Raw genomic sequence first — 229,248 nt, 5'->3', positions numbered from 1 at the left:
CCAGCCTGACTTGATGGTCAGCTGGGCCGTTTGCTGCTTCGTGCCACACCGTCAGTCCGGGTGCGGCCGTTTAGCTATGTTCAAACAGGGCCGTATAGGCTGCGGCCCGCTCAGCTGGCTGTCCGCCTTCGTACAAGCCGCCTATGACCGCCAGGCTCGGTACGCCTGCCGCCAGCAAGGGGCCGGCGTTGAGCGGGGTGATGCCGCCTATGGCCACCACCGGGCAATCCAGCTGGGCGCAGGCTGCCTGGTAGAGCGCCAGCGGCGCCTGCACTGCCGAGGGCTTGGTGGCCGAGACATAGGCCGCGCCAAAGGCCACATAGCTGGCACCGGCCGCCTGGGCAGACTGCGCCAAGGCCAGTTGGTTGTAGCAGGAGGCGCCCAGCAACCGTTGCGGCCCCAGTGCCCGGCGCGCCGCCGCCAGCTCGCCGTCATCGCCCCCCAGGTGCAGGCCATCGGCGTCGATAGCCAGGGCCAGCTCAAGATGGTCGTTGATGATCAAGGGGACGTGGTGGTACCGGCAGCGTGCCTGCAAGGCCTGTGCCTGCTGCAGCCGCAGGTCGGCATCGGCCAGTTTGTTACGGTACTGCAGTACCACCGCGCCCGCCGCCAGCACCTGCTCCACCGCCGTCAACAAACGGTCGGTATCAGTCCAGTCCGGGGTAATGGCATAAAGCCCACGCGGCAAGTAAGCCGTGCTCACGCCGGCTCATCCTCGTCGCCCTTGCCCCGTGCCCAGAACAGGCGGTCGGGGATGAACTGCCCCATACCGGGGCGATAGCCATTCTTCAGCGAGTGCCAGGTGTATTCCTGGGCTTCGCGGGCGGCTTGCGACATCTCCAGGCCATTGGCCAGGAAGGCAGCCAGCGCCGACGCCAGGGTGCAGCCCGAGCCATGGTAGCTGCCGGGCAGGCGGTCCCAGCTGTCGCTGCGCACCCGCCCGGCACGGCCGAACAGGGTATTGGTCACATTGGGCGTCAGCTCGTGCGTGCCGGTCACCAGCACGAATTCGGGGCCAAACTGGCGCAGGCGCAGGGCGGCCTCGTCCACCGTCAGCCCATCCTGCTCGTCCGGGTCATCGGTAGCCAGCCGGCGGGCTTCCAGGCTGTTGGGGGTCAGCACCGTGGTATGCGGCAGCAGCAACTCACGCATGGCGCTCACCATGTCCTCGTCGGCAAACTCGCTGCCATCGCCAGTGGCAAACACCGGGTCCAGTATCAGCGGTATGTCGGGATAGTCAGCCGCAATCTCGGCCAGCACGGTCAGGTTCTCCATGCTGCCCAGCACACCGACCTTGATGGCCGCAATCTGCATGTCTTCCAGCACGAAGCGGGCTTGATCCGATACCCATTCCGCCTCCATGGCCAGGAAGCCCTCCATGCCTGCCGTGTCCTGCACCGTGATGGCAGTGACGACCGGCAGCGGGTGACAGCCCAGCGAGGAGATGGTGAGGATATCGGCAGCCAATCCGGCACCGCCGGAAGGATCGTTGCCGGCCAGCACCAGAACAATGGGGGGAGCGTCTGTCATGAGGTATGGGAATCGAGGATAGAGTCTATATACGGTAGAATTTTATCCCATTCACCACCCCAACCCGACTAAACCCCATGAAAAAGTATATGTGTCTCATCTGCGGCTTCATCTATGACGAAGCTGCCGGCAGCCCGGACGACAATATTGCGCCCGGCACCCGCTGGGAAGACATCCCCATGAACTGGACCTGCCCGGACTGTGGCGCCCGCAAGGAAGACTTTGAAATGGTCGAGATCTAACCAAAGACCATGACCAGACCTGTTGGCAAGACCTACTATGGCCTGCTGGGCGTCAGCCCCAGCGCCAGCCAGATGGAACTCGATGCGGCCTATCGCAGCATGCAGGCCATCCTGTCCGAGATCATCGACATCAAGGCGCGCGAAGCACGCCAACACCAGCTTGAGGAAGCCTACCAGCTGCTGTCGAACACCACGCGGCGCGCCATCTACGATGCCAGCCTGCAGGCAGGTCAAGCCCAAACCGTGGTGATAGGAGCATCCTCGGCCAAGGCGGCTCGGCCAGGCACCCGCAGCAATAAACAGCCTGTGATCATCGGGTTGGCCGTGGCAGGCGTGCTGCTGATAGGCGGCTATGCAGGCTGGCACTGGCAAGCAGCCAAGGTGGCCGAGAAGGCCAAGCAGGAGCAGTCCCGCGCTGGCACCAAGCCTTAGCAGCACCGTCAAACCGTCGGAATCCGAGCCCCGTACCATGTCCCATACCCAAGGTAAAACCTATTACAGCTTGCTCGGTGTCGGCCCCCAGGCCAGCCAGGCAGAACTGGACGCTGCCTTTATCGCCATGCAGAAAGTGCTGGCCGAGGTGGTAGACAGCCGCGTGCGCGAGTCGCGTCTGCAAAAGCTGGAAGAGGTCTACCAACTGCTTTCCAACCCCTTGCGGCGTTCGGTCTACGATGCCAGCCTGCAGGCCGGGCAGGCCCAGCGCGTCGTGTTGCAAAGCGAGCCGGCGCCCTCGGTGCGGACATCACACAGCCTGGGCAGCAATCCGCTGATCAAGGTTGGCGTCGGTCTGCTGGGCCTGCTGGTGGTGGGCTACCTGTACTTTGCTTGGCGCCAGCAGGCCACCCTGGATGCCTACCAGACCAATGTGAAGGCCATGCAGGAACGGGCCTTGAGCATGCAACAAGAGGCCATCCGTCGGGCCAATGAGCAGGAAGCCGCCGTCATGGCCAGCGAGCGCTATGCCGAGGATGGCATGGAGACGGCCGAGCAAAGGGCTGCCCGCCTGGCAATAGAGGCGCGCGACCGGGAGTACGCCGACTGGAACCGCAAGGTGTCGCGCGAGTATGAGCGGGCGCAAGACGAGAAGGAACGCAACGAGGCGCGCAAGCGGTCGGAGCGCGAGCGCGAGGAACGCGAACGGGATAGGCAACGCGAGCGCGATGAGGCAGATGCCATCGCCCGGCTGGAGCGGGAACGACAGGCCATGTTCAACCGCCTGCTTAGCGAGCGCCGCTATTACCAAGCCAGGGAACTGGCCAAGACCCAATCTGAATTTGACCGCATCAAGTACGCCGAAAAATATGGCCGCTGACCGCAGATGACACGCGCTTCGCCCTGGCTACAGCTGGGTGATGAGCATATGGTTTTTCTTTAGTATCAATTGCATACAGAACATTTGACCATCGCAGGCAGCAGGCCTGCACTGTACTTGGCAATCCCCGATAGATGCAGGAGTAATGTGATGACCCCCAGCCGATTCCCCAGACTGACCACCTTGTGCCTTGCCCTGCTGCTCGCCGCCTGCCAGCAGGTACAGACCACCGAGAGCGGAACGGTGGGAGTGGAACGCAAGCAAGCCATGTTCTCGCTGCTCTCCAACGAGCAGGTCAACAAGATGGCGGCCCAATCCTATGCCGCCTCGCTGCGAGATGCCGAAAGCAAGGGCAAGCTCAACCGCGATGCCAAGGCCACCCGGCGGGTACGCGCCATTGCCGACAAGCTGATCCCGCAGGTGGCGGTGTTCCGCAAGGATGCACCCAACTGGCAATGGGAGGTCAATGTCGAGAGCAGCCCCGAGCTGAACGCCTATTGCGCCCCCGGCGGCAAGATCATGTTCTTTACCGGCATCATCGACCAGCTCAAGCTGAGCGACGACGAAATTGCCGCCATCATGGGCCACGAGATGGCCCATGCCCTGCGTGAGCATGGCCGGGAGCGCATGAGCAAGGTCTACAGCCAGCAGTTGCTGGCCCAGGGCATCTCGCTGCTGACCAAGGGCAAGTACGACCAGTATGTTGATCTGGGCCTGGATGGCTTCCAGCTGGCTGTCAACCTGCCCAACAGCCGCCAGAACGAGACCGAGGCCGATGCCATGGGTCTGGAGCTGGCGGCCCGTGCCGGCTACAACCCGGCAGCCGCGGTGACCCTGTGGCAGAAGATGGCCGAGGCCAGCCAGGGCCAGCCGCCCCAGTTTCTCTCCACCCACCCCTCCAACCAGACCCGCATACACGAGCTGCAAGCGCTGATCCCACGGGTGCAGCCACTGTACGACGAGGCCCGCAAACGGCGCTAAGAGCGGCTAACAAAACCCTTCTGGCGTTGTTGTGCGAGCTTGCCGTACCCATGTACTGTCTGCGGCGCGCGCCTGCGCTCGCACGCCTAGCCAGAACCGCTACGCTGGGTTTTGTTAGCCGCTCTAAAGCTGCAGCCCACGGCGCCCATAGACCGGGACAGCGCGCCCGGCCCTAGCTTCCCCACTTTTCAGGAATATCCATGCTCTGGGTCAAAGCCCTACATATCATCTTCGTCATCAGCTGGATGGCCGGCCTGCTGTACCTGCCACGCTTGTTCGTCAACCATGCCATGGCGACCGACCCGGCCACCCAGGCGCAACTGGCGCTGATGGAGCGCAAGCTGTTCCGCTTCACCACGTTGCTGGGCGTGCTGGCCCTGGTGTTTGGCCTCTGGCTGCTGCGGCCTTGGATGGCAGCCGGCTGGATGCATGCCAAGCTGACCCTGGTCATGGGGCTGATCGGCTTCCATGCCTATTGCGGCAAGCTGGTGCGCGATTTTGCCGCCGGCCGCAACCAGCGCAGCCATCGCTGGTATCGTTTGTTCAACGAAATTCCCACCCTGATCATGATGGCCATCGTCATCCTGGTGGTGGTCAAACCGTTCTGAGCCCGGCATGCTACGCACTCTTATCCGCCGCCTGTTCAAGGCCGTGGCCTGGCTGCTCGGTACTATCCTGCTGTTGTTGCTGGTCATCGTATTGATCAACGGCTTCGACACCGAGCTGACGCCGGAAACCCAGGTCTGGCTGGTCACGCCACCCAATCGCGTCAGCGATGCCGAGAATGGCTATTACTATCTGCTGACCCTGAACGTGGTCACCGATGAGCCTTTGAAAGTGGCGCAGCTGATTGTCAGTGCTGCTCGGCAGCAAGCTGGTACCGTGCCGGCCGCCCTACCTGCCCTCAAGCGTCACAGCATCAACGACCTGCCCCGCTGGCAGGGGCTGAAGCCCGCCGAGCAGCTAGCCCAGGTCTATCGCGATGAGGCGCGCTACCGCGCGCTGATCACCCGCGAGCAGGCGGCGCTACAGCGCTACTACCGGCTGATTGCCGCACCTGGCTACCACAATGTGGCACCGGAGGAATCGCTGCTGTTCTCCTCTTCGCAGAGGCTGCAGCAATTGGCTACAGCCGAGCAGCTACTGCGCCTGCGTGATGGCGATACCGCCAGCCTGGCGATACCGCCAGCCTGGCGGTACTGGCGCAGAACCTGCGCTTCTGGACTACCGTGCTGGAGAGCAGCACCGTGCTGATCGATGCAATGGTGGCCAATGCCCAGCTGCGCAGCCAGCTGCAGCTGCTGGAACAACTGGCATTGCAACAACCCGAGCTCAAGCCCGCCCTGGCTGCAGCCACTGCTAGCCAGCTGCAGCGACTTGCCAAACTGGACATGGGTCAAGTACTACAGACCAATCTGCAGGGCGAGCTGCGCTTTTTCGCCCATGGGATCGCAGAAGCCAAAATGCAGGCGGGTCAGGCTAGTTGGGCCAGCAAGGCTGCCGACTGGTTTATCCAGCCCAATGCCACCCTGAACGACCTGCGCGATATCTATGCCGATGTCGCCAACCCCGACCCCGCCACGGCTGGTTATTGCGACCCCGCCCTGCGCTGGGCCTACAACCCGGCTGGCAAGATGGTGATCTGCGTGGGTGCGTCCACCATGAATCACTACGGCGACAAGCTCAACACCACCCAACAGGCTGCCCGCAAGCTCGCCGCACAACTGGAATGACATCATGGCAAAAGAGATAGAACGCCGCTTCCTGCTCAAAAATGAGGGCTGGCGCGGCCTGGCGGAAGGTGAATGGCTCAAGCAGGGCTATTTGTCGGTTGAGCGTGAGCGCACCGTGCGGGTGCGTATCAAGGGCGACCAGGCCTGGTTGACGCTCAAGGCCAATATCAGCAATGTGTCGCGCCATGAGTTTGAATACCCCATCCCGCTGGCCGATGCGGAAACCATCATGAGTGCCATGTGCCCCATGCTGGTGGAGAAACGCCGCCACCGCATCGCGTTGGGCGGCCATGTCTGGGAGGTGGACGAGTTCTCCGGCCAGAATGCCGGCCTGGTGCTGGCCGAGATCGAGTTGTCCGACGAGGCCGAGGCCTATGAGCGGCCCGACTGGCTGGGCGAGGAAGTGACCGAGGACCCGCGCTACACCAATGCCCATCTGAGCCGCTACCCCTGGCCCACCTGGGGGCGCGGCTGAACATGGCGGACGACAGCCCGCTGATACACCGCATACCCGCCCACGAGCGTACGGCGGCCGGCACCCACCGGGGGCGTGGCCACCGTACCGGCAGCAATCAACTGACAGGATCGACCATGAGCAAGAACGAACAACTGTTCCAGCGCGCCCAGCGCCATATCCCCGGCGGCGTGAACTCGCCCGTGCGAGCCTTTGGCGCCGTTGGCGGCACCCCGCGCTTCTTTGCCCGTGGTGCCGGCGCCTATGTCTGGGATGCGGACGACAAGCGCTATATCGACTATGTCGGCTCCTGGGGCCCGCTGATCCTGGGCCATACCCACCCGGCCGTGGTGGAAGCCGTACAGAAGGCGGCCGCCACCGGCATGAGCTTTGGCGCCCCTACCGAGGCCGAGATCGACCTGGCCGACCTGCTGTGCGAGATGCTGCCGTCCATGCAGCAGGTGCGCCTGGTGTCCAGCGGCACCGAAGCCACCATGAGCGCCATCCGGCTGGCACGCGGCTATACCGGCCGCGACAAGCTGATCAAGTTCGAGGGCTGCTACCACGGCCACTCCGACAGCCTGCTGGTCAAGGCGGGCTCCGGCCTGCTGACCTTCGGCAACCCTTCCAGCGCCGGCGTGCCGGCTTCGGTGGCCGAGCACACCATCGTGCTGACCTATAACGATGTCGCCCAACTGGAGGAAGTCTTCGCCACCCAGGGTGAGCAGATTGCCGCCATCATCGTCGAGCCCTTCTGCGGCAACATGAATCTGGTGCGGCCGTCCGAGGCGTTTGTCACCGCCATGCGTGCCCTGACCGAAAAGCACGGTGCCCTGCTGATCTACGACGAAGTGATGACTGGCTTCCGCGTGGGCTTGGGCTGTGCCCAAGGCCTGCATGGCATCACCCCCGACCTGACCACCCTGGGCAAGGTCGTTGGCGGCGGCATGCCGCTGGCCGCCTTTGGTGGCCGCGCCGATGTCATGGCCAAGATCGCGCCGCTGGGCCCGGTCTACCAGGCCGGCACCTTGTCGGGCAATCCGGTCGCCGTCGCCGCAGGCCTTGCCACCCTGGGCCTGATACGCCAGCCCGGCTTCTTCGACAGCCTGGGTGCCAAGACCCGCAAGTTGGCCGATGGCCTGGCAGCTGCAGGCAAGGCCGCTGGCCAGACTTTCTCGGCCGATGCGGTGGGCGGTATGTTCGGCGTCTATTTCAATGCCCAGCCACCCAAGACCTACGCCGAGGTCATGGCGACGGACAAGCCACGCTTCAATGCCTTTTTCCACGGCCTGCTGGACGAAGGTGTGTATATCGCCCCAGCCCTGTACGAAGCCGGCTTTGTCTCGGCCGCCCACAGCGATGCCGATATCGAGGCTACCGTTGCGGCGGCCCAGCGTGTTTTTGCCAAACTGTAAGCGCTGACGATGCCGGCCGGCCAGCGTAGCGCGCAGCAGACCTGGCAGTGGCTGCAGGGCCGGCCACGGCTGGCGGAGCTATGCGCCGCCCACCCGGCCGAGTGGGCCGAGGTGCAGGCCGAGCTGGCCGCAGCCATCGCCCGGCGCCGCCCGGGCGAGCTGAAATCGCTGGTGGAGCAAGCCGCCATGCGCCGCCGCATGCAGCAGAACTTTCTCAGCGGCGAGCGCGATGGCCGTGCTTTTGCCCTGTTCGTGGCCCAGCAGGTACGCCATGCCATGACCGAGGAGGCGATACGGCAGTACGCCTTCTCGCAAGCCACCGGCGTACAGCAGGGCAGGGTACGCTTCAATCTTTTCAACGGCTGGGTGGCACAGCGGCTGTTGTTCAAGCGCGATCTGGAACGCAAGCCGGTGTCGCTGTTCTGGTTCCGCCTGCTGTGGCCCCTGCTATGGCAGCGGCGCCGGCTGATGCCGCTGGTGGAGAAGCGCGGCATCTACTGCTTTTACTCGGCCGATCTGGTACAGGCACTGGCCGCTTTGATTGCCGGCCGCCACTGCGTGGAAATCGCTGCCGGTGATGGCACCCTCAGCCGCTTTCTGCAGCAACAGGGCGTGGCAGTACAGCCTAGCGACGATGGCAGCTGGCACGGCGCCATCCAATACCCCGACTCGGTCAGCAGGATGGACGCCCGCGAGGCCTTGAGCCAGTCGCCCCAGGTGGTGATCTGCTCCTGGCCGCCCGCCAACAACCGTTTCGAGCGCCAGGTATTCCGCACCCGCAGCGTGGAGACCTATATCGTTATCGGCAGCCGCTCCCAGTTCATCACCGGCAACTGGGCCGATTACCGCGAGCAGCAGCATTTCGACATGGCCGAAGATCCGGCGCTCAGCCGGTTGGTGCTGCCGCCCGAGCTGGGTGCTGCGGTCTATGTGTTCCAGCGCAAGGCGGCTAGCCTGGGCTAGCACCTGCCATGCAGCGGCAAGCGCCAAGGTTGGGACCATCGTGGTGCTGGCCCCAGGGGAAACCCGGGTGTCAATCATGCTGGCGGCTCAGACAGCGCCGCCCCTAACAGCCATCAATGGCCTCAGTTTAGACAGACCCTCAAAAATCGTCTTGAGGATTCACCGCGTCGCTGACGGCCCCCGAGCGGGCTTCCAGCGCGGCGATGCGGTTTTCCAGTGCCACCAGGGTCTCGCGGGTCTTGGCCAGCACGGCCTGTTGCACTTCGAATTCCTCGCGGGTCACCAGATCCAGCTTGGCAAAGGCCGCCGTCAGCACGGCCCGCATATTCTTCTCGATATCCTTGGCGGGGCCGGCGGCCATTACTTCGGACAGTTTGCCGCTGACTTCATCAAACAGGCGTTGGGCTAGCATGGTTTTACTCCTGGCGTTATCTCGTCACCCTCTAGTCTAGCAAACCACCGTTACGGCGGCCCGCCGCACCAGCGATAGGCGGCCGACCATTGCATCGCACCAAAGCAGTGCAGATCCCACGGCGCACGCGCCGACATTAAGAGTAAGTGCTTGAATAAATAGACAACATAAACATGGCACGGCCCATGCTAACGCTACCCTACCGAGGTATCCACTGGTTCACCACCTTAAGGAGCGAAGATGAAGTTCGTTAGCGCCATCATCAAGCCGTTCAAGCTTGACGAGGTCAGGGAGGCACTGTCCGCCATAGGCGTGCAGGGCGTTACCGTGACCGAGGTCAAGGGTTTCGGCCGTCAGAAAGGCCACACCGAGCTGTATCGCGGTGCGGAATACGTGGTCGATTTCCTGCCCAAGGTAAAGCTCGAGATTGCCGTCAAGGATGACCTGCTCGAGCAGGTGATCGAGGCCATCGAGAAGGCGGCCAATACCGGCAAGATAGGCGACGGCAAGGTCTTCGTCTTTGATCTTGAACAAGTCATCCGCATCCGCACCGGTGAAACCGGCGCAGACGCCCTGTAAGCCCGCAAGGGAGGACTGACCCATGAAAAAACTGTTTACCGCGCTGGCACTGGCAAGTGCCATGAGCCTGGGCATCGCCTGGGCCGAAGAGCCGGCCGCCGCCCCTGCGGCCGCCGCCGTGACGGAGACTACCCCAGCTGAAGCACCCGCTGCAGCGCCGGCCACCACCGCTGAAGCGGCGCCTGCTCCAGCGGCGACAGCCGCACCGGCAGAGGCGGCCGCTCCGGCTGCTGCACCCGCGCCCACCTTGAGCAAGCCTGACAACGCCTGGGTGTTTGTCGCTGCCGCCCTGGTGATATTGATGTCTATTCCCGGCCTGGCGCTTTTCTATGGTGGCCTGGTGCGCTCCAAGAACATGCTCAGCGTGCTGATGCAGGTGTTCGTGGTGTTCTCGCTGATCTCGGTGCTGTGGGTCGCCTATGGCTACAGCGTCGCCTTCACCGAGGGCAACGCCATCTTCGGCGGCTTCTCCAAGCTGTTCCTGAAGGGGGTAAACGACACCTCGCTGGCCGCCACCTGGTCCAAGGGCATCTATCTGTCCGAGTTCATCTACATCGTGTTCCAGGGTGCCTTCGCGGCCATCACCTGCGGCCTGATCGTCGGTGCCTTTGCCGAGCGCGCCAAGTTCTCCGCCGTACTGGCCTTCCTGGTGATCTGGTTCACCCTCAGCTACCTGCCCATGGCTCACATGGTGTGGTACTGGGCTGGCCCGGATGCCTACACCGATGCAGAAGCCGGTGCCAAGGCCTTGCTCACCGCTGGCTTGCTGTTCCAGAAGGGTGCGCTGGATTTTGCCGGCGGCACCGTGGTGCATATCAATGCCGCCGTGGCCGGCCTCGTGGGTGCCTACTTTGTCGGCAAGCGCGTGGGTTACGGCAGGGAAGCCATGACCCCGCACAGCCTGACCATGACCATGATAGGCGCCTCGCTGCTGTGGGTGGGTTGGTTTGGCTTCAACGCCGGTTCCGCACTGGAAGCCAACGGCATCGCCGCGCTGGCCTTCGTGAACACCTGGGTTGCCACCGCGCTGGCCGCCGTGGCCTGGATGGGCGTGGAATGGATCTGGAAGGGCAAGCCCTCCATGCTGGGTGCCGCTTCGGGCGCCGTGGCCGGCCTGGTGGCCATCACCCCGGCCTGCGGCTTTGTCGGTGTCGGCGGCGCCATGGCCATTGGCCTTTCGGCGGGTGTGATCTGCCTGTGGGGCGTGCATGGTCTCAAGCGCCTGCTGGGTGCTGACGATGCCCTCGATGTATTCGGTGTCCACGGCGTGGGCGGCATCCTGGGTGCTATCCTCACCGGTGTGTTTGCCGACCCGGCCTTGGGTGGCCTGGGTGTGTGGGACTATGTCACCAATGCTGTGGCCCCCAACTACTCCATCGCCTCGCAAGTATGGATACAGACCCAGAGCGTGCTGCTCACCGTGGTTTGGTCGGCCGTGGTGTCGGTGGTGGCCTACAAGTTGGTCGATCTGGTCATCGGCCTGCGCGTGCCCGAAGACGAAGAGCGCGAAGGCCTGGACGTCACCAGCCATGGCGAAAAGGCCTACAACGTCTAAGCAGACTTAGCGCTACAACAGAACGGCCCCTCGCAAGATGGGCCGTTTTGCCGTCTATGGGTATGCCCGCAACGGCCGCTGGCCGCTACCCTCCAGGCTGATTAGCGGCCCCAAAGGCGGCGGTGACCGCATCAGCCCCGCCCAGCTTGTCACCCCGCGCGTGCATGCCGGACAAAGAGGCCCTACTATGCCCCCGGCGGCAGTACACCATGGCGAATACGGCCTATATTCCAAGCGCTACTTTTCATGTTGCATCAAGGTTTTGGCGGCCAGCCGAATTTCTGTAAAATCCACTTTTTGAAACAGGGGATTATCCGATGATCCAAGTCGGCCTCGTGATGGGTAGCAATTCTGACTGGGAAGTCATGCAACATGCTGCCCGCCAGCTCAAAGCCTTCGGCATTGCCTTCGAGGCACGGGTGGTCTCCGCCCACCGTACGCCGGATCTGCTCTATGAATACGCAGAGGCGGCCGAGGCGCGTGGCCTGAAGGCCATCATTGCCGGTGCCGGCGGCGCAGCCCACCTGCCTGGCATGCTGGCGGCCAAGACCACCGTCCCGGTACTGGGTGTCCCTGTCCCCAGCAAATACCTGCGTGGCGAAGATTCGCTGCTGTCCATCGTGCAGATGCCCAAGGGCATACCCGTGGCCACCTTTGCCATAGGCGAAGCCGGTGCGGCCAATGCCGGCCTGTTTGCCGTGGCCCTGCTGGCCAACGAGTTGCCTGAGCTGCGCGCCGCCCTCAATACCTTCCGCGAAACGCAGAAGAATGCGGTGCTGGCCATGAGCCTGCCCGAGGTCGAGTAAGCATGGCCAGCCACAAGCCGATACTGCCGCCCGCCATGCTGGGCATACTGGGCGGCGGCCAACTGGGCCGCATGTTTACCGTGGCAGCCAAGACCATGGGCTACCGGGTAACCGTGCTGGATCCCGATGGCAATGCCCCGGCAGCCGAGTTTGCCGATGTGCATCTGCGCGCCGCCTATAACGACCACGCTGCCCTCAAGGAGCTGGCTGAGACCTGCGCTGCCATCACCACCGAATTCGAGAACGTCAACGCCGATTCCATGCGCTGGCTGGCCCAGCATGTGCCGGTCAGCCCCTCGGGCGATTGCCTGGCCATCGCCCAGGACCGCATCCAGGAAAAAGCCTGGATACGCAAGGCTGGCCTTGCGACCGCGCCCTATCTGGCGCTGGAGACCGTGGAAGACCTCAACCACGACCTGGCACCCTACCTGCCCGGCATACTCAAGACCGCCCGGCTGGGCTACGATGGCAAGGGCCAGGTCCGGGTCGCGACTGCCGTGGAAGCCCGTGCGGCCTATGCCGACCTGGGTGGGCAGCCCTGCGTGCTGGAGAAAATGCTGCCGCTGGCCTGCGAAGTCTCGGCCATCGTCACCCGCAGCAATCCGCACGAGGTGGCCGTCTTCCCGGTGGCCGAGAATCGCCACGCCAAGGGCATACTCGATGTCAGCATCGTGCCTGCCCAGGTGGATGCTGCACTGGCCGCCCAGGCCCAACAGATGGCCCGGCAACTGGCCGAGGCCCTGGATTACATCGGCGTGCTGGCGGTGGAGTTCTTTGTGCTCGACGGTGGCGAACTGGTCATCAACGAAATCGCCCCCCGGCCGCATAATTCCGGCCACTACACCATCGATGCCTGCGTCACCAGCCAGTACGAGCAGCAAGTGCGCGCCATGTGCGGCCTGCACCCGGGCCGCACCGACCTGCTGTCGCCGGTGGTGATGGTCAATCTGCTGGGCGATGTGTGGCAGGACGATGGCGGCGAGCCCAACTGGGCCGTGCTGATGCAGGCGCCCAATGCCCACCTGCACCTCTACGGCAAGCGTGAGGCCCGCCCTGGCCGCAAGATGGGCCACTACTGCGTGCTGGCCGACACCGCCGCTGGAGCGTTGGAACAGGCCGAGGCGCTCAAGGACACCCTGGGCACATGAACACCGGGCTGGCAGCGCTGCGCAGTGCACTGGCAGCCAGCGCCCAGCCCGAGCGCGCACCCGCCATGCGCGCCTATATGCGCGAGCAGTTCGATTTCCTGGGCGTCCCCACACCTGCGCGGCGCAAGGCCAGTGCCAGCTTTATCCGCGAGGCGGCCGAGCTGGATGCCACCGCCTTGCTGGCATTGGCGCAGGCCTTGTGGGATCAGCCCGAGCGAGAATTCCAGTATGTAGCGGTAGACCTGCTCGACAAGCACGGCAAGCAGCTGGATGCCGACAGCCTGCCGGCACTGGAAGCCCTGGCCAGCAGTAAGCCCTGGTGGGATACGGTGGATGGCCTGGCGTCCTGGGTTGTCGGCGGGCTGGTACACCGCCATCGCAAGCTGCAGGCCCGCATGGATCAACTGGCCGGCGTGCCTGACCACTGGCTGCGGCGGGTGGCCATCCTGCACCAACTGGGCTGGAAGCAGGATACCGACAGCCGCCGGCTGTTCCATTACTGCGCGGCCAACGCGGCCGATACCGAGTTCTTCATCCGCAAGGCCATAGGCTGGGCGCTGCGCGAATATGCCTATACCGATGCAGACGCAGTACGTGTCTTCGTCACCAACACCCCGCTCTCGCCCCTGTCGCGGCGGGAAGCACTGAAACATCTGACCTAGGAGCGCCAGCATGGACGGCCTGACCCAAACCAATCTCAAGAGCCTGAAGAAGATCTACAGCGGCAAGGTGCGCGATCTGTACGAGATCGACGAGCAGCGCATGCTGATGATCGCCACCGATCGCCTGTCGGCCTTCGATGTCATCCTCAACGAGCCCATCCCGGCCAAGGGCAAGATACTGACCGCCATCTCCAACTTCTGGTTCGACAAGCTCAAGCACCTGGTGCCCAGCCACTTCACCGGCGACAAGCCGGAGGACATGGTCAGCGCCGAGGACCTGCCGCAGGTCGAAGGCCGCGCCGTGGTATGCAAGCGCCTCAAACCCGTGCCGGTGGAAGCCGTGGTGCGCGGCTATATCGTCGGTGGCGGCTGGAAGGATTACAAGGCCACGGGCAAGGTCAGCGGTATCACCCTGCCCGCCGGGCTGGTCGAGGCCCAGAAGCTGCCCGAGCCCATCTTCACCCCTTCCACCAAGGCGGCCGTGGGCGACCATGACGAGCCCATCTCCTTCGAGCAGATGAGCGAGCTGGTGGGCGCCGAGCTGGCCGCCCAGGTGCGTGATACCGCCATCAAGCTCTACCTGGCTGCCAGTGAGTATGCTGCCACCCGTGGCATCATCATCGCCGACACCAAGTTCGAGTTCGGCCTGGATGCCGACGGCACATTAACCCTGATGGACGAGGCGCTGACACCGGATTCCAGCCGATTCTGGCCGGCCGACCAATACCAGCCCGGCAGCAACCCACCCAGCTACGACAAGCAGTTCGTGCGCGACTGGCTGGAAACCACCGGGTGGAACAAGACCCCGCCTGCGCCCGCCCTGCCGGTCGAAGTAGGCGAGAAAACCGCGGCCAAGTACCGCGAAGCGCTGGAAAAACTGACAGGCTGATCCCGCTCCGCCTCAGCAGTAAGAGCGGCTAACAAAACCCAGCGTAGCGGTTCTGGCTAGGCGTGCGTGCGATGGCAGTACTTGGGTACGGCAAGCTCGCACAACGACGCCAGAAGGGTTTTGTTAGCCGCTCTAAGTACCACCGCCTTGCCGACGGCCACCCAGTGGCCAAGGCAGGGCGTGCGCTGTCGTGGCTGGCGCCGCGGCACCCGTCCTTGCACTGGCCCATCGCCCCATAAAAAACAGCCACCTTGCACTGCAACACCTTGGGGGCGGCACATTTCTCGGTCTATCCTGATGAACGACAGGGTATGAATCCACACGAAATGGCAGGCTACATATGGTCTTCGGGCTGATCAAAAAGCTGTTCGGTGGCGAGGAAACGCCTCCCCCGCCTACTCCCGCCGCCCAGGCTGCACGTACTTCGCCCAACACCGTCACACCGGCCACCAGTGCCTTGGGCGCGGCACCGGGGCAGGCTGGTTTCGTGGCAGGTGTTCCTACCGAGACTATGCTGCAGCGGGAAATCGTGCTGGATCGCGAACTCAAGGTGGTAGGTTATGACTTCCGCCTGCGCGACAGTGTGCTCAAGCGCAAGGACAAGATGGCGCACTCGGTCTGGAAGCTGTACGACGAGGTGCTGCTGCGCAATTTCCTGGCCGAGGAATCCACCAAGCCCTTCGGTGCCAAGCGCATCTTCCTGGAAGTCTCGGTCTGGGCGCTGGACAGCCCCCTGCTGGCCAAGCTGCCCAAGGGCCGCTTCGTGCTCATGCTGCACTACAATGCCGAGTTCTTTCAGGATGCGCTCGAACATATCGAGATGCTGCAGGCTCTCAAGGACCATGGCTTCCAGCTGGGCTTCGACAATTTCCCCCTGGATGCGGCTCTGATCCCCCTGTTCCAGATGGCCGATTACCACAAGCTGTCGGTGTCCGATAAGGACGTCACCGAGCTGTCCAAGATCATTTCGGCCACAGCCAATGCCGCGCCGGACGCCGAGTTGCTGGTGGGCGACATTCATTTCTTCGAGGAACTGCAGGTCTGCCGCCAGTTGCAGGTGCACTATCTGCAAGGCAGCTACCTGCGCCGCAAGGAGCTATCCGAGGCTGATGCCGTGGATGCCAGCTATCTGCGGCTGCTTGAGGTGCTGAACCTGGTACGCGCCGAGGCAGAGCCACCGGTGATCGCCAACGCCATGAAGTACGACCCCATGCTCAGCTTCAAGCTGCTGCGCTATGTCAACTCGCCCGGCGCCGGCCTGCTGGCCAAGGTGGAGACACTGGACCGCGCCATGATCGTGCTGGGCCACAAGCAGCTCTACCGCTGGCTGACCCTGCTGCTGTTCAGCCATGAGCGGCAGGAAGGCGACCACAGCCTGCTACTGGAAACCGCCCTGCTACGGGGCCGCATCATGGAAACCCTGGGCGCCAAGCAGTTCAAGCGCGAGGAACTGGACCAGCTGTTCACCACCGGCATGTTCTCCATGCTCGATGCACTGCTGCGCCAGCCCATGGAAAAGATCGTGGAGAAGCTGAACCTGCCCGACCAGATCAACCAGGCCCTGCTCACCCAGGAAGGCCGCTTCGGCCCCTTGCTGGCGCTGGCACTGGCCTGCGAAGACGGCGACCTGCCGGAAGACCCCAAGCTGTTCGCTGCTGCCGGCGTCAGCAAATCCGAAGCCAACCGGGCACAGATAGAGGCCTTGCTGTGGGTGGAGGAAGTGGTCTAGACCGTATCGCCAATAGACTGCCTACAAGACGGCCCCTGCAGGGCCGTCTTGCTTTTGGCCGTGCTCAATCCATGCGCAAGCCATACAGGCGGGCAATCTGCTCGCTTGGTAGCAGCACCACCGCCGCGCTGGCGCTGACGGGCAGGGCGCTGAACAGTTGGTTGCTGCCGCTGTGCTGAGAGTACAACACCAGATGGTTGGGGCCGGTAGCCAGATCCAGCACCCGCCCAGTGTTGGGGCCGTACTGGATATGGCCGTCTGCCTGCTGTCGCCAGATTTGGCCGGTAGCCGCCAGGCTGCATGGCGCCATGGTCACGGCCTTGGCCCAGCTGCCGTCGCTGCTCAGGCATAGCTCGGGCCGGGCACGGTTGTGGATGGCGCCACGGGCATCGCTGAACCATTGCTGCTCAGCCTCATTGCTGCAGCTGGCGGCGGGGACGGTGACAGGCAGCGGTGGATAGGCTGCAGTGTCGAGCTTGAGACATTTGCCGCCGTACACCGTCAGCCGTCCACCCTGGGGCAGCAGACGTTCGCTGCCTTCGGCCAGGCCGGTGCGGCGTAGCAGCTCGGCCAGCTGGCGCTTGTGGTCCTGGCTGCCTTGGTCCAGTTCGGTACGATAGCGATTGAGGAAGGCATCGATTTCCTGGGCTGCAGCCCGCTGGGCGGCAATGCGCTCGGCCACTTTGCCGGCATTGGCGCCCAGGCCCTGCAACTGGTTGCCCCAGCCGGCCAGCTTGGTGGCGGCTTCTGCGGGCAACAAGGGGACAGCTTGTCCTGCCAGCGCCTGCAGTTGGCCATCCAGCTCGGCCATCTCCTGCTTGCGCAGCACTTCATAGCCGGCCTCCTGCCCCACGATCGCCGGGGCGGGCATGGCGGGCAGGCCGGTAGGAATGGACTGACGGAACAGCACGGTATCCTGGCCGGCCTGGCGGCAGGTGAGCCTGGCATCGGTCGGGGCGGCGGCTTCCTCCAGATTGATCTGGAACTGTTTGACACCATCGCTGGGGTCGAGATTGACCCGCTGCAGCTTGCCATCACGGTAGCTGATGGCCATCCAGCATTGGCGCGACGCGGCATTCAGATCCGGCTCCGGCAGCTTGAAGACGTTGCCGTAGTTGCTGCGGAAAGCCGGATAGATGAGGTTTTGCGCGGCATTGGCCGGGTTGTAGCCGCCCAGCAGGGTAAACACCGGTACGCCCACCTTGCTGGGTGCCAGGTAGTTGAATGCCGGGTTGGCCTGGCGGGTATCGATGTACTTGCCCAGTGCTACGCTCCAGCTCTTGTAGCCGCTGGGGTAGCTAGCATCGGGCACCGGGCGGGCGACATGGCTGGGGTAGCGATAGCGTTCCAGCGTCAGGTGATCCTGTATGCGCAGGGCGCTATAACCGGTGTGATGAGTGTAGCGGGACAACGCGCTCACCACTTCGCCACCCGCCATGGCGTCGCGGTTGTAGAGGTAGAGGCCGGCGAAGCTCTGGCCGAAGGGTTTGCCATTGATGTCGGATTTGCCATCGCCATAAGCCCAGCCCCAGTGCAGGTTGGCGCGCATGCGGTCACGATAGGCGATATAGCCCCAGCCGCTTTCGCTATGGTGGGAGGCGTGCATCAGCTTCTGGTCGGTGACCGGGTCGGAGAAATCGGCCCCTGGGTAGTGGCCCAGCTCATAGGAGTGCCCCAGCTCATGGCTCAGCTCATTGCCCCAGGAGCTGTAGAGGGTGGCCATGCCATTGCCGCCGCTCAGGCCGTGGCCTTGCACGCCGTTGGCGTACAGGCCCTGGGCATGGTGCAGGGTGCGGCGGTTATACACATGCGGGTTGGATTGATTCATGCGGGCGCTGGCTATGCCGAAGTTCGCCAGATTGATACCGGTGCTGACCTGGGCCTTGGCCACGTTCTCGCGCATGTCTCCGTCGTAGGTACCGCCCTGGTCCTTGCTGGCCGTGGTATAGATTTCCCCGCTCGCCACCATGACCTTGTCTAGCTTCATGGTCTCGTAGTGGGCCAGCGTCAGGCGAGCCAGCGGCACGGTCTGAAAATAGTCGGCTGCCGCCTTGGCCGGTTGCGTCAGCATGTAATGGTCGTCGCTGACCGGGGCATCGGTCAGCATGCCCAGGCGCAGGTTGTGTATCACCATCTCGGCCGGTGCTGCCATCTCGATCTGGTCGGCCGCCAGGGTGCCGCTGCGTCCCTGCTCATCCTCGAACTGCAGCGCCATGCCGGGCTGCACCAGCTCCCAGGGCAGGGTCACTGTCCAGGCCCGGCGCGAGTACAGCACGTCCTCCCGTCCTGAATTGTCGGCATAGTCCGAACGCGGTATCAGGTTAGGGTGCTTGAGGGCGTAACTGCCTTTGTCCTGGCCGTTGATTGTCACCCTGACCTTGAGCGACTTGACCTCGCTGGCCGGGCTGACCAGCAGCAGGGCCGCCCGCTGGGCTACCAGCGTAGGCAGATTCAGCGCACGATTGCCCTGGGGCTGTATGGTGTGGCTCTGGCCAAACTGCACCATGGCAGTGAGGCTCCCTTTGAGATCATTGCGCAGGCTGCGCGGTTTACCGCCAGCATCGACATCATGTGCCCCCAGCCTGGGGGTGCTGAGAAAGCTGGCCGGATTGGGCTCACCGCTACCCGTGCCCCCGCCGTTCCCTCCGCCGGTGCCGCCTCCCGTGCCGCCACCATCCCCGTCTCCGCCGCCTTCACCCCCGCCAGGCTGGGGCTCGGTCAGTTCGGTGCTGGCGTGCAGGGTCCAGCCCTCGCGGTCGGGTGCAAACAGGGCGCGCACCAGCTTGCCGTCCAGCCGCATAGCCGGCACCACCAGATTGCCGTCGGCCACCGAATAGAGCGCCGGGCGGCTGGTGGTTGTGGCCTCGCCATGATCGAGCAGGCGCAGCTTGAGCACGCCGCTCTCGCTGCTGGCCGCAAACACGCCACGTAGTCGCCGCACCGCGCCTTTTTCGCCCAGCGTGGTCACCACATCGGGCAGCAACAGCTTGCCATCCTGAATGGCGATCTCGGCCGGGTTCGGCACCAAGGGCCCGGCCTTGGCGTTGGACAGTACAAATTCTATTGGCTCCACCCCAGCCAGCAGCGCCAGCTCGGCCTCCATCACCTGCAAGCCACTGCCCAGGTCCACCGACAGCGCCGGTATCAGCAACCTGCCATCATGCAGATTGAGCACTGCCATGCCGGGGCGGTCGGTGGTCAGGTTGCCCTGCTCCAGCCTGAACCGCATGGGGTCGCTCCCTGGCACCAGTGTCAGCAAGGCATCGTACTGATCCACCCAGCTGCCGGCGCTGACGTTCACCGCCGGCAGGCAGAGCCGGCCGCTCTTGGCATACATCGGTGTCTGGCACTCGAAAGCCATGGCGGGCGCCTGAAATGCGGTGGCAATCAGGGATGCCAGCAGCGCGCGGCGGATAGGGCGTTGCAGGTAAGTCATGGGTGTCCTCATCGACGCTGGCGAGCCGCGATGACAGGTCATCATCGGTACCCAGCCACAGCGGGAGGATGCAGCTAGTCAATTAGCATGCCAGCACAACGCAAACCGTGAAAATGCACAAAGCAAGGACATCTTCTTGCTCGCATATATCCTACCCATTTGACATATGCCGGCACTAGCTGCCGTGTTTCGTCAGGTAGCTGCCTTCCTGGCGGGCTGCCAAAAGCCTCTCGCCTCGCCCCTGCGACAGGACAAGATGAGAGGCTTGGGATAATGCACCTGCGGTGCAAGGTAAGGCTTACTTCAAGCAATCGCCGTGTACTTGCTGCCCAGCAGTAGCTGCAGCGATGAAGATGGTCGGGCAAGCCTAAGGCCTTTAGCTCACGGCCTGGCGAAGTGAGCCGGCCCCGGCCATCAAACGCTGGTCGCCATCCGGGTCTTCATCGCTTCGCAGGCAGTGACCAGGCCACGGGTGATGCCCGGCTCCCAGGCCGAATGGCCGGCATCCTGCACAATGGTCAGTTCCGAGCCCGGCCAGGCCTGGTGCAGCTCCCAGGCCGAGACTGGCGGGCACAGCACGTCGTAGCGCCCTTGCACGGTAATCATGGGCAGATGCTGGATGCGGCCTACCTGAGCTAGCAGGTCGTTTTCGGGCAGGAAGATGCGGTTGACGAAGTAGTGCGCCTCGATGCGGCCCACCCCAAGGGCGACCGTGTCGCTGCCGTAGTTGGCCTGCACCGCCGGATCAGGGAACAGGGTGGCGCATTCACCCTCATAGACGCTCCAGATGCGGGCGGCGGGCATATGCACACTGTGCGCGGGGTCGTTGAGGCGGCGGTGGTAGTTGCCCAGCAGGTCGCCGCGCTCGTCATTTGGCAGATAGCTTGCGAAGCGGTCCCAGGCCTCGGGGAAGAACTGCCGCATGCCGCGCATGAACCAGTCTATCTCCCATGGCCGGCACAGAAACACGCCGCGCAGCACAAAGCCCAGGCAACGCTCGGGATGGGCCTCGCCATAGGCCAGCGCCAGGGTGGAGCCCCAGGAACCGCCGAATACCAGCCAGCGCTCCACCCCCAGGGTGGTGCGCAGCTGCTCGATATCGGCAATCAGGTGCTGGGTAGTGTTGTCCTGCAGCTCGCCCAGCGGCGTGGAGCGGCCGGCACCTCGCTGGTCGAAGATGACGATGCGGTAGTAGGCCGGATCAAAGAACTGCCTATGCTTGGCCCCTGCGCCAGCACCAGGCCCGCCGTGCAGGAACAGCACCGGCACCCCGTCGGGGTTCCCTGATTCTTCCCAATACATGGTGTGTCGTGCATCCAGCGGCAGCATGCCATGGCGATGGGGTTCGATGGCCGGGTACAGCTCGGTACGTGCAGTCATGGCAAACAGTCCTTAGGCGCCTGTTATGAACTTAAAAATTGAACAGCGGAAGCTAATTCAAAATGATGGCGAGCGCCAGCGAGGCGCCCGCCACGCTGCGTGCAAGGTGGGCTTCCGTCGCAGCGGTGGGGGTTCAATCAGGGGGCGCCTACAGATTCCGGCTGAGCTGACGCCCGGCACCAGGGTTGCCCTGGCGCCCATGCATTCCGTCACCTTGCACCATGGCAGGCGCTTACTTGAGCAGGCTCTTACAGTTTCTTGAGCTGCTTTTCTGCTTCCTTGGCCGCTTCGGTGCCAGGGTAGCTGGCGGTCAGTTCTTTCAGCGTACGGGCAGCGCCCTTCTTGTCGCCTTTTTCCAGTTGCACGCTGGCGATGGCCCGCAGTGCATCGGGTGACTTGGCATGCTCCGGGTAGGCATCGACCAGCTTGCGCCAGCTGAGCTGGGCCGCCGCTATGCTGCCGGCCTGTGCCTGGGCCATGCCTAGCCAGAACAGGGCATTGGGTGCGACTTGGCTGGTGGCGTATTTGCTGCTGATACTGCCCAGGGCCTCGATGGCAGGCTTGAGCTTGCCTTCGCGGTACTGGTTGTAGGCCGCCTCATAGGCGCTGGCCGCCTCGGCTTCCAGCGCGGCATTCTGCGCTTCGGCACTCGCTGTCAGCGGCTTGGTCTTGCCTTCCTCGATATTGCGCAAGCGGGTATCGAGGTCGACGTATAGGTCCTGCTGGCGCTTCTGCAGACCTTGCAGATTAAAGGTGATCACCTCCAGCTGGCCGCGCAGCTGGGCTATCTGCTGGCTCAGCTCGCTCAACTGGCCGGTAATCTCAACCAGCTTCTGGCTGCTGCGGCTGTCGAGCTGGTCTACCCGCTCATTCACTGCCGTCAGCTTGGCCTCAGCCTGGTTGCGCACTTCGGCAATCTGCTTGCGGGCTTCGTCGTCATCGAACAGCCCGGCCTGGGCCGGTAGGGCCAGGGCCGACAGCAGGGCTAGGGAAAGAAGCCGCATCTGCATCGTTGTCATCCTGTCATGCAAAACCCCGTGCGGACACGGGGTGGGGAAACAGACGGGGGCTGGCAGGCCAGCCCCCGGGGGGATTACTCGCCGTTGTAGACCATGTCGGCGCGACGGTTCTCAGCGTAGCTGGCCTCGTCCTTGTCGGTGGCGCGGGGCTTCTCTTCGCCATTGCTGGTGGCTTCGATCTGGCCGTCCTTGGCGCCGACCACGCTCAGGGCCTTGCGCACGGCTTCGGCACGCTTCTGGCCCAGGGCCAGGTTGTATTCACGGCTGCCGCGCTCGTCGGCATTGCCTTCCACCCGCACCGAGCGGCCGGGATTGGCGGCCAGGTAGCGGCCGTGGGCCTCGACCAGGGCTTGCTGGTCGGCACGGACATCATACTTGTCGTAATCGAAGTACACACCGCGCTTGGACAGCATGCTGGCCGGGTCATTCAGCGGATCCAGCTTGCTACCCTGGCTGGGCTGCACTGGCTGGGTGCTGGTATTGCTGTTGTTGGTGCTAGGCGTAGGCGTCGCATCCGGGGCCTTGTTCTCGACCGGTGCGGGGGTGGTGCTGGCACAGGCGGCAAGCAGGCCAACGAGCGTGAGGCTGGCGAGGGTTTTCTTCATGGCGATCTCCTGGCTGAAATATTTCATCATGTTGTGGTGATAGGGATTATGGGTTTGAGGATAGTCGAGTCACGGCAATTTGCCCGATGTAGGGCCCCCAGGCCGGCTCACGGGCATCGCCGTTGGCCGACAGGCGCTGGCGAGTCTGGCCGTCGCTGGACACCGTGCCCAACGTGCCTCGGTTGCCGGTCTCGCTGGCGTAAAGAATCAGCTTGCCATTGGGGGCAAAGCTCGGCGATTCGTCGTAGCTGCCCTGGCTGAGCGTAAGGCTCTGGCGCGAGGCCAGGTCCATGGAGGCGACCACAAAGCGGCCTTCATCGCGGCGGATATAGGTAAGCGATTTGCCATCGGGCGAGAAAGCCGGCGAGACGTTGTAGCTGCTGTCGAAGGTCAGGCGCTGTGGCTCGCCGCCGCCTACCGGCACGGTGTAGATCTGCGGGCTGCCTCCCCGGTCCGAGGTGAAGGCGATGGTGCGGCCATCTGGCGAGAAGGTGGGCTCGGTATCGATGGCGCTGCTCCGGGTCAGCCGGCGGGGCGAACCGCTGCCGCTGGCATCCACCAGATAGATCTGCGAAATACCGTCTATGGTCAGGGTCACCGCCAGGGTACCGCCATCGGGGGAGAAGGCCGGGGCGCTGTTGCTGCCCTTGAAGGCGGCGACCGGGCGGCGGGCGCCGCTCAGCAGATCCTGCACGAAGACGATGGCCTTCTTGCGCTCGAAGCTGACATAGGCCAGCTTGCTGCCGTCCATGGACCACACCGGCGACATGATGGGCTCGTTCGAGGCCATCACCGTCTGGGTATTGTGGCCATCGGCATCGGCCACCTGCAGCGAGTAGCGCTTGCCCTGCTTGAGCACATAGGCAATGCGAGTGGCAAACACGCCGCGCTCACCAGTCAGCGCTTCATAGATCTGGTCGGCCAGCTGGTGGGCCACGCCGCGCAGCTCGCTGGCCCGGGCCCGTACCTCAAAGCCGGCAATCGGCTTCTGGGTCACGGTATCGTGCAGCCGCAGCCGTATCACGGCGCTGCCGTCGGCAGCCAGTTGCACCGTGCCGCTACTCAGGGCATCGGCGCCACGGGCTTTCCAGTCGGCCAGTTCGGCCGCCACCGGCGACTCGACCGGCGGGGTGGTGCCGGTCTCTACCAGCTTGAAGCGGCCACTGCCGGCCAGGTCGGCGCGGATGATGGCGGTCAGCGGCTCCTTCAGCACGGCCTCGCCGGACAGGGTGCCGATGGCAACCGGGAACTGGCGTGTCCCGGTGCCGGTCACGTCTATGGTGATATCGGCCCGGCTGCTCAGGGCGCAACAGGCCAGCAGCAGGGTGGCAAGGTAGCGGAGTGGATTAGCGCAGGTCATTGAGTCGATATTTGATCTTGTGGGTCATGAACAGGGAAAACTCCAGCCCCTCGGGCAGGGGCGGGTAGCTGCCCGCTTTTTGTATGGCACGTTGCACCGCCTGGTCAAAAGCCTTGTTGCCACTGGAGCTGACGCGGCGTACGGCCTGGATGCGCATGTCGGGCTGCAGGGTGACTTCGAACAGGGCATCGGGGTTGCCAGTCTTGCCTTTGTAGACCATCTTGCTGCGTATCAGGCGACGTACTTTGTCCACATACTGCGCCAGCAGCTCATCGCGCGATGGTGTGGCCACCACTGGTGCCGGCGCTGGGCTGACCACAGGGGTGGGCGCCTCGACCGGCGGTGGGGCGCTGGGCTTGGCACAGCCCGCCAACCCTAGGGCCAGCAAGGTGGCTGCCAGTACGCCGCACCGGCTCAGGCGTGCGCGCCTGGGGTGGGGTAGGCAATGCGCTGCCGTAGTCGTGCTACTGGCGGAAAACGTAGGCAGGTTCATAACAGGGACTAGGCATCACGCAGACGGAATTTCAGCTTGTGTTTGCGCAGGCTGGAGAAATCGACCCCGGCCGGCAGGGTTGGGTACTGGCTGGTACGCAGAATGGCGCGTTTGGCCGCTTCATCGAAAGCCGCATTGCCACTGGATTTGCTCAGTTCGGCGCTCAGCACCGACATATCCGGCAGTAAGGTGACACTGAACTCGGCCTCCGGGTTCCCCGCCTGATCGTCGGGGTAGTTCATATTGCGGCGTATCAGATTACGTACGCGGGCGTAGTAGGCTTCCATGGCGCTGGCCTTGGCGCCGGCTTCGGCCGCCTGTTGGCGAGCAGCCAGGGCATTGAGCGAGACGCTGGCATCCACCGGTGGTTTGTCGAGCTTGCCGGCCAGTTCCTGCAGCACCTTGTTGGGTTTCTTCTCCGGCTTGGGCTCCACCTTCCTGGGCTCGACCACGGGTTTGGGCGGTTCGGGTTTGGGTTCAGGCTTGGGCTTTTCCGGTTTTTTCTGCGGTTTGGCAGGCTCCAGCTGTATGTCGGGCTTGGCCGGGGTGGGTTCCGGCTCGGGTTCGGGCGTCACCTCCCTAGGTTTGGGCTGTGGCTTGGTTTGCGGTTCTCGCACGGCTTCCTGCGCACCGGCCCACAGCTCCACCTCGACTGGTGCGGCAGGCTGGGTTTGCCATTGCACGCCAAAGTAGAGCAGAGCGGCGATCACGCCGTGCATGGTGACGGCGAGTACAAACGAGAGGGCGCGATGCTCTTCGCGCGGGTCCGATCTGCTCATCGTTCCGGCATGACCTCCAGGCCCACTCGCTCGACGCCGCTCTTCTTCAAGGCGTTCATCACCTTAATGATAGCGTCATATCGCACTTCTTTGTCACCTCTGATCAATACCGGTCGCGCCTGCGCCACGGTTCTGGCCTTCACCGCAGCGATCAGGTCGTCGGTGGTGGCCAGCTTGTCGGACTTGCCCGCATCTTCCAGCGTCATCAATTCATCACGGCTGACTTCCACCCGCAGAGGCTTGACGTCCAAGGCTCGGTCGGCTTTGTCCACCGAGGGCAGATTGACGACGCCAGGCTGCATCATGGGGGTGGCCACCATGAAGATGACCAGCAATACCAGCATCACGTCGATATAGGGCACGACGTTGATTTCAGCCTTGGCGCGGCGTTGTCGTCTGGCCATATGTACACCTTCTTCCTGACCAACTGCCCTGGCTGCTCATGCGCCGGGGCGGTGGTAGCTCAATATTGTTTGATACGGAAACCGCGGGTCTTCAACAGTTCCAGCACACTGTCGTCGCCGGCCAGGTGGCCGGCACCCACCACCACCAGCGGCGGGCGGGCGGCGGCCATGCTGGCAATCTTGTCGGCCATGGTGCGGTTGCGTTGACCCAGCAGCTTGTCGTTCAGGCGGCGACTCAGCGGGTCGTTGGGCATGGCGTCATCAATCACCCGGCGCAGGGCATTGGCGTCGCCACGCTGCCAGGCCGACATGGTGGCTTCCAGCATGGGCTTGAGCTGCTGCTTGTTGATGGGCTCCAGGGTGCTGAGCAGAAAATTCAGACTTTCTTCCTGCGTCAGGCTGTCGAACAGCTCGAACTGGGCCTTGACGGATTCCAGCTCCAGCACCTTCTTGCGATCGCTACGGGCGCGCTGCAGAAAGTGCATGTCTATGCCGTTCTGGGGCTGAAAGCCCAGGCGCTGCATCTCCAGCACACCCAGGGTCAGCGCCAGCAGCCAGGGCTTCATCCGGTCTGCCGCCACGCGTGGCAGGTTGACGCGGGCCAGGGCCTGGTTGAGCTGGCGGTTCTGCGCCGGGCTCAGCATGCTGCCCAGGCTTTGCTCGGCCGGCAGCATGGCCATGGCGGTCAGCGGCACGAATGCCACCGGGTCGCTGATATCGGCCTCCACCGCCAGGGTGTCGGCTTCCTTGTAGGCCGCCTCAATGGCAGCGGGCAGGGGGTAGAGATCGGCGCGGCCCAGGTGGATGGAGCCCAGCAGCCAGATACGCTGGCCATCGCGCTCCGCTTCCCACAGGAACACCTTGGCCTGTGCCGCCAGCGAAGTGGCCGCCAGTATCAGCAGCAGGGCCAGGCGCAGCAGGGTTTGCGGCAGTTGGTGCGTCATTTGGTGGCCTGCCGTTGCAGGATATTGCTGAACTCTTCGATAAAGCTGTCGAAGCGGTTGGCCAGGCGGTCTACATCATGCGAGAAGCGGTTGTAGGCCACCACGGCCGGAATGGCGGCAAACAGGCCAATGGCTGTGGCCACCAGCGCCTCGGCAATCCCTGGCGCCACGTGCGACAGGGTGGCCTGGCCCACGTTGGCCAAGCCCCGGAAGGCATTCATGATGCCCCAGACGGTACCCAGCAGGCCCACATAGGGGGAGATGGAGCCCACGGTGGCAAGGAAATTGGTGTGGGCGTCCAGCCTGTCCACCTCGCGCTGGCAGGCGGCCTTCATGGCGCGGCGGGTGCCTTCCATCAGGGCGCCCATATCGTGGCCGTTCTGCCGGCGCAGCTTGAGAAACTCGGCAAAGCCGGCCTCGAAGATCTTTTCCATGCCGGCGCTGTTGTTGTCGCGGCTGACCTGCTGGTACAGGGTGTTGAGATCCGAACCGCCCCAGAAGGAAGTCTCGAAGCTGTCGGTCTTGCTGGCGGCATTACGCAGGCCAAACCATTTGACGAAGATATGCCACCACGACAGCAGGGACATCAGCAGCAGTATCGCCATCACGATCTGCACCACTATGCTGGCGTTGCCTATCAGGCTGAAGATGGACAATTCATCGGTGGTGAGGGTGGCTTCCAAGCTCGGGTTCCTTCTTTACGGGACGATCAGCGGCGTGCGAGCCGCGGAGTATGCTAATGGTTAACTGAGCGCAAGCTGAACGGCAGCTTAAAACCGCGACACGCTGCCGCCCGGCAGCGCAGGGAGGCATGGCGTGTCGAAGAACTATTGGCCGGCCGGCTTGAGCCCGAAGTGTTCATAGGCCAGCAGGGTGGCCATGCGGCCACGCGGTGTGCGTTGCAACAGACCCTGCTGGATCAGGTACGGTTCCAGCACATCTTCTATGGTATCGGCTGCTTCGCCTATGGCGGCGGCCACATTGTCCAATCCTACCGGCCCGCCACCAAACTTCTCAATCACGGCAGACAGCAGCTTGCGGTCCATCACATCAAGGCCGGCATGGTCCACATCCAGCATGGACAGTGCGGCGTCTGCCACCGTGCGGCTGACGCGGCCATCGTGCTTGACCTCGGCAAAGTCGCGCACCCGCCGCAGCAGGCGGTTGGCAATACGGGGGGTGCCGCGCGAGCGGCGTGCCACCTCGTAAGCGCCCTCGTCATCGATCTCCATGTTCAGCAGGCTGGCAGAGCGATTGACGATACGGGTCAGCTCGGCCGGGGTATAGAACTCCAGCCGCGCCACAATGCCGAAACGGTCGCGCAGCGGATTGGTCAGCATGCCGGCGCGGGTGGTGGCGCCCACCAGGGTGAAGGGCGGCAGGTCCAGCTTGACCGATCGAGCGGCCGGGCCCTCGCCTATCATGATGTCGAGCTGGAAATCCTCCAGTGCCGGGTAGAGGATTTCCTCCACCACCGGGCTCAGCCGGTGGATTTCGTCGATGAACAGCACATCATGCGGTTCCAGATTGGTCAGCATGGCCGCCAGGTCGCCCGCCCGTTCCAGCACCGGGCCGGAGGTTTGGCGCAGGTTGACGCCCAGCTCCCGGGCGATGATGTTGGCCAGGGTGGTCTTGCCCAGGCCGGGTGGGCCGAACAGCAGCACATGGTCCAGCGCCTCGGCCCGCCGCTTGGCGGCCTCGATAAAGATCTCCAGCTGGCCGCGGGCTTTTTCCTGGCCCACGTATTCGTCCAGCAGCTTGGGCCGTAGGGCGCGCTCCAGCGCTTCCTCCTGGCTGGACTGCCGCACCGGGGTGACGATGCGCTCGGGTGCGCTGCTGAGATTGTCGGACTGGATCATGGTCGCCGTACTTTATTCCATGGTAATAGAGAACGATCGTACACTAACTGGCCTGGCGGGATAATCCCCGGCGGGGGCAATCGGCATATTTACCGTCTACCGCGTCAGACCTTGGCCAGCGACTTCAGCGCCTGTCGTATGCCATCGTTGACGCTGACATCTTCGGGCAGCGCCTTGATGGCGGTATTGGCCTCTTTCTCGTTGTATCCCAGCGCCAGCAGGGCATTCACCACATCATCGCGGGTGCTGGCAGGCGGTGCAAACAGGCCGCTGGCGTGCGCCTGCAGCGCCGTGGTGCCGGCCAGCTTGCCGCGCAGTTCCAGTACCAGCCGCTCGGCTGTCTTCTTGCCTATGCCGGGCACCTTGGCCAGGCGGCCGGCATCCTCGCGTTCCACCGTGGCGGCCAGCTCGTCTGCTGTCATGCCCGAGAGCACGGCCAGGGCAATCTTGGGGCCGATGCCACTGACCTTGATCAACTGCCGGAAAGTCTCGCGCTCGGCCCGGCTGGCAAAGCCGAACAGCAGCTGGGCATCCTCGCGCACCACGAAATGGGTGTAGAGCGAGGCGGTTTCGCCTGCATGCGGCAAGACATAGAGAGTGGACATGGGCACATCCACCTCGTAACCCACGCCGCCGACATCCAGCAGCACTTGCGGGGGGTGTTTTTCCAATAGCTTGCCGGTGAGTTTGCCTATCATGCTGGGGCTTTCCGTGGGGTTGGTGCGGGATGGGGCCGCGAGTCATCAGGGTAGGGCGTCAGATACTGACCCAGCGGCCACGCCGCGACTTCATGCCGATATTGGCGAGGCCGCCGGTGGCGTGGTTGGCGTGCGCCAGGGCGCAGGCCAGGGCGTCGGCGGCATCCGACTGGGGTTCCCCGCTGAGGCTGAGCAGCCGTTGCACCATATGGCTAACCTGCTCCTTGGCGGCATGGCCGTTGCCGACCACGGCCTGCTTTACCTGCAGGGCGGTGTACTCTGCCACCGGCAGGTTGGCCAGTACCAGGGCCGAGATGGCGGCGCCACGGGCCTGCCCCAGCAGCAGGGTGGATTGAGGATTCACATTGACGAACACCTGCTCAATGGCGGATTGTTGCGGCTGATAGCGCTGGCAGACCTCGCTGATGCCTTCCAGCAGTACCTTGAGCCGTGCCGGCAGGCTGCCCTCGCCGCTGCGTATGCAGCCGCTGGCCACGTAGACGCGTGTCTGGCCCACAGCGTCGATGACGCCAAAGCCGGTGGTACGCAGTCCGGGATCTATGCCAAGTATACGGATGGGAGTGCCCTTGCAGGTTGCAGTGCTATGCTGGCAATTATATCGTCCGCCCCCCACAAATTCGGTTTGATATCGTGCTCGTTCGGAAATACTTTCCCAGCAACCCCAGCCTGAATGCGGAAGCCATGATAGATGGCTACAAGCAGGGGGGGGCGATCCTGTCTGGTTTGAAGGTGGTGGCCTTTGCCATGACGCTGAGCCGCGATGCCCTGCTGTACCTGTCGCAGTCGGCCACCGATCTATACGGCGAGCAGGTTAACCTGCTGGCCCAGCACCCCAATTTCTGGTTGGAAGCCATCCACCCCGAAGACCAGCCGGCAGTGTGGCTGGGCATGGACAAGCTGCGCGAGAGCGGCAGCAATGAAGTCGAGTTCACCTACCGTCTGATGGCCAGTGATGGCGATACCTGCTGGGTACTGCACCGTTGCAGGGTAGCCACCAACGAGGCAGGCGTGCCGGTGCGCATCGACTGCCTGGTCACACCCTGCAAGCCGCCTGCGGTGCTGCAGGCGGTGCCGCACGAGATAGGCAATGCAGTTTTCGTGGCGGCCGGCGACCCCTTGCTGGTGCGCGACGCACAGACCCTGGACATACTCGATGCCAATGCCGCCACCCTGGCCATATTGCGTTGCAGCCGGGGAGAGCTGCTACGGCAGAGGCTGGTGGACTTCTCGGCCACCACCGAGGGCTACGACGCCCGCGCCGAGGCCGCCTATCTGGATGCCGTCCGCCATGGCAGGCCACAGCGCTACGACTGGCTGCTGGCCCCGCGCGAGGGGCCAGCCTGCTGGGTGGAGGCCATGACCACCAGCCTGCGCCACGCCGGGCGTGACTGCCTGCTGACCATCATGCGCGATACCGATCACCGGCATCGCGAGCGGGAGCGCCACACTCTGGCCAGCGAGGTGGTGGAGCGCAGCCGCGAGGTGATTGCCTGGGCCGACCCGGCCGGGCAGCTGCAGAATCTCAATGCCGCCGGCCGTGAATGGCTGGGCATCGGTAATGAGGGGCTGCACGGGCTGTTCATGACCGACCTGCTGCCGCCCTGGGCACAGCCGCACTTCCTGCACACCTGTCTGCCGCTGGCGACCAAGGATGGCGCCTGGCGCGGCGAGATGGCCTTGGTGAGCCGTGACGGTCGCAACCTGCCGGTGATGCTGACCATGCTGGCGCACAAGCAGGGCGGCGCCCTCAAGGGTTACAGCCTGATCGCCCAGGACATTGCACCGTGGAAGCTCAAGGAGCAACGCTTCAAGCGTGAAAAAGAAGAGCTGGAGAGCGACAAGCTGCTGAAGGAAAAGCTGCTGGAGAATGTCAGCGCCGGACTGATGCCCTCGCTGGATCAACTACGCCAGATTGTGCAGATATTGGAACGCAATCCGGCTGACGCCGAGCGTGCGTTGCCGCATCTGAAGCGTGCCGTCGAACAGGCACGCAGACTGGTGGATGCCACCTCTGAATTCCTCAAGGCCGGCGCCCAGCGCGACTTGCCGCCGCGCTGAACGCACGTCGGGCGGCCTACCCCCCGGTAGGTTCCTCGGCCGTCATGGCGTTATCACCGCGTGAGAAGGTCCACGAGCGGGTGATGGACAGAATGTCGGCAGGCGCGCCCTGGCGATCCAGTATGCCGCGCGGCAAGCCTGGGAACGGAGCAGAACGGGCCAGGATGCGGGCAGCGGCTTTCTGCAGTGCCGGATCATTGTTGCAGGTGCGGCAGTTGTCGAAGGTGACATTGCGCAGGCTGCCGTCGCGGTTGATCTCCACCGTGACCAACAGGCGGCCGTACAGGCGCTTACCCCCGGCACTGGTGGGGAAGTTCTCGTTGCCCACCCGTTCCACCACCGTACGCCAGTCATCCACGTAACGGGCCTCGGCCACCGCCTTGGAGCGGCCGGCCACGTAGGCCATGCGGGGGCGCGACTGGTAGGCGGCGATCTCGCGGGCAATCTCGCCTTCGCGGCGGGCGATCTCGCTGGCCTGCTTGTTCAGTGCCTCGGTTTCCTGCTTGCTGGTGGACGGCACCGGGCTGGGGCGCAATACCGCCTCGGCGCTCAGACTATGTGCCATCTGGGCCTGCGCCAGCAATTTGCGCAGGCGTTCTTCCTGCTCCTGCTGCTGGCGGGTGGCATGCACCAGCTCATTGCTGGGCTGCAGCACCTGCTGGGCCGGCAAGGGCGTCTTGATGCGGCGATTGGCCTCATCAGTATTGCCGCCGCCATCCAGGTTGGCCTGCGCCAGCACATCGGCCTTGGCCGGTGCATTTTTGGAGCGTGCATTGACCAGCACGATCTCCAGCGGCGCGCGGTTGAACAGCGTACGCGGATCGGGCGGGGTGAAATGGACCAGGCCGATTACAACAACATGGGCCAGCAGGGAGAACCCCACTGTCATGGAGAACAGTCGGTTATTGGGCTGGTCAGGATTCAGGGTATCAACATGCATCGGGAATAGTTTACTGGCCGGTCAAGCTGCGCGGCAGTGTAGCACAGCATATTCCACTGTCCTGAGAGCCTGTGATGAACGCAGGTCATGGCTGGGTGATGACGGGCAGTGCAGGCGCCAGGGTAGCCCTGGCGCTAAGCCTTATTTGCAGCCTGAACCAGCGGGCTCTCCCCTTGATTGAGTCCACACCCCCCGCCCTCGCCTCCGCAAGGGAGCCTCGCTGTCGCTCGTTGCCGAGCTTGTGATGAACGCAGGTCATGGCTGGGTGCCATCGGTTATCGGTCGGGTCTGCCGCAACGCTGGCTGGCCTCCTTGATCTGCCTCAATTGCATCGTGTTGCGCAGGGGGCTAAGATCATTGACCAAGTCAGACCAAAAACAACAGGTCGCCCTGGAAACAGCGGGCCTGGATAGCTGTCATACCGTATTGCAGGACGAACACCTCGTCAGGAGACATTGATGAAACTGCTGCTCGCCGCCCTCGTGGCCGGCACTGCCCTGGCCGCCCAGGCTGCTCCCGATGGCGCCGCCATTGCCGCCAAGAACAACTGCATGGCCTGCCACCAGGTAGCCACCAAGGTCGTAGGCCCCTCCTACAAGGATGTGGCTGCCAAGTACCGTGGTGACAAGGCTGCCGAAGCCAAGCTGATCGCCAAGATCAAGAAGGGTGGCGTAGGCGTGTGGGGGCAGATACCGATGCCGCCGCAACAGATCGCCGACGCCGATCTGAAGGTGATCGTGAAGTGGGTGTTGAGCCAGAAATAAGGTAACAAAGCCGGCCCTGGTCGGCTTTGTGTCTTTACAGGGACAGCATCGTGGCCTGTTTAGCCGCAATATTCACGGTCCTGTTCCGATGATGATGGTTGCAAGGCGCCTGACACACCGTTAAGCTCGCGCCCCGCAACTTTGGAGCATCGCCGCCTAACCTGGGCGGTGTGTCCGTCAACCAGCGTGGAGAAGCACCACCATGGCCAAGAAACTGACCGAGGAAGATATCCTCAACTGGCAGGGCGACGATTATATGAACGAGGATCACCTCGCGTTCTTCCGTCAACGCCTGCTCGATATGAAGGCCGAGTTGCTCGCCAATGCCACTGCCACCAGCCAGCACCTGCAAGAGCAGGAAGCGACACCTGATCCGGCTGACCGCGCTACCCTCGAAGAGGAATATGCGCTGGAGCTGCGTACGCGTGACCGTGAGCGCAAGCTGCTGATGAAAATCGAATCCACCGTCAAGAAGATAGACGATGGCGATTACGGCTACTGTGACGATACCGGCGAACCGATAGGCCTGGCCCGTCTGCTGGCCCGTCCTACCGCTTCGCTGACGGTAGAGGCGCAGGAGCGGCGTGAACGGCTCAAGAAGCAATACGCCGACTGAGCCCGCAACAGCCCAAGACGAAACCGCCGCTTGAAACCGGCGGTTTTGTTTTTTAGAGCGGCTAACAAAACCCTTCTGGCGTTGTTGTGCGAGCTTGCCGTACCTACTACTGCCGTCGCTCGCACGCCTAGCCAGAAACGCCACGCTGGGTTTTGGTAGCCGCTCTTAGCTCAGCTTGCGCACTGCAGTCCGGCGCATCGCATACAGGGCCAGCGAGGCAAGCAGTAATAGGCCAGCCTGCAGGGTCAGGCGCCAGGCTATCTCGGGGCGGCCGTCACCACCGTACTGCCACCAGCGCCACAGGGTGCCGATCAGGCTGTAGCCGGCCAGCAAGGCCACGCCAGCCAGCAGCCATGCAAGTAGCCTGCTCAAGCAAGGTCGATGGATCTTCAAGGTCGGCTCCCGTATATGCGTGGCCGCTATCGTGGCCATCGAACAAAGTTATTTGCGCCGCAGCAGGGCTGTCGATAACCTAGGCAGTCCCCGAATCCAACCGCAAGCGCCCGCCATGCTGTTCCAAACCGACGACGTACGCATCAAGGAAATCAAGGAATTGCTCCCGCCCATCGCGGCACTGGAAAAGTACCCGGTGACCGAGGTGGCGACGACCACGACCTTCCAGGCCCGCCAGGCCATACACCGTATCCTGACTGGCGAGGATGATCGCCTGTTGGTGGTAGTGGGCCCCTGCTCGATACACGACCCGGAGGCCGCGCTCGATTATGGCCGACGCCTGCTGGCGATACACGAGGAACTGGCGCGCGATCTGTTGATCGTCATGCGTGTCTACTTTGAGAAGCCGCGTACCACGGTAGGCTGGAAGGGACTGATCAACGACCCGCACCTGGATGGCAGCTTCGATATCAACAACGGCCTGCGCATTGCCCGCAAGCTATTGCTGGATCTGAACGACATGGGGGTGCCAGCCTCCACCGAATTCCTCGACATGATCACGCCGCAGTATTTTGCCGACCTGATCAGCTGGGGCGCCATCGGTGCCCGCACCACCGAGTCGCAGGTTCACCGTGAGCTGGCATCGGGCCTGAGCTGCCCGGTGGGCTTCAAGAACGGTACGGACGGCAATCTCAAGATCGCCATCGACGCTATCCGCTCGGCCAGCGTGCCGCACCATTTCCTGTCGGTGACCAAGTTCGGCCATTCCGCCATCGTCGCCACTGGCGGCAACCCGGATTGCCACGTCATCCTGCGCGGCGGCAAGACCCCCAACTACTCGGCCGAGCATGTGGCGGGCGCCGTCAACGACCTGGCGGCAGCCGGCCTGCCGGAAAAAGTCATGGTGGACTTCAGCCATGCCAACAGCAGCAAGGATTACCGCAAGCAGATCACGGTGGCCGACGATGTGGCCGGCCAGATAGCCGCTGGCAACCACGCGGTGTTTGGCGTGATGATAGAAAGCCACATCAACGAAGGCCGCCAGGATCTGGTGGAAGGCCAGCAGTTGAAATACGGCTGCAGCATTACCGATGCCTGCCTGGGTTGGGACGACAGCGTGGCCGTGCTGAAGAAGCTGGCCGCTGCCGTCAGCGAGCGTCGCAACAAGCGCTGATACCGGCCCCTGCCCAAAGGCAAGAACGCCGCTCCCAGCGGCGTTTTTTTATGGGCGGCAGCGTGCTAGCCTTGGAGCCTGTTTCCAATAGGTTCGCTAGCATGCTCTCCACCACCCATCTGGTTTGCGCCCCCGACGATCTTGGCACCCCCACGGTCGTGACCGAATGGCTGGTGGCCATAGGCGCCGATATTCCGGCCGACACCCCGCTGGTGCGGTTGGCCGTGGCTGGCGAGACCCATATGGTGCTGACACCCATGGCCGGCGTGCTGATCGAGCACTGCGTTGCCATAGGCGAGCCGCTGGCGCCCAATGACCTGCTGGCCATGATAGAGGCCGAGGAACCCTCCTTCGGTATCAGCCTGCTGCCGGCCGACGAGATGGACGACAACCTGTCGGTGCCGGCCTGCCGCCTGGGCCGCGCCCTGCCGCCCGTCAGCAACTACGACGACGATGCCCTGCTGCTGTGTGCCGAGTTGGGCGTGGCGCCCGATGAGGTGATCTGCAGCGGCGATAGCCTGAGCCGACAGGATGTGGTGTGCCATGTCCGCAGGCAGTTGCGCACCCTGGCCAGCGTCCAGCAGTTGCTGGGCGAATAGCTGCTTCTAGCCTGGTCTGCAATCAGCCCAGCATCCTCAGCAAGCCGCCTGCCCGTGGCACAAGCGGCCATGCCTCAGGTTTTTCAGCTTTTTCCCAGCAGGTAGGCGCGCGTCAAATCGGCCGCCTGTGCCGGGTCCTCCTGCATAAAGCAATGGCCACCACGGGTCTGCATGACTTCGACCTGGGGGTTGAGCCGTTGCCAGCGCTGGGCCGAGACCGGCACGAAGGGGTAGGTCTGGTCGCCGTGGATCAGCCGCACGGGGGTGTTGCTGGCACATAGCGAGGGCCATAGCTGCTGCGGGGCCGAACCGAAGATGGTGGATTCCAGGCTGGCAGGTGTGCACAGGCCGACACCCTCGGCAACTGGGGCCATGGCGTGGGCCACATAGGCGGCCATGGCGGCCTCGGTCCAGCCCCGGAAGATGCCACGGCCGCTGAGTGCTGCCTGCGCCGCAGCGGCACTGGGCCAGACCCGGCGGCGCTTGCGCGACAGCCTGGCCAGCGGGGTGTGGTGTGCCAGCCCCAGGGATTCTGCTGCCCGCAGCAGCCGGTTCATCCAGGGGGTGAAGATCACCGGGTCCAGCAGCACGGCACGCTGGAACAGGCCGGGCCGCTCTGCCAGCGATAGTGCCGTCAGCACGCCGCCAAAGCTGTGGCCCAGGGCGTAGCGCGGCAGCCCGGCATCCCACAGCGACTGGTGCGCCATGAAGGCGTCCAGCGCCAGACTGGCATTGCGGTTCCAGCCCAGAAAGCGATCACCGGCATCGCTGCGGCCATGGCCGGGCAGATCACACAGCCATAGGTCGAAATCCACCGCCAGCAGCGCCAGCATGGGCTCATAGGTGCGGCCGCTGAAGCCATTGCCATGCAGGAAGTGCAGCACAGGCTTGCCCGATGGCGGGGTATGCCAGCCGCGCAGGGTAAGGCCGTTGGAGTCGGTGTATTGCCAGGGCTGCCAATCCATCATTGCTATTAATCAAGGGGTCGCGGGAGCCGGATGATAGCGGCTCGCCTGCGCGGCGCACAGCGCGGGCGACTGGCGGCAGCCAAGCCGTGCACAAGGTGCTTGACCTTGCCATGATAGGAAGGTTCAGACTGCGGTCATCACAGTATCCATGACGAGGCATAACACCATGCAAAGCGAAACAAAGGAGCAAAACAGTCAGCTGACCGTGCCGGTGGCCGGTATGACCTGTGCAAGTTGCGTTAGCCGAGTGGAGAAAGTGCTGGCACGGCTACCTGGTGTGCAGGCAGCCAGCGTCAACCTGGCTAGCGAATCGGCCACGCTCACGGCGGGGCCCGAGCTGACGCTTGCCATGGTGCGAAGTGCCATCGCCCAGGCGGGTTTCAGCGTGCCGCAGCAGACTCTGACCCTGGCCATAGGCGGGATGAGCTGTGCCAGCTGCGTAGGGCGGGTGGAGAAGGTCCTGGCGCGGGAGCCCGGCGTGCGCGAAGTCAGCGTCAATCTGGCGACCGAGCAGGCTACGCTGCTGGTGGATCAAGGGGTGGATAGTGCCAGCCTGATGGCTGCCGTGGCGCGCGCCGGTTACAGCGCCAGCCTGCACCAGGAGGGCAAGGACAGCCCACGGCCTGCGCTGCCAGCCTGGTGGCCGGTGGCCGTATCGGGTGCGCTGTCGCTGCCCCTGGTGTTGCCCATGCTGGCCGAGCTGGCAGGTGGCCATTGGATGCTGCCGGGCTGGCTGCAGCTGCTGCTGGCCACCCCGGTGCAGTTCTGGCTGGGCGCTCGCTTCTACCGCGCCGGCTACCTGGCCTTGCGGGCGGGGAGCGGCAATATGGATCTGCTGGTCGCCCTGGGTACCAGTGCGGCCTATGGCTTGAGTGTCTACCTCTTGCTACGGCATGGCGAGCACGGCATGCCCCACCTCTACTTTGAAGCCTCTGCCGTGGTGATCAGCCTGGTGCTGCTGGGCAAGTGGCTGGAAGCCCGGGCCAAGCGCCAGACCAGCGAGGCCATTCGTGCCCTGCAGGCCCTGCGACCGGCCACCGCAAGGCGCCGCCGTGACGGGCGGGATGAGGATGTGCCCATCGCCCTGATTACCGTGGGTGACCTGGTGGTAGTGCGCCCCGGTGAGCGGGTGCCGGTGGATGGCGAGGTGGTGGAAGGCAGCAGCCAGCTGGACGAGGCACTGCTGACCGGTGAGAGCCTGCCGGTGCCCAAAGGGCCGGGCGAGCGGGTAACCGGCGGTGCCATCAATGGCGATGGCCTCTTGCTGGTCCGTACCGTGGCCATCGGGGCGGAGACCACCCTGGCCCGTATCATCCGGCTGGTGGAACATGCCCAGGCGGCCAAGGCGCCGATACAGCGTCTGGTGGACCAGGTCAGCGCGGTATTCGTGCCGGTGGTGCTGGTCATCGCCTTGCTTACGCTGCTGGCCTGGTGGCTGCTGGCTGGCCAACTGGAACCCGCCATCATCAATGCGGTGGCCGTGCTGGTGATTGCCTGCCCCTGTGCCCTGGGGCTGGCCACGCCCACCGCCATTATGGCGGGCACTGGAGTGGCGGCAAGGCACGGCATACTGATCAAGGACGCCGAAGCGCTCGAAACAGCCCATCGCATCAGTGCAGTGGCGTTTGACAAGACCGGCACCCTGACCGAGGGCAAGCCGCGCCTGCTGGCCATAGCCGGCAATGGTGTAAGCGACGCTACCCTGCTGGCACTGGCGGCCGGGCTGCAGGCGGGTAGCGAGCATCCGCTGGCCCATGCCGTGGTCGGGGCGGCACAGCAGGCTAGTGTTGCCGCGCTACCGGCTAGCAAGCTGCAGGCCCTGCCGGGGCGTGGCATACAGGGCGAGATCGACGGGGCGGGATACCTGCTGGGCACCGCCCGCCTGATGCAGGAGCAAGGCATTGCCCTGGCGGGCCTGGCTGAGCAGGCTGCTGCGCTGGAGCAACAGGGCCGCACCTTGTCCTGGCTGGCTCGGGTGGGCGAGCCCTCGGTGCTGGGCCTGCTGGCCTTTGGCGATGCGGTCAAGCCCGGCGCGGCAGCGGCACTGGCCAGGCTACAGGCCATGGGGGTGCAGACCATCATGCTGACGGGCGACAACCAAGGCGCCGCCGCCCAGGTGGCTGCCGAGCTGGGGCTGAGCCAGTTCCAGGCCGGTATCCTGCCGGCAGACAAGGCCCAGGCCCTGCTGGCGCTCAAGGCCGAAGGCCATGTGGTGGCCATGGTGGGCGACGGTATCAATGATGCACCGGCACTGGCGGCAGCCGATGTCGGCATCGCCATGGGCAGCGGCACCGATGTGGCCATGCATGCAGCCGGCATCACCTTGATGCGGGGTGATCTGGCCCGGGTGGCCGACGCCATTGCCATCTCCCGCCGTAGCTATGCCAAGATCCGGCAGAACCTGTTCTGGGCCTTCTGCTACAACGTGGTGGGCATTCCGCTGGCCGCCATGGGGCTGCTCAACCCTGTGGTAGCAGGGGCAGCCATGGCGTTCTCCAGCGTCAGTGTGGTGGCCAATGCCCTGTTGCTGCGCCGTTGGCAGCCGGGGGGACGATAATGTTACGTACGCTTAAGAGCCTGTTCAAAGTCTTTTCGCCGCGTCGCTGGTCTGGAAAACGGCCAGGCACAAGGCGTGGTGCGCAGGCAATAACAAGTTATTGCCAAGCGCCACAACGCAGTGAATGGCCGTTTTCCAGATCAGCCCTTCGGGTTCGCAGCCTTGCCGGCGAATGGCGGCGTTGCAAGCCGCTGACGGTACCCGTACCGCTGCGCGGCTTGCGCCTTGCCCTTCATCCGGCAAGGTTGCGAACGACACGGCGAAAAGACTTTGAACAGGCTCTAAAGGCTTGTCCGCAGCGACACCGCCAGGTAAGCACGCCATGAATATCGGAGAAGCCGCCCGCGCCAGCGGGGTCAGTGCCAAGATGATCAGGCACTACGAAGGCATAGGCCTGCTGGCAGCCAGCCACCGCAGTCAGTCGGGCTACCGCCAGTACGGCCAGCGCGATATCCACCTGCTGCGCTTTATCCGCCGCGCCCGCGACCTGGGCTTCTCGCTGGAGCAGATCAGCGTGCTGCTATCACTATGGCAAGACAAGCAGCGCGAAAGCGCAGCGGTCAAGCAACTGGCCGAAAGCCATATCGCCGAACTGGATGCGCGCATCGCCGCGCTGAGCGAGATGCGGGCCACCCTACAGACCCTGGCCCAGGCCTGCTGCGGCGACCACCGGCCAGACTGCCCGATACTGGAGGGACTGGCGACTGCGCGCGATCAAGGGAGCGCTGCGGTCTGAGCTGCCGCAATCGTTGGCACCGGGGGAGCCCGGCCGCATCCGCCCGGCCTGCCCATTCAATTTGCGCACCCGTAACGGCAGTCTTCCCGGTAATACTCACACTCTAACCTGGCTGAGGATAGGCCAAGCGCTTGAAACAAAGGCGGAATGCGGGTTGCAGCGCAAGCGGGCAGGAGGGGAAGCTGTCTAGACAGCAACTCGCTTCCTGCTACTTGGCGGCGTACAACCGACCAGCGGTCATTTAGCGTTATGACGGAATGATATTATATAAGCCCTTATTAATACCGGTATCTAACCGCCTGTTGCAGCTCCCGGCGGCGCCCAAAAATCATGAATGATTACAGCGAGCTTCAGTCCATACGCATGTTTGTGGCGATCGCCGAGGCCGGCAGTTTTTCCGGCGCGGCCAAGCAACTGGACTTGAGCACGGCGGCGATGTCGCAGCGCCTGAAGCAGCTGGAGGGACGACTGGGCGTGCGGCTGCTGGACCGCAATGCGCGCGGTATCAAGCTGACCGAAGAGGGTGAATTGCTACTGGTACGGGGACAGGAGCTGCTGCGCGAATTCGACCGCCTGATGGACGACGTGCGCGGCAGCAGCGGCCGCATTGCTGGGGCGCTGCGCATCCATGGCCCACTGGGTTTTGGCCGGCGCTACCTGGCGCCCATCGTGGCGGCCTTCCATGCCCAGCACCCCGAGCTCGATATCTCGCTGATCCTGAGCGACCGTTTCTCGGTCAACCGCAACGAGCGCTTCGACCTGGTGCTGCACATAGGCGAGCTACCCGACTCCGACTGGGTAGCCTACCCCATTGCCCCCAACCGGCGCGTACTGTGCGCCTCGCCCGAATACCTGGCCCTCCACGGCTACCCCCAAACACCAGAAGACCTGCGCCGGCACCAGTGCCTGGTACTGCGCGAGAACGACGAAGACACCACCCTGTGGTCCTTCCACCAGAACGGTGAAAAGACCAACGTGCGCATCAGCGAGGCACTCAGCGTCAACGATGGCGATGTACTGCGACAATGGGCCCTGGCCGGCAAGGGCCTGATGTTGCGCTCGGAATGGCATGTGGCCGACGACCTGGCTGCTGGCACGCTGCAACGGGTACTGCCCGATTGGCAGGTGGCCGACGCCGACGTGGTCGCCCTGGTCCCCCACCGCAACGGCATGCCCATGCGCCTGCGGGCCTTTCTCAACTTCCTGCAGGACCACTTCCGCCCAACACCACCCTGGCGGATGGCACCGGCGGCTGTTGAGGATAGGGTGGCGGAGTTGGCGTAGCGTCTCTGGCAGCCGAGTGGTTAAACAGTGGCGTTTGTATTCATGACGCCACTGGCTGATTGACTGTGCTGACGTCAGGGGGCGCCTGCAGTAACATGATGAATATGTTCATGTTAAGGTGAATTCCATGTCGCATTCCTATGCTACCAAAACCTACATAGTAGATACCAATTCTATCCCTGCTTCATTTCCCACGCTTGAGGCGTTCGAGGATTTTAAGTCCTCTGTTGGAGCAATAAAGCATGGAGAAGCGCTTTGCAGCGTCTCTGGCGACACAAGGGGTGGGTGGGCTATCTATGCGACAAAAGCACTTCTCGAGCATGGGGACTTCCCCGCTATCGCGTTCCTTGGTGATGCCAGCAGCTGTCAATACAGTTTTGAAGGCGAGTATGGAGATATAACGAGAATTACCATCGTCAATCCAACGCAGCAGGCGCAAGTGATTGCTGATTTTGAGCGATTAATTTCTGATTTGATCAAAAACCCAGATGTTGCCTATGACATAGGGGATTTGAATGTTTATTCCGATGGTGATGTGGAGGCTGCGCTGGAGCGTGACTATGTATCGTCATCTCCTGCATTTGATAAAAATGTGAAAGGGGAAGACGGTGAAAGTGCCGATTATCTTTTTGTTTTCCTCCGGAGTATTCTTGAGGTGTTTAAGAATGCAAAATCACTTGGGCAAAGCGTTGTTCATGTGCTCTATATCTGAGTAGTTCTGTGTTTAGCGCTGCTAACGAACCCCTTATGGCGTGTTTGTGCAAGCTTGCCGTACCCGCGTACTGTCAGCATTTCCACGCCTAGCCAGAACTAGCTTCGCTGGGTTTTGTTAGCGGCTCTTTGAGCCTGTTCCAAGTCTTTTCGTCGCGTCGCTGACGTTCCCCTGAATTCGCTAGCGTTCGATTGTAGAGTCCGGTGGGACTTCAGGGAGTGGCTGCGCCACACATATTTCTGGTCGCGCCAACCAACCTAGTTCTTGGCCTGCCCGCTAGGCTGGAACAGGAACTGCCAGTCTGCTATCCGCTCCGCCTTCTCGAATTCCTTGTAGCGCAGGGCAAAGCCCCGGCGCATCAGGGGTGGGCGGTCGGAGGGGCTATGGACGCCGACGATGCCTTCGTCTTCGCGCCGTATCAGTTGCATGGGCTGGCCGCTGACCGGGTCGGCATAGGCGCGGCGCAGGTGGCGTACCGGTTCGCTGGCGCGGGGGTCTTGCAGCAGGTCTTCCACCGAGCGCGGCAGGCTGCCGTCGCTGCCGGGCAGGGCGGCATAGCTGGCGATGGCGCGGCGGTAGGCGTCGCCCACCTGCAGCAGGGTGCGTTCGCGCTGGCGATCTGCCTGGGTGCTGGCCACCTCGATGGCGCGGCCCATGATAAGGCCCAACACCACCAGCACGCCCATCAGCCAGAGATAGGCCGAGCCCCGCTCACCAGCTGCCATAGTCGCGTCCGTCGCTGCCCCGGCCGCTGGCGCCACTGCGGACATCACCGACATTGCCTTGGCTGCCGGGCGGCGGTGGTTCTACCCGCCAGGTATCGTTGCGCTCGGTCAGGGGGTCGACCGGGATGCTGCGCAGATAGCGGGCGCTGACCAGCTCTTCCAGATCATTTGGGTAGCGGCCACGGTCGGCATGGAACTGGTCCAGTACCTTGCGCATGGTGTGCAGGTCATCCTGCAGCACGGTCTCCTTGGCGCGGTCCACACTGCCCAGGTAGCGCGGCGCCACGATGCTGAGCAGGGTGGCGACGATGGCCATGGCGATCATCAGTTCCAGCAGGGTAAAGCCGCGATGGCGCATGGGGGTCACCATAGTCGGTAGGGTTGGCCATCCAGCGCCGTGCCGGGGTTGAGGCTGTAGACATCGTACACGTCGGCGCCGGCCCTGGGGGCCTCGGCTGGCGAGGCGTAGCTGCGCAGGCCCCAGGTGGTCTCGGGGGGCGCGGTCTGGTCGGGGAAGAAGGGGTCGCGCGGGATGCGGCGCAGGAAGTACAGCTTCTGGGCATCTGGCGAGGAGATATCCGATACCCCGTCCACCAGCACCCGCAGGTTGGCCGGATAGCCGCTGCTGCCCACGGTCTTTTCCAGCCGGCCTTCATCGTAGGCGCGCTTGTACTCGTCGATGGCATTGCGCAGCGACCACAGCGCCTGCCGCAGATTCTGCTCGCGGCTGCGCTGGGCCTGCAACTGGGCCAACGGTAGCGCTGCGCCGGCCAGGATGGCCAGCAGGGTCAGGGTGACCAGCAGCTCTATCAGGGTAAAGCCACGTTGTTTCATTTCGGGTTCTGCGGCGGGACCGGTAGCGGTGGCGGCGGCACCGGGTCAACCTGCGGTGGTGGCACCGGCTCTACCTGTGGCTGCGGTGCGGGCGGGGGCGCCAGCGGCTGGCTGCCCTCGGCCGGGATGCTGATCTGGCTGTTGCCGTCCGGCAGGCGCAGGGTTTCGCTGCCCACATGGTCTTCCGTGCCGCTGGTGAACTCGGTCTGGCTGGCGTCGGGCACGGCCAGGTTGCGCAGTATCCGTGGGGTGATCAGCAGTACCAGCTCGGACTTGGTGCGTTGCCGCTTCTCCGACGAGAACAGCTTGCCCAGCATGGGCAGCTGGCCCAGGCCCGGCAGGCGCGAGGCCGATTCCAGTTCTTCCTGTTTGATCAGGCCGGCCAGCACCTGGGTCTCGCCATCACGCAGGCGCAGGGCGGTGCTGGTGGTGCGGGTGCCGATCTGATAGGTCAGGAGGCCGGTCTTGCTGGGCACTTCCTTGACGATATTGCTGACTTCCAGGTTCAGGCGTATGCCCACCTCGTCATCCTGGAACACCTGCGGTTCCACATCGAGCTTGAGGCCCACGTCCAGATAGGCCACCGATTCGGCCACCGAGCCCGAGGTGGGATTGGTGGTGGTGGTGATCACCGGCACGCGGTCGCCGATATGGATCTTGGCCTTCTCGCGGTTGCGTACCCGTATGCGTGGGTTGGCGAGGGTATCGGTGGTGCCGTCGGTGTGCTTGAGGTTAAGCAGCAGGGCCGGATCGCCTATGCCCAACTTGAGGCCATCGCGGCCCAGGTTCTTCAGCTCGCCCAGGCTGAGGCTGCTGCCGTCAAAGGCCTTGGGCAGCGACAGCGACAGCTGGTCGGGGAACTGCACGCCCAGCTGGGCCAGGCGCTCGCTGCCGATTTCCATCACTTCCACTTCCAGCATGACCTCGGCCTCGGCCAGGTCATGGGCAGCCACCAGCTTCTCGGCCACGCCTATGGCCTCGGGGGTGTCGCGCATCACCAGCAGGTTGAGTTTGTCGTCGGTGTAGATGTCGCGGGTCTTGACGATGGTCTTGATCAGCGCGGCGGCCGCCTTGGCCTCGATATTGTTGAGGTAGAAGGTCTTGACGTTGAGGCCTTCCAGGTCTTTCTGGCGATTGGGCGTGGCCGGGTAGATCAGCACGGTACGGTCGTTCAGCACCCGCTTGGCCAGTTGCTGGCTGGTCAGCAGCACATTGAGGGTCTCGTCCAGCGGGGTGTCGCGGGCCAGGATGGTGGCCTGGCCGTCCAGCTTGAGATCGCGGTCGAACACGAAATTGACGCCGGTGCTCTGGCTCAGCATGTCGAAGATGCTTTGCAGCGGCGCGTTGCGGAATTCCATGGTGACGGGGGCGCGCAGTGGCGAGTTGGCCGATATCGGCGCCATGTCGGCCTTGTTGCGGGCCTTGTCCAGCTCGGCCAGGCGCTTGCGGGCGCCCAGGTGGCGGGGCGATTCGGCCAGTACCTGCTTGAGCAGGGCGCGGGCCTGGGTGGTCTGGCCAGCCTGCTGGGCCGCTATGGCCTGCTCCACCAGGCTGTTGTGCGCCAGCTCGCGGTCCAGCGCCAGCCGCATGTCGGCTGCGCGCGGGTTGCCCGGCTGTATCCGTAGCACGGTCTCTATCCTTGCCTGGGCCTCGCTGTAGCGCTGGTTGATACGCAGGGATTCGGCCTCGCGCAGGGTGCGCTCGACGATGGCATCGCGCTGGCGCAGCCAGTAGCGGCGGAACTCCTGGTTGCCGGGCTCCTGCTTCACCAGTTCTTCCAGCGCCAGCAGGGCTTCTTCGCTGCGGTTCTCACCCAGCATCTGGCGGGCTTGGTCGAAGCGTTGCTGGGGCTGGCTGGCACAGGCAACCAGGGTCAGCAACATCAGGCCGGTCAGGCCAGGGCGTATCAGATTCATGGCGTAAGGCCCACGGTGTGTTGTTCGCTGGTGGCGAGATGGGTGAAAACAAGCTGGCCGGCCGTCAGGCTGTCCAGCCGCCAGCCACCGGGCAAGGTATCGCCAGGGCGGGCTATCAGGGGGCTGCCCTGATTATCGAGATAGATATCCAGCTTGCCGCCTTTCTCCAGCTTGCCCAGGTAGCGATAGGGCGGTGCCAGGGGCGGCGGTGGCGGCGGGGGAGCGACGACAGCGGCCGGTTCGGTCACGGCGGCTTCGGCCGGGGGCGTGGCCTTGGGCTTGCTGGAGCCAAAGGGATCGGCCACCACGCCTTGCAGCGAGCCGGTGTCGCGCTGCATGGCGCTCTGCCAGCTTTCGCCATTAGCGGGCGCTGTAGTGGCGTCTGGCGGCAGCACTGGGGTGGACGAAGCGACATTTGGGTCGCTGATGCTGACAGTCGGCCCTGCCGGCGTCAGGTCGTCTTCATCGCCGCCCATCTGGGTAGACCAGACGGACAGGCCGACCACGACCACCAGGGCCAGACCCATGGCCTGCTTGCGGTTCAGGCTCATGGCCGGGCTCCCGCAGGAGGTGGCATGGGCGCGGCGGGCGGTGTCGGTGCTGCCGGTACCGATGCGGCGGCGGCTGCAGGTGCAGGTGCAGGTGCCGTAGCTGGGGCAGGGGTCGGCACTGCGGCAGGTGTTGCGGTGCCGGCCACGGCGGGTAGGCTGGCTGGCAGCGGCACGTCCACGCCTGCCGGTGTGGCTTCGCGATAGTAGTAGCTGAGCTTGAGCTGGGCCGTGACCACATCACTCTTGGGGTCGCGCTCGAAGCGGACTTCATCGAGCACCGCATTGGGCGCGTCGCCCAGCGCGCGGTTGAGGAACAGCCGCAGCGACGGGTAATCGCCATCCAGCGGCAGGTTCACCTGGTAGCGCCGCAGCGCCAGGCCGTTGACGGTCTGCAGCTGGTAGTACGATTCATTGATAGCCAGGTCCGCTGCCTCGGCGGCCACGTCCAGCGCCGCCAGTTGGTCGGGTAGCTGCTCCAGCGGTGGGAAGCGGGCATAGAAGTCGTTGATGCGGCGAGGCTTGGCTGGCGCGGACAGTGTCTGCGTCTGCTGCGCTAGGCGCAGCTTGGCCTGGGTCTCGGTCAACTGGGTGGCGGCAGGCTGCACCTGCACCAGCCAGAATACGGCGGCACCCAGCAGCAGCCACACGCCCAGGCGACCCGAGGTGCCCAGCAGCATCCAGATATAACGTGGCCAGACCATCATGGTGCACCCACCGCTTCTTGGCCGGCATCCCAGCGGGCCTGCACCACAAAGCGCAGCGCCTCGCTCTCGGCATCCCAGTGCTGTTGCAGCAGGTAGACGTCGGTTACCCCGCCCTGGCGGCGCAGCGCACGCAGGTATTCATACAGTGATTCGGCATCGCTGGCTTCACCGCCCAATTGCACCGAGGCCTTGTCGCCAGCCTGCGGCAAGATCTGGCCCAGGCGCACGCCAGGGACATTGATCTGCTCCAGCCGCTGGAACAGCATGGTCCAGGGCCGGCGGAACTGCCGGGCCAGGCGGTCGGCCGCAACCAGGGCCGTGGCCTCGGTATCGGTTTCGACGCTGGCGGGTGGGGCCTGCAACTGCCATAGCTGGCCTTCCAGTTGCTGTTGCACCTGCTGGGTCTGGCTCATGCGCCAGCTGGCCAGCAGCAGGCAGGCCAAGCCCGCGGTGAGCAGCAGCAAACCGAAAACACTGAAATGGCGACGCGTCGCCACGAAATCCAATTGCATGCGTCCCATTCAAACACCTGTGCACAGGGCCCATTCGGGGTCCCTGCGCGGATCATAGCCACGTTGTGCCGGCAGCCGCAGCCAGGTGGCGGACAGCCTGCCCAGGTCCGGCCGCTGGAACAGCGGGGCAGCAATGTAGACGGGGCTGTTGAGCGCGTCCAGGGTGGCGCTGGCCTGGGTAATCAGGCTAGGCAGGCGGCGCTCCCAGGGCTCGGGCAGTACCCGGTTGTAAAGACTGGCCCACTGGCCACGCTGCAGTTGCAGCAGCGCCAGCCGGCGTGGTTCCACCACGGCCAGCAGGGCATCCTGGGGCAGCTTGTCGGCCAGCCGGTTGAACAGCGAGACCAGCACCGGCTCCATGGAAACCAGCCGGTAGCGTTGCTGCTGTGCCAGTTCGCGCAGGGCGGCCAGCCAGCGGCCATCCAGCGCACTGGCAACCCGGGCGCTGCCGGGCTTGAACGGGGACAGGGTGATTTCCCAGCCGGCGCTGGCGGCGCCGTACTGTTCGGCAAACAGGGCCTGGGCCATGGCCTGTGCAACGGTTTCGTCGCTCAGGGCATTCTGCCAGGGCAGGATGGCGAAGCGCACCCAGGCGCTGGACAGCCGGACTTCCAGCCGGCGGGCACGGCGTTCGCCCAGCCACTGGGCCAGCAGGTCAAGCTGCGGCAGGCCGTCCTGCAGCCGCAGGGGTAGGCGCAGTTCGGCTGCGCGACGGCGTTGCCAGCCATGTTGCTCGACGGCAAGCAGGGAATCGGCGCCGAGGAACAGCACCACCCTATCGGGGCGCAGTTCAGCGAACGAAGGTAACACGGTTGATTTCCTGCAAAGTGGTCGCGCCCTGGGCCACGGCGGCCAGGGCGATCTGACGCAAGGGCCGGCTGCCGGCCTTGCGGGCGGCGGCCTTGATCTCGCTCATGGGGGCGCGGCTTAATATCAGCTCGCGCAGGGTGTCGTTCAGTTGCAGCACTTCGGCAATGGCAATCCGGCCCTGATAGCCGGATTGACGGCACGCCGGGCAGCCACGGCCGATACGGAACTGGAAGCGGGGCAGCCAGGATGCCTGAATGCCAGAGGCGATCAGCAGGTCCGATGGCGGCCGATAGGGCACGCTGCAGTGGCTGCAGATGCGCCGCACCAGGCGTTGGCCCAGCACGCCGTTGAGGGCGGAAACCAGGCTGTAGGGGTCTACTTCCATGTGCAGGAAGCGGCTGATCACGTCGAACACGCTGTTGGCGTGCACGGTGGAGAGTACCAGGTGGCCGGTCAGCGCCGCCTGCACGGCGATCTGGGCAGTTTCCGGGTCGCGGATTTCGCCCACCATGATGCGGTCGGGATCGTGCCGCAGGATGGAGCGCAGGCCACGGGCGAAGGTCAGGCCCTTCTTCTCGTTCACCGGTATCTGCAGCACGCCGGGCAACTGGTATTCCACCGGGTCTTCGATGGTGATGAGCTTTTCCTCGCTGCTGTTCACCTCGGCCAGCGCGGCATACAGGGTGGTGGTCTTGCCCGAGCCGGTCGGGCCGGTGACCAGCAGCATGCCGTAGGGCTCGCGGGCCAGGCTCAGTATGGTGCTGCAGGTGGCGGCGTCCAGCCCCAGGCTGGCCAGGCTGAGGCCATTGATCTGCTGAGTGACGGCCTGCTTGTCCAGCACCCGCAAGACCGCGTCCTCACCGTGCATGCTGGGCATGATGGAGACGCGGAAATCCACTTCCCGCTCCAGGATAAAGGCCTTGAAGCGGCCATCCTGGGGTACCCGGCGCTCGGCGATGTCGAGTTCGCTGATGATTTTGATACGCGAGATGGCCTGTTCGGCCAGCTCCTGGCCATTGACCCGGCTGGCGGCGTGCAGCACACCGTCTATACGGTATTTGACGCACAGCCCATCAGGCTCGCTCTCGATATGGATGTCGCTGGCGCCGCTCTTGAGGGCATCGTAGAGGGTGGAGTTGACCAGCCTGACGGCGGCGCTGGATTCCTCGGCGATGGTGGCCAGGGTGATGACTTCCACCACCTCGCCGCGCTTCTTGCCCTCGGTTTGCGGCAGCAGGCCATCGATGGCGCGGCGGCCTTCCTCCAGGGCGCCCAGGCGCTCGCGCAGGGCTTCGTCATCGCACAGCGCCAACTGGTAGGCCCCATCCAGCTTGTGTTCCAGCCAGTGCAGCAGGCCGGCCTGTAGCGGGTCGGCCACGATGGCGATGGTGCGGTCCTTGTGCTTGATGGGCAGGCACAGCCGGGCCGAGGCTTCGCTGAAGGGCAGGCGGGTGAAATCGGGGCTGAGGTCGGCCAGCTTCTGGGTGGGCACCAGCGGGATCCGCAAGGTCGACGACAAGGCGGCCAGCACGGCCTCCTTGCTGGACTGCGATTGCGCGGCCAGGGCCGTCAGCAGGTGCAGGCCACCGGTCTCCGCCTCCACGCGGGCGCGGGCCAGCTGTTCGGCGCTGAGCTTGCGTTCCAGGGTATTGGGCGTGGCCATTACTGCATGCCTCCCGCCAGATCGAAGATGGGCAGGTACATCAGCAGTACGATCATGCCAATAAAGCCGCCCATCAGCAGCATCAGTATGGGTTCTACCAGCTTGGCGGCGGTATCGACAAAGCGGCTCAGCTCTTCATCATGGAAGGCGGCGGTACGCTCCAGCATCTCGCCCAGCTGGCCGGTGCGCTCACCCACCTGCAAGAGCCGCAGGGCGATGGCTGTGGTGAGGCCGGCGCGTGACAGCGTCTCGGCCAGCGGCTGGCCCTGGCGCAAAGCCTGTATGGCCTGGCGCAGCGGCGGCCGCAGGGCCGGGTGGAGCAGATCGGTTACCCGCTCGAAGGCGGTGACCAGCGGTATGCCGCCCTGCAGCAGCATGCCGGTGGCGCGGTAGAAGCGAGCCAGTTGGAACAGCCGCAGGCGGGCGCCCAGGCCAGGGCTGCGCCAGGCCAGATCGGCCAGTTTGGCGCGGCTGGCCGGTTGCATCAGCAGGGCCACGCTACCGGCGATGGTGGCAAACAGCACGCCGGCCGCCATGGCACGGTGCTCGGCCAGGAAGCCGCCGAAACCCAGCAGCAGGCGCGACATCAGCGGCAGCTCACCCTGCATGCCGTCGTAGATCTGGGAGAACTTGGGCACCAAGTAGCCAACCAGGAACAGACACACGCCACCGCCGGCGAACAGCAGCATGGCAGGGTAGGTGGCGGCACTGATCAGGCGCTTGCGCAGCGCGTCTATCTGCTGCTGGTAGGCGATATAGCGGCCCAGCGCACGATCCAGGTCGCCCGTGGTCTCGCTGGCACGCACGCTGGCCACCAACAGTTCAGGGAACAGGGCCGGCTTGGCGGCCAGGGCGGCCGACAGCGATTGGCCCTGGTGCAGGGCATCGCGCACCTCAACCAGTATCTGCTGGGTGCCGGGGCGGGTCTCTTTTTCGGCCAGGGTCGCGATGGCTTCGCTCAGCCCCAGGCCGGCAGACAAGAGGGCGGCCAGTTCCTGGGCAAACAGCAGCAGGTCGAACTTGACCTTGGCGGCGCCTTTCGAGGCGCCAAAGCCGGCCGGACGCAGGGTCAGCGGCGTCAGCCCGCGCGCACTCAGCTGCGCCCTGGCCTCGGTATCCGAGGCCGCTTCAAGGCGAAGGCTGACGACGCGCCGCTCGCTATCGAGCGCGCTGACCAGGTACGACCGGCTCATTTCAATTGCTCAGATCCGCGTCTTCGGCGGCGCCACCAGGGCGACCATCACGGCCTAATGATAGTACTTCGAACTCGCGGCCGTTGCTGCCGGGTATACGGTACTGGTAGGCATTGCCCCAGGGGTCGGGTGGGGCGGCTTTCTTCAGGTAGGGGCCGCGCCAGGTGCTGACGCCCGAAGGGGGCTGGGTCAGCGCGGCCAGGCCTTGCTCGTTGCGGGGGAAGTGCCCGTTATCAAGCCGGTAGGCCTCTACCGCCTTGCTGATGGCGTCTATCTGCGAGCGGGCCGTGGTGATCTCGGACTTGCCCAGGTTCTTGAACAGATTGGGACCGACCACGCCGACCAGCAGGCCGATGATGACGAGGGCGATCAGCAGTTCGAGCAGGGTAAAGCCCCGGCTTGAGCGAAAAAGAGGCATGGCAGCAAAAACCTATGATTAATAAGAGATTATGCCATCCGTGTATGCGTTGCGCATTAAGCAAATACTAACATTGCATTCGACTGTGGTAATCCTTACCCAACCGATGGCTTGGCAACGCATCTACACGACAGACGGCATGGTGATACAGCTGGCATCAGGGCAGGGCCAGATCCAGTTGCAGGGTCAGCGGCGCCTCAATGCGCTTTTCTTCCAGGCAATAGCCCTTGATATCGTCGGTACGGCAGTCTGGGCCTGGTTTGCCCTGGTTCTGCAAGCGATAGCGCTGGGCCGTGACCTGGGCCTTGAGGCGGCCATCGGCAGCGGTGAGGAACTCGATACGGCCTTCACCACGCTCGCTGTTTTCCAGGTGTATGGCAATCATGCCCTTGGCGGTGGGATGGTAAATATCACCAAAGCGGAAATGCTGGGCCAGCTGTGCCGGGGTGTAGGGCGCTTTCAGCTCAGGGCCGAAGGACAGGTAGACCTCCTGCTTGCCGACATTGACCAGCAGCGCCCGGTAGTCCGGCGTGCCATCGCAGCGCTGGTTGGCAGGGCATTGCCAGCTGCTGCTGTTGCTTTGTATCAGCAGCGGGGTGGTGGCTGCCATGGGCTGTTGGCAACCGGCAGCCAACAGCAGGCTACCGGCCATGAGCAGATGCAGTGCGTGAGACATGTTGCGCTCCTTGTGAGCATTTCCGGAAACCGCAGTTCTGTGGTCAGACCACGGCGGGGAAACCGAGGTTTCCGGAAGCGCCCTGTTTGGGGGTAAAAAAGGGCCGCCACGGCGGCCCAGGGTACTCCCAGGGGAAATAGGGGGTGCTGCCTGTCGGACAGTATAGGGTAGCGGGGCCGGCGCTGGTCTTGTTGCCCTGCCATGTGGCAGGGCTGTACCGGCTTGCGGCAGGCGCGCTGCATGACAGCGCGCCCACTTGCACCTTACAGTGGTGACAGCAACCAGGTGGCTGCGCCGCTGGACAGCTTCACTGCCGCGCCATCGTTCTCGCTGGCAGCAGACAGCGGCAGGTTGGCACCGCGTGACACCAGCTGGTAGCCGCTACCGCTGGCGCGGGGGCAGAACTGCTGGTTGGCGCCGCCGTGCACCGGCCAGACGATCACTTCGCTACCTGCCAGGGTGGCGCCGTTGGCGACATCCAGGGCCAGGCCGGTTGCGGCGCTGGCGATCACGTAGTAACCCTCGGCGTTGCGGGTGAGCTTCCAGCGTTGCTGGCCGGCATCGGGCCACAGCATCATCGGGGCGTTCTGCACATCACCGGCCGGTACCAGCGACTTGCGCTGGCTGCTGCTGGTGATCTGGTACTGGCGGTTGACGTCCAGCACGGTTTCGCAGGCAGGCTTGGGCGTGGTGCCGCCGCCGCCATCACCGCCGCCGACTTCAGTCCAGTACACCTTCAGCCAGTTACTGTAGACGAACGGGGTCTGCGGGCTGCAACGGACGGGTTCGCAGTAGCTGCCCCAGATCCAGTAGGTGGTGGAGACCTTGCCGTCGATCATCACGGTCATGCTGTAGGTCTTGCCGCCGAAGCTCACCTGGTTGCCGGTGGTGTACTTGGCTGCGCGGTCATACGGCTTGGCCGTGCTGGTACCGCCGCCACCGCCGCCGGTGGTGTCCTTGGCTACGGTGACCTTGACGCTGGCCGTGACTTCCTTGCCCGAGGCCGCAATGGCGCGAAGGGTGATGGTGGCCACGCCCGAGGCCTTGGCCACCGGGGTGATGGTCACGGTGCGCTGGCTACCGGTACCGGCCTGCACCACCACACCTGCCGGGGCGACCACGGCGCTGTTGTCGCTGCGGATATCAAAGCGCAGCGACTTCAGGTCGGCATCGCTGCCGGCCAGAGTCAGGCTGAACTGGCCGCTCTTGTCCTGCATGAAGCTGACCGAGCTGGTGCTGGTGGTCATGGTCAGCGGCACATTGCCGTTCACGGCCGGGTAGAACTTGTTGATGGCGGTGATATCGGCCGCACTCAACTGGTTACGCTGGCCCATACGGCTGGGGTCGACCTTGGGGTCCAGCGGAACGATGGTGGGCTTGCCGTTCTTGGAGAAGGCCCAGTTCGGGTAGTGCATCACCGAGTCGATATCGTAGCCACCAGCCGGGTTGACCTGGTCGGCGCGCAGCTTGGTGAACTGGCTGGCCATGCCGTCCTGGATGTTTTCTTCCACCACACGCACATAGTTGTCGCGGTCAGGACGCATCTGTTCGTGCATCCAGCCCAGGGCGTGCATGATTTCGTGGGCGACGGTACCGCTACGCTCACAGCCATCACCGATGGAGATGGGTTGTTCCTTGCCTATCATGCCGACATAGGACCAGCAGCCGCCGTCAGACACGAACTTGACGTAGTTGGTCTCGCTGCTGCGCGGAACGAAGCGGATATTGGTGTTGTCGCTGATCAGCTTCATGCCGACGGCAATCGCATCCCGCTTCGCCTTGCTCAGCGAGGGATCGAACGTGTACGGCATGGTGTTGTTGGTCCAGCTGGTGGCGGACTTGTAATGGTTGTCCTTGGCCACGACGCGGCCGGAATCCAGCTTGTCGCCAGGGGCCTTGGGCAGGTCCAGCTTGGGCAGGTTGATGCCGTTGGTCTGCACATCCTTGTGCATGCCCAGCATGATGTCGCCCAGCATGGCGCGGCCATCGATGACCATATAGGTCATGTTCTGGTCGGTGCCACGGATCTTGGCGGTTGCGGTTTCGATGCGGCGCGGGGTGTCCAGCTCAGGGGTGGTGCCGACATCGGCCCAGACAGTGCTGCCCATCATCGCGATGGCGGTGGCCAACAGGGCCAGTTGCGGTTTCTTCATCTGTTATTCCTTGGATACTGCGCGATATCAACGGGCGTAGGCGTAGAGCGACAGGCCAGACACGGCGGCCTTGGCGTCGATCAGCAGATAGGCCTTGCCGGCACGGGGCGACTTGATCAGCACGGTTTCAGCATTGCTGGCGCCGGTCGAGGACGCGTCGAAACTGCTGGTCGAAGCCAGGGCACCCTGCTTGACGTAGAGGTTGGCGTTGCCGCTGCCATTGCCCAGACGCACGGTCAGGAAGCTGGCATTGGCCGGCACATCCACCACATACATCAGCTGGCCGGCGGCATTGGCCTGCAGGTTGCTCACGGTGGCGCCGTTGGCGATCGCAGTGGCGGTGTTACCCGGCTGCGGCGGCACGCTGGCGCAACGCACGCCAACCTTGTCGAAGGCCGAGATCACGTCGTTGATGTTGTAACCCTTGTCGCGGGTCGCCGAGATCACGCCGCAAGCGCCTTCGTTGAAGGTGCTGTTGGCCTTCCAGTACAGGCGGTTGGCGCCCAGGAACACGTCGAACGCCTTGCGCGCATCCCAGCCGCTGGTGGTGGCCAGCAAGGCGTAGGCCTTGTTGTACACGCCGCTGGAGTGGTGCACGTCCATATTGTCGTTGTACTTACTGGCGTGGCCGATGGACGCGCCATCCTGCTCAGGGTTCAGCATGTAGCGCATGGCCTGGCCCTGGCGCTTGTAGATCTCGGCGCCGATCAGCATGGACGCCTTGCCCATGTGGTAGAACTCGGCAGCTTGGGCCGACATGTCGGAGAAGGCTTCGTTCATGCCACCCGATTGGCGGGCATACACCAGGCCGGAATTCTGCTCGGTCACGCCGTGGCTCACTTCGTGCGCCATCACACCCAGCGACACCAGCGGATAGAGGCTGCTGCCGCCATCACCAAAGGTCATGCGCTGGCCGTCCCAGAAGGCGTTCTGGTAGTTGTTGCCGTAGTGCACGCGGACGATCAGCTTGTCCTTGAGGGGACGGATGCCGTACCAGTCGCGGAACATGTTGAACACCACGCCGCCGAAGAAGTGGCCGTCGTTCAGGGGCGAGTAGGCGCCGTTGGCGACGCGCTGGGTGTTGACCGGAATGCCGGTGGCCGGGCAGTTGGCCAGCTTGTAGGGGCTGCGTACTTCGGCGGTGCGGTTACCCATGTCATAGGTAGCCACATTGGCGTTGTCGTAGCTGCAGTCGTTGGTGATCTCCATGGCCTTGTATTCCTTGCCATAGTAGTACTGACCCATCTTGGGGTTGCCGCCGGGGCCGTGCGCATCGCGGTGGGCCAGGCCATCCCAGCTCATCAGTACCGCGCCGGTGTTGGCGTCGATCATGAAGCTCGGGCTGGCAGGCTTTTCGCCCGGGATATGCAAGGAGGTCAGGTAGACCAGTTGGGCGCGGGACTTTTCATCCAGGCGCACCACCAGTTCCGACTTTTCCAGCTCGACCGCGTTCAGCACATGGCCTTGGCGACGGGCCAGCTGGCGCGTCAGGAAGGCCACTTGAGCCTCCGACAACACCGGCTTGGCATTGGGCAGATCAGCAGCCAGGCCGCTGATCAGGGTGCCGTCATTGAAGGCTGGCGCATCCGACTGCTTGCCATCCTGACCGACGCTGAACTGGGCGACCGGTGCTGCTTCACCCCAGATGCGCACACCTTGGTGGAACTGCTGGTACTTGCGCTTGATGCTGCCATCTGCGGTGGTCATCTCGGTGCTGGTGGGGCGCAGTTCGGCGGCGCTCAGGGCACCCTCGAATTGTACGCCCTGACCCAGTTCGATACGGGTGGCGCCCTGGCTACCCAGGGCAGCCACGATGGCCATCGTCAACATTGCTTGCCGGCTTGCGCCTGGCACTCTTCTCTTCATCATGCATTTTGCCTTTGTTGTTTATGCGTTCCAGTCAGGTATGGCTGGGCTGTCCTGGCTCCTTGCCAGGGAGGACGATGCGTTGCGAGGGCAAGCCCTGACAGACGCACCGTCAGGCGAACATCCGATGCGCTGGATAGTCGCGCTGTACAACAGCGGGCACGCCCCGTCAGGGCCGCGCCCGCCTGGGCTTAGTTCAGCTTGGCGCTGAGGGAAAGCCCCTTGAAGCTCTGCTTGGCTTGCAACTGGATGTGGTAGTAGGTGCGCCCTTGCGGGTTCTCTATCACCACCTGCTCGTTGTTGCCGGGGTTGCTGGACTGGGCGTCGTGGTCAGTCGGCGACGGCCAGTTGCGGCTCTTCACGAACATGTCGGCATTGCCCTCGCCACCGCTGGTGGTCAGGGTCAGCCTGGTGGTGCCTTGCGGCACGTATATCCAGTACCAGGCCGAGTAGTTGCTGCCGATATTGGTGCGCACGCAGCCGTCGTTGAGCGAATCCTTGCGCTCGACCGGGCAGGTGGAACCATCGGCCGACAGCTTGACCTTGAAGCTGGACTGGCTGCTCAGGGCGCCATCCGAGACCGTCACGGTGACAGTGCTTTCGCCCGTCTTGCCGGCTGCCGGGATGATGCTCAGGGTGCGCTGGCCATCGCTGCCGCCCAGGATCAGGCCGCTGGCGGGGATCAGGCTGCTGTCGCTGGCGACGGCCGTGACCTTGAGCTGGCTGGCGGCGGTTTCCTTGTCGGCCACGCTGAAGCGCATGGCGGGTATGGCCTGGCCCAGCTTGGCGGCGATATCCACCAGGCCGCTCAGTTGCGGCGCGGTGTTGACGGCGCCAGCCGCGATGGTGACCTTGAAGCTGGCCTGGCTGCTGAGCTTGCCGTCCGACACGGTCACCGTCACGGTGGTCTCGCCGGTCTTGCCGGCTGCCGGGGCGATGCTCAGGGTGCGCTGGCCATTGCTGCCGCCCAGGATCAGGCCGCTGGCAGGGATCAGGCTGCTGTCGCTGGCGACGGCCGTGACCTTCAGTTCACCGGCAGCGGTTTCCTTGTCGGTCACGCTGAAGCGCATGGCGGGTATGGCCTGGCCCAGCTTGGTGCTGACATTGGCAAGGCCACTCAGCTGCGGTGCGGTGTTGCCTGCCACGGCCACGATCTTGACCTTGAAGCTGCTCTGGCTGCTGAGCTTGCCGTCCGACACGGTCACCGTCACGGTGGCCTCGCCACTCTTGCCGGCTGCCGGGTTGATGGTCAGCGTGCGCTGGCCATTGCTGCCGCCCAGGATCAGGCCGCTGGCAGGGATCAGGCTGCTGTCGCTGGCGACGGCGGTGACCTTCAGTTCACCGGAAGCGGTTTCCTTGTCGGCCACGATAAAGCTCAGGGCCGGGATGGCTTGGCCGACATTGCTGCTGACATCGCGCAGGCCATTCAGCTGCGGGGCGGTATTGCTGCCGCTGGGGCCAAAGGGCTTGCCACCGACAAATTCACCGCCGGTGCCGACCGTGGTCAGCCACTGGGCGAACTCGGCATCGTGGCGGGCGCCCATGCTGGCCAGCTTGGTGGTGTAGCTGGCGTAGTCGCCGCTGCGGGTGTTGCTCAGCAGGCTCTCCAGATCGGCCCGCTGGCGCTCGTACATGAAGCGCACGGCCAGGTAGCCCCAGCGATAGGCGCGATTGCTGTAATCGGCCATGCTGTAGTTGTTCTTGAAGATGGTGCTCAGCTTGTAGGTGTTCTTGCGGCCTTCGTCTATCGCTGCGCTGTAGTTGTTCTGATAGGACAGATACTCAGCAACGCCCTCACCCCACCAAGTGGTTTCGTACTTGTTGGATTTGCCGAAGTCGCCTTCCAGGTTGTAGCGGGCATCGAGGTAGTGGATGTATTCGTGCTGCAGGTTCCACACTTCAAAGGTCGGGCGCTTCCACGAGGCTTCATGGGCGATGAAGCGAGCCTGGTTGCCAGGCTTGGACGGGTTGCCTTCCAGATACATGCCACCGTTGTCGGTGCTGATGCCGAACAGCGTGCCGGCGTAGGTGTTGTAATTGTTGTAGTCGTCGAACACCACCACTTCGAGGCTGGTGTTGTTGTCGTTTGCCACCGGCGGGCTGGCCAGCGGGTCGGTGTTGCCAAAGGTGCCGTAGTGGAACAGCTTCTCTTCCTTGGACAGCACATCACAGGAGTTGGCCAACTGCTCGGCGCTCATCTCCTGGGCGCGGATGGTCACGGTGGGGCCGCACTTGTGGGTAATCGGCAGGATGGCAGCCTTCAGGTCTTCCTTGTAGTTACAGGTGCCGTAGTAGCTGCAGTTGCTGCCGTCGTAATAGGTTGCGCCATCCACGGCGGCCGCCCAGATGCTGGAGCCGGCGCCCTTGATGGGGTTGTCGGTGATCATGCCGCGCAGCAGGGGCTGTACTTCGGCCTTGCGCTCTGGATACTTGAGGAAACGGGCCAGCTCGCGGGCGGCGTTGGCCAGCATGAACTCGGAACCGGTGCCGCGCAGCTTGAACTGGCGACGGTAGAAGTCGTGCAGGACGGTGGCGTAGCTGCCGTCAGCCTTTACCAGGGCCTGGAAATCGGCATTCTGGTGGCCACGGAAATACACGCTGAAGATGCTGTTGTAGGCGTTGCGAACCGAATTGTCCTTCAGCTGGGCATCGCCAAAGCTATTGAGCATCTGCTTCATCAGCGGCATGTAGCGGGCGTTCTCTTCCGCGCTGTCGATGAAGATGATGGCTTCGCCCAGGATCTTGCCGTTGTCGGGCGAGACCGTGTAGATAGCCTTGTTGCCGAAGAAGGCATCCAGGGCCTTCTGCTGGGCTGCCTTGACGGCCGGGCCGTAAGCGCCCACATCCTTCTCGTGGTAGTACTGCACGTAGTAGCCGGCGCGCAGGAACAACACAACCTGATGGATGCTGTCCTTGTTGCTGCCATCGTAACGTGCACCCAAGCGGCCCAGTTCTTCCAGTGCCGTGATGATCTTGGCTTCGTTGAAGGTATTGCGGGCATTGCTGCCAGTCAGGCTGAACAGACCATTCACGCAATTGGTGGTGGACGACTTGATCAGGCTCACCAGGGCAGCGCCCTGGGCGGTACCGAAGGCCGAATCATTACAGTTGGTGTCGGCCATCATGGACTTCAGCAGCGGCCGGCGTTCCATCATGCGTGGATCGCTGGTCGGGCTGGGGTCGGTACGGGTGGCCGTGCCGACGACCGCTTCTTGCGGCTCCACCGGCATATTGCTCTGGGCGGGTGCCAGCAAGCTGGCGGCGTTGGCGGTGATAAAGCAACTGCTGACTGCGGCGGCCACCAGGGCAAGCGCAGGCTTGGCGTGTTTGAAAGCCATTTTCTCTATTGCATCCTTTGTATACATGTTTGGGAAGACGTCCCCGGCCGACGTCTTTATTGCGTCGTGCTCACGGCGTCCTTTGTGCCTGCTCCCTGGGATTGCAGATCTCGTCACCCACGGCATGGTCCGGGCAGGCATCCGGACCCTGTTTGTCTGCAAATTCATGTATGCAAACGGGATTTCGAGGCGCGAATAGCTCGCGCATTGTTATGACGTGAGGTTATACTCACGTATCACCAAGATCATGTCAATGACATTGTCATATTTTGGGACGAACGGTCGCGCTGTTTTGCAAGCTCCGTTTACCCGATCAGGGTTATAGACAAGCTGCAAAGCCAGCATTGACAAGGCTTGCAGCCTGCTCCCCATCCAGCCGTCCGGCTCCGTTGTATATTATTCACACTGATGTTCGCCGCGCCGGCATTGGCCTGCTGCAGGGCTGCGCTGTTGCCTGCCGCCGCCGCTCCCCTGGTTTTTCTCATCTGCGTGCCCCGGCTTTTTGAGCGGGCAAAAAAAGGGCCACAGAAGTGGCCCAAGGATGCATGAGGAGAAAAAAGGGGAGAGAAGGACCCGCCCAGTGGGTTCGCAGAGGAGGACGAACCGGGAACGAGGCGAGTCCAGACCGCTTTACTGTGCGGTCAGCAGCCAGTTGGACGCAGCAGCCGGTGTGACAGCGGCGCCATCGGCCTCGCTAGCAACACCGATACCACGGCCGCTTTGGCGGGATACCAGCTGGTAGGCCGAACCGCTGGCCTTGGGGCAGAACTGCTGGCTGGCATTGGCCGAGGCATTGGCCACTACCAGTTCGGTGCCGGTGGCTTCCAGCGCCAGCTTGGCGGCGGGGCTTACCAGGCTGTAGAAGCCTTCGCCATTGCGTTGCAGCTGCCAGCGTTGGGCACCGCCGTCCTGCCACAGGATGGCAGGTGCGCCGGCCACATCGGCCATGGCAACCAGTGCTTTACGCTGACCGGCCGTGGCAATCTGGTAGCTGCGCTGGGTATCGAGCACGGTGTCGCAAACAGGCTTGGGCTGACCACCGCCGCCACCGCTGTCACCGACCACCGACCAGTAGAAGGTCAGGCCACCGTAGTTGCCTTGCTTCTCGGCCGAGCAGCTGGCGGGCAGGCACATCGAACCGAAGATGTAGTAGTTGGTGACCTTCTGGCCCTTGACGATCACGGTCAGCTCGTAAACCTTGCCTTCGAAGCTGACGCGATCACCGCCACGGTACTTGCCGGCCTTGTCATAGGGCTTTTCTGTGCCGTTGCCGCCACCATTACCACCACCGTTGCCGCCGCCGCCGTTCGGATCCTTCACCACGGTCAGCTTGAAGGTGGCCTTGGCCTCCTTGCCGCTGGCGGTAATGGCCCGCACGGTCACATTGGCCACGCCGTAGGCCTTGGCCACCGGGGTGATGCGCAGGGTGCGCTGGTTGCCCATGCCGGCGCCGAACACCACGCCGCTGCTGGTGATCACCGAGCTGTTGTCCGAGGTGGCTTCCAGCTTCAGGCCCTTGAGCTCGGCTTCGCTACCGGCTACGTCCAGCGTCAGCGAACCGCTCTTGTCCTGGTCCAGTTGCAGTTCCAGGGCCGACAGGGCGATCTTCAGATCCACCGTGCCGCTATCGCCAGGGTAGAACTGCTTCAGCGAGGCCACATCGCCAGGGCTGAGGTCGTTACGCTGACCCAGGCGCTTGGGGTCGACGCTGCTGTCCTTGGGCAGGATGGTGGGCTTCTGGTTCTTGCTGAAGGCCCAGGTGGGGTAGTGCATCACCGAGTCGATATCGTAGCTGCCGGTCGAATCGACTTGGTCGGCGCGCAACTTGGTGAACTGGCTCTTGAGGGTATCGGAGATATTCTCTTCGAACACGGTCACGTAGTTGTCGCGATCCGGGCGCATATGCTCATGCATCCAACCCAGGGTGTGGATGATTTCATGGGCTACCACGCCGGCCTTCTCGCAACCATCACCGATGGAGATCGGCTGTTCGCCGCCCTTCATGCCGGCATAGGCCCAGCAGCCACCGGAGGAGGTGAACTTGGCGTAGTTGGGCTGGTTGGTACGCTCGACAAACTTGATGGCAGTCTTGTCGGTGATCAGCTTCATGCCGGCGATGATGACGTCGCGCTTCTTCTGAGTCAGCACCGGGTCGAAGGTGTAGTACAGGGTGTTGTTGGGCCAGCGGGTGGCGCTCTTGAAGTGGTTGTCCTGGGCAGTGGCGCCGCGTTGCGACGACACCGGCTTGGTCCAGTCACCCACGAACAGCGGCGGAATGCCGGTGCGCTGGATGTCTTCGTGGCGGCCCAGGGCAATGTCACCCAGCAGGGCCATGCCGTTGACGACCGTGTAGGTCATCTGGGTATTGGTGCCCTGGATGGTGGCAGTGGCGGTCTGCACGCGGCGCGGCAGTTCCAGTTCGGGATTGTCGCCAGCGGCGGCGAATGCGCCGGTGCTGAGCAGGGCAGCGGCTACCGAGGCGGCCAGGATGGAGTAGGGAGCTTTCATGTTGGGCTAGTCCGGTTAGGGGTTCTTGACGGCATCAACGGGCGATGGCGATGACCGAGGCGCCAGCAACGGCAGCCGGGGCATCCAGCAACACGTAGTAACGACCGGCCTTGGGCTGCGGTATCACCAGGGCTTCGGCATTGGCGCTACCTTCGGACTTGGCATCGCTGCTGCTCTTGCTGGGTTCGCTGCCGAACTTGGCGTAGAGGTTGGCATTGCCGCTGCCACTACCGGCACGCACGGCCAGGAAGCGGGCATTGGCCGGCACTTCGATGGTGTAGACCTGCTTGCCGGCAGCGTTGATGCTGATGCCGGTGACGGCCGTACCACTCTTCAGTGCAACGGGGCTGCCACCAGTGGGCGGCTCGGGCGGGGTGGTGCCATCGCAGCGCACGCCGACCTTGTCGAAGGCGGCAATCACGTCGGCCGTGTTGTAGGCCTTGTCACGCGCAGCCTGGATCACACCGCAAGCGCCTTCGTTGAAGGTGCTGTTGGCCTTCCAGTACAGGCGGTTGGCGCCCAGGAAGATGTCGAATGCCTTGCGGGCATCCCAGCCGCTGGTGGTGGCCAGGGTGTAGAAGGCCTTGTTATAGACACCGCTGCTGTAGTGCACGTTGAGCTTGTCGGTGAACTTGCTGGCGTGGCCGATGGACTTGCCATCCTTCTCCGGCTCGGCCATGTAGCGCAGGGCCTTGTCAGCGCCGCCCTTGACGATCTCGCCGCCGATCAGCCAGGTTGGCTTGCCGTACATGTACTGCTCGGACACCATGGCAGCGATATCGGAGAAGGCTTCGTTCATGCCGCCCGACATGCCACGGTAGATCAGGCCCGAGCTTTGGGTGGTCACGCCATGGCTCACTTCGTGGGCCATCACGCCCAGCGACACCAGCGGATGGAAGCGGGTGGCGCCATCGCCGAAGGTCATGCTGTCGCCGTTCCAGAAGGCGTTCTCATAACCATTGCCGTAGTGCACGCGCACCTTCAGCTTTTGGGTCAGCGGGCGGGTGTTGTACCAGTCGCGGTACATATTGAAGATGACGTTACCGAAGTAATGGCCATCATTGACCGGCGAGTAGGCGCCGTTAATGGTGCGGTAGTCGTTCACCGGGGTGCCGGTGGCTGGGCAGCTGGCCATCTGGTAGGGCGCAGTGATGCTGGCCGTGCCGTTCTTCAGGTCGATGGTGGTGACATTCTCGCTATCGAAGCGGCAGTCCTGGGTGATGTCCAGAGCCTTGTAGTCCTTGCCATACATGTACTTGCCGACCTTCTCATTGCCGCCAGGGCCGTGCGCGTCGCGGTGGGCCAGGCTGTCCCAGCTCATCAGTACGGCGCCGGTGTTGGCATCCAGCATGAAGGTGGGGCTGGTGGGCTCATCGCCAGGAATATGCAGCGAGGCGATGTAGACCAGTTGGGCGCGGCTCTTTTCATCCAGGCGCACCAGCAGTTCGGCCTGCTCCAGTTCAGCGCGGTTGGCCATCAGGCCCTGGCGGGTAGCCAGTATGCGCACCAGTTTCTGGATATCGTTCTTGCTCATGCGCGGCTGGGCCGACGGCAGGTCGGCGGCGATGCCGTCCACCACTACGCCGGTGCTGAATGTCGGCGTGCTGGAGACCAGGCCATTGCCCTGCTTGGCAAAATGGGCCACGGGTGCGGCTTCGCCCCATACCCGTACGCCTTGGTAGTACTGCTGATACTTGATCTTGCGACCGCCGTCGGCGGTAGCCATGCTGTGTTGGGTGGCTCGCAGATCGGCCGAAGCCAATGCGCCATCGCGTTGTACATTCTGGCCCAGGTCGATACGGGTGGCGGCCTCGCCATGCAGCGCACCGGCTACCGCGAGGGCGAGCAGGGCAATCCGTGTCGCACCCACGCGCTTGTTCTGTGTCATTGAAGCTCTCCTTAGTGGTTTGATGACAGGTGAATAATTGCGGAGCGCACTACAACATCATGCAATCGTCATGTCAGCGCGGCGGCGGCTTAAGTTAGCTTGAAGTGGCGCTTAATGCTGTTGGCATTTGTTTGTAAAGCATTGTAAATAAATAAGAATAATGAAAATTTTGCGCGACCTTGGGCAGCCTGGACTGCGGCTTTTCGCCTAAAAAAATTGCAGCGAAGACGCATCAGGGCAGGTCTATGGGCAGCGTGCTGATGCTGCTGGCGGGTTGGTATCGGATGTGGCGGGGTGGTGGCGGCATGGACTGACCGTCGCCCGCCCCACTATATTGGCGAGCCTGGCGCGCGTGGATAGCCAGCGAACAACAACAGACAGACAAGGAGTAGAGGAATGGACGAACAGGACTTGGTCGGCGTATGGCATCTGGTGGGCAGTGCCCACATCAATGTGGATCTGGATCTGCCAGATGATGACGACGACGATAGCGCCGTAGTGGATTGGCTGTACGGCCATAGCCCTGAATTGCTGGCACAGCTGGAAGCCACCGGCGGCCTTACCTTGCAGGTACAGGCCGATGGCAGCTTCCGCCAGACCTGCAGTGGCGAGCCGGCGGTTGAGTGGTTTGGGGCAAACGGCGTACTGGAGGAGAAGGTGGTGCCCTTTGATGGCATGGTCAACAGCGAGGGTGGCGAGCATTTCCTGTTGGTACCCGATCTCGACTGGGGCGCACCCGAGGGAGAGCACGAGCAGGCCACCCTGCGCTATGACGACGGCGACACGATGATATGCGACCGGGTGGCCTTGCAGGGTGCGCAACTGATACGCACGGTATCGGTCGTGACCGACGAAGCCTATGGCGACCGGGTGGTGATGGCCTTCCGGCGGGCCACCAACTGAGTGACTGCGATGACTTCAAGTCATGGCTGGGTGGTGATGGACTAAGCGGACAGCACGGCGGCCCCGCTGCTGGCTTTAGGGCCGCCTGAACCCGCGTCTCGCTCCTGATTGACGTGTCTATAGCCCCAGGCTGAACCGTACCTTGCTGCGCTGCTGGGCGCCCAGCCGCAGGTAGAAGCGGATGGCGCCCTGGTTCCAATCCGGGGTTTGCCACTGCAGTTCCTGGCAGCCCAGGCTACGACCGTGCTGGCAAACCGCCGCCAGCAAGGCTGAGCCCAGGCCTTGGCCGCGCGCATCGGGACGCAGGTAGAGGCAATCGAGGTGCAGATAGGACCGGCCGGCCAGGGTGGCGTAATCCAGCGTGGTGCTGGCATAACCCAGCACTTCGCCGGACTGCTCGGCTAGCCAGGCGTGCAGGCGCGCCTGCTGCAGTGCTGTGGCCAGACGCTGGGCATGGCCCTCAGACTGGTAGGGGATGCGCTCGTAGTGGGCATGCGCTTGGCACAGGCGGGCCAGGCTGGCGGCATCGGCCGCTGTGGCCAGCCGTATGGTCGCCGGCTCCGTCATATCAGCAGCCGCACTCAATGGCGGGTGCATGGCCAGACAGACTGCCGGGTTCGGTGCCGGTGGCCAGAGGGTGGCCATCGCGCTGCCAGAAATCCAGGCCGCCCAGCATCTCCTTCACCGAAAAGCCCAGGCTGGCCAGCTTGTAGGCACCCTTGGTCGAGCCATTGCAGCCTATGCCATCGCAGTAGGTGATATAGGTCTTGCTACGGTCGAGCTGTGCCGTGCTGGACGCATCCATCAGGCGGTGCGGCAGGCTGATGGCACCGGGTACGTGGCCGGCAGCATAGAGGGCTTCGCTGCGGGTATCGATGACCACGATACCGCTGACACCATTGCGCAGGTCCTCGGCCACATCCCAGGCATCGGTGTGGTAGGCCAGCTTGGCCAGCATAAAGCTGGCGGTGTCGGCGGGGCCAGCGGCGGGGAAGGCGAGGACTTGGGAGGTGGCAGACATGGTAGGTATCCGGTGTGGTTGGAAGGCCAGGCCATTGTAGGCAGGCTTGGCGCTATCATTAAGGCCAATTCCCTAGCCTGGATAAGGCCAATTCATGACGATACCCAGCCTATGGTTGTCGCTGTTCCGCCAGACCGCCGCACCCGGCACCAGCTTGCGCGAGCAGCTGTGCCGTGCCTTGCGGCAGGCCATTGCCAACGGCACCCTGGCGCAGCACACCCGCTTGCCGGCATCGCGGGTGCTGGCGGCCGACCTGGGCCTGTCGCGGGTGACGGTGGAGGCAGCCTATGCCCAGCTGGAGACCGAGGGTTATCTGGGCAGGCATGTCGGCCAGGGTACCTTTGTCCGCATCGCCATACCCAGGCGGGAGGCGTCGGTGCAGGGTGGCGCACCTGCTATCGGCCTGGGCCTGTCGCGCCGGGGCGAGCAGATACGCCGTGGTGGTGGCTGCCAGGATCCGCTACGCCCACAGGCATTCTGCGCCGGCAGCCCCGAGCTGCGGGCGTTTCCGGCCGATACCTGGCGGCAGCTGCTCAACCGTCGGCTGCGGCAGGATGGCGAGGCGCTGATGCGCTACGGCGATCCACAGGGGCACCCGGCGCTGCGCCGGGCCATCGCCCACTATCTGGGGCAATCTCGCGGGGTGCGCTGCAGTGCCGAGCAGGTGCTGGTGCTGACCAGCTCGCAGCAGGCCTTGCAGCTGCTGGCCACCATGCTGCTCGATACCGGCGACACCGTCTGGGTGGAAGAACCAGGCTATCGCGGTGCCAAAACCGCGTTTGCGGCAGCAGGGGCCAGTCTGCTGCCTCTGCCGGTAGACCAGGACGGTCTGCAGTTCAGCCCGCAGTCGGCCGCGCCACGGCTGATCTGCCTGACACCCTCGCACCAGTACCCGCTAGGCGCGACGCTCAGCCTGCCGCGCCGCCTGGGCCTGATCGACTATGCCCGCCAGCACGGCAGCTGGTTGGTGGAGGATGATTACGACAGCGAATTCCATTACGACGGCCAGCCCTTGCCGGCCATGCAGGGGCTAGATCACCAGCAGCGGGTGATCTACCTCGGCACCTTCTCCAAGGTCTTGTTTCCGTCCCTGCGTTTAGCCTACCTAGCGCTGCCACCGGCCCTGGTCGAGCCCATGGTGACAGCGCGGACGGTGCAGGACGGCCATTGCGCCCAGCTAGCCCAGGCAGTAACGGCCGATTTTATCGAGCAGGGCCATTTCGCCGCCCACCTGCGGCAGATGCGCCAGCTCTATCGCAGCCGGCGCGATACCTTGCAGACGCTGCTGAGCACCCATCTGCCCTGGCTGTCGCCGCAAGCCACCAACGGCGGCCTGCAACTGGCAGCCAGCCTGCCCACGGGTTGGGAGCTGCCGCTAAGCCGGCAGGCTGCCGCCCTGGGTATTGCCACACCCAGTCTGTCTAGCCTGTATCTGGGCACACCCAGGCAGGAAGGCTGGCTACTGGGCTACGCGGCACTGACACCGGACGAGATGGCCGGTGCGGTGAAGGTACTGGCGGGAATGAAGCTACCGGGATGACATTGGTGGTGCGGTATGTGTCCAAGCTCAGTCCAGGGAGCACCGCTACTTGAGCTGCCGCAATGTTCAGCACCCGGGTTTCCCGGGTGCCACCTCAGCAGGCTGTCAGAACCGCCAGCCAGCACCTGCGCCGATCAGCCAGGGGTCGACCTTGAATTCGCCGACCTTGGTGCCGGCCGATTTCACATCGGTGCGTATCTGTACCTTCTTGATGTCGAAATTCAGATAGGTGCTGTCGTTCAGCTTGTAGTCCAGGCCGGCCTGCAGGGCCAGGCCTACGCTGTTCTTGCTGATGCTGGGCTGTAGCGCGGCCACGACGGCGGGGTGGAACTGCACCTGGGAGAAGCGGGTGTAGTTGATGCCTGCGCCGACATAGGGCTTGAACGCGCCCTGGCCATTGAAGTGGTACTGCAGGGTCAGGGTGGGCGGCAGATGCTTGAGGCTGCCGATGTCCACGCTGCCTGAGCGTATGGTCTGCTTTTGCGGGTAGGTCAGCACCAGTTCGGCTGCCAGCTCCGGGGTGAAGAAGTAGGAGATATCGAACTCCGGTATCACCTTGTTGTTGATGGACAGATTCAGGCCGGTGTTGTCCTTGTTGGCGCTGTCGAGGTTGACGGCGCGCAGGCGTACCAGCCACGGGCCTTCCTCGGCTTGTGCTGCCAGCGGCAGGGCAGCGGTGGCGGCCAGTGCCAGGCTGAGGCCCAAGTGCTTGAGCGTACTGGTTTTCATGGGGAATATCCTTTGCGAGGTTGGTGAGAAATCCTGGCCTGGATTACACCTGAGCCTGGCAAGCACGGTATTGATGCGGATCAAGTGGCTGCCATCCGTCGGAATCCCGGCTTTTTACCCGATTTGCATATACCATCCAGCAGATTTGCATGCTTTTGGTCTCTGCCTGCACAAATCCGTACAATCGTACAAACTCCCCTAAGTTCATGATGCTGCAGCCGATATCCCATCGGCATAATTAGAATAGAGGCGCATCATGAAGCATTCCCTACCCTTTATGCTGGGGCTGGCCCTGGCTGGTCAGGCGGTATACGCGGCGGACGGCTTGCTGCTCCGAGTGAAGCAGAACAACGACAGAGGCAGCAGCGACTACGAGCTGGTTCATGCCCAGACCGGCGAGTTCACCAGCACGCCCAAGCCAGTACAACCCAGTGCATCCGATCTCTATGTGGTGGGACGCGACCGCCAGGGTAGGGAACTGTTCCGTAGCCGGGTAGCCAACCCGGCCACCTTGAATGCCGAATCGTTCAACCCCGAGACCGGGGAGATAGAACATGCCCAGAAGGTCACCCTGCCACAGACCGTGTTCGAAGTACGGGTGCCGGGCTACAAGACGCTGGACCATGTTGAACTGGTAGGTGGGCAGAATACCGAGCTGGGCGATGAGCGCGCCTTTGCTGCCGCTGCTGCCAAGCCCGCCAAGCGCTTCGACCGCAAGCTGCTGGACAAGCTGCTCAATGGCAACGAACGCATGATGGCCGTACGTGCCCAGGCCAGCTCAGTGCTGCTGCACAATACCGGCCCATCGAACAACCGCATGGACATCGTGCTGATAGGCGATGGCTACACCAGCGCCGAAATGAACAAATGGGCCAGCGATGCCCAGAAGGTTGCCAACGGCTTGCTGGCCGACCCCCTGTTTGGTGCCAACAAAGCCGGCATGAACATCCGCCGCGTCGATGTGGTCAGCGCCCAGTCTGGCGTGGATGAGCCGGACAAGGGCATCTACAAGAACACCGCCCTGGGTGTGCAGATAGGCTGCTGGGGCCTGGACCGTCTGGTCTGTGCCGATGACAACCTGGTGTATTCCAACGTGGGTTCGGTGACCGCCGCCGATGGCCGCGACGTGATCGTGGTGATTGCCAACTCCACTCGCTACGGTGGCGCTGGCGGCAGCATCGCTACCATGACCATGCACACCTCAGCCATTGAACTGGCGCTGCACGAGATAGGCCACACAGCGTTCAAGCTGGCTGACGAATATGACTACGGCAGCTGCGATACCAGCCGTGAACCGACCGAAGCCAACGTTACCCTGCAGGCCAATCGCAATGGCAAATGGGGCAGCCTGATCCCGTCGAATGTCCAGCTACCCACACCGACAGGCACCTACGCCAACGGCACCCTGGGCCTGTTCCGCGGCGGCCGCTATTGCACCAGCGGCATGTACCGGCCCACCGAGAACTCGCGCATGCGCACCCTGGGCCAGCCCTGGCACGCGGTGAACGAACGTCGCGCAGGCGTGGTGTTTGCCAACTACTACAAGCCCGGTGATGGCACCACACCGGTGACGGTAACGGGCTCGGTGGCCAACAAGCAATGGGTCAACCTGCCTGCTGCCGGCGCCCATACCAGCAACCTGGGCGGCAACTTCAAGCTGCAACTGACCGGGCCGGCCAACACCGACTTCGAACTGGCGCTGTACAAATGGAATGGTTCCGCCTGGGCGGTAGTGGCATCGGCCACCGGCCCCACCTCCAGCGAGACCATCAACTACGCCGGCACGGCAGGGCACTACTACTTCGAGGTGAAGTCCTACTCGGGCGCCGGTAACTTCTCGGTTACCTATACCTTCCCCAAGTAAGTCACCGCCTAGTCTGGACCTGACCACCCCCGGCTTCGGCCGGGGGCTGCTGCCGCACTCAGCGTAGCGGCTTGTTGCTGGTGCCGGTCAATCGTCCCGCGTCAGCACTTCCAGCAGCTCGATCTCGAAGATCAGGTTGGAGTTGGGCTTGATATGGGCGCCGACCTGGCGCTCGCCATAGCCCAGGTGGGCCGACACCAACAGCTTGCGCTTGCCACCTACCTTCATGCCCATCAGTCCCAGATCCCAGCCCTTGATGACACGGCCACTGCCGATGACGCACTGGAAGGGCTTGCCCTTGTCGTAGGAGGAGTCGAACTGGGTGCCGTCCTCCAGATAACCCCGGTACTGCGTGGTGATCAGGGCGCCCTTGACGACGGCCTTGCCCTCGCCCAGTTGTATGTCGATGATCTGCAGTTCCGTGCTCATGCGTTTGTTCTCTTGAAGTACCGTGCAGCCGGCGTTGTCGCAGGATTTGGCTGTCGGTGCAAGGGGTGGCAGGGGAGTAGCCAGAGTGGCACTAGCGGGGCCAGTGTGGTTCCCACGACACCAGGGTGGATTGCGGCTGGGTCTGCAGCCACTTGCGGTAGCTGGAGGGATTGGTGCCGATCACGCGCTGGAACTGCCGGCTCAGCAGGCTATGGTCATAGAAGCCGCACTGCAGGGCAATCTGGCTGAGCGGTGCGTCGTCGCGGCGGAGCAGGGCGCAGGCGGCGCGGATGCGGCTGCGCAGTATCAGGTCGGCCGGGCTGATGCCGTAGATCTTGCGGATACGGGCAGAAAACTGGCTGCTGCTGAGGCCGGCCTGCTCGGCCAGATCGGCAATCTGCAACTTGTCCTCGAAGTGAATGACCATGCGGTCCACCGCATTGGCCAACTGTTCGTTGATCAGGCCGTTGCGCGAAATTTCCGGCAGATCGCGCGACAGGCACAAGATCCCTGCCAGCTCGCCGGTGGTGACATAGAGCGGGTACTTGTGGGTCACGCACCAGCCGGCTTCGCCATCGGAATAGAGCGTCGGATCGAGCTGGTCGAAGATGGGCAGCTGTCGCTTGATCAGCCATTGATCCTGCTGGTTGTATCGCGCCGCCATGGGGCCGGGCCAAATTTCTGCCGCCGTGCGGCCACGTATGTCTTCCGGCCGGCGTGCTTTGACCCGCTGCATCACCGACTGGTTGAAGGAGACATAACGGCCGGCGGCATCCTTGACGACGTAGGCAAAGCCCGGCACGCCGTCGAACAGCATGGCGGTCTGCGCCGCGCCGTGCAGATGCGCGGCCTGCCACCCCTGTTCATCCTGTCTATGATCAAGCTGATTTGCTATGTGCGGCTGCCACGCCATGATGCATCCTCTGGATACGCAGCTGCGTTTACCCAAAAAGGGTTATATATAGCACGCTGTAATGCGAAAGGATGGGTCAAGCCCTGTGTGAAAAGGCACATACATAGGGGACGACAGAGACGTTATAGGACACTTGCGGGAACTTCCAACCACCGCGCTGTCGTGGGGCCGGCATGGCGACTTCCAGAACCCTGGGCCTTCAGGCGAGGCATGGCGTGGGTGACAGTGCCGAGACGGCCTACTTGAGCCGGCTCCAAGTGAATAAATCGAAGGCTGGCGCCACCTGCTGCGCTACTGATGCCGATGTGTGCCGGATTCAGTCGATGTAGTGGTTGTTGCACGGTGGGTGCGCCTGCGTCAACAGCAGGGCAGTCCTGGTTGAGTGTTGGGCTGGTCTATATGCTCTATATCGTACAAATAATATGAACGGTATGGAACATAGTGACGGGTTCGAATGCGACATGACAGGCTTGGTGGGATTGTTAAATGTTCGTTATGGAACATAAGCTATTGATTTGCATTGATTTTGTGTGGTGACCTATACTTGATCAACATCCACGTTCAAGCCTGGTCAGGTTCGATAGAGCGGGGCAACAATTCCCACCCGCAAAGTCATGCAGCACACACTCCCTACTCCCACACAAAATTGGCTGCTCGATAGCCTACCCCCGCCTAACATTCTTCGGCTCTCCGCACACCTCGAACCCGTTTCGCTGGCGTATGGACAGGTGCTGTATGAGCCTGGCACCGAGATCGCCCAGGTATATTTTCCCTACGGCAGCGTGGTGTCCCTACTGGGCACGCTGGGGCCGTTGCGCACAGTTGAAGTCGCCGCTGTTGGCCGTGAAGGCGTGATCGGTGGCGCCGCTGCGCTGGGCGATGCGGTGTCGCAGTTCCATGCCGTGGTGCAGGTTGCTGGCATGGCGGCGCGCATACCGGCTGCCCGCATGCGCAAGGAATTCAAGTCGCATGGCTCATGGAATCCAGAACTACTGCAGTTCAATGATGCGTTGATGGGACAGATGGCACAGGCGGTTATCTGCAATCGCTTCCATACGGTTGAAGCCCGCCTGGCGCGGTGGCTGCTGACAACGCGTGACCGCGCAGAGACTGAGCGCTTCTATATGACCCAGGCCTTCCTGGCCCGCATTCTGGGCGTCCGCCGGGTAGGTGTGTCGGCGGCGGCAGCCAAGCTGCAGGATGCTGGGCTGATCGGCTACTCCCGTGGACACGTCGCACTGCTCGATACCGAGGGCCTGGAGGCCTACGCCTGCGAGTGCTATGGCTTGCTGCAGGCGCGTTGTCCAACCGGGCACAGCAGGCGGCCCGACAAGTTGCCAGGGGCCCAGGCTATCGTGGGGCGGCCCGAGAGCTAACTGGCCGGCGTCCCCCGACCAGACAGGCTATAGGCAACTTTGCGCCTGCCTTGTCTGGTTTTGGGGCGAGCGTCCGGCAGCTGCCTTCAGGCACTCAGTGCTGCATCAGATTTCAAAGAAGCGGCCTGGCTCCACCAGCCTGGCGCCGGTGCTGCCCAGACCTTGCGTCGTGGCGGCGTCGTAGCGCTTGATAGCGGCGTCAAACTTGAAACCACAACGGGCCTCCACCGTGGCCAGGGGCACCTGGTACCAGCGGAACATCTCCAGCTCTAGGGCCTCGGGCTTGAGCTTGCCCAGCAGATCCTTCTGGCTGAGGATAAAGGCCCTGGCCTTGTGGCTGCCGTCGGCGTCGTCGGTAAAGAACACTACCTTCCAGAATTCGTCGGGTAGCTGGGTGCCGCGATAGGGGCGGTCGTCTTCATCCAGTATCGGGCCACCCCAGAGGCTGACCTTCAGGTCCTTGACCACCACCTCGTCCAGAATGGCGTCTTCCAGTTCGCCCCACTTGCCCTTGAGCGAAGCCTGGTTGAAGGCCTTGTGCTGGGGGGTCATATTGCTGAAGTAGAAGCTGTCGATATTGGCCTGCTGGGCTTCCGCCATATCACCCCAGACCAGGTCGTCGCGGCGGGCCACATGGCCCCGGTCCAGGTCGTTGCTGGCATAGAGCTCGTCCCCCAGTTGATAGTCCTCCAGCTCGCCACGGGTGTCCTTGCTAAAGGCGATGCCTTTGCGGCTCAGTGATTTCTTGCTGTTGCCGTCGATATTCCAGGCCACGCAGCGGGCCAGCTTGCGCGATTTGGACAGCCACACACTGTAGTGGCAGTAGTCGATGCGGTCAGTGTCATCCAGCCCGATCAGGTCTTTGGCCAGCTTGCCGCTGAAGGTGGGCAGGGCAACCTCGAAGTCCAGGAACCCCGTCTGAAAGCCGGTCTGCAACAAGGACTTGCCGGCCTTGGGTGGCTTGCCCGGCTTGGTGCGGACGGTCTTGTCCAGCGGTGTGATCTCCAGTTTCTGGAACACGGCCGGGGCACTACAGGCCAAGGCGAACTCGCCATCGCTGCCCTGCACGTCGCCGCCAAAATGCAGGCCCAGCATGACCGAGGTCGGCTTGCCGGTCTTGGGGTTGGCGGCCAGCCAGGCGGCGCCCGAGTCACCCCCCTTGGATATTTCGTCACCGTCGGCCGGATGGTCGGCAGACGGGCCGATCTCGAAGCCGGAGATATTGACGATGCCCATCCCCTCATAGGGCATCTTGACCAGGGTTTCGATGCGGGTCACCTCGCCATAGGTCACCCCCGTGGTACGCCCCGACTTGACCACCAGGTCGCCCAGCTCGGGCTTGCCCACGCTCTCTATGGCCACGCCCAGCTCCAGCACCGTGGTGTCGACCTTGCGGCCGGCCAGCGAGGCCACGGCACAATCGCCAGCTAGGCCCAGGTGCGAGCGCCTGAGCACGCCCAGCTTGTTGCGCTGCACCTGGCTGTCGTCAAAGGGGCCGGGCTGGACGATGGTGTCGCCTTCCTTGCCGTTGGCGCCGCAAAGCACATGCCAGTTCGACAGCAGCAGCACCTCCCCGCTGGCGGCATCCTGCACTACGGCGCCCAAGGTGCCGGCGCTAAGTTCGATATGGGAGATGCTGATGCCGCCCAGTACCGGATCCAAGCGCGACTTGCGCGGCGACTTGGCCTCCAGTGCCACCTGGATATAAGAGGGCTTGTAGCTACGCTGTATCACATCGGTGGGGATGGCCATGCCCTCGAACTCATAGCTGGCAGGTATGGGCGCGCCATGCACTGCCTCCAGCGATTCCAGCGCCACCTTGCGCTCGACGGTGAACTGCAGGGCCAATGTCTTGCCTGGTTTGCCGGCCTCTTCCTTGTAGCCTATGCCGAGGCTGGTGACATTGCGGTGCTCCAGCATCTGTTCGCCCTTGGCCCGGATAAAGCGCTTGATACGGTCTATCTCGGTGCTCTTGGGGCTGGCGGGCTGGGCTTTGCCAGCGGCGGTTTTGCGGGCCATGTTTTCCTGTCTCCTGGATACGATCGATGTTGGGCCGCTGCACTGGCGGCCGTGATTAGCAGTCTTAGCAGCTTAGAGCCGCTAACAAAACCCTTCTGGCGTTGTTGTGCGAGCTTGCCGTACCCACGTACTGTCTGCGGCGCGCGCCTAGCCAGAACCGCTACGCTGGGTTTTGTTAGCCGCTCTTAGCGCCGTGAATGAAAGGCGGCGCGTGTAGCTGATGCACGCCGCCTAGTTTCATGCACCACGCCGCTTGCCGCTTCCCCCATATGGATGATTTTTTCCGGTTTGCTGTTTTCTATGCTCCAGCAGGCAACACAGACCCGGCTGTGTTGCTGCAATGGACAGCATGGGCTGAGTGCGCCTTGCCGGGGCCGGTTTTCCGATGAATCTCCGCTTGGGAATGCAAGGCCATGATGAGCCCCGAACTGCGCAAGGCGCTGTACACGCATCTGCAGACTGCCATCGAGATCGAGCTGTCCACCATCCCGATCTATCTCTACACCTACTATTCCATACAGCGTCAGCCGCAGGATACCGATAGCCTGCCCAATGGACGGGCGCTGGCCACCTTCGCCAACAAGGCGGGCGGTCTGCTGATGAGTGTGGCGGTGGAAGAGATGCTGCATATGTCGCTGAGCTGCAATATCCTGCGTAGCCTGGGCGGCGAGCCCAAGCTGTACTGCCGCTCGCCCGGCGCCTACCCGACCAATCTGCCTCACCACAAGGCCGGCTTTGCCGTGGGCTTGGAGCCCTTGTCGGCGCACCAGCTCGACCAGTTCAAGGTCATCGAGGTACCCGAGGCCGAGGGCGCGCCGCCGCAGAGCGACAACTGGGATTCCATCGGCCAGTTCTATCGCTATATCGTCGAACTGCTAGACCAGACCAGCGACGAGGACTATGGCCATGGCGATGAGCAACTGGCAGCGCACCGGGGCTATTACTCGCCCAACAATGTCGACACCGTCTACCCCAAGGACGCCTATTACATCCAGCAGCCGGAAGACCCGTTCAATCCGGTCAAGCGCGGGGCAGAGCAGGCCCAGTATCCCAATAACAAGGATAGCGGCCACCTGCGGCGCATACGCTGCAAGCACGATGCCAAGATGGCCATCCACGCCATCATGCTGCAGGGCGAGGGCTATACCAACGACCCCAGCCACAAGCGCGACGACCCCGAGCGCAACGAGGTATCGCACTGGTACAAGTACGATGCATTGCGGCAGGAGATCAACAGCTTCAGCGCCAGCGACCTCAGCCTCATCATCCAGCCCTTTCCGGTCAACCCCACCCGTGCCGGCTATCCCGCCCCTTTCCTGCCCCTGGTCGATCTGGCCAATGCTGTGTACTCCTATTTGTTCCTGCTGACTGAAACCGCCTACCGCTTGGATGGCGAAGCGCAGGAATCGCTGTTCTACGTGGGCATGCACAAGGGCATGATCTTCATACTCGACAAGATACTGGGGGGCATGCGCTACCAGTACCTGAACAACCAGGCGGGCCAGGTGCTGGCCCCGACCTTCGAGAACTATCAGTTCAACAGCTTGGCCACCGCCAAGCAGGAGCTGATAGACCTGTGCCTGGCCGTACCCGCCAGCCTGGGGCTGGACAGCAATATCCTGGGGCGCATACGCGACCTGCCCGACGTGAATGTCGGGCCGGACGGCATCGTGCGTTTCTAGGCAGCAGCTTGGCCTGTTGATGCCTGTGTTCAACGACCGATGGCGGGTTTGCCGACCGCCATCCTATGCGTAGCGAGAGATGCCATGACTTCACCCGTGATCAAGCAGCCCCGTGAACTGCATGCCTGCATGGGCCTCAATGCCTGCAAAGGACATGACAGGCTGGGTACCAATAGCTGCGCCGGCAGCGGTGTTTGCGCCACTGCCGCCGCCCACTCCTGCCACACCCTCAACAACTGCCGAGGCCAGGGTGGCTGCGGCCTCTATGGCACGGGCGAAGAGCAGAACCACCCCGGCGAGAATCCCTGTGCCTGGCTGGGGTCCTGCGCCGTGCCCATCAATGCCGAGCGCTTCTCCACCAATGGCCCCAACCAGGGCCAGAGCGTATGGCTGCGCGCCCGCGCCCTGTTCGAGCAGCGCATGAAGGATGCCAAGCGCCAGGTGCTGCCCTCGCCATCGCCAGTAGGCCCCACGGCCGCCTGGCTGGATGCCAATTTCGATCCCGATTACGTCGCCTGCGGCGCCAGTGGCATGAGCGGCGGCGGTAGCTGCATCTGAGCATGCACGCCCCACATCCTGGCGACAACTGGCCACGGCTGGGCTTGGGCCTGGGCCTGCGCCATGTCCATGTCGAGCACATCCTCAAGCATTGGCCCGCTGTGGATTGGTTCGAGGTGATCTCGGAGAACTTCATGTTCTCGGCCGGCCGGCCGCGCCAGGTGCTGCGGCAGGTGGCCGAGCGCTACCCGCTGGTCATGCATGGGGTGTCCATGTCGATAGGCAGCAGCGATCCGCTGGATTTCCGCTACCTGCAGGCCTTGAAAGCCCTGGCCGATGAGATACAGCCGAAGTGGATCAGCGACCACCTGTGCTGGACCGGGATACAGGGCAAACACACCCACGATCTGCTGCCCCTGCCCCTGACCGACGAGACCCTGCAGCATGTGGCCGAGCGCATACGCATAGTCCAGGCGGTGCTGGAGCGACCGCTGGTGCTGGAGAACCCCAGCAGCTACCTGAGCTATACGCAATCAAGCTGGACCGAACCGGCCTTCCTGGCCGAGTTGGTGGTCCAGACAGGCTGCAGGCTGCTGTTCGATGTCAACAACTGCTATGTCAGCTGTTACAACGCCGGGCAGGACCCACAAGACTACCTAAAGGCCCTCCCGCACGAGGCCATCGTGCAGCTGCATCTCGCAGGGCATCAGCACTGCGGCAGCCATATCATCGACACCCATGACCGCCCGGTGGCGGCCGCCGTCTGGCAGTTGTTCCAGCAGGTCTGGCGGCGCAGCCCGGCGGCGGCCATCCTGCTGGAGTGGGACGGCAATATCCCGGATTTCGATACCTGCCTGGCCGAGCTGCACAAGGCCAAAGGCTTCATGCAGGGGCAGCAGGTCAACCACTGGGCGGCGGCCGATGTGGGCAGGGTGGATGCCGCAGAAGCGGTTTCCACCCCAGTGGATTTCATGGTTGCGCCCCTGATGGCAGAAGCACGACAGATGGCGATGACGGAGCAGGAGCGCCAGGATGCGTGATGGTCGCGCCGACGTGGCGCCGCTGGCGTTGGCCCAACTGCAGCAATTCATGCAGTCCGCCTTGCTGCAACAAGCCGAGGGGCCGGATCACGGCTTGATAGAACGCTATATCGCGGCCACCGGCCTGCTGGACCCGGCACAGCACCTGGCCATCTACCAGCGCGCCTACTTTGCGCGCCTGCTGCAGTGCATGCAGGGCCAGTTCAAGGCACTGGCCCACGCACTGGGGTCAGAGCTGTTCCGCGACTTCGCCTGCGAGTACCTGCGTGCCCACCCTTCCTGCAGCCCTACCTTGGCCCACCTGGGGGCAGGGTTTGCCGACTACCTGCAGCAGAACCGGCCCGATGCCCACGCCGCCCAACCAGAAGCCTGGATAGACTTCATGGTGGACCTGGCGGATTTCGAGTGGACGCTATACAGCCTGTTCGATGCCCCCGGCGCCGAGGAGCAGGGCTATGCAACGCTGGCGCAGCAGGATCACCCCGCGCTGCGGCTGCAGCCCTGCCTGGCTTTGCGGCAGTACCGATTTCCGGTCGGTGCTTACTACCAGCAGGTAGCCGATGGACATGACCCTGTTTTCCCCTTGGCACAGCAGGTTTACCTGGCCCTGGTGCGTACCCATTACCGGCTGGGCATCTTTAGCCTGCAGCCAGCCCAGTACGCACTGCTGAGCCGGTTGGCACAGGCTGATGGCACGCTGGCGCAAGCGCTGGCGGCGACGGCCGACCAGCTTGGTGAGGCGATCCACAGCCTGGCCCCCATCTGGCTACGCGGTTGGCTGCAGGCGGGTTTTCTGGTGCTGGGGCATGACTGAGCCTGGTGAGTCTCGGCGTACTGCAACGCAAGGTGGGTTTCTGGAAGCGCCAGCAACAGCGGTGTTGATGACGGGCATCTATTACCATGGCGCGCAAGCAAAACACTGCTAGTGCCCGGCTGATTGAATGCTGAATAAAATAAAGGCCCATATATCTATGTAAAGAAACGATATGCAAAAAGAGAAGTACACCAGCACATTCCAACGTTTGCCCCTGGTCATGGTGGCTGCATTATCTTTAACAATGTCCGCACCGGTATTGTCGGCGGAAGGGTTCTCAGACAAATCCAATGGCGGGGTCAATCGCAATAATCCAGACTGGATGTCGCGTTTGCCAGATGCTACGCCCATCAGCCAATTATCGGTACTGGGTACGCATGACACGCCAACCTGGGATGTGATCGACTTCAATTGGATTCATATCGCCAAGACCCAGAGCATGGATATCCAGCGCCAATTACAAGCGGGTGTCAGGGCGTTTGATATACGCTGCCAGCATAAGAACAATCGCTGCGCCTTGCGCCATGGTCGGTATGATCTGAATAAGGATTTGAGTGAAATCCTGGATGCCACCACCGATTTCTTGAGCAGGAATCGTGGTGAAACCATCTTTATGGTGATGAACAATCCCAATGGCAATGGTTCGGATGGTTCGCCCACAGGCAATACGCCCGCGGACAGGGATTTTACTGAAGCGTTTTATGAAACCTACTGGCGGAATGCACGTTATTACCCTTATTTCTGGAAAGGTAGCACCCCCAATCGTAATGCCAGCTACCCCCAGGGTAGTGGAGATATCTTTCCTAGCGGGCAGAACAAGAACCTGCCAGAGCTGCCCAGCCTGAAGGATGTGCGTGGCAAGATTGTGGTCATGCAAGATTTCAATGAGGAATCGGCAAGAGGTTGGTTTGGCCTGCCAGGCCCAAATAGTTACGAGTGGCGTACACGCTTTGCCAACTATATCAATACGGACAACCTTTACACCGTACCCAATCCAGGTGCGCGCGAAGAGTACTGGCAGAAAAAGAAGGAGGTCTTTAACAAGATTTCCAACCCCAGCCTATCAGCCAGCAATGTCATACAGTTTCACGGCATCAGTGGTGCACCGACTACCGCCTGGGCGATAGGTATGGATTTTAATCCAGAAAATATTGCCCGGCATGTGAATGTACAGGCAAATAAATATTTCAAAGAGCTGGCGCTTGCTCCCAATACCCACCATCGTGTTGGTTTGGTCATGGCTGACTATCCCGACCTGAATCTGATTGAAAATGTCATTGCCCTGAACTACAAAGCTGCGGGCACGGTGCCGCATCGCTTTGCCATTGACTTTAGCGATATCAACGACCGGATTGAGGTGTCAGTCAACGGCGTCGATGTTTTCAACTTCAAGGACAAGGCAGTTCAGCTACCCTTTGTCAATGCCCAAAGGCTACGTCTTGGGCAAAACGAAATTGGCATCAGGCTGGGTAATAATGATTGCTTCTCTACATCATTGAAAGTGACTTTGCTGGTGGATGGTGTTGCAGTTGACCAGCAGCATTTCTACAAGCGAACCTCTCATTGTGGTCGGCAACTCAGCTGGAAATACAATGTGGATACCGTGACCGGCAGCTGGCAGCGTGTCGAATAGGCGCCGTTAGCCAGAACCGTTACGACGGGTTTTGTTAGCGACGCTAAATGGCCTACATTCCAGAAATCTCGTCTTCGTCGCAATGATGCGTTGCTTGGATAGCGAGGTTTCTGGAGTTCCATTGTGAGTGTGGGGCAGTTCTGGTCGGCTAGCTGCGCTTGATGCCATGCCTATCGAACTTGCGCTGCACGTATTTGGTGCCTATGGCCTGGTAGCGTTCTGCTGCGTCCTTGCGGGTCGCTTCGTCCGGCGATTCCAGATCGGTAAAGATGGACTGCAGCTTCGCGCTCTTCTTGGTCCACCACTTGCCGGCCTGGGCAAAGTCCCCGCTTGCCCGGACATCCTTGAGCTTCTTCACGAAGAGATCACTGGCAGCCTGATGGGCCTCCTGGTGATAGGCCTGGATATGCTTGGTCTGCTTCCGTTTACTGAACGCCGTGCCGCCAGCATCCCAGTGCGCCTTGACCGCTGCGATACCGGTCTTTTTCAGGCCTGCTGCCTTTATGCTGTCATTGCCCAGCTGTGGTAACGCTGTCAGCAGATCGTTACGGAAACCCTGGCCAGCGTCCTCGTTGCCGCTGGCCAGTATCTGCCATTTGGTGGCCATGGTTTTGGCCCGTATGGCGGAACCGACATCCTGCAGGCTGACCGCCCTGAACGCGGTAATGTCCTCTAGGTGAGAACCCAGCGCGATGCCGCCTAGCGTGGTTTTTTTGGGGAAGCTGCCATCCTTGTTCAGCGTCAGCTCATCCAGCTGTGATTTCTTGGCATCGGCCTGGTAGCCGGTCTCCGTCAGTTGCTTGATGGCGCGGCCCTCCAGCCGGGCACGCTGTAGGCTGAGATCGGCCGGCAGTACGCTGTGATCCTCGCTGGAGCCCCAATAGGCGGTCAGGTTGGGGGTATGCAGCGAGCCTTGTACCAGGCCGGTGCCCTGGCCTATCACGCTGAATTCCCCCTCGACAGGCACGCTCACTGACTTGTCGGTACCACGTTTTACCTTCAGGTTGAATTGGGTCTTGACGATCTGGTCGCCGCCATCACGGAGGGTGCCTATCGCATCGTGGAATGGCTTGCCCACCTTGGGGACAAGTGGGTGGGAGGGGCCTACGGTGGTGCTGGACTGCCGGGTGTAGGTATGGGGGACGTTCAGGTCGGGCAGTTCCGCTGGCTTGGGTTTTTTGGCCTTGGGTGCCGGCTTGACTGTGCTGCTTGATGCGAAAGTGGCGAGCGTCCTTTTTCCCTTACCCTTGCCGTCGCGCGAGCTCATCGTGGTGCTTCCTTGGTTTGGCCTGTATGCGCTTTGCCTTAGCAAATCCTGCACCATGGGGTGGCCGGCTGGGCGGGGTAGGCCCGAAACCGTGTCCAGCCAAGCTGGGCCATCGGGAGGCGCCCTGGGTTTGCCAGGGGCCAGCTTGGCAATGCCGGGTGGTTTATTACCCAGGGACGGGTAGAAAAATACCCGTTTGCCCGTGCCGCGTAGGCGTCGAGGCGCAATGGTGCAAAGCTGGCGCTACGCTGGCGCTACGCTGGCAATGCGCCCGCCGGCTGCTACCCTGATGGGATAAGGGCATGTCTCCGCGTGCCCGTGCGTCGTCCCGGGAGTGCATCATGCGACTACAGCTGTCTTGTTTGCTTGCCCTCACCGCCTTGCTCTTGCTGCCCCTGCAGGCCTGGGCAGCAGAGCGACCCGCTCAGTTGCATCTGTGTTCAGAAGAGGAAGACGCCTATCCCTGGGTGATGAAAGACCGCCCTGGCCTCAATATCATCATGATGCGCATGGTCGAGAAGCAGCTGTCACTGCCCATACGCATTACGCCCCTGCCCTGGAAGCGCTGCATGGCCCTGGTTGGTGCGGGGGAGATGGATGGCTTGTTCAAGATCAGCTTTGCACGCGACCGGATGGAGCTGGGTGTCTACCCCATGTCGGGTGACAAGCCCGACCCCACCAAGCGTATGTTGGACGAGAGCTATAGCCTTTACCGCCTCAAGGGTAGCAAGCTGGATTGGGATGGCACCACCATACGCCATGCCAGCCTGCCTATAGGCGTACAGCCGGGTTTCTCGATCGTTGCCCAACTGACCGCCATGGGCCTGAAGCTGGATGAAGGCGTGCGCAGTACCGACGAGAACTTCCAGAAGCTGTTGCTGGGACGGGTATCCGGCGTGGCCCTGCAAACCCAGCGGGGGGATACCAGTATCGAGAGCCGGCCGGAGTTCCGGGCCAGGATAGAGCGGGTGGAGCCACCCCTGGTATCCAAGCCTTACTTCCTGATGCTGTCCAAACCGTTTGTGGGCAAGTACCCGGCTTACGCACAGAAAATCTGGGACAGTGTCGCCGCCGTCCGGGAGTCGCCCGAGTACAAGGCGGAAATGCAGCATTTCAAGTAGGTGCCCGTAGCGCTGCGTCAGCGTGGATAGCGAACGGCCAGTTCCTTGCGTCGTCCCCGTATCAGATCATTGTTCGGCGCCGACCGCAGATGGTGGTCCGAGTTGAAGGGAAAGGTGACGCCATTACCGGCATAGCCGGTCACCCGAATGCGGGGGAAGTCCTCCTTGATGGCCTGGTACAGGGTAGGCACCAGGTAATTGGACTTCAGCGATGCTTTACGTTGCTGCGAGTTTTCGACTGGCGGCACGCCCTGGCAAGCAGTCAGCCGCAGATCAACAAAGTTCTTGGGCAACCCGGCCTGTTTCAGGTGCTCGCGCAGGGCTGGCACGTCCAACGACTGCTTGCCGTCCTGTGTCGCATAGAGCTTGCTGCTATCTGGGGCGCCGTGTCCCAGCACATATAGTTTGTCCTTGTGTGCCAGGTGTTGCAGTGGCGGGTCGGGGAACAGCTGTGGATACAGGTGGGCCGAGGTATTGAGTATGCGGGTCTGCTGTAGCGCGGCAAAGCGCTCCTGGTGCAGGCCCAGGTCGCTCTGCGCCATGATCTTTTCGGTTTTCAGAGTATCCAGCGCAAACTGCTGCTTCTTGATCTGCGAGGCCTTCAGCTTCATGTTGGCCAAGGGGCTACCCCTGTTGTGGTCGGTAATGCGCTTGATGCGATCAAGCAGCAAGGCATCCTGTTCCCGGCCGCGCTGTGCGTGGCTGTTCAGTGTCTGGTTGGCCTGGTGTATGGCACCACCCCATTCCTGCAGGCGCTGCTGCCTGATGGCTTCCAGGTTATCGGCCATCTTGTGGCTAGGGGCCAGCACGCCATGCGCCTGCTTGCCCTTGCGTATGCGCACCATGTTCTCGCCCAGTGCGCTCTTGAGGCTGTCCTCATTGGCGAACGGCGTGTACATATAGGCACGGCTTTGCCGCTGCGCCAGCGGCACATAAGGAATCGCGTCCGGGTTGAGCGGGCGTCGCACAGCAGGGCGCACTGGCGGAACCGGGATAGGTGCAAAGAACGGTTGCTGGTCACCGCTCCCTTTTCGATTCATGGCGCTCTCCTGTGTTTGGCCTTCTTTATCGTCGGCCAGCCTGCGATTTACAAGTCGCCGCAGACAACGAACCTCAGGGTATGGTCACACCATGCTGACGGGCCAGCCTGGCCAGCTCACCCTTGCGTATCAGGCCGTTGAAGAAGGCATTGAACTCTGCGCGCAAGGGGCCGGCCTCTGCCGATTTGGGGAAGGCAAAATAGCCATCCAGCACCTCGATGATCGGGCTGATCGCCTGGATGTCCGGCGGGTTGGCCATGGTGGCCAGCAGGGCTTCGGTATTGCGGCGATTGGTGGCCAGCAGGTCTACCCGCTTTTCGTTCAGCATCAGGATGCCGCTCTGCAGATTGTTGGTCATGTCCGCCTGCAGCCGGGCTGCCTCAAAGCCCGCACCATAGGCCCAGCCCCGGATGGCGGCAATGCGCAGCCCCCGCAGCTGGGCATAGTCGCCATCCCAGCGCGTACTGCTGCCCGTACGCGCATAGAACACCATTTCATCGCGGTAAAAAGCCTTGTCGGAAAAGGCAAACAGCAGCTCGCGCTCTGGTGTCTTGTAGGGGCCGATCAGCATATCGGCCTTGCCGGTCTGTACCATCATCTGCGCGCGTGCCCAGGGGTAGATATCAAAGCGCACGGTATGGCCACCGGCCCTGGCAAATTCACGTACCAGTGTCACGGCCAGTCCCTCGAACTCCCCGTTGGGGGCTTGTTCGAACAGCCGGCCAAACTGGGTGCCGACCACCAGCAGTTCGCGGGCACAGGCGGGGAGCGCACCTGCCAGCAGTATCAGGGCCAGCCCGGCGCTGGTCATCCATCTCGAAACCATGTGTTTCCCCTCTGGGGCTATCCCGTTCTCTGATAGCGGCTACCGCTTAAGGATATCAAGCACCTTAAGGGCTTGCGTGGACATTGTCCGGCACGGTAACAAACTGAGAATTGGCCAAGCGGCGCTGGTGAGCGTCAACAAGCGCTGCTAGGCAGTTGGCACTGCATCCAGATATAGCCTGGCATAGGTTTTTGCGGCATGGGCAGCATAGCCGACAGGCATGACGCTGCCAGCTGAACTGGAGAGCTGGTAGGCGCCAGCCATCATCGCCAGCAACCCTGCCGCCAGTTCTGCCGCCTTACCCGCGTCGCTACCTTGCGCAATCAGGCATTCTCCCAGCAAGGCGGTCAGTAGCAGTAATTCCTGAGCCACTGCCTGCTGGTAGATATCTCGCACTTCCTTCTGGCGCACGGCTTCGGCACCTATCATGACCCAGGCGGCCACGGCATCGGGTGCCGCGCCTTCCCCCAGCCCCAAGCGGGCCTCCAGATAAGCATGCAGTCGCGCCTCGGGGCTGCCTGCCTGTGCCGCAATCTGCTCGAAGCGTTGCTGGCCGTAGTCGGCCAGTTTCCTTACCAATAAGACCAGGATCTCCTGCTTGTTCTTGAAGTGGTAATGAATCAAGCCAGGCGCCAGACCGGCTTCCTTGGCAATGGCCTGAATCGACGCTTTCTCGTAGCCCTGCCGGGCGATCACGGCCTGCAGGGCGGTGATGATTTCGGCGCGACGGCAGTCGGTATTCGGTTTTCTTGGCATGTAGGGAGTGTTTAATTTGGGCGTTTAACCAAATTATAGTTGCAACGAAATCGGCGGTGGGATTAGAGTGCATGAAAATTGGTTAAGCAACCAAATTTATCGCCTGCAAACCGAGAAACCGCTATGTCGACCTTGCTGGATTGCCCCTCTTCGACCGCTGCGCACCCTGTCTGCCATCCGCTGCCGGTATCGGCTGGCTTCTGCAAGGTTGTGCCGGGTTTTCTATCCAAGGCTGAGTGCTTGGCGTTGATTGCGGAGAGCGAGGCACGGGGTTATGTGGATGCTGGCGCCGACTATCCGCCGTCCTATCGCAATAACGAGCGACAGGTGTGGGATGACATGGCGCTAGCGGAACAACTGCTGCCCCGCCTTCGCCAGCACGCGCCGGCCACGCTGTCGGCGACGGCTATGGAGGGACAGCATCAGGATTGGCAGCTGGCATCCATTAATGCACGCTTCCGGTTTTGCCGCTATCTGCCCGGACAGGCGTTCAATCTGCATCAGGATGGCGTCTACCATCACGGCCCCTTGCTGCGCTCGCGCCTGACTTTCATGATCTATCTGACCGATGGCGATGCCTTTGCCGGGGGAGACACGGTGTTCTTTTCAGCGGGGCCGGGTGGGGATATTGATGGGAGACCTGCCAGGGAGATCGGCCGCGTACGGCCACAGGCTGGTACCCTGATCCTGTTCGACCACCAGATCTGGCATGCGGGCGCGCAGGTTACTGGCGGGGTCAAGCACGTGATGCGCAGCGACGTGCTCTATCGCCTGGGTGCAAGGCCTGCGCTAGCCGGCGGCGCTTCGTTTGAGCAAGCCCACCAGGGCTATATCTGGTCTTTGGCTGCACTGGAGCAGGGCTTGCTGGCCAGCGGCGGCAGGGACACCGTGATCCGGCTTTGGGATGAGCACGGGCGAGCAATCCGCGAGTTGCATGGGCATAGCCAGTCTGTGCTCGGTCTGGCTGCGTTGCCCGAAGATCGACTTGCTTCCGTCTCCCGCGATCGAAGCCTGCGGCTGTGGCATTGGCCAAGTGGCCGATGTGAAAACGTCGTCACGGCACACGATGCCGCCATTCTTGGCGTGACCGCGTTACCCCATGGCATGTTGGCAAGCTGTGCTGCAGATGGCCTGATCAAGCTGTGGCAGCAACAGGGCGCTACCATCGCGACGCTGACAGGCCACGCAGGCTGGGTCTGGCAGGTGGCCATGCTGGGCGATCAGCAACTGGCCAGCGCATCGGAGGATGGGACGGTCAAGCTCTGGCAGATCGACTCGTGCCACTGTATTGCCACGCTGCCGGGCAAGGTACCGTTGCGGGCTATCGCAATCCAGGATCGATGCGTGGTGACCGGTGATATGGATGGCCGCGTAACGGTCTGGCAGCAGCATCACGATGGTTGGGCCGTCGAGCGGTACTGGCAGGCACATGGTGCGTCGATACGCCGTTTGCGCTGGCTTGCGCCTGATAGTCTCGCCAGCTGCGGCGAAGATAATCGGGTGCGTATCTGGCAATGGCCGGAAGGGCGATTGCTAGCAGAAGCGCAGCACGACAACTTTGCTACCGATGTGCTGCCCCTAGGTGATGGCTGGCTCAGCAGTGCTTACGACGGTCGTTTGCTGCGACACCGTTACCCTGCGTCAAGCGGGGTGAGCTGGCCGCAGCGGGCAGTACGACTTATGAAAGGCCAGCTGCCGGTAGCAAAGCGATAAATCGCCCGACCAACGTCCGCTTACCTTGTCGGTTCGCCTTGGTTGATACGTCGTAGTCCGCACCAAAGCAAGCTGCCGAAAACACCGAGGAACACCAGGCAACCGCCCAAACCCTTGGGAGGCGTAGTTAGCAGATTGTGAAATACCGCTAGCGGTGCCAGGGGAGACCAAACGAGTACAAACGGGAAGTCGCTGAATTTGTGCCTCGCTCTTATGGAGACGGCGTTTGAGCACGCATACGTCCACCCTGAAGCGGCCAATCGACTCCAAACTCGATCGTTGTCGTATGTGTACCCGCTACAACGCCAGCAGCTGCTACGTCATGGCGGTGGTAGAGCGGGGACGCCAAGTTCGCCAGCAAGGCACACCTTGGGGGGCTACGAAAATAGTGCATTCATCTCCGCATACTCCACAGCCCTGTCGGCGAACAAGTCAGCCGCCTGGTGCGCATCCAGTAGGGCCTGAGTTGTTGTGAATGTGCGCCCATAGGCTAATAGAAAGTTTGCCGGGCCGGCGGTGAAACGGCGCGCACCTGCCGCAAACAGCGCCGGGATGGGAGGCATGTCTGGCAGCAGCATCAGGTTGACCGGCAATGCCGTTCTGGCCGCGATAAATGCGGTGTCGTCGATGCTTGAGAGGCCCGGCACAAATAAGCCGTCGGCCCCAACTCCTTGATACTCCTGGGCACGCATCAAGGTGAGTTCGAGCGCCTCTGCTCCCGTCGCCAACCCACGCAAGTAGACGTCGGTTCTGGCGTTGATGAACAGCGGCCTCTTGCACAATGCCTGGCGACAGGCTGCTATTTTCTCGGCCAGCAAGTGGTAAGGTTGTGCGCCGTCCTCCAAGTTAATTCCGGTGACGCCCATCTGCGCCACCTCGACGACCAAACCAGCCACTTGCTTTGCGTCGTTGCTGTAGCCATCTTCCAGGTCGACAGTCAACGGGACTGTTAAAACCCTTTGAATTCGCGCAATGGCCGCCAACAACTCGTGGCGCGGCAGGGTGCTGCCATCTGCATATCCGAGAGACCAGGCCAATGCCGCACTGGAGGTTGCCACCGCGGGAGCGCCAGCGCGTTGAAATATCGCTGCGCTGGCGGCGTCCCAGGCATTGGGTAGAACCAGCGGTTTCGGCTGGGTGTGCAGGGCGCAAAAATGGATGTGGTTTGGGACGGTCATGAGCAGCTTCGTTTCGCTTTATGCCCTCGTGTCAAAGGCGGTAATCGGTCTATGTTGGACTAATGCTTCGGGGCAAGTTAGTCGGCGAGCTGTCCATTGCTGGTGATGGTTCGGTTGCGCAAGGCCTCGACGCGATCGTGGCTCATCTCTATCACCACATTGCTGTCTGATGCGATCAGACTCACGATGGCTTCTCGTGGACCGTTGCGCCAGTTAGGGCTCGCATAGAAGGCCGCCTGGACGGCTTCCAGGTTGGTTAAATCTTGGAAGGCGCGAATCAGGAAGTAGCAATCCCTGTCGTGGAGCGACGGTCCAAAGTCCAGGACGTCAATGCCCCAGGCCAGCATCAGGGGCAGGCTTTGTTGGCTGATCAGCTGGTGGAACCGATCTCCGCTGCCTGGCACAAGCCGGTAGCTGCGGATCTCGATTACAGGCATGCTGGTGTTCCTGCCATGCCATCGGTACGGCGGAAGTCCATCACCCAATTGACTTCCCAGTTGTCCCCGCCATCGGTGGAGAACGCTTGCTCCCAGCGTGGCTGCCCCAGTTCAGAGCATTGAGTCCACAAGAAGCGAACGCGAATGGCTTGGCCGTTGTGCGTGTCATCGGCGTAGAAGTAGCCCTTGCCGTCTTTGAAGCCACCTACAACGGGCGTATCGAGCCGACCTGGATGACGACCATCCAGCCACCAAATCGACCACAAACCAATTGATGCGTCAAAGCTTCGGATGGTCAAGGCCCGGTAATAACCATCGGGCAGGTGGATCACGTTGTCATCCACATTGGCACAGCCTCCCAGCAGCTTTTGCATGGAAGAGCTGCCCTCAAAGTGTTCCCACTCCTGGCAGCCGGTCAGCCGTTCCTTGAGACGACTGTGCTGTATCTGCCAGGAACCGACAAAGAAATCGAAGTCAGAAGCAGCACCGGTGCTGGGGAGGCTGGTTGTAGGGTTTGTCATGCCAGTTTGCTCTTGGGGTGGGCGATATAGGCAGCGAAGTATAGGTGGTTGGTCGGTTTTCCTTTCATCCATCTGTGCAAGCTATCATGTCAAAAATGCAAACTCGCGCTTTCGCAATCTGTGGTAACCCACCATGACCCAAAGCCCTAAATCCTGGGACGACTTACGTTTCTTCTTACACATTGGTCGTGCTGGATCACTGACCGCAGCTGCCGACAAATTAGGGGTCAGCCATGCTACCGTTTTTCGTCGCCTGGGATCTCTTGAAGCCGAGCTTGGCGTGCGTTTGTTTGAGCGCAGCCGGGCTGGCTACGCGCTGACTGAGGCCGGGCAAGAGCTATTGCAAGTTGCCGCTGATATGGAAACCGAGTTGGCCTCTGCAACACGGCAACTCGGTAAGCGTGCGGCCTGGCCAGGAGGGGTTGTGCGGTTGACGACCACAGACACCCTCATGCATGCCGCCCTGGCACCCTTGCTTAGTGTCTACCAGCGGCGGGCTGGTGTGCAGTTGTTGATCAACACCTCCACGGTGCAGCAAGACATTCTGAAAGGCGAGGCCGATGTGGCCATTCGTGCGGGCGGCCGGCCGGCGGATCCACTGGTGGCAAGGCGCCTGTGCCGCATCGAGTCCACGGTGTACCGCTCCCGGAAGATTGGTGGCGCAACACCCAGCAACCTGGCCGATTTCCCCTGGGTTGCTGGCGACGAGACCTTCGCGCACCTGGATTCCACCAAGTGGCTGTACCAGCAAGGCTTGGACGCCAACGCCGTGCTGCGCACCAACAGCCACGTCAACGTATTGAATTTGGTCAAAGCTGGCGCAGGCTTGGCCGTGCTGCCGTGCTATCTCGGCGATTTGGAGCCCAGCATATGCCGCGTGTTACCGTCGCCGCCCAAAGTGTGGAGTAGCGACCTTTGGCTCCTCACCCGTTTGGAATTGCGCCATGTGCCACGCATCAAGCAACTGTTTGACGCGGTGTTTGAGGGCACTCGTCCCATGGTCGAGCTGTTTGAGGGGCGCGCGGCATTGTCCTGACATTAGTCTCCACTCGCAGTCGCAATGACACGCGAAATACCTACCTCTCAAGACTATATATGCCGGAGCCTGGTTGCCAGTGTTGTTCCGTTTGTGAGGGGTAAACCAAGCAATACGCCAGGCCTCATGGCAACAGTACAGGCCTTTTCCCCTGGGGTACGAAGGAGGCTATGCCGCTCATAGGGGGCTGGAGCATCACTTGGCGTGGTAAATCCCCACAGCTAGGAGAACGGGCATTGAATTGGCAGGCCGCAACCATCGCGCCAATTCGGCACGGCGGGCTATCGCCGATTTGCCGTATCTCATGCTATGGTGCGCGCCCATGCCATTTTCATAAATGGCTGAGATAAACAGAACAAACAAAGGAGAAATGATGACGATACTGATTACCGGCGCCAGCATACAGCTGGCCCAGGCACAGGCGATGGCCACGATAGAGCGCTTTTCCGCTGCGCAGCAGGCGGGTCGTCCGCACTTCTATTTCAACCGTTTTTGCCTGGACCAAGCGGTCGCAGCAATATTCCGCGACAACATGGCTTTTGTGTCGACAAGCGACTTCCTGTCGCAAGTGGTGGAGCGCGTCGCTGCCGCCCATGCCGAGCTGGATGTGCAGAAGCACGCCTGGCGGGGCCGTACACCGGGCAACTATATCCGGTTTGCCCAGATTCCCCTGGTCTATCAGGCGGCTGTGCGCAATCTGATAGACAACAACAATCCCTTTCCCGGGCATGACCGTGGCCCCCACACCACCAACCCCGGCGCGGCCGGTGCCGGCACGGCGCGCGAGTACGACCTTTCGGCCAGCAGGGACGGGCGCCTGACCATACGCACGCAGGGTGGCCGCCGCGCCTTCTACTACTCACGCCACCATGCAGCCGCGACCTATGAGTACCTGCTGATCACCGACAACGCCAATCGGCCGATCTTCCGGGGCAACTTGCCGCCTAACCTGATGCGCGTACCGGTCTAAACGGAGCCTGCTCGCTCTGTAGGGCCACCTACGGCGGCGATCAGTCCAGTAGGCAAGGGGGCACAACGGCGCTGTTGCCCCTTGCCAGCAAGTGATCTGTTGAATCAAGTCGGCATGACCATCTCATCAGTCTTCGTTCGCTTAGCTGCAGTGACGTTCAATGTCAGAGTCTGAGCGCAAACGCATCAAGCCAGTCGGAATCGCCGCAACAAGCCCTGCAATTCGCCGGCCAGCTGGTCCAGTTGCCCCGCCAGGTCGGCTGCCCGGTCGATGGAGCGGCTGTTTTCCTCTGCCAATTGGGCAATCTGTTCCACCCGGTTGGCGACTTGTCCGCTGGCTACCTGCTGCTCCTGCATGGCAGCGGCGATCTGGTTGCTGTCCTGGCCGGTGATGACGGCCTCGTCGTTGATGCGCTGCAAGGCCTCGGCGGCACTTCGCACCAGTTGCACGCCGCCGTCCATGCGCCCGCAGGATTGCTGCATGGCATCGGCCGACTGCACCGTATCGGTCTGGATATGGTTGATCAGCAGGGATATCTCGCTGGTGGCCTTGCTTGCCCGCTCGGCCAGCTTGCGTACCTCGTCGGCCACCACGGCAAAGCCGCGCCCCTGCTCGCCGGCACGGGCGGCTTCTATGGCGGCATTCAGTGCCAGCAGATTGGTCTGGTCAGAGATATCGCGTATCAGCCCGACTATCTCACCAATGGCGCCTGAGTGCTCGCGCAGGCGGGCCAGTGCGGCGCTGGATTCATCGACCTGCTCGCGCATCTGCTCCATCTCGCCTACTGTCTTGCCGGCGATCTCGGCGCCTTGCCCTGCCAGGCTCTGCGTGCGCATGGCGTGGGTTTTCGAGTCACTGGTGATGGCGGCCACCGCCGAAATGCTGACCGACATTTCCTCTACAGCCGCCGCAATGGCCGATACCGCCTCGGATTGCAGGTGTGAGGCACCGGCCACCTCGCCGGCCGTGCTGGCCATTTGCTGCGATGCGCCGGTTACTGCCACTGCACGCTGGCCGATATCGCCCAAGGTTTCGGCCAGCTTGTCCAGCAGCAGATCGAACGCCCGGCCTATACGGGCCAACTCGTCCGTGCCCGTTAGATGTACCCGTTCGGTCAGGTCCAGATGCTCGCGCACGCCATCCATCACTCCCTCCAACCGCTGGATAGGGTGAATGATGCTGCGGGCCACTACCAACACGATGGCGCCGACTACCAGCAATACCACGGCCAGCAAGCCCAGCGACCAATAGAGCTGCTGGTAAGCCGCATCGCGGCTGCTGGTCGCCGTGCCGGACAGCTCGCCCAGCAGACGGCCCTGCAACACATGCAAGGCATTGATGCGGGCGGTCGAGGTAGCAAACCATTGCTGGGCATCGCCTTGCAACTGCTCCGCGCCTATGGCCGCCAGCGCCTGCTGCCGCAGGGCGGTCGTGCCGGTAAAGTCGGCCGATTGCTGCAGTTCGGCGTGCTGCTGGCGTAGCGCAGCGCCCGCATATTGATCGAACTGGCGGGCACAGACCTGCTGGCGTGCCACATTACTGCTGACCTTGAGCCCCTGCGCCAGGTCTATCTTGCCGGCACTGAAGGCGCCATTGAGCAAGGCCCGCTCGCGGCCGGATTCCTCCTTGTAGCAAAGCAGGCCGATCAGCGCCTGGGTTTGCCGCAACAGCTCGGGTTCATCATTCACCAAGGCGAGTTGATCGACCACGCCCAGCAGCGTTTCGATGCGTTCGCTGTAGGCACTGATGGCGGCAGCCGGCGCCAGGCTTCTGCGGTCGACCTCGCTGCGCACGTTCGACAACGAGGCCAGGCCCGCTACGCTGCGTGTGAGCACCTGGCCCAGCTCGCCGCCGGCCGGATTGGCGGCCAAGGCTGCACGCCAATCTGCAGCGGCCTGATCCGCCTTGGCACGCGGTTCGGTGAGCACGCCGGCATTACCATCAGCCTTGGACAGGAAACCGGCGCTAGTGCCACGCTCAACCTGCAAGGTATGGATCAGCGTGCCGGCGCGGTCGGCCAGCACCGTCAGGCGTGTGGTGGCTTCCAGCTGTTGGGCCAATTGATAGCCAGACCACGCCCAACTGGCTGCCGCCAGCAACAGGCACAGCAAGGGCAGGGCCAGCAGCAACAAGAGCTTGCCGCGGATAGGAATATTCGCCAGTGTCATGTCGTGGACTCCCCATATATGCACCACAAGGGTGGTGCCTTACCGATGCTTGCCACGCAGGCAACAGCCGGTAGCAATATATTTATAGTGACTCCATGGAGGGCTGGCATGCGGGGCGTCCATACCGTCCATCCGATAATGGTGCGCCGCATCAAAACTGAAACGCTGGAGCCGCCCTCAAGGCATGTAGTAGGCTACCCCCTACTCACACAGCGCCAAACCAAGGGCATGAGACAAGTAGGGGAGCCATTGAATGTCGTTCAGCTCGCATCGACGTAAATTGCTGGACGAGACGGTGCCATTCTTGCACCGGGCATCCCATGCGCGCTCTTGCGCGCTGCATGTTGCCAATAAGCTGGGGCTGGCGCGTGAGGCCGTCATCGAACGGGTCGCGCAACAGTCTGGCGTGAGCCTTCACCAGCCTGAGAATGCCGCCCAATTGCGGGCAGCATTGGCCGTGCTGGAGTCCATGCGCCGGACTAAAGAGTCGCCCGATGCTGGGCAGCATGCTGGTCAAGATCAATAGCCCCGCAACAGCGGTCCCTTGCAGCGTTGCTGCCAGGCTGGCAGAACCAGCTTAGCCAGCGCTTACTCGTAAAACCATGCCATGCAAACATTACCGCAACCGTTATTGCCCTTACTCGACGCAGCGCTTTCCGGCGTCATTGAATACGGCTTGCTCAAGGAGGCGGCGCTTGCTTCGGCCGCTTCTGCGCCGGATGTGCTGAATCGGCTTTCGCGTCATGTGGCAATCCAGTATTCATGTGGCGCCATGTGTTACTACGACGCGGACGTCATCATGAATGCAGTCTTCAGCCTTGGGACCAGTGCACCGTACTGGGCTGATCACGATGCAACGATTCCGCAAGCCATGTTCGAGGTGTATTGCGCGTTTGATCAGGGCGAGTATCACCATCCGGGTGATGCCGAGGATGTCGATCCAGAGGTCAAATACACGCAGCAGCTTATTGCCCATTTCCTCGCAGATCAGCAGCACGATGGCTAGCCCCGGCATGGCCTCGCAACTTGTGCTGGCCCAGTGCCAGCTTGCCTTTACGCAGTATGTAACCTATCGATGCATCGCTATGATTGCTGGTAGGACGTTGCAGTTGTCCTGCAGGCCAGGCAGATGAAGGCGTAATAGATGCCTTCCGTACCGTCTTCCATGTCTTGATGATCGAGTTGACCCAGGAACATCATGGTTTGTTCGCAGTCTGGGCACAGGGGATACCGAGCATCCTGTATCCACGTAGGGTGCCCACCAAGCTGCGAGAACGTGGTGGGCAGGAACTCATGTGCGGCAAACAAGGGCGGGCGTTGTGGGCCAGCCCTCAGGACGTTGCTCGGTAGCTTGTCGTATGCGCCTGTATCCGTTGGCAAAGGCGCCGGAAGGATGTTTTTTGGCGACCAATGTGCTTGCCCGCTGTCGTCCACGCATCCGAAAACCGTGGCCGCGCATGTGCAGCGTTCACAGCTGGCGATGGCGACCGACACACGCCAGTTTTCCAGCTCGGGTAAGTCGCAGGCGTTGGGGCTCAGCTCGAACAGGTTGGTAAGTGGCATCGCGCATTGGGGGCAATTGTCAGTGCGCGCTATCGTTGTCCTGATGCCGGAATCCGTAGCGTTGGCGCCTCGCTCAAGCGGCGTACAGGTGGAAAAATACAAGTTGCGTCGTTGGCCGCCGCTGGTCAGTTCCCAGCCCGCCTCACGAGCATAATCCTGCGGGGCAATATGGAGCGTCTCGCCCCAGCAGGGGGGATGACGCACCCATTGGGCGAATTGTTCGACGACCACGGCATCGCCTATCCATGCCAATGCCAACAAGACATGATTGCGCTGGAGTACATCGATATCAGACTCCAGCCGGGCTATCAGTGCATCCCTCACATCAGGTGGAGAACGATGAAACGGTAGACTTGGCCATAGCGTGCCTAGGTCGACAAATCGTCGCAGGCAGGCATCAAGGTTGGTGTCGGTAAAAGCCGCCAGGCAAAGGCTTATCTCTTCCGCTTCCTCGTGGCGCTCGGTACCTGCCAAGCGTGCTGCATGGTCTGCCAGGCAGCGCGCCTCCTCGGCCGAGAGATTGAGGTAAAGCCTGTCTGTTCGCGTCGGGTAGGGTAACCAGTTGATGAGCGGATCGAAGGGGCGAGGGCGATGAACCAGCTTCAGTATTTCGACAGGGCTGGTAATGCCCTCGAACGCATACACATCGTGCCGGTGTGCTTGGATATACGCGGCTTTTTCGCGCCTAGCCGCTGCGTGTACGCAGGGCATGCACAGGCCGTCGTTTCTCGCAGCCGTATCCGGCAAGATCCGGTGCTCACAGCTGGGGTTTTTACATCGTACTCGGTCAGTCATGCGGGCCTTTCGTGGCGTCCAGGCATGCTCAAGCGTGTAGGCTTGGTTGGCTTGGCAAGCATGCCGTCTATCTCGTTCCGTTTCCACAAGCCATGAAAATACGCATGCCGGCACTGGATTGCAAACAGGTAGACGGGCTCCTGGCTATCTATCCGTCTGCCTATACAACGGCGAGTAGATAGACAGCACTTCTACGCCTATGACCAACTTCTGCTTCCCGTCGGTGCGCTGTCTAAGGAACAATATGGCATTGGATGCAGGCTGTGCCGAGCAAGGCGGGGCTGCATCAGCAAGTTGCTGCGGCCGTAGCAAGTAGCAAACCTTTTACCTACGCAAGAAGTTCTCCCCATGAAGATAGAAAAGAATACTGCAGTCACCCTGCTGATGAAGGTGACAGACACCCAAGGCTTTGTATACGACGAGGGCAAACAGCCGACGGCCTACCTGCACGGCGGCTACGACAACCTCTTCCCCAAGATCGAGGCTGCGCTGGAAGGGCAGGAGCCGGGTTACCAGGCCACGGTTGAACTGGCTACCGAAGACGCATTTGGCCAGCGCGATGAAGCACTGGTGACGACCATGCCCAAGGCCGAGTTTCCTCCGAGGGTCAAGGTCGGTGGCCAGATACAGCGCCGGGGGCCGGATGGCGAGCCGCGCTATTACTTTGTCACCAAGATCAAGGGGCCAACCGTGCTGCTCGATGGCAACCACCCGCTGTGCGGCAAAGCCATGCGCTTCATCCTCAAGGTAATCGATGTACGCGCTGCGACTGCTGAGGAAATCGAACACCAGCATGTCCACGGTGAGCATGGCCATCACCACTAGGCTTGGGTAGCCGAGTCCTTGCTGGCTTGGTGTGCCGTCTTGCCATAGCAGAGGCATTGGCGCCTGCCTGGCAGACCTTCGCGGGTTTGCTGGGAGGGCCCTGGCCAGCTGCTGCTATGGCAGTGCCTTGGGCTCCGTAGCATGCTTGATCTTTTGTGCTGTACGCCTGCCTGCGGCGAAGGCCGTGCAGCATGCCATGACCGTAAAGTGATCAGATTAGATGTCCTTGTTTTCTCATGAGATTGAAAATTTTTGGCAGGCCGCTTTCCTCGGCGGCGAGATACGGTGCCGCGAGGGCAAATTGACGCTGGCCGTAAACCCGGCACTCAGTGAGGACAGGCGGGTGATGCTGCTGGCGACCGCGGATGGCCATACGAGTGCCGTCATGACGCCAGCACTGGCGGACCAGCTGGATCTGGGCAGCGGCCAGGGGCTGACCGAGCAGGTATTGCGGCAAAAGCTGCGCGATGGGCAGGTTGCCCTGCATGGCGCCGACTATGTTTTCTATTTTTCCGAAGCCACAAAGCGTGTGCTGTTGGAAGAGGCCCCGGTACACACCCTACGCCAGCTGACTGCGGCTGATGAGGCGGTGTTTGCCGAGTTCCAGGCAGCGGTCTCTGAGCAGGATCTGGACGATGCCTATGTCGAACTCGATCATTGGCTGGTATTCGGTGCCTTCGAGGGCGAGCGCCTGGTCTGCGCCGCCAGCATGTACCCTTGGGAGGGCCAGAAACTTGCCGATATGGGCGTGCTCACGCTGGCGTCAAGCCGGGGCAGGGGCCACGCCAGCCGTGTAGTGCGTGCGATCAGCCGCCATGCCTGTGGTCTGGGCTACCAGCCGCAATACCGCTGCCAGGTGGACAACCAGGTGTCCGCCGCCTTGGCAAGGACGGCTGGGTTGAGTCAGTTCGGGACCTGGGAGGTGATTTCCCCCGATTCGGCGGAAAGCCTGTGAGGAACGCAAGTCATGGCTGGGTGACGGGCTGAGCAGGTACCAGCGCCAGACTGGCGCTGGGCGGGCTTCGTTCATGTCTAGCTTGCTTGGCGTAAATCCAGTATCACCATGAAGGTTAGCCATGGCCGCTGGGCAATCGGGCGCGGCGGGTTTGAAGCACGGCAATGGCGGCCTGCAATAACAATTCCTCAGCGGACCCTGATGTCCGTTCAATCGCTTTAAGGCCTCAACATCCCCCATGCGTATAGAACTAGAACCGCCCAACCAGCCTGAAGTAGTGTCGCTCATTGCGGAGCTGGATGCATATCAGGATAGCTTGTATCCAGCCGAAGCACGTTACGCGCTGGACCTCTCTGCCCTGCAACAAGAGAACGTCGTGTTTGTCGTTGCCAGGGATGAGGAGGGTATGGCCGTTGCTTGTGGTGCCGTCGTTCTGCAGCTTGAGGCGGGCGAGCTCAAGCGCATGTTCGTGCGCCCAGCCTACCGCGCGCAGGGCGCGGCAGCCAAGGTGCTGGCGAAACTCGAAGCGGAATCATATCGGCGTGGTTGCCGCCTGCTGCAACTTGAGACCGGTCCGTATCAAACTGCCGCACTGGCCTTTTACCAAAAGCACGGTTTTCAGTTATGCGGTGCGTTCGGTGACTACCCCGAGCATCCGCTCAGTGTATTCATGCAAAAGAGGCTGGGCGATGGGGTGTCATTGCCCGTCAGTGGGTTGCGTTAGGTTTTTCGCAGATTGGCTGTGACTACCGGTGCGTCAGAACAACATGCCCAGCATGGAGGCCTTGATCGCCGCCTCGGTTTTGTTGGCAGCGTTGAGTTTGCGCATGGTGTTGACCAGGTGGAATTTGACTGTCCGGTCGTCAATACCCAGAATCATGCCCGTTTCAAGATAGGTCTTGCCGGTGGCGGTCCAACGCAGGATTTCCCGTTCACGCGCAGTCAGTTCGATATCGCATTCCGGCATCAGCTTGGGGGCGATCAATTGGGTCATGGCGCCATGTACCAGCTTGGAGATCCAGGCCATCTGCAGTTCCTTGGCGTTGAGCTCTGCTTCATCCAGCGCCTCTCCGGATCGCACCAAGGACAACATGCCGGTCAGGCCGTATTTGCCATGGCAGGGCATGCACCACCCATGGCTTAGACCGTGCTGCTGTGCTTCTTCCCAGAATTCATGGTGGTCCTGCTGGGTCGTAGCCGACCACTGCAGCGGCATGGACTCCGTCAGGCCGTGTTTGACGGTTGGGTCCTGAAGGAAATAGTCATTGGCAACGTAATGCTGCACCCATCTATCTGGGTAATTGGAAAGCAGGGAGAAGCTAGGGGCGCTGACAGGTAGGGGAATGCGCAAGCCAAAGGAGCAATGCTCGAAGCCTAGTTCGACGACGCTCTTCGCGAGTCGTTCGAACAGGACCGTATCGGTATCGGCAGATGAAAACAGCTCCAAGTATGTTTCGCGCCAGTTGGCCATAGCGGTTTATTCCGAGGTTGTCAGCATGCCCGAACGGACAGTGTCAGCGAGAGATCGAAGTGGGTAGGATGCGGCGACGGGTCACTTTTAGGCACATGAAATTAAATGAGAAGGGCATGAAACCTAGCGCTTTAGGGATAGACCCAGGATGGTGGGGGACGCAGTGTCGATCAAACCGGGAGAGGCGTGTATGCACACGCTAGCACCTGATGGATTGATACGGCTGACCTATACGGAACTCCGCTGTGTACGCATTCATCTCAACATGGCTTGGTCGGATATGGACTTGCTTTCAGAATTGCTGCAGCAAGGGGTTCAGGCGACTGATGCAGGTTACTGTGAATATGTTTCAGATGCACGTAAACCTTGCATTAGTTTAGGTTGGGCGTGGTATTTGTACGACCCTTCTGGCGGAATCATGCTGGCACCTGGCGGTATTAGCAGCAATGTCATGCTTCGTTGCGATGCAGGCTATGACTTAGGTGCGATTCAAACGGGGCGGTTACTGGAGTCCTGGATCAATGAATATGATTGGCAGGTGTTGTTTGCATTGGAGGTCATGCCGGCCTGCCCCATTAAGCAGTAATTGCTGATATAGCCACTGAGGCTTATTTGCTTGCCTGTAAAAGCCCCTTTGTCATGCTATTGGCAAAGGGGCTTTTTTGTTTGTAACTGATTGATATGTAAGCAAAAATTCTTATTTTTGCCGTGGGCTATGCGCGTTGGGCTTAAACGTTATTACCCTTATAGGGTTATTGGTGGGGCTAATTACCCTGTAAGGGTATTCGTATGATGAATGCCTGTGCTATGTGCATAAACCGAGTTTTGTTGCGGCATCGGCCCATGTGGTTGGCGAGGCGAGTGTATTGCTTATTGTGGCTTAGACGGAGGGCAGGGAGTTATTCAGTGGGGTTTTTATAATAAAAACAATGAAGTGTGATGCGTTATTCAATTGGCATTATGCTGCGTTCATAGACCGGTACTGCTGCCTGCCCAAATGGGCAGCTACTGCAAATCCTAGCTAACTCGTTAAATGCGCTCCATCCAATAAACAAAAAGAGTGGGTCGCGCGATGTTACAGATGGTTTCTGGCACCCGTGAGCAGCTGCGGGGAGGCATGGAGGTTTCGCTGGCGCAGTATCGCCATCGAGTGTTCATACGTGAGCTGGGCTGGCCCCTGCAGACGGAAGAGGGGCTGGAGCGTGATTCGTTCGATCGCGCCGATACGCTCTATGTGGTGGCACACGATGACCAGGGCCGGGTGTGTGGCTGTGGTCGGCTCCTGCCCACCAGCGGCCCCTACCTGCTGGGTGAGGTCTTCCCGGGTTTGATGGGTGACATTCCGCTGCCGCGCTCGGCGCAGATCTGGGAGTTGTCGCGCTTTGCCATCAGCACGCCCGAAGGTATGCGGCTGACCGGAGAACAGGCCTGGCGCAATACCTGTGCGCTGATGGCCGACATCGTGCGGGTGGCCTCAGAGCAGGGCGCCGAGCGCTTGATCGCCTTCTCCGCAGTGGGCAATGAGCGTCTGCTTCGCCGCATGGGGGTGAATGTCCATCGCGTCTCAGCGCCACAGTTGATCGATGGCAAACCTGTTCTGGCGTTCTGGATAGAAATCGATGAGCAGACGCTATCTGCCTTGGGTATCACGACGGCCAGGCAGGTGGATGCCGGTCGGGGACTGATCACCTGATCCTGATGTGGGTGGTATGGGTAAAGCATTCTCGGGACCTGTTGGTTCCCATCTGAATAGAGCAGGGGGATATTTTGAAGCGGTTTTCCAAGTATTTGGCAATAGCATGCAGCGTCTGCCTGGTTGCACTGGTGACAGTGCTGGGCTTGCTTTATGTGGCGATGGTGCGCAGCAAGCCGCGGCTTGACGGCACGGTGCACGTCGCAGGGGTGCGGCAGGCGGTGTCGATAGAGCGTGATGAGAGAGGTACGCCTGTTATCAAGGCTGCCGACATGCATGATGCCGCCTACGCCATCGGCTTTCTGCACGCACAGGAGCGCTACTTTCAGATGGATCTGATGCGGCGTAAGGCAGCTGGCGAACTGGCCGCGCTCTACGGCAGCCGTGCCGTGGAAGGCGACAAGCGAGCACGCCTGCATCGCTTCCGTGCCCGGGCGCAATCATTCGTGACCCTACTGCCGGCCGACCAGCGGGTGGTGCTGCGCGAATACGTGGCGGGGGTGAATGAGGGCCTCAAGCAACTGAAGGCAGCCCCTTTCGAGTATGCGATGTTGTTTACCTCTCCGCAGCCGTGGCGTGAAGAGGATACGCTCTTGGTGAACATGGCGATGTACATGCTGCTGCAAGAAGACGGTGGCACCCACCCCGAGATGGCGAGGCAGAAGCTGGTGCGCCAGTACGATGCAGAATTTGCCGATTTCATCCTGGCCAACCGCACGGAATGGGATACCCCCATGACAACAGCAAATGCGCCTGAGGCGCGCATCAGCATGGCGCTGCCCAAGTTGCTCAGGCAGCCACTGGCGGTTGCCGCCACAGATGCGGTGCGCGATGGCTGGGTGACGGAGACCGATGGTCGCCGGCGCATGACCGAGAACATCGTCGGCAGCAACAACTGGGTGGTGTCAGGTCGCAAGAGCGTAGATGGGCGTGCGCTGCTGGCCAATGACATGCACTTGCCTTTGCAGCAACCCAATACTTTCTACCGCATCAATATTGCCAGCGCAGACCGACTGGCGCCCGCCGTTGGGGTCAGCGTACCTGGCCTGCCTATGCTGGTGGCTGGCAGTAATGGCAGCATCGCCTGGGGCCTGACCAATGCCAACGGCGACTGGAGTGATCTGGTCCGCGTGGAGAAGTCGGCGCTGGCTGGGGCAAGCAAGGTGATGCGCGAGACCATTGCAGTCAAAGGTGGTGCCGATGTCATTCTGGAGGTACGCGAAACGCGCTGGGGGCCGATAGTCGGGGAGGACGAACAGGCGGCATATGCATTGAGCTGGGTGGCGCACTACGCGGAAGGCAACAACCTGAGCCTGTTCCCACTGATACGCGAGCAGTCCATCGCAGGGGCCAGGCAAATTGCCGCAGTGGCAGGCATGCCACATATGAACCTCGTTCTGGCCGATGCTCAGGGCAATGCGGCTTGGACCATCGCAGGCCGCATACCGCGTCGGGTTGGTCTGGCCGGAACGCTGCCGCAAGGCTGGGGTGCTGGCACGGGATGGTCCGGCTGGCTGGGTGCGGACGAGTACCCGGTGCGCTCCAGTAGTGATCGTGACTACTTGTGGACGGCCAACAACCGCGTGGTTGATGGCGATGATCTGAAGAAGATCGGTGAGGGCTCGCAATTTGCGCTGGGCGTGCGTGCGATGCGCATCCATGATCGCTTGGCATCCAGTGGCAAGCTGCGCGAGCAGGATATGCATGCCTTGCAACTCGATGATACCGCGCCTCTGATGAAGCGCTGGCATGGCCTCGTCAGCAATGTGGTGGCCGATATGCCGGATACGCCAGAGAAGCATGAACTGGCCAAGGTACTGGGGCAGTGGAATGGTCATGCCAGTGTGGACTCTGCCGCCTACCGGGTGGTCCGCCGCTTCCGCGATGAGTTGGCCGATGGGGTGATGCCCGCCTTGCTGCAGGACTTGCTGAAGCGGGAACCCGAGCTGCGCTGGTATGAATTGGTACCCAATTGGGAAACACCGCTATGGCGTGTGGTGTCGCAACAGCCAGCCGCACTGGTGCCAACCGGGCAAGCCAGTTGGGGCGACTACTACCGCCAAGTGCTGCTGGAGAAGGTCTACCAGCCCTACAAGGCACGCTACGGCGGTGACTTGGCCAAGGCGCGCTGGGGCGATGCAAACCGGTCGGAGATCAGGCATCCAATGAGCAATAGCTTGCCCTTGCTTGGCCGCTTCCTCGACATGCCCAGCGTGGAGATGAACGGCGATAGCAATACCGTGCTGGCGCAATCCCAATCGTTTGGTCCCGCAATGCGCCTGGTGGTATCGCCCGGCCACGAACAGGACGGGTTCCTGACGATGCCGGCAGGTCAGTCGGCGAATCCGCTCTCGCCCTATTTCCGTAGTGGTCATCAAGAGTGGCAGCAAGGTAAGCCGCTACCGCTAATGGCTGGCCAGGCTCGCTATCACTTGCGGCTGGAGCCCAAGCGCGTGGAGCCGCCTGTGCCCTAGCCTGCGCCACGCAGGTTGAACCTAGGGATGGCGAGCTCTCCCTCGCCATCCGCTGAATCCGTTTCCGTGTGTTTATGCCCCGCAATGCGGGCGCATCGGGGGTCTGTTGCCTGCGATTGCGCAATCCGCCTGGGGCCAAGCTGTGCCAATCATGGGTAGCAATGCATATGAACCAGTCTAATTCCTGCGTGGACCTGTCACCGGCGCAGCTAGATATCTTTCTGGACCAAGCCATCAATCCACATGTACCGCTCTACAACATCGGCGGCTATGTTGTGTTGCGCGAGGCGGTGGATGAGGAGGCGTTCTGCCGTGCTTTCGAGCACGCAGTGGCGGGCCACGATGCTTTCCAGATCCGCTTCCGTCTTGAGTCCGGCGTGCCGCAGCAATACCTGCAACAGCAGGTGCATGTGCTGGCATTGCATGATTTCACGCAGGCCAAGGTGCCAGCCCAGGCTGCCAGGGAATGGCTGGATGGCTTGTTCGAGTACCGGTTCCAGCTGGATAGCGAGGCGCCGCACCGTTCTGCCCTGGTCAAGGTAGGGCCGCATGAATACTGGTACTGCGCTGTGGCACACCACCTTGTTATTGATGGCTGGGGTTTTGGGCTATGGGTGCGGCGGCTGGTGGCGGGCTATCTAGCTCAGACAGGTCGTGGCACCCCACCTGCCGTACCGGAAACCAGCTTTCTGCAAAGCATTGCGGCACGGCGTCAGCGCCATGAGAGTCGGCCTGCCGCTGCCATTCCAGCCGCCCAGGCAGGCGGCACGGCTATGCCGCTGTTGTCCCCCAGAACGCTGGTAGCCACGCCGCAGCCCAGCGTACGGGTGGTACGCGATCTCAGTGAACAGCAGGTCCAGGCCTGGTCGGCGCTGGCCCAGGCCCATGGATTCCAGTTGCACCATTTCTTGCTGTCGCTGGTGTTCTCCTATTTCTCGGTGTTGAAGCAGCAGGACTGCCTGGTCATAGGCTTACCTACCCACAATCGCCGGGGGCAGGAGAAAACCATCGTCGGCAGTTACGTCAACGTGGTGCCCTGCACGATGTCACTGGCTCAGCAGGGCGGCATAGGCGCATTGATGGCGATGACCAAGCAGGCGATGACGCACTGCGTGCGCAGCCAGGAGGTCTCCATGGCAGAGCGGGTACGCGGGGCTCGCGCCGTGGGTGGGCGACATGCCCGGATGTTCGATCTGCAATTCAACTATCTCAAGCTGGACTACCAGACCGACGAAACCTACCTGCAGACGGAAACGCACTATCTGGCGAATCGTTGGGCGCAGATTCCCTTCTCGTTCAATGTCTGCGATTTTGGCAGCCACCAGGCCATGCAACTGCAGGTGGATGTCAACGAGGCGTACTTCACGCCGATGGAGGCGGCGCTGCTACTGGACAGGCTGATGTATATCGCCGAGCAGTTTGAGCGTGATCCGTCGTTGGTGCTGGACAAGGTCGCCTTGGTCCCGCCGGCAGAGGCGCTGCTGGTGCAAGACTGGGGTCAAGGCAAGGCCTTCCCCCTCGGCGGTATCGACATGGCAACCCGCTTCGATGCCATGTGTGAGCGCTACCCTGAGGCAGTGGCCCTAAAGTCTCATGCCGGCGAACTACAGTATGCAGCGCTGCAGCAGCAGGCGCGCCGCCTGGCTGGCTGGCTGCGTGAGAACACAGCCGATGACACGGCACCGCTGGCAATACACCTGCAGCCTGCGCCCGCTGCGATAGTGGCCTTGCTGGCTATCGCCATGTTGCGTCGCCCCTGTGTGCCGCTGGACCCAGCCTGCCCGCCGCAGCGGCTGATGCATATTCTGGCAGACGCCCAGCCAGCACTCCTGCTGACGGATACGGCAGGGCAAGCCAAGGCGACGATGCTGGGCGTGCCTTGCGTGAACCTGGACGCCCCAGATTTCATCGCGGCCTTGGCACTGACTGATGGTACGGCACTGCTACCGCCCCTGGGGCAGGAGATCGCGACCCTGCCAGCCTCGATACTTTACACCTCGGGTTCCACTGGCCTCCCCAAGGGGGTCATCATTCCGCAGTCGGCCATCATGCGTTTGGTGGATGGCCCTGATTTCCTACCGCTGGGACCGGCCACCGTCACGCTGCAGGCGGCCAATATCGCCTTTGATGTTGCGGCCTTTGAAATCTGGACCGCGCTGCTCAATGGCGGCACCTTGGTGCTGCGAAACAGCAGCATGCCGGATCTGGATGAATTGACCCGGCAGATCGAAGCCAACGGCGTCAACACCCTGTGGCTGACAGCAGGTTTGTTCGATACCTGGGTGGGCAAGCTCAAGGCGGTGCCTCCCAGCTTGCGCTTTGTGCTGGCGGGTGGCGATGTGGTACCGCCAGCCGCTGTCTGCAAGCTGCAAGCCATGAAGCCGGATATCGTCTTCATCAATGGCTATGGCCCCACCGAAAACGGGATATTCAGCGCCTGTGCCGTGGTTGTTGCGCATGGCGACCCCTGTCAGCCCATTCCTATAGGCAAGCCTGTCAATGGTTCGACCTGCTATGTCGTAGATGCCCACGGACGCCTGCTGCCCCTGGGCGAGCCTGGCGAGTTGTGGGTGGGCGGCGCTGGCGTCGCCTTGGGGTATCTGAACCAGGACGAACTGACACGCGCGCGTTTCATCGCTGATCCGGCCCCCGGTATGCCGGGGCGCCTATACAAGACCGGTGACCAGGTACGCTGGCGGCCGGACGGCCAGCTGGATTACCTGGGCCGGCTAGACCAGCAGGTGAAGATACGCGGCTTCCGTATCGAGATCGACGAGATAGAAAACTGTCTGCGTCAACATCCCGATGTGCTGGAAGTGGCGGTGGTGGTGGTGGGTAGCATGGCGGCAGACAAGTGCTTGTGCGCCCATGTACGGCCCCGCGGTGATGTCGAGGCCGGTAGCCTGCCAGCGGCACTGGCCAGCCATCTGCGCTACAGCCTGCCGGATTACATGGTACCGGCCCATATTGCGCTGATCGACCAACTGCCCCTCAACCCCAACGGCAAGATAGACCGGGAGCGCCTGCGCAGCATGGGCCTGCCTCTGGCACAGCACGATACCGCTGTGCACGGCGCCGCCAATGAGACAGAACAGCGAGTCTGGCAGTGCTGGACGAAGGCGCTGCCTGGTACGACACCGTCCCTGGATGACAACTTCTTCGAGCAGGGAGGGCATTCTCTGGCGGCCATGCGCATCCTGGCCGACCTCAATGAATGCTATGGCATCCGGCTGACCTTGGTCGACGTCCTGAAGCTGCCCACCATTCGATTGCAGGCTGAGCGGGTGGATGCATGCCGGGCACTGCTCACCGACAGTACGCCCCCAATACCGCGTAGTGCGCCGCTGGATGAGGTGCCCATGTCGTTCGTGCAGCGGCAGATGTGGCTGAGTCATCTGCTGAATGGCGGTAGCCATGAGTACAACGTACCCGGCGCATACCGCTTGAGTGGCCCCTTGAACCGGGTCGCGCTGACCGAAGCCTTGCGGCGCATCATTGCACGGCATCAGCCCTTGTCTTGCAGCGTCGTACGTCGGGGCCAGACGGCAGTGTTGTGCCCGCGCGATGCACAGGATTTCGACCTGGACTGGCAAGACCTGGCCGCTATGTCGACATCGGAGCGCGCGTCCGTGGTGGCGGCAGCACTGCAGGAGGAGCGGCTGCGCTCGTTTGACCTGGAACGGGATCTCCCTATCCGCGCCCGCGTGTTGGCGCTGGGGCAGGACGAGCATGTGTTGCTGGTGACCCTGCATCACATGGCTGTGGATGGCTGGTCGCTGAGCAAGCTGTTGGCAGAACTGACGGCCCTGTACAGGGAATGCAAGGGCGGTGAGCCCGCAGAGCTTGCACCGCTGCAGTTGAGCTACCAGGATTATGCCCTCCATCAGTTGGCCCAGGAAGGCAGCCCAGCGTTCGAGCAGGCTGCCCAGTATTGGCGTGATCAGCTAGCAGGTGTACCGGTGCAGCATGAGCTGCCCCTGGATAGGGCGAGGCCTGAAAAGGCAAACCACCAGGGACGGGTGCTGCGCGGGCAACTGGACCCAAGCAGCATGGCTGCGGTGCAGCAATTGGCGGCGTCGCAGCAGATATCGCTCTTCTGCCTGCTGCAAGCTGCGTTTGCCGTGATCGTAGGGGAGTACAGCCAGCAGCGCGATGTGCTGGTAGGCACCCCGGTCAGTGGGCGGTTTCATACCGAGCTGTATCCCAATATTGGGTGCTTCATCAACACGCAGCTGGTGCGTACCTGCTACCAACCGCAAGACTCCCTGTTGGCGGTGGCGAGTCGGAATGCGGCGCAGTGGACTGAGCATCTCGGCCATCACCAAGTGCCGTTCTCTCATGTACTCGACGCCCTGGCACCGGCCCAGTCACGTAGCTTCAATCCGCTGTTCCAACTGTGGTTTGTGCTGCATGCCCAGGTGGCAGGCGAGTTGGCGCTGGATGGGCTGGCCGTACAGATGCTGCGTGCAGACGAGGCCAACACCAAATTCGATCTCATGGTATCGGCGGCACCCGGCGCACAGGGCCTGGAGATCGAGTGGCTCTACGCTGAGTCGCTGTTCTCCGAGGCCAGCATGCAGCGCATGCTGGATGGCTACCTGCAACTCCTGCGTCGCCTGCCTGAGCTGCTGCAGCAAGCGGTTTGCGAGATCCCTGCCCAATTGGGCCTGGCTGCGGCGTGGCCAACGGTGGCCATGGCCCATCCCTACGAGACCAGCACCTGTATTGCCGACCGGGTTTTCCACCACGCTAGCCTGACACCCACTGCCGCCGCCGTCCGCGATGGCGATCTGCAGCTGACCTATGCCCAGCTAGCCGACAAGGTATGCCGCCTCGGCTGCCTGCTGGCCGAGTGTGGCGTGGTGCAAGGCAGCCGCGTGGCAGTGTGTGCCGACCGTACGGTGGGTGGCCTGGTTGCCATGCTGGCGGCTCAGGCCTTGGGTGCTGCCTATGTGCCGGTGGATGCCAAGCTGCCGGCAGCGCGCCTGGACTTTGTCCTGGCCGACGCTGACGCCACGGTGCTGTTGGGGTATGCCGAGACACTGTCGCCCATGGCAGTGGGCGCCGTGGATGTGGTACTGCTCGACGGTATAGCCGACCCCGACTGGTTGTCGGACTACCAAGGCACGGTACTGCCGGAGGGCGGCATATCCCCCGATACCGAGGCCTATCTGATCTACACCTCGGGCTCGAGCGGCATGCCCAAGGGCGTGCGGGTCAGCCGCGCCAACCTCGCCCACTATGTGGCAGCCATGACCGAACGCTACGGTTTCGAGGTCTGTAGCCACTATGCTGTCAATTCGGCCTTCCATACCGATCTGGGCAACACCACCTTGTACCTGGGCCTTTGGCATGGTGCCTGCCTGCATCTCATGAACAGCGCACTGATGCTCGATGGCGCCGCCGTGAGCCGCTATGTGCAGCAGCAGGGCATCGATGTCATGAAAATTACGCCGGGGCATTTTGCCGCCTTGTGCGATGACACGCTGTATCCGGCGCCCGTGCCACAGCGTTTCCTGATACTGGGCGGCGAAGTGCTGCGGCGCGAGCTGCTGCAAGCCATAGGCGCTACCTGCCAGGCGAGGGGCTGCCGCGTGATCAATCACTATGGCCCGACCGAGGCCACCATAGGCTGCCTCACCCATGAGATCGACCTGCAATCCTTGCCTGACGTGGCGCCGCTAGGCTTGCCACTACCAGGCGAGGCCTTGCGCATACAGGTAGACGGCAGGGATGTGCCGCACGGCTGCTGGGGTGAGCTGGTAATAGGTGGCCCAGCGGTCAGCCTTGGCTACAACAAGCGAGCCGACCTGACCGATAAGGCCTTCATACAGCTTGAAAGCGCCGGCGGGCAGTGGATACCCCATTACCGCACAGGCGACCGTGTGCGCCTTGATGCCTTGGGGCGGATCGAGTTCGGCGGGCGCTTCGATGACCAGATCAAGCTGCGTGGCTTCCGTGTGGAACTGGCGGAAATCGATACCAGCCTGTTACGCCTGCCCGGCATCAGCCATGCGGTGACCCTGCTCCATAGGGATGCTGCCGGGCAGGATGCCCTGGCCAGCTTCGTGGTGGACTCAGGCCGGTTTGACCTGGCGACAACCCAGGCCGCGCTGCGCCGCAGCCTGCCCGACTACATGCTGCCTCGCGTCATCGTCGCGCTCGACGACATGCCTTTGCTCGGCAACGGCAAGCCCGACCGGCAGGCCTTGCTGCGGCGACTCGGCGAGCAGTCAGTCCCGGTCGTGCAAGGGCCGGCGACGCCAACTGAGCAAACCCTGCACCGGATCATGAGTGGCCTGCTGCAGCGCCAACAGCTCTCGGTCGAACAGCGTTTCTTCGATGCCGGCGGCAACTCGCTGCTGGTCACCCGCCTGGCCAATGAACTGCAACTGGCGATGGGGGTGCATATCCCGGTCCGCCTGCTGATGGAAAACCATTCTGTCCGGTCGTTAGCCACCCTGGTCGACGCCCTGCTGCTGACTACTCGCCCGCAGGAAGCTGGCGAAGACTTGATTGAAATCGAAATCTGAGGAAAGTGCGATGAAGACAACTCCCTACTGCACGCCTGAACGGCTGCTGGAAATCACCTACCCCGTGGTGCTGGAAGGCCAGAAGCTGGGTGACTGGATAAGCCACCACCGCACAGCCATCAATACGCGGCTGGAGCGTGAAGGCGTCGTGCTGATGCGCGGACTCAATGTCATCAGCAGCGGCCAGTTCGCCACCATCGCATCCGGTCTCTTCGGTGGTGAGCTGCTGTCCTACAGCAACCGCTCCACGCCCCGGACCGAGCTGCGGGGAAACGTCTACACCTCGACCGAGTACCCCAAGGAAGAGAGCATTCCCCAGCACAACGAGAATGCCTATTCGCACGAGTGGCCAATGAAGATTGCCTTTCTGTGCCTCGTTGCGGCCGAACAGGGCGGGGCCACGCCTGTGGCGGACAGCCGCGTGGTGTACCAGCGTATGCCAGCGGACATACGTGAAAAGTTTGTGCGCAAGGGGGTCAAGTACGTGCGCAATTACAGCAGCGTGGGCTTGCCTTGGCAGGAGGTATTCCAGGCCGATACCCGCGAGGAGGTCAATGCCTACTGCGAGCGCAATGGCATCCGCTACGAGTGGCTGGACGATGACCAGTTGCGCACTGAGCAGGTTTGCCCTGGCGTGGCCGTTCACCCGCACACCGGCGACAAGGTCTGGTTCAACCAGGCCCATCTGTTCCACGTCTCCAACCATACCGAGGAAAACCGTCAGGCCTTGCTGCAGACCTTTGGCGAGGCGCGCCTGCCCCGGCATGCCTATTACGGCGACGGTGAGCCACTGGAAGAAGACGTGCTGGAGGCCATCCGTACCGTCTACGAGGAAGAAAAGCTGTCCTTTGCCTGGCAGGGCGGCGATCTGATGTTGCTGGACAACATGCTGTATTCGCACGGCCGCGACCCTTACGACGGTGCCCGCAAGGTGCTGGTCGCCATGGCCGACGCCCGAACCTGGAACGACTGACAACAAAGATAACCCCAGGGAGGGGACGATGCAGATTCTCGAGACATTGGCGTACTGCCGTGAACGTGCGGTAGAGCTCAAGCTGGATGGTGGGCGCCTGCGGTTGATAGGCAGCAAGGATGCGGTTGATGACAGGCTGCTGGAGATGGTGCGGGCTAACAAGGCCGACCTGATAGAGCTGCTGCAGTCCAGCCAGCAGGATAAGGCGCAGGCGGCCGTTGAGATCGTGGCCGAGCCAGAGCGGGCTGCGCTGCAGCCTTGCTCATACAATCAGCAGCGACTGTGGTTCCTGCAGCAGCTGGCGGTCCAGCGCGGTGAGAATCAAGGCGCCTACAACGGCGGTAGCGCACTTGAGCTGCATGGGCAGCTGAATCATGACGCGCTTGCCGCCGCCTTGCGCGAATTGGTGGCACGGCATGAGAGCCTGCGGACTGCATTCGTTGAGGTGGATGGCACGCCGTGGCAGCAAGTACGGCCAGTGATCGAGTTGCAATACGACACCCTGCGCTGCGACGCGGGTGATGCGCTGGAACAAGCCATGCAGCAAGCCGTGGCTAGGCCGTTTGATCTGGCGGCCGACACCTTGATCCGGGCGACGCTCTATAGCGTGTCGGCCGAGCATCATGTGCTGCTCCTGGTAACGCATCACATCACCTCGGATGCCTGGTCGCAGGAAATCCTGCTGCGGGACTTCTGCCTGTTCTACAACGCCCATGCCGATCAGGTGGCACCGGCGCTGGCACCACCTACCTGCCAATATCTTGACTACGCTCGCTGGGAGCGGAGCCATCTGCAGGGTGCCCGCCTGGACAGCAAACTGGCCCGCTGGCAGGACTACCTGGCGGATGCACCCAGACTGCATGCGCTGCCCGTCGATATGCCGCGCGAGATCGGCAAGCCTAGCCAGGCTGGACGCCTGGAATACTGCCTGGATGATGGGCTGGTAAGCCAGTTGGGCGCGCTGGCACAAGCGGAGCAGACCACGCTGTTTACCGTGCTGGCAGCGGCCTACTCGGTGTTGCTGCACAAGCTGGGCAATGAAGCCGATGTGGTATTCGGCATGCCGGTAGCCAACCGTACCCGAGCCGAATTCGAAGCCACCAGCGGCTATTTCTCCAACACCGTGGTGCTGCGCAACCGACTACCGCAGGACTACAGCCTGCGCCAGGCAGTGGCCTTGACCAAGGCCAACGTTGGCTTCGTGTTATCCCAGCAGGATGTCCCGTTCGACATGTTGGTAGATGAACTCAAGGTTGCGCGCGACCCGGCCTATTCACCGCTCTACCAGCTGTGGTTTTCCATGCATGAAGGGCGTCGCACGAGCTTGGAGCTGACAGGGCTTGAGACGCGGCTGCGTCCTATCACCCGGCAGCAGGGCCGGTACGACCTGAAACTGGAAGTGGAGCTGCAAGACCTGCAACTGCACCTGAACTGGGAATACGACAAGGGGCTGTTCGAGGGCGATAGCATCACCCGCTTCCAGCGACACTTCGCGCAGTTGCTACGGTATATGGTCAGTGCACCGGATACGGCGCTGTCGGCTTTGACGCTGGAAGGTAGTGAACTGGTCAGCGGTGCAGCGGCGGAGGTTACGTTGCTGCCGGTACGCTGGGCGCAATCGCTGGCCTTGCGTGCCGGGCATCCGGCGGTCGTCGCTGCCGATACCTGCTTGAGCTTTGCCCAGGTAGAGCTGCGTGTTGATCGCCTGGCAGCCTTGCTGACCGAACTGGGTGTGGCACGGGGCGATCGCGTGGGCGTGTGTACCGACAGTGCCGTCGAGGCGCTGATTGCGACACTGGCTTGCTGGCGGCTGGCCGCAGTCTGTGTGCCTATCGATGCCGCATCACCCACCGACGCACTGGAGGCGGCGCTGGCGACGGCGGCTCCGGCATGGGTGCTCACCACACCAGCCGGCGCGGAAATCCATGCCTTGCGCAAGCTGGAACTGGTGCTGCTGCAGGGTGTGGCCAGCGAGGGCTGGCTGGCGGAATATGCCGATGCAACGCCTTCTGCGGCAGCACTGGCGGCGGATGACCTCGCCTGCCTGTTGCCTGCGGCCAATGGGTATGCCGTGGTCAGCCACGGCAACCTGGCACACGATCTGCTGGCGCTGGAGGCGCGTGGCGGATTCGCTCCCGGCATGCACTTTGGCGGTGGCTCAGCCGTTGAGGCCGGTACGGCCATGCAACTGGCCTTGGCCTGCGCCGGCACGTTGCACCAACTGCCGACGGATGCTGCCGAGCTGGCAGGCTATGTGCGAGCACAAGCCATAGATGTGGTCGCCGTCGGCACCGAGCAACTGGCATGCTGGCGGGCCGATGGAATCGAGGTTACGCCGGCCCATGGCTTGATCGTGACCGAGTACCACGATCCCGTAAACCTGGAACCCGCACTGCTGAGGGGCACCCCAGCGGGTTGCCGCGTCATTGCACGTTATGGTCAGCCCGAGACTGGCCTGAGCGGCTTGTTCTATAGCACCGGCGAGAAAGACGGCCTGTCGGCGGGCGGCGGCCGGCCCGGCAGTGTGCAGGCCTGGATACTGCAAGGGCAACAAGCTGCGCCGCTGGGTGCCTGGGGCGAACTGGTACTGGCGGGGCCGTCGGTTGCGCAGGGCTATGCCCATGCCGGAGCAGGGGCAGACCGCTTCTTCCGGCTGGCTGTCCAAACCGATGCCCCGCAGGCCTATCGCACCGGTTTGCGCGCGCGGATGGACATCGATGGCGAAGTGGTCTGTGGCGGCCGTTTCGACGAATGCACCATCAAGAACGGCCTCCGGATAGACCCCGCTGTCACGGTCGCCGCTTTGCGGCGCCTGCCTGCCGTCAAGGCTGCAGCGGTCACCTTCTACGCCGACATGGGCGTCGCGGGCGAACTGGTGGCGCATGTCATGAGCAACGCAAACCCCGATGCGTTGTTGCAGCAACTGAAGCAAAGCCTGCCACAGCATCAGATTCCTCGCCTCATCGTGCCGGTAACGAGCTGGCCGCAGACGCACGACGGCAGGCTTGATCGCGCGGCCTTGCCCGCCCCCGCCGACCTGCAGGGCGGCGTAGCGGTGCCGGCCAGTGAAACCGAGCAGATGCTGCAGGCCATATGGGCCGAATTGTTGGGTCGGCCCAGCATTGGGCGGCAGGATGATTTCTTTGGTCTGGGCGGGCACTCCTTGCTGGCGACACGCATGCTGAACCGTGTCCGTGGCCGGATCTGGCCTGGACTTGCCTTGCCGGCCATCTTTGCCCACCCGGTCCTGGCCGATTTGGCCCGGCACATTGAGCAGGGCCGCGCCAGGGACGCGTTGCAGGGCGGCTTGCAGGCGCCTATTCCCTCCCGGATGGGGGCGGCGCCCGCAAGGCTGTCTCATGCACAGGAACAACTGTGGTTGATAGACAGAATCGAGCAAGGCAGCGCCCACTACAACATGCTGGCGGCCTACCGTCTGGAAGGTAGCCTGGATCAGGCAGCCCTGACCGACGCGCTGGTGCAGCTGGTATCGCGCCATGCGGCGCTGCGCACCCGCTTTGCCGAGGTGGATGGCGAGGTGCGGCAATTTACCGATCATGCCTGGCATCTGCCGGTGCAGCGCGAGGACTATCGTGGCCTGACAGACGTTGATCGTGAAGCTGCGGTTGCCGCGTGGATGGAAGCCGAGCTGCGTCACCAGTTTGATCTGGCCGGCGGCATGCTGCTGCGTGCCAGCGTGCTGCTGCTGGAGCAGGATGTCGCACAGCTGGTGCTGAACATCCACCATACTGCTTGCGACGGATGGTCCATCGAACTGCTGATGCAAGAGTTGCAGGTGCTCTATGCGGCGGCGCCCGACAGTGTGGCACTGGCTCCGCTGGCTATCGAATACAGCGACTATGCCGAATGGCAGCGCGCGCAACAGCAGGGAGACGGCCTGGCGCAGCAAGCGGCTTTCTGGCGCGAGGAACTGGCCGGGGCGGCGCCGCTCCACGGCTTGGCGCTGGACAAGAAGCGGCCGCAGGTGCTGGATCACCAAGGCGGTGCGCTGGTCGCCCGGTTGGATACGGACAAGCTGCATGCACTCAAGCAACTGGCACGCAGCGCCGACACCACCTTGTTCGGCTGCCTGGAAAGCCTGTTTGCGCTGTTTATCGCCCGCCTGAGTGGCAGCGACGATGTGGTGATAGGCACGGCGGTATCCGGTCGTAGCCATGGTGATACTGAGCCCTTGGTGGGTTTGTTCGCCAATATGCTGCCGCTGCGGCACCAGATTGACCGGGATATGCCGGTGCAGGCCTACCTGGCCCAGGCACACCAGCGGCTTACCCGTGCACTGGACCACCAGCACTACCCGTTCGAGTTGCTGGTAAACATGCTGAACCCGGACCGCAGCCTGGCATATCACCCGGTTTTCCAGTTGGCGTTCGGGCTCAAGCAGGCCGAAACCAAGCGCATGACGCTACCGGGATTGTCGGTCAGCCAGGTCGCGAGGACGCAGGCTGACGCCAAGTTCGATCTGATGCTGTCGGCTGTGGAGTCGGCTGATGGACTCAGCCTGGAGTGGCTATACGCCACCTGCTTGTTCGAGCCGGCCACGATTGCAGGCATGGCCGCCCAGTTCAATACCATGCTGGTTGCGTTATTGACCAACCCGGCCCTAGCGGTTGGCAAGCTACCGCTGTTGGCGGAGCAGGATCATGCATTCCTGGCGCAGCATGCCCGTGGTGGTGATGCGGCTGCCTTCGTTGCCAATCTCTATGAGTGCTTCAGCGATATGGCTGCTGCCCAGCCTGGCGCAGCCGCGCTGGTGGATGAGCACGGCACGATGCGCTACGACGAGCTGGCGATTGCCGCTGAGCGCCAGGCCTGCCGACTGGCAGGCAGGGGGGTGACCGAGGGCGACCGGGTAATGTTGCATCTGCCGCGTGGTCGCGAGCTGATTGTCTGCCTATTGGCCATCAGTCGCCTGGGCGCAGCCTATGTCCCGGTGGATGCCAGCTATCCCGAAGCCCGCCTGCGCCAGATTGCGGATGATTGCGGCGCGGCGCTGGCCATTTCGACTGAGCCCATGCTGCCTATGCTGGCTGCGCTGGGCATACCCAGCCTGTCCGTGGCTGCGTTGGCCGAGAGCGTGATGGCGGCGTTGCCCATGCTGCCGGTAGACCCGGCACGGCTGGGCTACATCATGTACACCTCCGGCTCGACCGGCACGCCCAAGGGTGTGGCCGTTCCGCAGGGTGCCATACATCGCTTGGTCTGCGGCAACCACTACATGCAGCTGGACCGGACCACGACCATGCTGCAGCTGGCCTCTGTGGCCTTCGATGCTTCGACCCTGGAGATCTGGGGGCCGCTGCTGAATGGCGGCTCCCTGGCCATCTATAGCGAGCCGGCGTTGGATCTGGCACAGCTGACCGATTTCCTGGCGCGCCATGGCGTGACCAGCATGTGGTTGACTGCGGCCCTGTTTGATCAGTGGACCCACCATCTCGACCAGCCACTGCCGCAACTGCGCCAGGTTCTGGCAGGCGGCGATGTCGTATCGCCTGCCGCGGTCGGCCGTCTCTACGCCAAGCTGGCGCAGGTCAGCGTCATCAACGGCTATGGCCCGACCGAGAATACGACGTTCACCTGCTGCCATACCGTCGAACGCAACAGCCTGGGGGACCGGCCTCTGCCCATAGGCAGGCCTATTGCCGGTACGCATGTGCGTGTCGTCGATGCCGCTGGACAACTGCTACCGGTAGGTGCGATAGGCGAGCTGCAGGCGGGTGGTGCAGGCCTTGCACTGGGCTATTGGGGCAATGCCACGCTGACGGCAACCCAGTTCACGCAGGATGGGCAAACTGGTGAGACCTTCTACCGCACGGGCGATCTGGTGCGTTGGCGTGCCGATGGTGTGCTGGAGTACTTGGGGCGTTTGGATACGCAGGTAAAGCTGCGCGGCTACCGGATCGAGTTGGCAGAGGTGGAGCGCTGCCTGCTGGCCCAGGATGGCGTGATGGAAGCATGTGTCATCGTACGCGAAGAGGGCGAGCGCCAACTGGTGGCCTATTACACGGCCACGGCGGATGGCCAGGCTGATGTCGCCGCGCTGACTGCCATGCTGCGGCGCGCGCTCCAGGCTGAGCTGCCGCGCTTCATGGTGCCGGCCGCTATTGTGGCGTTGCCTCATATGCCAGTCACCGTCAACGGCAAGCTGGATCGCCGTGCCTTGCCCATGCCGCAAGCTTCTGATTACGCCGCCGCCCGGTTTGTGGCTGCAGAAACCCCGCTGGAGCAGTGCCTGGCCGAGTTATGGGCCGAGTTGCTGCGACTGGACCAGGTAGGTGTAGAGGACGACTTCTTTGCCTTGGGTGGCAACTCGCTGCTGGCAACGCGGATGGCCAGCCTGCTGGCCGAGAAAACCGGCTACCGCATGCCCATCCGTGATCTCTTCCAGTACGGCACCATCCGTGCGCTGGCACGTTGGCTGGGCAGCTGCGAGCCCACGGGCGAGCTACAAGCTGTCCAGACCGTACCGCGCACAGAGGCCATGACTGCCTCCTATGCGCAGCAACGCTTGTGGTTCATCGATAGGATGGAGGGCGGCAGCAGCCAATACAACATGCCGGCGCTGTTCGATCTGCACGGTGAGCTGGACCTGCCCCTGCTGCAGCAGGCGCTGCAGGCGCTGGTAGAGCGGCACGAGATACTGCGCACCTGCTACCGCGAGGTCGAGGGTGAAGCCACCCAACTGATCCTGCCCGCCTCGGCCAGGATTGCCTACCACGATCTGTGCGAACTGCCGTCGCCGCAGCGCCCGGCACGCGCCGAGGCTATCCTGCTGGCCGACGCCAAGGCCGATTTCGATCTCGCCCAAGGACCGGTCTTCCGCACTACCTTGGTCAGGCTGGACGAGCATAGCTACCGGATGCTGTTCAACATGCACCATATCGCGTCCGATGGTTGGTCCGTTGGTGTGCTGATGCGCGACCTGGCCGCACTCTACCGTGCGGCTTGCGAAGGCGAAGTGTGCGAGCTGCCACCACTGGCGGTGCAGTATGCTGATTACGCGGCCTGGCAACGCGAACAGTTGTCATCGCAGCGGCGCGATGAACTGCTGGTTTATTGGCGCGAGCAGTTGCGTGATCTGCCTCCGCTGCACGGTTTGCCGCTCGATAAGGCAAGGCCGGCCCGTCTGGGCACCCAGGGGGCCGCGATCCGCACCCGGGCTGCACCCGCACTGGCGGCACGGCTCAATGCCTTGGCGCAGGCCCATGGCGTGTCCCTCTTCATGCTGCTGCAGGCCAGCTACGCCTTGCTGTTGTCACGCGTCAGTGGCGAGTCCGAGATTGTTGTCGGCACGCCCATCGCCGGACGTGACCGGCGCGAGTTCGAGGCCTTGGTGGGCTGTTTCGTCAATACGCTGGTGCTGCGCAACCGCATCCCGCAGCGCGATTCGTTCGCCCACTACCTGGCTTCGTGCCGCGGCATGGTGCTGGACGCCTTCGATCACCAGCAACTGCCGTTCGATATGCTGGTAGAGGATATCAACCCAGTCCGAAGTGCCAGCCATCTGCCCTTGTTCCAGCTCTGGTTTGTGCTGCAGAACATGGATGTCGGTCAGTTGGCACTGCCTGGGCTGAGCATCGAGGAAGTCCTGCGCGAGGAAGTGGCGGCCAAGTTCGACCTGATGCTGAGTGCGACCGAACGCGATGGCGCCATCGAATTCAATTGGGTCTACAACAGCGAGCTGTTTGAACAGGCCACCCTCCAATCCTGGGCCGACAGCTTTGGCCTATTGCTGGAGGCCATCGTCCGAGATCCTGGTGTGGATATCGGCCTGCTGCCGCTGGTGACCGAGGCGCAGCAGCGGCAATTGGCCGGCTATGGCGAACCTATCGAACTGACACTGCCGGACACAACTGTGCTGACACAGTTCCTGCACCAGGCCCATATTGCCCCAGCGCGACTGGCTGTGCGCCATGGCGACAGTGTGCTCAGTTACGGGGAACTGGCCGAGCGTGCTGACCGGCTGGCTGGCTACCTGGTCGAACTGGGCGTGCTGCCGGGCGATCGTATCGGTATTTGCTGCGGCCGCTCGGTTGAACAGTTGATCGCGGTGCTGGGTATCTGGCAGGCAGGTGCGTGCTTTGTGCCTTTGGATCCGCAGGCGCCCCAGGCGCGTCTGGCCATGATGGTCGAGGATGCCGGGGCAAACTGGGTATTGGCCTTTGCCCGCACGGCCGATCTGTTCGATCTGTCCATGGTGGATGTGGTGCTGCTCGATGGCGCCGGGGAGGATGCGCAATGGATGGCCGAATTCTCCGGCAACCCTGACAAGTCACGCAACGATGGTCTGGCCTACGTCATCTATACCTCCGGCACAACCGGACGGCCTAAGGGTGTCATGGTCGAACACGGCAGTCTGGGCAGCCTGGGGGCGGGTCTGGATGCTGTGCTGGCAGGCAACGGTATTGATACACCGTTGCGTTGGGCCTGGAATGCGCCGCTGGTGTTCGATGCCGCGCTGCAAGCGGTGTCCCAGCTCGCGGTGGGCAGCGAACTGCACATCCTGCCGGAAGCGGTGCGGACTGAGCCGTCCCAACTGCTGGACTACCTGTTGCAGCACGATATCGGGCTGCTCGACTGTACCCCCAGCTTGCTGGATCTGGTACTGCAGGAGGCAAAGCAGCGTGGCTGCGCCTTGCCTCACCTGCTGGTGGGGGGCGAGGCCATACACGATGCGCAATGGCAGGAGATTGCCCAGTGGATGGCGAAGAGCGGCAGGGTGGCGCTGAATGTCTACGGCCCGACAGAAACCACCGTTGATGCCACTTGGGCCAGGATAGACCCGGATAGCCGATCCGTCATCGGGTGCCCGCTGCCCAATGTGCGGGTGCAGGTGCTGGATGCACGCCTACAGCCGGTGCCGCCGGGTGCCGTCGGTGAATGCTGTATTGCGGGCCCCGGCGTGGCCAGGGGCTACCTCAATCAAGCTGCCTTGGAACAGGAGCGCTTCATCGAACTGGCCACGGCCGGGGGGGCCGGGCGTTACTACCGCTCGGGCGATCTGGTACGTTGGCTGCCAGATGGCAAGCTGGCCTATCTGGGCCGTCGTGATACCCAAGTCAAGTTGCGTGGCTATCGCATTGAATTGGGCGAAATCGAGCAGGTGCTGCGCGAGTATCCTGCCGTTGCCGATGCAGCCGTGATCGTCTCATCAAGCACGGAAACACTGCTGGCCTATGTGGTGGCACACGGCCAGCCTGTCTTGCCCGAGGCGCTTGCGGCCCACTGCCGTGGCAGATTGCCGGAATACATGGTGCCATCGGTATTCGTTGACCTGCCTGGCCTGCCCTTGAACCGCAACGGCAAGCTGGACATCAAGGCCTTGCCGGCACCGCAGGTGCCTGCCGAGTCGCTAGTGCGGCAGCCTGTCTCGGCTACCGAGCAGGCGCTGGCCGCAATCTGGGCACGCATCCTGAAGCGAACCGAGGTTACGCTCGATGGCAATTTCTTTGCCCTGGGTGGCCACTCCCTTCTGGCTATCCGTATCATCAGCGCGATACGCGAAATACTGGGTGTCGAGCTACCGTTGGCAGCGTTCTTTGCCGCCCCCACGATTGCCCAACTGGCTGTCGTGGTAGATGGGCTGGAGCGGCGTCGGGCATTGCCTGCCATCAAGCCTGTCGCCGATAGGCAGCATGCGCCGCTGTCACATGCACAGCATCGGCTATGGCTGATAGATCGGTTGGAAGGCGGCAGTCCGCAGTACAACATGCCCGCTGCGTTCGAGCTGTATGGCCGTTTCGACGAGCAGGCCTGTCGCCGTAGCCTGGCGCTGATCATGTCCCGGCACGAGATACTGCGCACCTGCTATGTGATGCTGGACGGGCAGCCGGTACAGTACATTCAGGCCGAACCCTCGCTGCCTTTTAGCGTCACAGACCTGAGCGCGATGGCGGCGTTGGAACAAGCCGATGCCGTCGCAGCGCTGCTGCAGGATGATGCCCACCAGCCTTTCGACCTGTCTGCGGACACAATGCTGCGGGTGCAGTTGCTGCGTCTCTCGGCCGAACGCCATGTCCTGGCGTTCAATATGCATCACATCGCTTCGGACGGCTGGTCCATCAGCCTGCTGATCAACGAATTCGTCGAGGCCTACCGCGCCTACGTCGAAGGCGGCCAGGCCATGCTGGCGCCGCTGCCCATCCAGTATGGCGACTATGCCCACTGGCAGCGCCAGGTGCTGGACGACGGTGTGTTGGCGCCACAGCTGAGCTACTGGTCGCAGCAACTTGCTGCGCTGCCCCAGGTGCATAGCTTGCCGTTGGACAAGCCGCGACCCATACGCCAGACCTACCGTGGTTCGGTGCTGACACGCCGTGTGCCGGCAGAATTGCTGGGGGCGCTCAGGCAGCTTTCCATCCGATCTGAAGCAACCTTGTTCATGACTCTGCAGGCTGCCCTGGCAGCCCTGGTATCTCGTTGGAGCAACGAGCAGGATGTGGTGATCGGAACGCCGGCGGCGGGGCGCGGCGAGCAGCAGCTGGAAAAGCTCATCGGCTTTTTCCTCAATACCCTGGTGCTGCGCAGCAATCTGGCCGGCAATCCCAGTTTCGATACCTTGCTGGGCCAAACCAAGGCCAATGTGCTGGCGGCCTTCGAACACCAGGACGTGCCGTTCGAAATGCTGGTGGAACTGCTCAAGCCCGAACGCAGCCTCAGTCATCCGGCGCTGTTCCAAATCATGTTCGTGCTGCAGAACCAGGAGCAGTCCAGCTTTGCCCTGCCAGGCTTGGATATGCGGGCGGCAGAGCGGCAACAGGTGCTGGCCAAGTTCGACCTGCTGCTCAATGCCAACGAGTGTGGTGATGGGCTGGACCTGACCTGGAACTACAACGCCGACCTGTTTGATGCTGCAACGATAGAGCGGATGGCCGATGGCTATGAGCAGATACTGCATGCCGTCGTGGCCGACAGTCGTACCCGGTTGCAGGCGTTGAATCTGTTGCCGGCGGCCGAGGCGGACAAGATAGTCCGGCAGTGGAACGATACGGCGCTGGATCTTCCCTACGAGCAGACCTTGCAAGACCTGTTTGTGGCACAGGTACGGCGGACGCCCGAGGCCGTGGCGGCTATCGATGAGCACGGCCAGCTCAGCTACGCCGAGCTGTTTGCCCAGGCTGCAGCGCTGGCGCAGGCACTGCGTACGCACGTGGTGCAACCGGAAGCACTGGTGGCTGTGCTGCTGCCCAAGGGACGTCTGCAACTGGTGGCTACGCTGGGCATCATGATGGCAGGGGCAGCCTATCTGCCGCTGGATACTGCCTGGCCTGGTGCCCGTCTCGATCAGGTGATGAGCCATGGCGGTGCTTGTGCGCTGGTGACCCTGCCCGACTTGGCAGCCGAGGTTCAGCTTGCGCTGGTGCAGATAGACCTGGCCAGTTTGCCCGCCTTGTCGAGCGAGCAGACCAGGCAGGCATTGTCCTGCTTTGCATCGCCGCAATCGCCGGCTGACCTCGCCTATGTGATCTTCACCTCCGGCTCGACAGGCAAGCCCAAGGGGGTGGCCATAGCGCATCGTTCGGCGGTGAACACCATACTCGACATCAACCAACGCTACGGTGTGGGCTATGGCGATGCCGTGTTGGCGGTGTCGGCGCTGAGCTTTGACCTGTCGGTCTACGACATGTTCGGCTTGCTCGCAGTAGGGGGGCGGGTGGTGTTCCCTGACGATGCGCGCCAGAAGGATCCGCAACACTGGGCCGAGTTGGTGGAGCGCCACCGCATCAGTCTATGGGATTCGGTACCGGCCTCGGCTGAGCTGCTGACGGCACAGTATGAATGGCGCCAACAACAAGGCGGCGGTGCATTACGCACGCTGATGATGAGCGGTGACTGGATTCCACCCACCCTGCCGGCCCGTATTGCCAAGGTTTTCCCCGGCGTCGATATCCATAGCCTGGGGGGCGCGACTGAAGGCTCCATCTGGTCGATCAGCTATCCCATCCGGGAGGACATGAGCGATCGCAAGAGCGTGCCCTACGGCAAGCCTCTGGCCAATCAGGCCTTCTACGTACTGACCGATGACCTGGTGCCGTGCCCGGTCGGCGTGGTGGGTGAGCTGCACATAGGCGGTATCGGTGTGGCCCGCGAATACTACGGCGACGCCGAGCGCACCGCAGCCAGCTATGTCACTCATCCAGGCCTGAATGACCGCCTCTACAAGACCGGTGACATTGGGCGTTACCTGCCTGACGGCAATATCGAGTTTGTTGGCCGCAAGGATCTGCAGGTCAAGCTGCGTGGGTTCCGTATCGAGCTAGGTGAGATCGAAGCGGCGCTGAGCCGGCATGAGCAGGTGGCGGATGCCGTGGTCATGGTGCTGAAAGACCACACCGGGGTACAGCAACTGGTGGCCTATATCTGCCTGGAAGAAAAGGCCGGCGTGGTTGACTGGGCACAACAGCTGCGCGGCTATCTGGCTGCGCTGGTGCCTAACTACATGGTGCCAGCCTATTACGTGCTGCTCGATGCCTTTCCGCTGTCTGCCAACAACAAGGTCGATCGCAAGCAACTGCCCATACCCGACTGGGAGCAGGCCGACAGCAGCTATTGCGAGCCGGAAGGCGATCTGGAGTCGCTGCTGGCTGGTATCTGGCAGCAGGTTCTGGGGCGTGAGCGCATAGGCGCGGATCGCAATTTCTTCGAGCTGGGGGGGAGTTCGGTCCACCTGATCGAGATCGCCAGCAAGGCCAATCTGATGCTGCAACAGGAGATCAACGTGGTGAGCTATTTCGAGCATCCGACCATACGGGCGATGGCGGCCTTCATCAATGCGCGACAACAAGCACCGGCACCGGTGGGTGACACGCCGAAACGGGCCAAGGGCAGGTTAGCCGATCGCCTGGCCAAGCGGGGTACAGCATGAAGACGACACATACAACCGGTTTGGAAATCGCCGTGGTTGGCATGGCCCTGCGCCTGCCCCAGGCCATGTCGCCCGACGAAATGTTTGACCGCCTTTGCCGTGGCGAGGAGCTGATACGTCCACTGGACGACGCGCTGCTGCGAGAGCACGGCGTCAGCGAGGCGGACATCCAGAATCCCGCCTACGTGAAAGCCACGGGCTATCTCGATGGACGCTTCGAGTTTGATGCCGAGTTTTTCGACTACAAGGCGCGCGAGGCGGAGTTCATGGACCCGCAACTGCGGCTGTTGCATGAGTGCTGCTGGGAAGCGCTGGAGTCCGCCGGTTGCGACCCGCAGCTGCATGATGCAGCCGTTGGCCTGTATGCGGGCTCGTCCCAGAACATGCATTGGCTGAGGGCGGTATCCCAGCATGTGGGCGACCGGGTTGGCGATATCTACGATCTGAAGATGCTGTACCAGCGCGAGTTTTTCGCGACCCGGGTAGCCTATAGGCTGAACCTGAAGGGTCCGGCGCTGGCGGTGGATACCACCTGCTCCACCTCCCTGGTCGCCATCCATCTGGCGGCCCAGGGATTGTTGAGCGGTGACTGCGACGTGGCGCTGGCTGGCGGGGTCTGCGTATCGCCACTGCTGAAAGGCTATACCTACCACGAGGGCATGATCCAGTCGCCCGACGGCCACTGTCGGCCATTCGATGCCGACGCCAAGGGCACGGTGCCGGGTCAGGGGGTAGGCGTCGTTGCGCTGAAGCGCCTGGACGATGCCATCGCTGATGGCAACCCCATCCTGGCAGTGCTGAAATCCTCGGCGATCAACAACGATGGTTGCGACAAGGTCGGCTACACAGCCCCTTCGGTATCGGGTCAGTGCCGCGTCATCCGTGCTGCTTTGGCGCTGGCCGAAGTCAAACCCGAGGAAATCGACTTTGTTGAGTGCCATGGCACGGCGACCCGCATTGGCGACCCGATTGAGGTTGAGGCGCTCAGCCAGGCTTACGGCAAGGAGCCGGGCGCTGAGCCGTGCTTGATCGGTTCGGTAAAATCCAATGTGGGCCATCTTGATGCAGCGGCAGGCGTCATCGGCTTCATCAAGACTGTCCTGGCGGTGAAGCACGGCAAGTTGCCGCCATCGCTGCACTATCGCGCTGCCAACCCCATGATGGACTTGGCGCACGGCCGTTTTCGCGTCAACGACGCACTGACGCCACTGGTCCGGCCGAACCGGCCCTTGCGTGCTGGCGTCAGCTCGTTTGGCATCGGGGGGACCAATGTCCACGCCATCGTCGAGGAATATCTCGAACACCGTAGCAGTGAAGCCGACAGTGGCCGGGCCAGGCTGATACCGTTGTCTGCCAAGACGGAGGACGCATTGCGCCGCTATGCCAGCAAGCTGGGACAAGCCGTGGCGGTGCAGCGCCCTGCACTGGATGCGCTGGCCAAAACCTTGCAGCAGGCGCGGCATCATTATCCGGTGCGCGAGTATCTGGTCGCGCAGTCGCATGAGCAATTGCTGGCACAGCTCGCAGCTTTGGCTGACCAGCCCGTCGGCAAGCCGGGTAAGGCGCGCGATGTGGTGTTCATGTTCAGCGGCCAGGGCGCGCAATACCCCGGTATGACCCGCGATATTTATCAGGGCGTAGCGCAGTACCGTACCCAGGTGGAGGCGTGCTTCGCCTTGCTGCCGCAGGCGTTGGCCAGCCTGCTGCGTACGCTGCTGCTGGCTGATGCCAGCCCCGACAACGACGCACTGATTGCGCGTACCGATCTGGCACAGCCGTTGCTGTTCATCGTTGAGTACGCACTGGCCAGTACGCTGATGCAGTGGGGCATACAACCGACCACCATGCTGGGACACAGCCTGGGGGAATATGTGGCTGCCTGCCTGGCAGGCGTCTTTACCCTGCCGGATGCGCTAGCGCTGGTATGCGAGCGTGGCCGCCTGATGGCCGCCGCGGAAACCGGTGCCATGCTCAGTGTGCGTTTGTCGGAAGCGGCAATCGCCAGCTATCTGGATGACGGACTTGAGCTGGCCGCCGTCAATTCTTCGTCGCTGGTTGTCGTGGCCGGTACGCTGGAGCGCGTGGCCGGGATGGAGCGACGCCTGATGCGTGAGGGGATCAGCTGTTCGCGGCTCAAGACCTCGCACGCCTATCACTGCCACATGATGGATGGGGTACTGACCGAGTTCCGTGCCCGTGTCGAGGCAACACCACGACATGTGCCACAGCGCAGCTACCTGTCCAACCTGACGGGTCTGCCTATCACAGCGGCGCAGGCATGCGATCCCGACTACTGGTGTCGCCATCTGCGCCATGGCGTGCGTTTCGCCGATGCGGTGGGCACCCTGCTGGCCAAGGGTCAGCATGCTTTCGTGGAGATAGGGCCGGGCAATACCCTGGCGAGCTTTGTGCGCAGTCATGCGCAGTTCGACCCGATGCAGCTATGCCTGGGCAGCGTGCGCCACCCCCGTGAGACCGAAGCAGACGATGCCGTGCTGTTGCGTACCGTTGGCCGGCTGTATACCGACGGCCATGCACTGGACTGGCAGCGGCTGTCTGCGGGTATCGAAGCTCCTTATATCAGCCTGCCTACCTACGGTTTCGCTGCTCAGCGTTTTGACCAGGTCGCCGGTGCGGCTAGGGTTGCCGCCGAGGCGACCACCGTTGCCACCTTGCCTGCAGTAAGGCAGGAAATCCTGCATCCGCGCCCCCAGCTCAGTACTCCCATGGTGGTACCGGCCAGCGAGATGGAGCAACGGTTGTGCGCAGTATGGCAGGCGCTGTTCAAGCTCGACCGGGTTGGCACGGCCGACAACTTCTTCGAGCTGGGCGGGCACTCCCTGCTGGCGACACGCCTGCTGGCGGATATCCGTGATGCGTTCGATGCCGAGCTGTCGCTTAACGATCTGTTCGAGCAGCCCACGGTCGCTGGGCTGGCCTCCCTGGTGGCCCAGGCGGGTGAGCACGGCGCGCGCTACCCGGCCTTGCAGGCTGCCGATCGCACCTTGCCCATACCCGTATCGTTCCAGCAGCGTCGTTTGTGGATGATAGACCGACTGGGCGGCGGCAGTGCCCAGTACAGCATGCCCTCGCCATTCATACTGCATGGGAAACTTGACCACGCCGTATTGCAGGCCGCACTCGACATGCTGGTGCTGCGGCATGAGTCGCTACGTACCGTATTCCACGAGGTGGAGGGGGAGCCAATGCAGGTCATCCTGCCCGCCGCCCCCTTGCCCATACTGAAAGTGGATCTGCAAGGGCTGGACGCTGCCGAACGCACGCAGCGTCAGCGCGATCTGGTACGTGAGGACGCGCTGCGCCCGTTCGACCTGGCCCACGATCACCCGCTGCGCGTCACCTTGGCGGTGCTGGATGAGCGTGAACACCTGCTGCTGTTCAATATCCACCACATTGTGTCGGACGGGTGGTCCGAAGCGCTGATGGTGAAGGAATTCCGCGAAATCTATAGCGCACTGGCGACGGCGCGCGAGCCGGTGTTGCCCGCACTGCCGATGCAGTATGCCGATTTCGCTGCCTGGCAACGCAACTGGCTGGTGGGGGAGACGCTGGAGGCGGAACTCGGCTTCTGGCGCCAGCGTCTGGCGGGCATGCCGCCTGTCCATAACCTGCCGCTGGACCGGCCGCGTCCCCTGGTTCCCAGCCATGCGGGTGCCATGTCTCGCCGCAAGCTGTCGCCGCAGCTGCTGCGCCAGCTTCGCAATTTCGGCCAGGAGCAGGGCGCCACCCTGTTCATGACCCTACAGGCGGCCTTTGCCTTGCTGCTGGCTCGTTGGAGCAACAGCGAGGATATCGTGATGGGTACGCCCATCGCCGGCCGCCTGCACAAGCAGCTGGAGCCCCTGATCGGCTTCTTCGTCAATACGCTGCTGTTGCGTAGCGATCTGAGCGGTGACCCGGACTTCCGGCAGCTGCTCCAACGCACCAAGGAAATGGCGCTATCGGCCTTTGAACACCAGCACGTACCGTTTGAGATGCTGGTCGAGGAACTGGCGCCGGCCCGGTCACGCAGCCATGCCCCCTTGTTCCAGGTGCTGTTCGCATTGCAGAACTTTGAGCGGGGTTCATTCTCGCTGGAAGGGCTGGAACTGGAACGGGTGGAAGAGACCGTGACCGCCAAGTTCGACCTGACGCTGATCACCGCCGAAGCACCGGATGGGCTCTTTACCGACTGGTACTACGATACGGCGCTGTTTGATGCGCGCACGATAGAACGGATGGCCGACCAGTTCGAGTTGCTGCTGTCGTCCATCCTGGCGCGGCCCGACCAACCGGTATCGCGGCTGCCATTGCTGCCTGAGCAGGAACGCCATGTCCTGCTGCATGATTGGCAGCAGCACCAGCCGGCACCGGCACAGCCGCAGCGTATCGAGGCCATGTTTGAGGCCTGCGCGGCACGCTGCCCGGATGCAGCAGCGGTGGTATTCGAGCAGGAGCTTGTCAGTTACGCCGAGCTGGAGATGCGGGCCAATCAACTGGCGCACCTGCTGATTGCACAGGGTGTAGTCGCAGACAACCTGGTTGCCATCTGCCTGCCACCGGGCGCCGACATGGTAGTTGCCATGCTGGCTGCGCTCAAATGCGGTGCTGCCTATGTACCCATGGATCCTAAATATCCCTTGGGCCGGTTGACCCATATGCTGTCTAACAGCAATCCGTCGGCGTTGGTGACAACGGCTTCCGTACAGCCGGCCATCGAAGTCTCCTGCCCGGTGCTGGACATGGCCAGCCCAGAGCTGACCCGATTGTTGGCAAGCCAGCCTCAGACACCGCCGCAGCGCGAGCTGCAGCGCGTGGATGGACCAGCCTATGTGATCTACACCTCAGGATCGACAGGTGCACCCAAGGGCGTAGTGATTACCCAGCGGCAGATGATGGCATCGCTGGCCAGTCGGTTCGCGCTCTACGAGGCGCCCACCTCGGCGCTGCTGCTCAATTCCATCTCTTTCGATTCCTCCATTCCGACCATTTTCGGCACCTTGCTGACAGGTGGCTGCCTTTGCCTGTGCGATGACAATCAGCGGCGAGATGCTGCGGCAATTGCCGAGCTGATTGAGCGCTGGCAGGTCAGCCATCTTCTCAGCCTGCCGTCCGTCTATTGCGCGGTGCTGGATTTCATCGATGGGGCAGTGATTAGCGGCCGCAGCCTGAAGGTGGTCATCCTGGCGGCGGAGATGTTCACCACGGCAGTCAAGACCCGGCATTTTGCCCACCCCACCATACGGGCCAAGCTGTACAACGAGTATGGGCCGACTGAGTGCAGCGTATGGAGCACCTACTATCTGTGCGATCCGGCAGTCGGAGAGGCTACTGTGCCCATAGGCCGCAGCCCAGGCCATGCCCGCCTGTATGTGCTGAACCACGCGCTCGAGCTGGCACCTATCGGTGTCGAGGGTGAGCTGTACATCGGCGGCGATGGCGTAGGGGCAGGCTATCTGCACCAGCCAGAACTGACGGCACAGCGCTTCGTGCCCGACCCCTATGCCGCGCAGGCTGATGCCCGCATGTACCGCTCTGGTGACCGGGTGCGCTGGCGCGCCGATGGCGAGCTGGAAATACTTGGCCGTATCGATAACCAGGTGAAGCTGCGCGGCTATCGCATCGAGCTAAGCGAAATCGACACCGCGCTGGAGCGGCATCCCGCGGTGGTCCGTGCGGTGGCGAGGGTGGTCGATGACAGGCTGGTCGCCTATGTCAGTCTGGCGGCAGGCAGCGATGCCCGCCTGGCTACGTCAGAAGCCCGGCGCTTTCTGGCGGATGGTTTACCGGACTTCATGCTGCCGCAACTGGTGGTTGAACTGGAGCACCTGCCGCTGCTGCCCAACGGCAAGGTCGACCTGACGCGCTTGCCCATTCCGCAGCCGGCAGCTTTCGAGACTGGCCAGCGGCGACCGGCCAATGCCACTGAGCAGCAGGTACATGATGCCTGGTGCGCTGTGCTCAAGGCCGAATCCATCCCGGTCGATCAAGATTTCTTCTCGCTGGGCGGCGACTCCATCTTGTTGCTGAAGCTGAGTGCGCATCTGAATCGGCAGGGGCTGCGTTTCTCAGCCAAGGACTTCTACGCAGAACCCACCATTGTGGCCATGGCACGCCTGGTCGAAGTGGTGGTGCAAGCGCCAGTCCAGCAACAGCCCGCGCAGGGGGAGCAGGCCTTGCATCCGATGCAGGCCTGGCTATTGGGCGGCGATGCCACGGATCTGCATCATTTCAACCAGTCGGTAATGCTTGAGCTCACTGCCGACTTTTCACTGGCGCATGCTGAACTTGCTCTGCTTGCACTGATTGACCGTCACGATGTGCTCAGGCTCCGCTTTGATATCGATAGCCACGGCCATTGGCGGGCAAACTACCGTACCGACACTGCAGCGCTGGCAGCAGCCAGCCTCAGTACCCGCACAGTCACTGCACAAGCCCAGGGACTGGGGCTGGCGATAGAGCAGGAAGCCGGCTTGATCCAGCAGTCGCTGGCATTGGATGGCCCGTTGATGCGAGTAGTGCACCTGCAGCTGGACGACGGTACGGCGCGGCTGCTGATCGTGGTGCACCACTTGGTGGTCGACGGTATCTCCTGGCGCGTGCTGCTGCAGGACTTTGAGCTGGCCTATCGCCAGGCTGAAGCCGGCGCTGCCAGGGTGTTGCCGGCACGGCCCGCCTCGTTCCAGCAGGCGGTGGCGCTGTTGCAGCAGCGTGCGGCTGCCACCGACGTGCTGGCCGAATTGCCTTGCTGGGAAGCCGTGCTTGGCCACACGCCGGGCGACTGGGGTGTGCCGGCAGTGGGGTTGGGTACCTTTGCCGACGAAGCAAGCGAGACCCTGGTACTGGACCAGGCACTCACCGAATGCCTGCTCACCAGCAGCCATCTGGCCTACGGCATGAACATCGAAGAAACACTGATGGCCGCGCTGCGCCATGCCTGCCATGCCTGGCGTGGTGTGAAACGGCTGGCCGTGGTCATGGAGGGGCATGGCCGGGGTGAGCTGGGTGAGGTGCTTGACGTGGGTGAGACCGTAGGTTGGTTCACCGCTACCTATCCCTGGGTCTTTGGCGATGCTGCGGCAGACCTTGCCGAGTTGTTGCGCGATACCAAGGAGCAACTACGCGGCATACCGGCCAAGGGCGAGCACTATGGCGTGCTGAAGTATCTTTCCGGCCAGGGTGCGCGGCTGGACGACAGCGGTTTCAAAGCCGGCGCCATCTCCTTCAACTATCTGGGGCAGTTTGATCAGGTCGTTAATGCCGGGGGCTTGTTCCGGCCGGCCAGGGAGAAGCCCGGACGCAACATCTCCGCTGATCGGCGGCGCGATGTCCTACTGGCGTTGGACGGCCTGGTGTCGGGGGGGCAGCTGCGCTTCAGCATCAAGTACAACCGGCACCAGTTCGATAGTCAGGCCATAGGCGAGCTAGTGACCCTGCTGCAGGCGTCCATTGCAGCCATGGCGGATTACTGGCAGCGCCATCCGCTGCGGCAGCTGACGCCCAGCGATGTGGGCCTGTTATCCCTGACGCAGGGTGAGCTGTCGCAATGGCAGGCGCAATGGCCGGCACTGAGCGATGTGCTCCCCGCCACCGGCAGTCAGCAGGGCATGCTTTATCAGTCGCTGCGGGATGCAGGGCAACGACAAGGGGCCTTTGTGAACCAGCTGGTATTCGATCTCGATGGGCAGCTGGACATGCTGCGCCTGCAGCAGGCCTTCGCCTGCCTGCCGCATCGGCATGACGTATTCCGCGCCGCCTTTGCGCCCATGCAGCGCGGTGGCATGGCCATGTTGCTGCAGGCAGCCGAGCAGGTCTCCTTGCCGTTCTGCAGCGAAGATCTGGCGCATCTGTCCTTGGCTGAACAGGAGGCGATTATCGCGGCCGAGATGGCCGAAGACCGCAGGCAGGGCTTCGATATCGGTGTGGCACCGCTCAGCCGCGTCACCCTATGGCATCTCGGGGCAGGCCGCTACCGCGTACTGTGGACGACCCACCACGCCATCATCGATGGCTGGAGCCTACCGCTGGTGTTCCGCTCACTGCTCGACAGCTATGCGCAGTCCGGCCAGTTGCAGCCGCCAGGACGTCAGTTCAAGCATTACCTGCAATGGCTGCAGCACAGGGATGTGGGCGCTGCCAAGGATTATTGGCAGCGCCAGCTGGCAGCCATGGACGCACCCTGCCTGCTGCCCAACGACGGCGGTATCGAGGCCGTGTCCCTGGCAGGCAGCCAGAAACATACGCTGGGCTCGGATCAGTTCGCACGGCTTGATCAGCTGGCCAAGGCCAAGGGGGTGACGCTCTATAGCCTGGCGCAATGCGCCTGGGCCTACCTGCTGCACCTCTACACCGGTCGGTCGCAAGTCTGTTTCGGTTCGGTCACGGCCGGCCGGCCGCATGAGCTGGCAGGGGCGGACGCCATGGTGGGTCTGTTCATCAACACCATGCCGGTGGTGCTGGCGGTGGATGGGGCGACGACGCTGGGTGACTGGCTGAAGACGGTACACCAGTCCCACCTGCAACGGCTGGAACAGGGCTATCTGCCCTTGCCCGACATCCTGGCGCAATCAGCACTCGGGTCGCGCACCGCCTTGTTCAACAGCGCACTGGTCTACGAAAACTATCCGGTCGACAGCATCCGTGAGGCGGTCGGTAACAGCAGCGGCCTGCGCCTGAGCGGTCTGCGTAGCGAAGAGAGTACGGGAACCGGGCTGACCTTGGTGCTTATGCCCAGCCAGACCCTGACGCTCAAGCTGCAGTACCAGACCGGGGAGTTCTCCCACACCTGCGCCCAGCAGATCCTGGTGCATTTCACCAGCCTGCTTGCAGCCATGCCGGAGTTGGTCGATGGCCCGGTACATGGGCTGGATGACGCCATACACCAGCCCGAGGAGCCGGCAGAGATCAGCGATGCCGAATTGCTGTCGCTGCTTAGCGAGCTTGATGCCGTATCAGAAGAATAATCAGGGAGCAATACGATGATGAAGCAGGAACACACCAAGCCCGCGCTGCAGGTGTCGGACGAAGCGCGCGCTCGATTGGCAGAACTGACGCCGGAGCAACGCCAGCGGTTGCTGGCACTGACTCGCCAGACGAATGATCCAGGCAAGCTGCATGGCCGTTTCGAGGCGTGGGCCAGGCGCAGGCCGGATGCGATCGCGGTCAGTTGCGAGGGAATGCAGCTGAGTTATGGCGAACTGGATGCCCAGGCAGATGTGCTGGCAAGGCATATCGTCGCCGCAGGAGTAAAGCGGGGCGAGCTGGTGGCGATCACGCTGGACCGTGGGCTGCCGCTGGTCGTCGCCATACTGGGCGTGCTCAAGGCGGGCGCAGCCTACCTGCCTATCGACCCATCGGTGCCGGAGGAACGCCAGCGCTTTATCCGGGAGGATGCACAAGCCCGCCTGGTGCTGTCGGTCTCCCGCTACCGGGCCGCCCTGGCGGACTGCGGTACGCCGGTGCGCTTTCTGGATGAGATGGCAGAGCCCGCACCGGCCGTGGTCCTGCCCGAGGTCACGGGCAAGGATCTGGCCTATGTGATCTACACCTCTGGTTCAACCGGCAAACCCAAGGGCGTGATGGTTGAACACGGCAATGTAGCCCGCCTGTTTACCAGCACCGAGCGGCCCTTCGGCTTCTCGGAACAGGACGTCTGGAGCCTGTTCCATTCCTATGCCTTTGATTTCTCTGTCTGGGAGATCTGGGGGGCACTCCTGTATGGCGGCCGTCTGGTTATCGTGCCGTATGAGGTATCACGTACTCCTGCTGCCGTGGCGGAGCTGCTGCTGCAGGAAGGTGTGACCGTGCTCAACCAGACGCCGACGGCCTTCTCCAACCTGATGACCGAGATGCTGGCCAGGAATGATGCCGGCAAGCTGCGCTATGTCATCTTTGGCGGCGAGGCGCTGGAGCCCAAGCGGCTGGCGCGCTGGGTGGCACGTTTCGGCGATGCGACGCCGGCCTTGGTCAATATGTACGGCATTACCGAAACCACGGTGCACGTGACCTACAAGCGCGTACTGGCCCAGGATGTTGAACAGGGCATCAGCGATATCGGCCTGCCCCTGGCCGACCTCAAGCTGTATGTCCTGAACGAGCGGCAGAAGCCGGTGCCACAGGGCGTGGTCGGTGAGCTTTATGTGGGCGGGGCAGGCGTCAGTCGTGGCTACCTGAATCGCCCCGAGCTGACGGCCGAGCGGTTTATCGACAATCCCTTTGGTGAAATCGGCCGTCTGTATCGCACCGGTGATCTGGCGCGCAAGCGGGAAGGCGGCGTACTGGAATACATCGGCCGCAATGATGGCCAGGTCAAGCTACGCGGCTTTCGTATCGAACTGGGTGATATCGAGCGGCATCTGATCGGCCATGAAGCGGTCAGGGATGCGGTGGTCACGCTCATGGGCCAGGGCGAGGAGCGCAGCCTGGCTGCCTACCTGGTACTGGGACAGCCGGTGAGCGAGGACTGGAAGTCCAGCTTGTACCGCTATCTGGCAGGCGTGCTGCCGGACTACATGATTCCCTCTCATGTCGTGACTCTGGCGGTGTTGCCGCAGACCAATAATGGCAAGATCGACCGGGATAGCCTGCCCCAACCGGGCAGCGATGATGTCTGGCAGCAGCGCTACGTTGCCCCGGTCACCGAGGCAGAGCAAGTGCTTTGCAGACTGGTCGGCGAGCTGCTGCAGCTGGAGCGGGTAGGCACGCACGACAACTTTTTCGCCTTGGGCGGCGATTCCTTGAAAACCGTCAACCTGGTTGCCAGCGCCAAGGCGGCAGGTAGGCATATGACGGTGGCGGATGTGTTCGATTGCCCCTGCATTGCCGATCTGGCGCTGCGGCTACAACAGGATACCGCGCCTGCCGACAGGGTTGTCGGTGCGTTCGAGCTGATATCCGAGGCGGATCGTGCGCGTCTGCCGGACGGAATAGAGGCTGCTTATCCCATGTCGCGGCTACAGCAAGGCATGGTGTATCACAACCTGGCCAGCAGCGATAACTCGCTGTATCACAATGTACTAAATCAGCGTTATCGCGGCGGACTGGACATAGCGCGCATGCGTAGTGCCATGCGCAATGTGATGGCTGCCCACGAGATACTCCGCACATCCTTTCAGCTGCATGGCTATGCCGAACCCCTTCAACTGGTGCATGCCTGCGTTGAACCACCTATCCATGTCTACGATCTGCAGGCGATGTCGGCCGAAGCGCAGCATGCCCATCTTGCCGCTGAACTCGACCGGCTGCGCCTGCAAAGGCTGGACCTGGCTTCGCCGCCCTTGTTCCAGGCACACGCCTACCTGATTGCCGAGGGCGAGCTGGAGCTTATCTGGCTGGAACACCACGCCATACTGGACGGTTGGTCGCTGGCCAGCTTCATGACCCAACTGATGACGGAGTATGCGGCGCTGGAAAAACAAGGCGTCAGCGCGCAGCAATTGCCCCCCGCGCCTTACCGGCTGTTGATCGAGGCGGAGCAGGCTGCACTGGCTGACCCGGCACAGGCCGCGTTCTGGTCGTCCTATATGGCTGATGCTCCCTACACCCAGCTACACACCGAGCATGGTGGGGACCAGACGGCCAAGCAGATCCCGCCGGTTGAGATTCCTGCCGCGCAATTCGCGCATTGCCGCCGGCTGGCCGGTGCCCTGGGCGTGCCGCTGAAATCCTTGTTCCTGGCGGCCTATGCCAAGGTGATCAGCCTGTTCAGTGGCGAACTCGATGTGCTGGTGGGGCTGACCACACACGGTAGGCCTGAGATCGCTGGTGGCGACCACCTGCTGGGTCTGTATGTGTCTACCCATCCGCTACGGCTCGATTGCGGGCCAGCTACCTGGGCTGAACTGGTTAGCCGTTGTTATCGGGCTGAAGCGGATATCTGGGCCAAGCGTTTCTATCCACTATCCGAGATCAAGCGTTTGCATGCTGACAGGGAGCTGTTTGAAACCAGCTTTACCTACAACCACTTTTCAGTGACGGAGCAGGCAGAAGATATCGGTATCGAGGCAACCCGCAGCAAGCGGGCGTTTGAGTTCGAGAGCACGGGCCTGGGCGTTGCTTTCGTGGTGATGGACATGAAGCGCGACCTTGGCCAGATACATGTGTCGTTTGATGCCGCGCGGTTTGATGCAGGCTTTGCCCGGCGCGTGCAGCACTATCTCTGTCTGGCATTGGCCCATATGGTCGAGGGGATGGATGCGGCGGCCCGGTTACTGAGTCAGGACGATGCCGTGCTGACAGCAAGGCTGGCCACCGTGCCTGAGCAGACAGCTACCCCTGATAGCCTGATGTCGGTCTTTATGGCACTGGTGCAACAGCATGCAGACTTCCCAGCCATCAAGCAGGGCGGACGGGTACTCAGCTATGTCGAATTGAGCGCACGTATCGCCGCAGCGGCGCAACAGCTACGGCAGCTGGGCATACAAGCCGGTCAACTGGTGGGCTTTGATACCCAGCCCACCGTGGACATGGTGATTGCGCTGCTGGCGACTTGGCGATTGGGCGCTGTGTTCGTACCGCTGGACCCGGAGCAAAGCCAGTCTCGCCTGTACGATATCGTGACCGAGTCGGGCCTGCGGCATATCGTGGCCGATTCTGGCCGTTGGGTCGGCAGCTTGCCGGAAGGCGTGCAGGTCCATCCGGTGCAGGCCTTGGCTTCCGCCACAAACGAGGGGGCGGCACCGTACGCGATGCCCGTGGTACGCCCCGGCGATTTGGCCTATGTGATCTACACCTCCGGGTCGACCGGGCGTCCCAAGGGCGTCACGATAGACCATGGCAATGCCTTGGCCTACCTGGGCGCAATCCAGCGCCGCTATGGACTGCAGTCGGGTGAGCGCCTGCTGCAGATATCGAATACCGGCTTTGACGTGTTTGTCGAAGAATTGCTGGCCAGCCTGTTCAGCGGCAGCACACTGGTTTTGCGCGAGACCCCCCGGCTACCTGATGCGGCGGAGTTCTGGGCCTTGATAGGCAGCGAGCGCATCAACGTGCTGTCCTTGCCAACAGCTTATTGGAACCTGCTGTGTACCGAGCTGCCGGCAGAGGCAGCAGCGCTCGACTGCCTACGTGTTTGCGCAGTGGGTGGCGAGGCCATGCCGCGTGAGCACGCAGACCGCTGGCTAGGCCGGTTTGGCGGGCAGGTTGCCCTGCTCAACGTCTATGGCCCCGCCGAAGCAACAGTGACGGCAACGACCTTCGATGTCCGTACCTTGGTGACCGAGCCTGATCGTTACAGCGGCGTGCCCATCGGCCTGCCCCTGGACAACGGTCCCTGCTGGGTGCTGGGCAAGGATATGCAGCCGTTGCCGCAAGGCGTGGTAGGGGAGCTGCATATCGGTGGCTTGTCCTTGTCGCCGGGTTACCTGAACCAACCGGAACAGACCCAGCAGCGCTTCGTGCAGCTGGCCCTGGCGGGGATGCCGTCGCAGCGCGTCTATCGCACGGGCGACTTGGTCCGGCTACTGGCAGATGGGCAGCTTGAGTTTGTTGGTCGCAAGGATGGACAGGTCAAGATCAGGGGCTTCCGCGTCGAGATTGAAGAGGTGCGCCAGGTCATTGGCGAGGTGCAGGGTGTGGTGCAGTGCTTTGTCATGCCGGTGCAAGGGGTGTCGGGCGCCAAACAGTTGGCAGCCTATGTCGTGCTGGATGGGACGGGCAGGGAGCTCGGGCTGGATCGCGTCATCGCCCAGGTGAAGGAGCGGCTGCCCGGCTACATGCGGCCCGCATCGTGGGCCTGTCTGGAGTCACTGCCCATGACCGCCAATCGCAAGGTGGATATCAAGGCGCTCCCGCGGCCCGAGTTCAACCCACAAGACCGCTATGTGGCACCCGCCAACGAATTGGAACGTGAAATACAAAGCCTGTGGGAAGACGTACTTGGGCGCTCGGCGCTCAGCGTGGATGCCGATTTCTTTGCCCTGGGCGGTCATTCCCTGCTGCTGACACGCCTGCTGCTGCGTATCAGCCAGTCATGCGATGTGGCGCTATCGATGGCGGAATTGATGCGTGCGCGAACCATACGCGAGATGGCAGAGTTGATTGCCGCCACGCGCAGCATTCGCCAGTCGCTTGAGCACGCCGAGCCACAGGCGAGCGAAGAGATGGAGTGGTAGGCCATGACAGATGCCATTGCAGTAATCAACCGCCTGAATGCGCTGGGCGTACAGTTGCGCATCAAGGACGGCAAGCTGGTGACGCGGGCTGCACAGGGGGTTATTACCGAAGAACTGGGCGCACTGATCAGGCAGCACCGGGATGCCTTGCTAGCCCTGCTGATCCAGCACGAATCGCGTGAAAAGCACGGTGCGCCCCCGATCAGCGCCGGTACGCAGCTCCACTACCCTCCTTCCTATGCCCAGCGGCGCCTGTGGCTGCTGGATCGAATGAACGGTGTAGGTGCCAGTTACAACATGCCCGTGGCACTGCGGGTGGATGGCAAGCTTGACCGTCAGGCCGCGGCACAGGCGTTCCAGGCCATCATCGAGCGCCATAGCGTACTGCGTACGGTCTATGTTGAGCAGGATGGCGAGCCCCTATGCCAGGTGCGCGAGGGTGTCCAGTTTGAGTTGGGATACCTTGAACTGCCGGCAGGCCAGAGCCAGGCGACGGACTTGCAGGCGCTCATGGCCGCAGAGTGCGCGCGCCCCTTCCAGTTGGCGACCGACCTGCTGCTACGCGCCACGCTGGTGCGATTGTCTGAAGAGCAGCATGTGCTGCTGTTGAACATGCACCACATTGCGTCCGATGGTTGGTCCATGGGCGTTCTGGTGGCCGAGTTCACGCAACTGTATGCCGCTGCCACCCACGGGCGTGCGGTGTCGCTGCCGGCGCTGGCGGCCCAGTATGGCGACTACGCCGTCTGGCAGAGCGCCTGGCAGGCACAAGGGGGGCTGAACCGCCAGCTCGACTATTGGCGGCAGCGCCTGGACGGTATTCCACACCTGCATGGCGTACCGACCGACTTTCCCCGGCCGGGCATGCAGCGCTACGACGGCGCAGTGCATGCCAGCACCCTGGATGGGGCAAGCACGGGCAGGTTTTGGCAGCTCTGCCGTGAAACCGGCACGACGCCCTTTATTGGCCTGCAACTGGCATTTGCCCTATTGCTGTCGCGCTGGAGCAATGAGCGCGAGGTGGTTTTCGGCACGCCGATTGCCAATCGCCTGCGTCCCGAGCTTGAGGGTTTGATCGGTTTCTTCGTCAATACCCTGGTGCTGCGCAATACGATCGATGCCAGCAGCTCGTTTCGGCTTGCCCTGGCAGAAGCCGCGACGCGGATTGCGCAGGATTACGGCAATCAGGACGTGCCTTTCGATCTGCTGGTGGAAACCTTGAACCCAGAACGCTCCAGCAGCCACCCGCCGCTGGTGCAGATCATGTTTGCCATGCAGAACAACCAGTCGGCTGCCGTGACACTGGATGGCTTGGCGCTGTCGGCCGTCACCATGCCGGCCCACACGGCCAAGTTCGATCTGACCTTGAGTGTGGCTGAGCATGACGGCGGGCTGGCCCTGCAATGGGAGTACTGCAGCGCCTTGTTCAAGGCAGAAACCATAGCGCGCATGGCGGCGCAGTTTGAACTGCTGCTGCAGTCACTGGTGGCCTTGCCGGATACGCCGCTGGCAGAAATAGACATGTTGCCGGCCAGCGAACGCCAGCAATTGCTGGGTCAATTGGCAGGTGCTGAAACGACCGGCGTGCGGGACTCTGTACCACAGGTCTTCTTCGAACAGGTAAAACGCTATCCGGATCGACCTGCCTTGGTCGACGGCGAGCAAACCCTGAGCTACGCCGAACTGGGCCAGCGCGTGCGCCAGCTGGCGGATGTGCTGACGCAGCACGGCTTGCACGACGAACAACCGGTCGGCCTCTATCTGGAGCGCGGTGTCGACATGGTGGTGGCTATGCTGGCGGTGTTGCTGGCGGGTGCCGCCTATGTGCCGCTCGATACCGCTGCACCCATGGAGCGCATAGGCCTGATCATCGAGGACGCCGGTTGCGAACTATTGCTGTGTTCCCGCCGGACAGCGCCCTTTGTCGCGAGCCTGGCAACCACCATGATCGTAGGTGAGTGCGACGGCGGGGTTAGCTTTGATGCACCGCTCGTCATGCCTGCTGCAGGCGATGGCCGGCGCCTGGCCTATTTGATGTACACCTCGGGTTCCACCGGCATGCCCAAGGGGGCCATGGTCGAGCAGCGGGGAATAGTGCGCCTGGTTTGTGCACCTGATTATCTCGATATCACCCCCACCGACATTGTTGCCCAGGCTTCCAGCAGTGCCTTTGATGCCACCACCTTTGAAGTCTGGGCAGCACTGCTTAACGGTGCCTGCCTTTGCTTTGTCCCTACCGATACGCTGCTAGACCCTGCTGCCCTGGAGGCGACGCTAACGCAGCAGCGTATCAGCATCCTGTGGATGACCACGGCGCTGTTCAACCAGACGGCGGCCTTGAGGCCAGGCATGTTTGCCGGTCTAAGGTGCTTGCTGTTTGGCGGCGAAAAGGCAGAGACGCAATCGATCAACCGTGTCGTGGCAGCCGGCAAGCCACGCCATCTGCTGAATATGTATGGCCCCACCGAGAACACCACCTTCACCACGGGGTACGAGGTGCATGCTGCCTTGCCGCATGCCTGCCCCATAGGGCGCCCGATCAGCGGTACCCGTTGCTATGTGCTGGGCAGCAATCAAGAGCTGCTTCCCTATGGGGCGGTGGGCGAACTGCATGTGGGGGGAGAGGGCGTCGCGCGTGGCTACCTGAACCGCCCGGAGCTTAACGCCGAGAAATTTCTGCGCGACCCCTTTGCCGCAGGCGGCACGCTGTATCGAACCGGCGACCTGGTGCGCTGGCTGGCTGATGGCACCTTGCAGTATCTCTCGCGCATGGATCATCAAGTGAAGATACGAGGCTTCCGTGTGGAACTGGGAGAGCTTGAACATGCCTTGCTGGATCTGGGCATGGTGAGCGAGGCCATGGTCATGGTCTGCGAGCATCCTCAGAAAGGCAAGTACCTGGCCGCCTATGTCGTGCCGGCACAGGGCGTGCAATGCAGCGCGGCTAGCCTGCGGGCCGCACTGCAGATTCGTCTGCCCGCCTATATGCTGCCAGCGGCCATCGTGCTGATGCCTGCCATGCCTATCAGTGCCAATGGCAAGGTTGACCGCCATCGCCTTCCACCCGCCGAATCTGCCTTGCTCGCCGATACCGGGCAGGTGGCCGTGCAGGGCGCGCTGGAAACAGCCCTCGCAAGCATCTGGTGCGATGTCCTGGGGTTGACCACGGTAGGTGCGACCGACAGTTTCTTCGAACTGGGCGGCAATTCATTGCTGATGATGCGGCTATGCAGCCGCGTACGTGATGAGCTGGGGGTGGACGCGGCTTTCGCGGTGTTCCTGGGGCAGCCTACCATTCGGCAACAGGCGGCCTGGCTATCGGTTCAGGACAGGCAGGCAACGGGGCGGGCGATCGAACCGCAGCCACCCGCTGATGACTATCCCTTGTCGTTCTCCCAGCAGCGCTTGTGGTTCGAGGCATTACTGGGCAATAGCACAAGCTACAACCTGCCGGTGGCGCTGAAGCTGGATGGCCGCTTGGACACCGGGGCCCTGGCGGCAGCGCTGCAAGCATTGGTCTCCCGTCATCAGATACTCCGCAGCCGCTATGTCAACAGGCAAGGCGTTGGCCGCCAGCAGATCGCGCCGCTTTCCGCTTGGTCCATGGTACAGGTGGACTTGAGCAGCCATGCCCAGCCCATGGCGGTGTGCATGCTGGCACTGCAGCGCGAGGTGCTGCAGCCCTTTGATCTGGAGCAGGGCCCCGTATTTACGGCGACGCTGTATCGCTTGGGTGACAACGAGCATGTGCTGCTGCTGAACATGCATCATATCGTTGCCGATGGGTGGTCCATGCAAGTCATCTCGGCGGAGCTGGTTAGCTTTTATCGGGAACGGGTGCGGCACGAGACAGACACGGCCGTACCGCCGCTCCCCATACAGTACACCGACTTTGCTGCGTGGCAGCGTGCCCAGGCCCAGGATGATGCGGCGACCCATGGCCTGGACTATTGGCTGGAGGCGTTGGCTTTCGTACGCGAGCTGCCGCTGTTGCCTACCGATGCCCCCCGCCATGCCGCTGCGAGCTATCCCCTGGGGGAGTCCAGCTTCGCCATGGATGCCGATACCACAGCTGCGCTCAAACGTATTGCGGTTGAGTACGACACTTCGCTGTTTGTGGTGCTGCTGGCCATCTACAACCTGGTCATCGCCGACTACAGCAAACAGGACAGCGTCGTGGTGGGTACCGACATGGCAGGTCGAGACCATGCAGAGACAGAGCGCCTGGTTGGCCTGTTCGTGCACCAGCTAGCGATCGCCACCGACCTGCGTGATTGCAGCGATTTCCCTCAGCTGTTGCAGCGTACCCGGACCAATACGCTGGAGGCTTACGGTCACAAACACGTACCGGTAGAGCAGATCGTTTCCGCCTTGGGGCTGGAGCGAGGCCTCTCACAGCATCCCCTGTTTCAGACCAAGCTGGTATTCCAGAACTTCCCCGCATCTGGCGAAGCCGCCATGCCGGAAATCACCCTGCAGCGGCTGGTGCTCGGCAACCGCAGCTGCAAGCTAGACCTGATGTTGACCCTGGCCGAAGCGGACGGGGGGCTGCGGGGGGAGTGGGAGTTCAATGCCGATTACTTCAAGCCGCATACGATCCGCGCCCTGGAAACGAATCTGCTGAGCATGGCAGGGCAGATTGCCGCACAGCCGGGCAGCACCCTGGCCGCAGTGCGCAACACCTTTCTGCAGCGGCAGCGCGATGAGATCGACAGCCTGCGCCAGCGCCTTACGGGCGCCAACCGCCTGCGCAAACCTATCCCCTCGGTTTCCTCCCACGAAGGAGTTCTGCCATGACGGCTATCGATGTTGCGGCGCGTCTATCGCGCCTGAATGCTGTGCGTAAATCAGTTGCAGTGACCGACTTGATCCTGCGTAGCGAGCTGCAAGGGGGGCAGACCCGCTTGCGGCTGTTTGAACCGGCGCATGCTGCGGTGGACCTGATCGGCTGGCTGCAGCAGAACCGCCCCGAGGTGGAGGCGGCGCTGCTGCAATATGGGGGCGTGGTGTTCCGGGGCTTTGGCGGCGATGGCAATGGGCTGTTCCAGGGGCTGGTCAAGGCCACCATTCCGGATATCCAGCCTTATATGGAAGGGGCTACCCCGCGCACCCAGCTGGGTGAGGGTGTCTACACCTCCACCGAGTTTCCGCACGATCAAACCATCGCCCAGCACAACGAGTTGTCCTATGTCATGCGCTGGCCGATGAAGATCTGCTTTGCCTGCCGAACCGCACCGGCCCAAGGCGGCGAGACGCCACTGACGGATGTCCGCCGGGTGCTGGCGAATCTGGATCCAGCCATCGTGCAGCAATTTTCCGAGCGTGGCTGGATGCTGATCCGCAACTATGGCAATGGTCTGGGACCGAGCTGGCGCAAGGCTTTCAATACCGATGACCTGGATGAGGTGCGGCGGTACTGCGCACAGTCGGACATCGCCCTCGAAATATTTGACGAGGAGCACATCCGTACGCGGCAGGTGCGGCCTGCGATACGGCAGCACCCTGTCAGCGCCGAGCATGTCTGGTTCAACCATATTGCATTCTGGCATCCCAGCAGCCTGCCCGAACCGGTGCGGCAGGGGTTGCTGGCTCAGTTCGCACATGACGCGCTGCCCTATGCCACCTGCTGGGGCGACGGTCAGCAGATCGACGACGGCATCATCGCCCATATCAATGCCGCCTATCGGCAGGCCACGCTCGTCACTCCCTGGCAGCAAGGCGACATGGTGCTGCTGGACAACATGCTGATTGCCCATGGCCGTAATCCCTTCCAAGGTCCTCGCGCCATTGTGGTTGCCATGGGCCAGCCCTATGTGCCGGCTCAGGCCGCTCACCCAACCTGGGATAGAACAAAGTGAACAACCTTACCGAACTCGCCGTCGCCACACAGGACGGCTTTGCCCTTTCACCCCAGCAGCGCAGCCTGTGGACGCTGCGCTCCCGCGAGGATAGGCCGGTCCACTGTCACGCGATTGCCGGCCACTTGGGCTGCGCACTGGAAAGTACGCAACTGCGGCACCGCTTGCTGGCCATGCTGGCCGAGCACGAGATACTCCGAACCCGCTTCGCACGGCAACCTGGCCTGCTTGAGCCCATACAGGTGCCGCTGGCCTATTCGGCCGAGATGCTGAGCTTGCGCGAAGAGGATTGGCGTCACCTGGATGAGGCCACGGTGGCGCAGATGAAGACTTTGCATTGGAACGAGGCCAGCGGATCGATGCGGGTGGAAACCGGCCTGGCCGTGCTGGCCGCTTTGCTGCCCGATGGTGGGCAGTACCTGATACTGGCTGCGGCCCCGCTGGCGGCAGATGCCCGTACGCTGGTCCAGCTGCTGCAGTTGCTGGGGGGCGCTGTGCTGTCGGAAAACGCCGAGCCTATCCAGTATGCCGACCTGTCGGCATGGCTGGAGGAGGTGGCACTGGCTGACGAGAGTGAGGCTGGGCGGCGGTTTTGGCGTAGCCAGCAGGCGGCGCCCACCGGCAAGGGGCTGGTTTTCGATACGGTAGCGAAGGCCGGGCCGGCAAGGCTGCCGCAGGCGCGCCGCGCCCTGCCGGATGCGCTCTGCCTAGCGCTGGCGAGGCAGGCCGAGCGCTGGGGGCTGCCGGTGGAAGATTTGTACTTCGGCAGCTGGCTGTGGCTATTGCAGACCTTAAGCGAAGACCAGGTCTTGCCGGCGGTGACACGCATCATGGATGGCGTAAGCCTGCCGGAGTTGGCGTACAGCCTGGGGCCGTTGGAGCGGGCGCTGCCATTTGCATTGCCCGAGGGCTGTGATCTTCGCACTCCCGCCAGCTTTCTGGCAGTGGCCCATGCCAGCGCCGAAATGCGTGCGCAGCAGGATTGCTTCGTGGCGGAAGGAGGGGGTGACGCCACTCGCTACGCCTTCCGCATGCTGACCATGGCCAACCAGCTAGCATGTCTCGATGCGCTGTCTGTAGGCAGCGGTGCTTGCCGGGCTATGGGCTCGGTCTGGCTGCAGCAGGTGCATGGCTGCCTTCTGGTAGAGTCGGGTGCAGATAGCTATTCGCAGGCTACTATCGACTGCCTGGTCGAACAGTGGTACTGCCTGCTGGAAGTGCTGGCCGACACCGAAGCTGAAGCCGAGCTGGGCCTGCGGTTGATGCCTGCCTTGCAGGCGCAAGTACTGGCGCTGGGCCAGGGTGCGGTCGTGCCACTTGAGGCCAACGCCAATGTGGTGGCCTGGTTTGAGTCTGCTTTGGCGGGCACTGGCCAGGGTGCGGTGATGGACGATACGCATCGCAGCCCGCTTGCTGAGATCGACGCACGTGCCAATCGACTGGCCAGGCAACTCCGGCAGGAGGGGATAGGCAAGGGGCAACTGGTCGGCCTGTATCAGCACCGCTCGCTTGGCTACGTCGTGGCGATGCTGGCGGTGCTCAAGGCTGGGGCGGCCTATATACCGCTGGATAGGGATTACCCGAGCGAGCGCCTGGCCTACATGCTGGACAACTCGGGTACCGGCCTGGTCCTTGTTGACGGAGACACCCTGCCGCAGCTGACCGGTCCATCTACCGGAAATGCCCGATTCCTTGCATTGGCCGAACTGGAAAGGGCCGCCGCAGCGCAGCCAGACACCCCGCTTGGCGTGGCAATATCCGGCGAAGACCTGGCCTATGTGCTGTACACCTCAGGTTCTACCGGCACCCCAAAGGGGGTGATGATTCCGCACCGTGCCCTGTTCAACCATATGCGCTGGATGATAGGGCGTTTCGAATTCTCCGCTGCCGATGTCTTTCTGCAGCGCACCTCGTCCAGCTTCGATGCGTCGGTCTGGGAGTTCTGGGCACCGCTGCTGGTCGGCGGCACGATGGTCATTGCCAGGCAGGACAATGCCTACGACCTGGCCTACCTGATGGATCTGATGGCGCGGCGCGAGGTCACGGTGGCGCAATTCGTGCCTTCGTTGCTGGATACCCTGGTGGATTACCCTGCGTTTACGGCACTGCCTGCGCTGAACCGTGTGTTTGCCGGCGGCGAAGCACTTACCCGGGCCCTGCGACAGAAATGTTTCACCAGGCTGTCAGCCAGCCTCTGCAATCTGTATGGCCCTACCGAAGCCTGTATCGACGCCACCTATCAGCTATGTACACCCAATGATGGCGAGGCTGCCGACATAGGCGGCCCCATAGACAATACACAGGTCATCGTGGTCGATGCGTATGGGCGCCTGGCAGGCATCGGTATCCCTGGCGAGCTGTGCATCGGTGGTGCCGGCCTGTTTTCGGGTTACCTGAACCGTCAGGATCTGACCGATGAAAAATGCTTCGTGCCAGACGGCCTGGACCGGCTGTTCTACCGGACGGGGGATCTCGCCCGGCTGCTGCCCGACGGAGCGCTTCGTTACCTGGGGCGGATGGATCAGCAGGTTAAGCTGCATGGTCAGCGGATCGAGCTGGCGGAAATCGACGCCGTACTGAGCACTGCACCTGGCGTGCAGCGGGCCATCACGGTAGTGGCCGAGGGGGCGCAACTGGTGGCCCTGGTGCAAAGCCATGCAACGACCACCCAGGCGCAACTGTTGGCGCACGCGAGCCAGTTTCTGCCTGCGTACATGGTGCCGTCGCGCACGCTGGCCATCCAGCAGTTTCCGATCTTGCCCAATGGCAAGCTTGACCGTGCTGCAATGGTGAAGTTGGCCGAAGCCGCGCAGGAGCGGACTTCCCTGGAGCTGCCGCAGACACGGCTGGAGCATGTGTTGCTGCAGGTCTGGCAGCAGGTGCTGCGGCGCACCGCGATCAGTGTCACCGACCGATTCTTCTCCATCGGCGGCGATTCCATCCGCAGCATCCAGGTCGTATATGAGGCTAGCCAGCAAGGGCTGGCACTCACGGTCATGGATATTTTCAAGTTCCAGACCATCCGTGCCCTGGCCAGCTACCTGGCCAGTGGCGGTGTGGCAAAGACGGCCCAGCACATCATCCCTGCGGGCGATCCTGTTCCGGGCGGATTGCGGCAGCTTTATGAAGATGTCTATCCGGCTACCGAGATGCAACGCTACATGATAGCGAGGTATGCCGAGGATAGCGCCCGGCACGGCATCTTCCATGCCCAACAGGCCCTACGCATCCACATGCCTGGGCTGGATATCGGGGTACTGGCAGAGGCGATTCTTGCGGCCAGCGATGCACCTAACTTCAAGACCCGTTTTATCGCCCACGACAGTGCCTGCTTTCAGGTACAACTGCCCGCATCCGGCGTGACGGTCGTCCAGCGCGACTTGCGGGCACGGGATGCGGTAGCGCAAGGCCAGGCCGTACGGCAATGGCTGGAGGAAGACCAGCAACACGGCTTTGATCCATTCGATCTCTCCGCACCGCTGGCACGTGCCGCAATCATGCAGCTCGCCGCCGACCAGGCCGAGGTGGTGTTCTCCAACCATCATGCCATCCAGGATGGCTGGGGAAACGTGGTTTTCCTGAACCGGGTATCGCGGTACTACCGCGACGCTATCCAGGGTGTGGAAACGGCGGCATTGGCGCCCGTGAATGTCTGCAAGGAATACGCGCTGATACAGCATGCACTGGTGCAAGACCCGGAACAGACGGCTTTCTGGCGCCAGCGGATGGCAGGGATGGCCGCCAGCTATCCCGTCACCGCTACGGTGGCAGGGCCTCGTTATGCGGCCCAGACCCAAGCCATTGATACCGGCTTGGTGCATGCCGTCAACCAGCTGGGACAGGCTCACAATCTGACGGCCAAGGCGATCTTTCTGACCGCCTACATGCAGGCACTCCATGTCCGGGGGCTAAATCCCGTCATCGGTGTTGTCAGCAATGGTCGCAGCGAGCAGCTGTCTGATCCGTTCCACGCCATGGGTCTGTACTGGAACCTGATGCCATTCGGCACGCGTCTGCCGGAAGGCGAGGGCGTAGATCGTAGCATCTGGGTGCAGGCGCAATTGATGGGACTGGAGCCCTACGCCCGCTTCCCGCTGCCATGTATCGAGGCGCTGGGCGAGCCTTCGCAGCGTATCGGAGCCAGCTTCAACTTCGTCAATTTCCATAACGAAGACCTGGGTGAGGGTAATGCAGCCATCACCGGCACCTACGCGCTGGATAACTTTGGCTTCCCCATAGGCATCACGCTGGGCGTCGAACCGGATGGCGGCGTTTCCTGCCTGCTGCAACTGGATCGGGGCCTTGCATTTGGCTTGCCGGACTTCTTCGCGACCTACAAGCAGTCGCTTTGCAACCTCACTGGCCATGTGCTGGCTAGCCAATCCTGAACTCGGACAACAACTCATGCTTTCTTACTTCATCAGGAAACTCGGGAAACTTCTGTTACTCGCCACGGTGAGCAGCGGTGTTTCCGCCTTGCTGGCACTTAGCCTGTTCAGCATGATCTCGCAGACCAAGGGCGGGGCTTCCCTGCCATACAGCCCGTTGTACTACGGCGCGGTCTGGGGCATCTGGCTGCTCATGACGATAGGTACCTCCACACTGCTGTCGCGTCTGAGTGCCGATGCGGTATTCCAGATCCGCGTTTCTCTGATTCGGCGGATATTGGGTACGGCCTATGACAAGCTGGAACGGGCGGGTTCGTCCCGGCTCTACAACGTACTGATCAGCGACGTGACCAGCATTTCCAATGCGTTCTCCGAGTTGCCCACCTTTATCTTCAATCTGATCTTGCTGGTCAGCTGCCTCTCCTACCTGGCCTATCTTTCGCCCATGCTGTTCGGTGTGCTGGCGGTGGCGATAGGTATCTCCTTCATGGTGTCGCGCACCTTGATAGGCAAGCTTGCCCGGCGTAGCCGCGACATGCGCGATAGCCAGGACGCCATGATGGATGGCTACAAGGGCATGCTGGAGGGCAGCGCCCAATTGGCGGTGGATGCTGCGCGCAAGCAGCACTACTACGAGCATGATCTGCAGCGGCGGGCCGAGCAGTTGCGCAAGCATGAGCGCGGATTCCGGATGATGTGGGATCTCAACCGTGGTGTCACCGTGGCACTGGTATTCCTGTTGCTGGGGGTGGTCACTGAGGCAGGACGCCGCCTGGGTGATCAGGGCTTGGTGATGAGTTACGCGCTCATCATCACCTACTGTGCCGGGCCGTTCGGCATGGTCATGAACCTGCTGCAGCAGTTTGCCCACGCGCGCGTCTCCCTCAGCAAGATCGATAGCCTGCAGATCGATGGGGATAAGTCGCTGGCAGCACCGGTAGCCCATGCGCCGGCCTGGAACACCATCCAGTTTTCCCAGATCGAGTTCACCTACAGGCAGGAAGGCGCTGAAGCCCCCTTTGTGCTGGGTCCGCTGGATCTCGAGATACGCAAGGGCGAAGTCATCTTCATCACCGGCGGCAATGGCAGTGGCAAGTCCACCTTCATCAAGCTGCTGCTGGGGCTGCACGAGCCGAGCGCAGGCAGCATCTACATTGATGGCGTCAAGCAGTCATGGGCGGACAATGAAGGCTACCGTGCCTTGTTCTCCATGGTGCTGTCGGATTTCTACCTGTTTGGTCAGGTACTGGATGGCAGCGGCAAGGCAGCAGCCGATGCGCAAGTCGTCTCCTTGCTGGAACGCTTCAAGATGGCCAGCGTGGTCAAGGTCCTTGGCGGCGTGTTCGATACGGTGCGGCTGTCGCAGGGCCAGCGCAAGCGCCTGGCGTTGGTATCGGCCATATCGCGCGAGCGGGATATCTACGTTCTGGACGAGTGGGCGGCCGATCAGGACCCGCAATACCGGCGTACCTTCTACGAGGAAATCATTCCTTGGCTGCAGCAGAGCGGCCGAACCGTGGTCGCCGTGACCCACGATGACCGGTACTTCCCTATCGCTGATCGTCGTGTCGATTTCGAAGCCGGCCGGATCAGGCTCGAGAGTAATCGTTTCCCCAGTCGTACCGACCAGACGGTGGCCACGCCCGACTACGCCACGGTCAGTGCCTGAGTCGATGCCGGTGGACGCATCAACGGCATACCCAATCCTGTAAACATGATCGCTAGCACTTCCCAATGGAGTTACGCATGAATGCTCAGACCGTGTCAGCCCCTACCTTGGCCGATTCCGCGAGATTTGCCTCGCTGGTACACCCGTTCACCCCGGCGGATTTCCTGGCGGGTAAATGGCCCAAGGAATTCGTCCATATCACCGGTCCGATGTCGCGTTTTGCAGAGATCGTCGAGCACCCCGATTTCGCCGGTGTAGAGTCGCTGCTGCGCAGCCCTTTGCAGGGCTCGATACGGGCCGACTACACACGAGAGGATAAGCGTAGCGAAGAGGACATCACCCCGGACCGGGCCATCGAGCTTTATCGCGCTGCCTGCACCATCTACATGACGCGGCTGGCTAGCGAACCGATATTGCAATGGACCCGGGAGCTCGATGGCGCGCTTGGCCTGCTGCCAGGTACTACCCAGGTCAATGCCTTTGCCTCCATGCCAGGACGTGGCCTGTCGTGGCACTGGGATCCACAGGAGCTGTTCATCCTGCAGCTGAAGGGACGCAAGGTTTGGCATGTGGCCCCCAACGACTACATAGATTGGCCCACCAAGAGTGGCCAGGCAGGCGCGGAAAAGCGGCCTGATATCCGAATGCAGCTGAAAGACCCCCAGCGGCCGGTGGAATCGCCCAAGTCCTGGGACACCATCGAAATGGAGCCCGGCTCGGTGATGTTCTTGCCCAGGGGTTACTGGCACACCACCGAGAACATAGACGAAAGCCTGCACCTGGTTTTCCAGGTCAAGCTGCTGTCCTGGCGGGATGTGTTCACCTTCCTGTTCGAAAGCGTGCCGCAGTTCTACGACGTGCCCTGGCGCCAGCCTACCCTGGCCCTGAGCCCCGATCGCTTGTTCGAGCAGGGCTTGCAGGAGTTCCAAGAGCGTTGCTCGGCCCTCGGTTCGCTGGCTTCGCCGCACGGCATACAGTCTTTGGCCAGGCTGTTTGGGAATAGCCGGGCCTGATGCCATGACCAGGCTGTAGTCGGGTGGGCACGGTTTCAACTAAAACCTTACAACTAATTTATTACAACTAATCTTTTAGTTGACGTGGCAGGTGGCGACCTATTTAATGGTTGCCATAGAACGGAAGGAACCGACCATGACAAGACCGACTGCAGCTGCACTGACCGATGCCGAGCGCGAACTGCTGGAAGTGCTGTGGCGCAAGAAGCAAGCCTCGGTGCGTGAAGTGACGGACGAGATAGCCAAGAAGAAGTCGGTTGCCTACACCACGGTGTTGACCATGTTCAAGGTGCTGGAGAAGAAGGGACTGGTTACCTATCACCAAGAAGGCCGGGCCTTTATCTACACCCCCACCATCAGTCGGGGAGAAGCGCGGAAGAGCGCGCTGGAGCGCTTGCTCAAGCAGTTCTTCAATGGTTCTCCCCAGGTGTTGGCGCAACACCTCATCGAGCAGCATGAGATGAGCCCCGACGAGTTGGAAGCGCTGAAACGCCTGGTGGCAGATGCCCCGGACGCCGAAGAGGATGGAACACAATGAATACGCAATGGGTGACGCTACTGCAGATGTTTGTCATGCAGCATCTATGGCAGAGCACGGCGCTGCTGCTGCTGGCGGCAGTTGTTGTGAGGATGCGGGTGTTCGGTGTCACCGAACGATCCTGGCTGTGGCTGGGCATGCTGGTACTGGCGGCGCTGGCACCGCTGGCCATGTTTGCGCCTGGGCTTGCCTTATCCACCATGCCAGTGCCCGCGCCGGTGCCCGCGCCAGCAACGGCCATGACGGCAGCGCCGCAGGCCTTGCTGGCGGCAGGCCAGTTGGCCACCCAACCGGCGGTTGCCACGAACGTCGACGTGGGCATCAGCACGGTGGCGCAGCTGGGGTTGCCTGCCGACACCTGGGAGCTGCCGGCCTGGTTGATCGCGGCGGTTCTGACGGTCTGGCTGGCTGGCAGCCTGTGGCAGCTTGCGCGGCTGGCACAGGGCTGGTGGGTCTCGCTGCAGCTCAGGCGGAGTGCCCGGCTTGCACCCCAGTTGCAACGCATGATGCAGCAGCAGCTGCCTGCCGGCACCGCCATCATGGCCGTGGAGAACCTGCCTGGCCCCATGGTGGTGGGCCTGATGAAGCCCTGCATCCTGATGCCCAGACAGCTCCAGGCAGATCTGCCCGATGCCGTGCTGCGGGACGTGCTCAACCATGAGATTGCCCATGTCCGTCGGCGCGATCTGTGGAGCCTGGTGCTGCAGCGGCTGATCATGGCTGTTTACTGGTGGAGTCCAGCTTTGCGCGCCATCTGTACACGGCTGGAACTATCGCGGGAGATGGCCTGCGATGCACTGGCTGCCCAGGCGGCTGGTCAGGGCAAGGCGTACGCAAGGTCGTTGTTGACCAGCATGGAAAGCGTGGCCAGGCATCAAACCCATCATCTGCTCGCAAGCGGGATGTTCAGTTCCCGCCACGGGCTCAATCAACGTGTGGAGGAGCTATTAAGCATGGATAAAAAACAACTGAAGATCAGGCAAACCTGGACCCGCCTAGCCTGCGTATCACTGCTGGGCGCGGCGGCAACACTGGTATGGGCTGCTACGCCGCGCATCCAGGAGACCGTCGAAGATGCCACTCAGGTGGTTAAGGCAGCGCCCGGTGTGATTGAACTGGTGGAGGCCGCCAAGGCCGGCCGGCTAGATGAAGTGAGGCAGTGGCTGGAGCGCGGGGTGGACATCGACGCCGGGGTGGATGGTGACGGTACCGCCTTGATTGCCGCAGCCCGCGCAGGCAAGGTGAAAGTGGTTGAAGAGCTGCTGGCCCGCCAGGCCAAGGTCAATCTGGCCTGGCGCAGTGACGGCCTACCCCTGACCGCCGCCAGCGCCAAGGGTCATTTGGCGGTGGTGGAGCTGCTGCTGCGGGCTGGTGCCGACATCAATGCCGCTGGCCCATATGACGAAACTGCCTTGATCAATGCGTCACGGGGCGGTCACTTGAAGACCGTGCAGTACCTGGTTGCCAAGGGTGCCGATGTCAATCTGGGCGTGATGGCCGATGGCAATCGCTGGCGCACCCCATTGAACCAGGCCAAGGATGCCGGCACCCGGCAATTCCTGTTGGGTGCGGGAGCTAAACCAGACTCGCTGGCAGGCAAATAGCGCACTACGGCACCAGGCCGACCTGGTAGCCGATATCGGCGGGTCCGGTGCGTTTTGGGCACCGGATCAGCCTAGCCCCGATCTCGATCCTCGCGACTGACGCAGGCCGATAGCACTACCCCCGAAAGGTACGCTGCATCGGAAGGCCGACTGCTGCCCGGAATGGGACCGAATCACCCTGATATCCACCGAATTCTATGAGGAATGCTATGAAACGAGGCTTGCTTGCGTCGTCTGTGGCGACACTGTTTGCCCTGACGACGGGCCTGTCTGGCAAGGCCGAGGCAGCGATCGTGATTGATGGCAAGGTCAATGAGTCTGAGTGGGCGCAAGCCCAGCAATTTTCCAACTTCAAGATCACCGAGCCATACAGCTTGACCGACCCGGATAGCGGCACGGCGACACAGGCCTATCTGCTCTCCACCCAAGCTGGCATCGTCGTGGCTTTCAAGTTGGAGCAAGCGCCGGGCGTACCTCGCGTCAAACCGCGTCTGCAGCGTGATCAGACCAAGAAGTCGGACAAGGTCAACGTCGTCATCGATTTCGATGGTGATGGGCTGTCGGCCTATAGCTTCAGCGTGGGCCTGTCCGGGGCCGTCAGTGATGGCGTAGTCACCAACGAAACCGAGCTGAATCTGGATTGGGACACCGACTGGAGTTCCGCAGTGACAGAAACGGATGCCGGGTGGCAGGTTGAGATGCTGATTCCCTGGACGGTCGCACCAATGCGTGGTCCGGCCAGTCCACAGCGTACTGTGGGTGTCTATTTCAGCCGTAGCCTGGGCCACAACGGCGTACTGCAGGCACAGCCGGCTATCTCGATCGAGCGCGGCCGCTTTCTCTCGGGGTTTGAGCGCATAGAGATACCCCAGTACCGTACTGCTTTGTTCCACTACTGGCCCTATCTGACGGCCAACCATGATCTGCTCAACGACAAGACGCGCTATCGCAGTGGTGTGGATGTATTCTGGAAGCCCTCGCCCAACTTCCAGCTCAGTGCCACGGTCAACCCCGATTTTGGCCAGGTCGAGTCTGATAGCCTGGTGATCAATTTCGATGCAGTAGAGACATTTTTCGGCGACAAACGACCATTTTTTACCGAGAATCAAAGCATATTCAGCATGAATACGGCGGATTCCGGCAAGTTGATACACACCCGACGTATCGGTGGTGATGCCGATGATGGCACGGGTGCCAGTGATATCAATGCCGCCGTCAAGCTCAATGGCTCGCAAGGTGGCATGAACTACGGTGTGCTTGTGGCGACGGAAGACGGCAAGGCCGGGCGAGACTTCTATGTGGCGCGCCTGCAATACCCGCTTTCACCGAAGCTCAGCCTGGGCTGGCTCGGTAGCCTGACTGATCGCCCCCATCTTGATCGAACCGCCAATGTCCAGGCTGTCGACCTCAGCTGGAAGCCCGACTCGGCAATCTCGGTTGATGCCCAGGTGCTGGGCAGCTTCATCAAGCAGCGTGGGCAAACTACCAATGACAGCGGTGCACGCCTGGTGCTGGGCTGGAATCCGTCGAGTAATTGGAGTTACGAACTGGAGGCGGCGCATTTCGGCAACCAGCTCAATTTCAACGATCTCGGCTACCAGCGCCGTGGCAGCCTGAATGAGCTGGAAGCCTCGGCCCAATATATACACCGCAACGGCGACAAGCAGTCGCTCTTGCGCAGCAGCCGCTGGCAACTGGAAACTCAGGCTCGCGCCAATGATCGCGGTGATCGCCTCCCTAGTGTTGCCGTGCTCAACAGCTACCTCAACTTCCGCAGCGGCGAGTTGCTGTTCCTGCAAGCCAGCGCCAGTAGTTCAGGTTGGGATGACACGATATCGCGCGGCAATGGGCTGTGGCGTCGCCCCAGCAGGCAGAACTACGAGGCGCAGTTTCTGAGCCGACGCTATGGCGATTGGGCTTTCAGCGGTCTGGTGAGCCTGATCCCACGCGGCATGTCGGACAAGCTGTCGCGCATGGCCGGCATGACACTCAGTTGGTACCCCAGCGATAGCTTTAACGCCGAGTTCGAGTTTACCCCGGAGTGGACGCGTGAATGGCTGGTATGGGATGGCGGCCGGAATTTTGGTCGTTACCAGCGCAAGGCCGATTTTGGCAGCCTGAGCCTCAACTGGTTTCCCGGCAGCAAGCATGAGCTTAGGCTCAAGTCCGAATGGATAGCCATGCGTGCCTCGAACGGGCAGGGCTATCAATTGCAGCCGACGGGTAGGCTCACTGCCACCGGTCAGACCAAGGCCGATTTCGACATCAACAAGTTTGGCCTGCAGCTACGGTATCGCTACTCACTCGGGCCGCAGTCGGATCTTTTCCTGGCCTATTCACGTGGCGGCAGCAGCGAGCTGGACCGCAGCGAGATCGGCACCGTCGACCTGTTTGATGAGGCACTGCGGCTGCGTGATTCAGACCAGATCCTGATGAAGATGCGCTATCGCTTCTAATCTCGGCAGGGCTGCCGTGTGCTGTTGCGGTGGATGGCGGCCCGCCTTTTGAGGATGACATGCAAATGAAAACCACACCTTGGCTTGTTCGACTGAGCGGCTTATCCAGTGCCTCGGTAAGGCTGTTTGCCTTCCCCTTCTCTGGCGGTAGTGCAGGAGCCTATGCCTCTTGGGGGCAATGGCTGCCTGCCGAAGTCGAACTCCATGGCATACAGTTACCGGGGCGCGGCATGCGTATGGCCGAGCCCTTGATCGGGGACTTAAGGACAGTGGCCACGCAGTTGCTGCCCGCCTTGCTGCCCATGCTGGACCGCCCCTATGCCCTGTACGGGCATAGCAACGGCGCACTGATGGCATTTGTCATGCTCAACCGCCTGCTGCATGCAGGTGCGCGGCCGCCTGAAGCCATCATACTCTCGGCCAAACCCGCGCCGGGTAGCGACCGTAGCCGTGCCCCCATGAGCCAACTGCCCGAGGCGCAGTTCCTGGAAAAACTCAGGAGCCTGGATGGCACCCCCCCGGAACTGCTGGCCGACCCCGAGATCATGCGTCTGTTCGCCCCTGCCATCCGTGCCGACTTTGCCTTGGGCGAGAACTATGTAGCAGAGTCCTTGCATCCCGGCATCCGGCAGATACCGGCGCTGATACTGGCTGGCGAGCAGGATGAGATGGCGGTCTCCGACGTTTTTGCCTGGCGGGAGATGTTCGACCAGGCCCAGTGTTTGTCCATGCAGGGCAAACACTTCTTCATCAATAGCAATCCCCAGTTCCCCTTGGCCTTCCGCCGCTATTGCAAAGCAGTGGGCGGCCCGCTGGGAGGGGTTTTCCGGGCAGCAGCAGACGCTGTGGTGTAGCTTAAGGGGGCTGATGGCATCATGATACGAACCGCCATGCGTTTACAGGCTGCAAAGATTGCGCCGGGTGTGCTGCTGCAAGCTGAACCGGCCGCCGGCCGTGTCCGCCGACTACGGGTGCGTATGGCAGACGGCCGCTGGCTGTCGGCCAGCCTGGTGCAGTTCGAACCCCAACAGTTTGACGGCATGGCATTTGCCACCCATGGCATAGACTGTCCGCCTACCATCGCGGCCAGTGTGCGCAAGCGCCAGGCTGAGTTCTTTTTTGGCCGGTTGGCTGCAGCGCATGCCCTTGCCGCGCAAGGTCTCGATCCTGCACCTATCCCCATAGGGCCATCGCGTGAGCCACTGTGGCCGTTGGGCGTGGTGGGCAGCATCTCGCATAACGACGAGTATGCCGCGGCCATGGTGTTGGATGGGCGCCGCTTTGGCGGCGTGGGTATCGACATTGAGCGTACGGTAAGCGCCGACATGCAGCCCGCGCTGCTTGCCACCGCTGTCTCCGCCGCAGAGCTGCGCTACCTGGAAACTCTGACCACCGAACTGCCCTTGGCTACCTTGCTCACCATTGCGTTTTCTGCAAAGGAAAGCCTGTTCAAGGGTGCGTTCCGCCAGGTAGGCCGCTTCTTTGATTTTGACGCAGCCCATCTCTCCTGCCTGGATGTCCAGCAGGGGCGGCTCACCCTGGTGCTGCAGGAAACCCTGTCGGTTTACCTTGGGGCAGGCAAGGCCTGTGAGATCAGCTTCGATTTCATCCAGCCGGACACCGTCTTTACCAGCTTTGCCTGCCCAATTGCAGCGTTTGTGCCGGACAAGGTCCAGCTGAGCCCGACCTGCTCGCGACGCCTGGTAAGCGGCTGAATGACCCCGCCCCGACCGTATCAGTCGTCCAGCGTCTCGTGCGAGGCAATCTCGCCTTGTTTCCAGTAGCTGGCGGCGCGCACCCGTGCCTTGTCCCATCCCCGCTCCAGCAGCAGGCTGCGTACGGCCCTGACCATAGCCAATTCGCCGGCTACCCAGGCATAGCCCTGGCCCGCAGGCGTGGCCCATTGCTGCAGGGCGGCGAGCATGCTGTCCGCCTGTCTATGGGGGCTGTCTGCCGTCATCCAGGTAAGGTGCAGTTGGGCGGCGCTCTGCAGCGTGAGCCGAGCCGCTTCGTGGCCGACAGACAGGAAGGCATGGGCCTGGCAGCCGACGGGTAGCTCCTCCAGCCTGCGGGCAATGGCGGGCAGGGCGCTTTCGTCGCCGACCAGCAGGTGCCAGTCATGGCCGATGGGAATGACGAAGGAGCCACGTGGCCCGCCTATGCCTATGCATTGCCCTGGCTGGGCTTGCGCGGCCCAGAGGGTTGCCGGTCCCGCATCGTGCAGCACGAATTCGATGTCCAGTTCGCCGGTCGCGGCATCGTAGCGTCGTGGGGTGTAGTCGCGGGTGATGGGTTTGCTGCGGCCCTGGGGGTAGACGGGGCCATCCGGGCCCAGGGTCGGCAGGGCGGGTGCAGTTTCGCCAGGGTGGGGCAGAAAGACCTTGAGGTGATCGTCGAACGAGGCCGAGATGAAATCGGCCAGGTCGTCGCCGGTAAAGGTGATGCACACCATATAGGGCGAAAGGCGAACGACCCGGCGCACCTGCAGCAGCCTGAACTTCAGGGGGTGCCGCAGGCGTTCTACGGTCAGCGGTGTGGAGGGTGTCATGGAGGAGTCCTGTCTGTGGAGTGGTGGCTCTTAGGGATGCACCCAAAAGGCCACCACCGTAGGGAGGGCGGTGGCCTGGCTTGATATCAGTAGCGGTAGTCCAGCGTGATGCCAGCGGTTCTCGGCTGGCCCACGGTGCCGATATTGGAGCTGCGGCCGGTATTGACGTGATAGAGCACGTCTTCGTCGGTTGCGTTTTTCATATAGGCCCGTATCGTGTAGCTGCTGGCCGCGTAGCCGGCATTAAGGTTGACGACGGTGTAGCCGCCGGCCTTGAATGCCGGGTTGTTGTCGATCTCTGAGTAGTAGTCACCGGTGCGGTTGAGATCGGCACCGACAAACCAGCCACTGTCGAAGCGTTGCTTGAAGCCCAGGTTGGCGGTCAGCCTGGGGGCGTAATTGAAGTGAATACCCACGATGGCAGGGCTGCCGGCGGGCGCGCCGGTGACCTTGGTATTGAGCAGGCCCACCGAGCCGAATAGCTCCAGGTTGCGGGCGGCCATGCCATTGATGCTGATCTCCAGGCCGTAGCTGCGACCCTTGGGGATGTTGACGAAGCGGCGGTTCAGCAGGGCCTGGTAGTCGTCGTAGCGGTTGAAGAAGAGGTTGGTGTTGAGGTTCAGGCGTTTGTCCAGCAAGACCGAACGGGTGCTCAGCTCATAGGTGCTGACCTCTTCCTTGCCGTACTCGTAGAACTCGCTGGTGATCCAGTCGATGCTGCCGGCGCCGGGGTTATAGCCTTTGCGGGCAGTGAAGCCCAGGGTGGTTTCGGGCGACAGCCGGTAGCTGAGGCCCAGCTTGGGCAGCAGCATGGTTTCGCCGATATCGGTCCGGATATGGCCGGCCCAGGGGCGTCCCGGCCAGGCCATGACGTCGCGGTCCTGTTCCTCGCGTTCGATGCGGCCGCCCAGGATCAGATCCAGCTTGCTGCCTAGCGCGATGGTGGATTCACCGTACAGCGCCATCGTCTTGACCTTGTCGTCGCCCTCGAAGCCATCCGGGCCGGCATAGAGGTCTTGGTGGCGATCGTAGTAGAACAGGCCGATCACGCCGCGAACGCCGCTATCCCTGGCGTCGTAGACCAGCCGCGATTCCAGGGTATTGCTTTCTTCATCCAGCTTGAGCGAGAAGCGATCTGGGCCGGATTCCTGGAAGTTCGCATCGTAGTTGCCGCGGCTGTAGAGGAAGTGGCCGGTCAGCGCGGGCGAGAACTCATAGCTGATGTCGGTACTGACGGTGGTATTGGCGGAATCCTGGTAGCGAGTGTTCGAGGCGATGCCACGGAACTGGTGGTCGAAGAAGTTGCCATCGACGGTGTTGAGGTACTCGCCCTTGTTGGCGCGATGGGACACGGTCAGCTTGGCCGATAGCTGGGGGGCGTCCTTGGGCAGCCACAGCAGTTTGGCGCGCACATTGTTGCGGCGGATCTCGGAGGGATCCCACGGCCAGTTGCCGGGATAGTCGATGAAACCGTGGCCGCGCAGCCCTTCGGCGGCAACACGGAAGGCCAGTTCGTCCTCGACCAGGGGGCCGGATACCACGCCGGCCAGCAGGGTCTTGCCGTCCTGGTTCTCGTAGCCGATGCGCGCCGCGCCTTCCCACTGGAAGCTTGGATCCTTGGTGTTGACGACAATGGCGCCACCTATGGTATTGCGGCCCTGGGTGGTGGACTGCGGGCCGGCCATGACTTCGACCTGGGCGATATCCCACAGGCCGGCATCGACATAGCGCTGGCCGGACCAGCTCTCGGAGACGCCGTCGACGGAGGTGCTGACGCGCGGACGGGCGCCGGAGACAAAGGAGAAGACGCCGGTCGAGGGGCCCGTGCCGGAGATGCCGCGCATATTGGGAATGCCGGCGCCGTTGAAGCTTACATTGGGCGCACGGTTGACGACGTCGTAGACCGAGCGCAAGCCGCCCTGGTCGACATCGCGGCCGCGCAGCACGGTTACCGCCGTGGTGGTCTCCTGCAGCGAGCGGTTGATCTTCTCGCCCGTCACCGTGATGGTGGCCAGCTCACCTTCGGCCGTGTACAGCGTAAAGCGGCCATTGCCCTGGACCGCAATATGCAGACCGGTACCCGCCAGCAGGGCGGTCAGAGCGGTTTGCGGGGTGTGGCTGCCCTGTACGGCCTGGCCATTCAGATTCGTGAGCAGGGATTCGTCCACCGTCACTTGGACGCCCGATTGCCGGATGAACTGCTTGAGCTGGCTGGCCAGTGCGCCGGCGGGGATCTGGTATTGCTGCTGCACGGCAGCGGTTTCCGCGGCCCAGCCGCTGCCCATGGTGGCCATGGCACTCATGCAGGCAAGTGTCAGTTTGCTAGCCAGCAGCAAGGCATGGCGGTGGGTCTGTCTACCTCTGTCCATCGTGATTTCTTTCCCTGGTGGTGATCTATACAGCGTCTCAGCGTATTCTCAATTAAGAATACAAATGATAATATTTCTCATTATTACATGAAACGCCGCACCGAGCCTAGATGGGCGCTACGCCGCTTTGGGTCTGGAGAGACGTTGCGGGATATCAGCCCAGTGCGGCCAAGGCTACCAACCTAGCTGTGTTGCTGGGCATTCTGGAGGAGAGTGGATTTGAACCCTGTGGCATCCGAAACGGCAGCCTGGCTGCAAGCGGTGGAGGTGGGCAGTGAGCGATGGTGGCAGGCAGTTGCCAAGCTGGGCGCGCCGCTGTGCGAGCCGGTGGCCGAGGATACCTATTGCATCACCTTTCTCTGGCGCGATCCGGCAGGGGATGAATCCCGCTCTGCTACCCACCGGGTCTATATCGATGTGAACTCGGTGACCAACCACCATGCCTTCTACCCCGAATCGCTGCAGCGCATTGCCGGCACCGATGTGTGGTACTGGCAGGTGCTGCTGCCTGCCAGTTGGCGGGGCAGCTATGCCTTTATTCCGGTCGATGCCAGCCAGTTGCCGCCGGATGCCGAGGGCACGCTGGAGGACAGGCGTGACCGTCACCGACAGTGGTGGCGGTCGGTCATGGGGCTGGCGCAGGCCGATGCCCTGAACCCACTGCCGCCCCATGCCAGCGGCTGGGCCGGCATGCTGTCCGCCTTGCACCTGCCCGGCGCACCCGACCAGTCTGCCTGGCGGGTGCATGACCGTGGTGACGGCAAAGGCCAGGCTGCGCAGCACCTGAAGAAGCTGCATTGGAAAAGCGACTTGCTGGGCAATCAGCGAACTGTCTGGGTCTATGCCTGTGGCCAGGCCGATACCCCGGCCGAGCAGCTGGCGCGACCCTTGGTGCTGCTGCTGGACGGGCAGCACTGGGCTGAGCGCATGCCCATCTTTTCGGCGCTTGAGGCCCGCACCGAGGCGGGCGATCTGCCTGCCGCCGTCTATGTCCTGATCGATGTCATCGACGGTGGCTGCCGCCAGGCGGAGCTGTCGTGCAATCCCCTGTTCTGGCAGGCCGTGCAGCATGAATTGTTGCCTTGGGTCGCCGGCCTAGTACCCAGCAGCTCCAAGCCGGCCCGCACCGTGGTGGCGGGCCAGAGCCTGGGAGGGCTGGCCGCCCTCTATGCCGGGCTGCACCATCCGCAGCGCTTTGGTGCGGTGCTGAGCCAGTCGGGCTCATTCTGGTGGCCCTATGTGGAACTCCTGCAGGCGCCGCCGGGCGAGGCCTGCCCACGCAAACCCGGCAGCCGTGGCCGGTTGGCCGAACTGCTGACCGACGGCACCTTGCCGCCTGGCCACCTGCGGGTTTTTCTGGAGGTGGGCAGCCGCGAGGACGTGATGATAGACCTGAACGACAGCGTGCATGAGGGCTTGTGCCAGGCTGGCCATGCCGTGGCCTACCAGCAGTTCGAAGGTGGCCACGACTGGCTTTGCTGGCGCGGTGGCCTGCTTGACGGCCTGGCCTGGTTGCTGGCGGCGCCGAGCGGCACTCGCACGGATACCGCGTTACCTATGGCGGCGGACCAGGCCCGCTAGCCCGCATACACCATAAGCCAGCCCAGGCGGGGTGGCGATCTGAAGGAGAAAACCATGCATGCCGACACCCCCAATCCGTTTGACGACGAAAGCCAGACTTTTCTGGTGCTGATCAATGCGCAGGCGCAGTACAGCCTGTGGCCCATGCTGGCGGCCGTGCCCGCCGGCTGGCATAGCGTGCTGGGCCCCGAGAGTCGCGCGGCCTGCATGGCCTACCTCGATACCAACTGGGCCGATATCCGCCCCCGCCAACTGCGCGGCGCCTGACCCGGCCGCTGTCTATCGCCATGGCGGCCGGCCTACCAGGCGGGCCGGCCCAGGCCAAGGGAACTACGACGTGTTGAATACCGCAAAATCGCAGTCGCCTGCCGACGACCTGCTGGAACTGCCCTTGCTCGGCGCGCAGCTGGGCATCTGGCTGGCTGATCAGATTGCCGACCGGAAGAATCTCTATACCGTGGCCCACTATGCCGAATTGACCGGCCAGGTGGATACCGACCTGCTATCCCAGGCGATACGGCAGGGGCTGAGCGAGGCAGATACGCTGCATGCCCGTTTTGTCGAGACGGCTGCGGGGCCTGTGCAGCGATTGCCGCAGCACAGGCTGCCGGCAGCCATGCCTGGGCCCGTGTGCGTGGACCTGACCGCCGAGCCCGATCCGGCCGCGGCGGCGCTGCAACTGATGCGTTCAGACCTTGAGCACGCGCTGCCTGCCGATGGCGAGGCGCCCTTGTTCTGCCATAAGCTGATGCGCCTGGGGGCCGATCGCTGGTTCTGGTATCAGCGCTACCATCATGCCTGTGTCGATGGCTACAGCTTTGCCGCGCTGACCCGCCGCATGGTTGAAATCTACAACGCGCTGCGCCGTGGCGAGATACCGTCGGCCAGCCCTTTCGTCCCGTTCGGCCGTGTGGTGGAAGAGAGCCAGGCTTATCGCCAGGGCGAAGCCTGGCAGCGCGACAAGGCCTTTTGGCAGGACTATGCGGGCCGCCTGGCCCTGCCGGTCAGCCTCTCCAGCCGCGACGCCGGCCCGGCCAGTGTCGCCAATGTCGAGGTGCTGCGGCAGCGGCTGCAATGGCCGGTGCAACAGGTCGCACAGCTGGCCCGGCAGGGCGAGGCCGACCGCTTGAGTCCGGCCGAACTGGCCATGGCGGCGGTCGTGGCCTACCTCCATCGCCTGAGCGGGCAGGCCGACATTGTGGTGGGCGTGCCCTTTATGCGGCGCCTGGGCTCGGTGGCGGTTCGCGCTTGCGGGCCGGTGGTGAATGTGCTGCCCCTGCAGGTGACGGTGCAGGCCGGGGAGACCTTGCCCCAGCTGGCGCAGCGCATGGTGGCTGGGCTGCGCCAAATACGCCGGCATGAGCGCTATGATGCCGAGCAATTGCAGCGCGATATGGGCCTGGTGGGCTCGCGCCGCGCACTGTATGGCCCGACACTCAATCTCAAGATCTACGACCAGCAGCTGGCGCTGGAAGGTGCCAGCGGCATGACCCATCTGTTGGCCGCTGGCCCGGTGGAAGACCTGGAGTTCGGCCTGTGGCTGGAAGACGGCGCGCTGACGCTGGAACTGGCGGCCAATCCCGCCCGTTACCGCGCCGAGGAGCTGGCTTTGCACGCTGAACGACTCGATACCCTGCTGCGCGGGCTGCTGGCCGGTGAGCAGACGCTGCTATCGGCGCCGGCACTGCCGGGGCAGGCCGAGCTGGCCCGGCTGGCGGCGTGGTCGCAGGGGGCAATGGTAGACGATGCGGCCGATGTCATGGCGGTGTTCTGGCAGCAGGCCGAGGGCCAGGCGGCGGAGCGCGCCCTGGTGTGCAATGGCCAGGCGCTCGACTTTGCCACGCTGGCCGGGCAGGTGGCACAACTGGGCCGGGAGCTGTTGGCACAGGGCCTGGGGGCGGACGATGTGGTCGCCATTGCACTGCCACGGGGCGCGCAGGCCGTGGTGGCCATCCTGGCCGTACTGGCGGCCGGCGCCGCCTATCTGCCACTGGAGCTGGACTACCCCGATGAACGTCTGGCCTTGATGTGTGAGGATGCCCGGCCAGCACTGCTGCTGACCACGACGGCCTTGCGCGGCCGGCTGCCAGCCATGGACAGCGTGCTGTGCCTGGACGACGCGGTGGTGGTGCAGCGCATGGCTGCGCGGTCGCTTATGCCTATCGATGATGGCGAGCGGCGCCAGCCATTGCAGGCCGCGCACCTCGCCTACCTGATTTATACCTCGGGTTCCACCGGCACACCCAAGGGCGTGATGGTTTGCCGAGGTGGTCTGAACAACCTGCTGGCATCGCACCGCCATGGCCTCTATGGCGACACCCTGGCGGCCCTGGGCGGGCGCCGTTTACGGGCCATGCACAGCACTTCGTTCGCTTTTGATGCCTCGTGGGAGCAGTTGTTCTGGCTGGTGCTGGGGCAAGAACTGCACCTGTGCGACGAAATGCTACGGCGCGATGCCCAGGCGCTGGTTGAACTGGTGCGCAGCCAGGCCATCGACGCCATCGATATGCCGCCCTCGCTGTTGCAGCAGATGCTGGATTGCGGCCTGCTGGCGGCAGGCTGGCACCAGCCCTGCCTGGCCCTGGTGGGTAGCGAGGCGGTCTCGCCGGCCCTGTGGCGGACAGTGCGGCAGTACCCCAGCCTGCGGGTGCACAATTTCTATGGCCCCACCGAATACACCGTCGATACCCTGAGTGCCGATGTCGCCCTGAGCGAGGAACCCGTGGTGGGGCGGCCGGTGGCCAACACCCGCGTCCATGTGCTCGATGCCCAGCTGCGCCCGGTGGCAACCGGCGTGGTGGGCGAGCTGTATGTAGCCGGGCCGGGGCTGGCACGGGGCTATCTGGGCCGGCCGGGCATGACGGCCAGCCGCTTCGTGGCCGACCCCTGGGCTGATGGCGGGCTGATGTACCGCACTGGCGACCTGGTGCGCTGGCGTGCCGACGGGCAGCTGGAATTCATCGGCCGGGGTGACCAGCAGGTCAAGGTACGCGGCTTCCGCATCGAGCTGGGCGAGGTTGAGCATGCACTGGTCGCGCTGCCGGGAGTGACGGGTGCGGTGGTGCTGGCGCAGGCCGTTGGTAGCAGCCACCGGCTGGTCGCCTACTGTGTGCTGGCCGACGGCCAGGCGGCAGAAGCGGGCCGGGAACAGGCCCTGCTGGCCGAGCTGGCCGGCCACCTGCCGGACTATATGGTGCCGGCCGCCTTGATGCTGCTGCCGGCTTGGCCCTTGACGGTCAATGGCAAGATAGACCGCAAGGCCCTGCCCGCTATCGTGCCGCAGGCTGCGGCCACGCAGCGCGAAGCAGCCACCGAGGCTGAACGGCTGGTCTGCCAGGGCGTGGCCAAGGTGCTGGGCCTGGCAGGCGTGGGCGCGGACGATGATTTCTTCAGCCTGGGGGGCGACAGCATCTCGGCCATGAGCCTGGGGAGTGAGCTGCGCCGTGGCGGTTTTCTGCTGCGCCCACGTGACATCTTTGCCTTGCGCACGCCGTCGCGCATGGCCGGGGCCATGCAGGCGCTCACCGGCGTCGAGTCGGTGGTGGGCGACGCGGTCGGCAAGGTAGGCCGCTTACCCATAGTCAGTTGGTTCCACCAGCACTACGGGTTGGATCGACGCTACGCCCAGGCCGTGCTCCTGAAACTGCCGGCAGGCGTGGCCAAGCACCACCTGGCGCAGGCGCTGTTGGCCCTGCAGCGCGCCCACCCGGCCCTGCGCAGCAAGGTGGAAGGCGATGGCCTGGTGCTCGGCCAGATCCATGCCGAACTCGATAGCCGCATCCTGCATGAAGCGGCGCTGGCCGATGGCGAGCTGGACTCGCTGTTCCGGCAGGCCGCTGCCCGCCTGGCGCCATCGCAAGGCTTGATGATGCAGGCGATCCGCCTGACCAGCAGCGCAGGCGAGGCCTCGCTGCTGTGGGTGATCCACCATCTGGCGGTCGATGGGGTGTCCTGGCGCGTCCTGCTGTCCGAACTGGCCCTTGCCTGCGAGGCCGCCATGGCCGGTGTGACGCCCATGGTGCCGCGTGAGGAGACGGCACTGCCGGACTGGTCGCGCAGCCTGGCCGCCAGCGTGCCTGCCCGTCGTGCCGAGCTGGCCATGTGGCGAAGCATGTTGGCCGAGCCGCTCCCAGCCTGGGGCCGGCGCCCGCTTGATGCCACCCAGGATCACTATGGCGCGGCCAGACAGCAGCGCACGCTGCTCGACGCCGACCTGACCGACGCCTTGCTGCTGAGCCTGCCAGCCGCCTACCGCGCCAACGTCGAGGAAATTCTGCTGACGGCCGTGAGCCTGGCCTGCAAGACCGTCTTCGGCTCGCCCCAGCTGCGCCTGGCGATGGAATCGCACGGGCGGCAGAGCGACGACGAGCGTGTAGACCTGGGGCGCACCGTGGGCTGGTTGACGGCCGAATATCCGGTGGGCCTTGATCTGCGTGCCGTGACAACGCCAGTGGAGGCGGTGCGGGCTATCAAGCAGGGCTTGCGGCAGATACCTGAGCGGGGCCTGGGCTATGGCGTGCTGCGCTATCTGGACGAGGACCATGGGCCGGCGCTGGCCGCGCTGGAGGCGCTGCATAGGCCGGCCATGCTGTTCAACTACCTGGGCCGCTTCGGCGCCAGCGAGGGCGACTGGATGCCGCAGCGGGCCGGCGGCTGCTTCGCCGATGCCTTTGCCGTGGACATGGACCCGGACATGGCGATGTTGTACGGGCTGGAACTCAATGCCTTCGTTGAAGAGGGTGCCGCCAGGCCGCGCCTGGCGCTGAACTGGAGCTGGGCGCCAGCCATCCACGACGAGGCCACCATCGCCCATCTGCACCAGGCGCTGGCCCAGCATGCCGGCGAGCTGGCGGCGTATGCGCAGCAGCATGCCGATGCCGCCAGCGACACGCTGGTGGCGGCGCAGACCCCGCTGGCGCCGGGGCTGACGCTGAGCGCTGCCGAGCTGGCGGCCTTGCGCGAGCGGCATGGCCCCCTGGCGGCGGTGCTGCCCGTCTTGCCCTTGCAGGAAGGGTTGCTGTTCCACGCACAACTGGGCGAGACCGCGAGCAAGTACAACTCCATCACCCGGCTGGATTTCACCGGGCCGATCGATGTGGCCGGCCTGCGCGATGCGCTGGAGGCCGTGCTGCGGCGCCATCCCCAGCTGGGGGCACGATTTGACGAAGAATCGCGGCAGGAGGCACTGCAGGTGCTGCCCTTGCCGCCCACGCAGGCAGGGCACCGCTGGCCCTGGCAGGAGGTTGATCTGGGCAGCCTGCCACGCGATGCACAGGCGGCGGCCCTGCAGGAACTGGAGCGCGCCGAGCTGGATCGCGATTTCGTCATCGGCACAGACGGCAAGGCGCCCTTGCTGCATGCGCTGCTGGCGCACCATGGCGACGCCGTGCACAGCCTGTTCATCACCGCCCACCACTTGGTGGTGGACGGCTGGTCCACGCCCATCCTGTTGCGCGACCTGCTGCTGGCCTACGGTGACGGCCCCGCATGCCTGCGGCCTACGCGGGTGGACTACGCCACCGTGGTACAGGCCCTGTCGCGGCGCGACCTGGCTGCGGCGCGGACGCTATGGCGCGAGGTACTGGACCATGCCAAACCCACCTTGCTGTATGGCGGCGAGACAGCCGAACCGGCGGTGCACGAGCTGGAGATGGTCGTCCCCGCCGAGCTGGATCAGGCACTGACGGCCCGTTGTCGCGAGCAGGGGGTGACGCTCAATACCCTGATGCAGGGGGTGTGGGCGGCATTGCTGTCCATCCTCACCGGCCGCGACGATGTGGTGTTCGGTTCGCCGGTATCGGGCCGCTTCAGCCCGGTAGATGGCATAGATGAGCATATCGGCCTGTTCAGCAACACCATTCCGGTACGTATCCGCCTCAACCCGCAACAGCCGCTGCTGGCGCAACTGGCCGCCGTGCAGGCGCAGCAGATACAGCTGCTTGAGAACGATGGCCTGGGCCTGGGCGAGATACAGCGCCTGGCGGGGCAGGCCAATCTGTTCGATACCCTGCTGGTGGTGGAGAACTACCCGGACCAGGATGATCTGCATGCCCGGGACTACCGCGGTGCGCAACTGGGCGCGCTGCGCAACCGTGGCCATACCCATTACCCGCTCACCGTCCTGGTACTGCCGGGCGAGCAGCTGCGGCTGCTGATCGAGTATCGCAATCTGGTGCGCGAGCCGGCCTTGCTGGCCGAGCGGCTACGCATGCTGCTGGACTACCTGGCCTACCGGCCTGAGCTGCCGTGGGGCGCCTATCTGGCACCGACGCCCGCCGAGCTGCAGCTGGTGAACGCGATCAACGCCACCCAGGCCGAGGTGCCGAGTACGACCTTGCGCGCCATGCTGGCGGAGCAGGCAGTGCGCACGCCACAGTGGCCGGCGCTGCTGGATGAGGCGCACCAGCTGGATTACCGGCAGACGCGCCGCCAGGTAGCACTGCTGGGTGCGCGCATGCAGGCGGCCGGGGTGGGTTTGGGCGATATTGTCGCCGTGGCACTGCCGCGTTCGGTCCTGCTCAGCCTGGCGCTGATGGCGGCGATAGAGGCCGGGGCGGCCTACCTGCCGCTGGATACCGGCTACCCAGACGAGCGCCTGGCCTATATGGTCGGCGACGCCAAGCCCGCCGTGATCGTGACCACCAGCGCACTGGCAGCCCGCTTTGCACACCTGGGCAAGCTGTTCCTGGTCGATGCGCTGGAGCCGGATGCCGGCCAGCCTCTGCCGGCCTGTGCGGCGGACGGGCTCACGCCTGAGCATCCGGCCTATCTGCTGTACACCTCCGGCTCCACGGGCCGGCCCAAGGGGGTGCTGGTATCGCACCAGGCCATCGTCAACCGGCTGGTGTGGATGCAGCATGAGTATGGCCTGAGCGCCGAGGACGTGGTGCTGCAGAAGACACCCTGCAGTTTCGATGTGTCGGTCTGGGAGTTCTTCTGGCCATTGCTGTATGGCGCGCGCCTCTACATGGCACCGCCTGAGTCGCACCGCGACCCGGAGGCCCTGCTGCGCTTGATCGACGAGCAAGGCATTACCACAGCGCACTTTGTGCCCTCGATGCTGGCGGCCTTCGTGGGCCACCTGCAAGGGCTGCCGGTCGCGCAGGCAGGCCATTGCGCCAGCCTGCGCCGGGTATTCTGCAGCGGCGAAGCCCTCTCGCGCGAGCTGGCCGACCTGTATGGCGTGTTGCTGGCGGCGCCACTGCATAATCTGTACGGCCCCACCGAAGCGGCCGTCGATGTCAGCTACAAGCCGGCGGCGGATGATGACGCCGGTACCCGGCTGGCGGCCAGCGTACCTATCGGCCGCCCGGTCTGGAACACCCAGCTGCGCATCCTCGACCACTACCTGCGGCCGGTGCCGGTGGGCGTGCCGGGCGAGCTGTACCTGGCCGGCATACAGCTGGCCCATGGCTATCTGGGCCGGCCCGACCTGACAGCGACCCGCTTTGTGGCCGACCCCTGGGGCGATGGCGAACGCATGTACCGTACCGGCGACGTGGCGCGCTGGCTGCCGACCGGCGATGTGGAATACCTGGGCCGCAGCGATGACCAGCTCAAGATCCGCGGACAGCGCATCGAGCTGGGCGAGATCGAGGCGGTGCTGCTGGCACAGCCCGGCGTGGCATGGGCAGTGGTGCATGCCCGCACCCTGGGCAGCCAGCCGGGCATGGCAGGAGCCGATACCCGGCAACTGGTGGGCTATGTGGTTCCCAGCGATCCCGCGGCGGACTTGGACACAACGGCCTTGCGCGCGGCGCTGGCGGCCCGGATGCCCGCGCATATGGTGCCGGTGGCCATCGTCAGCCTGGCCAGTTTTCCGCTCAGTGCCAACGGCAAGCTGGACCGCAAGGCTCTACCCGAGCCATCCGGCGCGGCTGCATCCGGCGGCCGGTTGCCGCGGCCAGGCCTGGAGAGCCAGGTGGCGGCGGCCTTTGCCCGTATCCTGGCGGTGCCGGCCGTGCTGGCGGAGGACGATTTCTTTGCCCTGGGCGGACACTCGCTGCTGGCCATGCGACTGGCGGCAGAACTGCGGCGCGAATTGCGGCAGGGTGTGTCGGTCGGGCAGATCATGGTCTCGCCCACGGTGGCCAAGCTGGCTGCCGTACTGGGCGATGCCGGGCAGGCGGCAGACCCGGCCAATGCCGGTTTCGGCGAGGTGCTGCACCTGCGGCCCGGCCAGGGCAAACCCTTGTTCTGCATCCACCCGGCATCGGGCTTTGCCTGGCAGTACAGCGGCTTCTCCCGCTACCTGCCCGAGGGCCTGGGCCTGGTCGGGCTGCAGTCGCCACGGCCGCAAGGTGCGATCGCGGCCAGCGCCGACATGCCGGCCATGGTGGAACAGCACCTGACCAATCTACGGCGCTTACAGCCACAGGGCCCCTATCACCTGATCGGCTATTCGCTGGGCGGCACGGTGGCACAGGGCCTGGCTGCAAGGTTGCAGGCAGAAGGCGAGACGGTGGCCTTCCTGGGCCTGCTCGATACCTACCCACCCGAGGGACAGGACTGGAGCGGCCCGACAGAGGAGGAGGCTAAGTCCGAGGTGGCGCGCGAGCAGGCGCAGTTCATGGCAGCGACCGAAGAGGCAGCGGACGATTTCATGCTGCGCGAGAAGACCGAGATGTTCGGCCATATCGTGGCCAACTACCAGGACGCCGTCCGCCTGTTGTCACAGGCCAGTACCAAGCGGTTCGAGGGCCAGGCGGTGCTGTTCGTCGCCAAGCGGACCCTGCCGCAGGGCATGGACGTGCAGCAGACCTGGGCACCGTTCGTGGCCGGCCTAGCGGTGCATGAGTTCGACTGCGCGCACGAGGACATCGTCTCGCCGGCGTCGCTGGAGGTGCTGGGGCCGTGCCTGGCGCAATTGCTGGGGGGGATAGATACCTTGGGTTGAGGCGGTGCTGTCTTGAAGTCGGCGACGGTTTGGGTGCTTGGGTGTCTCGTTGGGGTGGGCCGGTATGCTAGACCTTGGGTGCCGGTGCGAAGCACCTATACTGATCCGGCAGCGACTTTTGATCAGCCGTCCGCGTTAACGTCAATAGCACGCCGGACACCACCGGGGCCGCACAAAACAGGCGATAGGAGCGAGGAAAGTGGATAGACCAACAAAAAGGCGGAGGTTGCAGTCCGAGCCAGAACCGGTACTGAACGCCAATCCCCAGCCCCCGGTGCCGAGATATCGCGGCAAGGATTTCACTGCCAACATCACCCATCTCGCCCAAGGCACGCCGACCACGGTCGGAAGCGTAACGGCGCAACTGAAGATACCCTACGCAATCGGCCCCGATATGGCCAACGCAAGGGGGAAGGAGGTCGATATCTTCGGTACCTATTCTGTCCTCCCCCGGTTCGGCGACGAAGCCTGGACGCAGGGCATGATGGTGCCCATGGGCACAACGTCTTATTTCGATGTCAACGAGGTGCGCGGACCATCCCCAGGGAAATACAAGACAGGCAAGAAGGCAGGCCAGGATAGGCCAGGCCCCGTTATTGGCCGACCTATCGTCGGTCGCGCGGTGCCACTCGATCTGGACCTGAAGACGGCGACGGTGGAGAGCCGGGCCATGAAGTTCCTGGCCATCAAAGCCGCGAAATACACGCCCAAGGCTCCGGGCGACGATGTCCTCTTCGACGATGCGAGCAAGACCGGCTACCTCGGCGGGCTCACCATGGGGTCGTACGTCGAGGAAATTACCGGCAAGCGCAGCGTTGGCATCGGCAATACAGGGTCTGGCATGCGCGCCATGACGCTTGCTTCGAAGTGGCGCATGAAAACTGCAGGCACAACTAGCGAAGCAGGTTTTGGGCGCAAGTTGCTTGAGTCATTCCCTCAGCTTGGCAAGGGGGGGTTGGAACAGGCTGTAAAGGACGCTGGCTGGAATGTACTCACGCATCACGGCGGAACCAAGCCGCTTATGGGCGCCTCGGCGCTGGATGATGAGGTGCGCTTGGGTGGGGCGAATGCATTAAGCGTTTACCAGCACCACCAGGGAATGAAGGGCAGCGTATACAAGGCTCATGTCGAAGCCCGGGAGGCCGCCAAGCGACGCTTTGATCAGAAGCTGACTGACTTCAAGGCGGGGGCGGATCCCGCGACGTTGGGCCAGCAGTGGCATGCCAGCCAGGGTTTCCTGTCCGGATTGGATCTGGGGGCAGACCGGCAGCGTATCAAAGAGGCGCGCGCCGATTACGTCGCGAGAAAGCTCAAGAAACACAATGTCGAACATGTTCTCGGACCGCGAGCGCTGGCGAAAAAGCATTTCAAGGAACAGGGGTTGGCTACCGTGGACAAGGCCTTGGATCCGCAAGGATACAAGCGCGAGAAGCACGCGTATGTCAAAGCCACACTGACGGCCGCGGGTTTCAATACCGCTAAGCTGGATGCTTCTCGGCAGGCAAAAGACGCGTTTGCAGCCAAGTTCAACAACGCGCAAAAGGGAAGTGTCGTCCCCGGCAAATGGTGGGCAAGTAAGGCCGGCATGGTCGATTTCACCAAGCTCGATGACCTGGGTCGAAAAGCGCTCAAGCAGGAATACGTCGCCCGCAAGACGGGAAAGATTCCCAAATAACCCAGGCGGCCCAAGCATCGCCGTCGACCCTCCTGCGGGCCCGACATCCGACATGGAGAACGCTTCCCGTATTGCGTGGGGCCTTCATATCGGGCTAGCTGGCGCAGTATTTGGCTCTGCTAACCAACCCCAGCATAGCGATGCTCAGGCCATATGCACCTTGCCCCGCGGAATCACCATGGGGGTGTGGCTGACGGGGTCGGCCATCACCAGGCAGGGCAGGCCAAAGACCTGTTCCACCATGTCGGCCGTCACCACATCGCCAGGTGCGCCCTCGGCCACGATGCGGCCTTCGCGCATGGCGATCAGGTGGGTGGCGTAGCGGCAGGCATGGTTCAGGTCGTGCAGCACGGCAATCAGGGTGCGGCCGGTGTGGCGGTTGAGATGGCGGAACAGCTCCAGCAGCTCGATCTGATGGGCGATGTCCAGATAGGTGGTGGGTTCGTCCAAGAGCAGCAGGGGTGTCTCTTGCGCCAGGGCCATGGCGACCCAGACGCGCTGGCGCTGGCCGCCCGATAGCTCATCCACGGCGCGGCCGGCCAGGTCGGCCACGCCGGTGGCCTGCATGGCGGTCTGTACCGCGATCTCGTCCTGCGGGCTCCATTGTCGCAGCAGGCTTTGGTGGGGGTAGCGGCCGCGCGATACCAGGTCGAGCACGCTGATGCCGTCGGGCGCCGTGGCGCTCTGCGGCAGCAGGCCCAGCTGCTGGGCCACGGTGCGCGCCGGATAGTCGCGTATCTGCCTGCCGTCCAGATAGACCTGGCCGGCCTGTGGCGTGATCAGGCGGCACAGGCTGCGCAGCAGGGTGGATTTGCCGCAGCCGTTGGGGCCGACGATGACGGTGAAGGAGCCGTCGGGGATGCGTACATCCAGTTGCGGGCAGATCACCCGGTCGCCATAGCCCAGCCGCAGGTGCTGGCCACGCAGCCGGACCGTAGCGGGCTCGGTATAGTGCGGGGTGGCCTCGTCAGGGACGGGTTGGGCGAGGGATAGGCGGGCAGGGGTCATGATGAGGCCAGGCGGGATTGACGGAACAGCAGCCATACCAGGTAGAGGCCGCCTATGCTGACGGTAACGATGCCGACCGGTAACTGGCGTGGGGCGAATAGGTGCTGGGCGCAATAGTCAGCCAGCAACAGCAGCAGCGCACCGACCCAGAAGGCGCAGAGCAGTGCCGTGCCATGGCTGCGGCTGAGCCGCTGCGCGATCTGCGGTGCGGCCAGGGCGATGAATGAGATGGGGCCGGCGGCGGCGGTGGCGGCGGCCGTGAGCACCACGCCCAGGCTCATCAGCTGCAGGCGCGTGCGCTCGGCCGGCACGCCTAGCGCGCTGGCGCTGTCATCGCCCATTTCCAGCAGCGCCATGCGCCGGCCGAGCAGCAGCGTCAGCATCATGGCGACCAGGCTGAACAGCGCGGAAGGCAGGGCCTTGTCCCAGGTGATGCCGTTGAGAGAGCCGGCGCCCCAGAGTGCAGCCGTCATGGCCGATTCCAGGCTGGCGCTGATCATCAGCCAGGTATTGAAAGCCGCCAGCATGGCACTGATGGCGATGCCCACGATGATCAGGCGAAAGCCCTGGATGCCGCGGCGATAGGCTAGCAGATAGACCAGCAGGGCGGCAGCCAGGCCACCCACCAGAGCACCAGTGGCAATCTCGAAGTAGGAGCCTTGCAGCAGGATGATGGTGACCAGGGCACCGGTATAGGCACCGGTGTTGAAGCCGATGACGTCCGGGCTGCCCAGCGGGTTGCGTATCAGCGACTGAAAGATGGCGCCGCTCATGCCCAGCGCGCCACCGACCACCAGTGCCATTACCACACGCGGCAGCCGCCATTCACGCACCACGGCGCCCAGCCGTGCAGGGCCCTCACCCAGCAGCGCCTGCCAGACCTGGGCATGGCTCAGTTCCAGCGCACCGGCACCGAGGGCGAGTCCGGCCAGCATCAAGGCTGCCAGAGCCAGCAGCATGCCCGCCCAGAGGCCCTTGGCCCGCACGCGCAGGTAGATAGGGCCTGTGGGCCGGCCCAGGTAGAGGTAATCGGATGGGCTCATGTGCGGCTCCCGCTGGGCTGCGCCCGGCGCGCCAGCCAGATCAGCACCGGGGCGCCGACGAAGGCCGTCACGATGGACACACGCAGTTCGCCCGGTACCAGCAGCCGGCCGATGATGTCGGAGGCCAGCAACAGTACCGGTGCCAGCAGCAGCGTGCAGGCCATGATCCAGCGCTGGTCGGTACCCACCATCCAGCGGGCAATGTGCGGAATCATCAAGCCGACAAAGCCTATGGGGCCAGCGATGGCGGTACTGGCGCCGCACAGCAGGGTGATGGCCAGTACCGCCGTCGCATGGATCAGCCTGGGCCGGCTGCCCAGCGAGACGGCCAGGTCCTCGCCCATGCCCAGCACATTGAGCGGGCGTGCCAGCAGCAGGGCGATGACGATGCCCAGCAGCAGGGCAGGCGCCACCTGCAGCACCAGGTCCAGATCGCGTACATCGAGCGAGCCGGCGCTCCAGAAGCGCACGCGGTCGAAGGCCCAGGGATTGAGCAAGGTGATGCTGGAGGCAAAGCCCATCATCACCGCGCTGATGGCCACACCGGCCAGTACGAAGCGCATGGGCTCCAGCCTGGCTGTGCCATAGGCGCCGACCAGATAGACCAGCAAGGTGGTGGCCAGCGCGCCGACAAAGGCAAAAGCCAAGTAGCCCGCGGCCGAAGTAATGCCGAAGACGCCCGCGCCCAACACCACGGCAAAGCTGGCGCCAGCGTTGACGCCCAATATGCCGGGATCGGCCAGCGGATTGCGGGTGAGCGCCTGGATGATGGCGCCAGAGAGACCCAGCGCGGCGCCGGCCAGCAGGCCCAGCAGGGTACGCGGCAGGCGGCCTTCGGTGATGATGATGGCGTCGGGGTGCTGGCCCGGCCCGAACAGGCTGTCGGCCACTACCGCCAGGGAGATGGGCTTGGCGCCCAGGGTCAGGCTGAGCAGGGTCAGCACCGACAGCAGGCCTAGGCAAAGCACCAGCCAGGCCAGTCGGTTGGCGGCAGGTAAGGAGGTGGACAGGGGCGCTTTATGCACTAACAAATGCAAATCATTCGTATTTAGATTTGACCATGTTAACATGCCGGGCCGGCAAAAGCCCGGCAAGCGCCTCGCCTTGCCGCCATTCTCTCAGTCCATCGGATCACCCGCCCATGAGTCGACCCAGCATTTTCCTGGATTTCAGCCTGCTCAAGCAGAACGCCAATTTCCGGGCCGTGTTCGTGGCCCGCATGATGTCAGTGCTGGCCCTCGGCATCCTGATGGTGGCCGTGCCGGTGCAGATCCATCAGCTGACCGGTTCCACGCTGCAGGTTGGCCTCGCCATGGCGCTCGATGGTATCGGCATGTTCGTGGGCCTGATGTGCGGCGGCGTGCTGGCAGACCGGTATGACCGGCGCAGCTTGATACTGCTGGCGCGGGGGCTGTGCGGCATTGGCTTCCTGGCCTTGGCTGCCAACAGCTTTGTCGCCGCGCCGTCGCTGACGGCGCTCTATCTGGTATCGCTATGGGATGGCTTCTTCGGGGCCATGGGCATTACGGCGCTGATGGCGGCCACACCTGCGCTGGTGGGGCGTGAGAACCTGCCTGCCGCTGGCGCCTTGAGCATGCTGATCGTGCGCTTTGGCGCCGTATTGGCCCCAGCCATCGGCGGGGTGCTGATCGTGAGCGCGGGTGTCAGCTGGAACTACCTGCTGGCCGGTGTGGGTACCCTGTGTACGCTGCTGCCGCTGACTCGTCTGCCTGCCGTGCTGCCGCAGGGGGGCGAGCCGGAGCACCCGCTGCAGGCGCTGCGCGAGGGCGTGCAGTTCCTGTGGCAGAACAAGGTGGTGGGGGCCGTGGTGGCAGTGGGCACCCTGCAGGCCTTGCTGAGTGCAGTGCGTGTGTTGTTTCCCGCCTTGGCAGAAGACGGCTACGGCGGCGGGGCATTCGAAGTGGGCCTGATGTACGGCGCCGTGCCGCTCGGCGCCATGCTGGGCGCCTTCACCAGTGGCTGGGTGGGCGGCCTTCGCCGGCCAGGCAGGGTGATGCTGGGCGCCGTGCTGGGCTCCTCCCTGGCCGTGTCTGTGCTGGGCCTGGTGGGCCACATCCTACCGGCGCTGATGGCGCTGGCCATCATCGGCTACCTGGGCTCAATCGCCTCGCTGCTGCAGTTCACCCTGGTGCAAAGCCATACGCCCGATCACCTGCTGGGCCGTATCAACAGCCTGTGGAATGCGCAGGACGTGGTAGGCGATGCGGCTGGGGCGGTGGGTGTGGGCGCGCTGGCACGCGTAGTGGCACCCCTGGGTGCCGCCGCCACGCTGGGCGGCGTCGCTGCCGGCCTGGTGGTGCTGATGGGCCTGGGCTTTGGCACCCTGCGCCGGCTGGGCGGCCAGGCGTCGATCGCGCCTGCACCCCTGCCTGCTGCTGCCGCTGCGGAGTAGGGGCACTTGGCGGTAGGCGGGCGTGGCTGGCTTGCCGCCACCCCCCAGCCGGTGCCCGCTTGCAAGCGCTTTGCGACCTTGTTTATCAGACTGGGCCTCGACGCCAGACGAGGCCTGGGTTTGCCGGGTATCGGGTGCAGCGCATGAGCCTGACCATGGCGCAAGCCATCTTCAGGCGCGTCGTTTCCGCCTATCCCCGGCTGGCGGGCTTGGTTGCCGCTTTGCCCTGCTCGCTCGCGGCCGCCTGGCTGCCGTGGAACAGCGTCTGCATATGCCGCAGCAGCTGGGTGGCGCTGTAATAGTCTAGGCGGAAGGTGTCTAGCCCCATGGGGTAGACATGACCGGCCTTGATGGCCGGGCTGCCCGCCAGGAAGCGGTTGCGCTTCACCTGTGCGGCGGTCTGCGCATTGCCCGAGAACAGCAGCAGGGTCTGGCCCTGCAGGCCGTCGGCGAATTTCTCACCCGACAGCTGGATGATGTCCTTGCGTATGCCCATGCTCTTGTCGCCCTTGACCGAGTCGGGCACGGCGGCGAGCTGGAAGCCCAGATCCGTCAGCAGCTTGCCCTGGGCTGATGCGCCGGTCCAGACGTTGGCGCCGGAATCGTCCTCATAGTAGACCAGGGCCGTGGTGGGTTGCGGCGGCAGCACCAGGCTGGCGCGGGTGGCGGCTGCCAGGCTGTCGAAGCGCTGGATGGCAGCGGCGGCATCGGCCTCGTGGCCGGTGGCGCGGCCGAACAGCGTGGCCAGTTCCTGCCAGCTCTTGTCGTCGTAGTTGACCACCAGGGTCGGTGCCACCAGGTTCAGCTGCTCATACAGCTTGAGCGCCGAATCGCCACCGGTACCGGCCACGATGATGAGGTCGGGATTGGCCGCGATGATGGCTTCGGCGTTCGGCTCGCCGCGATAGAGCGGCTGCAGCTTGCGGGCCTTGGCAACGTCTGACCATTGGGTGAAGAAGCCCTGTTCGTCGGTGATGGCAGTACCGCCCTGGGTGGCACCGCTGGCCACGATGGGCGCGTTGATGGTGAGCAGGGTGCCGGTCAGTGTGACGCTGGTGGAGACGATGCGCTGCGGCGGGCGGTCAATGACGACTTCACCCTTGGCGGTCATGATGCTGCGCGGCCAGCCGCTGGCCTGGGCAGGGCTGGCTTTGGCGGCGGCGGGGGCCTCGGCCTGCTTGCCACAGCCGCCAAGCAGGGCGAGCAGCAGGCAGGTGGCCAGCCAGGCCGTGGTGGAGGCAGAAGCTGCTTCTCGCTTGAATAGGCAGGGGATACGCATGTTTTCCAGGATATTGGGGGGAAGGGGGCCTGCGCCAGCCATTGACAGGTGCGGCCTGCATGCGCAATTCTATTACGAATGATAAGTATTATCATTAAAATCCTGGCAATGAGAATTACTGCTGCGTACAGGGCCAGGGTAGAAGCCCGGCCGGTTTTTCTAGGTTAATTCCCCACTGTTAACAAGGAGTCGCCTGCCCACAGTAGCCAGCGCAAGCGCGGGCTGCTGACGGGAGGCTATCGACCATGCTGAAGAAAAGTCTTGCTCTGTTGCTGCCGCTTGGTCTGCTGGGCTGTAGCAAGGCCCCCGCAGGCGACCCAGCGGCCGAAGGCCCGCCCACCATGGCACCCAAGGTCGGCGTCCTGACCCTGGCGGCGCAGGACGCACCGGTGCTGACCGAGTTGGCTGGGCGCACGGCGGCGTATCGTGTGTCAGAAGTCCGGCCGCAGGTGTCGGGCATCGTGCAGCGCAGGCTGTTCGAGGAGGGGGCCCTGGTCCGCGCCGGCCAGGTGCTGTACCAGATCGACTCGGGCAGCTACCAGGCGGCGCACGACCAGGCACAGGCCAATCTGGCCGATGCCGAGGCCAACCTGGCCAGCCTGCAAGGCAAGGTGCGTCGCTATGACGAGCTGAGCAAGCTCAATTTCATCAGCCCCCAGGCGCTGGACGACATGAAGTCGGCCTACCAGCAGGGTGCAGCGGCCGCTGCAGCGCGCCGTGCCAGCACCAAGGCCACCCAGGTGGAGCTGGACCGGACCCGGATTACTGCACCGATCAGCGGCCGCATAGGCCGCTCCGAGGTGACCGAGGGCGCGCTGGTCTCTGCTGGGCAAGGTGGGGCGATGGCGACCATACAGCAGCTTGATCCCATCTATGTCGATATCGTCCAGTCCAGCCAGGCGCTGCTCAGTCTCAAGCGCACCTTTCCACAGGGCGGGCTGCGCACCGCGGGTGCCAAGGTCACGCTGCGGCTGGAAGATGGCCAGCGCTACCAGCACGCGGGTGTGCTGAAGTTCGCCGAGGTGGGGGTGGACCCGGCAACCGGTGCGGTGACGCTGCGGGCAGAATTCCCCAACCCTGAGGGCCTGCTGCTGCCTGGCATGTATGTGCGGGCAGAAGTCGAACAGGCGGTACAACGGCGGGTTTTCCTGGTGCCACAGCAAGGCGTGGCCTACAGCGCCAGGGGCGAGCCCACGGCGCTGGTGGTCAATGCCCGCAACCAGGCCGAAGCGCGGCAACTGGCCGTGCAGGGCAGCCTGGGCAACTACTGGGTGGTCACCGCCGGCTTGCGCAGCGGCGATCGGCTGATCGTCGACGGTTTGCAGCGGGTGCGGCCGGGGCAGCCGGTCGAGGCGGTGCAGGCCGTGGCAGGTGCCGACGCACCCGCGCCCGGACGCGGAAAGGGGGGCTGATCCATGCTGGCACGCTTCTTCATCGAGCGCCCGGTGTTTGCCTGGGTGCTGGCGATCATGACCATGCTGGCCGGCGCCGTGGCGGTCAGCCGTCTGTCCATCTCGCAGTATCCCGACATCGCCCCGCCGTCGGTGATGATCAGTGCCAGCTATCCCGGCGCCTCGGCTCAGGTAGTGGAAAACAGCGTCACCCAGGTACTGGAGCAGGAGCTGAAGGGGCTCGACAACCTGATGTACTTCAGCTCGAACAGCAGCGGCGCCGGGCGCGCCGAAATCATGCTGACGTTCAAGCAGGGTACCGATCCCGACGTCGCCCAGGTACAGGTGCAGAACAAGGCCAGCCAGGTGGCCAGCCGGCTACCAGGGCCGGTACAGCAGAACGGACTGACCGTCACCAAGCTGCAGAGCGGTTTTCTGATGATTGCGGCGTTCTACGACACCACGCGCCAGCGCAGCGACACCGATATCTCGGACTGGCTGGCCAGCACGCTGCAAGACCCGCTAAGCCGGGTGGAAGGGGTGGGCAGGGTGCAGAATTTCGGCGCGCCCCATGCCATGCGTATCTGGCTGGACCCGCACAAGCTGCGCAGCCATGGCCTGATGCCCCTGGATGTGACTAACGCCATCGCCAAGCAGAATACCGAAGTCTCGGTGGGCGAGATGGGTGCGCGGCCCTCGGCCGATACCCAGCAGCTCAACGCAACGGTGACGGCGCTGTCGCGGCTGAAGACGCCCGAGCAGTTCCGTCACATCGTCATCAAGACCAGCCCCTATGGTGCGGTGGTGCGGCTGGGCGATGTTGCCCGGGTTGAGCTGGGCAGTGAGGACTATGGCAGCACCTCGCGGCTGAACGGCTACCCGGCCTCCGGGCTGGCCTTCATGCTGGCACCGGACGCCAATGCCCTGGTCACCGCCCAGGCGATCAAGGACAAGGTCGCCGAACTGCGCAAGGCTTTCCCGCCGGGCATGGAAGTGTCCTTCCCCGAAGATACCTCGCGCTTCGTCAAGCTCTCCATCCGGGAAGTCTGCAAGACATTGCTGGAGGCCGTGGTGCTGGTCGTGCTGGTGATGTATCTCTTCCTGCAGAACTGGCGTGCCACGCTGATTCCCGCCATCACCGTGCCCATCGTGCTGCTGGGGACCTTTGGCGTGCTGGCCGTGGCGGGGTACGCCATCAACACCCTGACCCTGTTCGCCATGGTACTGGCCATCGGCCTGCTGGTGGACGATGCCATCGTGGTGGTCGAGAACGTCGAGCGCATCATGTTGGAGCGTGGCCTTGACGCGCGGGCGGCCACCCTGGCCTCCATGCGGGAGATCACTGGCGCCCTGGTCGGTATCGCCATGGTGCTGGGGGCGGTTTTTCTGCCCATGGCCTTCTTCGGCGGATCGGTCGGTGTGATCTACCGCCAGTTCTCGGTCACCATCGTGGCGGCCATGGCGCTGTCGGTGCTGGTGGCGGTCTGCATTACGCCAGCGCTGTGCGCCACCTTCCTCAAGCCTGGCCACACCATGCGGCAGGGCGGCTTGCTGGGGCGCTTCAACCGCGGCTTCGATGCCGCCCAACGGCGCTATGGCGGCTGGCTGGCTGCCCTGCTGGCACGGCCGGTGCGCTACGGCCTGGTCTACCTGGCCATAGTGGGGCTGATGGGGGTCTTGCATTACCGCCTGCCCACGGCCTTCATACCTGACGATGACCAGGGCACGGTCATGGTGCAGTTCACCCTGCCCGGCGGCGCCACCTATCCCCGCACGGCCAAGGTGGTAGAGGCGGTGGAGCGGCATTTCCTGGAGGCGGAAAAAGCCAATATCGATGCCATCTACACCCTGGCTGGCTTCAGCTTCGGTGGCCCCGGGCAGAATGCCGGCATGGCCTTTATCTCGCTCAAGGACTGGTCACAGCGCAAGGGCGAGGAGAACAGCGCGCTGGCCATTGCCGAGCGCGCCAACCAGGCCTTGAGCCAGCTGCGCGATGCCGAGGTCTTCAGCATGGTGCTGCCCCCCATCGAAGGCCTGGGCCAGACCAATGGCTTTGATTTCTGGTTGCAGGACATCAGCGGACAGGGGCAGTCCAGCCTGGCATTGGCCAGGGAGCAACTGGTTGCCGAAGCCCAGCGCGACCCGCGTCTGATGGCGGTGCGGGCCAACGGTAACGACAGCATGCCGCAACTGCGGGTGGAGGTGGACCAGGTCAAGGCCGCCGTGCTGGGCCTGGATCTCGCGGATGTGAACAGCACCCTGGGCACGGCCTGGGGCGGTAGCTACGTCAATGACTTCATCCACCAGGGGCGGGTCAAGAAGGTCATGGTGCAGGCAGATGCACCGTACCGCTCGCGCCCCGAGGATATCGGGCTGTGGGCGGTACGCGGTGGCGGCGGCCAGATGACGCCATTCAGCGCCTTCGCCCAGACCCGCTGGGAGGAAGGCCCGGCGCAGCTGCGCCGCTACAACGGCATGATGGCGACCCAGGTATTCGGCTCCGCCGCGCCCGGCGTCAGCTCCGGCGATGCCATGGCGGCCATAGAGCAACTGGCGGCACGCCTGCCCGGCACCAGCTATGAGTGGAGCGGCCTCTCCTACCAGGACAAGCTGTCCAGCGGCCAGGCCCCCATGCTGTATGCCGCCTCCATCCTATTCGTCTTCCTGTGCCTTGCGGCACTGTATGAGAGCTGGTCGGTACCGGTGGCGGTGCTGATGGTGATACCACTGGGGGTGGTCGGGGCCATGCTCGCTGTCAGCATCCGAGGCCTGCCCAGCGACATCTATTTCCAGGTGGGGCTGTTGACCACGGTAGGCTTGTCCGCCAAGAATGCCATCCTGATCATCGAGTTCGCCGAGGCTGCCGTACGCAATGGCGCTAGCGCACTGGATGGTGTGCTACAGGGTGCCAGCCTGCGCCTGCGGCCTATCCTGATGACCTCGCTGGCCTTTGGCGCGGGCGTCGTGCCCTTGGTGCTGGCCACAGGGCCGGGCTCGGCCAGCCAGCATGCGGTCGGCACCGGCGTGCTGGGCGGGGTGGTGACGGCGACCTTGCTGGCGATATTCTTTGTGCCGCTGGCCTATCTGCTGACACATGGCTTGGTCGCACGATTACGCCGCTGGCGTCAGCCTGGGGCTAAGAGCCTGTTCAAAGTCTTTTCGCCGCTTCGTTAGCAACCTTGCCGGATGAAGGGCAAGGCGCAAGCCGCGCAGCGGTACGGGTACCGTCAGCGGCTTGCAACGCCGCCATTCGCCGGCAAGGCTGCGAACCCGAAGGGCTGATCTGGAAAACGGCCATTCACTGCGTTGTGGCGCTTGGCAATAACTTGTTATTGCCTGCGCACCACGCCTTGTGCCTGGCCATTTTCCAGATCAGCGACGCGGCGAAAAGACATTGAACAGGCTCTAAGGCTGTGGTGGCCGGATCAGCCTGAACAGGAGGGCGTGAGTGAGTTGGGATGGCGCGAGGGTACGGTGTCGGCAACTGGATATCCGTCCGCTGGATTTCAGCGGGGTGGCGGTCTGGCACCTGCTGCTGGATCTGGCTGCCCCGCTCCCGTCCGCCGTATGGGCCGAACTGAGCGAGGCCGAGCAGGCGGCCTGCCTGCGCTATCGGCAGCCTGCTGATCGCCTGCGCTATGCCATCACCCGCGCGACCCTGCGGCAGTTACTGGGCGCGCACCTGGGTCAATCCGCCGGCGCATTGCAGATACAGCCCGGCGCGCACGGCAAACCGGTGCTGCAGGCTGGGGGCCCGCAGTTCAACGTCAGCCACGCGGGGCAACATGCCCTGATCGCGATTTCAGAGACTCACCCGGTAGGCGTGGACGTGGAAGCGCACGATACCCGGCACCCGCTGACCTTGCTGGCAGAGGCCTATACCCCGATGGAACAGGCCCACTGCCAAAGGGGAGAGGAGGTGGCGGCATTCTTCGATGTCTGGAGCGGCAAGGAGGCTCTGCTCAAGGCCTGGGGGGTAGGCGTGGCCGACCACCTGGCCAGCGTCACGGTGCTGCCGCAAGCTACACCGGACTACCTGCTGCACTGGCATATCCAGCCAGCCCGCACCATGCAGCTCAAGCGCCTCGACCTGGGCATGGCAGGCGTCAGCGCCGCCCTGGCGCTGGATCTGAGCCCGCCATGAGGGCTAGCCCTTAGGGCTAGCTCCCCGAGACCGTTGATTTCTCCGCCTGCAATTCCAATATCAGGCCCTCAAGCGTCCAGTGTCGCACCGCCATCTACCCGCAGGTCGTGCAGCGTGATGTGGCGGGCACGATCCGATGCCAGATAGCAGACCGCTTCGGCAATATCCTCGGGCTGGGCGATGCGCCCCAGGGGTATGCCCAGCCTGTAGCCTTCGGCCGAGCCGGCGATGATGGATTGCACGCTGTCAGGGCGGGTCCACAGCTGGCGCTGCATATCGGTCTCGGTGGAGCCGGGCGACACGATGTTGCAGCGTATGCCGTGTGGCGCCAGCTCCAGCGCCAGGCAGCGCAGCAGTTGTGCAGTGGCGGCCTTGGAGGCGGCATAGGCGGCCATGTTCAAGCGCGGTGTGCTGGCCGCATTGGAGCCGACCACCACGATGGCACCACGGCGGCGCGCTTGCATACGCCCCGCCACCGCCCGGCAGAGCTGGAACACCGCGGTGGTGTTGACGCTGAAGGTCTGCTGCCATTGCGCGTCGGTGGTGGCCTGGGTGCTGGCCAGATGCAGTACACCGGCCACGCTGGCGAGCAGATCGATCTCGCCCAGCTCGCGCTCGGTTTGTGCCACGGCAGCATCGATGGCGGCGGCCTCGGTCAGATCCACGGCCAGGGCCAGATGGCCCTGTCCGGGCAGGGTGGCCGCCACGGTGGCGATGCGATCGGCCTGTCTATCCAGCACAGCCACGCGTGCGCCGCGGCTTGCCAGCATGGTTGCTACCGCCAGCCCTATGCCCTGCGCCGCGCCGGTCACCAAGGCAATCCTGCCCGCGAACTCCATGGCTAGCTGCCCTGCCGGCTGAGCAAGGCCCACCACTGCGCGATGGTGGGCTGCTCGGCCATTTCGGCAAAGCCGACCTCGGCACCTGCTGCCCGCCAGCCTTCCACCAGGCTCATCAGGCGGATGGAATCGAGCCCGGCGTGGATCAGGTTGTCGTCGGCATACAGATCCGACGGCTGCATCTGCAGCATCCTGGCCACCTCGGCCAGCAGCGCTGCCTGGTCGGCCGGCAGCTTGCCCTGGGGGCGCAGCGCTGCCAGCACGTCCTGGGTGCTGCGTACGGCACCACAGCGCCGCGAGACATAGGCCAGCGCGCCGGCATGCTCCTCGGCCGAGAAATCGGCAACCGCATCGCCCACATAGATGGGGCGGATGTCGCGCATAAAGGCATCCGCCGCCGTCACCTGGCAGCCGATATGGGCGTAGATGCCGCAGATGATCAGCTGGTCGCGGCCTTGGGCGCGCATGCGCTGTTCGAGATCGCTGCGGGCAAAGGCGCTGTATCGCCACTTGGTCAGCACCACATCCTGCTCGCGCGGTGCCAGGGCAGCCACCACAGGCGCAAGTTGCGGCTGCGCGGTAATGCCCGGCCCCCACCACTCGGTCAGCAAACCCCGCTCCTCCGGCGATTGCTCACCCGGTTGGGCGGTGTACACCACCGGTATGCCCACTGCGTCGCAGGCCTGGCGCAGTGCCTGGATATGGGCGATCAGCGAGGGGATGGGCGCCGCCGTTTGGTCGTAGAAATCGAGGAAATACTGCTGCATGTCGTGGATCAGCAGCACGGCTCGGTTGGGCTCCGGCAGCCAGTCCACCCGGTTTTCGGGCAGGGTGGTGGGCATGGGATAGGTGGCGATGCGGGGTATGGTCATATTGTGTAAGCCAGGCGATCGAAATGGAAAAAGAGGAGCAGGTGCCTGCCCGCTGCCCAGGTTTACCCTGGGCATTGCGGTATGCGGTACAGGCTGTGGCTCAGTCGGCGGCCGCGATCAGCTCGGCAATCCGCTCACGCAGTGCCCGCTTGTTGACCTTGCCCACACCGGTCTTGGGAAACTCGGTCACGAATTCGATGCGGTCGGGTATCTTGTACTGGGCAACACCGCGCTCGCGCAGAAAGCGCATCAGTTCGACAGGGCGCAAGGGGGCGCCGCGCGTGACGATAAAGGCGCAGCTGCGCTCACCCAGGTAGGCGTCCGGCATGGCGACCAGGGCGGCATCGTGCACGGCTGGGTGGGCCAGCAAATGGTTCTCCACCTCTTCTGCAGCGACCTTGTCGCCGCCACGGTTGATCTGATCCTTGGCGCGGCCCTCTACTGTCAGGTGCCCGCTGGGTAGCCGGCGCACCAGGTCGCCGGTGCGGTAGTAGCCGTCGGCGGTGAAGGCGCGTGCGTTGTGTTCATCGGCAAGGTAGTAGCCGCGTATGGTGTAGGGGCCACGGGTCAGCAGATGGCCCAGTTCACCATCGGGCAGGTCGCGATCCTCGTCGTCCACCACGCGAACTTCGTCGTGCGGCGAGATGGCGCGGCCCTGGGTATGGTGCAACAGTTCGTCGCTGTCCTCAGGACGGGTGTAGTTGACCAGCCCCTCGGCCATGCCAAAGACCTGCTGCAGGCGGCAGCCCAGTTCCGGCAGTACACGGCACGCCACCTCAGCGCCGAACTTGGCGCCACCTACCTGCAGCAGCTTCAGTGTCTTCAGTTCCGGTCGGCGCTGCCGGGCCGATTCCAGCCACACCATGGCCAGCGGCGGCACCAGCGCGGTGATCGTCACGCCTTCCGTCCCGATCAAGGGGAACACCTCGTCAGGGCTGGGGCGGCGCGCCAGCACGATGCGCCCGCCTGCATGCAGCACGCCCAGGGTGCCCGGTGAGCTGAGCGGGAAATTGTGGGCCACCGGCAAGGCGCACAGGTAGACGGCATCTTGGTCCAGCCCGCAGATATCTGCGCTGGCGCGTACGCTGTAGAGGTAGTCGTCATGGGTGCGCGGGATCAGCTTGGGCAGGCCCGTGCTGCCGCCAGACAGCTGCAGGAAGGCCACCTCGCCGGCCGATGGACCGGCTAACTCGATGGGTGTGTCGTGCAGGTCGGCCAGCGCAGTGAACTCGGCGGCCTCGCCAGCCACCACCACATGGCGCAGGGCCGGGACTTCAGCCTGTACTTCCCGCGCCAGCGTCCGGTAGTCAAAGCCACCGTCCAGGTCGGCGATGACATAGGCCTTGGCATCGGCAAAGCGGCAGAAGTGACTGACCTCTGCCCGGCGGTGCGCCGGCAGGGCGAAGACGGGCAGGGCGCCCAGGCGGAACAGGCCAAAGCAGACCGAGAAGAACTCGGCCACATTGGGTAGTTGCACCACGACGCGATCCTGCGCGCCTATGCCCAGGCGGGCGAAGCCTGCGGCCAATTGGTCTGCTTTCGCATCGAGCTCGGCATAGGACCATCGCCGTTTGCCGCAGACGATGGCGATACGGTCGGGGTGTTCGCCGGCCTTGCGCTGCAGCATGGCGCCCAGTGTTTCGCCGGCCCAGTAGCCCAGCTCGCGGTAGCGCTGCGCGTCCTGCTCGGGCCAGGGGGTAAAACCGGTCAGCTGGCTCATGCCGCCCCCTCCAGCACGCTCTCCAAGGCCATGGCGCTGAGCATGGTACGCAGCTTGGCGCTGGTTTCCGCCAGTTCCAGATGGGGCTCGGAGCCAGCCACGATGCCGGCCCCGGCATAGAGCGTCGCAGTGTGTTCGCCCACTTCGGCACAACGTATGGTGACGGCCCATTCACCATCGCCGCTGGCATCGCACCAGCCGACCAAGCCGGTGAAGAAACCACGGTCGAAGCCTTCCACCGTCTCGATAAAGGAGCGCGCTGCCGCCGTGGGGTGGCCGCAGACTGCGGGGGTCGGGTGCAGGGCCAGCGCCAGTTCCAGCGCGCTGCATTCCCCGTCTGCCAGGTCGCCGCGTATCTCGGTGGCCAGGTGCCACATGCTGGGGGTGGAGACCAGCGACGGGCCGCTGGGCACGTGTACCGCATTGCAATAGGGGCCCAGCGCGGCCACCACGGCATCGACCACCAGCTGGTGCTCGTGCCTGTCCTTGGCCGAGCCGAACAATTGTTCGGCACGCCGCGCGTCTTCTAGCGGGTCGCTGCTGCGGGGGATGGAGCCCGCCAGCGGGTGCGAGACCACCTGCCGGCCACGGCGCGACAGCAGCAACTCGGGGCTGGCGCCGACCAGCGTACGGCGCTCGCCGTCGGTTTCCGGCAGGTCGATGGCGAAGGTATAGCCGCTGGGATTGCGGTTGGCCAAGCGCTGCAGCAGCGTAGGCACGGCAATGTTGGCATCGACCTTGATCGAGCGCGACAACACCACCTTGTCCAGCCCGCCTTCGCCGATCTGGCTCAGTGCCTGCGCCACATTGTCGCGGTAGCGGTCGGGGTGGGGCAGGGCCTCGCTGCTGATGTCGCGCAGGGAGTTAGATTCTGCCTGGGTAGGCAGCGCGGTTTCACCGGCACCCCGCCCTTGCACCGTGCTCTCGGGGATGAACAGATGGGCCGGTGCCTGGGCATTGAAGGGAACCGCGCCCAGCAGGATGGGCTGCACCAGGCCTTCTGCCTGCGCCTGCCGCAGCAACTGGGCCGCACGTTGTGCCAAGGTGTCGGCCGGCCCGTGTGCGAGCGTGGCATGGCGGCCCAGCGTCAGTACCGTGCGGCGTGGCGAGGTGAACAGCGAGCCACCGATGGGGTAGAGGCGGAGCAGGTCGGTGGCTTTGGGGGTAGTCAAGCCGGAATCGTGCTGGGATGGTTGCATAGAGGCTCCTCATGAAAGACCAATACCGCTGCCGCTGCTGGATATCAGCCGTGGCAGGCGTGCGTTGCGCCGGGCGGGATGGCTGTTCTTGTAGGTGCCCGGTAGCGCAGCGATGGCGTCGCGAAGGGATGGTTTGCAGCTGTCGTACGCGAGCCAGGCGCCGGATTGGCGAAGCATCGTAACGGTAAAAAAATCTAAATGCAAATGAGATTGACTATCATTACTTACGGCTGCATGATGTTTGCAAGAAACCCAGTGGGTCACGGGCGGGGCGCATGCAGTTGTGGGCCTTGCGGCTTGTGCGAAGGCAGACAGGCAAGCCCCAGGCTTACGACAACACGAATACTGGAGGAAACATGACGATAGCCTTTACAGCAACGGGCCGGACGGGAGCGGTGTATCCGAGAGGGCCGGGGGGTATGCCCGACGCCATTTTCGAGCAGGTGCCCGCACCGGCGGAGATGTATCGGCTGATGCCAGCGTCCGAAAGGGTTGCCGCGACCGTACAGGCGGGGCGGCAGACGATCCGCGACATCCTGGATCGCAAGGACGACAGGCTGCTGGTGGTGGTCGGGCCATGCTCCATCCACGATACCGAAGCAGGCCTGGACTATGCGCAGCGGCTGGCTGCCTTGGCCGACGAGCTGTCCGATACCCTGTATGTGGTGATGCGGGCGTACTTCGAGAAGCCGCGTACCACGGTGGGCTGGAAGGGCCTGGTCAACGACCCGCATATGGACGATTCCTGCCGGATAGGCGAGGGCATGGCGCGCGCTCGGCAGTTCCTGCTGGCGGTCAATGCGCTGGGCCTGCCGGTCGCGACCGAGGCGCTGGACCCACTATCGCCCCATTATTTTGGCGACCTGATCAGCTGGACGGCGATTGGTGCGCGCACCACCGAATCGCAGGTGCACCGCGAACTGTCATCGGGCCTGGCCACGCCCGTGGGGTTCAAGAACGGTACCGACGGCAGCGTCGAGACAGCCGTCAATGCCATCCTGTCGGCAGCCTGCCCCCATGCCTTCATGGGGATGGACCAGGATGGCAGGCCGGCCATCGTCCGCACCCAGGGCAACCGCTACTGTCACCTGGTCATGCGTGGCGGCGGCGGACGGCCCAACTACGATACGGTCAGCATCCACCTCGCCGAAAAGGCGCTGGAAAAACACCATATCCCGGCCAATATCATTGTCGATTGTGCCCATGCCAACTCCTGGAAGCAGCATGCCCTGCAGCCTGTCGTGCTGGCCGATGTGGTGAACCAGATACGCGAAGGCAACCGCGCCATCCGCGGCGTGATGATAGAGAGCTTCATCGAGGCGGGTAATCAGCCTATCCCCGCAGACCTGGACGACCTGCGCTATGGCTGCTCAGTGACGGATGCCTGCGTGAGCTGGCCGACCACCGAGAAGATACTGCGCCAGGCCGGCCAGCGGCTGGCCGGGCGGCGGGGCTGGCAGGCCTGATGGCACGCTAACGCCGGGTAAGCCAGCGGCACTGGCGGCTGCGACCCACCATAAGGGTGAGCCAGCATTGCTGTGCCCCGCGTATCTGCATGGGTAGGTCGCCCAAGAGCAGCTAGTGATTCTGGAATAAAGTCTGGGATACTCCGCCAAGCGTTTTCTATGGGCTTGGCGATGTCCCGACACCGGGCAAAGCCGGTAGCCGCAGCGCCTTTATCCCCAACAGCCGACGGTGCCTGGCGCGGAGCAAGCCGCGTCGTCACAGCGTCTCGAGCCCTTCAATGGGTTCTTTTGCTATTGAACCAAGGCAACCGAAAGGTTTACCCATGTCCCCGCAATCGCACCTTCGCTGGCTTTTCCTGGCAAATGCCACGGTTCTGGTCACGCATCAAATCGACGCAGCCTATTGGCACGAATGGGAGTTGTTCAACATTCCTGGTGGCAATCAGGTCAACCTGCTCCTGAACATTCCCATCATTGCGCTGGTTCTGTATGCACACAGCCGGGTCGTCGCCAACCTCCACACTGGCTTGAACTATTACAAGCTGCTGGCTGCGCTGGGCTTCCTCACTGTCGGCATCCATGCGTCCTTCTTTGCCCTGGGCCGCGAGGCGTTCATGCAGCCTATGTCGGTTGCGCTGTTGCTCGCCACGTTGGTGCTTTCGGCGTGGCAGTTGGTTGCCTTGCGCAGGTTTAAAGAACCAACCTCCGTGGCGGCACCGTGACACCTTGCAGGCTTTGCCAGTCCCTCTGCGTTTCAGGCCGGTAGTTGGCCACCAGCATGAAAAAGGCGCAACCCCTTGCGGGCGTTGCGCCTTGAGACAAGCTGCTTTGGTAAAACGGCTTATTCAACCGAGAACGACTGAGCGGTCCCATCCTGGTTGTTGATATAGAAGGTACTGCCATCCTGCCACCAGGTGTCGGTAGCATGTGCTTCTGGGGTGTTGACGAGCATATAGCCAGCCCGCAGCTTATAGCTGACGTTACCTATGGTGGTGGTGACGGAGCCATCGACATCCACTGCAGGCACGGATGCGCCTATGATGGTGCTCAGTGTGGCTGCCACGACATCAATGTTGGCAAACGCCGGGTAGAGCGTCTGCTGCGCACTGCCATCGCCATGGATCAGGCGACCAGCACTGTCGTAGGAGAAGCCATTCAAGGTGCTGGGCGTTGCAGTCCATGCCGGCCGGACCACGTACTTGGCACCACCCACCGTAGCCTTGATCAAGCCGTCAGCCGTGACCATGCCGGTAGCTTGGCTATCCACGGCCAAGAGCTGCGCCGCGAAGTTGCTTGGGCTCACCAGGCTGGGGGCCAATTCCGTGACCGCACCTCTCACCACCACGCGCATCCGCCCGTTGCTTTGCAGCCCACTGGGAACGCCTGGCGCGACCATTAGCTGGCCAACCGGTACACCGGCGATACGCGTGCCGTCCGGCGCGGTCATGACCATGCCACCGATCGGGGTATTGGCGCTGCGCGTCAGCTGGATACCCAGCTCCTTGCTCAGGGTAGTCACAATCTCGGTGCCCAGATAGGAACCATTCAGGCGGGCAGGGTTGCCATCTATGGACACCGGTATGCTTTCCAGCGTCATGCCGGTAGGAATGGCACTCAGGGTTTGTGCCACGCCTGCGCCACCATCTGCCAGCGTGACACCTATCTCATTGCCCGCGCTGTCGTAGGTGATGGTCTCGCCCTTGAACAGCAACAAGGTGGACGAGGTCAGCATGTTGGCGCGGCCGCTGAGCAAGGACCTTTGCAGGTTGACCGTCCCGGCCTGGGTTATGCATAGCGAGTATGCCAACAGTTCTCTTTGATAGACCTTCACGCTCGAGAAGTAGGTATTCCATGCGCTGGACCTACTTCCGCTTGGCGGGGTGGTCGGTATTGCGGGGCGTGCCCCACAGGTATGCGGCGTGGTGACCGTGCCGGAGGTCACGGCAACGGTGGTGCCGCCTCCGCTGTTTGCCGATACATTGATGGATGCACCCGTACTGCCCGTACTGAGGACCACCGCCGAATCACCGCTGCCACCGACCGAAAGTAGCCCACCTCCACCCCCGCTGGAGAGGGTTGCGCTACCCTGCGAAACAGCCAGCACGTTCTGCCCACCCGAAGAGGTACGAACGTTCAGCACCACGCCCGATGAACCCGTGGAGACCGAGACCGATGGTGTGCTTCCGCCCAGATTCAGGCTGACCGGCCTGCTTGAAGCGTCGACAGTCAGGGTGCTGCCGCTGGCACCGGTTGCCGAGACATCTACGCTGCTACCGGCAGTGACCGTGACATTCGCCGACCCCGTCACCGTACCGGTACCATCGATCGTGCCCGTGCCGCCGTTGATCGTGGTGTTCGCGGCGGTGACGGTAACCGCCTGGGTCGCCGTGACGGCGGTGCTGCCATTCAAGGTCGCACCAATGATGCAGCTACCGGGGCTGACCGCGGTAATGGTGGCGGTAACGGTACCGTTGGTGGTGCTGCGCGTCGGGGTGCCTACCGTGCAACTGGCGCTGTTGCTGGTAATGGTCGCGCCGCTGGCGCTGACATTGAACAGGCTGGTGCTGCTGGCATCCTTCAGCGTGAGGATGGCGGAGGTGGTGCCCGCCGTAATCAGGCTGGGCGTGCCCACGGTCAAGGTCGATTGGGCTGCCGTGGCGACGTCGACTGCGGCTGCGGTTGCGGTAAAGGCGGTACCAGGGGTGTTGGCGGTCAGCACCAGCGTCCCGGTGTTAAGCGTGGGGGTCACGGTTGTGTTGGGTATGGCAGCGATAAGGCCATTCACCACATCCGTGGCCGAGGTCGTGGTCGCCACAAAGGTATAGGTTGTGCCATTGAGCGTCACGGCAAACGTGTTACCTGCCATGATGGAGGCCGGCGTCAAGGTATTAACCTGTGCCACAGCAGTCGCATTGGTGCTCCCGGTCGCGCCCAGGGTCCAGCCGGTGCCCGCACTCTTGGCGGTGAACACAATGTCACTGCCAACCACGCTGGTTGTGTAGTCCTGCGTCGCATAGGGCACGCCGGAGTCGGCCTGGATGGCGGCATTCAGGCCGGTTGCCACGTCTGCAGTGCTGGTGGTGGTGGCCGTAAAGCTCACCGTACCCGAGCCTGGCAGGGCAATATTGTAGACATCCCCAATATCCACACTGCCGCCTATCGTCAGCGTATCAATCTGGCTTTGTGCCGGCACGGCAGGCACATTGGCCTGCGTCTCCAGACCATCGATGGTCGCGGTGCTTGAACTGGTGGCAAGGTTAGCCGCATCGGCCGGGAAGGACATCGCAAACGATGTGCCCGGCGTGGTGGCAGTGAAGGTCAGCACGCCCGAAGTGTTATCGGTAACCTGGTAGGTGGTATTGCTGATGTAGTCGGCGTGGGCAACGATAAGATCGTAGAGTTCTGTCGCCATGCTGGCCGGGGTGTCTGTGGCGGCTACCGTGGTCGTGATGGTGGTGGCCGTACCAGGCAGGGTAATGCTAAATGTATCGCCATCGGTTACCGTCCCGCTGATGGTCACCGTCTCAGTCTGGGCCTGAGCCATCACGGCAGGCATATTCGGGGCGGTGGGTGTCAGGGTCAGCGTCTGCGTGACATTGGCGCCAACCGCCCGGTTAGGTGTTGTCGCCGTATTGTTGAACGTAGGTACAGCGAACGCAGTGGTTGACAGCATCACGACCAATGCCAAGCTGAGCGGACGCAGTCGCATATGGGGGGTTTGGCGGGGGTGCAGAGATCTCATGGGGAACTTAGCTCCATAATAAAGTGTGGGCCGAAAACTGCTGTCACTTGCAACCGAAATATCCCCCCAAGCCCGCACTCCGATGCGACAAACCTCCACCCTCTGATACCGGTACCTCTGCACCGGACCAAATAGGAGAACCCACCAAAGGCAAGCGTAAACCCGCCTTTGGCTGCATCGCTGACGGTCTATCCCGCGCTGGCAGCTAATGCTGCAAGCACGAGAAAAGTGGATATGGTCAAAAGCACGACACGCGCTGCGTGTGCATTGAGCTTAGTAGGCGATTATTGCAAGTAAAGGTATTTGATGTGGGCAAGCCCACCTTGTGGGCGTGGCGACGCCAAGCGAAATGGTGGGGGCGCTGGTTAGCGCCGCTAGCTGGCAGATTGGAGCGCCAGGGCTTCGAATAGCGCATGTACACGGCGAGCCATGGCAGGGCATGCACGCATGCAGTCTATGCTTGCTACACTGACGCTTTTGGTGCGGTAGCTGTTGAGCTTGTTACCTTACGTTGGCCTCGTCGTCACAGGTCATACCTGCGAACTACATAGTAGTGTTGCCTGCGCACGGGTCTTGGGGAGCGGTGCGCTCGTTCGAATACCCAACTCGGAATACTGGAGGTCCAATCCACATGGCAATCACACTGAGCACACGAAAGCCGATCGATACGCTTGGACCAGAAGACCTCCAGGCTTTTCCAATATGGGAGTTCGCCGAAGACGAAGAGGGGGCTGATGAACAGGATGAAACATGGGTTAGGCCCCTGAATGCCGCGTCCATCCCACTGGCGCGGTATGCACTCTCCGCTGCTGCCACATTTCAGACCGTGTCCGGCCAGATCATCAAAGGGTTCATAGGCATCTCAACGGATGAGGAAATCGACATCTCCCATGGAATCCTGCTTCACGAAGGCAAGTACCTATACATCCCGCCGAAACAAGATAGACAGGATCGGAGGCGCTTTCTCGAAGCGCTCCAACTGAAGGAGGCACAAGTCTTTCCGGTCACCTTCACCCTGCATGTCCGGGTAGCGGGCGAAAGCGGCTTGCGCCAAGGCGAGATCAGGTAATGGCAATAGGTGTGACGGGTACTTGGGAATGAAGTGTTGTACTGACTGAATTGATGTTTCCAAGGGGAATGAGTCCAGGCAACGAACTGGTCATGCTATTCCTCGATGGGCTCTCCTGTTGTGCCCAACTTCCATTAACTCCGCTGACCTCCCCCGCAACATCGATAGCGAGTCGCGCACCCCTAGCAAGGTATCCTACTCACGCCCGTTGATTGTTTTGTACTGGGCTGGGAGGGCCCAGTCATGGCCGAGGTTTACGGGTAGTGCTAAGGCGGGAGCGTTGTGCAACAAGGCCCATCCACTGCATGCACGTGGGCCTTGTATGCCACCTCACCAGAATGCGCTGCCGGTAAACAACGCACTACCTGACATTCATCAGGGGTTGCCCGAGTGCCAGCTTGGCGAAATCTATGGCAGGAATCGGCCTTGAAAAAAGATAGCCTTGAATCAACTCACAGCCCATAGATGAAAGCAAACCGTACTGCTCGTGGGTTTCTACCCCCTCTGCTACGAGTGTCATACCCAACTCATGGGCGAGGCCGATGATGGCACGTGCAATTGCCTGGTCTTTTGTATCATTCGCCAAGTTGGCCACGAATAGACGATCAATTTTTAGTACATCCAACGGCAATTGCTTCAGGTAGGCCAGTGCAGAATAACCTGTGCCGAAATCATCCATGGCCGTGCGAATTCCCAGTTTATGCAAGTCTTCCAGAATTCTTCGCCCTTTGTCGATATCCTCAATCACCGTGCTTTCGGTGACTTCCACTTCAAGCCAATGCGCAGGCATGCCGGTATCTGATATAACATCCTGAATGTGCTTACAGATTAATTCATCAGAGAATTGTCGCGCGGACAAATTGACGGCCATGGTGACACTGTCGTCCAGTATATCTGCCCAGGCCATCCGTTGGGCGCATGCGGTCCGAAGTATCCAGAGGCTGACCTCGACGATCAATCCACTATCTTCAAGCACTGGGATAAATACGGCGGGCGATATCGTCCCAGCAGTGGGATGGTGCCATCTAAGTAGCGCTTCGATGCCATGTATCCGGCCATCAAGGGTCGAGACCTGTGGCTGGAATACCAGTTCGAATTGCTCCTTCTCCAACGCGTACATCAAGCTTTCGCGCAACATGGTCCTGGCCGTCACTTGGGCATTCATCTCTGCTGAATAGTGACGATAGGATTGACGGCCATTGCGTTTGGCTTGGTACATCGCCATGTCGGCCGCGCGCAGCATGTCGCCAGCAGAGGTGCTATCTCCGGGACAATTTGCGATGCCTATGCTTACACTGACTAGTAGCGAGTGCCCGTCAATGACATAAGGTTGCGTCTGGATACGCAATAGTTTTTCTGCAATGGTGGATATTTCGGTCTCACTCAGCGCACCCTCAATCAGGATGGCGAATTCATCACCGCCTATGCGCCCAAGTGCATCATGGGTGCGTAGCTGATTTCGTAGCCGTTCACAGAAGCTTTGCAGTAGCATATCTCCCGTGGCGTGCCCGTAGGTGTCATTGACATCCTTGAAGTAGTCCAGATCGATATAAAGCAAGTACAGTGATTGCGAATGCCGCAGGCTTCGCGATACGGCAGTCGATACTGCTTGAAAAAAGCCGTTACGATTAAGAGCACCAGTCAACGTGTCGGTCACGATCAGTTGTGCCAACTCCTCCTGAAGGGTGAGCGTCGCGGTGATATCTTGATAAGCAACAACCCAACCTTGCTGCTGAGGAAGTGGCGCGCAACTTAACTGAACAGGCAGTGCCGCCTCCTTGGCGGAGATGATTCTTGCTGCATGGCTATGAATGGCATGCTGTGACCTGTAAGCCCCAAGTAGCATATCCATTTGCAGGTCAGACCAACAATGCAGTGTTTGCCCTTTAACCTCGGACTGCGTGAGGCCTTGAAGCCGGCTGCCAGCGGGGTTGACATAAATTTGCGTCAGATCCGGTGCCACGACAGAGATACCTTCATTGACTGTATTAAGAATATCGCCCAGAAATGCATTGACTTGGGCTAGGTCATGCATCTCTCTTTTTGAGGTTTCACTCAATGCCCATTGATTTAACAATTGCTGGACCTTGGCCTCCAGGATGCGGGGTTGAATAGGTTTATGCATTAGATCGAAAGCACCTGCCTCTAAACCATCAATCGAGGCGTACTCATCTTCGCCGTGCGCAGTGACCAGCAATACAGGGATATGCCTTGTTCGGCTGTTCTTACGCATGAGCTTCACGGCTTCAATACCATCCAGCTCTGGCATGTCGACGTCCATCAGCACCAGGGCGATGGTTTCGTTTAGCAGAATGCGTAGAGCGTCCTGGCCACTCGCTACACGTATGAAGCGGCGCTTACCATCGTCAAGAACGGCTTCCAGCGATTCCAGGTTTTCAGGCTTATCATCAACCAGTAACAATATGGGCAAAGTTTCTGTGAGCATGACATTACTCCTGGCGCCCACTGCTACAGCGACCCAGGGCCGCTAGCAGATCCGCCTCACTGATTGGTTTACTGAGGTAGTCATCGCAACCGGCCTCGATGCATCGCTCACGATCTCCCGGCATTGCCAATGCCGTCAATGCCAGAATTGGCCCTTTGTAACCCACGTCGCTCCTTAAGCGCCGTGTTGCCTCAAACCCATCCATCACTGGCATCGACATGTCCATCAGCACTGCTTGGGGATGCATACGAGTAAATACATCCAGCGCCTCTTGACCATTGCTTGCCACCTCAACTCGGTATCCGGCCGCCTCCAGTGTACTCAGCATCGCATACGTGTTACGGACGTCATCTTCAACCAATAGCACCTCAGCATTACCCTTCATACATTGAACAGGTGTGGTGTTTAAAGGCACCGCGGCTCGAGCCGGCACGAATTCTGGCATTTTGGTATCAAGTGGTAGCCACAGCGTAAAAGTACTGCCGGCCTGTTCGTGGCTTATCAAATGCAACGATCCGCCAAGCAATGTTGCCAATTCTTTCGAAATAGCCAATCCCAGCCCAGTTCCACCGTATCGCCGGCTCGAAGAGCCATCTGCCTGAACAAATGCATCAAACACGCGGTCTTGAAGTTCGGCGGAAATACCAATTCCGGTGTCACATACCGCGATAGATAGGCCAGTCTCCTGATGGGTAGCCAGGCATGCGCGAATGGCAATCTGTCCCTGGTCAGTAAATTTCAAGGCGTTGCCCAAGAGGTTACGCAGAATTTGCATCAGTCTCCTCGGGTCTGTTGCAATCGTGAAGTCCGGGGGGAGATCTATCTCTGTTACCAACTGCAGATGTTTTTGTTGGCACTGAGGCTGAAATTCATGACGTAGCCTATCTAGTACTTCTCGAACTGAAGTTGCTTCAAATTGCGCCTGCAATCGGCCCGCCTCGATCTTGGCAAGATCCAGTATGTCGTTGATCAGCAGAAGTAGATCACTGGCGGAGCGATGGACAATAGCAGCATGGGTACTCTGCTTCTCGCTCAAGTTACCTTGGCGGTTCAGTTTCAATTGTTCGCTGAGCATCAAGATGCTGTTCAGCGGCGTTCGCAGCTCATGGGACATATTTGCCAGGAATTCCGACTTGTAGCGCGAGGCGGCGGCCAACTCCTCCGTGTGATGCTTCATCGCCGCCTCCTGGGTCCGTCGCATGCTGATGTCGACCACCGTGGCTTGTACAAGCACAGTCTCGCCCTCGTACAACGGCGCCAACGCCACTTCAACCGGTATTTCCCGTCCCGTGCTATGCCTGGCAAAAAGCTCGCGGCCAGCCCCCATCAAGCGGGCAGTGGGTTGGGCGTTGAATTTGGCTCGCAATTCGCCATGGTTGGCGGCCAACTGTTCCGGCAGAAGCATCTCAATCTGCGAGCCGATAAGGGCGCTCCTTGCATAGCCAAACAGCGACTCCGCTTCCCTGTTGACTAGCTCAATCGCTCCCTTTTCGTTGCAGATCAGAATCGCAATAGGAGAAGCTTCGATGGCCTCACGCATGCGTGTGACGGCGTTCAGTCGCTCACTCAGATCAAGTAGGGACACCATGGTCGTGTGAGTCTCGGCGGTACCTGTTTCCAACGGTCCTAGGCCTATTTCGACTGGAAGCTCTCGCCCGTCGCGTCGCAGCAGGAATAACTCCTGTCCCGCGCCCATACGTCGGGTGCGGGGCTCCTGAAGGTAACCATGCCTGAAGCCAGAGTGTGCGGTTCGATATCGCTCAGGAACCAGGGCCTCAACCCGCATGCCGATCAGCTCACTTAATGGGTAGCCGCAAAGCGTAGCGGCCAATTCGTTGGCATTGGTGATGGTGCCGCATGCATTGATCAAGAGAAGAGGCGTTGGTGCATTACGTAGCAAAGCGCCCAATTCGACCCTGGCTGGATCATGAGATCGCTTGAACATGCGCCTACTGAACCACCATAAGACGAACGCTATGGCGGCTAGTGAAACAATAGCCGATATCAACTTATTCCTCCTGAACTGCGCGAACTTTTCTTATGTGTGCGTACATGTTTGCTTGAATAAGCAATGCCCAATATGAGCTGACGCATATGGCTTCAACATAGCACCTTTGGTCCCTCCCCACCGAGGAGTACCAAGAAAGCGTCAGCATGAAAGGTGCAGGCGTCCCTCACCAGAAAGTCTCAACTCAACGAAGCGCTGATCATTGCCATCCTGAAGGAGGCTGCGACCGGTGCTGTTGCGGCGGTGCTCTGCCGCCGACGGCACCTCGAATGCGACGTCCTACAACTGGCGAAACAAGTTCGGTGGCACAGACGTAACTGACGGCAAGCGATCCAAGCCGATTCAAGAGGAGAACGCCCGGCTCAATCGGCTGCTCGCCAACCAGGCGCTGGATATTCACCTGCGCAAGAAAGCGCTGGGAAGGACTGATCCGGCCCTCACCACGCTGTGGCGCAGCAAGACAGCCGTTTGAGCAGCGCGCTCGCCTTGTTTCACCAAGGCTGCATCTAGTACGTCGCGTCAATGCTGGCAGGTCAATCGCTAGCGGGTTGAGCGGGCCCACATGACGGCTGCTTGTCCCTGTGGCTACGGCGCCGGTATGAGCGGCCTAACCAGCCGGGCGCGGTGCAGCCACCGCCACCGCTGAACCTACCAAACCAGCGCAGTTCCATTGGCCATGTGGCCGATGCGCTATGGCATGGAGGGCGGGTCGTTCGGATGAGCGCGAGTGCCTTCCGCTACCGCGCCAAGCCCGACGGCAATATCGCGTTGCGCGAACGGTTCGTCGAGCTAGCTGGGCGCCACGGTGCCGGCATGATCTACCTGAAAATCCGGCAAGCGGGATGGGCCGTGAACCATAAGCGTGTCGAGCGGCTTTATCGCCAAGCCGGTCTTCAGGTCAGGATCGCTGCAGGAGTAGACCTCAACCTGTATCAGGTAGCGGTGCCCCCGGCACATTTACCATGTCTCGCTGGGTTGGGTTCCGGCAGAATGTGCTCAAATTACAAGATGCACATCCTGGATAAGGTCACCCCATAATTGTCGCGCCTAGTGGCTGGTTAAATTCGATAGCATAGCGTGGTGTAGCACGTCTGCACTCACATCACATTGACTGATAGACAGATAAATATTCATGTAAATCAAGGCGTTGTTAGTGCGCTGTTCACCTGTCATTTTATCAAAATACGGGCCTGTGCGTCCGTTGGATAACTGTTTGGCATTTCATTCATTCTTCGAGCCATTTACACCATGAAGACATACATCCGTTCCAACGACCGATACAAGGTCGCGGCAGTCGCGCTTACTCTCTTTGCAAATAGTCTGGCATTAGCCCAACCACATCAAGACGACGAGTCCGAGCTAGTCGCAAAAGTAAGGGCAGACGGCACACTCTTTGGCTTCGCCCAAGCTTGTAAGTTGTCGAAGGACGAGATCACGAACCTCTTCAATCTCAAGTTCGCGGCAACCCGTGAGCTAGCGCAATCCAAAGTGCCGCACTACACGCCCGAGCACTTCAAAGCGGACTTCAGAAGCGGCATTGAAACCGCAAATGGCTTTGTCAGGCTTACGGATCCAGAATCCGATGCGTACAAGAGAAACTGCGAAGACATTCAACAGAAGGTCAAGTCGCTTCTGCAAAAAAAATGATCTGATTAGGTTCGCGAGCATTGGCCACGGCACCCAAAGCCTAACCCTTTCATCGAGGGGGCGCCCAAGGGTTAGCGCCCTTTGCCGCACCTCATTTAAAACTTTAGGCCGCGCAGGACCATCTGCCCTACGTTACGAGGACAAAACCATGCTTGAAGGATCCTGCCTCTGTGGTGCCGCCCGCTGGACGTTTGAAGGAGAGCCCGATGGCGCCACAGCTTGCAATTGCACTGCGTGCAGACGATATGGCGTTCTCTGGGCGTATGACTACGAGAACGAAGGAATTAAGGTCTCGGGCACGACTTACCCGTTCTCGAGAGGCAACGCACTTGAGTTTCACTTTTGTCCCACCTGTGGCTGTGTTGCTTTCTGGCGGGGCAAGCATCTCGATGAACAAGGCCGCAGAAGAATCGCCGTCAACCTGCGATTGGCTGAACCTGTGGCCGTCGCCCACATTCCCATCGATCACTTCGACGGCCTGGACACATTCGATGACCTGCCTCGCGATGGTCGATGCGTCGCTGACTACTGGTTCTGAGGCGGCATTGGTGGGCGTGTGGCCTAACCCTTCCATCGAGAGGACGCTGCCCAGCCGTGTAACCGTTCATTCCAGCGGACCGCCTACGGCGGCCGCTGAATTCAACGTTTAGCATTCACTCTATCCATAGGAAGGAGACAACCATGAGCTTTACGATCATCAAAGGCAGTTTCCTAGTCGACGAAGGAATTCCCCAGGGAGATTCAGTGCGATTCATGGTAGATGCCGTCGCTCTCGACGACAGCACCGGTATCGATGGGGTTTGGGTGGTAGCGGAAAGATGTTCTGAAAGATTAAAGTCAGTACTGAAAGAACAAAGTCAGTAATTTCTCGGGGGGTTCTTTGCGGCCTCCCGCGTCGCTTTGAACCGGGACTTTATGCTCGGTAGCATCACCCTGGCAGCCAGGGCCGATGCATCCCGATCAGCCATGCGCGGCTGATAATGCACAGCTGACCGCGCAATCTGCATCAAGCGACAAGCGCGACGAATCGAAATACACCGGCTTTGGGCGTAGCTGACCTGCCGACGGGGATCCGGCGCGCTCACCACTTTTTTGCGTTGATCTCCTTCATCACTTCGACTTCGAGATCCCGTTCGGCCAGCAGCTTCTTCAGCCGGGCATTCTCTTGTTCGAGCTGCCGTAGGCGCCGTAACTCGTCGGTGACCATGCCGCCATATTTCTGCCGCCAAGTGTAGATGGACGCCTCGCTGACACCGTAGGCCTTGCCGACGGCTGTAACACTGGTTCGCTCAGACCGTAAGCGGTAGGGTATTTGCTTCTTCGTAATCCGACTTGTTCATGGTGGCTCCTTTCGCGGGGCCGACAGCTATAGCTGCATCTTAGCCACGAAAAGAACACTGGAGCCGCCCCAGTTTGTCTCGGGCAGTCGCGCTACGACTGCCCGACAAACTTTATTCCTACCCGACGAACTTTATTACCTGTCGTCAGAAATTGACGACAGGTAATAAAGTTCGTCGAGATATGGAGAGGTAAGTCATTGATTTAACGTTGGTGCGCAACCCGCACAAAGTTCGTCGGACAATCGCTTTGGCCCCTGCACTCATAGATGTTCAAAGGAATGTTCGTCGAGCAGTGTGGTCGCGAGCTCCGTACTCGAACTTGGAGACAAGCTACGCTCAATAGGCGCGTCAGCAATTGACCATGCCGAGTGGACGTCACATGTGCTTGAGCCCCTGAGTCTTCTTTGGCACCTACTGGCCTTAATTCAGGTAGAGCATTTTGCGGCCTGGATATGTAGCTCTATTGGCCGCAAAACGCTTCAGCGATCACAGGATGGGATCAAATTCAATTTGCAGTCTAGCTCCTAGAGCAGGCGCAGTGGGGTTGGGAAAGACTGTCGCAGACCCGAGTTCAACCCACAGTTTGCTCTGCCAGACTAATTCCTTTTCCTTCTGGCCGTTCTTATCTCTTTCTTGGTTCGTTCCAAGCTGCAGCGCCCCGCTGGCCACTTGTTTGCAGAAGAAACGGAAGTCGCCATCTGACTCCATCAAGGCTTTCAATTCTTTGGCGGCATCAGTCAGTTCCTTGGGAAGCTGGTCCTGCAAATCACCGAGTTGCTCAACCAACCACTGCTTGATATCCGACGACAGCAAAATCGCGATCTGCTTTTTTGGCGTAGGCCTGAGCACGGCCGTCACCGTTTTATTGTCACGCGATTTCGCGAGTGCCGCATGCTCCACCTTGGGTCCCCAAACCCTGAGACGCACTGCTCCAAAGACCAAGCTATAGCCAGGCTTGACAGGGACGCCGATTCGACCAAGCTTGTTCAGCGCATTGTGTTGTACTTCAAGTGCATATATTTCGTTCAGACGACCGATGTAGCTGAAGCCTTGCTCCTTCTTTAACTTTGTCTGCTCAATGGTGACTAAGTTAACCTCGTTCCACCGGACCTGATAGTACGCACCACCTTCTTCTAAACGGATGAGCGTACTTCCCTTATCGTCCAGTTGACGCAAGGTGGATCGCATCAATTCGACTTCTGTGTTTGGTACTTCCGTGCCCACGCCCTCTGCGCACAGGACCTGGCCGTTGGTAATCTTCTTCTGCAAAAGGTCGCAGGTCTGACTAAGAACCAGACGGAATTGAGTCAGATCGACCTTCTTACCTCTCCGGGTGAGTTTGCCAACGAAGATATCGCCGAAACGAAGCTCTCGCGAGCCAGTCGTCTGCTTGTGGTGCTGACCTGAAGCAGTTCGAACAGTCGAGGCTTCGGTGAAGAGCTTCGGAATCCCTTGGGTTGGCTCCAAGTGGCCGAGCAGCACGCGATGATTCTCCGGGGGCAACTTGCCAGAAGCGCCAGCCAGCGTCACGCTCTCTTGAAGCTTGACGGTGAGAGCCTGTCCAAGCATCCAACCTACATAGTCACTGAGGGGCTCGCCCTCATGAATGAGATGCCCAACATGCAGGGCAGCGAGGTCTTGTAGCTCTATGCTGTCGATGTCTGCCTTCAGTGCTTCGCAGGCCTTCTGAAGAGCGTCTTTTAGCGCCAGGTGAACCCGGCGGTAGCTTTCAAGCTCAGCAACCTCCGCGGTGAACCCGTCGATGCGTTGCCCAAGCTCTTGCAAAACATTCATCTTGCGGATGAAGTGGAAGTAGCCTCCATGCAGACCGACAGCCTTGCGAAATGCTTCTGCATCTCCCTTTGCGACACCCGGGCGGCTGGAAACCAGCACTATCAAGGGCAGGCCCCTCTCGGATGTAAGCCCGCGCTGGACCAGACTTTGCAGGAACTGGGTGCTCTCATCGACCTTCGCGGCCATGTCCTTCGGTGTCTCCGAGGTGAGTACATAGTCAATAACCACGAGGCTCGCATCTGCGGGAACTATATCCAGTGCGGGCAATGCGCCAAAACGAACCAGTTCCCAGTTCTGTGCGATCAGGGTGGTTTCGATCTGCTCAAGCGGGAGTCTCAGCGGACCGACATCAGCAACCACATCCGCAATCCCCTCCTCCAAAAGCCGCTGGCTCTCTGGACACTCTGCCCTTCGACCCCAAAGCTCAATCGTGCGCTGAGGATCAGCGAGCAGAGGATCGAAATAGCCTCGGTCTGTCGCGCCACCGCTAAGCCCAAAGGTTGCGTCGAACCACGCCTTGGCCTCAGGAGCCTTCCTCAGAAAGCTTCTCAGCGAAGGAAGGCTTTTCCTCACGTCCTCTGGTGACGGGCGAAGGTAAGCATCATCAATCAGAACAGCTTTGCGGGGCACCGCTTCGGCCACTACCTCGATATCCATCGTTCCCCCTTGCGTGCCTTATGGCATCTCGAACTTGAAACCAGAAATTGTTCCTGCCGCCGTTCTCTCAAGCAGCGACAGAGTGATCGCATTTTCCTTGCACAGGCTTCTGACGATGTAGAGGCCTATGCCGCGGCCCGAGGGCTTTTTGCTGAAGAACGGCTCAAAGATCTTTTCGCGGTCGGCCCACTCGATGCCGGCCCCGTTGTCCCGGAACGTTATCGCATGCGCGTCGGCATCAACTTCGATCTTGATCGTCGCCTCGAAATCTTCGTATCCATCCAAGCGCCTCATCGCCCGGTGATGGCTCAACCAGTAAACGGAATTGACGATCAGGTTCTCAAAGATCTGATACATCTGGCCGACGATCACCTTGGACATCAGGCGTGTCCCCTCCGGATTAAGCTGGAGGTCCACTTTGATGTGATGCCTTTCAAACTGCTGCTCATGCGCATCCAGAAGCGTCTCCAGTACTTCGACGACGTCTGTATCCTCCTTCCGCTGGCGACCCGGTGTGCTCACCGGATCTAGGATCCGCAGACGCTTGTCCAACGTCTGGAGCTGCCGCGCGAGGGACTTAAGACCCGGCGGCAATGCGCTGTCGCTCATCTTTTGCAAATCTTGCAAAGTGGCGCCGGTGACCCGATTCAGTTCATGGATCACGAACTCCAGTAGCATGCCTACGCCCGCCAGATGCAAATAGAGGTCAGCCTGATTAGCCTGTCTCTTCAGGGTCTTCTTTGCAGCGGCCCAGGCAGCCTCCAACTCCTCGACATAGCCGCGAAGGTTGGCGACGGTCTGGTGTTCATCAGGTACTCGCTTGGCCAGTTCTCGCAGCGTAACCTTGGCGTCTTTCGCATGTTCGGTGACTTGCTTTTCGATTTCGCGCACGGTGGTAAGCGACTTGGTTGCCATTCGCTCTTCATGCTGGGTTACTAGCGAACCTAATTCCTTCCAGATGACATACTGCAAGCATTGGACTAGTGCGCGCTTCTCGGGCGTATCGACGAGACCTTGGCGATTGGTCTGATCGCGTAGTTCTCGATTCCCGAGCGATGTGATACGCACATACCCTACGAACTGGCCACGGTTCAGTTTGAACGACTTTCGGCGAAGCGCCCTCTGATCCAGCTCAAGCCAGTCGTCATCGGGAGCAGCATAGGGATAAACACGATAGCCGTCGCGGTAGACGAGCAGACCACCGGCCCACTGCTCAAGCCACGTCTTGAATTTAATGTAGTTGTCGCCGAACTCATGTTGAGCCCGCTGCCGGTTGAACCAGAAGCCCTCTGCCGTGAAAGGGCCGAGGGTCTCGATTCCCGCAAACCGTGGTGCGTCATTAATCGAGGTTCCGCCTCCAGACACCGCATATCCACTGGATGCAAGAAGACTGTAAAGGCCATCTCCTGAGGCAGCAATGTCCTTTTGGTCAATCACATCTAATGGCTCTGCGGCATCCGGCGGCTTGGGGAGCCGAAACTTAGCCGTCCCGCTGAGTACTGGAGCTTCACGCAAATCCTCTTCGTCGTCGGGATTAACCCTTTTGTAACCGAACGTCATTTTGAAGTGGCCATGCCACTTATTGAGCCATTCAGTATCAATCTCCTCGACTGCCGTGACCTTTTTCCCATTGAACGAGAGATCGATATCTAGAACTACGCCAGACGTTTCGAATGGATCTTGCAGTTTCGAGAACTCGGCCCGCGCGAGGGCGGTAACGCGTGCGAGCGACCAGTCGCTTTGCAAGTCGCTGATGCGGATAAGTGTGCCCGAGGCACTGGTCTTTTTCTCTCCCCCCTTTTCTGGCTCAGGTGAGAACTCATCGAGATCCATGTCCGGGGTGTCACGAAGGGTCGACCAGTCGATATCCAATGTGTTCCAGTGGCCCTCACCCTCCATGCCGCTGATCACGCCAGTGAACAGCCCCAAGCGCATAGCAGAGAGCCGCCCAATGCCTTTCTCACCCAGCAACCTACTCGCACTACCCAAGCGCTGCCGATCCAGATGACGATTGGGCGTGCCAACGGTCAGGAACTTAGTTCGCAGATCGCCCATGGACATGCCACAGCCCCAATCCTCCACTTCAATGAAAGAGAATTCGCGGTAAAACTCCTCCGCGACAGTTGCGCCACGTTGTGAACCCAAGCCTTCCAGGCGGCGGACAAATTCCGAGCGAAGTTCGTCGGAGGCAGTCGCCTCGAAGCATTGCCGGACGGCCGCCTCGAGCCAATCGCGTCGCAATCGTGTACCTGTCGGCAGCGCAGCTAGTTTCGATTGCAGTACGCGATAACCTGATGCCATCAGTGCCACGTTGACTCGAATCTCGACACTCTCGCTGCCCGCATCGACAGAATTCTTGATTAACTCGTACAGCGCAATGCCGTCCGTACTGATCAATTCAGCCCCAAGCTCCAGGAGAACTCTTGCTTTAACGTTAAATGCCATGGCGTGTCACAACGAGCAAACCAGGCAACCCTGGTTGTCGTCTTCCTCCGGCACCTCTGCCGTGTCAGCAGAAGCGAACACTTCCATAAGCGTTAGATTCTCTCGCCGCGCGGCATTGCGCTGGATGCGAATCACATGCTCTCGTTTAATTTGCTCAACACGTTCCGGCTGTTCCATCTCAGCTAAGCTTTCCCCTTGGCTCCAAGTGAAGAAATTCCCAGTCTTTTCGAAAGGCCGTTCGTATTCCTTGGCCTTCTCATAGAGCTCCGGGTAGGTTTCCTTGAGGCGAACCCACTCGATCTTTTGCTGGTAGAAGCAAAAATAGCAACCTGATCTCGTACGTCCCCACTTTGTGTAGGGGGGCATACCCACGCCCGAAGTGCGCAAGATTTCTTCAATGTCTCGAAGCACCAATCCATCCTCGCGGAAGGGATAGACCGCTTTGATGTTGGGCTTGTGACTGATGTAACCGCTACGGTTCTCTTCGGCGCGCAGGCCGACGTAGTTGATTACCTCATCGTCGCCGCAGTGTTGCTCGAATGGTTTTAGCTTCAGTGCTCGCGTGCACCAGCGGCGATGGTTGGACGGAATCATGCCACCGTACATCTCGTACCAATGATCAAAGCCTATATCCGCGTTCAGCCGGATGACTTCCTTGCCTAAGTAGCTTGCGATGCGATCCAAGTACTCGTAGGTCTCGGGAAGCTCTTTGCCGGTGTCGCTAAAGATGTACTCCATCTCCGGGACACGGTCACGCATGTAGATAGCCAGGGCCGCGCTATCCTTGCCGCCTGAGAGGCTTAGGATGTGCCGCACTTGTTTCTTTTCAGCCATGCTTGGTTTCCTCGTCCTGCTGCTTTTCTGCAGCTAGTTGTAAGTCCATGATGGCTTGAGCCAGTGCAGCTGCAGCCATTTGGGTGTCACCTTGTGCAGACTTCTTGACCAGTGCCAGCACATTTTTTGCGAGTGCTTTCGAGGTTTCTGTCGTTGCAACAAACACCGCTTGCTCCTCACCGCCTGCCATGGTGAACGTCAAGCCTACAAAGCGGTCTGCGGCCCTAGGTGCTACGCCTCGGCGCATGGCCACTTGCATCCATCGCTGATACTGGCCACAAAGCTCAGACAGCCCCTCTTGATAGCGGCTAATGGTGTCGTCTGACCACGAGTCCAGAGGGCGTTGCACGATCAAGCTACCGACAGAGTCGAGCCATTTTTCGTCACTTAAAATCAGATCCGTGCAGCGCAAGATGAAGCTCTTAAGTTTGGCATCCGCCAGTGTAGAGCTCTCTTTGCTGCATTCGGCTTGAAGCTGATTTCTGACACGACTTAGAGGTCCGCTGATTCGGAATCCACGGCTTAGCTCTGAGGAAACATCTTCTTGCAACTTGCGGTAGGCCATGCCTAGGTCTGTTAAAGCGCTAGTAAGCCAGATCGCAAATGATGCTTTGGACTTGGACTCTACATGGGCCTTGCGCAGTGTTTGCGTCAGCAGCGCAATTGGATCTGTTGCTTTGCCGAGCATGGAGCGAACTAGGGCTGCATCTTTGCCGATACGTTGCGTCTGCTTGGTGAAGTCAGGCAAACGGTAAAACCATCGAATCAAAGAGCGCGCTACGTCCAGGTAGGAGGCGTCCTGGTCTAGTGCGCACCCGATGGCAGACAATGCATCTCGGTAGTCTGATAGCAGTCGATGGTTGTCGTCGACATTCAAGAGCTCTCGCAGCGTGAAGTTTTGAGGGCTCTTGAACATGCGCTGAAGATGCTCGGAAGTCAGCTCCAGGACGAGTGAGCCTCGTTCAAACACCGCGCAACGGCTTCGATTCACTAACAGATAGAGCACTACCCAAATACCCGCGGGGCCTGCACGAACCCCCAGAGGTGGAGCGCTAAGAAGTTCTAGGAGAGATGAGAAGCTTTGCGGATCATCGTTGCTCAAGCCGTCAGAAATGGCCTTCCACACAACTTCGATGTTATTCAGGGCTGAACTAGTTGGCTCATGAAGTGACCACTGACCATCCTGTTCGCGCCATATCCCAGTTTCGCGTAACAGCGAGGTATGAATCAGACGCTCAGGTGGGTACTCGTCTGGGCCGCAAATCGGCCGGGAGACGTCGCCAGCGAGGATGACTTCAAATAAGCGCTGACGAGCAAGCACGATCGGGGAGGCCGGTCGGTCCTTGTTGATCAGCTCATTGACGATGCGAGGTGTCTCTGGGAATGCGTGCTCAAACAGCCAGGATGCGAGCTGACTAGCATTCATCATCTCACTACCTTGGATCTGAGCGCCTAGATGCCAATAGGTCGGCCCCGGGCGCTCAACTGAAGGCATCAAGGCTGATGTCACTGCGCGCTCGACAGCATTTGCTGCCTCCTGCAGGCGGCCTTCCACATAGCGGGTAGACCATGGGTCAAGCCGCTTGGCGGACACTTCCCGCATGATTTCCAGCCAAATTGCATAGTCAGCTAGTGCAGCTCGCCCTTCGGCGGAAAGCACTAAACAACCGCTAACGCTGAGTAAGTCACGCTCCTCTGCCATGCGTTGCTTGGCGCGCATAGCGCTGTCTGCGCCTTCTACAACCAAAACGATCTTAAGCCAACCATCTGGTAGCGCTTCATCTTGCTTCGGGATAGGTGCTTGAGGCCAGCTATCGGGCGTTCCAACCAGCACACCCATTGTTCGAATGGTGCCAGTTTCATCGTAGTGGCGATTAGCCACGACTGGACGCTTGGAGAGCGCGGCGTTAATACCCGCCTGCATCAGTTCGCTCTCATTGCGACGAGCAGCCTCTTCGTACAATGCCTCTATGTTGACGGCGTCAGAAACGGCGAGGGCGAACTCCGTGTTCCTCTTCCGTTTAACAAGCACACCTTGCTCAACCAGGCTGGCTAGCGCGACTGCTACTTCGGAACTGTCTTCATCACCTAGTGCGTATGCGATTGTTTCTGCACTGGTAGGGATGCCTAGACCGCCTTGAACCAGTTCAAGCATGGCGATCACTTTCAGCACATTAAGTGCTGCAGTGTTTTGCGTAACGCGTTGGATGGCCTCTTGCGCAAACACCCATCGACGTTCGGCGCCTAGGTCTCTAAAGCGCAGCCCATAGCCGCCAGCCAAGAAATCGTAGAGCTCCGTAATGCGATACCACTCGCCAACGGGATGGTTCTGTGCAAAATCACGGAGCCCGCTTGGTTCCGCTCCCTTCAGGAAGGAGTGGAAGGTACGCTCACTTTGACCGAAGCGTTTCGAGACTGTGGCCATTGCGGCCAGCGTTAAAGGATGAAGGGGATAGAGACACTCCGCTTCCTCAAACAAGACACGGTCTTGGTCGGATGCTGACCTTAGTACGCCATGTTTCACCGCAAACGCATACAGCGATCGGGCTTCTGCGATCAGGGCCGGCCACTGCTGCAATTGGTTCGCTGTTCCTAGGGCGTGACGTGCGAAGTAGGCATAACGCTCAACAGGCTCATCAAAGGGGATTTCCGCAAAGCGCGCGGATATCTTGTGCCACTCATCGCCCAAGGCACGCCCAACACCTGCGGCGTAGCTCGCGAAATGTTGGTGAAGCATTGCAATCACGGCCAGTTTGTCATCATCGGCCTTGCATGCGACCTCCGCCACCTGCTGGATGGCAATCAGGTCCCCATCTGTAGGGTGTAGAGCTGCATATTCGATGAATTTTCCGACCTCATCGATTAGTAGGGTAAGCCCCTGGTAGCCCTCGGCTTGAAGTGCAGCAGCAAAATCAGCGGCCATTTCGCCAGCTGTACTATTGAAGGGCCGACTCTTGTAGGTTCCCTTGGCAATATCTAGCTGCTTGTGCACTGCGATCAGTGCTTTTTTCTTGCCCAATGAGACGAGTGCATCGGAAATGGCAGCTGCAAGGGCAACGCCGAATGACAGGCGCGAGCCTACTACGGCCAAGCAGTAGCGACGGGCGGCCAGAAACTGATCTGCAGTATTGGGAGACACCGCACGCAAACTTGCTGCAGCAGGCCCATGCACCTCTGGGCCAGCCATAAGCTGAGCAAGCATTACACCTAGCGCTGACTTACCGCTTCCGTATGGGCCGACGATTTTCCAGGCACGCTGCGCATTCCCAGAGGCCATGTCATTGGCAATCTGCCGAATCGCACCAATGCTGTTGGGTGTCAGTAGATAGTTATCAATTACACGGTCATCGTGCAAATCTCGTTCAAGAGAAATTGAGCGGGTGTGCTGTCCGTCTAACGTCAGTAGGGCAATGACTTGCTCAGGCATTTTCCAGCGCCTCTTCTTGTTGCCACAACTTGAACTGTGGATCTATTTGGGTTGTTGTAAGAACAATGCTCTGTGTGTCGGCCGTATCAACGAATCGGAGGGCGCCGAAAAGGGCCTCACCCATGGTGCGCTCAATGAGCCCGCGGAGTTGGTGTTCGCTGAGCCTAAAGACCACGCCGGGGCTGTGATCACCCTTGAGAAGGCTATTGAAGTCAGCTGTGCCACTTCGGTTTTTTCTGAGCAGGAAGTCGACCAGTGCAAGCGCAAAAACCCTGGGCGTCAGACCTACTTGGACGTGAATGTCGGTACTGTAGAGCGTCCGGCCATCCTCAGTTTTCGTGGCCTTGAGCAGCCCTAAGTCCTGTAGTGGGCACCAAGCAGTATCGTCCGCGTTTTTTTCTGAAGGCAGATAGCTCTGAATGAAAAGAGAGCCGTGCTGTTCGAGTGTTGACGGTGCTAGAGGACGGGCTAAAGGGGTGCTACGTTGAGCAAGCGCCTGTACCAGACGAGCTCGGTCGAAACGAATCAAGCGCCCCTCCCCAAATACTTCGTTCCACGCCGCTAAGCTGGCGCGGGTACTCAGCTGCCAGTGAATGAGCCAAAGAGACTCTTGCGATTCAAGGTAGGGATCCCATCCATCACCAAACAGTCGGCCACCGATGGGGCCGGGGGCATGTCCACCGTCCTCGGTCTGGGTGATTACACCCGTTGCCTCTGCCCAAAATTGGAGCGACTTCACCATGTTTCGTCCAATGCCAAGCATTACCATCGCCTGCTCGTCGTTTCGGAGAACACGGGGATCAGCCAACACCGCACGGAAAACTTTAGGCAGCCAACCGTAGCGGCAAACGAAAGACTCATGACCTGAGAAGCGCTCAAAGCGCTCTGACCCGATTGTCATTATTTATGGTTCCTCTTGCGATAGGCGCCCTCTGCGGAAGGCGCCTCTGCAGCTGAGCTTTCAGCCCGCTGAATGATGATGTGCTTGCTGGCAACATCAAAGTAAATGTCCACGGCGTCCCCCTCTTGGAGGCCCGCATTCCGGAGCAATGTGTCACTGAGGACAATTCGCCCCAGTTTTTGTACTGTTTTAGTATCAAATAGTACTTTCATGACACTGTGCTTTGCCTTATGCTGTGCATTGGGAAGTTCTAAGAATTGTACTCTACTCAGTCTTTACTTAGTATGAGGCTGGCAGTTTGTCCAGCATCTTTCAAATTCTCACACTGTTAGCGTGTCCGTAGGACAAATTGCCAATGACGAACATAGAGAAACTGAAGCAAAAGCACGCTCTGGCCCTCGAAGCCCAACGATGGGAGTACCGGACCAGGGAGCTGCAGTTTCTGGAGGCAGGCCAGCATCAGCGCGCACTCAATCAACTGATGTGGCAGGTGCCAGGCATGGCTATCGCCATCACGGGCGGGCTTTGGTACGGCGCAACTACGCTTGAGACAGAAGCACCACGTGTATGGGTGTTTGGGTTCACAGCCATCGTTGACTTCCTGACTGTTGTGATTCTTTGGCGGATCCGCTCGTTGATCGAAGTTCATATCGAACACCAGCGTGGTTTTTCTCCGCCGGAAAGTGCCGAAGCCAAATCCAAATGCAGTTGGAGATGGGCATGTGCATGGCCCAAGCGCACGGTTATTACGTGCTGGACGATTGCATTGCTGGCGGCTGCAGCTGTAAGCATTGCAGGTGCATTTCACCCTTCGGCAGTCTCCAAGCCGAAGACTCAAGAGCCGACGCGGGCGTGCTGTAACGTGTCGATTGACCTGCCGACTCAGCGCTGTGAGGTACCTCTCGCAAAACCCGCTCTCCCCGCTCAGCCTGCTAGGAAGCGCACATGCCACCGGTAGCCTGGAAGGCATATAACAACGCCAGTGAGGTGTACTTCCAGACTTATGAGGGGCTCAAGTTCTCGAATATGCATCGTGCATTTTCCCGATTCTTGCCGCAGCTTCCCGCGAATTGTCTGGATGTCGGAGCGGGTTCCGGACGTGACGCTATTGCTCTAGCCAAGAAGGGATACTACGTCACGGCTGTCGAGCCGAGCGTAGGTATGCGGCGCCTGGCGGAGAAGTATCATTTCCATCGCAGGGTCAGATGGGTCGCTGATGCGCTGCCCCGCCTGTCCAAGGTAATGGCAATGCCGGAGCGATATAACTTCATCCTTCTCAGCGCTGTTTGGATGCACGTCCCGCCACATCAGCGTCTTCAATCGCTCAAGGTGCTAAGCGCACTTTTGGATTCGGAAGGATGCATTGCAATAACACTCCGCCTGGGAGCTCCAAGTGAGGAGCGTGTGATGTATGCGGTGAGCGTGGAAGAACTTCTTGCTCACGCAGCACTGGCGGGATTGGCGCCCCTCTATGTGAGCAGAAGGACGCGAGACTCCTTAAAACGTGAGGATGTTGAATGGCGCAAAGTTGTTCTTTGCAGAAAAAATGATTTTGGTCGGCTAGCAGTAAAACGTGTCCGGGCTGACTAAATGATCAATTTTTATCGAATTGATGCCATTCAATGCTGAGCCCACAAGCCAACCTCCCGGCTCCCATGCCCGATGAGTTGGCCGCCGGCCTAGCAGGCAGGCTTGCTCGTTTGAATGGGAGTGTATCCACGAAGCAACTCCTGTCGTTGCTGAAACTTACGCGGCCAAGTGATGGCCGAGTGCCAGCAATTTGGGTGCTCGCCAATACGCTGTCGTTAGATCCGGAGGCCTTTGCGGCAGAGCACACTATGCTACCTCTGCGATACCCCATCTCGGCATACGTTGGTGTGCCAGAGGAAGCACAGGCATCAAAGCAGCGTGCATTCGCTGCGGGACTGACCACCGGCCGCACCAGAATTCTGTTCTGTACCGAGTGCGCGAGAGAGGACGAACGCCTTACAGGTTTCAGCCACTGGCGCCGACGCCATCAGATAGAAGGTTTGGATTGGTGCGAAATCCATCGTCGGCCGCTCCAGGACGTAGATCTTTCTGCCACGGACAAGCAACCCCACGTTCTCATAGACGCAAAAGCCACGGGTGTTATTGATAAGGTCGAACTGGATTTCGAGCAGGAGTCTCAAACGTTGCACCAACTGCATCGGATCCAGTTCGCATGGCTGTCATCACCGGAGCCCATTGCGCTGCAAGCTTGGAGCGATGTGATTGCTAGACGCTGTGAAGCACTTGGATTGCGGCGTGGCGAAGTGGGTAAGCGAAATACTGCCAGTGACCTAATCCGGGATCGTCTACCTGCCTCTTGGTTGAGACGGCACATGCCGGCAGTTCTCGACAAGAAGCCAAGCCAGTACCTCAGAAAGATTGATGGCGCGTGTATTGATAAGCACGTTGCCTATCCATCGCTCGCGTGCGCTGCTTTGCTCGCGTCGCTATTCGATACAGCTGATGACGCGCTTGAGCAGCTGAGGAACGCTGATACGGCAAAGCGACATGCTGGCTCAAGCAGATCCGACCTGGAGGGGGCTGCCGAGCGGCATGCTCTTGGCGCGTTCTTGAATGGCCTGGGATTGCACGATGCATGTGTGATGCACGATGCTGACGTTTCGGTGCTTGAGGCCCATCTTCGTGTTGCTTGCGGTAGGGGTGAGGCCATTGCCGCTGGACCTGTTCTCGCGGCTACCGACTAGCTTGGTATCAGTGATGCGCTCCGCGGAGCGTTGGCCCTAAATACCTCGCCCAATGCCATTACAGTGAGTGGCCAACGATTGGGATACCGTACAGCTTTCCCAAGCGCCGGCACCGAACGTTTCATATCTTCAAAAGTGAAGCGGGGCAAATCTGCAGCTATTGCAGCTGCGACGCTCCTTACCGTCGACGACAAGGCCTGATCGGCTTGCTGAATACGCTGAACCGCATGGTTTGACCCACGCGAGCGTCGTTCATCTGACTTCTCCTGAAGCCACTGCCTGTCGTTTCGATAAAGCCAAGCGTAGGCGCTGGGTATCATTCGGCGAATGGCCTTGATTCCCAGTGGTCCGAGCAAAGTGGCTACCGCCTGAAAAGCTTGCCGTGCTTCGGCGCGAGCTTGCTCATGCCTGACCCGGTGCCATTCGAGCTGTAGCCCCGGTACGGATCTCAGAATACGTGTCACGGTCGACTCGGCAATGTCATGTGAATGGGCTACCGATGCCTTGTCATGTCCCTCTCGCAGCAGGGTGACGATGCCCTGCCATTGCTGGCCGTCGAGCTTCTTTGGCCGCCGAGGCGTCGCGATGTTTCCAGCGGCAGCCCAGGCGGCAATCGTGTGAGGCGTAACGCCCAACTGTCGCGCAATGGCTGTCGAGGACATGTGCCCAAGGCGCAGTAGGGTCTGTGCCAATTGCTGACGGTTGGCTGCACTGGTTTGTGGTGGATCTTCTGCTGTTGTTTCACCGATGTCGGTCGGCTCTGAATGGGTCTGAGCGTAAGCACCGGAGAAGGCGCTGAAGCTATCGAACCAGCAGGCAATCCACACAACGTAGCGCAATGGATGTGCTAAGGCCCTGCCGGTTAGAAGGCGGGAGAGCTGCGCTGCGAGTAGCGCTTCGGTCGCCTTGTGCGACATTTCCGGTATGGCCTGGATATCGGCAACGCGGCTGAGCAGTTCGCATCTTACGTCGCCCCATCGGACACGACCGCTTTCAGACGCCAGTCCGATTTGCTGAAAGCGGCGCCGGAACACCAAGGCGATGCGCTGCGGGTCATCAAACGAGGAGGGGCGAGCATCCAGCGTGGCCATGCTCGTCCGCGCGACTCGTATCATCCATTCAAAAAGTCGGCCGTCCGCGTGATCGAGGCTTGCGACGGGCTTGCAGCCGACCTTTGTGGGTAGTCCCCATGCAAAGCGATGGGCTGACTGACTTTTCCAGGACGAACAGTGCAGGAAAGTCCGGTGAGTAGGGCAGATCCAGACACCTGGCATCTGGTGAACGCGGCGCCAATACGACCAGCCATATAAGTCCCTGGCCTCCTCAAGGCAAGCTGGGCATATCTTCAAGGGGTGTGCTGCCCCCATTCCGCTGGTCAGCATGCCGAGGCGGTATTTCAGGCTACCGATACCCTCGTGACAAACATGCTCGATGGCAGCATCGGCTACCGTTTTCACTTTGAACGGCAGGTAGAACGGCAATAGAGTGCGACCACGAATGATTTCCAGTGGCTGCCCGATCAGCCCTTTTGTGCGTTGAGCCAGCACATTCAGGCGCGCCGGTATGTCGTGTGCGGAGCCTTGCCGACAGTGTCCAAACAGCTGCATGCACGTCCAGCGGTCCAGTGCGTTGGCCGTCAGACGATGGTAGCGACTGCACCAACTGAACAGCGTCTCGTCCGGCAGCGCTGGTGGCCCAACAGCAAACGTGAGTCGATCATCAATCAGGCTCATTGCGTCCTCCCTTGGGGCGCGGTGTTCGGAGCATTGACTGGAAGATGTCGTCACCCTCACGCAGAGAGCTGACTAACGGTGGCTTGGGTTGCCGCAAGGGCGTTACCTTTGCTCGTGCCTGCGATGATGGTGAACTGGCTGGTGCTTCCCGTAGTTTGCCTAGCGTTTGCCGCTGGCCTGGCGTCAACGTGCTTTCCAGCAGGGTCGCGGCGCGTTCGGATTCTGATGGTATTGGCGATGCACTTGGCTTCGATGGTTGGGTCTTGTACACGGAAGAGATGTCGTTGAACGGACAGACCAAGTCTTTCCGTTTATGGTGCAGATCGCACACAGTGAGCGAGTGGAGGGCTTCTACCTCTTCCCGGTAAGCGGTGAACTCACTGCTGCTGAATGCTTTGAGCACATGAGACATGGTGACCGCATGTTCCTCATGCCGCGCTACACGGTATGCCTGGATCAAGAGCCTACCGACGTGACGAAAAAGACCGAAGGACAGACGATGGAGCTCCGCACCATCTCGCTCGTGGTCTAGATCGAAGCTGTTGGGTGAAACACTCAGCATTTCCGAAAGAACAGCCCGCCATTCCGCGCTATCTGGCTTAGGTGGATGGACGACGATAGGGTCGATCAGCAGCCTATTTTTTTGTTCGCTGCTGCACTCGTTTTTCAGCTTGTGGCCGAGTGAGTAGTTAGCCGCATAAAGTAGTGGTGGGCCCAGATCGCCGAGCTGCATAAGGATTTGCGTGACCCTCGTGGTTGCAGTGTCACTCGGCGTCAGGAACTGCATTTCATCCACAATGATCTGGCTGGTGGCAGTGGCCAGTAACCAGTCCATGACGTGGTACTGCAATTTGTCTAACTTACGCCCCCCGTCAAACAGCGGGCTCATCAGCTCATTGAGTATCCCCGTTGCAGTTAGACCACGGCGAACCCGAACACGCTGAACCGGTACGATATGGAGCGAGTGGCCAAGGATGTTGAATCGCTGTTCCGAATTGAGCTGACATGCGCGTACGAACGCTTTTGCCAGTGCGCTCTTACCAACGCCGGCTAGGCCGGTGAGGCACCTGATGTGTGGCGAATCACACGGCTCTAACCGTACGACATCGCGCCAGGCGTTGTATGCCCGAAAAGTCGGGAAACGTGATCGCGCATAGCGGCCTGCTCGGTCGACGAGCATGCGCAGAATTTCGAGGTGCTGGTCGGTCGGGATGAACACCTCCCTCCAAGCAGTTTCCAGCTGCTCGCACGCTTCGTCGATGCCGCTGGCACCAAGATTCGAAATCGGGATCACGTGTGCTGTGGCGCGAGCCCTGAGCGTCGCATCGTCCAGTCGATCGAACCAATACAACCACGGTTCCTGGGAGTCTGGTCGTAAGCTCATCGCCGCCCCCCTTTAGGGCGAAGGTAGGGCTGAAGCACACGACGGTCATCAAGCGATGCCTTGGCGTATTTCTTGTTACGGCGTGTTCTGACCGTCTTTTGCCCAAACGCGACGCCTGTTTCTTCCTCGAACTGCGCCCCGGCTTCGGCTTTCGCTGCTTCGCGACACGGCCGCAGTTCCGATTGGTTCATGCGTCGTAGCTGATCGAGTTGCTCGAGCTCACCTACGGATAGATAGAGCTGACCCTCGTCATCCCTGATGGCAAGTTGCGCATCGACTTCGATCACTTCCGTGCCGAGATCGAGCCAGAGGTGCCGCAGACACACCTCAAGCATGAATCCCTTGATCTTGAAGCGGCCCGTACGATGCGCACGGCCCAAGACGCCCGACTCCGCCAGTGCCTTGGAGCTGAACCGTAGTGAAAGGTAGTAGACCGCATCATCCTGGACGGTGAGTTCGATGGGGGTCAGGAAGGCGCGTACTGCTTCGTCGAACGGGATCTGGAATGCATCGTTTCTGCCTCTGGCATCCAAGTAACGCCACAGTCCGATAGGTGTCGCATCTACCCTAGCGGCAATAGCATTTGGATTCAGTCGATCGCTGACGTCCTTGCTTCTGTTATGCGCGATGGTTCGGCGAATCTCCTGCATCGCCAGTTGGGGCACACTCATATTGGTGGTGGTGAACTTTGGCCCTCCCTGCAACTTGACGGTTTTCGGGTGCGTGGTTTCGATGGAGGCCTTGGATTGCCCAGCGTGACTCGGCGCCCCCTCCTTGATGGTGCTACGGTAGGCGGGGTTCTCTGGATCGCCTTTGGGCGTTGCTCCTGGGCCTCGGTCATAAACCCCTTTGGGTGACAGTCCAACGGATGGCCAATCCTCCGGCTTGATGTCCATGTTGAATAGGCGCCCAAATCTGCTCTTCCCAATGGCCGCACAGAACATCGCGGCTTTGTATGCCGATGCAGTCTCGCTGCCCCAGGAAAAGCCAATACCCACGATCATCCCAGAGGCCATACATAGGATCCGGACCACCCATAGCGGGGGCAAATGACTGCCTGGCAAGTAGCCGATCGAGATTTGCTCGCACTGATAGCCGTCTTGGACGGTCTCCTGCATCAGGTTGGCCACACCTTGCGCATACGAGCCCCGCGACGGCTCAAGCAAGTCCCGACAACGGGCGCGACCGAACTTATAAATCCAGCGCTCGTCCTGGCTGAATGACTTCCGAATCCGGTAGATGAACTGATCAAAAGACGGAAAGGGATTGCCATCGGGGTGGAAAAATTCAGAGCGGTCCCCTGGTACACGTCGGGTTTGGCAACCGAAAACCTGCTTCAGGCAATCTCGGTAGATTTCCGTCAGATGCCTGCCGGGGCGGGCAAAGCGACGATATCCCTCTATCGACTTTGCAATCACCCCTTCATCGGCCGCGCTGTACCCAGCGCAGCTTCCCGAGAGGGGCGTCCTACCGAATTTGTGCCCTGTGCCGACGCGGTTCCACCGTCCGATACGCGCTACTGCATAGTGAAGGGCCCAGCGCTGGCGGCCAAAGCAGATGTAGGCGAAGAATGCGCGGCGCAGGCGGGTCTCGTTTTGCGGTGGATCGCACATTTTGGCTCGGGCGTTGATCATCGCGTCAGGCGACGGTGACGCGAGTACTTCATCGACGTGCTGCACAAGCGGCCAAATGTGAACCAACATGCGATCGATCCGATCGCCGTGAGCTTGCTTACGCCCCTCCCGCTGCTGCTCGTACGCTCGCAAATCCCCCGGCGTCATGCCATTGAGCCAGGGTGGCAGTGGCTCTTGTTGATCGCAGGCGACAATCAACCCCTCGTCCAGAGCTGATTCAAAGCGGGCGCGGGATAGGAAGTGCACGATTGGCTGGAAGCAGTCAGCGCCCCGTGGCTTAGCTTGTCCTCTCTGTTTCCTGTTGTCATTGGAGGCCTGCACAAGCTTCTGGCGGAACTCCAGCAGAAGGGCGCGTTGCGACTGCGCATCGTTGCGAAGAAAGTAGTAGACGACGCCACGTGCGAGCACCTCGCAGCCAATCGGTGCGATCAGTTGTGTTCCAACATGCATGACGTTCCCCTATGCAGTGCGCCGTTGAAACAGATGACCAAAGCGGACCAACGGGTCTGTTCGCTCCGGCTGCAGGGGGATATCAATAAAGATGCCTTCATCCACAAGCTCTGGCCGGACATCGCGCCGCCAGATTGCTCGGTGGAATAGGGATTTGGCGATATCGAATGGGAGGTCGTAGCGCGTCATCATTGAGCGCACGACATCAAACGGCGCGCCACCGAGGATCATGGAAGCGCGCAGGCGCTCACACATCTCCTGATAGAGCACACTGTCCACCGTTGCCGATAGGTGCTGCGTCAAATAAAGACATTCGAGATTGCGCAGCAGCTTTTCCGGAAACATATCCTCCGTGACGCGAACAGTAGGGATGTTGGCATCGTCGTAGTAGAGCTGCTCAATGGCATGCCGTGCACGAGCGGCCGCAGCATCAGCATTTGGATCCCGCGAAGGCCTCTCGCGATGTACTGACCGCTCAAAACCATCACGATCCCTTTTGATGGTCCAGTTCACACAATAGGGGCCGTGCTGATCCTGAAGGAACAGCAACAGATCGCCAATAAATGGGTACGGCACTGACGCCTTCGCTCCGTTATCCGGGTGGCGTATGGAAATCCAGGCATGACGCTCGACCATCTGTATGCGCTCGCAAACATCGAGGGTTCCTCGGAGGGGCCGCAGGTTCAAACCGGATGCGAACGGATGTCCGGTTAGCGGATGGGGTCTGCTCTGGATGGCGAGCATGCGTTGTTCCTGCAGCTCAAAGAGCCCAGGCTGGAATAGCACAAGAAACATGGCCTTTTGCTCGGGCGTCGAAAGCACGTGGCATTGGCGCTGGAGTTTCTCGGACCACATTTGGGAATAGCGGCTGCTGGAGGGGGCCTCCTCGCGAGTGGCGCGGATAGCTGGGTCGTAGGTTGGTCCGAACTGGGGCGGATCCTGGCGCTTGTAGATGGTGCGTAGGCGCGCCTCGCTCATGCGGGCTGCAGTGGACATGGGGCTTCCTTCCCTGCCGAAATCGGCGGAATGTTGGTTCTTTCGGAAAAGGAAGGCCCTTGACGCGCGCGCGGAGGCGCGAGTACATTTAGTGCGTGTAGCGACACACCTGAGGGCCTCCCTCAGCAGCAGTAGCAAACGCCGTTGGCCGGCCAGCCTTCGGCGTTTTGTCTTTTTGGGATCTACATCACGACTCCTTGTCAGTCGGTGGGTTCACATCTAGCCCGAGCAAACTCCCCAGCCTTAAGTTTGGCGCTCGCCGGCGGGTGTTGCTGTGGCCCGTTGTCGGCTCAGCCACTGGGCCACATCGCGCGTCAGCGCAAAGCAGCCGCGACGATATTCGATCCGAAAGACGGGGACAGGGATCGTCCCGCGTGTCAGCGCTTGCTGGAATGCACCTGAAGATCGATACCCCAAGACTTTTACCAAGGCCTCTGAGCCCAGCATTGGTCCGTATTCCGCAGTCAGCTCCTGTGACAATTCGCGGGTGAGCGCCTGGATTTCCGGCGTTTCAAAGGTCGTCTCAGCCATGCCGCCTCCCGTATCGCTTTGTCGTCAATGGTATGGCGTTGTCCGGTTTACGACTACCTGTGATACTTCCTGGAGAGTTCGCTGGCCGGAAAATGGATAAGTGCTTGAATCGTCGTTGAAATCCATCGATGAATTTGCTTTCGCATCACCAACGCGAAAGTCGCTGCATATGCGGCCCAGGCTTATCGTTAGCGTGTTTTCGACTATTTGCTGGTTTCATGAGAATCGCTTGCACTTCTCCGCCTGCTCCGCAGCGGAAGTTGCGCGGGCGGTGGAATCCTTGCTCAAAGCAACGAGCGAACGGTGCAAAACTGTGGAGCGGCGGTATCGGGACTACCACAAGGGACGCCACTCCCCTGTAAAGAGTGTGATTGCTCGTGCAGCAAAGGTCTGCCCCACGTCGCGCGCAGTGATTGAGTCCCTGCTCTGGGACGCGCTAAGGTTTGATCGGTGTGCCAGGTCGACTGCTGCGGCCTTGATCGGGCAAACAAATAAGGCGGGGGACGAACTGCTGACAAGGGTACTCACCTTGTCTGGTAGGCATAATGATCCTCCGCCAAGGTGGGGTCGGAATCGTTGCAAGTCTTTGATCCGGCTTGGAACGTTGGAGAGCTTAGCTGTAATTACCGTATGTATGCGCGTTGCCGCCGAAGCGGGAGCGATCCAGGAATTGCAAGTCCTAGCATACTGGTGCAGATGGTGCCTCTATGCCCTTGCTCCGTGGTTGTTCGAGCACGGAGTCCTGTATGGACTCGCCGAGTATTATCAATACTATGTCTTCCCCAAGTGCCTGCATGAACCGTGCTCTGGGTATTTCCGCGCTGAGCACTATTTAGACAGTGTTGCTGGGTTTGCAGTGACGCTTGAGAAGGAGGCCCAGTCGCTTGGGCGAGACCTGTCTGTAGAAGAGATCGCTGATCGCATACTCGCGATTGAAGCGCTGTAGCGCCGGGACTGAGGCTTCGAAACACGGGATTTCTAGCAACACGCACCTCGACGAGCCTTCCTGTTGGCATGGTTTTGGCGGGTAACGTCTGATCCATTTCGTCCGCGCTGAATGAGGCAGCCTGCATAGGCTGAAACGCGTGCGATGGAAGAATACTTCAGATGCTAGCCTAAGTTGACTGCTTGGATGTGATCATCACTGCAATTGCAGAGACAGCTGATCGGCCAGAACGGTCATTCAACAGACAGGGCTGTTCAGGCTGCAGTGTGATGTTTACCGGCCGTTCAACATTGACCGATGTTGAACGCAAGCGTTTCGATCCATCGAACTAACATTCCCAGCCGTTAGGATTTGCGCTGATGTTCGATCTACACCCGTCTATCCGGGGATAGCTAAAGCAAGGTATAGGTTTGGTAAGCACCATAGCAGAACGGCTGCTGCCGTAAGTTGTCGATTTGGGATAGCAAGGAATGCGAGATTTGCGTCCCAGACGGAAATGCCCGAAGCAACAGAGCCGGAAGCTCTTCGCTAGGAAGATTGACGAGTTTAGACAACGCAGTGCTAATAGCGCACGAAGGGTGAGCCTCACGCAGGCCCGGCGCGAAGAGAGTCGTGAGCAGTAGATTGAATCGGTCGAGAACCGCCCATGACGCAGCTAGCACTTCCGACCGACCATTCAACAGAAAAACGACCGGGAATCCCATAAGCTCATGTGCACGAAACGTCTTTTGGTAGTTGCGATTGACGAGACTGCCGCTGTGGCATGTACCCAAAACCACGACGCGATGGGGCCACCGAAAGGTCGCGCTTTGGAGTCGCATCAGACTCATGATGCTCGTCGTGTCATGCCCTGCCATGTCCGCGAAAAACGGATCTCTGAACAAGCCAACGGACGAGCCGTGATGAGACAAGACAAGCGCATCGGTCGACGCCATGCGATGCGCAAACTCATCCCATCCTGGATTCTCCATCAGGGTTCCGACTGCCCTGACGCCTGTGAAGAACCCTTCTACATCTGTCCGGGCATATTGAAGGCCTGAGCCGCTTTCTAAAATGCCCAGGCAGGCAGTCGGCGCGCCGGCTACGCGTTTGGCGGGATGAAGCGCTATGCATGTGCGCACATCGAACTCCCCAGTAGCCATGCGAGCACGAATCCCGGGATGTCCCACCATCACCAGATTAATCGGCGTCAGGTCCATCCCGTCCGGAATGAAAATCACGCCCTTGCAGCTCTCCTCCGTAAGTTCGTTCAGTACGGGGGCGAGTGCATCGAGCAACGCCTTCTTGTACTCACCGACAGCATGAGCGAGCACTTGGGCTTTTCCCGGCTCTTGACGATGCTGCACTAAGGCCCAATGGAAACCACGTGATTGTGCTTCGGGAAGCTCGCACAGGACATACCGTTTCCCGAGGATCAGCAAAATTTTGTGGTCAGCAGTGAGCATGTTCACGAGGATGGCGTAACCCTCGTTTAGCCTCTCATAAATGGTAGCTGCCCGGCGTTCGGAGGTCGCATCTTGAAAAGGCCGGCTGACGTTATGAAGAGCACTAACCTTGTCCGCGTACTCGGCGATTTCGCGCCATGGATCGGGCTTCGAGATCGCCGACATCGGGTCGTCATACTTCTCCAGCAAGCCAAACAGGTGGGGTGATCCCTCACCTGCGAGACGATCGACCAGGCGGTTCAACTCATCCCTTTCTTGAGGGGATAGCTTCAAGGCCAGCGCAGCAGTCCACTCCAAGAAGTGAAGCCAATCCGAGACCCGATTTGCCCTTGTTGCGGCAATCACAGGAACAACATCCATGGCATTGCCGGTAACAGGGAGCCTTGCTAGCAGCCACTCGATTCGTCGGATGTAGCGATCGCGGAGTCCGCGGCGGTAATGCAGCTTCTCGACCAGAGCGACGGCGGCATCAAGATGCAGAACCGCACGATGCAAGCAGGCAACGGCCTCGGCAGGATCTGATCTCCCGATGGCATTCTTCGATGCAATGAGTTCCAACTCAAGAAGATACTCGGGGTCGACGTTCTCGCACGACGACATCAGCGCTCGCGCAACGGACATCCGTTCCTCGGAAAGACTAAGCTCGCCGAGCTCGCGAAGGCATGCAGACAGGTTCATCAGCGCCATAGGCCGCGCAGCATCGCATGGTGGCATGGCCGCAAGGACTTCCTCATAAGCGTTCCGCGCTAATTGATGGTGTCCGGTCTGAAACAGAAAAGTCCCGCGATTGACTGCCAGATGCGTGGGAACGGGGGAACCCAGCTCGGAATACATCTGTACCAACTCCGGCCAGATCTGCTCAGCGTAAGCATGATCCTCTTCCAAAATGCAAATGGCATATAGCGCGGTAACGGCGTCCGCATATGGCTGGAGTAATCGGTGTTCGCGCGCTAGCGCCTCCGCCTGGCCCAACGAGTGGTAAGCAGGCTGAAACGCGCCGAAGTCGGCGAAGAGGTAAGCTACGGCAATGAGGTTTTCGATGGCCTTGTCAATTTCTCCAAGGTGCGAGTACAACCGAACTACCTCGTAGAGGACGTTGGGCACGTGGTCAGCTTTGGCATTGCCGGGCAACAAACGGCTAACGTTCTCCGCCGCCGAAAGTGCCGCAAGATCGACGCCCTCCGCGATCGCTAAGTCCACGAGTTGCTCAAGATATAGCCTGACGCGCTCGGTATCTCCGGAAATGCAGCTCGCACACACCGCAGTGTTCAAAGCATAGGCCAACGGCCATGGGCGGTTTTCCCTCGATAGCACTTCGACTGCAATGTACGCACAGACCCTGGCATCTTCGGAGTCGCCTGTCACCTGTTGGAGTGCATCGTCGATCTCATCCAATTCAAAATCCGACTCGGGGTCGTCTAGGATGGCTCGAATGTGGCGTTCGAAGGTTGAAGGATTGAAATCGATCATCGGCGGTAAACCGTGGAGTAGTTCATAGATCCCCGATCTATGCATTACTGCAATACCATAAAACAAGTTGTTGTCAAAATTGATGTAACACAGATCACAAGCGCGTGTTTTTCATGCCAAAGGACTCACTTGCCTAAAGTCCTGAGTGACCGCTGTGCTCTGTTTTCTGCCGCTGACTACTCACAAGGCCGAACGTCCGAACTGGGTCGGTAGTGTGAGTTCGACGGGGCGAGAAGCTGACGTTCGGCGTAGATCAACTTGGAACGGCCGGTAATCGGCACACTGCAGCCAGAAGAAGCCCGCTTGTCGAATGGCCGCTCTGGCCGAAATGAAGACTATAGGCGAAGATCAGTTAACCACTTGCCTGCGCATGCGTTAATAGCATGGTGATCACCAGCTTCAAAATGGGTGGTCTTGTCCGCCAGAATCTGGAGACTAATTGAGGCGTCGAGGTATAATCGCCCCGCAGCCCTAGGCTTTGTCCTCTCCCAGCCCCATTACTGGTGAACGACGCTAGGTAAGATATGGCCCCGAGATCTCGGGGCCATATTGTTTTCACCTGGGCTAGCTACACCGCCAGGCCGTGCTCAATCTTCAGCAAAATGGCACGCACTCCGCGCTCTCCTTCGGGCTGTGCAACAAGGTCTGCTGGTACAGCCCCAAGAGCTGAGTTATGACTACTCATCCACGCTCGTGCTTTGCCTTCATCGCCAAATACTCGCGCGGCGTAAACCGAAAGCGGTAGGGTATTTGCTTCTTCGTAATCCGACTTGTCCATGGCGGTTCCTTTCGTGGTCGGCCGGCAGCTGTAGCTGCATCTTAGCCAAGAAAAGAACACTGGAACCAACCGAGCTCTACTCAGGCAGTCGCACTATGACTGCCCGACAAACTTTATTCCTACCCGACGAACTTTATTACCTGTCGTCAAAATTCGATACTCACACCTACTCCACAGTCACCGATTTCGCCAAATTCCTCGGTTTATCCACGTCCGTCCCCTTGGCCAGTGCCGTATGGTAGGCCAGTAGCTGTACCGGAATGGCGTGCAGGATGGGGGAGAGGACGCCGACGTGACGGGGGGTGCGGATGACGTGGACGCCGTCGGATTCGCCGAAATGGCTGTCCAGGTCGGCGAAGACGAACAGTTCGCCGCCGCGGGCGCGGACTTCCTGCATATTGGATTTCACTTTCTCCAGCAGGCTGTCGTTGGGAGCGATCACCACCACGGGCATGGCCTCGTCCACCAGGGCGAGGGGGCCGTGCTTGAGTTCGCCGGCAGCGTAGGCCTCGGCGTGGATGTAGGTGATTTCCTTGAGCTTGAGCGCGCCTTCCATGGCGATGGGGTAGTGCACGCCACGGCCCAGGTAGAGGGCGTGGTGCTTGGGCGAGAAGCGGTCGGCCCAGGGTTTGATCTGGGGTTCGAGGTTGAGGGCGTGCTGTACGCTGCCGGGTAGCTGGCGCAGGGCATCCAGGTGGTGGGCTTCGCTGTCGCTGTTGAGCTTGCCGCCCAGCTTGGCCAGGGTGGCGGCCAGGGTGAACAGGGCGACCAGCTGGGTGGTGAAGGCCTTGGTGGAGGCCACGCCGATTTCGGCGCCGGCGCGGGTGTAGAACACCAGGCGGCTGGCGCGGGGGATGGCGGATTCGCGCACGTTGCAGATGGACAGGCTGAGATCGTGGCCCAGGGATTGGGCGTATTTCAGCGCTTCCATGGTGTCCAGCGTCTCGCCCGATTGCGAGATGGTGACAATCAGGTACTTGGGGTTGGCCACTGCTTCGCGGTAGCGGTATTCGCTGGCGATTTCGACTGTGCAGGGCAGCTTGGCGATGCTCTCTATCCAGTACTTGGCGACCGAGCCGGCATAGAAGCTGGTGCCGCAGGCCAGGATCTGCACGCCTTCGACCTGGCGCAGCAGCTCGCCATCGGCATCGCCGAACAGGGCGGGGCTGAAGCCTTCTTCCAGCACCTGTTCTATGGTGTCGGCCAGGGCCTTGGGCTGCTCGTGGATTTCCTTCTGCATGAAGTGGTTGTACGGGCCCAGCTCCAGTGAAGCCAGCGAGACATCGGAGAGGTGTACCGTGCGCTCCGCGGGGGCGCCGGTCTTGTCGAGTATCTTGACGCCGCTGGTGGTGAGGGCGGCCACGTCGCCTTCTTCCAGGAAGATGACGCGGCGGGTGGCGGACAACACGGCCGAGACATCGGAGGCGATGAAGTTCTCGGTCTCGCCCAGGCCGATCAGCAGCGGGCAGCCCATGCGGGCGCAGACCAGCAGGTCGGGCTGGCTTTGCGACATCACGCCGATGGCGTAGGCGCCATGCAGTTCACGCACGGCTTGTTGCACGGCGGCGAACAGCTCGCCGGTCTGCTTCAGGTAGTGCTCGACCAGGTGGGCGATGACCTCGGTATCGGTCTGCGATTCGAACACATAGCCCAGGGCCTTGAGGCGTTCGCGTTGTTCGTCATGGTTCTCGATGATGCCGTTGTGCACCACGGCCACGCCGCCGGAGATATGCGGATGGGCATTGGGTTCGGTCACGCCGCCATGGGTAGCCCAGCGGGTGTGGCCTATGCCCAGCTTGCCGTGTGTGCCTTGGGCCTGTGCGGCGGATTCCATCTCGGCCACACGACCCACGCGGCGCACGCGCTCTATGCCGCCGTTGAGCACGGCGATGCCAGAGGAGTCGTAACCCCGGTACTCCAGCCGCTTCAGGCCGTCGATCAGATGGGCTACTACATCACGCTGCGCTATTGCGCCGACTATGCCGCACATAGGGTATCTCTCCGTGTGTTGGGTTGCTGCACTTGGGTCAGTGCCTGAGTCCGCCAGGGGCGGGTTCAGCGGGTGACTAGAAGTCTAGGCAAAGTCGCGCATGATGGGAGTATGTTTTCGTCATTGCAAGATGTGAAATGAAAATGACATATGCATAATTCAGTGTCAGAGCGGCATCCTTTCACGTATCCAGGCCACGCCCAGCTCGGCCAGTTGTGGCAGGTGGTCGGCAAAGGTGTGGCGTGCGCCTTCGATCACGGCGTGGCGGGAGCCGGTGGGCAGCAGATGCAGGCCTTCGCGGTTGCCGGCCAGCAGGGCGCATTCCTCGGCATCGTCGGGGTGGTTGCCGTTGACGATGAGCACGGGGCAGGGCAGGTCGTGCAGCAGCGCTGCCTGTTCGAACTCGGCAAAGTCACGCAGCATCTGGGCTTCGATCACCTGGGTCTGGCGGTTGCAGCCAGGGGCGGCTTCGACCGTCATGCGGCCGTTGGCGGACAGTTCTGCCAGGTCCTCGGCGCTGTAGTAGTCGGGCCAGTGGTAGTGCATGGGGGTGGTGCCCGCGCCAGATAGCACCATGGTAGTGACCCATAGCGGTTTCGCCATCAGGCACAGCCGCGCGCCCAGGCTGTGGCCCCACAGGGCAATGCGCTGGTAGCCCATGGCCCTGGCCTGGTCCACGGCGGCGTGGACATCCTGCGCCAGCTTGTCGGCACGCAGGCCGTCGTCGTCGCTATCGCCGCAACCGGCAAAATCAAAGGCCAGGGCAGCATAACCGTGCTGGTTGAGCTGCGCGGCAATATAGGGGAAGCGACCAGCCCAGCGCTTGTGGCTGGTGTAGCCGTGGGCCATGACCACCACGGTGTCGGTCTGGGCAGGGTAATGGTCGGCCACCAGGCGTATGCCGCGACGGTTGTGGAATGTGACTTGCTCGGTCATGCCTTACTCCATGGGGATGTGCATTAATAGCCTGGCCAATAAAAACGGCCGCTCTGGGAGCGGCCGCGTGATGAGGGGTAGAGATGCGCGCGTGCGACCGCTAGGCGGGAGGGGCCGAGGGGCTAGGGTGCTGGCGCGGATGGCACATGGTCTGGTTCATGGGTTTATCTTGCCTTTGCAAGCGTGGCCTTGTCTATTTGTTCTTGC

Annotated in this window: 162 protein-coding genes and 1 pseudogene (1 of these 163 cut by a window edge); 81 read left to right on the top strand and 82 right to left on the bottom strand. The window is 61.9% G+C overall.

Annotated elements, in window-relative coordinates; translation table 11 throughout:
• Nucleotides 1-70: 70 nt before the first annotated feature.
• Nucleotides 71-703, bottom strand: coding sequence for a thiamine phosphate synthase (gene thiE, locus QWZ03_RS16790; protein WP_290333770.1), 633 nt, complete (start codon nt 701-703; stop codon nt 71-73).
• Complete coding sequence (gene thiD / locus QWZ03_RS16785; protein ID WP_290333769.1) at nt 700-1,530, bottom strand: bifunctional hydroxymethylpyrimidine kinase/phosphomethylpyrimidine kinase; 831 nt, start codon at nt 1,528-1,530, stop codon at nt 700-702. The genes thiE and thiD overlap by 4 nt, the downstream gene beginning before the upstream one ends.
• Before the next feature lie 89 nt (nt 1,531-1,619).
• On the opposite strand from thiD, the gene QWZ03_RS16780 reads away from it, so the two are divergent.
• The 10 genes from QWZ03_RS16780 to QWZ03_RS16735 all read left to right on the top strand — a co-directional run bounded on the left by QWZ03_RS16780 (nt 1,620) and on the right by QWZ03_RS16735 (nt 8,630).
• The gene (locus QWZ03_RS16780) at nt 1,620-1,772 is read left to right on the top strand and encodes a rubredoxin (RefSeq protein WP_439954229.1); all 153 of its coding nucleotides are present in this window, start codon (nt 1,620-1,622) and stop codon (nt 1,770-1,772) included.
• A gap of 9 nt (nt 1,773-1,781) precedes the next feature.
• Entirely contained in the window at nt 1,782-2,204 is a 423-nt protein-coding gene (locus QWZ03_RS16775; protein ID WP_290333768.1) for a DnaJ domain-containing protein, read from the top strand.
• Between the two features lie 37 nt (nt 2,205-2,241).
• Nucleotides 2,242-3,084 (top strand): hypothetical protein, encoded by an 843-nt coding sequence (locus tag QWZ03_RS16770; protein WP_290333767.1) that lies wholly within the window; start codon nt 2,242-2,244, stop codon nt 3,082-3,084.
• 150 nt (nt 3,085-3,234) lie between these two features.
• Nucleotides 3,235-4,065 carry a M48 family metallopeptidase gene (locus QWZ03_RS16765; protein ID WP_290333766.1) on the top strand — a complete coding sequence of 277 codons (831 nt, stop codon included), beginning with the start codon at nt 3,235-3,237 and terminating at the stop codon, nt 4,063-4,065.
• Between the two features lie 200 nt (nt 4,066-4,265).
• Entirely contained in the window at nt 4,266-4,673 is a 408-nt protein-coding gene (locus QWZ03_RS16760; RefSeq protein WP_290333765.1) for a CopD family protein, read from the top strand.
• A gap of 7 nt (nt 4,674-4,680) precedes the next feature.
• Complete coding sequence (locus QWZ03_RS16755) at nt 4,681-5,319, top strand: hypothetical protein (RefSeq protein WP_290333764.1); 639 nt, start codon at nt 4,681-4,683, stop codon at nt 5,317-5,319.
• On the top strand, nt 5,313-5,798 hold the full coding sequence (locus QWZ03_RS16750) for a hypothetical protein (protein WP_290333763.1): 486 nt from the start codon (nt 5,313-5,315) through the stop codon (nt 5,796-5,798). The genes QWZ03_RS16755 and QWZ03_RS16750 overlap by 7 nt, the downstream gene beginning before the upstream one ends.
• A 4-nt stretch (nt 5,799-5,802) precedes the next feature.
• Nucleotides 5,803-6,273, top strand: coding sequence for a CYTH domain-containing protein (locus QWZ03_RS16745; protein ID WP_290333762.1), 471 nt, complete (start codon nt 5,803-5,805; stop codon nt 6,271-6,273).
• 116 nt (nt 6,274-6,389) lie between these two features.
• The gene (gene hemL, locus QWZ03_RS16740) at nt 6,390-7,667 is read left to right on the top strand and encodes a glutamate-1-semialdehyde 2,1-aminomutase (RefSeq protein ID WP_284195792.1); all 1,278 of its coding nucleotides are present in this window, start codon (nt 6,390-6,392) and stop codon (nt 7,665-7,667) included.
• A gap of 9 nt (nt 7,668-7,676) precedes the next feature.
• The gene (locus QWZ03_RS16735) at nt 7,677-8,630 is read left to right on the top strand and encodes a hypothetical protein (RefSeq protein ID WP_290333760.1); all 954 of its coding nucleotides are present in this window, start codon (nt 7,677-7,679) and stop codon (nt 8,628-8,630) included.
• A 139-nt stretch (nt 8,631-8,769) separates the two neighbouring features.
• Here the strand turns inward: QWZ03_RS16735 and QWZ03_RS16730 are convergent, their stop codons facing one another.
• Nucleotides 8,770-9,042, bottom strand: a complete 273-nt coding sequence (locus QWZ03_RS16730; protein WP_290333759.1) for an accessory factor UbiK family protein — start codon at nt 9,040-9,042, stop codon at nt 8,770-8,772.
• A gap of 240 nt (nt 9,043-9,282) precedes the next feature.
• Between QWZ03_RS16730 and glnK the strand changes: the two genes are divergently transcribed.
• The 7 genes from glnK to QWZ03_RS16695 all read left to right on the top strand — a co-directional run bounded on the left by glnK (nt 9,283) and on the right by QWZ03_RS16695 (nt 16,410).
• Entirely contained in the window at nt 9,283-9,621 is a 339-nt protein-coding gene (glnK, locus tag QWZ03_RS16725; RefSeq protein ID WP_284195426.1) for a P-II family nitrogen regulator, read from the top strand.
• 22 nt (nt 9,622-9,643) lie between these two features.
• Complete coding sequence (gene amt / locus QWZ03_RS16720; RefSeq protein WP_290333757.1) at nt 9,644-11,176, top strand: ammonium transporter; 1,533 nt, start codon at nt 9,644-9,646, stop codon at nt 11,174-11,176.
• Between the two features lie 317 nt (nt 11,177-11,493).
• Nucleotides 11,494-11,982, top strand: coding sequence for a 5-(carboxyamino)imidazole ribonucleotide mutase (gene purE, locus QWZ03_RS16715; RefSeq protein WP_284195424.1), 489 nt, complete (start codon nt 11,494-11,496; stop codon nt 11,980-11,982).
• A gap of 2 nt (nt 11,983-11,984) precedes the next feature.
• On the top strand, nt 11,985-13,130 hold the full coding sequence (locus tag QWZ03_RS16710; protein ID WP_290333756.1) for a 5-(carboxyamino)imidazole ribonucleotide synthase: 1,146 nt from the start codon (nt 11,985-11,987) through the stop codon (nt 13,128-13,130).
• Nucleotides 13,127-13,792 carry a DNA alkylation repair protein gene (locus QWZ03_RS16705; protein ID WP_290333755.1) on the top strand — a complete coding sequence of 222 codons (666 nt, stop codon included), beginning with the start codon at nt 13,127-13,129 and terminating at the stop codon, nt 13,790-13,792. The genes QWZ03_RS16710 and QWZ03_RS16705 overlap by 4 nt, the downstream gene beginning before the upstream one ends.
• A gap of 10 nt (nt 13,793-13,802) precedes the next feature.
• A complete protein-coding gene (locus QWZ03_RS16700; protein ID WP_290333754.1) occupies nt 13,803-14,681 on the top strand; it encodes a phosphoribosylaminoimidazolesuccinocarboxamide synthase in 879 nt (292 codons plus the stop codon).
• A gap of 340 nt (nt 14,682-15,021) precedes the next feature.
• A complete protein-coding gene (locus tag QWZ03_RS16695; protein ID WP_290333753.1) occupies nt 15,022-16,410 on the top strand; it encodes an EAL and HDOD domain-containing protein in 1,389 nt (462 codons plus the stop codon).
• Between the two features lie 64 nt (nt 16,411-16,474).
• On the opposite strand, the gene QWZ03_RS16690 is transcribed toward QWZ03_RS16695, so the two are convergent.
• From QWZ03_RS16690 to ruvC, 13 genes are all read right to left on the bottom strand, one after another.
• Nucleotides 16,475-19,846, bottom strand: coding sequence for a M66 family metalloprotease (locus QWZ03_RS16690; RefSeq protein ID WP_290333752.1), 3,372 nt, complete (start codon nt 19,844-19,846; stop codon nt 16,475-16,477).
• A gap of 414 nt (nt 19,847-20,260) precedes the next feature.
• Nucleotides 20,261-21,226, bottom strand: a complete 966-nt coding sequence (gene pip / locus QWZ03_RS16685) for a prolyl aminopeptidase (RefSeq protein WP_290333751.1) — start codon at nt 21,224-21,226, stop codon at nt 20,261-20,263.
• Between the two features lie 248 nt (nt 21,227-21,474).
• The gene (locus QWZ03_RS16680) at nt 21,475-22,236 is read right to left on the bottom strand and encodes a YbgF trimerization domain-containing protein (RefSeq protein ID WP_290333750.1); all 762 of its coding nucleotides are present in this window, start codon (nt 22,234-22,236) and stop codon (nt 21,475-21,477) included.
• 83 nt (nt 22,237-22,319) lie between these two features.
• Nucleotides 22,320-22,850 carry a peptidoglycan-associated lipoprotein Pal gene (gene pal, locus QWZ03_RS16675; protein ID WP_284195412.1) on the bottom strand — a complete coding sequence of 177 codons (531 nt, stop codon included), beginning with the start codon at nt 22,848-22,850 and terminating at the stop codon, nt 22,320-22,322.
• A gap of 46 nt (nt 22,851-22,896) precedes the next feature.
• On the bottom strand, nt 22,897-24,210 hold the full coding sequence (gene tolB, locus QWZ03_RS16670) for a Tol-Pal system beta propeller repeat protein TolB (protein ID WP_284195411.1): 1,314 nt from the start codon (nt 24,208-24,210) through the stop codon (nt 22,897-22,899).
• Complete coding sequence (locus QWZ03_RS16665; protein ID WP_290333748.1) at nt 24,197-24,703, bottom strand: energy transducer TonB; 507 nt, start codon at nt 24,701-24,703, stop codon at nt 24,197-24,199. The genes tolB and QWZ03_RS16665 overlap by 14 nt, the downstream gene beginning before the upstream one ends.
• Nucleotides 24,704-24,711: 8 nt before the next feature.
• Nucleotides 24,712-25,482 (bottom strand): energy transducer TonB, encoded by a 771-nt coding sequence (locus tag QWZ03_RS16660; protein WP_290333747.1) that lies wholly within the window; start codon nt 25,480-25,482, stop codon nt 24,712-24,714.
• Nucleotides 25,479-25,886 carry a protein TolR gene (gene tolR / locus QWZ03_RS16655; RefSeq protein WP_284195408.1) on the bottom strand — a complete coding sequence of 136 codons (408 nt, stop codon included), beginning with the start codon at nt 25,884-25,886 and terminating at the stop codon, nt 25,479-25,481. Before tolR ends, QWZ03_RS16660 begins: the two co-directional genes overlap by 4 nt.
• Before the next feature lie 59 nt (nt 25,887-25,945).
• Nucleotides 25,946-26,830: a TraB/GumN family protein gene (locus tag QWZ03_RS16650; RefSeq protein WP_290333746.1), complete on the bottom strand. Its 885-nt coding sequence runs from the start codon at nt 26,828-26,830 to the stop codon at nt 25,946-25,948.
• The gene (tolQ, locus tag QWZ03_RS16645) at nt 26,827-27,513 is read right to left on the bottom strand and encodes a protein TolQ (RefSeq protein ID WP_284195406.1); all 687 of its coding nucleotides are present in this window, start codon (nt 27,511-27,513) and stop codon (nt 26,827-26,829) included. Before tolQ ends, QWZ03_RS16650 begins: the two co-directional genes overlap by 4 nt.
• Nucleotides 27,514-27,657: 144 nt before the next feature.
• Entirely contained in the window at nt 27,658-28,689 is a 1,032-nt protein-coding gene (gene ruvB / locus QWZ03_RS16640; protein WP_284195405.1) for a Holliday junction branch migration DNA helicase RuvB, read from the bottom strand.
• Between the two features lie 104 nt (nt 28,690-28,793).
• Nucleotides 28,794-29,387 (bottom strand): Holliday junction branch migration protein RuvA, encoded by a 594-nt coding sequence (ruvA, locus tag QWZ03_RS16635; protein WP_290333744.1) that lies wholly within the window; start codon nt 29,385-29,387, stop codon nt 28,794-28,796.
• A 58-nt stretch (nt 29,388-29,445) separates the two neighbouring features.
• Nucleotides 29,446-29,964, bottom strand: coding sequence for a crossover junction endodeoxyribonuclease RuvC (ruvC, locus tag QWZ03_RS16630; protein WP_284195791.1), 519 nt, complete (start codon nt 29,962-29,964; stop codon nt 29,446-29,448).
• 74 nt (nt 29,965-30,038) lie between these two features.
• On the opposite strand from ruvC, the gene QWZ03_RS16625 reads away from it, so the two are divergent.
• Nucleotides 30,039-31,466, top strand: coding sequence for a PAS domain-containing protein (locus QWZ03_RS16625; protein WP_290333743.1), 1,428 nt, complete (start codon nt 30,039-30,041; stop codon nt 31,464-31,466).
• 16 nt (nt 31,467-31,482) lie between these two features.
• Here the strand turns inward: QWZ03_RS16625 and QWZ03_RS16620 are convergent, their stop codons facing one another.
• Nucleotides 31,483-32,406 (bottom strand): cell envelope integrity TolA family protein, encoded by a 924-nt coding sequence (locus tag QWZ03_RS16620; RefSeq protein WP_290333742.1) that lies wholly within the window; start codon nt 32,404-32,406, stop codon nt 31,483-31,485.
• Nucleotides 32,407-32,864: 458 nt separating this feature from the next.
• Between QWZ03_RS16620 and QWZ03_RS16615 the strand changes: the two genes are divergently transcribed.
• Nucleotides 32,865-33,170: a c-type cytochrome gene (locus QWZ03_RS16615; protein ID WP_290333741.1), complete on the top strand. Its 306-nt coding sequence runs from the start codon at nt 32,865-32,867 to the stop codon at nt 33,168-33,170.
• A gap of 202 nt (nt 33,171-33,372) precedes the next feature.
• Complete coding sequence (gene dksA, locus QWZ03_RS16610) at nt 33,373-33,786, top strand: RNA polymerase-binding protein DksA (RefSeq protein ID WP_290333740.1); 414 nt, start codon at nt 33,373-33,375, stop codon at nt 33,784-33,786.
• Between the two features lie 165 nt (nt 33,787-33,951).
• Here the strand turns inward: dksA and QWZ03_RS16605 are convergent, their stop codons facing one another.
• Nucleotides 33,952-34,158 carry a hypothetical protein gene (locus QWZ03_RS16605; protein WP_290333739.1) on the bottom strand — a complete coding sequence of 69 codons (207 nt, stop codon included), beginning with the start codon at nt 34,156-34,158 and terminating at the stop codon, nt 33,952-33,954.
• Between the two features lie 136 nt (nt 34,159-34,294).
• Between QWZ03_RS16605 and aroG the strand changes: the two genes are divergently transcribed.
• Both aroG and QWZ03_RS16595 read left to right on the top strand, forming a co-directional pair.
• On the top strand, nt 34,295-35,353 hold the full coding sequence (aroG, locus tag QWZ03_RS16600) for a 3-deoxy-7-phosphoheptulonate synthase AroG (RefSeq protein WP_290333738.1): 1,059 nt from the start codon (nt 34,295-34,297) through the stop codon (nt 35,351-35,353).
• Between the two features lie 101 nt (nt 35,354-35,454).
• The gene (locus tag QWZ03_RS16595) at nt 35,455-35,952 is read left to right on the top strand and encodes a hypothetical protein (RefSeq protein ID WP_290333737.1); all 498 of its coding nucleotides are present in this window, start codon (nt 35,455-35,457) and stop codon (nt 35,950-35,952) included.
• Between the two features lie 83 nt (nt 35,953-36,035).
• Here the strand turns inward: QWZ03_RS16595 and QWZ03_RS16590 are convergent, their stop codons facing one another.
• Nucleotides 36,036-36,920: an alpha/beta fold hydrolase gene (locus QWZ03_RS16590; RefSeq protein ID WP_290333735.1), complete on the bottom strand. Its 885-nt coding sequence runs from the start codon at nt 36,918-36,920 to the stop codon at nt 36,036-36,038.
• Between the two features lie 166 nt (nt 36,921-37,086).
• Between QWZ03_RS16590 and QWZ03_RS16585 the strand changes: the two genes are divergently transcribed.
• The 4 genes from QWZ03_RS16585 (at nt 37,087) to QWZ03_RS16570 (ending at nt 42,209) form a co-directional block, all read left to right on the top strand.
• Complete coding sequence (locus tag QWZ03_RS16585; protein ID WP_290333734.1) at nt 37,087-39,477, top strand: heavy metal translocating P-type ATPase; 2,391 nt, start codon at nt 37,087-37,089, stop codon at nt 39,475-39,477.
• A gap of 322 nt (nt 39,478-39,799) precedes the next feature.
• Nucleotides 39,800-40,213, top strand: a complete 414-nt coding sequence (gene cueR, locus QWZ03_RS16580; RefSeq protein ID WP_284195394.1) for a Cu(I)-responsive transcriptional regulator — start codon at nt 39,800-39,802, stop codon at nt 40,211-40,213.
• A gap of 330 nt (nt 40,214-40,543) precedes the next feature.
• Nucleotides 40,544-41,497, top strand: coding sequence for a LysR family transcriptional regulator (locus tag QWZ03_RS16575; RefSeq protein ID WP_284195393.1), 954 nt, complete (start codon nt 40,544-40,546; stop codon nt 41,495-41,497).
• A 127-nt stretch (nt 41,498-41,624) separates the two neighbouring features.
• Entirely contained in the window at nt 41,625-42,209 is a 585-nt protein-coding gene (locus QWZ03_RS16570; protein WP_290333733.1) for a hypothetical protein, read from the top strand.
• 257 nt (nt 42,210-42,466) lie between these two features.
• Here the strand turns inward: QWZ03_RS16570 and QWZ03_RS16565 are convergent, their stop codons facing one another.
• The 17 genes from QWZ03_RS16565 to QWZ03_RS16485 all read right to left on the bottom strand — a co-directional run bounded on the left by QWZ03_RS16565 (nt 42,467) and on the right by QWZ03_RS16485 (nt 63,964).
• On the bottom strand, nt 42,467-42,934 hold the full coding sequence (locus QWZ03_RS16565; RefSeq protein WP_284195391.1) for a type II secretion system protein: 468 nt from the start codon (nt 42,932-42,934) through the stop codon (nt 42,467-42,469).
• Nucleotides 42,921-43,292 (bottom strand): type II secretion system protein, encoded by a 372-nt coding sequence (locus tag QWZ03_RS16560; protein ID WP_284195390.1) that lies wholly within the window; start codon nt 43,290-43,292, stop codon nt 42,921-42,923. The genes QWZ03_RS16565 and QWZ03_RS16560 overlap by 14 nt, the downstream gene beginning before the upstream one ends.
• A 5-nt stretch (nt 43,293-43,297) precedes the next feature.
• Nucleotides 43,298-43,768 (bottom strand): type II secretion system protein, encoded by a 471-nt coding sequence (locus tag QWZ03_RS16555; protein ID WP_290333732.1) that lies wholly within the window; start codon nt 43,766-43,768, stop codon nt 43,298-43,300.
• Nucleotides 43,765-45,684 (bottom strand): secretin GspD/PilQ domain-containing protein, encoded by a 1,920-nt coding sequence (locus QWZ03_RS16550; protein ID WP_284195388.1) that lies wholly within the window; start codon nt 45,682-45,684, stop codon nt 43,765-43,767. Before QWZ03_RS16550 ends, QWZ03_RS16555 begins: the two co-directional genes overlap by 4 nt.
• Nucleotides 45,681-46,235 (bottom strand): hypothetical protein, encoded by a 555-nt coding sequence (locus QWZ03_RS16545; protein ID WP_290333731.1) that lies wholly within the window; start codon nt 46,233-46,235, stop codon nt 45,681-45,683. The genes QWZ03_RS16550 and QWZ03_RS16545 overlap by 4 nt, the downstream gene beginning before the upstream one ends.
• A complete protein-coding gene (locus QWZ03_RS16540; RefSeq protein WP_290333730.1) occupies nt 46,232-46,939 on the bottom strand; it encodes a hypothetical protein in 708 nt (235 codons plus the stop codon). The genes QWZ03_RS16545 and QWZ03_RS16540 overlap by 4 nt, the downstream gene beginning before the upstream one ends.
• On the bottom strand, nt 46,936-47,451 hold the full coding sequence (locus QWZ03_RS16535) for a hypothetical protein (RefSeq protein ID WP_290333729.1): 516 nt from the start codon (nt 47,449-47,451) through the stop codon (nt 46,936-46,938). The genes QWZ03_RS16540 and QWZ03_RS16535 overlap by 4 nt, the downstream gene beginning before the upstream one ends.
• A gap of 9 nt (nt 47,452-47,460) precedes the next feature.
• On the bottom strand, nt 47,461-48,261 hold the full coding sequence (locus QWZ03_RS16530; protein WP_290333728.1) for a hypothetical protein: 801 nt from the start codon (nt 48,259-48,261) through the stop codon (nt 47,461-47,463).
• Complete coding sequence (locus tag QWZ03_RS16525) at nt 48,242-49,924, bottom strand: GspE/PulE family protein (RefSeq protein WP_284195383.1); 1,683 nt, start codon at nt 49,922-49,924, stop codon at nt 48,242-48,244. The genes QWZ03_RS16530 and QWZ03_RS16525 overlap by 20 nt, the downstream gene beginning before the upstream one ends.
• Nucleotides 49,924-51,117 carry a type II secretion system F family protein gene (locus QWZ03_RS16520; RefSeq protein WP_290333727.1) on the bottom strand — a complete coding sequence of 398 codons (1,194 nt, stop codon included), beginning with the start codon at nt 51,115-51,117 and terminating at the stop codon, nt 49,924-49,926. The genes QWZ03_RS16525 and QWZ03_RS16520 overlap by 1 nt, the downstream gene beginning before the upstream one ends.
• 1 nt (nt 51,118) lies before the next feature.
• The gene (gspG, locus tag QWZ03_RS16515; RefSeq protein ID WP_284195381.1) at nt 51,119-51,535 is read right to left on the bottom strand and encodes a type II secretion system major pseudopilin GspG; all 417 of its coding nucleotides are present in this window, start codon (nt 51,533-51,535) and stop codon (nt 51,119-51,121) included.
• A 157-nt stretch (nt 51,536-51,692) separates the two neighbouring features.
• A complete protein-coding gene (locus QWZ03_RS16510) occupies nt 51,693-52,211 on the bottom strand; it encodes a hypothetical protein (protein WP_290333726.1) in 519 nt (172 codons plus the stop codon).
• Between the two features lie 263 nt (nt 52,212-52,474).
• Complete coding sequence (locus tag QWZ03_RS16505) at nt 52,475-54,364, bottom strand: M12 family metallopeptidase (RefSeq protein WP_290333725.1); 1,890 nt, start codon at nt 54,362-54,364, stop codon at nt 52,475-52,477.
• Between the two features lie 27 nt (nt 54,365-54,391).
• The gene (locus QWZ03_RS16500) at nt 54,392-56,194 is read right to left on the bottom strand and encodes a M4 family metallopeptidase (protein ID WP_290333724.1); all 1,803 of its coding nucleotides are present in this window, start codon (nt 56,192-56,194) and stop codon (nt 54,392-54,394) included.
• A gap of 227 nt (nt 56,195-56,421) precedes the next feature.
• Nucleotides 56,422-59,568, bottom strand: a complete 3,147-nt coding sequence (locus tag QWZ03_RS16495) for a M9 family metallopeptidase (protein ID WP_290333723.1) — start codon at nt 59,566-59,568, stop codon at nt 56,422-56,424.
• Between the two features lie 630 nt (nt 59,569-60,198).
• A complete protein-coding gene (locus tag QWZ03_RS16490) occupies nt 60,199-62,076 on the bottom strand; it encodes a M12 family metallopeptidase (protein ID WP_284195376.1) in 1,878 nt (625 codons plus the stop codon).
• Nucleotides 62,077-62,110: 34 nt separating this feature from the next.
• Entirely contained in the window at nt 62,111-63,964 is a 1,854-nt protein-coding gene (locus QWZ03_RS16485) for a M4 family metallopeptidase (RefSeq protein ID WP_290333722.1), read from the bottom strand.
• Between the two features lie 396 nt (nt 63,965-64,360).
• Here QWZ03_RS16485 and QWZ03_RS16480 point away from each other — a divergent pair, with 396 nt between their 5' ends.
• Entirely contained in the window at nt 64,361-64,867 is a 507-nt protein-coding gene (locus QWZ03_RS16480; protein WP_290333721.1) for a hypothetical protein, read from the top strand.
• A gap of 117 nt (nt 64,868-64,984) precedes the next feature.
• On the opposite strand, the gene QWZ03_RS16475 is transcribed toward QWZ03_RS16480, so the two are convergent.
• Entirely contained in the window at nt 64,985-65,434 is a 450-nt protein-coding gene (locus QWZ03_RS16475; RefSeq protein ID WP_290333720.1) for a GNAT family N-acetyltransferase, read from the bottom strand.
• Nucleotide 65,435: 1 nt separating this feature from the next.
• Nucleotides 65,436-65,888: a rhodanese-like domain-containing protein gene (locus tag QWZ03_RS16470; protein ID WP_290333719.1), complete on the bottom strand. Its 453-nt coding sequence runs from the start codon at nt 65,886-65,888 to the stop codon at nt 65,436-65,438.
• Nucleotides 65,889-65,982: 94 nt separating this feature from the next.
• On the opposite strand from QWZ03_RS16470, the gene pdxR reads away from it, so the two are divergent.
• Nucleotides 65,983-67,428 carry a MocR-like pyridoxine biosynthesis transcription factor PdxR gene (gene pdxR, locus QWZ03_RS16465; protein ID WP_290333718.1) on the top strand — a complete coding sequence of 482 codons (1,446 nt, stop codon included), beginning with the start codon at nt 65,983-65,985 and terminating at the stop codon, nt 67,426-67,428.
• 105 nt (nt 67,429-67,533) lie between these two features.
• Here pdxR and QWZ03_RS16460 read toward each other — a convergent pair whose 3' ends face one another.
• Nucleotides 67,534-68,157 carry an OmpW/AlkL family protein gene (locus tag QWZ03_RS16460; RefSeq protein WP_290333717.1) on the bottom strand — a complete coding sequence of 208 codons (624 nt, stop codon included), beginning with the start codon at nt 68,155-68,157 and terminating at the stop codon, nt 67,534-67,536.
• A gap of 256 nt (nt 68,158-68,413) precedes the next feature.
• Here QWZ03_RS16460 and QWZ03_RS16455 point away from each other — a divergent pair, with 256 nt between their 5' ends.
• Nucleotides 68,414-70,021: a M64 family metallopeptidase gene (locus QWZ03_RS16455; protein ID WP_290333716.1), complete on the top strand. Its 1,608-nt coding sequence runs from the start codon at nt 68,414-68,416 to the stop codon at nt 70,019-70,021.
• Nucleotides 70,022-70,108: 87 nt separating this feature from the next.
• Here the strand turns inward: QWZ03_RS16455 and QWZ03_RS16450 are convergent, their stop codons facing one another.
• Together QWZ03_RS16450 and QWZ03_RS16445 are read right to left on the bottom strand one after the other, a co-directional pair.
• Nucleotides 70,109-70,450: an FKBP-type peptidyl-prolyl cis-trans isomerase gene (locus QWZ03_RS16450; protein ID WP_290333715.1), complete on the bottom strand. Its 342-nt coding sequence runs from the start codon at nt 70,448-70,450 to the stop codon at nt 70,109-70,111.
• A 91-nt stretch (nt 70,451-70,541) separates the two neighbouring features.
• A complete protein-coding gene (locus QWZ03_RS16445) occupies nt 70,542-71,363 on the bottom strand; it encodes a helix-turn-helix domain-containing protein (RefSeq protein ID WP_290333714.1) in 822 nt (273 codons plus the stop codon).
• A gap of 728 nt (nt 71,364-72,091) precedes the next feature.
• Here QWZ03_RS16445 and QWZ03_RS16440 point away from each other — a divergent pair.
• On the top strand, nt 72,092-72,739 hold the full coding sequence (locus QWZ03_RS16440; protein WP_290333713.1) for a Crp/Fnr family transcriptional regulator: 648 nt from the start codon (nt 72,092-72,094) through the stop codon (nt 72,737-72,739).
• 105 nt (nt 72,740-72,844) lie between these two features.
• Here the strand turns inward: QWZ03_RS16440 and QWZ03_RS16435 are convergent, their stop codons facing one another.
• Complete coding sequence (locus QWZ03_RS16435) at nt 72,845-74,758, bottom strand: DNA/RNA non-specific endonuclease (protein ID WP_290333712.1); 1,914 nt, start codon at nt 74,756-74,758, stop codon at nt 72,845-72,847.
• A gap of 413 nt (nt 74,759-75,171) precedes the next feature.
• On the opposite strand from QWZ03_RS16435, the gene QWZ03_RS16430 reads away from it, so the two are divergent.
• The 5 genes from QWZ03_RS16430 to QWZ03_RS16410 all read left to right on the top strand — a co-directional run bounded on the left by QWZ03_RS16430 (nt 75,172) and on the right by QWZ03_RS16410 (nt 80,425).
• A complete protein-coding gene (locus QWZ03_RS16430) occupies nt 75,172-76,440 on the top strand; it encodes a ferritin-like domain-containing protein (protein ID WP_290333711.1) in 1,269 nt (422 codons plus the stop codon).
• 84 nt (nt 76,441-76,524) lie between these two features.
• On the top strand, nt 76,525-76,998 hold the full coding sequence (locus QWZ03_RS16425) for a hypothetical protein (RefSeq protein ID WP_284195364.1): 474 nt from the start codon (nt 76,525-76,527) through the stop codon (nt 76,996-76,998).
• A 2-nt stretch (nt 76,999-77,000) separates the two neighbouring features.
• Nucleotides 77,001-77,978, top strand: coding sequence for an MNIO family bufferin maturase (gene bufB, locus QWZ03_RS16420; protein ID WP_290333710.1), 978 nt, complete (start codon nt 77,001-77,003; stop codon nt 77,976-77,978).
• Complete coding sequence (locus QWZ03_RS16415; protein WP_290333709.1) at nt 77,971-78,792, top strand: HvfC/BufC family peptide modification chaperone; 822 nt, start codon at nt 77,971-77,973, stop codon at nt 78,790-78,792. The genes bufB and QWZ03_RS16415 overlap by 8 nt, the downstream gene beginning before the upstream one ends.
• A gap of 172 nt (nt 78,793-78,964) precedes the next feature.
• A complete protein-coding gene (locus tag QWZ03_RS16410) occupies nt 78,965-80,425 on the top strand; it encodes a phosphatidylinositol-specific phospholipase C domain-containing protein (protein ID WP_290333708.1) in 1,461 nt (486 codons plus the stop codon).
• 148 nt (nt 80,426-80,573) lie between these two features.
• Here QWZ03_RS16410 and QWZ03_RS16405 read toward each other — a convergent pair whose 3' ends face one another.
• Nucleotides 80,574-81,692: a hypothetical protein gene (locus QWZ03_RS16405; protein ID WP_290333707.1), complete on the bottom strand. Its 1,119-nt coding sequence runs from the start codon at nt 81,690-81,692 to the stop codon at nt 80,574-80,576.
• Between the two features lie 341 nt (nt 81,693-82,033).
• On the opposite strand from QWZ03_RS16405, the gene QWZ03_RS16400 reads away from it, so the two are divergent.
• Nucleotides 82,034-82,813 carry a substrate-binding periplasmic protein gene (locus QWZ03_RS16400; RefSeq protein WP_290333706.1) on the top strand — a complete coding sequence of 260 codons (780 nt, stop codon included), beginning with the start codon at nt 82,034-82,036 and terminating at the stop codon, nt 82,811-82,813.
• 17 nt (nt 82,814-82,830) lie between these two features.
• Here the strand turns inward: QWZ03_RS16400 and QWZ03_RS16395 are convergent, their stop codons facing one another.
• From QWZ03_RS16395 to QWZ03_RS16385, 3 genes are all read right to left on the bottom strand, one after another.
• A complete protein-coding gene (locus QWZ03_RS16395) occupies nt 82,831-83,853 on the bottom strand; it encodes a hypothetical protein (RefSeq protein WP_290333705.1) in 1,023 nt (340 codons plus the stop codon).
• Nucleotides 83,854-83,926: 73 nt separating this feature from the next.
• On the bottom strand, nt 83,927-84,679 hold the full coding sequence (locus QWZ03_RS16390) for a substrate-binding periplasmic protein (RefSeq protein WP_290333704.1): 753 nt from the start codon (nt 84,677-84,679) through the stop codon (nt 83,927-83,929).
• A gap of 147 nt (nt 84,680-84,826) precedes the next feature.
• On the bottom strand, nt 84,827-85,435 hold the full coding sequence (locus QWZ03_RS16385; protein WP_290333703.1) for a TetR/AcrR family transcriptional regulator: 609 nt from the start codon (nt 85,433-85,435) through the stop codon (nt 84,827-84,829).
• Between the two features lie 123 nt (nt 85,436-85,558).
• Here QWZ03_RS16385 and QWZ03_RS16380 point away from each other — a divergent pair, with 123 nt between their 5' ends.
• Entirely contained in the window at nt 85,559-87,148 is a 1,590-nt protein-coding gene (locus QWZ03_RS16380; RefSeq protein ID WP_290333702.1) for a 2OG-Fe(II) oxygenase, read from the top strand.
• 377 nt (nt 87,149-87,525) lie between these two features.
• Here QWZ03_RS16380 and QWZ03_RS16375 read toward each other — a convergent pair whose 3' ends face one another.
• From QWZ03_RS16375 to QWZ03_RS16365, 3 genes are all read right to left on the bottom strand, one after another.
• Nucleotides 87,526-88,326 (bottom strand): isocitrate lyase/PEP mutase family protein, encoded by an 801-nt coding sequence (locus QWZ03_RS16375; RefSeq protein ID WP_290333700.1) that lies wholly within the window; start codon nt 88,324-88,326, stop codon nt 87,526-87,528.
• Nucleotides 88,327-88,403: 77 nt separating this feature from the next.
• Nucleotides 88,404-88,763: an NIPSNAP family protein gene (locus QWZ03_RS16370; protein WP_290333699.1), complete on the bottom strand. Its 360-nt coding sequence runs from the start codon at nt 88,761-88,763 to the stop codon at nt 88,404-88,406.
• The gene (locus QWZ03_RS16365) at nt 88,754-89,284 is read right to left on the bottom strand and encodes a DUF1579 domain-containing protein (protein WP_290333698.1); all 531 of its coding nucleotides are present in this window, start codon (nt 89,282-89,284) and stop codon (nt 88,754-88,756) included. Before QWZ03_RS16365 ends, QWZ03_RS16370 begins: the two co-directional genes overlap by 10 nt.
• Nucleotides 89,285-89,417: 133 nt before the next feature.
• On the opposite strand from QWZ03_RS16365, the gene QWZ03_RS16360 reads away from it, so the two are divergent.
• Nucleotides 89,418-90,320 carry a LysR family transcriptional regulator gene (locus QWZ03_RS16360; protein ID WP_290333697.1) on the top strand — a complete coding sequence of 301 codons (903 nt, stop codon included), beginning with the start codon at nt 89,418-89,420 and terminating at the stop codon, nt 90,318-90,320.
• A gap of 370 nt (nt 90,321-90,690) precedes the next feature.
• Nucleotides 90,691-91,290, top strand: coding sequence for a hypothetical protein (locus tag QWZ03_RS16355; protein WP_290333696.1), 600 nt, complete (start codon nt 90,691-90,693; stop codon nt 91,288-91,290).
• Between the two features lie 185 nt (nt 91,291-91,475).
• Here the strand turns inward: QWZ03_RS16355 and QWZ03_RS16350 are convergent, their stop codons facing one another.
• Entirely contained in the window at nt 91,476-93,458 is a 1,983-nt protein-coding gene (locus QWZ03_RS16350; protein WP_290333695.1) for a methyl-accepting chemotaxis protein, read from the bottom strand.
• 253 nt (nt 93,459-93,711) lie between these two features.
• Here QWZ03_RS16350 and QWZ03_RS16345 point away from each other — a divergent pair, with 253 nt between their 5' ends.
• Both QWZ03_RS16345 and QWZ03_RS16340 read left to right on the top strand, forming a co-directional pair.
• On the top strand, nt 93,712-93,984 hold the full coding sequence (locus tag QWZ03_RS16345; RefSeq protein WP_290333694.1) for a hypothetical protein: 273 nt from the start codon (nt 93,712-93,714) through the stop codon (nt 93,982-93,984).
• Between the two features lie 81 nt (nt 93,985-94,065).
• Nucleotides 94,066-94,464, top strand: a complete 399-nt coding sequence (locus QWZ03_RS16340) for a hypothetical protein (protein WP_290333693.1) — start codon at nt 94,066-94,068, stop codon at nt 94,462-94,464.
• A gap of 77 nt (nt 94,465-94,541) precedes the next feature.
• Here the strand turns inward: QWZ03_RS16340 and QWZ03_RS16335 are convergent, their stop codons facing one another.
• Nucleotides 94,542-95,816 (bottom strand): hypothetical protein, encoded by a 1,275-nt coding sequence (locus tag QWZ03_RS16335; RefSeq protein ID WP_290333692.1) that lies wholly within the window; start codon nt 95,814-95,816, stop codon nt 94,542-94,544.
• Nucleotides 95,817-96,164: 348 nt separating this feature from the next.
• Here QWZ03_RS16335 and QWZ03_RS16330 point away from each other — a divergent pair, with 348 nt between their 5' ends.
• The 3 genes from QWZ03_RS16330 (at nt 96,165) to QWZ03_RS16320 (ending at nt 98,320) form a co-directional block, all read left to right on the top strand.
• Nucleotides 96,165-96,641, top strand: coding sequence for an FKBP-type peptidyl-prolyl cis-trans isomerase (locus QWZ03_RS16330; RefSeq protein WP_290333691.1), 477 nt, complete (start codon nt 96,165-96,167; stop codon nt 96,639-96,641).
• A 220-nt stretch (nt 96,642-96,861) separates the two neighbouring features.
• Entirely contained in the window at nt 96,862-97,596 is a 735-nt protein-coding gene (locus QWZ03_RS16325) for a GNAT family N-acetyltransferase (RefSeq protein WP_290333690.1), read from the top strand.
• A gap of 316 nt (nt 97,597-97,912) precedes the next feature.
• Complete coding sequence (locus tag QWZ03_RS16320) at nt 97,913-98,320, top strand: GNAT family N-acetyltransferase (RefSeq protein ID WP_308447576.1); 408 nt, start codon at nt 97,913-97,915, stop codon at nt 98,318-98,320.
• Between the two features lie 33 nt (nt 98,321-98,353).
• Here QWZ03_RS16320 and QWZ03_RS16315 read toward each other — a convergent pair whose 3' ends face one another.
• Nucleotides 98,354-99,067, bottom strand: a complete 714-nt coding sequence (locus QWZ03_RS16315) for a LuxR family transcriptional regulator (protein WP_290333688.1) — start codon at nt 99,065-99,067, stop codon at nt 98,354-98,356.
• A gap of 190 nt (nt 99,068-99,257) precedes the next feature.
• Between QWZ03_RS16315 and QWZ03_RS16310 the strand changes: the two genes are divergently transcribed.
• The 18 genes from QWZ03_RS16310 to QWZ03_RS16225 all read left to right on the top strand — a co-directional run bounded on the left by QWZ03_RS16310 (nt 99,258) and on the right by QWZ03_RS16225 (nt 156,975).
• On the top strand, nt 99,258-99,653 hold the full coding sequence (locus QWZ03_RS16310) for a DUF4902 domain-containing protein (RefSeq protein WP_290333687.1): 396 nt from the start codon (nt 99,258-99,260) through the stop codon (nt 99,651-99,653).
• Nucleotides 99,654-100,139: 486 nt separating this feature from the next.
• Entirely contained in the window at nt 100,140-100,760 is a 621-nt protein-coding gene (locus QWZ03_RS16305; RefSeq protein ID WP_290333686.1) for an acyl-homoserine-lactone synthase, read from the top strand.
• A gap of 131 nt (nt 100,761-100,891) precedes the next feature.
• Complete coding sequence (locus QWZ03_RS16300; protein ID WP_290333685.1) at nt 100,892-103,234, top strand: penicillin acylase family protein; 2,343 nt, start codon at nt 100,892-100,894, stop codon at nt 103,232-103,234.
• Between the two features lie 167 nt (nt 103,235-103,401).
• Complete coding sequence (locus tag QWZ03_RS16295) at nt 103,402-109,767, top strand: non-ribosomal peptide synthetase (protein WP_290333684.1); 6,366 nt, start codon at nt 103,402-103,404, stop codon at nt 109,765-109,767.
• Nucleotides 109,768-109,777: 10 nt separating this feature from the next.
• On the top strand, nt 109,778-110,740 hold the full coding sequence (locus tag QWZ03_RS16290) for a TauD/TfdA family dioxygenase (RefSeq protein WP_290333683.1): 963 nt from the start codon (nt 109,778-109,780) through the stop codon (nt 110,738-110,740).
• 28 nt (nt 110,741-110,768) lie between these two features.
• Entirely contained in the window at nt 110,769-123,623 is a 12,855-nt protein-coding gene (locus QWZ03_RS16285; RefSeq protein WP_290333682.1) for a non-ribosomal peptide synthetase, read from the top strand.
• Complete coding sequence (locus QWZ03_RS16280) at nt 123,620-132,586, top strand: non-ribosomal peptide synthetase/type I polyketide synthase (RefSeq protein ID WP_290333681.1); 8,967 nt, start codon at nt 123,620-123,622, stop codon at nt 132,584-132,586. The genes QWZ03_RS16285 and QWZ03_RS16280 overlap by 4 nt, the downstream gene beginning before the upstream one ends.
• Before the next feature lie 15 nt (nt 132,587-132,601).
• Nucleotides 132,602-137,734: a non-ribosomal peptide synthetase gene (locus QWZ03_RS16275; protein ID WP_290333680.1), complete on the top strand. Its 5,133-nt coding sequence runs from the start codon at nt 132,602-132,604 to the stop codon at nt 137,732-137,734.
• A 3-nt stretch (nt 137,735-137,737) separates the two neighbouring features.
• The gene (locus tag QWZ03_RS16270) at nt 137,738-142,531 is read left to right on the top strand and encodes a non-ribosomal peptide synthetase (protein ID WP_290333678.1); all 4,794 of its coding nucleotides are present in this window, start codon (nt 137,738-137,740) and stop codon (nt 142,529-142,531) included.
• Nucleotides 142,528-143,592 (top strand): TauD/TfdA family dioxygenase, encoded by a 1,065-nt coding sequence (locus QWZ03_RS16265; protein WP_290333677.1) that lies wholly within the window; start codon nt 142,528-142,530, stop codon nt 143,590-143,592. The genes QWZ03_RS16270 and QWZ03_RS16265 overlap by 4 nt, the downstream gene beginning before the upstream one ends.
• The gene (locus QWZ03_RS16260; protein WP_290333676.1) at nt 143,589-147,980 is read left to right on the top strand and encodes a non-ribosomal peptide synthetase; all 4,392 of its coding nucleotides are present in this window, start codon (nt 143,589-143,591) and stop codon (nt 147,978-147,980) included. Before QWZ03_RS16265 ends, QWZ03_RS16260 begins: the two co-directional genes overlap by 4 nt.
• Before the next feature lie 16 nt (nt 147,981-147,996).
• Nucleotides 147,997-149,649, top strand: coding sequence for a cyclic peptide export ABC transporter (locus QWZ03_RS16255; RefSeq protein ID WP_290333675.1), 1,653 nt, complete (start codon nt 147,997-147,999; stop codon nt 149,647-149,649).
• 77 nt (nt 149,650-149,726) lie between these two features.
• Nucleotides 149,727-150,662 (top strand): JmjC domain-containing protein, encoded by a 936-nt coding sequence (locus QWZ03_RS16250; protein WP_290333674.1) that lies wholly within the window; start codon nt 149,727-149,729, stop codon nt 150,660-150,662.
• A 136-nt stretch (nt 150,663-150,798) separates the two neighbouring features.
• Nucleotides 150,799-151,200 carry a BlaI/MecI/CopY family transcriptional regulator gene (locus QWZ03_RS16245; RefSeq protein ID WP_290333673.1) on the top strand — a complete coding sequence of 134 codons (402 nt, stop codon included), beginning with the start codon at nt 150,799-150,801 and terminating at the stop codon, nt 151,198-151,200.
• Nucleotides 151,197-152,804: a M56 family metallopeptidase gene (locus QWZ03_RS16240; RefSeq protein WP_290333672.1), complete on the top strand. Its 1,608-nt coding sequence runs from the start codon at nt 151,197-151,199 to the stop codon at nt 152,802-152,804. The genes QWZ03_RS16245 and QWZ03_RS16240 overlap by 4 nt, the downstream gene beginning before the upstream one ends.
• A gap of 209 nt (nt 152,805-153,013) precedes the next feature.
• The gene (locus QWZ03_RS16235) at nt 153,014-155,260 is read left to right on the top strand and encodes a DUF5916 domain-containing protein (protein WP_290333671.1); all 2,247 of its coding nucleotides are present in this window, start codon (nt 153,014-153,016) and stop codon (nt 155,258-155,260) included.
• A gap of 65 nt (nt 155,261-155,325) precedes the next feature.
• Entirely contained in the window at nt 155,326-156,114 is a 789-nt protein-coding gene (locus tag QWZ03_RS16230) for a thioesterase II family protein (RefSeq protein ID WP_290333670.1), read from the top strand.
• A 21-nt stretch (nt 156,115-156,135) separates the two neighbouring features.
• Complete coding sequence (locus tag QWZ03_RS16225) at nt 156,136-156,975, top strand: 4'-phosphopantetheinyl transferase family protein (protein WP_290333669.1); 840 nt, start codon at nt 156,136-156,138, stop codon at nt 156,973-156,975.
• A 20-nt stretch (nt 156,976-156,995) separates the two neighbouring features.
• On the opposite strand, the gene QWZ03_RS16220 is transcribed toward QWZ03_RS16225, so the two are convergent.
• Together QWZ03_RS16220 and QWZ03_RS16215 are read right to left on the bottom strand one after the other, a co-directional pair.
• The gene (locus QWZ03_RS16220) at nt 156,996-157,808 is read right to left on the bottom strand and encodes a siderophore-interacting protein (RefSeq protein ID WP_290333668.1); all 813 of its coding nucleotides are present in this window, start codon (nt 157,806-157,808) and stop codon (nt 156,996-156,998) included.
• An 86-nt stretch (nt 157,809-157,894) separates the two neighbouring features.
• Nucleotides 157,895-160,177 carry a TonB-dependent receptor gene (locus QWZ03_RS16215; RefSeq protein WP_290333666.1) on the bottom strand — a complete coding sequence of 761 codons (2,283 nt, stop codon included), beginning with the start codon at nt 160,175-160,177 and terminating at the stop codon, nt 157,895-157,897.
• Between the two features lie 228 nt (nt 160,178-160,405).
• Between QWZ03_RS16215 and fes the strand changes: the two genes are divergently transcribed.
• The 4 genes from fes (at nt 160,406) to QWZ03_RS16195 (ending at nt 172,329) form a co-directional block, all read left to right on the top strand.
• Nucleotides 160,406-161,758, top strand: a complete 1,353-nt coding sequence (fes, locus tag QWZ03_RS16210) for an enterochelin esterase (protein ID WP_290334137.1) — start codon at nt 160,406-160,408, stop codon at nt 161,756-161,758.
• Between the two features lie 54 nt (nt 161,759-161,812).
• Nucleotides 161,813-162,025: an MbtH family protein gene (locus QWZ03_RS16205; RefSeq protein WP_290333664.1), complete on the top strand. Its 213-nt coding sequence runs from the start codon at nt 161,813-161,815 to the stop codon at nt 162,023-162,025.
• Between the two features lie 70 nt (nt 162,026-162,095).
• Nucleotides 162,096-170,654, top strand: a complete 8,559-nt coding sequence (locus QWZ03_RS16200; protein ID WP_290333663.1) for a non-ribosomal peptide synthetase — start codon at nt 162,096-162,098, stop codon at nt 170,652-170,654.
• Between the two features lie 199 nt (nt 170,655-170,853).
• On the top strand, nt 170,854-172,329 hold the full coding sequence (locus tag QWZ03_RS16195) for a hypothetical protein (protein ID WP_290333662.1): 1,476 nt from the start codon (nt 170,854-170,856) through the stop codon (nt 172,327-172,329).
• Nucleotides 172,330-172,473: 144 nt separating this feature from the next.
• Here QWZ03_RS16195 and QWZ03_RS16190 read toward each other — a convergent pair whose 3' ends face one another.
• Genes QWZ03_RS16190 through fepD form a run of 3 tightly spaced genes read right to left on the bottom strand, consistent with a single transcriptional unit; the run spans nt 172,474 to nt 175,405 of the window.
• Nucleotides 172,474-173,337 (bottom strand): ABC transporter ATP-binding protein, encoded by an 864-nt coding sequence (locus QWZ03_RS16190; RefSeq protein ID WP_290333661.1) that lies wholly within the window; start codon nt 173,335-173,337, stop codon nt 172,474-172,476.
• Nucleotides 173,334-174,380 (bottom strand): iron-enterobactin ABC transporter permease, encoded by a 1,047-nt coding sequence (gene fepG, locus QWZ03_RS16185; protein ID WP_290333660.1) that lies wholly within the window; start codon nt 174,378-174,380, stop codon nt 173,334-173,336. Before fepG ends, QWZ03_RS16190 begins: the two co-directional genes overlap by 4 nt.
• On the bottom strand, nt 174,377-175,405 hold the full coding sequence (gene fepD / locus QWZ03_RS16180) for a Fe(3+)-siderophore ABC transporter permease (RefSeq protein ID WP_290333659.1): 1,029 nt from the start codon (nt 175,403-175,405) through the stop codon (nt 174,377-174,379). The genes fepG and fepD overlap by 4 nt, the downstream gene beginning before the upstream one ends.
• Before the next feature lie 116 nt (nt 175,406-175,521).
• On the opposite strand from fepD, the gene entS reads away from it, so the two are divergent.
• Complete coding sequence (gene entS, locus QWZ03_RS16175; RefSeq protein ID WP_290333658.1) at nt 175,522-176,793, top strand: enterobactin transporter EntS; 1,272 nt, start codon at nt 175,522-175,524, stop codon at nt 176,791-176,793.
• 190 nt (nt 176,794-176,983) lie between these two features.
• Here entS and fepB read toward each other — a convergent pair whose 3' ends face one another.
• A complete protein-coding gene (gene fepB / locus QWZ03_RS16170) occupies nt 176,984-178,072 on the bottom strand; it encodes a Fe2+-enterobactin ABC transporter substrate-binding protein (protein ID WP_290333657.1) in 1,089 nt (362 codons plus the stop codon).
• A gap of 245 nt (nt 178,073-178,317) precedes the next feature.
• On the opposite strand from fepB, the gene QWZ03_RS16165 reads away from it, so the two are divergent.
• From QWZ03_RS16165 to QWZ03_RS16155, 3 genes are all read left to right on the top strand, one after another.
• Nucleotides 178,318-179,484: an efflux RND transporter periplasmic adaptor subunit gene (locus QWZ03_RS16165; protein ID WP_290333655.1), complete on the top strand. Its 1,167-nt coding sequence runs from the start codon at nt 178,318-178,320 to the stop codon at nt 179,482-179,484.
• A gap of 3 nt (nt 179,485-179,487) precedes the next feature.
• Nucleotides 179,488-182,637 carry an efflux RND transporter permease subunit gene (locus tag QWZ03_RS16160; RefSeq protein ID WP_290333654.1) on the top strand — a complete coding sequence of 1,050 codons (3,150 nt, stop codon included), beginning with the start codon at nt 179,488-179,490 and terminating at the stop codon, nt 182,635-182,637.
• Nucleotides 182,638-182,911: 274 nt separating this feature from the next.
• On the top strand, nt 182,912-183,607 hold the full coding sequence (locus tag QWZ03_RS16155; RefSeq protein ID WP_290333653.1) for a 4'-phosphopantetheinyl transferase family protein: 696 nt from the start codon (nt 182,912-182,914) through the stop codon (nt 183,605-183,607).
• A 68-nt stretch (nt 183,608-183,675) separates the two neighbouring features.
• Here QWZ03_RS16155 and QWZ03_RS16150 read toward each other — a convergent pair whose 3' ends face one another.
• From QWZ03_RS16150 to QWZ03_RS16135, 4 genes are all read right to left on the bottom strand, one after another.
• Nucleotides 183,676-184,446 carry a 2,3-dihydro-2,3-dihydroxybenzoate dehydrogenase gene (locus QWZ03_RS16150; protein WP_290333652.1) on the bottom strand — a complete coding sequence of 257 codons (771 nt, stop codon included), beginning with the start codon at nt 184,444-184,446 and terminating at the stop codon, nt 183,676-183,678.
• A gap of 2 nt (nt 184,447-184,448) precedes the next feature.
• Nucleotides 184,449-185,318 (bottom strand): isochorismatase family protein, encoded by an 870-nt coding sequence (locus tag QWZ03_RS16145; protein WP_290333651.1) that lies wholly within the window; start codon nt 185,316-185,318, stop codon nt 184,449-184,451.
• A 100-nt stretch (nt 185,319-185,418) separates the two neighbouring features.
• A complete protein-coding gene (locus QWZ03_RS16140; RefSeq protein ID WP_290333650.1) occupies nt 185,419-187,038 on the bottom strand; it encodes a (2,3-dihydroxybenzoyl)adenylate synthase in 1,620 nt (539 codons plus the stop codon).
• Nucleotides 187,035-188,237 carry an isochorismate synthase gene (locus QWZ03_RS16135; RefSeq protein ID WP_290333649.1) on the bottom strand — a complete coding sequence of 401 codons (1,203 nt, stop codon included), beginning with the start codon at nt 188,235-188,237 and terminating at the stop codon, nt 187,035-187,037. Before QWZ03_RS16135 ends, QWZ03_RS16140 begins: the two co-directional genes overlap by 4 nt.
• Before the next feature lie 419 nt (nt 188,238-188,656).
• Between QWZ03_RS16135 and QWZ03_RS16130 the strand changes: the two genes are divergently transcribed.
• Together QWZ03_RS16130 and QWZ03_RS16125 are read left to right on the top strand one after the other, a co-directional pair.
• Nucleotides 188,657-189,703: a 3-deoxy-7-phosphoheptulonate synthase gene (locus QWZ03_RS16130; protein ID WP_290333648.1), complete on the top strand. Its 1,047-nt coding sequence runs from the start codon at nt 188,657-188,659 to the stop codon at nt 189,701-189,703.
• 323 nt (nt 189,704-190,026) lie between these two features.
• Nucleotides 190,027-190,425 carry a DUF6713 family protein gene (locus tag QWZ03_RS16125; RefSeq protein WP_290333646.1) on the top strand — a complete coding sequence of 133 codons (399 nt, stop codon included), beginning with the start codon at nt 190,027-190,029 and terminating at the stop codon, nt 190,423-190,425.
• Nucleotides 190,426-190,544: 119 nt separating this feature from the next.
• On the opposite strand, the gene QWZ03_RS16120 is transcribed toward QWZ03_RS16125, so the two are convergent.
• The gene (locus QWZ03_RS16120; RefSeq protein ID WP_290333645.1) at nt 190,545-193,445 is read right to left on the bottom strand and encodes a beta strand repeat-containing protein; all 2,901 of its coding nucleotides are present in this window, start codon (nt 193,443-193,445) and stop codon (nt 190,545-190,547) included.
• A gap of 631 nt (nt 193,446-194,076) precedes the next feature.
• Here QWZ03_RS16120 and QWZ03_RS16115 point away from each other — a divergent pair.
• Nucleotides 194,077-194,514, top strand: coding sequence for a hypothetical protein (locus QWZ03_RS16115; RefSeq protein WP_290333644.1), 438 nt, complete (start codon nt 194,077-194,079; stop codon nt 194,512-194,514).
• A 361-nt stretch (nt 194,515-194,875) separates the two neighbouring features.
• Here the strand turns inward: QWZ03_RS16115 and QWZ03_RS16110 are convergent, their stop codons facing one another.
• Together QWZ03_RS16110 and QWZ03_RS16105 are read right to left on the bottom strand one after the other, a co-directional pair.
• Nucleotides 194,876-196,960 (bottom strand): putative bifunctional diguanylate cyclase/phosphodiesterase, encoded by a 2,085-nt coding sequence (locus QWZ03_RS16110; RefSeq protein WP_290333643.1) that lies wholly within the window; start codon nt 196,958-196,960, stop codon nt 194,876-194,878.
• A 4-nt stretch (nt 196,961-196,964) separates the two neighbouring features.
• The gene (locus QWZ03_RS16105; RefSeq protein WP_290333642.1) at nt 196,965-198,905 is read right to left on the bottom strand and encodes a PAS domain-containing hybrid sensor histidine kinase/response regulator; all 1,941 of its coding nucleotides are present in this window, start codon (nt 198,903-198,905) and stop codon (nt 196,965-196,967) included.
• A gap of 292 nt (nt 198,906-199,197) precedes the next feature.
• Here QWZ03_RS16105 and QWZ03_RS16100 point away from each other — a divergent pair, with 292 nt between their 5' ends.
• The 5 genes and pseudogenes from QWZ03_RS16100 (at nt 199,198) to QWZ03_RS16080 (ending at nt 201,479) form a co-directional block, all read left to right on the top strand.
• Nucleotides 199,198-199,440, top strand: coding sequence for a transposase (locus QWZ03_RS16100; protein ID WP_290333641.1), 243 nt, complete (start codon nt 199,198-199,200; stop codon nt 199,438-199,440).
• Nucleotides 199,441-199,673: 233 nt separating this feature from the next.
• Nucleotides 199,674-199,871, top strand: a pseudogene (locus QWZ03_RS16095) (IS3 family transposase); the annotation flags it as partial.
• 345 nt (nt 199,872-200,216) lie between these two features.
• On the top strand, nt 200,217-200,615 hold the full coding sequence (locus QWZ03_RS16090; protein ID WP_290333640.1) for a hypothetical protein: 399 nt from the start codon (nt 200,217-200,219) through the stop codon (nt 200,613-200,615).
• Between the two features lie 148 nt (nt 200,616-200,763).
• Nucleotides 200,764-201,153 (top strand): GFA family protein, encoded by a 390-nt coding sequence (locus QWZ03_RS16085; protein WP_290333639.1) that lies wholly within the window; start codon nt 200,764-200,766, stop codon nt 201,151-201,153.
• A gap of 143 nt (nt 201,154-201,296) precedes the next feature.
• On the top strand, nt 201,297-201,479 hold the full coding sequence (locus tag QWZ03_RS16080) for a hypothetical protein (RefSeq protein ID WP_290333638.1): 183 nt from the start codon (nt 201,297-201,299) through the stop codon (nt 201,477-201,479).
• A 217-nt stretch (nt 201,480-201,696) separates the two neighbouring features.
• Here the strand turns inward: QWZ03_RS16080 and QWZ03_RS16075 are convergent, their stop codons facing one another.
• The 7 genes from QWZ03_RS16075 to QWZ03_RS16045 all read right to left on the bottom strand — a co-directional run bounded on the left by QWZ03_RS16075 (nt 201,697) and on the right by QWZ03_RS16045 (nt 212,225).
• Nucleotides 201,697-201,927, bottom strand: coding sequence for a transposase (locus tag QWZ03_RS16075; RefSeq protein WP_290334136.1), 231 nt, complete (start codon nt 201,925-201,927; stop codon nt 201,697-201,699).
• Between the two features lie 514 nt (nt 201,928-202,441).
• The gene (locus QWZ03_RS16070; RefSeq protein ID WP_290333637.1) at nt 202,442-204,406 is read right to left on the bottom strand and encodes a hypothetical protein; all 1,965 of its coding nucleotides are present in this window, start codon (nt 204,404-204,406) and stop codon (nt 202,442-202,444) included.
• 18 nt (nt 204,407-204,424) lie between these two features.
• A complete protein-coding gene (locus QWZ03_RS16065; RefSeq protein WP_290333636.1) occupies nt 204,425-206,851 on the bottom strand; it encodes a sensor histidine kinase in 2,427 nt (808 codons plus the stop codon).
• A gap of 6 nt (nt 206,852-206,857) precedes the next feature.
• Nucleotides 206,858-207,685, bottom strand: coding sequence for a phosphoadenosine phosphosulfate reductase family protein (locus QWZ03_RS16060; protein ID WP_290333634.1), 828 nt, complete (start codon nt 207,683-207,685; stop codon nt 206,858-206,860).
• Entirely contained in the window at nt 207,678-211,112 is a 3,435-nt protein-coding gene (locus QWZ03_RS16055; protein WP_290333633.1) for a hypothetical protein, read from the bottom strand. The genes QWZ03_RS16060 and QWZ03_RS16055 overlap by 8 nt, the downstream gene beginning before the upstream one ends.
• On the bottom strand, nt 211,105-212,013 hold the full coding sequence (locus tag QWZ03_RS16050; protein ID WP_290333632.1) for a DUF4007 family protein: 909 nt from the start codon (nt 212,011-212,013) through the stop codon (nt 211,105-211,107). Before QWZ03_RS16050 ends, QWZ03_RS16055 begins: the two co-directional genes overlap by 8 nt.
• Nucleotides 212,013-212,225, bottom strand: a complete 213-nt coding sequence (locus tag QWZ03_RS16045; RefSeq protein ID WP_290333631.1) for an AbrB/MazE/SpoVT family DNA-binding domain-containing protein — start codon at nt 212,223-212,225, stop codon at nt 212,013-212,015. Before QWZ03_RS16045 ends, QWZ03_RS16050 begins: the two co-directional genes overlap by 1 nt.
• Nucleotides 212,226-212,368: 143 nt before the next feature.
• On the opposite strand from QWZ03_RS16045, the gene QWZ03_RS16040 reads away from it, so the two are divergent.
• From QWZ03_RS16040 to QWZ03_RS16030, 3 genes are all read left to right on the top strand, one after another.
• A complete protein-coding gene (locus QWZ03_RS16040) occupies nt 212,369-212,971 on the top strand; it encodes a hypothetical protein (protein ID WP_290333630.1) in 603 nt (200 codons plus the stop codon).
• Nucleotides 212,959-213,603, top strand: a complete 645-nt coding sequence (locus QWZ03_RS16035) for a class I SAM-dependent methyltransferase (protein ID WP_290333629.1) — start codon at nt 212,959-212,961, stop codon at nt 213,601-213,603. Before QWZ03_RS16040 ends, QWZ03_RS16035 begins: the two co-directional genes overlap by 13 nt.
• A gap of 65 nt (nt 213,604-213,668) precedes the next feature.
• Nucleotides 213,669-214,748, top strand: coding sequence for a TniQ family protein (locus tag QWZ03_RS16030; protein WP_290333627.1), 1,080 nt, complete (start codon nt 213,669-213,671; stop codon nt 214,746-214,748).
• Here QWZ03_RS16030 and QWZ03_RS16025 read toward each other — a convergent pair.
• From QWZ03_RS16025 to glmU, 10 genes are all read right to left on the bottom strand, one after another.
• The gene (locus tag QWZ03_RS16025) at nt 214,745-216,481 is read right to left on the bottom strand and encodes a TnsD family Tn7-like transposition protein (protein ID WP_290333626.1); all 1,737 of its coding nucleotides are present in this window, start codon (nt 216,479-216,481) and stop codon (nt 214,745-214,747) included. The two genes, QWZ03_RS16030 and QWZ03_RS16025, sit on opposite strands and share 4 nt — an antisense overlap.
• Nucleotides 216,468-217,832: an ATP-binding protein gene (locus tag QWZ03_RS16020; protein WP_290333625.1), complete on the bottom strand. Its 1,365-nt coding sequence runs from the start codon at nt 217,830-217,832 to the stop codon at nt 216,468-216,470. The genes QWZ03_RS16025 and QWZ03_RS16020 overlap by 14 nt, the downstream gene beginning before the upstream one ends.
• A gap of 29 nt (nt 217,833-217,861) precedes the next feature.
• Complete coding sequence (locus QWZ03_RS16015; protein WP_290333624.1) at nt 217,862-219,949, bottom strand: TnsB C-terminal domain-containing protein; 2,088 nt, start codon at nt 219,947-219,949, stop codon at nt 217,862-217,864.
• A gap of 9 nt (nt 219,950-219,958) precedes the next feature.
• Nucleotides 219,959-220,945 (bottom strand): PDDEXK family nuclease, encoded by a 987-nt coding sequence (locus QWZ03_RS16010; protein WP_290333623.1) that lies wholly within the window; start codon nt 220,943-220,945, stop codon nt 219,959-219,961.
• Nucleotides 220,946-221,188: 243 nt separating this feature from the next.
• Nucleotides 221,189-221,476, bottom strand: a complete 288-nt coding sequence (locus tag QWZ03_RS16005; protein ID WP_290333622.1) for a hypothetical protein — start codon at nt 221,474-221,476, stop codon at nt 221,189-221,191.
• Nucleotides 221,477-222,814: 1,338 nt separating this feature from the next.
• Nucleotides 222,815-225,337 carry a tetratricopeptide repeat protein gene (locus QWZ03_RS16000; RefSeq protein ID WP_290333621.1) on the bottom strand — a complete coding sequence of 841 codons (2,523 nt, stop codon included), beginning with the start codon at nt 225,335-225,337 and terminating at the stop codon, nt 222,815-222,817.
• Nucleotides 225,338-225,905: 568 nt separating this feature from the next.
• On the bottom strand, nt 225,906-226,115 hold the full coding sequence (locus tag QWZ03_RS15995) for an MbcA/ParS/Xre antitoxin family protein (protein ID WP_290333620.1): 210 nt from the start codon (nt 226,113-226,115) through the stop codon (nt 225,906-225,908).
• Between the two features lie 166 nt (nt 226,116-226,281).
• Entirely contained in the window at nt 226,282-228,105 is a 1,824-nt protein-coding gene (gene glmS, locus QWZ03_RS15990) for a glutamine--fructose-6-phosphate transaminase (isomerizing) (RefSeq protein ID WP_290333619.1), read from the bottom strand.
• Between the two features lie 165 nt (nt 228,106-228,270).
• Nucleotides 228,271-229,041 (bottom strand): alpha/beta hydrolase, encoded by a 771-nt coding sequence (locus QWZ03_RS15985; protein WP_290333618.1) that lies wholly within the window; start codon nt 229,039-229,041, stop codon nt 228,271-228,273.
• A 193-nt stretch (nt 229,042-229,234) separates the two neighbouring features.
• Nucleotides 229,235-229,248, bottom strand: partial view of a bifunctional UDP-N-acetylglucosamine diphosphorylase/glucosamine-1-phosphate N-acetyltransferase GlmU gene (glmU, locus tag QWZ03_RS15980; protein ID WP_290333617.1) — the end only. It continues 1,354 nt past the right edge of the window; 14 of the gene's 1,368 nt are visible here — the last part of the coding sequence; its start codon lies beyond the right edge, outside the window — the gene reads right to left on this strand; the stop codon is at nt 229,235-229,237.

Source organism: Chitinimonas viridis, from assembly GCF_030409555.1.
GTDB classification, from domain to species: domain Bacteria; phylum Pseudomonadota; class Gammaproteobacteria; order Burkholderiales; family Chitinimonadaceae; genus Chitinimonas; species Chitinimonas viridis.
The sequence above is the reverse complement of the archived record's forward strand: the minus strand, read 5'-3'. Positions and strand labels throughout refer to the sequence as shown.

Coding starts and splice junctions, on each gene's coding strand:
- thiD (WP_290333769.1), bottom strand. CDS start 1,530: ATGACAGACGCTCCCCCCATTGTTCTGGTGCTGGCCGGCAACGATCCT.
- QWZ03_RS16780 (WP_439954229.1), top strand. CDS start 1,620: ATGTGTCTCATCTGCGGCTTCATCTATGACGAAGCTGCCGGCAGCCCG.
- QWZ03_RS16775 (WP_290333768.1), top strand. CDS start 1,782: ATGACCAGACCTGTTGGCAAGACCTACTATGGCCTGCTGGGCGTCAGC.
- QWZ03_RS16770 (WP_290333767.1), top strand. CDS start 2,242: ATGTCCCATACCCAAGGTAAAACCTATTACAGCTTGCTCGGTGTCGGC.
- QWZ03_RS16765 (WP_290333766.1), top strand. CDS start 3,235: ATGACCCCCAGCCGATTCCCCAGACTGACCACCTTGTGCCTTGCCCTG.
- QWZ03_RS16760 (WP_290333765.1), top strand. CDS start 4,266: ATGCTCTGGGTCAAAGCCCTACATATCATCTTCGTCATCAGCTGGATG.
- QWZ03_RS16755 (WP_290333764.1), top strand. CDS start 4,681: ATGCTACGCACTCTTATCCGCCGCCTGTTCAAGGCCGTGGCCTGGCTG.
- QWZ03_RS16745 (WP_290333762.1), top strand. CDS start 5,803: ATGGCAAAAGAGATAGAACGCCGCTTCCTGCTCAAAAATGAGGGCTGG.
- hemL (WP_284195792.1), top strand. CDS start 6,390: ATGAGCAAGAACGAACAACTGTTCCAGCGCGCCCAGCGCCATATCCCC.
- QWZ03_RS16735 (WP_290333760.1), top strand. CDS start 7,677: ATGCCGGCCGGCCAGCGTAGCGCGCAGCAGACCTGGCAGTGGCTGCAG.
- QWZ03_RS16730 (WP_290333759.1), bottom strand. CDS start 9,042: ATGCTAGCCCAACGCCTGTTTGATGAAGTCAGCGGCAAACTGTCCGAA.
- glnK (WP_284195426.1), top strand. CDS start 9,283: ATGAAGTTCGTTAGCGCCATCATCAAGCCGTTCAAGCTTGACGAGGTC.
- amt (WP_290333757.1), top strand. CDS start 9,644: ATGAAAAAACTGTTTACCGCGCTGGCACTGGCAAGTGCCATGAGCCTG.
- purE (WP_284195424.1), top strand. CDS start 11,494: ATGATCCAAGTCGGCCTCGTGATGGGTAGCAATTCTGACTGGGAAGTC.
- QWZ03_RS16710 (WP_290333756.1), top strand. CDS start 11,985: ATGGCCAGCCACAAGCCGATACTGCCGCCCGCCATGCTGGGCATACTG.
- QWZ03_RS16705 (WP_290333755.1), top strand. CDS start 13,127: ATGAACACCGGGCTGGCAGCGCTGCGCAGTGCACTGGCAGCCAGCGCC.
- QWZ03_RS16700 (WP_290333754.1), top strand. CDS start 13,803: ATGGACGGCCTGACCCAAACCAATCTCAAGAGCCTGAAGAAGATCTAC.
- QWZ03_RS16695 (WP_290333753.1), top strand. CDS start 15,022: ATGGTCTTCGGGCTGATCAAAAAGCTGTTCGGTGGCGAGGAAACGCCT.
- QWZ03_RS16690 (WP_290333752.1), bottom strand. CDS start 19,846: ATGACTTACCTGCAACGCCCTATCCGCCGCGCGCTGCTGGCATCCCTG.
- pip (WP_290333751.1), bottom strand. CDS start 21,226: ATGACTGCACGTACCGAGCTGTACCCGGCCATCGAACCCCATCGCCAT.
- QWZ03_RS16680 (WP_290333750.1), bottom strand. CDS start 22,236: ATGCAGATGCGGCTTCTTTCCCTAGCCCTGCTGTCGGCCCTGGCCCTA.
- pal (WP_284195412.1), bottom strand. CDS start 22,850: ATGAAGAAAACCCTCGCCAGCCTCACGCTCGTTGGCCTGCTTGCCGCC.
- tolB (WP_284195411.1), bottom strand. CDS start 24,210: ATGACCTGCGCTAATCCACTCCGCTACCTTGCCACCCTGCTGCTGGCC.
- QWZ03_RS16665 (WP_290333748.1), bottom strand. CDS start 24,703: ATGAACCTGCCTACGTTTTCCGCCAGTAGCACGACTACGGCAGCGCAT.
- QWZ03_RS16660 (WP_290333747.1), bottom strand. CDS start 25,482: ATGAGCAGATCGGACCCGCGCGAAGAGCATCGCGCCCTCTCGTTTGTA.
- tolR (WP_284195408.1), bottom strand. CDS start 25,886: ATGGCCAGACGACAACGCCGCGCCAAGGCTGAAATCAACGTCGTGCCC.
- QWZ03_RS16650 (WP_290333746.1), bottom strand. CDS start 26,830: ATGACGCACCAACTGCCGCAAACCCTGCTGCGCCTGGCCCTGCTGCTG.
- ruvB (WP_284195405.1), bottom strand. CDS start 28,689: ATGATCCAGTCCGACAATCTCAGCAGCGCACCCGAGCGCATCGTCACC.
- ruvA (WP_290333744.1), bottom strand. CDS start 29,387: ATGATAGGCAAACTCACCGGCAAGCTATTGGAAAAACACCCCCCGCAA.
- QWZ03_RS16620 (WP_290333742.1), bottom strand. CDS start 32,406: ATGCATGTTGATACCCTGAATCCTGACCAGCCCAATAACCGACTGTTC.
- QWZ03_RS16615 (WP_290333741.1), top strand. CDS start 32,865: ATGAAACTGCTGCTCGCCGCCCTCGTGGCCGGCACTGCCCTGGCCGCC.
- dksA (WP_290333740.1), top strand. CDS start 33,373: ATGGCCAAGAAACTGACCGAGGAAGATATCCTCAACTGGCAGGGCGAC.
- aroG (WP_290333738.1), top strand. CDS start 34,295: ATGCTGTTCCAAACCGACGACGTACGCATCAAGGAAATCAAGGAATTG.
- QWZ03_RS16595 (WP_290333737.1), top strand. CDS start 35,455: ATGCTCTCCACCACCCATCTGGTTTGCGCCCCCGACGATCTTGGCACC.
- QWZ03_RS16590 (WP_290333735.1), bottom strand. CDS start 36,920: ATGATGGATTGGCAGCCCTGGCAATACACCGACTCCAACGGCCTTACC.
- QWZ03_RS16585 (WP_290333734.1), top strand. CDS start 37,087: ATGCAAAGCGAAACAAAGGAGCAAAACAGTCAGCTGACCGTGCCGGTG.
- cueR (WP_284195394.1), top strand. CDS start 39,800: ATGAATATCGGAGAAGCCGCCCGCGCCAGCGGGGTCAGTGCCAAGATG.
- QWZ03_RS16575 (WP_284195393.1), top strand. CDS start 40,544: ATGAATGATTACAGCGAGCTTCAGTCCATACGCATGTTTGTGGCGATC.
- QWZ03_RS16570 (WP_290333733.1), top strand. CDS start 41,625: ATGTCGCATTCCTATGCTACCAAAACCTACATAGTAGATACCAATTCT.
- QWZ03_RS16565 (WP_284195391.1), bottom strand. CDS start 42,934: ATGGCAGCTGGTGAGCGGGGCTCGGCCTATCTCTGGCTGATGGGCGTG.
- QWZ03_RS16560 (WP_284195390.1), bottom strand. CDS start 43,292: ATGCGCCATCGCGGCTTTACCCTGCTGGAACTGATGATCGCCATGGCC.
- QWZ03_RS16555 (WP_290333732.1), bottom strand. CDS start 43,768: ATGAAACAACGTGGCTTTACCCTGATAGAGCTGCTGGTCACCCTGACC.
- QWZ03_RS16550 (WP_284195388.1), bottom strand. CDS start 45,684: ATGAATCTGATACGCCCTGGCCTGACCGGCCTGATGTTGCTGACCCTG.
- QWZ03_RS16545 (WP_290333731.1), bottom strand. CDS start 46,235: ATGAGCCTGAACCGCAAGCAGGCCATGGGTCTGGCCCTGGTGGTCGTG.
- QWZ03_RS16540 (WP_290333730.1), bottom strand. CDS start 46,939: ATGATGGTCTGGCCACGTTATATCTGGATGCTGCTGGGCACCTCGGGT.
- QWZ03_RS16535 (WP_290333729.1), bottom strand. CDS start 47,451: ATGCAATTGGATTTCGTGGCGACGCGTCGCCATTTCAGTGTTTTCGGT.
- QWZ03_RS16525 (WP_284195383.1), bottom strand. CDS start 49,924: ATGGCCACGCCCAATACCCTGGAACGCAAGCTCAGCGCCGAACAGCTG.
- QWZ03_RS16520 (WP_290333727.1), bottom strand. CDS start 51,117: ATGAGCCGGTCGTACCTGGTCAGCGCGCTCGATAGCGAGCGGCGCGTC.
- gspG (WP_284195381.1), bottom strand. CDS start 51,535: ATGCCTCTTTTTCGCTCAAGCCGGGGCTTTACCCTGCTCGAACTGCTG.
- QWZ03_RS16510 (WP_290333726.1), bottom strand. CDS start 52,211: ATGTCTCACGCACTGCATCTGCTCATGGCCGGTAGCCTGCTGTTGGCT.
- QWZ03_RS16505 (WP_290333725.1), bottom strand. CDS start 54,364: ATGAAGAAACCGCAACTGGCCCTGTTGGCCACCGCCATCGCGATGATG.
- QWZ03_RS16500 (WP_290333724.1), bottom strand. CDS start 56,194: ATGTTGACGATGGCCATCGTGGCTGCCCTGGGTAGCCAGGGCGCCACC.
- QWZ03_RS16495 (WP_290333723.1), bottom strand. CDS start 59,568: ATGGCTTTCAAACACGCCAAGCCTGCGCTTGCCCTGGTGGCCGCCGCA.
- QWZ03_RS16490 (WP_284195376.1), bottom strand. CDS start 62,076: ATGAAAGCTCCCTACTCCATCCTGGCCGCCTCGGTAGCCGCTGCCCTG.
- QWZ03_RS16485 (WP_290333722.1), bottom strand. CDS start 63,964: ATGACACAGAACAAGCGCGTGGGTGCGACACGGATTGCCCTGCTCGCC.
- QWZ03_RS16480 (WP_290333721.1), top strand. CDS start 64,361: ATGGACGAACAGGACTTGGTCGGCGTATGGCATCTGGTGGGCAGTGCC.
- QWZ03_RS16475 (WP_290333720.1), bottom strand. CDS start 65,434: ATGACGGAGCCGGCGACCATACGGCTGGCCACAGCGGCCGATGCCGCC.
- QWZ03_RS16470 (WP_290333719.1), bottom strand. CDS start 65,888: ATGTCTGCCACCTCCCAAGTCCTCGCCTTCCCCGCCGCTGGCCCCGCC.
- pdxR (WP_290333718.1), top strand. CDS start 65,983: ATGACGATACCCAGCCTATGGTTGTCGCTGTTCCGCCAGACCGCCGCA.
- QWZ03_RS16460 (WP_290333717.1), bottom strand. CDS start 68,157: ATGAAAACCAGTACGCTCAAGCACTTGGGCCTCAGCCTGGCACTGGCC.
- QWZ03_RS16455 (WP_290333716.1), top strand. CDS start 68,414: ATGAAGCATTCCCTACCCTTTATGCTGGGGCTGGCCCTGGCTGGTCAG.
- QWZ03_RS16450 (WP_290333715.1), bottom strand. CDS start 70,450: ATGAGCACGGAACTGCAGATCATCGACATACAACTGGGCGAGGGCAAG.
- QWZ03_RS16445 (WP_290333714.1), bottom strand. CDS start 71,363: ATGGCGTGGCAGCCGCACATAGCAAATCAGCTTGATCATAGACAGGAT.
- QWZ03_RS16435 (WP_290333712.1), bottom strand. CDS start 74,758: ATGGCCCGCAAAACCGCCGCTGGCAAAGCCCAGCCCGCCAGCCCCAAG.
- QWZ03_RS16430 (WP_290333711.1), top strand. CDS start 75,172: ATGATGAGCCCCGAACTGCGCAAGGCGCTGTACACGCATCTGCAGACT.
- QWZ03_RS16425 (WP_284195364.1), top strand. CDS start 76,525: ATGACTTCACCCGTGATCAAGCAGCCCCGTGAACTGCATGCCTGCATG.
- bufB (WP_290333710.1), top strand. CDS start 77,001: ATGCACGCCCCACATCCTGGCGACAACTGGCCACGGCTGGGCTTGGGC.
- QWZ03_RS16415 (WP_290333709.1), top strand. CDS start 77,971: ATGCGTGATGGTCGCGCCGACGTGGCGCCGCTGGCGTTGGCCCAACTG.
- QWZ03_RS16410 (WP_290333708.1), top strand. CDS start 78,965: ATGCAAAAAGAGAAGTACACCAGCACATTCCAACGTTTGCCCCTGGTC.
- QWZ03_RS16405 (WP_290333707.1), bottom strand. CDS start 81,692: ATGAGCTCGCGCGACGGCAAGGGTAAGGGAAAAAGGACGCTCGCCACT.
- QWZ03_RS16400 (WP_290333706.1), top strand. CDS start 82,034: ATGCGACTACAGCTGTCTTGTTTGCTTGCCCTCACCGCCTTGCTCTTG.
- QWZ03_RS16395 (WP_290333705.1), bottom strand. CDS start 83,853: ATGAATCGAAAAGGGAGCGGTGACCAGCAACCGTTCTTTGCACCTATC.
- QWZ03_RS16390 (WP_290333704.1), bottom strand. CDS start 84,679: ATGGTTTCGAGATGGATGACCAGCGCCGGGCTGGCCCTGATACTGCTG.
- QWZ03_RS16385 (WP_290333703.1), bottom strand. CDS start 85,435: ATGCCAAGAAAACCGAATACCGACTGCCGTCGCGCCGAAATCATCACC.
- QWZ03_RS16380 (WP_290333702.1), top strand. CDS start 85,559: ATGTCGACCTTGCTGGATTGCCCCTCTTCGACCGCTGCGCACCCTGTC.
- QWZ03_RS16375 (WP_290333700.1), bottom strand. CDS start 88,326: ATGACCGTCCCAAACCACATCCATTTTTGCGCCCTGCACACCCAGCCG.
- QWZ03_RS16370 (WP_290333699.1), bottom strand. CDS start 88,763: ATGCCTGTAATCGAGATCCGCAGCTACCGGCTTGTGCCAGGCAGCGGA.
- QWZ03_RS16365 (WP_290333698.1), bottom strand. CDS start 89,284: ATGACAAACCCTACAACCAGCCTCCCCAGCACCGGTGCTGCTTCTGAC.
- QWZ03_RS16360 (WP_290333697.1), top strand. CDS start 89,418: ATGACCCAAAGCCCTAAATCCTGGGACGACTTACGTTTCTTCTTACAC.
- QWZ03_RS16355 (WP_290333696.1), top strand. CDS start 90,691: ATGATGACGATACTGATTACCGGCGCCAGCATACAGCTGGCCCAGGCA.
- QWZ03_RS16350 (WP_290333695.1), bottom strand. CDS start 93,458: ATGACACTGGCGAATATTCCTATCCGCGGCAAGCTCTTGTTGCTGCTG.
- QWZ03_RS16345 (WP_290333694.1), top strand. CDS start 93,712: ATGTCGTTCAGCTCGCATCGACGTAAATTGCTGGACGAGACGGTGCCA.
- QWZ03_RS16340 (WP_290333693.1), top strand. CDS start 94,066: ATGCAAACATTACCGCAACCGTTATTGCCCTTACTCGACGCAGCGCTT.
- QWZ03_RS16335 (WP_290333692.1), bottom strand. CDS start 95,816: ATGACTGACCGAGTACGATGTAAAAACCCCAGCTGTGAGCACCGGATC.
- QWZ03_RS16330 (WP_290333691.1), top strand. CDS start 96,165: ATGAAGATAGAAAAGAATACTGCAGTCACCCTGCTGATGAAGGTGACA.
- QWZ03_RS16325 (WP_290333690.1), top strand. CDS start 96,862: ATGTCCTTGTTTTCTCATGAGATTGAAAATTTTTGGCAGGCCGCTTTC.
- QWZ03_RS16315 (WP_290333688.1), bottom strand. CDS start 99,067: ATGGCCAACTGGCGCGAAACATACTTGGAGCTGTTTTCATCTGCCGAT.
- QWZ03_RS16310 (WP_290333687.1), top strand. CDS start 99,258: ATGCACACGCTAGCACCTGATGGATTGATACGGCTGACCTATACGGAA.
- QWZ03_RS16305 (WP_290333686.1), top strand. CDS start 100,140: ATGTTACAGATGGTTTCTGGCACCCGTGAGCAGCTGCGGGGAGGCATG.
- QWZ03_RS16295 (WP_290333684.1), top strand. CDS start 103,402: ATGAACCAGTCTAATTCCTGCGTGGACCTGTCACCGGCGCAGCTAGAT.
- QWZ03_RS16290 (WP_290333683.1), top strand. CDS start 109,778: ATGAAGACAACTCCCTACTGCACGCCTGAACGGCTGCTGGAAATCACC.
- QWZ03_RS16285 (WP_290333682.1), top strand. CDS start 110,769: ATGCAGATTCTCGAGACATTGGCGTACTGCCGTGAACGTGCGGTAGAG.
- QWZ03_RS16280 (WP_290333681.1), top strand. CDS start 123,620: ATGAAGACGACACATACAACCGGTTTGGAAATCGCCGTGGTTGGCATG.
- QWZ03_RS16275 (WP_290333680.1), top strand. CDS start 132,602: ATGATGAAGCAGGAACACACCAAGCCCGCGCTGCAGGTGTCGGACGAA.
- QWZ03_RS16270 (WP_290333678.1), top strand. CDS start 137,738: ATGACAGATGCCATTGCAGTAATCAACCGCCTGAATGCGCTGGGCGTA.
- QWZ03_RS16265 (WP_290333677.1), top strand. CDS start 142,528: ATGACGGCTATCGATGTTGCGGCGCGTCTATCGCGCCTGAATGCTGTG.
- QWZ03_RS16255 (WP_290333675.1), top strand. CDS start 147,997: ATGCTTTCTTACTTCATCAGGAAACTCGGGAAACTTCTGTTACTCGCC.
- QWZ03_RS16250 (WP_290333674.1), top strand. CDS start 149,727: ATGAATGCTCAGACCGTGTCAGCCCCTACCTTGGCCGATTCCGCGAGA.
- QWZ03_RS16245 (WP_290333673.1), top strand. CDS start 150,799: ATGACAAGACCGACTGCAGCTGCACTGACCGATGCCGAGCGCGAACTG.
- QWZ03_RS16240 (WP_290333672.1), top strand. CDS start 151,197: ATGAATACGCAATGGGTGACGCTACTGCAGATGTTTGTCATGCAGCAT.
- QWZ03_RS16235 (WP_290333671.1), top strand. CDS start 153,014: ATGAAACGAGGCTTGCTTGCGTCGTCTGTGGCGACACTGTTTGCCCTG.
- QWZ03_RS16230 (WP_290333670.1), top strand. CDS start 155,326: ATGAAAACCACACCTTGGCTTGTTCGACTGAGCGGCTTATCCAGTGCC.
- QWZ03_RS16225 (WP_290333669.1), top strand. CDS start 156,136: ATGATACGAACCGCCATGCGTTTACAGGCTGCAAAGATTGCGCCGGGT.
- QWZ03_RS16220 (WP_290333668.1), bottom strand. CDS start 157,808: ATGACACCCTCCACACCGCTGACCGTAGAACGCCTGCGGCACCCCCTG.
- QWZ03_RS16215 (WP_290333666.1), bottom strand. CDS start 160,177: ATGGACAGAGGTAGACAGACCCACCGCCATGCCTTGCTGCTGGCTAGC.
- QWZ03_RS16205 (WP_290333664.1), top strand. CDS start 161,813: ATGCATGCCGACACCCCCAATCCGTTTGACGACGAAAGCCAGACTTTT.
- QWZ03_RS16190 (WP_290333661.1), bottom strand. CDS start 173,337: ATGACCCCTGCCCGCCTATCCCTCGCCCAACCCGTCCCTGACGAGGCC.
- fepG (WP_290333660.1), bottom strand. CDS start 174,380: ATGAGCCCATCCGATTACCTCTACCTGGGCCGGCCCACAGGCCCTATC.
- entS (WP_290333658.1), top strand. CDS start 175,522: ATGAGTCGACCCAGCATTTTCCTGGATTTCAGCCTGCTCAAGCAGAAC.
- fepB (WP_290333657.1), bottom strand. CDS start 178,072: ATGCGTATCCCCTGCCTATTCAAGCGAGAAGCAGCTTCTGCCTCCACC.
- QWZ03_RS16165 (WP_290333655.1), top strand. CDS start 178,318: ATGCTGAAGAAAAGTCTTGCTCTGTTGCTGCCGCTTGGTCTGCTGGGC.
- QWZ03_RS16160 (WP_290333654.1), top strand. CDS start 179,488: ATGCTGGCACGCTTCTTCATCGAGCGCCCGGTGTTTGCCTGGGTGCTG.
- QWZ03_RS16150 (WP_290333652.1), bottom strand. CDS start 184,446: ATGGAGTTCGCGGGCAGGATTGCCTTGGTGACCGGCGCGGCGCAGGGC.
- QWZ03_RS16145 (WP_290333651.1), bottom strand. CDS start 185,318: ATGACCATACCCCGCATCGCCACCTATCCCATGCCCACCACCCTGCCC.
- QWZ03_RS16140 (WP_290333650.1), bottom strand. CDS start 187,038: ATGAGCCAGCTGACCGGTTTTACCCCCTGGCCCGAGCAGGACGCGCAG.
- QWZ03_RS16135 (WP_290333649.1), bottom strand. CDS start 188,237: ATGCAACCATCCCAGCACGATTCCGGCTTGACTACCCCCAAAGCCACC.
- QWZ03_RS16130 (WP_290333648.1), top strand. CDS start 188,657: ATGCCCGACGCCATTTTCGAGCAGGTGCCCGCACCGGCGGAGATGTAT.
- QWZ03_RS16125 (WP_290333646.1), top strand. CDS start 190,027: ATGTCCCCGCAATCGCACCTTCGCTGGCTTTTCCTGGCAAATGCCACG.
- QWZ03_RS16120 (WP_290333645.1), bottom strand. CDS start 193,445: ATGAGATCTCTGCACCCCCGCCAAACCCCCCATATGCGACTGCGTCCG.
- QWZ03_RS16115 (WP_290333644.1), top strand. CDS start 194,077: ATGGCAATCACACTGAGCACACGAAAGCCGATCGATACGCTTGGACCA.
- QWZ03_RS16110 (WP_290333643.1), bottom strand. CDS start 196,960: ATGCTCACAGAAACTTTGCCCATATTGTTACTGGTTGATGATAAGCCT.
- QWZ03_RS16105 (WP_290333642.1), bottom strand. CDS start 198,905: ATGTTCAAGCGATCTCATGATCCAGCCAGGGTCGAATTGGGCGCTTTG.
- QWZ03_RS16090 (WP_290333640.1), top strand. CDS start 200,217: ATGAAGACATACATCCGTTCCAACGACCGATACAAGGTCGCGGCAGTC.
- QWZ03_RS16085 (WP_290333639.1), top strand. CDS start 200,764: ATGCTTGAAGGATCCTGCCTCTGTGGTGCCGCCCGCTGGACGTTTGAA.
- QWZ03_RS16080 (WP_290333638.1), top strand. CDS start 201,297: ATGAGCTTTACGATCATCAAAGGCAGTTTCCTAGTCGACGAAGGAATT.
- QWZ03_RS16070 (WP_290333637.1), bottom strand. CDS start 204,406: ATGGATATCGAGGTAGTGGCCGAAGCGGTGCCCCGCAAAGCTGTTCTG.
- QWZ03_RS16065 (WP_290333636.1), bottom strand. CDS start 206,851: ATGGCATTTAACGTTAAAGCAAGAGTTCTCCTGGAGCTTGGGGCTGAA.
- QWZ03_RS16060 (WP_290333634.1), bottom strand. CDS start 207,685: ATGGCTGAAAAGAAACAAGTGCGGCACATCCTAAGCCTCTCAGGCGGC.
- QWZ03_RS16055 (WP_290333633.1), bottom strand. CDS start 211,112: ATGCCTGAGCAAGTCATTGCCCTACTGACGTTAGACGGACAGCACACC.
- QWZ03_RS16050 (WP_290333632.1), bottom strand. CDS start 212,013: ATGACAATCGGGTCAGAGCGCTTTGAGCGCTTCTCAGGTCATGAGTCT.
- QWZ03_RS16045 (WP_290333631.1), bottom strand. CDS start 212,225: ATGAAAGTACTATTTGATACTAAAACAGTACAAAAACTGGGGCGAATT.
- QWZ03_RS16040 (WP_290333630.1), top strand. CDS start 212,369: ATGACGAACATAGAGAAACTGAAGCAAAAGCACGCTCTGGCCCTCGAA.
- QWZ03_RS16035 (WP_290333629.1), top strand. CDS start 212,959: ATGCCACCGGTAGCCTGGAAGGCATATAACAACGCCAGTGAGGTGTAC.
- QWZ03_RS16030 (WP_290333627.1), top strand. CDS start 213,669: ATGCCCGATGAGTTGGCCGCCGGCCTAGCAGGCAGGCTTGCTCGTTTG.
- QWZ03_RS16025 (WP_290333626.1), bottom strand. CDS start 216,481: ATGAGCCTGATTGATGATCGACTCACGTTTGCTGTTGGGCCACCAGCG.
- QWZ03_RS16015 (WP_290333624.1), bottom strand. CDS start 219,949: ATGCATGTTGGAACACAACTGATCGCACCGATTGGCTGCGAGGTGCTC.
- QWZ03_RS16010 (WP_290333623.1), bottom strand. CDS start 220,945: ATGTCCACTGCAGCCCGCATGAGCGAGGCGCGCCTACGCACCATCTAC.
- QWZ03_RS16005 (WP_290333622.1), bottom strand. CDS start 221,476: ATGGCTGAGACGACCTTTGAAACGCCGGAAATCCAGGCGCTCACCCGC.
- QWZ03_RS16000 (WP_290333621.1), bottom strand. CDS start 225,337: ATGATCGATTTCAATCCTTCAACCTTCGAACGCCACATTCGAGCCATC.
- QWZ03_RS15995 (WP_290333620.1), bottom strand. CDS start 226,115: ATGGACAAGTCGGATTACGAAGAAGCAAATACCCTACCGCTTTCGGTT.
- glmS (WP_290333619.1), bottom strand. CDS start 228,105: ATGTGCGGCATAGTCGGCGCAATAGCGCAGCGTGATGTAGTAGCCCAT.
- QWZ03_RS15985 (WP_290333618.1), bottom strand. CDS start 229,041: ATGACCGAGCAAGTCACATTCCACAACCGTCGCGGCATACGCCTGGTG.